191 protein-coding genes and 1 pseudogene (2 of these 192 only partly in view) are annotated in these 230,686 nt (G+C 60.6%); 100 read left to right on the top strand and 92 right to left on the bottom strand.

Going from position 1 to position 230,686, the window contains the following annotated elements:
• Positions 1 to 193, top strand: the 3' portion of a protein-coding gene (locus M5B44_RS14840) for a MalY/PatB family protein (RefSeq protein ID WP_248739655.1). The gene continues 962 nt to the left of window position 1, outside the view; the window shows 193 of its 1,155 coding nt (coding positions 963–1,155); its start codon lies beyond the left edge, outside the window; the stop codon is at positions 191 to 193.
• Positions 194 to 335: 142 nt separating this feature from the next.
• Complete coding sequence (locus M5B44_RS14835) at positions 336 to 1,679, top strand: cation:proton antiporter (RefSeq protein WP_248739654.1); 1,344 nt, start codon at positions 336 to 338, stop codon at positions 1,677 to 1,679.
• Positions 1,680 to 1,681: 2 nt separating this feature from the next.
• Here M5B44_RS14835 and M5B44_RS14830 read toward each other — a convergent pair whose 3' ends face one another.
• The 3 genes from M5B44_RS14830 to M5B44_RS14820 are packed head-to-tail and all read right to left on the bottom strand — an operon-like array spanning position 1,682 to position 7,579.
• Positions 1,682 to 3,601, bottom strand: a complete 1,920-nt coding sequence (locus M5B44_RS14830; RefSeq protein ID WP_248739653.1) for a PAS domain-containing sensor histidine kinase — start codon at positions 3,599 to 3,601, stop codon at positions 1,682 to 1,684.
• A 10-nt stretch (positions 3,602 to 3,611) separates the two neighbouring features.
• On the bottom strand, positions 3,612 to 5,930 hold the full coding sequence (locus M5B44_RS14825) for an ATP-dependent DNA helicase (protein WP_248739652.1): 2,319 nt from the start codon (positions 5,928 to 5,930) through the stop codon (positions 3,612 to 3,614).
• A complete protein-coding gene (locus M5B44_RS14820) occupies positions 5,927 to 7,579 on the bottom strand; it encodes a VRR-NUC domain-containing protein (RefSeq protein ID WP_248739651.1) in 1,653 nt (550 codons plus the stop codon). The genes M5B44_RS14825 and M5B44_RS14820 overlap by 4 nt, the downstream gene beginning before the upstream one ends.
• A 198-nt stretch (positions 7,580 to 7,777) precedes the next feature.
• Here M5B44_RS14820 and M5B44_RS14815 point away from each other — a divergent pair, with 198 nt between their 5' ends.
• Positions 7,778 to 8,002, top strand: a complete 225-nt coding sequence (locus M5B44_RS14815; protein ID WP_134826800.1) for a YgdI/YgdR family lipoprotein — start codon at positions 7,778 to 7,780, stop codon at positions 8,000 to 8,002.
• Positions 8,003 to 8,061: 59 nt separating this feature from the next.
• Here the strand turns inward: M5B44_RS14815 and M5B44_RS14810 are convergent, their stop codons facing one another.
• From M5B44_RS14810 to M5B44_RS14745, 14 genes are all read right to left on the bottom strand, one after another.
• The gene (locus M5B44_RS14810) at positions 8,062 to 8,436 is read right to left on the bottom strand and encodes a hypothetical protein (protein WP_134826799.1); all 375 of its coding nucleotides are present in this window, start codon (positions 8,434 to 8,436) and stop codon (positions 8,062 to 8,064) included.
• A gap of 163 nt (positions 8,437 to 8,599) precedes the next feature.
• Entirely contained in the window at positions 8,600 to 10,453 is a 1,854-nt protein-coding gene (locus tag M5B44_RS14805) for a polyurethanase (protein WP_248739650.1), read from the bottom strand.
• 150 nt (positions 10,454 to 10,603) lie between these two features.
• Positions 10,604 to 12,292 carry a polyurethanase gene (locus M5B44_RS14800; RefSeq protein WP_248739649.1) on the bottom strand — a complete coding sequence of 563 codons (1,689 nt, stop codon included), beginning with the start codon at positions 12,290 to 12,292 and terminating at the stop codon, positions 10,604 to 10,606.
• A gap of 57 nt (positions 12,293 to 12,349) precedes the next feature.
• Positions 12,350 to 15,436, bottom strand: a complete 3,087-nt coding sequence (locus tag M5B44_RS14795) for an autotransporter domain-containing protein (protein WP_248739648.1) — start codon at positions 15,434 to 15,436, stop codon at positions 12,350 to 12,352.
• 163 nt (positions 15,437 to 15,599) lie between these two features.
• Positions 15,600 to 18,551 carry an autotransporter serine protease gene (locus M5B44_RS14790; RefSeq protein WP_248739647.1) on the bottom strand — a complete coding sequence of 984 codons (2,952 nt, stop codon included), beginning with the start codon at positions 18,549 to 18,551 and terminating at the stop codon, positions 15,600 to 15,602.
• A 42-nt stretch (positions 18,552 to 18,593) separates the two neighbouring features.
• Positions 18,594 to 19,961, bottom strand: coding sequence for a TolC family outer membrane protein (locus M5B44_RS14785; protein WP_248739646.1), 1,368 nt, complete (start codon positions 19,959 to 19,961; stop codon positions 18,594 to 18,596).
• Positions 19,962 to 19,963: 2 nt separating this feature from the next.
• Positions 19,964 to 21,313: an HlyD family type I secretion periplasmic adaptor subunit gene (locus M5B44_RS14780; protein WP_248739645.1), complete on the bottom strand. Its 1,350-nt coding sequence runs from the start codon at positions 21,311 to 21,313 to the stop codon at positions 19,964 to 19,966.
• On the bottom strand, positions 21,310 to 23,097 hold the full coding sequence (locus tag M5B44_RS14775; protein ID WP_248739644.1) for a type I secretion system permease/ATPase: 1,788 nt from the start codon (positions 23,095 to 23,097) through the stop codon (positions 21,310 to 21,312). Before M5B44_RS14775 ends, M5B44_RS14780 begins: the two co-directional genes overlap by 4 nt.
• 204 nt (positions 23,098 to 23,301) lie before the next feature.
• Positions 23,302 to 23,730, bottom strand: coding sequence for an AprI/Inh family metalloprotease inhibitor (locus M5B44_RS14770; protein WP_248739643.1), 429 nt, complete (start codon positions 23,728 to 23,730; stop codon positions 23,302 to 23,304).
• Positions 23,731 to 23,822: 92 nt separating this feature from the next.
• The gene (locus M5B44_RS14765) at positions 23,823 to 25,280 is read right to left on the bottom strand and encodes a serralysin family metalloprotease (protein WP_134826791.1); all 1,458 of its coding nucleotides are present in this window, start codon (positions 25,278 to 25,280) and stop codon (positions 23,823 to 23,825) included.
• 403 nt (positions 25,281 to 25,683) lie between these two features.
• Positions 25,684 to 26,769: a polyamine ABC transporter substrate-binding protein gene (locus tag M5B44_RS14760; RefSeq protein ID WP_114882904.1), complete on the bottom strand. Its 1,086-nt coding sequence runs from the start codon at positions 26,767 to 26,769 to the stop codon at positions 25,684 to 25,686.
• A gap of 56 nt (positions 26,770 to 26,825) precedes the next feature.
• The gene (locus M5B44_RS14755; protein WP_064596520.1) at positions 26,826 to 27,170 is read right to left on the bottom strand and encodes a cupin domain-containing protein; all 345 of its coding nucleotides are present in this window, start codon (positions 27,168 to 27,170) and stop codon (positions 26,826 to 26,828) included.
• Positions 27,171 to 27,211: 41 nt separating this feature from the next.
• The gene (locus M5B44_RS14750) at positions 27,212 to 28,618 is read right to left on the bottom strand and encodes an NAD(P)/FAD-dependent oxidoreductase (RefSeq protein WP_248739642.1); all 1,407 of its coding nucleotides are present in this window, start codon (positions 28,616 to 28,618) and stop codon (positions 27,212 to 27,214) included.
• Between the two features lie 51 nt (positions 28,619 to 28,669).
• Entirely contained in the window at positions 28,670 to 29,485 is an 816-nt protein-coding gene (locus M5B44_RS14745; protein WP_085709809.1) for a helix-turn-helix domain-containing protein, read from the bottom strand.
• 263 nt (positions 29,486 to 29,748) lie between these two features.
• Between M5B44_RS14745 and M5B44_RS14740 the strand changes: the two genes are divergently transcribed.
• Positions 29,749 to 30,021: a DUF1652 domain-containing protein gene (locus M5B44_RS14740; RefSeq protein WP_248739641.1), complete on the top strand. Its 273-nt coding sequence runs from the start codon at positions 29,749 to 29,751 to the stop codon at positions 30,019 to 30,021.
• Between the two features lie 58 nt (positions 30,022 to 30,079).
• On the opposite strand, the gene M5B44_RS14735 is transcribed toward M5B44_RS14740, so the two are convergent.
• On the bottom strand, positions 30,080 to 32,554 hold the full coding sequence (locus tag M5B44_RS14735; protein ID WP_248739640.1) for a UvrD-helicase domain-containing protein: 2,475 nt from the start codon (positions 32,552 to 32,554) through the stop codon (positions 30,080 to 30,082).
• A 279-nt stretch (positions 32,555 to 32,833) separates the two neighbouring features.
• Here M5B44_RS14735 and M5B44_RS14730 point away from each other — a divergent pair, with 279 nt between their 5' ends.
• Positions 32,834 to 33,529 (top strand): pirin family protein, encoded by a 696-nt coding sequence (locus tag M5B44_RS14730; protein WP_134826788.1) that lies wholly within the window; start codon positions 32,834 to 32,836, stop codon positions 33,527 to 33,529.
• Positions 33,530 to 33,591: 62 nt separating this feature from the next.
• On the opposite strand, the gene pgm is transcribed toward M5B44_RS14730, so the two are convergent.
• The 4 genes from pgm to M5B44_RS14710 form a co-directional block, all read right to left on the bottom strand.
• Positions 33,592 to 35,238, bottom strand: coding sequence for a phosphoglucomutase (alpha-D-glucose-1,6-bisphosphate-dependent) (pgm, locus tag M5B44_RS14725; RefSeq protein ID WP_085709807.1), 1,647 nt, complete (start codon positions 35,236 to 35,238; stop codon positions 33,592 to 33,594).
• 109 nt (positions 35,239 to 35,347) lie between these two features.
• On the bottom strand, positions 35,348 to 36,748 hold the full coding sequence (locus tag M5B44_RS14720) for a PLP-dependent aminotransferase family protein (protein ID WP_248739639.1): 1,401 nt from the start codon (positions 36,746 to 36,748) through the stop codon (positions 35,348 to 35,350).
• A 46-nt stretch (positions 36,749 to 36,794) separates the two neighbouring features.
• A complete protein-coding gene (locus M5B44_RS14715; protein ID WP_248739638.1) occupies positions 36,795 to 38,249 on the bottom strand; it encodes a hypothetical protein in 1,455 nt (484 codons plus the stop codon).
• Positions 38,250 to 38,795: 546 nt separating this feature from the next.
• Positions 38,796 to 39,818, bottom strand: coding sequence for a zinc-dependent alcohol dehydrogenase family protein (locus M5B44_RS14710; RefSeq protein WP_119426356.1), 1,023 nt, complete (start codon positions 39,816 to 39,818; stop codon positions 38,796 to 38,798).
• Positions 39,819 to 40,089: 271 nt separating this feature from the next.
• Between M5B44_RS14710 and M5B44_RS14705 the strand changes: the two genes are divergently transcribed.
• Positions 40,090 to 41,004: a LysR family transcriptional regulator gene (locus tag M5B44_RS14705; protein ID WP_085709803.1), complete on the top strand. Its 915-nt coding sequence runs from the start codon at positions 40,090 to 40,092 to the stop codon at positions 41,002 to 41,004.
• 48 nt (positions 41,005 to 41,052) lie between these two features.
• Here the strand turns inward: M5B44_RS14705 and M5B44_RS14700 are convergent, their stop codons facing one another.
• From M5B44_RS14700 to M5B44_RS14690, 3 genes are all read right to left on the bottom strand, one after another.
• The gene (locus M5B44_RS14700) at positions 41,053 to 42,237 is read right to left on the bottom strand and encodes a sugar transporter (RefSeq protein ID WP_248739637.1); all 1,185 of its coding nucleotides are present in this window, start codon (positions 42,235 to 42,237) and stop codon (positions 41,053 to 41,055) included.
• Positions 42,238 to 42,390: 153 nt separating this feature from the next.
• Positions 42,391 to 42,675 (bottom strand): hypothetical protein, encoded by a 285-nt coding sequence (locus tag M5B44_RS14695; RefSeq protein WP_248739636.1) that lies wholly within the window; start codon positions 42,673 to 42,675, stop codon positions 42,391 to 42,393.
• Positions 42,676 to 42,719: 44 nt separating this feature from the next.
• Positions 42,720 to 42,998 (bottom strand): hypothetical protein, encoded by a 279-nt coding sequence (locus M5B44_RS14690; RefSeq protein WP_248739635.1) that lies wholly within the window; start codon positions 42,996 to 42,998, stop codon positions 42,720 to 42,722.
• A gap of 189 nt (positions 42,999 to 43,187) precedes the next feature.
• On the opposite strand from M5B44_RS14690, the gene M5B44_RS14685 reads away from it, so the two are divergent.
• The 6 genes from M5B44_RS14685 (at position 43,188) to M5B44_RS14660 (ending at position 51,220) form a co-directional block, all read left to right on the top strand.
• Complete coding sequence (locus tag M5B44_RS14685) at positions 43,188 to 44,114, top strand: HTH-type transcriptional regulator ArgP (RefSeq protein WP_318653938.1); 927 nt, start codon at positions 43,188 to 43,190, stop codon at positions 44,112 to 44,114.
• Positions 44,115 to 44,254: 140 nt separating this feature from the next.
• A complete protein-coding gene (locus M5B44_RS14680) occupies positions 44,255 to 44,602 on the top strand; it encodes a DUF4190 domain-containing protein (protein ID WP_248739633.1) in 348 nt (115 codons plus the stop codon).
• A 15-nt stretch (positions 44,603 to 44,617) separates the two neighbouring features.
• Positions 44,618 to 45,070, top strand: a complete 453-nt coding sequence (locus M5B44_RS14675; protein ID WP_248739632.1) for a DUF805 domain-containing protein — start codon at positions 44,618 to 44,620, stop codon at positions 45,068 to 45,070.
• A gap of 271 nt (positions 45,071 to 45,341) precedes the next feature.
• On the top strand, positions 45,342 to 46,595 hold the full coding sequence (gene mexE, locus M5B44_RS14670; protein WP_085709792.1) for a multidrug efflux RND transporter periplasmic adaptor subunit MexE: 1,254 nt from the start codon (positions 45,342 to 45,344) through the stop codon (positions 46,593 to 46,595).
• Between the two features lie 15 nt (positions 46,596 to 46,610).
• A complete protein-coding gene (locus M5B44_RS14665) occupies positions 46,611 to 49,802 on the top strand; it encodes an efflux RND transporter permease subunit (RefSeq protein ID WP_085709791.1) in 3,192 nt (1,063 codons plus the stop codon).
• On the top strand, positions 49,799 to 51,220 hold the full coding sequence (locus M5B44_RS14660; RefSeq protein ID WP_248739631.1) for an efflux transporter outer membrane subunit: 1,422 nt from the start codon (positions 49,799 to 49,801) through the stop codon (positions 51,218 to 51,220). The genes M5B44_RS14665 and M5B44_RS14660 overlap by 4 nt, the downstream gene beginning before the upstream one ends.
• A 58-nt stretch (positions 51,221 to 51,278) precedes the next feature.
• Here the strand turns inward: M5B44_RS14660 and M5B44_RS14655 are convergent, their stop codons facing one another.
• From M5B44_RS14655 to M5B44_RS14645, 3 genes are read right to left on the bottom strand one after another with little or no spacing between them, the layout of a single operon-like run.
• Complete coding sequence (locus tag M5B44_RS14655) at positions 51,279 to 52,259, bottom strand: HlyD family secretion protein (RefSeq protein WP_085709789.1); 981 nt, start codon at positions 52,257 to 52,259, stop codon at positions 51,279 to 51,281.
• 4 nt (positions 52,260 to 52,263) lie between these two features.
• The gene (locus tag M5B44_RS14650; protein ID WP_085709788.1) at positions 52,264 to 52,464 is read right to left on the bottom strand and encodes a DUF1656 domain-containing protein; all 201 of its coding nucleotides are present in this window, start codon (positions 52,462 to 52,464) and stop codon (positions 52,264 to 52,266) included.
• Positions 52,454 to 54,589, bottom strand: a complete 2,136-nt coding sequence (locus M5B44_RS14645) for an FUSC family protein (RefSeq protein WP_248739630.1) — start codon at positions 54,587 to 54,589, stop codon at positions 52,454 to 52,456. Before M5B44_RS14645 ends, M5B44_RS14650 begins: the two co-directional genes overlap by 11 nt.
• A gap of 191 nt (positions 54,590 to 54,780) precedes the next feature.
• Between M5B44_RS14645 and M5B44_RS14640 the strand changes: the two genes are divergently transcribed.
• The 3 genes from M5B44_RS14640 to M5B44_RS14630 all read left to right on the top strand — a co-directional run bounded on the left by M5B44_RS14640 (position 54,781) and on the right by M5B44_RS14630 (position 59,145).
• A complete protein-coding gene (locus M5B44_RS14640) occupies positions 54,781 to 55,836 on the top strand; it encodes a tetratricopeptide repeat protein (protein ID WP_248739629.1) in 1,056 nt (351 codons plus the stop codon).
• A gap of 139 nt (positions 55,837 to 55,975) precedes the next feature.
• Positions 55,976 to 57,478 (top strand): ATPase domain-containing protein, encoded by a 1,503-nt coding sequence (locus M5B44_RS14635; RefSeq protein WP_248739628.1) that lies wholly within the window; start codon positions 55,976 to 55,978, stop codon positions 57,476 to 57,478.
• Positions 57,475 to 59,145, top strand: a complete 1,671-nt coding sequence (locus tag M5B44_RS14630) for an ATP-binding protein (protein WP_248739627.1) — start codon at positions 57,475 to 57,477, stop codon at positions 59,143 to 59,145. Before M5B44_RS14635 ends, M5B44_RS14630 begins: the two co-directional genes overlap by 4 nt.
• Positions 59,146 to 59,158: 13 nt before the next feature.
• Here M5B44_RS14630 and M5B44_RS14625 read toward each other — a convergent pair whose 3' ends face one another.
• The 5 genes from M5B44_RS14625 to M5B44_RS14605 are packed head-to-tail and all read right to left on the bottom strand — an operon-like array spanning position 59,159 to position 65,697.
• Positions 59,159 to 59,536, bottom strand: a complete 378-nt coding sequence (locus M5B44_RS14625; RefSeq protein WP_007954537.1) for a response regulator — start codon at positions 59,534 to 59,536, stop codon at positions 59,159 to 59,161.
• A 44-nt stretch (positions 59,537 to 59,580) separates the two neighbouring features.
• A complete protein-coding gene (locus tag M5B44_RS14620) occupies positions 59,581 to 60,795 on the bottom strand; it encodes a hybrid sensor histidine kinase/response regulator (protein ID WP_114882868.1) in 1,215 nt (404 codons plus the stop codon).
• Positions 60,789 to 61,382, bottom strand: a complete 594-nt coding sequence (locus M5B44_RS14615; RefSeq protein ID WP_248739626.1) for a chemotaxis protein CheB — start codon at positions 61,380 to 61,382, stop codon at positions 60,789 to 60,791. The genes M5B44_RS14620 and M5B44_RS14615 overlap by 7 nt, the downstream gene beginning before the upstream one ends.
• Positions 61,379 to 62,212 (bottom strand): CheR family methyltransferase, encoded by an 834-nt coding sequence (locus M5B44_RS14610; protein ID WP_248739625.1) that lies wholly within the window; start codon positions 62,210 to 62,212, stop codon positions 61,379 to 61,381. Before M5B44_RS14610 ends, M5B44_RS14615 begins: the two co-directional genes overlap by 4 nt.
• Positions 62,212 to 65,697, bottom strand: coding sequence for a response regulator (locus M5B44_RS14605; RefSeq protein ID WP_248739624.1), 3,486 nt, complete (start codon positions 65,695 to 65,697; stop codon positions 62,212 to 62,214). The genes M5B44_RS14610 and M5B44_RS14605 overlap by 1 nt, the downstream gene beginning before the upstream one ends.
• A gap of 263 nt (positions 65,698 to 65,960) precedes the next feature.
• Between M5B44_RS14605 and M5B44_RS14600 the strand changes: the two genes are divergently transcribed.
• The 13 genes from M5B44_RS14600 (at position 65,961) to M5B44_RS14540 (ending at position 82,922) form a co-directional block, all read left to right on the top strand.
• Positions 65,961 to 66,326, top strand: a complete 366-nt coding sequence (locus tag M5B44_RS14600) for a response regulator (RefSeq protein WP_248739834.1) — start codon at positions 65,961 to 65,963, stop codon at positions 66,324 to 66,326.
• A 200-nt stretch (positions 66,327 to 66,526) separates the two neighbouring features.
• Complete coding sequence (locus tag M5B44_RS14595; RefSeq protein WP_248739623.1) at positions 66,527 to 70,378, top strand: hypothetical protein; 3,852 nt, start codon at positions 66,527 to 66,529, stop codon at positions 70,376 to 70,378.
• A gap of 84 nt (positions 70,379 to 70,462) precedes the next feature.
• Positions 70,463 to 71,752, top strand: coding sequence for a glycosyltransferase (locus M5B44_RS14590; protein ID WP_248739622.1), 1,290 nt, complete (start codon positions 70,463 to 70,465; stop codon positions 71,750 to 71,752).
• A gap of 150 nt (positions 71,753 to 71,902) precedes the next feature.
• On the top strand, positions 71,903 to 72,748 hold the full coding sequence (locus M5B44_RS14585) for a phosphatidylinositol-specific phospholipase C domain-containing protein (RefSeq protein ID WP_248739621.1): 846 nt from the start codon (positions 71,903 to 71,905) through the stop codon (positions 72,746 to 72,748).
• Between the two features lie 75 nt (positions 72,749 to 72,823).
• The gene (locus tag M5B44_RS14580; RefSeq protein ID WP_085709776.1) at positions 72,824 to 73,729 is read left to right on the top strand and encodes an AraC family transcriptional regulator; all 906 of its coding nucleotides are present in this window, start codon (positions 72,824 to 72,826) and stop codon (positions 73,727 to 73,729) included.
• A gap of 227 nt (positions 73,730 to 73,956) precedes the next feature.
• Positions 73,957 to 75,267: an ABC transporter substrate-binding protein gene (locus M5B44_RS14575; RefSeq protein WP_248739620.1), complete on the top strand. Its 1,311-nt coding sequence runs from the start codon at positions 73,957 to 73,959 to the stop codon at positions 75,265 to 75,267.
• A 145-nt stretch (positions 75,268 to 75,412) separates the two neighbouring features.
• The gene (locus M5B44_RS14570; protein ID WP_248739619.1) at positions 75,413 to 76,339 is read left to right on the top strand and encodes a carbohydrate ABC transporter permease; all 927 of its coding nucleotides are present in this window, start codon (positions 75,413 to 75,415) and stop codon (positions 76,337 to 76,339) included.
• Between the two features lie 8 nt (positions 76,340 to 76,347).
• A complete protein-coding gene (locus M5B44_RS14565; RefSeq protein WP_085709773.1) occupies positions 76,348 to 77,178 on the top strand; it encodes a carbohydrate ABC transporter permease in 831 nt (276 codons plus the stop codon).
• A 23-nt stretch (positions 77,179 to 77,201) separates the two neighbouring features.
• Entirely contained in the window at positions 77,202 to 78,305 is a 1,104-nt protein-coding gene (locus M5B44_RS14560; protein ID WP_248739618.1) for an ABC transporter ATP-binding protein, read from the top strand.
• Between the two features lie 16 nt (positions 78,306 to 78,321).
• Positions 78,322 to 79,794 (top strand): mannitol dehydrogenase family protein, encoded by a 1,473-nt coding sequence (locus M5B44_RS14555; protein WP_248739617.1) that lies wholly within the window; start codon positions 78,322 to 78,324, stop codon positions 79,792 to 79,794.
• Positions 79,795 to 79,808: 14 nt separating this feature from the next.
• On the top strand, positions 79,809 to 81,305 hold the full coding sequence (gene xylB / locus M5B44_RS14550) for a xylulokinase (RefSeq protein WP_248739616.1): 1,497 nt from the start codon (positions 79,809 to 79,811) through the stop codon (positions 81,303 to 81,305).
• 13 nt (positions 81,306 to 81,318) lie between these two features.
• Positions 81,319 to 82,257 (top strand): carbohydrate kinase family protein, encoded by a 939-nt coding sequence (locus tag M5B44_RS14545; protein ID WP_248739615.1) that lies wholly within the window; start codon positions 81,319 to 81,321, stop codon positions 82,255 to 82,257.
• Between the two features lie 44 nt (positions 82,258 to 82,301).
• Positions 82,302 to 82,922, top strand: coding sequence for a hypothetical protein (locus tag M5B44_RS14540; protein WP_248739614.1), 621 nt, complete (start codon positions 82,302 to 82,304; stop codon positions 82,920 to 82,922).
• Between the two features lie 144 nt (positions 82,923 to 83,066).
• Here the strand turns inward: M5B44_RS14540 and M5B44_RS14535 are convergent, their stop codons facing one another.
• Positions 83,067 to 84,368 carry an OprD family porin gene (locus tag M5B44_RS14535; protein ID WP_248739613.1) on the bottom strand — a complete coding sequence of 434 codons (1,302 nt, stop codon included), beginning with the start codon at positions 84,366 to 84,368 and terminating at the stop codon, positions 83,067 to 83,069.
• A gap of 361 nt (positions 84,369 to 84,729) precedes the next feature.
• Here M5B44_RS14535 and M5B44_RS14530 point away from each other — a divergent pair, with 361 nt between their 5' ends.
• Both M5B44_RS14530 and M5B44_RS14525 read left to right on the top strand, forming a co-directional pair.
• Positions 84,730 to 86,715, top strand: a complete 1,986-nt coding sequence (locus M5B44_RS14530; RefSeq protein WP_248739612.1) for a type VI secretion system tip protein VgrG — start codon at positions 84,730 to 84,732, stop codon at positions 86,713 to 86,715.
• Complete coding sequence (locus M5B44_RS14525) at positions 86,715 to 87,269, top strand: hypothetical protein (RefSeq protein WP_248739611.1); 555 nt, start codon at positions 86,715 to 86,717, stop codon at positions 87,267 to 87,269. The genes M5B44_RS14530 and M5B44_RS14525 overlap by 1 nt, the downstream gene beginning before the upstream one ends.
• Before the next feature lie 59 nt (positions 87,270 to 87,328).
• On the opposite strand, the gene M5B44_RS14520 is transcribed toward M5B44_RS14525, so the two are convergent.
• Positions 87,329 to 87,625 (bottom strand): hypothetical protein, encoded by a 297-nt coding sequence (locus M5B44_RS14520; protein ID WP_248739610.1) that lies wholly within the window; start codon positions 87,623 to 87,625, stop codon positions 87,329 to 87,331.
• 486 nt (positions 87,626 to 88,111) lie between these two features.
• Between M5B44_RS14520 and M5B44_RS14515 the strand changes: the two genes are divergently transcribed.
• Both M5B44_RS14515 and M5B44_RS14510 read left to right on the top strand, forming a co-directional pair.
• Positions 88,112 to 88,378: a DUF2790 domain-containing protein gene (locus M5B44_RS14515; protein ID WP_248739609.1), complete on the top strand. Its 267-nt coding sequence runs from the start codon at positions 88,112 to 88,114 to the stop codon at positions 88,376 to 88,378.
• Between the two features lie 91 nt (positions 88,379 to 88,469).
• Positions 88,470 to 88,868, top strand: coding sequence for a hypothetical protein (locus M5B44_RS14510; protein WP_248739608.1), 399 nt, complete (start codon positions 88,470 to 88,472; stop codon positions 88,866 to 88,868).
• On the opposite strand, the gene M5B44_RS14505 is transcribed toward M5B44_RS14510, so the two are convergent.
• Positions 88,865 to 89,134, bottom strand: coding sequence for a DUF1652 domain-containing protein (locus M5B44_RS14505; RefSeq protein WP_085709758.1), 270 nt, complete (start codon positions 89,132 to 89,134; stop codon positions 88,865 to 88,867). The two genes, M5B44_RS14510 and M5B44_RS14505, sit on opposite strands and share 4 nt — an antisense overlap.
• A 370-nt stretch (positions 89,135 to 89,504) precedes the next feature.
• Here M5B44_RS14505 and eco point away from each other — a divergent pair, with 370 nt between their 5' ends.
• Together eco and M5B44_RS14495 are read left to right on the top strand one after the other, a co-directional pair.
• On the top strand, positions 89,505 to 89,990 hold the full coding sequence (gene eco, locus M5B44_RS14500; RefSeq protein ID WP_248739607.1) for a serine protease inhibitor ecotin: 486 nt from the start codon (positions 89,505 to 89,507) through the stop codon (positions 89,988 to 89,990).
• Between the two features lie 20 nt (positions 89,991 to 90,010).
• Positions 90,011 to 90,316: an NIPSNAP family protein gene (locus M5B44_RS14495; RefSeq protein ID WP_085703035.1), complete on the top strand. Its 306-nt coding sequence runs from the start codon at positions 90,011 to 90,013 to the stop codon at positions 90,314 to 90,316.
• Between the two features lie 15 nt (positions 90,317 to 90,331).
• Here M5B44_RS14495 and ilvA read toward each other — a convergent pair.
• A pseudogene (ilvA, locus tag M5B44_RS14490) lies at positions 90,332 to 91,333 on the bottom strand (threonine ammonia-lyase, biosynthetic); the annotation flags it as partial.
• A 247-nt stretch (positions 91,334 to 91,580) separates the two neighbouring features.
• Here ilvA and M5B44_RS14485 point away from each other — a divergent pair.
• The gene (locus tag M5B44_RS14485; protein ID WP_248739606.1) at positions 91,581 to 91,919 is read left to right on the top strand and encodes a DUF2834 domain-containing protein; all 339 of its coding nucleotides are present in this window, start codon (positions 91,581 to 91,583) and stop codon (positions 91,917 to 91,919) included.
• Here the strand turns inward: M5B44_RS14485 and M5B44_RS14480 are convergent.
• Together M5B44_RS14480 and M5B44_RS14475 are read right to left on the bottom strand one after the other, a co-directional pair.
• A complete protein-coding gene (locus M5B44_RS14480; RefSeq protein WP_248739605.1) occupies positions 91,900 to 92,823 on the bottom strand; it encodes a magnesium transporter CorA family protein in 924 nt (307 codons plus the stop codon). The genes M5B44_RS14485 and M5B44_RS14480 overlap by 20 nt on opposite strands.
• Before the next feature lie 7 nt (positions 92,824 to 92,830).
• Positions 92,831 to 94,405, bottom strand: coding sequence for a RimK family protein (locus M5B44_RS14475; RefSeq protein WP_007957450.1), 1,575 nt, complete (start codon positions 94,403 to 94,405; stop codon positions 92,831 to 92,833).
• Between the two features lie 92 nt (positions 94,406 to 94,497).
• Here M5B44_RS14475 and M5B44_RS14470 point away from each other — a divergent pair, with 92 nt between their 5' ends.
• Entirely contained in the window at positions 94,498 to 95,601 is a 1,104-nt protein-coding gene (locus tag M5B44_RS14470; protein WP_248739604.1) for a GNAT family N-acetyltransferase/peptidase C39 family protein, read from the top strand.
• 5 nt (positions 95,602 to 95,606) lie between these two features.
• Here the strand turns inward: M5B44_RS14470 and M5B44_RS14465 are convergent, their stop codons facing one another.
• Together M5B44_RS14465 and M5B44_RS14460 are read right to left on the bottom strand one after the other, a co-directional pair.
• On the bottom strand, positions 95,607 to 96,752 hold the full coding sequence (locus tag M5B44_RS14465; RefSeq protein WP_248739603.1) for a PQQ-dependent sugar dehydrogenase: 1,146 nt from the start codon (positions 96,750 to 96,752) through the stop codon (positions 95,607 to 95,609).
• Positions 96,753 to 96,802: 50 nt separating this feature from the next.
• On the bottom strand, positions 96,803 to 97,126 hold the full coding sequence (locus M5B44_RS14460) for a hypothetical protein (RefSeq protein ID WP_248739602.1): 324 nt from the start codon (positions 97,124 to 97,126) through the stop codon (positions 96,803 to 96,805).
• A gap of 185 nt (positions 97,127 to 97,311) precedes the next feature.
• On the opposite strand from M5B44_RS14460, the gene M5B44_RS14455 reads away from it, so the two are divergent.
• Complete coding sequence (locus M5B44_RS14455; RefSeq protein WP_248739601.1) at positions 97,312 to 98,172, top strand: Ku protein; 861 nt, start codon at positions 97,312 to 97,314, stop codon at positions 98,170 to 98,172.
• Between the two features lie 54 nt (positions 98,173 to 98,226).
• On the opposite strand, the gene lpxO is transcribed toward M5B44_RS14455, so the two are convergent.
• Positions 98,227 to 99,126, bottom strand: coding sequence for a lipid A hydroxylase LpxO (lpxO, locus tag M5B44_RS14450; protein ID WP_248739600.1), 900 nt, complete (start codon positions 99,124 to 99,126; stop codon positions 98,227 to 98,229).
• Positions 99,127 to 99,517: 391 nt separating this feature from the next.
• Here lpxO and M5B44_RS14445 point away from each other — a divergent pair, with 391 nt between their 5' ends.
• Together M5B44_RS14445 and M5B44_RS14440 are read left to right on the top strand one after the other, a co-directional pair.
• Entirely contained in the window at positions 99,518 to 101,104 is a 1,587-nt protein-coding gene (locus M5B44_RS14445; protein WP_085708149.1) for an ABC-F family ATPase, read from the top strand.
• Between the two features lie 138 nt (positions 101,105 to 101,242).
• A complete protein-coding gene (locus M5B44_RS14440; protein ID WP_248739599.1) occupies positions 101,243 to 102,430 on the top strand; it encodes an MFS transporter in 1,188 nt (395 codons plus the stop codon).
• 3 nt (positions 102,431 to 102,433) lie between these two features.
• Here the strand turns inward: M5B44_RS14440 and M5B44_RS14435 are convergent, their stop codons facing one another.
• The gene (locus M5B44_RS14435; RefSeq protein ID WP_114882809.1) at positions 102,434 to 103,471 is read right to left on the bottom strand and encodes an alpha/beta hydrolase family protein; all 1,038 of its coding nucleotides are present in this window, start codon (positions 103,469 to 103,471) and stop codon (positions 102,434 to 102,436) included.
• Between the two features lie 235 nt (positions 103,472 to 103,706).
• Positions 103,707 to 104,318 (bottom strand): FMN-dependent NADH-azoreductase, encoded by a 612-nt coding sequence (locus M5B44_RS14430; protein ID WP_085708152.1) that lies wholly within the window; start codon positions 104,316 to 104,318, stop codon positions 103,707 to 103,709.
• Positions 104,319 to 104,446: 128 nt separating this feature from the next.
• On the opposite strand from M5B44_RS14430, the gene M5B44_RS14425 reads away from it, so the two are divergent.
• On the top strand, positions 104,447 to 105,355 hold the full coding sequence (locus tag M5B44_RS14425; RefSeq protein ID WP_119426161.1) for a LysR substrate-binding domain-containing protein: 909 nt from the start codon (positions 104,447 to 104,449) through the stop codon (positions 105,353 to 105,355).
• Positions 105,352 to 105,711, top strand: coding sequence for an MmcQ/YjbR family DNA-binding protein (locus tag M5B44_RS14420; protein ID WP_248739598.1), 360 nt, complete (start codon positions 105,352 to 105,354; stop codon positions 105,709 to 105,711). The genes M5B44_RS14425 and M5B44_RS14420 overlap by 4 nt, the downstream gene beginning before the upstream one ends.
• 2 nt (positions 105,712 to 105,713) lie before the next feature.
• On the opposite strand, the gene M5B44_RS14415 is transcribed toward M5B44_RS14420, so the two are convergent.
• Together M5B44_RS14415 and M5B44_RS14410 are read right to left on the bottom strand one after the other, a co-directional pair.
• Positions 105,714 to 106,142: a DUF1294 domain-containing protein gene (locus tag M5B44_RS14415; protein WP_248739597.1), complete on the bottom strand. Its 429-nt coding sequence runs from the start codon at positions 106,140 to 106,142 to the stop codon at positions 105,714 to 105,716.
• Entirely contained in the window at positions 106,139 to 106,969 is an 831-nt protein-coding gene (locus tag M5B44_RS14410) for an undecaprenyl-diphosphate phosphatase (RefSeq protein ID WP_114882802.1), read from the bottom strand. The genes M5B44_RS14415 and M5B44_RS14410 overlap by 4 nt, the downstream gene beginning before the upstream one ends.
• Before the next feature lie 302 nt (positions 106,970 to 107,271).
• Here M5B44_RS14410 and M5B44_RS14405 point away from each other — a divergent pair, with 302 nt between their 5' ends.
• The 9 genes from M5B44_RS14405 to M5B44_RS14365 all read left to right on the top strand — a co-directional run bounded on the left by M5B44_RS14405 (position 107,272) and on the right by M5B44_RS14365 (position 115,393).
• The gene (locus M5B44_RS14405; RefSeq protein WP_134826740.1) at positions 107,272 to 108,906 is read left to right on the top strand and encodes a methyl-accepting chemotaxis protein; all 1,635 of its coding nucleotides are present in this window, start codon (positions 107,272 to 107,274) and stop codon (positions 108,904 to 108,906) included.
• Between the two features lie 81 nt (positions 108,907 to 108,987).
• A complete protein-coding gene (gene pnuC, locus M5B44_RS14400) occupies positions 108,988 to 109,551 on the top strand; it encodes a nicotinamide riboside transporter PnuC (RefSeq protein ID WP_248739596.1) in 564 nt (187 codons plus the stop codon).
• A complete protein-coding gene (locus M5B44_RS14395) occupies positions 109,548 to 110,072 on the top strand; it encodes an AAA family ATPase (protein ID WP_248739595.1) in 525 nt (174 codons plus the stop codon). The genes pnuC and M5B44_RS14395 overlap by 4 nt, the downstream gene beginning before the upstream one ends.
• A gap of 344 nt (positions 110,073 to 110,416) precedes the next feature.
• Complete coding sequence (locus M5B44_RS14390) at positions 110,417 to 110,866, top strand: hypothetical protein (protein WP_085708160.1); 450 nt, start codon at positions 110,417 to 110,419, stop codon at positions 110,864 to 110,866.
• Position 110,867: 1 nt separating this feature from the next.
• The gene (locus M5B44_RS14385) at positions 110,868 to 111,437 is read left to right on the top strand and encodes an adhesin (RefSeq protein WP_085708161.1); all 570 of its coding nucleotides are present in this window, start codon (positions 110,868 to 110,870) and stop codon (positions 111,435 to 111,437) included.
• A gap of 68 nt (positions 111,438 to 111,505) precedes the next feature.
• Positions 111,506 to 112,504 (top strand): heme utilization protein, encoded by a 999-nt coding sequence (locus M5B44_RS14380; RefSeq protein WP_134826738.1) that lies wholly within the window; start codon positions 111,506 to 111,508, stop codon positions 112,502 to 112,504.
• Positions 112,505 to 112,567: 63 nt separating this feature from the next.
• Positions 112,568 to 113,248: a C39 family peptidase gene (locus M5B44_RS14375; RefSeq protein WP_085708163.1), complete on the top strand. Its 681-nt coding sequence runs from the start codon at positions 112,568 to 112,570 to the stop codon at positions 113,246 to 113,248.
• A gap of 44 nt (positions 113,249 to 113,292) precedes the next feature.
• Entirely contained in the window at positions 113,293 to 114,039 is a 747-nt protein-coding gene (locus M5B44_RS14370; RefSeq protein WP_134826737.1) for a hypothetical protein, read from the top strand.
• A gap of 46 nt (positions 114,040 to 114,085) precedes the next feature.
• Positions 114,086 to 115,393 carry a transporter gene (locus M5B44_RS14365; protein ID WP_085708165.1) on the top strand — a complete coding sequence of 436 codons (1,308 nt, stop codon included), beginning with the start codon at positions 114,086 to 114,088 and terminating at the stop codon, positions 115,391 to 115,393.
• 95 nt (positions 115,394 to 115,488) lie between these two features.
• On the opposite strand, the gene M5B44_RS14360 is transcribed toward M5B44_RS14365, so the two are convergent.
• Positions 115,489 to 116,814, bottom strand: a complete 1,326-nt coding sequence (locus M5B44_RS14360) for a sigma-54 dependent transcriptional regulator (RefSeq protein ID WP_114882782.1) — start codon at positions 116,812 to 116,814, stop codon at positions 115,489 to 115,491.
• Positions 116,815 to 117,158: 344 nt separating this feature from the next.
• Here M5B44_RS14360 and M5B44_RS14355 point away from each other — a divergent pair, with 344 nt between their 5' ends.
• The 3 genes from M5B44_RS14355 to nhaB all read left to right on the top strand — a co-directional run bounded on the left by M5B44_RS14355 (position 117,159) and on the right by nhaB (position 120,574).
• The gene (locus M5B44_RS14355) at positions 117,159 to 117,425 is read left to right on the top strand and encodes a hypothetical protein (RefSeq protein WP_085708167.1); all 267 of its coding nucleotides are present in this window, start codon (positions 117,159 to 117,161) and stop codon (positions 117,423 to 117,425) included.
• A gap of 282 nt (positions 117,426 to 117,707) precedes the next feature.
• A complete protein-coding gene (locus M5B44_RS14350) occupies positions 117,708 to 118,997 on the top strand; it encodes a hypothetical protein (protein WP_248739594.1) in 1,290 nt (429 codons plus the stop codon).
• A gap of 74 nt (positions 118,998 to 119,071) precedes the next feature.
• On the top strand, positions 119,072 to 120,574 hold the full coding sequence (gene nhaB, locus M5B44_RS14345; RefSeq protein WP_248739593.1) for a sodium/proton antiporter NhaB: 1,503 nt from the start codon (positions 119,072 to 119,074) through the stop codon (positions 120,572 to 120,574).
• A 45-nt stretch (positions 120,575 to 120,619) separates the two neighbouring features.
• Here nhaB and M5B44_RS14340 read toward each other — a convergent pair whose 3' ends face one another.
• From M5B44_RS14340 to gnd, 3 genes are read right to left on the bottom strand one after another with little or no spacing between them, the layout of a single operon-like run.
• A complete protein-coding gene (locus M5B44_RS14340; RefSeq protein ID WP_248739592.1) occupies positions 120,620 to 121,429 on the bottom strand; it encodes an HAD family hydrolase in 810 nt (269 codons plus the stop codon).
• Positions 121,426 to 122,949: a glucose-6-phosphate dehydrogenase gene (zwf, locus tag M5B44_RS14335; protein ID WP_085731090.1), complete on the bottom strand. Its 1,524-nt coding sequence runs from the start codon at positions 122,947 to 122,949 to the stop codon at positions 121,426 to 121,428. Before zwf ends, M5B44_RS14340 begins: the two co-directional genes overlap by 4 nt.
• Positions 122,946 to 123,926: a phosphogluconate dehydrogenase (NAD(+)-dependent, decarboxylating) gene (gene gnd, locus M5B44_RS14330; protein ID WP_221614707.1), complete on the bottom strand. Its 981-nt coding sequence runs from the start codon at positions 123,924 to 123,926 to the stop codon at positions 122,946 to 122,948. The genes zwf and gnd overlap by 4 nt, the downstream gene beginning before the upstream one ends.
• A 272-nt stretch (positions 123,927 to 124,198) precedes the next feature.
• On the opposite strand from gnd, the gene M5B44_RS14325 reads away from it, so the two are divergent.
• The 3 genes from M5B44_RS14325 (at position 124,199) to M5B44_RS14315 (ending at position 126,757) form a co-directional block, all read left to right on the top strand.
• Positions 124,199 to 124,381 (top strand): DUF6026 family protein, encoded by a 183-nt coding sequence (locus M5B44_RS14325; RefSeq protein ID WP_085708173.1) that lies wholly within the window; start codon positions 124,199 to 124,201, stop codon positions 124,379 to 124,381.
• Between the two features lie 214 nt (positions 124,382 to 124,595).
• Positions 124,596 to 126,344 (top strand): phosphoethanolamine transferase CptA, encoded by a 1,749-nt coding sequence (locus M5B44_RS14320; RefSeq protein ID WP_134826731.1) that lies wholly within the window; start codon positions 124,596 to 124,598, stop codon positions 126,342 to 126,344.
• 206 nt (positions 126,345 to 126,550) lie between these two features.
• A complete protein-coding gene (locus M5B44_RS14315) occupies positions 126,551 to 126,757 on the top strand; it encodes a hypothetical protein (RefSeq protein WP_248739591.1) in 207 nt (68 codons plus the stop codon).
• Positions 126,758 to 126,841: 84 nt separating this feature from the next.
• Here M5B44_RS14315 and M5B44_RS14310 read toward each other — a convergent pair whose 3' ends face one another.
• The 7 genes from M5B44_RS14310 to M5B44_RS14280 all read right to left on the bottom strand — a co-directional run bounded on the left by M5B44_RS14310 (position 126,842) and on the right by M5B44_RS14280 (position 132,455).
• Complete coding sequence (locus M5B44_RS14310; RefSeq protein WP_248739590.1) at positions 126,842 to 127,339, bottom strand: GNAT family N-acetyltransferase; 498 nt, start codon at positions 127,337 to 127,339, stop codon at positions 126,842 to 126,844.
• Between the two features lie 97 nt (positions 127,340 to 127,436).
• Positions 127,437 to 128,018 (bottom strand): DinB family protein, encoded by a 582-nt coding sequence (locus M5B44_RS14305; protein ID WP_248739589.1) that lies wholly within the window; start codon positions 128,016 to 128,018, stop codon positions 127,437 to 127,439.
• Between the two features lie 17 nt (positions 128,019 to 128,035).
• Positions 128,036 to 129,154, bottom strand: coding sequence for a cell division protein ZapE (zapE, locus tag M5B44_RS14300; RefSeq protein WP_248739588.1), 1,119 nt, complete (start codon positions 129,152 to 129,154; stop codon positions 128,036 to 128,038).
• A gap of 22 nt (positions 129,155 to 129,176) precedes the next feature.
• On the bottom strand, positions 129,177 to 129,518 hold the full coding sequence (locus M5B44_RS14295) for a nuclear transport factor 2 family protein (RefSeq protein ID WP_085708179.1): 342 nt from the start codon (positions 129,516 to 129,518) through the stop codon (positions 129,177 to 129,179).
• Between the two features lie 51 nt (positions 129,519 to 129,569).
• Positions 129,570 to 130,286 (bottom strand): helix-turn-helix transcriptional regulator, encoded by a 717-nt coding sequence (locus M5B44_RS14290; RefSeq protein ID WP_114882765.1) that lies wholly within the window; start codon positions 130,284 to 130,286, stop codon positions 129,570 to 129,572.
• Between the two features lie 88 nt (positions 130,287 to 130,374).
• Positions 130,375 to 131,334 carry an agmatinase gene (speB, locus tag M5B44_RS14285; RefSeq protein WP_248739587.1) on the bottom strand — a complete coding sequence of 320 codons (960 nt, stop codon included), beginning with the start codon at positions 131,332 to 131,334 and terminating at the stop codon, positions 130,375 to 130,377.
• Positions 131,335 to 131,363: 29 nt separating this feature from the next.
• Positions 131,364 to 132,455, bottom strand: coding sequence for a polyamine ABC transporter substrate-binding protein (locus M5B44_RS14280; protein ID WP_248739586.1), 1,092 nt, complete (start codon positions 132,453 to 132,455; stop codon positions 131,364 to 131,366).
• A 99-nt stretch (positions 132,456 to 132,554) separates the two neighbouring features.
• On the opposite strand from M5B44_RS14280, the gene M5B44_RS14275 reads away from it, so the two are divergent.
• The 4 genes from M5B44_RS14275 to M5B44_RS14260 all read left to right on the top strand — a co-directional run bounded on the left by M5B44_RS14275 (position 132,555) and on the right by M5B44_RS14260 (position 136,172).
• Complete coding sequence (locus M5B44_RS14275) at positions 132,555 to 133,454, top strand: LysR family transcriptional regulator (protein WP_248739585.1); 900 nt, start codon at positions 132,555 to 132,557, stop codon at positions 133,452 to 133,454.
• Positions 133,455 to 133,553: 99 nt separating this feature from the next.
• Positions 133,554 to 135,020, top strand: a complete 1,467-nt coding sequence (locus M5B44_RS14270) for a nucleobase:cation symporter-2 family protein (RefSeq protein WP_085708182.1) — start codon at positions 133,554 to 133,556, stop codon at positions 135,018 to 135,020.
• Positions 135,021 to 135,090: 70 nt separating this feature from the next.
• Positions 135,091 to 135,564 carry an LEA type 2 family protein gene (locus tag M5B44_RS14265; protein WP_114882757.1) on the top strand — a complete coding sequence of 158 codons (474 nt, stop codon included), beginning with the start codon at positions 135,091 to 135,093 and terminating at the stop codon, positions 135,562 to 135,564.
• 53 nt (positions 135,565 to 135,617) lie between these two features.
• Complete coding sequence (locus M5B44_RS14260; protein ID WP_248739584.1) at positions 135,618 to 136,172, top strand: GNAT family N-acetyltransferase; 555 nt, start codon at positions 135,618 to 135,620, stop codon at positions 136,170 to 136,172.
• On the opposite strand, the gene M5B44_RS14255 is transcribed toward M5B44_RS14260, so the two are convergent.
• Positions 136,162 to 137,085 (bottom strand): carbon-nitrogen hydrolase family protein, encoded by a 924-nt coding sequence (locus M5B44_RS14255; RefSeq protein ID WP_248739583.1) that lies wholly within the window; start codon positions 137,083 to 137,085, stop codon positions 136,162 to 136,164. The genes M5B44_RS14260 and M5B44_RS14255 overlap by 11 nt on opposite strands.
• Positions 137,086 to 137,169: 84 nt before the next feature.
• Here M5B44_RS14255 and M5B44_RS14250 point away from each other — a divergent pair, with 84 nt between their 5' ends.
• Entirely contained in the window at positions 137,170 to 138,084 is a 915-nt protein-coding gene (locus M5B44_RS14250) for a LysR family transcriptional regulator (RefSeq protein WP_248739582.1), read from the top strand.
• Here M5B44_RS14250 and M5B44_RS14245 read toward each other — a convergent pair whose 3' ends face one another.
• The gene (locus M5B44_RS14245) at positions 138,085 to 138,339 is read right to left on the bottom strand and encodes a hypothetical protein (protein ID WP_007957535.1); all 255 of its coding nucleotides are present in this window, start codon (positions 138,337 to 138,339) and stop codon (positions 138,085 to 138,087) included.
• Between the two features lie 153 nt (positions 138,340 to 138,492).
• Here M5B44_RS14245 and M5B44_RS14240 point away from each other — a divergent pair, with 153 nt between their 5' ends.
• Entirely contained in the window at positions 138,493 to 138,810 is a 318-nt protein-coding gene (locus M5B44_RS14240; protein ID WP_016982860.1) for a DUF883 family protein, read from the top strand.
• A 56-nt stretch (positions 138,811 to 138,866) separates the two neighbouring features.
• Here the strand turns inward: M5B44_RS14240 and M5B44_RS14235 are convergent, their stop codons facing one another.
• On the bottom strand, positions 138,867 to 139,898 hold the full coding sequence (locus M5B44_RS14235) for an Ldh family oxidoreductase (RefSeq protein ID WP_248739581.1): 1,032 nt from the start codon (positions 139,896 to 139,898) through the stop codon (positions 138,867 to 138,869).
• A gap of 207 nt (positions 139,899 to 140,105) precedes the next feature.
• Between M5B44_RS14235 and M5B44_RS14230 the strand changes: the two genes are divergently transcribed.
• Entirely contained in the window at positions 140,106 to 144,896 is a 4,791-nt protein-coding gene (locus M5B44_RS14230; protein ID WP_248739580.1) for a dermonecrotic toxin domain-containing protein, read from the top strand.
• 236 nt (positions 144,897 to 145,132) lie between these two features.
• Positions 145,133 to 146,134 carry a FecR family protein gene (locus M5B44_RS14225; protein WP_085708189.1) on the top strand — a complete coding sequence of 334 codons (1,002 nt, stop codon included), beginning with the start codon at positions 145,133 to 145,135 and terminating at the stop codon, positions 146,132 to 146,134.
• A gap of 57 nt (positions 146,135 to 146,191) precedes the next feature.
• Here the strand turns inward: M5B44_RS14225 and M5B44_RS14220 are convergent, their stop codons facing one another.
• The gene (locus tag M5B44_RS14220; protein ID WP_248739579.1) at positions 146,192 to 148,534 is read right to left on the bottom strand and encodes an acylase; all 2,343 of its coding nucleotides are present in this window, start codon (positions 148,532 to 148,534) and stop codon (positions 146,192 to 146,194) included.
• Positions 148,535 to 148,952: 418 nt separating this feature from the next.
• Here M5B44_RS14220 and M5B44_RS14215 point away from each other — a divergent pair, with 418 nt between their 5' ends.
• The 3 genes from M5B44_RS14215 to M5B44_RS14205 all read left to right on the top strand — a co-directional run bounded on the left by M5B44_RS14215 (position 148,953) and on the right by M5B44_RS14205 (position 152,037).
• Entirely contained in the window at positions 148,953 to 151,100 is a 2,148-nt protein-coding gene (locus M5B44_RS14215) for an S-type pyocin domain-containing protein (protein ID WP_248739578.1), read from the top strand.
• Positions 151,097 to 151,357 carry a bacteriocin immunity protein gene (locus M5B44_RS14210; RefSeq protein ID WP_248739577.1) on the top strand — a complete coding sequence of 87 codons (261 nt, stop codon included), beginning with the start codon at positions 151,097 to 151,099 and terminating at the stop codon, positions 151,355 to 151,357. The genes M5B44_RS14215 and M5B44_RS14210 overlap by 4 nt, the downstream gene beginning before the upstream one ends.
• A gap of 302 nt (positions 151,358 to 151,659) precedes the next feature.
• Positions 151,660 to 152,037, top strand: a complete 378-nt coding sequence (locus tag M5B44_RS14205) for a fe2+ zn2+ uptake regulation protein (protein WP_085708191.1) — start codon at positions 151,660 to 151,662, stop codon at positions 152,035 to 152,037.
• An 18-nt stretch (positions 152,038 to 152,055) separates the two neighbouring features.
• On the opposite strand, the gene M5B44_RS14200 is transcribed toward M5B44_RS14205, so the two are convergent.
• Positions 152,056 to 152,244 carry a hypothetical protein gene (locus tag M5B44_RS14200; RefSeq protein WP_085708192.1) on the bottom strand — a complete coding sequence of 63 codons (189 nt, stop codon included), beginning with the start codon at positions 152,242 to 152,244 and terminating at the stop codon, positions 152,056 to 152,058.
• A 157-nt stretch (positions 152,245 to 152,401) separates the two neighbouring features.
• Between M5B44_RS14200 and M5B44_RS14195 the strand changes: the two genes are divergently transcribed.
• The 6 genes from M5B44_RS14195 (at position 152,402) to M5B44_RS14170 (ending at position 159,842) form a co-directional block, all read left to right on the top strand.
• Positions 152,402 to 152,539, top strand: coding sequence for a hypothetical protein (locus M5B44_RS14195; protein WP_167443772.1), 138 nt, complete (start codon positions 152,402 to 152,404; stop codon positions 152,537 to 152,539).
• A 264-nt stretch (positions 152,540 to 152,803) separates the two neighbouring features.
• A complete protein-coding gene (locus M5B44_RS14190; protein ID WP_248739576.1) occupies positions 152,804 to 154,057 on the top strand; it encodes an MFS transporter in 1,254 nt (417 codons plus the stop codon).
• Positions 154,058 to 154,069: 12 nt separating this feature from the next.
• Positions 154,070 to 155,200: an acyl-protein synthase gene (locus M5B44_RS14185; protein WP_248739575.1), complete on the top strand. Its 1,131-nt coding sequence runs from the start codon at positions 154,070 to 154,072 to the stop codon at positions 155,198 to 155,200.
• 1 nt (position 155,201) lies between these two features.
• A complete protein-coding gene (locus M5B44_RS14180) occupies positions 155,202 to 157,649 on the top strand; it encodes an acyl-CoA reductase (RefSeq protein ID WP_248739574.1) in 2,448 nt (815 codons plus the stop codon).
• Positions 157,633 to 158,922: a phenylacetate--CoA ligase family protein gene (locus M5B44_RS14175; RefSeq protein ID WP_248739573.1), complete on the top strand. Its 1,290-nt coding sequence runs from the start codon at positions 157,633 to 157,635 to the stop codon at positions 158,920 to 158,922. The genes M5B44_RS14180 and M5B44_RS14175 overlap by 17 nt, the downstream gene beginning before the upstream one ends.
• The gene (locus M5B44_RS14170) at positions 158,922 to 159,842 is read left to right on the top strand and encodes a GNAT family N-acetyltransferase (protein WP_248739572.1); all 921 of its coding nucleotides are present in this window, start codon (positions 158,922 to 158,924) and stop codon (positions 159,840 to 159,842) included. Before M5B44_RS14175 ends, M5B44_RS14170 begins: the two co-directional genes overlap by 1 nt.
• 37 nt (positions 159,843 to 159,879) lie before the next feature.
• On the opposite strand, the gene M5B44_RS14165 is transcribed toward M5B44_RS14170, so the two are convergent.
• Positions 159,880 to 160,416: a hypothetical protein gene (locus M5B44_RS14165; RefSeq protein ID WP_134826709.1), complete on the bottom strand. Its 537-nt coding sequence runs from the start codon at positions 160,414 to 160,416 to the stop codon at positions 159,880 to 159,882.
• 375 nt (positions 160,417 to 160,791) lie between these two features.
• Between M5B44_RS14165 and M5B44_RS14160 the strand changes: the two genes are divergently transcribed.
• From M5B44_RS14160 to M5B44_RS14075, 18 genes are all read left to right on the top strand, one after another.
• Entirely contained in the window at positions 160,792 to 162,783 is a 1,992-nt protein-coding gene (locus M5B44_RS14160; RefSeq protein ID WP_248739571.1) for a methyl-accepting chemotaxis protein, read from the top strand.
• A 157-nt stretch (positions 162,784 to 162,940) separates the two neighbouring features.
• Positions 162,941 to 163,387, top strand: coding sequence for a DUF411 domain-containing protein (locus tag M5B44_RS14155; protein WP_248739570.1), 447 nt, complete (start codon positions 162,941 to 162,943; stop codon positions 163,385 to 163,387).
• On the top strand, positions 163,387 to 163,821 hold the full coding sequence (locus tag M5B44_RS14150) for a YqaA family protein (RefSeq protein ID WP_248739569.1): 435 nt from the start codon (positions 163,387 to 163,389) through the stop codon (positions 163,819 to 163,821). The genes M5B44_RS14155 and M5B44_RS14150 overlap by 1 nt, the downstream gene beginning before the upstream one ends.
• Before the next feature lie 85 nt (positions 163,822 to 163,906).
• Complete coding sequence (locus M5B44_RS14145; RefSeq protein ID WP_248739568.1) at positions 163,907 to 164,932, top strand: alpha/beta fold hydrolase; 1,026 nt, start codon at positions 163,907 to 163,909, stop codon at positions 164,930 to 164,932.
• 13 nt (positions 164,933 to 164,945) lie between these two features.
• The gene (locus tag M5B44_RS14140) at positions 164,946 to 165,899 is read left to right on the top strand and encodes a D-2-hydroxyacid dehydrogenase family protein (RefSeq protein ID WP_248739567.1); all 954 of its coding nucleotides are present in this window, start codon (positions 164,946 to 164,948) and stop codon (positions 165,897 to 165,899) included.
• A gap of 527 nt (positions 165,900 to 166,426) precedes the next feature.
• Positions 166,427 to 168,013, top strand: coding sequence for a glycogen synthase GlgA (glgA, locus tag M5B44_RS14135; protein ID WP_248739566.1), 1,587 nt, complete (start codon positions 166,427 to 166,429; stop codon positions 168,011 to 168,013).
• Between the two features lie 18 nt (positions 168,014 to 168,031).
• The gene (treZ, locus tag M5B44_RS14130; protein WP_248739565.1) at positions 168,032 to 169,834 is read left to right on the top strand and encodes a malto-oligosyltrehalose trehalohydrolase; all 1,803 of its coding nucleotides are present in this window, start codon (positions 168,032 to 168,034) and stop codon (positions 169,832 to 169,834) included.
• Positions 169,831 to 171,909 (top strand): 4-alpha-glucanotransferase, encoded by a 2,079-nt coding sequence (gene malQ / locus M5B44_RS14125; protein WP_248739564.1) that lies wholly within the window; start codon positions 169,831 to 169,833, stop codon positions 171,907 to 171,909. The genes treZ and malQ overlap by 4 nt, the downstream gene beginning before the upstream one ends.
• Positions 171,906 to 174,680, top strand: coding sequence for a malto-oligosyltrehalose synthase (locus M5B44_RS14120; RefSeq protein WP_248739563.1), 2,775 nt, complete (start codon positions 171,906 to 171,908; stop codon positions 174,678 to 174,680). The genes malQ and M5B44_RS14120 overlap by 4 nt, the downstream gene beginning before the upstream one ends.
• Positions 174,681 to 174,709: 29 nt before the next feature.
• Positions 174,710 to 175,030, top strand: a complete 321-nt coding sequence (locus M5B44_RS14115) for a DUF2934 domain-containing protein (protein ID WP_248739562.1) — start codon at positions 174,710 to 174,712, stop codon at positions 175,028 to 175,030.
• 105 nt (positions 175,031 to 175,135) lie between these two features.
• Complete coding sequence (gene glgX / locus M5B44_RS14110; RefSeq protein ID WP_248739561.1) at positions 175,136 to 177,295, top strand: glycogen debranching protein GlgX; 2,160 nt, start codon at positions 175,136 to 175,138, stop codon at positions 177,293 to 177,295.
• A gap of 1 nt (position 177,296) precedes the next feature.
• Positions 177,297 to 178,295 (top strand): acyl-CoA dehydrogenase family protein, encoded by a 999-nt coding sequence (locus tag M5B44_RS14105; protein ID WP_248739560.1) that lies wholly within the window; start codon positions 177,297 to 177,299, stop codon positions 178,293 to 178,295.
• Positions 178,292 to 179,050 carry a PIG-L deacetylase family protein gene (locus M5B44_RS14100; RefSeq protein ID WP_248739559.1) on the top strand — a complete coding sequence of 253 codons (759 nt, stop codon included), beginning with the start codon at positions 178,292 to 178,294 and terminating at the stop codon, positions 179,048 to 179,050. Before M5B44_RS14105 ends, M5B44_RS14100 begins: the two co-directional genes overlap by 4 nt.
• A complete protein-coding gene (locus M5B44_RS14095) occupies positions 179,047 to 179,646 on the top strand; it encodes a class I SAM-dependent DNA methyltransferase (protein WP_248739558.1) in 600 nt (199 codons plus the stop codon). The genes M5B44_RS14100 and M5B44_RS14095 overlap by 4 nt, the downstream gene beginning before the upstream one ends.
• Positions 179,643 to 180,302 (top strand): glycosyltransferase, encoded by a 660-nt coding sequence (locus M5B44_RS14090; protein WP_248739557.1) that lies wholly within the window; start codon positions 179,643 to 179,645, stop codon positions 180,300 to 180,302. Before M5B44_RS14095 ends, M5B44_RS14090 begins: the two co-directional genes overlap by 4 nt.
• Before the next feature lie 174 nt (positions 180,303 to 180,476).
• Positions 180,477 to 181,238: a PIG-L deacetylase family protein gene (locus tag M5B44_RS14085; RefSeq protein ID WP_085708214.1), complete on the top strand. Its 762-nt coding sequence runs from the start codon at positions 180,477 to 180,479 to the stop codon at positions 181,236 to 181,238.
• Positions 181,239 to 181,325: 87 nt separating this feature from the next.
• The gene (locus tag M5B44_RS14080) at positions 181,326 to 182,108 is read left to right on the top strand and encodes an endonuclease/exonuclease/phosphatase family protein (RefSeq protein ID WP_248739556.1); all 783 of its coding nucleotides are present in this window, start codon (positions 181,326 to 181,328) and stop codon (positions 182,106 to 182,108) included.
• 430 nt (positions 182,109 to 182,538) lie between these two features.
• Entirely contained in the window at positions 182,539 to 183,609 is a 1,071-nt protein-coding gene (locus M5B44_RS14075) for an autotransporter outer membrane beta-barrel domain-containing protein (RefSeq protein WP_248739555.1), read from the top strand.
• Between the two features lie 52 nt (positions 183,610 to 183,661).
• Here the strand turns inward: M5B44_RS14075 and glgB are convergent, their stop codons facing one another.
• The 3 genes from glgB to M5B44_RS14060 are packed head-to-tail and all read right to left on the bottom strand — an operon-like array spanning position 183,662 to position 191,274.
• Positions 183,662 to 185,893, bottom strand: a complete 2,232-nt coding sequence (glgB, locus tag M5B44_RS14070) for a 1,4-alpha-glucan branching protein GlgB (protein WP_248739554.1) — start codon at positions 185,891 to 185,893, stop codon at positions 183,662 to 183,664.
• 2 nt (positions 185,894 to 185,895) lie between these two features.
• Positions 185,896 to 189,237: a maltose alpha-D-glucosyltransferase gene (treS, locus tag M5B44_RS14065; protein ID WP_248739553.1), complete on the bottom strand. Its 3,342-nt coding sequence runs from the start codon at positions 189,235 to 189,237 to the stop codon at positions 185,896 to 185,898.
• 39 nt (positions 189,238 to 189,276) lie between these two features.
• Positions 189,277 to 191,274 carry an alpha-1,4-glucan--maltose-1-phosphate maltosyltransferase gene (locus M5B44_RS14060; protein ID WP_248739552.1) on the bottom strand — a complete coding sequence of 666 codons (1,998 nt, stop codon included), beginning with the start codon at positions 191,272 to 191,274 and terminating at the stop codon, positions 189,277 to 189,279.
• 218 nt (positions 191,275 to 191,492) lie between these two features.
• On the opposite strand from M5B44_RS14060, the gene M5B44_RS14055 reads away from it, so the two are divergent.
• The gene (locus M5B44_RS14055; protein ID WP_167443771.1) at positions 191,493 to 191,651 is read left to right on the top strand and encodes a hypothetical protein; all 159 of its coding nucleotides are present in this window, start codon (positions 191,493 to 191,495) and stop codon (positions 191,649 to 191,651) included.
• Here the strand turns inward: M5B44_RS14055 and M5B44_RS14050 are convergent, their stop codons facing one another.
• Positions 191,652 to 192,158, bottom strand: a complete 507-nt coding sequence (locus M5B44_RS14050; protein WP_248739551.1) for an MgtC/SapB family protein — start codon at positions 192,156 to 192,158, stop codon at positions 191,652 to 191,654.
• Between the two features lie 123 nt (positions 192,159 to 192,281).
• Between M5B44_RS14050 and M5B44_RS14045 the strand changes: the two genes are divergently transcribed.
• From M5B44_RS14045 to mapR, 3 genes are all read left to right on the top strand, one after another.
• Positions 192,282 to 192,530, top strand: coding sequence for a DUF3203 family protein (locus tag M5B44_RS14045; protein ID WP_248739550.1), 249 nt, complete (start codon positions 192,282 to 192,284; stop codon positions 192,528 to 192,530).
• A 195-nt stretch (positions 192,531 to 192,725) separates the two neighbouring features.
• Positions 192,726 to 194,156 carry a cytochrome c oxidase accessory protein CcoG gene (ccoG, locus tag M5B44_RS14040; protein ID WP_248739549.1) on the top strand — a complete coding sequence of 477 codons (1,431 nt, stop codon included), beginning with the start codon at positions 192,726 to 192,728 and terminating at the stop codon, positions 194,154 to 194,156.
• An 85-nt stretch (positions 194,157 to 194,241) separates the two neighbouring features.
• Entirely contained in the window at positions 194,242 to 195,651 is a 1,410-nt protein-coding gene (mapR, locus tag M5B44_RS14035) for a GntR family transcriptional regulator MpaR (RefSeq protein WP_085708224.1), read from the top strand.
• Between the two features lie 39 nt (positions 195,652 to 195,690).
• Here mapR and M5B44_RS14030 read toward each other — a convergent pair whose 3' ends face one another.
• The 8 genes from M5B44_RS14030 to M5B44_RS13995 form a co-directional block, all read right to left on the bottom strand.
• Positions 195,691 to 196,437, bottom strand: coding sequence for an SDR family oxidoreductase (locus M5B44_RS14030; protein ID WP_248739548.1), 747 nt, complete (start codon positions 196,435 to 196,437; stop codon positions 195,691 to 195,693).
• An 83-nt stretch (positions 196,438 to 196,520) separates the two neighbouring features.
• Entirely contained in the window at positions 196,521 to 198,602 is a 2,082-nt protein-coding gene (locus M5B44_RS14025) for a putative bifunctional diguanylate cyclase/phosphodiesterase (protein ID WP_248739547.1), read from the bottom strand.
• 205 nt (positions 198,603 to 198,807) lie between these two features.
• The gene (locus M5B44_RS14020) at positions 198,808 to 200,277 is read right to left on the bottom strand and encodes an efflux transporter outer membrane subunit (RefSeq protein WP_248739546.1); all 1,470 of its coding nucleotides are present in this window, start codon (positions 200,275 to 200,277) and stop codon (positions 198,808 to 198,810) included.
• Complete coding sequence (locus M5B44_RS14015) at positions 200,274 to 203,381, bottom strand: efflux RND transporter permease subunit (RefSeq protein ID WP_248739545.1); 3,108 nt, start codon at positions 203,379 to 203,381, stop codon at positions 200,274 to 200,276. Before M5B44_RS14015 ends, M5B44_RS14020 begins: the two co-directional genes overlap by 4 nt.
• Positions 203,378 to 206,482, bottom strand: a complete 3,105-nt coding sequence (locus tag M5B44_RS14010) for an MdtB/MuxB family multidrug efflux RND transporter permease subunit (protein WP_085708229.1) — start codon at positions 206,480 to 206,482, stop codon at positions 203,378 to 203,380. The genes M5B44_RS14015 and M5B44_RS14010 overlap by 4 nt, the downstream gene beginning before the upstream one ends.
• On the bottom strand, positions 206,479 to 207,786 hold the full coding sequence (locus M5B44_RS14005; RefSeq protein ID WP_248739544.1) for an MdtA/MuxA family multidrug efflux RND transporter periplasmic adaptor subunit: 1,308 nt from the start codon (positions 207,784 to 207,786) through the stop codon (positions 206,479 to 206,481). Before M5B44_RS14005 ends, M5B44_RS14010 begins: the two co-directional genes overlap by 4 nt.
• 175 nt (positions 207,787 to 207,961) lie before the next feature.
• Positions 207,962 to 208,462 (bottom strand): thiol peroxidase, encoded by a 501-nt coding sequence (gene tpx / locus M5B44_RS14000; RefSeq protein WP_085731150.1) that lies wholly within the window; start codon positions 208,460 to 208,462, stop codon positions 207,962 to 207,964.
• 132 nt (positions 208,463 to 208,594) lie between these two features.
• Positions 208,595 to 209,038 carry an SRPBCC family protein gene (locus tag M5B44_RS13995; RefSeq protein ID WP_248739543.1) on the bottom strand — a complete coding sequence of 148 codons (444 nt, stop codon included), beginning with the start codon at positions 209,036 to 209,038 and terminating at the stop codon, positions 208,595 to 208,597.
• A 132-nt stretch (positions 209,039 to 209,170) separates the two neighbouring features.
• Between M5B44_RS13995 and M5B44_RS13990 the strand changes: the two genes are divergently transcribed.
• A complete protein-coding gene (locus M5B44_RS13990; protein WP_085708233.1) occupies positions 209,171 to 209,596 on the top strand; it encodes a YciI family protein in 426 nt (141 codons plus the stop codon).
• 60 nt (positions 209,597 to 209,656) lie between these two features.
• Here M5B44_RS13990 and M5B44_RS13985 read toward each other — a convergent pair whose 3' ends face one another.
• The 4 genes from M5B44_RS13985 to M5B44_RS13970 all read right to left on the bottom strand — a co-directional run bounded on the left by M5B44_RS13985 (position 209,657) and on the right by M5B44_RS13970 (position 213,723).
• Positions 209,657 to 210,328, bottom strand: a complete 672-nt coding sequence (locus tag M5B44_RS13985) for a DUF3313 domain-containing protein (RefSeq protein ID WP_248739542.1) — start codon at positions 210,326 to 210,328, stop codon at positions 209,657 to 209,659.
• A gap of 141 nt (positions 210,329 to 210,469) precedes the next feature.
• Positions 210,470 to 211,444, bottom strand: a complete 975-nt coding sequence (locus M5B44_RS13980; protein ID WP_248739541.1) for a hypothetical protein — start codon at positions 211,442 to 211,444, stop codon at positions 210,470 to 210,472.
• A 129-nt stretch (positions 211,445 to 211,573) separates the two neighbouring features.
• Positions 211,574 to 212,053 carry a DUF934 domain-containing protein gene (locus M5B44_RS13975; protein ID WP_248739540.1) on the bottom strand — a complete coding sequence of 160 codons (480 nt, stop codon included), beginning with the start codon at positions 212,051 to 212,053 and terminating at the stop codon, positions 211,574 to 211,576.
• A complete protein-coding gene (locus M5B44_RS13970) occupies positions 212,050 to 213,723 on the bottom strand; it encodes a nitrite/sulfite reductase (RefSeq protein WP_248739539.1) in 1,674 nt (557 codons plus the stop codon). Before M5B44_RS13970 ends, M5B44_RS13975 begins: the two co-directional genes overlap by 4 nt.
• A gap of 317 nt (positions 213,724 to 214,040) precedes the next feature.
• Between M5B44_RS13970 and ccoN the strand changes: the two genes are divergently transcribed.
• Positions 214,041 to 215,468, top strand: a complete 1,428-nt coding sequence (gene ccoN, locus M5B44_RS13965) for a cytochrome-c oxidase, cbb3-type subunit I (protein ID WP_134826679.1) — start codon at positions 214,041 to 214,043, stop codon at positions 215,466 to 215,468.
• Positions 215,469 to 215,483: 15 nt separating this feature from the next.
• A complete protein-coding gene (locus M5B44_RS13960) occupies positions 215,484 to 215,705 on the top strand; it encodes a cbb3-type cytochrome c oxidase subunit 3 (protein ID WP_248739538.1) in 222 nt (73 codons plus the stop codon).
• 47 nt (positions 215,706 to 215,752) lie between these two features.
• On the opposite strand, the gene M5B44_RS13955 is transcribed toward M5B44_RS13960, so the two are convergent.
• Entirely contained in the window at positions 215,753 to 216,244 is a 492-nt protein-coding gene (locus M5B44_RS13955) for a hypothetical protein (protein WP_248739537.1), read from the bottom strand.
• Positions 216,245 to 216,360: 116 nt separating this feature from the next.
• On the bottom strand, positions 216,361 to 216,870 hold the full coding sequence (locus M5B44_RS13950; RefSeq protein WP_248739536.1) for a GNAT family N-acetyltransferase: 510 nt from the start codon (positions 216,868 to 216,870) through the stop codon (positions 216,361 to 216,363).
• Between the two features lie 380 nt (positions 216,871 to 217,250).
• Here M5B44_RS13950 and M5B44_RS13945 point away from each other — a divergent pair, with 380 nt between their 5' ends.
• Positions 217,251 to 217,622, top strand: coding sequence for a DUF6124 family protein (locus M5B44_RS13945; protein ID WP_248739535.1), 372 nt, complete (start codon positions 217,251 to 217,253; stop codon positions 217,620 to 217,622).
• Between the two features lie 183 nt (positions 217,623 to 217,805).
• A complete protein-coding gene (locus M5B44_RS13940; RefSeq protein ID WP_248739534.1) occupies positions 217,806 to 220,079 on the top strand; it encodes a YncE family protein in 2,274 nt (757 codons plus the stop codon).
• A 105-nt stretch (positions 220,080 to 220,184) separates the two neighbouring features.
• Here the strand turns inward: M5B44_RS13940 and M5B44_RS13935 are convergent, their stop codons facing one another.
• The 11 genes from M5B44_RS13935 to M5B44_RS13885 all read right to left on the bottom strand — a co-directional run.
• Complete coding sequence (locus M5B44_RS13935) at positions 220,185 to 221,162, bottom strand: LysR family transcriptional regulator (protein ID WP_248739533.1); 978 nt, start codon at positions 221,160 to 221,162, stop codon at positions 220,185 to 220,187.
• A 71-nt stretch (positions 221,163 to 221,233) separates the two neighbouring features.
• On the bottom strand, positions 221,234 to 222,166 hold the full coding sequence (locus tag M5B44_RS13930; protein ID WP_263860200.1) for a peptidylprolyl isomerase: 933 nt from the start codon (positions 222,164 to 222,166) through the stop codon (positions 221,234 to 221,236).
• A gap of 11 nt (positions 222,167 to 222,177) precedes the next feature.
• A complete protein-coding gene (locus tag M5B44_RS13925; protein ID WP_248739531.1) occupies positions 222,178 to 222,645 on the bottom strand; it encodes a YbjN domain-containing protein in 468 nt (155 codons plus the stop codon).
• A gap of 29 nt (positions 222,646 to 222,674) precedes the next feature.
• Positions 222,675 to 223,304, bottom strand: a complete 630-nt coding sequence (locus M5B44_RS13920; RefSeq protein ID WP_248739530.1) for a DNA repair protein — start codon at positions 223,302 to 223,304, stop codon at positions 222,675 to 222,677.
• A 17-nt stretch (positions 223,305 to 223,321) separates the two neighbouring features.
• The gene (locus M5B44_RS13915; RefSeq protein ID WP_248739529.1) at positions 223,322 to 225,019 is read right to left on the bottom strand and encodes a putative porin; all 1,698 of its coding nucleotides are present in this window, start codon (positions 225,017 to 225,019) and stop codon (positions 223,322 to 223,324) included.
• A gap of 39 nt (positions 225,020 to 225,058) precedes the next feature.
• Positions 225,059 to 225,763: an energy transducer TonB gene (locus M5B44_RS13910; protein ID WP_248739528.1), complete on the bottom strand. Its 705-nt coding sequence runs from the start codon at positions 225,761 to 225,763 to the stop codon at positions 225,059 to 225,061.
• 3 nt (positions 225,764 to 225,766) lie between these two features.
• Positions 225,767 to 226,192 carry an ExbD/TolR family protein gene (locus tag M5B44_RS13905; RefSeq protein WP_007955109.1) on the bottom strand — a complete coding sequence of 142 codons (426 nt, stop codon included), beginning with the start codon at positions 226,190 to 226,192 and terminating at the stop codon, positions 225,767 to 225,769.
• Positions 226,193 to 226,203: 11 nt separating this feature from the next.
• The gene (locus M5B44_RS13900) at positions 226,204 to 228,003 is read right to left on the bottom strand and encodes a DUF2341 domain-containing protein (protein WP_248739527.1); all 1,800 of its coding nucleotides are present in this window, start codon (positions 228,001 to 228,003) and stop codon (positions 226,204 to 226,206) included.
• Between the two features lie 15 nt (positions 228,004 to 228,018).
• Positions 228,019 to 229,614: a ShlB/FhaC/HecB family hemolysin secretion/activation protein gene (locus M5B44_RS13895; RefSeq protein ID WP_248739526.1), complete on the bottom strand. Its 1,596-nt coding sequence runs from the start codon at positions 229,612 to 229,614 to the stop codon at positions 228,019 to 228,021.
• A gap of 73 nt (positions 229,615 to 229,687) precedes the next feature.
• On the bottom strand, positions 229,688 to 230,299 hold the full coding sequence (locus tag M5B44_RS13890; RefSeq protein WP_114882629.1) for a transposase: 612 nt from the start codon (positions 230,297 to 230,299) through the stop codon (positions 229,688 to 229,690).
• Positions 230,300 to 230,504: 205 nt separating this feature from the next.
• Positions 230,505 to 230,686: the end of a DSD1 family PLP-dependent enzyme gene (locus tag M5B44_RS13885; RefSeq protein WP_248739833.1), read on the bottom strand. 1,027 nt of this gene lie beyond the right edge of the window; 182 of the gene's 1,209 nt are visible here — the last part of the coding sequence; the start codon falls outside the window, past its right edge — the gene reads right to left on this strand; it ends in the stop codon at positions 230,505 to 230,507.

Genomic DNA, 230,686 nt, shown 5'->3' with positions numbered 1-230,686 from the left:
CGATTGCTCGGCCCTGGGCCTGGACAATCCGCAGCAGTTCTTCCTCGAACAGGCCCGCGTCGGACTCAGCCCGGGCATCGATTTCGGTGACAACAGCCAACAATTCGTACGCCTGAACTTCGGTTGCCCGCGTTCGTTGCTGGAAGAAGGCATTGCGCGGATGGAGCGTGCGCTGGTCAAGCGCCAGGCCTGAGTCATCGCGTCAATCACGGCGGGCGTCCCTGCAAGTCAGCGCCCGCCGCCTCTTCCCCGAGAAAAACTGAACCGTCGCCGCGAGCACCTCTCCATACTTCATGGCCCTGTCGGGTCGCGATGGTCAGGGCGGGCCGCGAACCATGACATTCATTATCTGGGTAACGGTGCTGGGCGCCGTCCTGCTGATGCTGGCGTTGACCTCGTCGTACCTGCGCTGGATGCCGGTCACGACGTCGGCCGTGTGCCTCCTGCTCGGCATCGGTATCGGCCCGAGCGGGCTCGATCTGCTGAAACTGCCGCTGGAACATGCCGCCTCGTGGATGGAGCACCTGACTGAAGTCGCGGTGCTGTTTTCGCTGTTCGTCTGCGGTTTGAAGTTGCGGCTGCCGTTGCGCGACAAGCGCTGGCGGATAGCGTTCGGCCTGGCAGGCCCGGTGATGGTGCTGACGATCATCGGCGCCAGCCTGCTGCTGCATTACGGTCTGAAACTGTCGTGGGGGCCATCGTTGCTTATCGCAGCGATTCTGGCCCCCACCGATCCGGTGCTGGCGGCGCTGGTGCAGGTCAACGATGCGCGGGATGTCGACAGTGTGCGCTTTGGACTGTCCGGCGAGGCCGGCCTGAACGACGGCGTGGCCTTCCCCTTCGTGATCCTCGGGCTGTTGCTGCTGCAAGGTGAGGGTTTGGCCGCCGAATGGAGCCACTGGGTATTGCGCGATCTGCTCTGGGCGGTCCCTGTCGGTTTGCTCACGGGTTACTGGATGGGCCGAGGTCTGGGGCGGGCCACGCTCGCATTACAGACGCGCAATGAAGACAGCACCGTCAGCCCGAACGACTATCTGGCACTGGCCTTGATCGCCCTCGCTTTTGTGGTGGCCGAGTCCGTGGGCGGCTATGGCTTTCTGTCGGTGTTCGCCGCCGGACTGGGCCTGCGGCAGGAGGAAGTGAAGTCCACCGGCGCCCATCAGCCGCCGGCCGAGCATCTGGTGCAACCGGTGGTCGGCCACCAGAACGTCGAACCGCAACACGCCGTGCATGGCGACACAGAAGGCCTGGAAGGCAGTCAGGTGGCCGCCGGGATCATGATGGGCGACATGCTCGCTTTCGGTGGTCTGGTGGAACGGGCCATGGAAGTGTTTCTGGTGACCCTGCTCGGCGTGGTGCTGGTCACCCACTGGGACTGGCGGGCGCTATGGGTCGGTGCAGTGCTGTTCTGTGTCATCCGCCCAGCCTGTGTGGCGTTGATGCCATGGGGATCATTGCTGGTGTGGCGTCAGCGAATGTTGATCGGCTGGTTCGGCATTCGCGGCATCGGCAGCCTGTTCTATCTGTTCTATGCCCTGAATCACGGCCTGGGCGAGACACTGGCCGCGCAGTGTACCGATCTCACCCTTTCAGTCGTGGCCCTGAGCATTTTGCTGCACGGCATCAGCACCCAGCCGCTCCTAGCCCGTTACGAACAGCGTAAACAAGCTGATGCCTGACCTCACTTCATCGACTGGGCGATGATCTCCACCAGTTGCATCTGGTTGAACGGTTTCGACAGCCGTGGCAGTTGCGCCGCAAACCCTTCGAGGCGCTCGGCGTAACCGGTGGCCAGGATGATCGGCAGATCCGGCTTGAGCACGCGCACGGCATGGGCCAGCTGCGCGCCGTTCATTTTCGGCATGGCCATGTCGGTGATCATCAAGTCGATCACTTCTCCTTGATCAAACAACTCCAGTGCCTGCGCACCGGAGGCCGCACCGATGACCCGATGCCCCAGATCCTCCAGCAACAGGCTGGTGCTGGTGCGCACCAGACTGTCGTCGTCCACCACCAGCACGCTGAGTCGCGGCACCGACGCCATGGACGGCCTCGGGCTCAGAGGCTTGGCCGCCATCCCGTCGACGGCGACCGGCAGCCAGAGCTCGGCGCAAGTCCCCTGTCCCTTCACGCTTTTGAGGATAAAGCGGCCGCCCAACTGTTCGATGAAACCATGCACCATCGACAACCCCAGCCCGGTGCCCTTGCCGAGGCCTTTGGTGGTGAAGAACGGATCGGTCGCCGAGGCCAGCGTCGCGTCGTCCATGCCTTCACCGGTATCGGCCACGCTCAGGCAGACATAGCGTCCCGCCGCAAGGCTTGCCTGACTCTCCTGCAAAACCACTCGCGGCTCGGCACCGATGACCACACTGCCGCCCTCGGGCATCGCATCGCGGGCGTTGGTGGCCAAGTTGAGTACCGCCAGTTCGAGCTGGTTGGTGTCGGCGAGCACCGCTTCAAGATCGTCGGGAAACTGCGTTTCGATGCGAATCCCCGGCCCCAGTGAACTGCGCAACAGACCGGTGATGCCTTGCACCAGTTTCGGGATGTCCACCGGTTCGGTCTTGAGTTCCTGGCGCCGGGCGAAGGCCAGCATGCGCTGGGTCAGTGACACACCACGCAGCGCGCCCTGGGTGGCGTTTTCCAGCAGACGGCTGACCTTCGGGTCGTCGCCGACGCGTTTACGCACGATCTCCAGGTTACCGAGGATCACTGTCAGCAGATTGTTGAAGTCATGGGCGATACCGCCACTAAGCTGACCGATGGCCTGCATCTTCTGCGCCTGGAACAGCGCTTCGCGGGTCTGCTCCAGTGCCAGTTGCGCCTGGTGGGTTTCGGTCACGTCACGGGTGATCTTGGCAAAACCGAGCAACGTGCCGGTTTCACCGCGAATCGCATCGACCACCACGTGGGCCAGAAACCGCGTGCCGTCCTTGCGCAGGCGCCAGCTCTTGTTCTCGAAACGGCCCTCACGCACGGCGGTTTCCAGCGCCCGTTGCGGCTCCCCGATCTCACGGTCTTCCGGGGTGTAGAACATCGAAAAATGCTTGCCGATGACTTCGTTGGGCGCATAGCCCTTGATCCGTTGCGCGCCGGGATTCCAGTTGGTCACGCGGCCTTCCGGGCTGAGCATGTAGATTGCGTAGTCGGTGACGCCCTGCACCAGCAGGCGGAATTGCTGTTCGCTTTGCTTGAGGGTTTCCTCGGCCATCTTGCGGTCGGTGAGGTCACGGGTGATTTTCGCAAAACCGAGCAGTTGCCCGTCCGGGCTGTAAATCGGGTCGATCACCACGTGGCACCAGAAATGCGTGCCGTCCTTGCGCACCCGCCAGCCTTCGCCTTCGAACCGGCCTTCGCGGATGGCTGTATCCAGTGCCCGTTGCGGCATGCCGACGGCGCGGTCTTCATCGGTGTAGAACCGCGAAAAGTGTTCGCCGAGAATCTCGGCTTCCTCATAACCCTTGAAGCGTTTGGCCCCGGAGTTCCAACTGGTGATGATGCCGCCGGGGTCGATCATGTAGATCGCGTAATCGACCACGGCATCGATCAGCAGGCGAAAGCGCATTTCTTCGATCGCAGCGGACTTCTTGTTCTCGCTCATCAGGCTTGGCTCAAAGCAGATTTTCAATAACAGGAGTATGCGTCAAACCGGCGGATTGGAAAGCTGCATCTGCATGATCGAGCTGCCACCAGCGCGGCAACAGCTGCTGGATGCGGCTCTCGGAGAAGCGATCGTCGATCAGCATGACCACGCCGCGATCCTGCTGGGTTCGGATCACCCGCCCGGCAGCCTGCACCACTTTCTGCATGCCGGGAAACAGGTAGGTGTAGTCGTAACCAGCGCCGAAGATCGCTGCCATGCGCCGTTTCATCTGTTCATTGACCGGGTTGAGCTGTGCCAGACCCAGCGTGGCAACGAAGGCGCCGATCAACCGGGCGCCGGGCAAATCGATGCCCTCGCCGAACGCACCGCCGAGTACCGCGAACCCGACGCCCTGGCTGTGCGCCGTGAACTGATCGAGAAACGCCTGCCGCTGCCCTTCGGCCATGCCCCGTGATTGCTGCCAGATCGGTATGTGCGGATGCCGTTCGGCGAGCAGCTGCGCGACCTGTTGCAGGTAATCGAAGCTGCTGAAGAACGCCAGATAATTGCCCGGGCGCTCAGCGAACTGGCGGGCGATCAATTCGACAATCGGTTCCAGCGACGCCTGACGATGGGTGAACCGGGTGGAAATCTGGCTGACGATCCGCACCTGCAACTGTTCGGCGCTGAACGGCGACTCAACGTCGATCCAAACGATGTCCGCCGGAGTGCCGAGCAGGTCGGCGTAATAGTGGCGCGGGCTGAGGGTCGCGGAAAACAGCACGCAGCTTCGGGCCGCTTTCAGGCGCGGGCCGAGCAGTGTCGCCGGCACCACGTTGCGCAGGCACAGTTGCGACAGCGGACGTTTGCGCTCGAGGTCGCGTTTGCTGATGTCGAACAGGTAGTTCGCGTCGAACAACTCCGCGACCCGGCCGAATTGCAGCATCTCGAACCAGGCATTCTGCAAGCCGCTGTCGAGCCCTTGCGGGTGATCATTGAGGTAATCGCCAATGCTCGCGCTGCACGACGTGATCGCCTGCAGCAGTTTTTCCGGTGCCTTGTCGTAGGCCTGATACGGCGCCAGTTGCGCGTTGTGCAAGGCATTCCATTCCCGGTTGACCCGTTGCAGGGGTTTCTTCAACGCCTCGGGTGCGGTTTTGCGAACGCTGTTGAAGATCCCCTGATCGAGGGTGGCGCTGTACATCTGCCGCCCGCGCTCGACCAGGTTATGCGCCTCGTCCACCAGCACCGCGACCTTCCATTGATTGAGCTGGGCCAGGCCGAACAGCAGCGCGGTGAAATCGAAGTAATAGTTGTAGTCCGCGACCACCACATCGGCCCAGCGCGCCATCTCCTGGCTCAGGTAATACGGACACACCGAATGTTGCGCGGCGACTTCACGGATTGCAGCCTGATCCTGCAACCTCAATTGACTGGCGGCTTCACGGGCCGCCGGCAACCGGTCATAGAAGCCTTGAGCCAGCGGGCAGGACTCGCCGTGACAGGCCTTGTCGGGATGCTCGCAAGCCTTGTCCCGCGCGACCATTTCCAGCACTCGCAGCGGCAGGGTTGCGTGGTGATCGAACAGCACTTGCGCCGAATCCAGCGCCAGTTTGCGCCCCGGTGTCTTGGCGGTGAGGAAATACACCTTGTCCAGTTGCTGCGGCGCCAACGCCTTGAGCATCGGGAACAGCGTGCCGAGGGTCTTGCCGATGCCGGTGGGCGCTTGGGCCATCAGACAGCGGCCGGTGCTGACGGCCTTGAACACCGACTCGGCAAGATGACGCTGGCCGGGGCGGAAACTGTCATGGGGAAAGCCCAGTTGCTGCGCCGCCTGATTGCGCGCTTCACGATGGGCCATTTCCTGCTCGGCCCATGCTAGGAACAAGCCGCACTGTTGTTCGAAAAACTCGCGCAATGCTTCAGCGCTGAAGGCTTCGACCAGGCAGGTTTCCTTTTCGCTGACGATGTCGAAGTACACCAGCGCCAGGTTGATCTGTTCCAGCTGCAACCGGCAGCACATCAGCCAACCGTAGATCTTCGCCTGCGCCCAATGTAGTGCGCGGTGGTTGGCCGGTTGTTTGCTCAGGTCGCCACGGTAGGTTTTGACTTCCTCCAGGCAGTTCTGCGTCGGGTCGTAGCCGTCCGCCCTGCCCTTGACCTTCAAGGTGCGGAACTCGCCTTCCAGCGCCACTTCGCTTTGATAGGCGTCATTGCGCCGCGAGGCGACGGTGCGGTGACCGGCGATCCCCTCCAGCGCGGTGGGCGACGGGGTGAAACGCAAGTCGAGGTCGCCGCTCTTGGCGGTGAACTCGCACAACGCCCGCACCGCGATGCTGTAGCTCAAGCGCCCTGCTCCGCCCATTGCACGTAACACACGGCTACCGGCATCTGGTGTGTGTGGCAGAACTCCAGCCAGCGCAATTGATTGTCCTGCAAGCGGTCGCCGGGGCCTTTGACTTCAATCATCCGGTAGGTCTTGTGCTGCGGCCAGAACTGGATCAGGTCGGGCATGCCGGCGCGGTTGGCCTTGATGTCCAGCAACAGGCGATTGAACCAGTGTTTGAGGTGTTCGGCCGGCAGGCAAGTCAGCGCTTGTTCCAGCAGTTCTTCATTGAGCGCGCCCCAGAACACGAACGGCGACTGAATGCCCCACTTGGCGGCAAACCGGTTGCGGATGGTTTCGGCATAACGGCCGTCGTCGAGTTCCGCCAGGCAGACTTCGAACAGCTCGGCCCGACGTCCCTGGAAATCCTCATGGAGCAAATCTGCCGGCCCGCGCTGGAACGGATTGAAAAACGCCCCCGGCAGCGGCGCGAAAATTGCCGGCCAGCACAGCAGGCCGAACAGCGAGTTGATCAGGCTGTTCTCGACGTAATGCACGGGGCCGGTGTCCTCATGCAGATGCGCCTGCACGTGATATTCCACCGACAGCGCCGGATCGAGCCGAGGCAGGTGCAGATCCAGGCGTTCCACGGGGCGTGCTGTAACGCGCTTGAGCGGTGGCCCGCCAAGTTTGCGCCGCAGCCGTGGCAGTGCCCGTTGCAGGCCCTGCTGTTCGGCGGCGCTTTCCGGCGCCTGTTCGGCCAGCGTGCCCAGCTCCAGCGCCAGGGCATATTCGCCGCAGCGTTCCAGCACCCGGATCATCCGCAACCGCGCGCCAGGATAGGCACAGCCGCGATAAAGGCTCAGGGCCAGGGCAAATTCCGCGATGCGTTCGCAGTGCTGGCCGATCTGGAACAGCAATTTGCCGAGCCGACGCTGCAACCACGGGTTGTCGAACTGCAAAGCGCTCAGTTCTTCGGCAATCGGCTCGATCGCCTCACCCGTCTCGAAACGCTGCTGGCAATCGTGCAGGAACAGGCAGGCATCGACGTCGGCACGGCTGCGCAGGCCCCGGGAATCGGCGCTGAATTCGACTTTTTCGTAGGTATAAATTCCGAGGTCAGCCAGGACAAACTCCGACCAGTCCTGGTACAGATTGCCGAAGAACATCAGGCGAAACCGGTCACACAGGTCCATCAACGTCAGGCTGAACAATTGGTCTGCAATCGCCGGGCACCAGTCATGCCAGCGCCGTGATTCGGGAAACTGCTCATGCAGGATCGGCAACCAGTCGACCTTGCGACCCTTTGGATCATCGATGGCCGGGCCGAAGGCTTGCACGACTTCGGCCTTCAGCAGCAGATCAAATAGCTCCGGCATCGACAGCAGCGCCTGTTCATCGAGCCAGCCATGATCGAGCAACGGCTGCGCGGCTGATGCAATGTCGCCGATTTCCGGATAGTTGAGTTTGCCCGCCCGAAAATGCACGCCCTTGCGCATCACCATCCGCACCAGCAAACCCTGGGAGCCGCGCGGCAGTGACTTGAAGTCGCGAATGAAGGCATGCTCCGTTTCGCTCATCACGTCGGCATAACGAAGCTCAAGCCAGTCAAGCACTTGCCGGAAGTTGTTGAGGTAATAGAACGGGTCGTCGAGGGGGCTGGAAGTCACGGTGATAACGGGCCATGGCAAGCGAATACTGGTTATGCGTACAGATAACAGTTCTGCCCCGACGGGCGCAAACGGAAAAGGATCAGTGGCATCCGCGATTGAGGTTTTTTCGCCAGTCCATCGAACTTTTACCGGGGATTTGGCACCAACCGCGTTAGAGGACCGACACCGGTCGAAATGAATGAGGAATTACCGGGTATGAATTTCAAGACGTTGTTTATGCCGATGACCGTCGTAGCGCTGATGGCGCTGGCCGGTTGCTCCACCCCGACCGTGGTGACCTTGCAGAATGGCACGCAGTATCTGACCCAGGACATGCCGAAAACCAAGTCCGAGGACGGCTTCTATGAGTTCCGGGACATTTCCGGCGCGAAGATCCGGGTCAAGTCCGACGAAGTGGCCACGGTACGCAAGCAAGATTGACGATTACCCCCATCAAAAAAGGCTGCGTTCCTGTTGGAGCGCAGCCTTTTTTGTCTTCCTCAGCGGGGTAACGCCATGCCGGGAAGGGAGCCGTCGCAGTTCAACGGGCGCTCACCGCGCCGGACCATTTCTTCCTGCAGGCGCTGGCAACGTTGACGCTCCTGTTGCGCCATGCGGTCGATGCTCAGGTTGCCGGTCATTTCGGGCTCATTGTTTTCGCCGATGCGAACGGTCACGAACGGTTGTTCGGGCTGGATATGAAAGCGGCTTTTCTCTTCGACCGGCTCGCTGTTCTCGGTGGGTGCCGGTTTCGGCAATTCATCGGAGCTGACACCGTAACGGCTCAGAATCGAGCTGTGAGGCAAATCGGCCCAGACGTTGGCCGACAGCAGCGCCAACCCGACAATACCGATATACCCCTTGAAACCTTTCACGTTTGAATCTCCTGTACTCAATGGCGGCTTGCCCATACATGACGAGTGCGCATGCGATGGCTTTAGTCCGCATTTCCTGTTGGTGCAGGGCTTTGAGTCAGGTAGTGGCCAATGAGTCACTTTTGACAGGGAGAGGGAAAGAGTTCCCTCTCCACAGTCACCCTCAGGCGATCACGATGCCATCGGCACTGAGACTGCTCAGCGAAACCCCGACCAGCGTCACCGAATCAGCACCAAACTTCAGCACCGTATCCTGCCCCACCGACGTGGCATGGGCGCGGAAGTCATCGCCGGGCAACACGCCCTGCACGCCGAGGAACACCAGTTTGTCATTGCCGTTGAAGCCCACCACCCGGTCCTGGCCGAATGCGCCGCTGAACAGGAACGTATCCGCCCCGCCACCGGACTCCATCAGGTCATTGCCGGCGCCGCCGACGAACACGTCATTGCCCACGCCACCGATCAGGTGATCGTTGCCGTCCAGGCCGAACAGCCAGTCGCCACTGGCATGCGCCTTGAGGGTGTCGGCGCCGCTGGTGCCCTTCACGCTCGACTCGTACTGGGTGACGTTGTTGCCGACCTTCAGGCCATCGGCGGTCACGCTGTGGGTCACGTCGTCCTTGAACAGGCCCCAGAGGAAGCCCGGCTCCTTGGTGACGATGCTGCCAATATCGCGGGTGATGCTGATCCCGCCGTTGGCATCGCGGATGTACAGGTTGCCGGCGCCGTCGTTGGCGAAGTCGAACTTGTTCACCGACTGCTGCAGCTCAAGGGTGTTATTGCCTGAACCGCCGAGGATGATGTTGTAGCCGCCGCTGTCGCGGAAGGTGTCGTTGCCGGCACGGCCTTCCAGATAATCGTTGCCACTGCCGCCCTGGATCAGGTCGTTGCCGTCGCTGCCGATGATGAAGGTGCTGCCCTTGTGGGGCTCGGCGTTGCGGTTGAGATCCTGCACCCAGGTGTTGGCCCGCGCCGGGTCCGACAGGTTGGCCACGATAATCGTCGAGTCACGGCTGGTGAGGTCGTAGAACTTGGACTCGATGACCCTGTTCATGCCGTCGCCGTAAGCCGTCGGCAGGTGCGAGATCCAGGTCGGGATGTTGACGATCGAATACGGCAGCACGTTCCACGCGTTCGAGGCGTAGTGGTCGTTGAAGCTGACGATGTTGTCGGTCGCCGAGACTTTCGATGCGTCGTGCACGCCGAGCGAGGCGCCAGTGAAGGTCGAGCCGTCGAGGGCGCGGAATACCGGGTCGTTCTCATAGCCGACGTTGAGCACTTTGTCGGTGCTGCTCTGGGTCGGCGAGGCGTAGGCGATGTAGTTGGAGTCCTGGAAGAACCCGCCCCACTTGCTGCCGCTCAGGTCCGCCATACTGTTGACCGCCAGCCCACCGAGGCTGTGGCCGCTGACCAGCACGTCCTTGCCGGTGAGACCGTTGGCCTTGGCGAACGCCACCACGTTGTTCATCAGGTTGCCGAAGGCTTCGCCGACGTAGTTCTTGGCGTAATCCTTGGGCCCGAATGCGGCGAGCAGGTCATTGATGGCATCGGCGATGGAGTCGCCGATCAGGATTTCCCGTGGGCCACTGGTGCCGCGAAAGGCGATGCCGATTTCCGTGAGATGGCCCTGGGCGTCGTACTTGCCGAGGATTTCCACTTGGGCACTGGTGTAGCCGGGCTTTTCGCCGAAGAAGGTTCCGCGCACGTCGGTCTTGCCGTCATAGCCCAGTTGCGACGCAGTGATAGGCGTCCAACCGGCCTGCTTCACGGCATCGAGGGCAAGCTTTTCCGAGTCGGGGTTCCACGGGATTCCGGGAATCACCCCTTGCGAATCGGTGCCGCCGATCAGCGCGCTGATCAGCGTGGCCGGCAGCCCGAGGCCGAAGCCGTTGTGCTGATAGCCGACCGCGAAACCGTTGTCGAGGTTGTGATAGGAGTACAGCGTGATGGCCATGGCATCGCTGAACAACGCCTTGGAATCCGCTGTGCTGAAGTTCTTGTAGTCATACACACCCATTGCTGTTGCCTCTCTCTTTGTTGGAATTATTCAGAGATAGCTCACAACCAGAACGCCCCTCTCGGGGCGCCCCGGAGCATTTCCTTACAACACTTCTGTCATGCAACTCCAATGGGAACCGCCGCAAGCCACGGTGGTTCCCGCACGGAATCAGGCGAACACGAAACTCGAGTCCGACAGGTTAGCCACACCCACCCCGATCAGGGTCACGGCATAGTCGCCAATCTTCAGCACGGTATCGGCGCCGGACTGCGAAGCATGTTGCTTGTAGTCGTAGCCCTGCCCCGCGCCCTGCACGCCCATGAACACCAGTTTATCGCTGCCCTGGTAGCCATTGATCGAGTCGAAGCCGAACGCGCCGCTGAACAGGAAGGTATTGTTGCCACCCACCGCATTCATCACGTCGTTGCCGGCGCCGCCGACGAAGGTCACATGGGCCTTGTCGCTGAACAGGTGATCGTCGCCACCCAGACCGAACAGCCAGTCGCCGTCAGCGGTGGCTTTCAGCGTGTCACCGAGTGCGCCGCCGTTGAGCGAATGGTTGTACTGGGTCAGTTCGGCGCCGTTGGCCAGGCCTTTGCCGGTGACGGTCCAGGTGATTTCCTTGCTGCTCCACATCGAACCGGACTCTTTGCTCACGATTGCGCCGATGTCACGGGTCATGCTGATGCCGCCGTAGGCGTCGCGCACGTACAGCGTGCCGTCACCGTCGTTGGCGAAGCTGAAGTTCTGCAACGGTTTCTGCAGGTCGAAGGTGTTGTGGCCCTGACCGCCCAACAGAATGTTGAAGCCACCGTCATCGCGGAACAGGTCATCGCCGGCACGGCCTTCGAGGAAGTCGTTGCCCGCCCCGCCCTTGAGCCAGTCGTTGCTGTCGGTGCCGATGATGAAGGTGCTGCCGGTGTGCGGCTCGCCGCTGCGGCCCAGATCCTCGACCCAGGTCTTGCCCCGGGACGAGGCTTCCAGATTGGACACGATGATGGTCGAGTCCTGGCTGGTGAGGTTGTAGAACTTCGAGTCGATCACCCGGTTCAGGCCGTCTGCATAGCCCAGCGAGCTGTGGGCCGACCAGTTCAGCGGATTGACGATGCTGAACGGCACCAGGTTCTGCGCGGTGGACGCGTAGTTGTCGTTGAAGTTGACGATGTTGTCGGTGGTCGAATCGTGCGGCTTGTCGTGTTTGCCCATCGACGCCGTGCTGAACGTGGTGCCGTCGAGCACACGGAATACCGGATCGTTCTCGTAGCCGATGTTCAGCACGTTGGTGCCGGTGCTGCTCTGGGTCGGCGAGGCGAAGGAAATGTAGTTGGCGTCCTTGAAGAAACCACCCCAGTCGCTCGCGCTCAGCTCCGCCACGCTGTTGACCCCGAGCCCGCCGAGGCTGTGGCCGCTGATCAGCACGTCCTTGGCGGCAATGCCGTGAGCCGTGGCAAACGCGGCGACGGATTTGAGCAGGTTGTCGAAGGCGTTCTTCGCGTAGTTCTTGGCGTAATCCACCGGCCCGATGGCGGCCAGCAGGTCGTTTTTCATGTCGCCGAAGGTGTCGCTGTAACTCAGCCCGCCCGTGCCGCGAAAGGCCACGCCGATGCCGATCAGCTTGCCGGCGGCGTCGTATTTGCCGAGCACTTCCGCCTCGGCGCTGGTGAAACCGTCCTTCTCGCCGAAGAACGTCCCTTTCGCGTCGGTCTTGCCTTGATAACCCAGGGCCGAGGCGCCCAGTGGCGCCCACCCGGTGCCGGGCAAAGGCTGCCCGGTCGGCGTGTAGGAATACAGCGTCAGCGCGATCGCATCGCTGTACAGCGCTTTGCCGTCGGCATTTTTGTAATCGAACAATCCCATGTCGTGCTCTCTCTTCCTTTCAAAAGCGGCAGTTCTCTGCAGAACTGCCGCTACACCTTAGAACTGCCAGTCCAGCGTCAGGCCCACACCGTGGTCCTTCTCGTTCGAACCGATCAGTCCGTTGTAGTCCAGGTTGACCCGGACATCGCGATTCAGCGCCAGACCGGCACGCACGCCGACCACCGCTGCATCTCGATCCATCGACACACTTTGCACGTTGAACGCGCTGTTGCCATTGACGAAGGCCAAGTGGCTGTCGGAATCCACGCTGCTCAGGTTGTGCTGCCAGCCCAGTGTCGCACCCAGTTCCAGTTGATGTTTGTCCGACAGGGCAAACGTGCGCTTGGCGCGAACGCCGAGGGTCGACAGCACGGCGTCGCGGTTGTCCTCACCGCCCTTCAGTGCGGCGGCATCACCCTTTTCGGTGAAGCTGTCGCTGTTCAGGTGCACGTAAGCCAGATTGGCGAACGGCTCCAGGTTCATCGGCTGCAGACCGAGATCGTAGGCGGCTTCTGTGAACAGTTGTGCGGTGGTCGCATCGCGTTTGGTTTTCTGCTTGCCGCTGACACCGGCGAATTGCAGGTCACGTTTGACGTCGATGCGATGCCAGCTGTAAGCCGCGCCGGCGGTCAGGCGCAGGGCATCGATCTGGTGCCCCAGGTATGTACCCAGGTGATAGCTGTCAATCGATGCCGACGAGTGCGTGCCGCTGCCCATGTTCAAAGAACTGTCGCTATAACCGGTAACGAAACCCAAGCGAGTATCTTCAGTAATCAAGCCATCGACACCGAGCAACAGCCCGCCAATGGAGCTATTGGAATTGGCATTTTCATGGCCGCCATCGGTCTTGCCCCAGGCACCGAGCACCTTGAACCAGGCGTTGCTGCGGTCATCGGTCGGCGCACCGGCATCGAACAGATCCCGTTCGCGCAGACGCTCGCCCACCGCATCACGCAGGTAACGACTGTCGTTGATCAGCAGCGTGCCGATGGCCGGGTGAATCTCGCCGGACAGTTGCTGGAACGCGTCCTGCGCAACGGCGGCAGTCGGCGACAGCAACAGGGTTTCGAACAACGCATTGCCCGCCCCCAGACGCTCGGCGGCCGCACCGACGGCGCGCTGGTTCGGGGTCAGGCCGACGCTGGCGAACGAAGCACCGTTGCGCCCGACATTCAGTTGAACACCGCCCGAGGAGTAATCGAGAGTGCCGCCGAGGAACGCGTAGTTGGGCAAGACCTGACCAAAGCGCCCCTGAATGCCGCCCGCCGCCTGCAGAATGTTGAACTGGCTGCCCAGCAGCGATTTCACTTCAGTCGTGGTCAACAGCGTCGGGCTGTTTTCCAGGGTCAGGGCGACCGTTGCGCCGTCAATGATTGCGGTGCCGCCAGCGACCACACGGTCGCTGCTGGTGGGCGAGACTTCCACGGCATAGGTCGAGCCCGGTTCGAAGGTCACGTCGCCGGCCACGTTCAGCGTCCCGATGGAGTTACCCGGCGCCACGATACCGCCGCTTTTCGCGGTCAGTGCGGCGATGCGCCCGTTACCGCCGAGAATACCGCCGTCGTTGACGGTGACCGCCGATTGCAGGGAGCCATTGATCGCCAGACGGCCACCGTTCACCAGGGTCGGGCCGGTATAGGTGTTGGCACCGGTCATCACCAGAGTGCCGATGCCCTGTTTGGTCAGGCCGCCATGGCCGGAAATGTCGTTGCGCCAGGTGTCGAGCCCGCAGGTGATGTCGGTGCATACCCGCTGGGTGGGCTTGCCGGCGTCGATGATCGCGCCGATCCCCGGCAGATCCGCCACGAACTGGCTGGAGCCGTAGGCGCCTTCGATGCGGAACTCGGCCGGAATGTCCTGCTCGGTGACGAACATCGCCGGGCCGTCGATGCCCTTGCGCAGGTTGATCATGCCCCAGCCGTACAGGGCGTCAATGCCCGGAGCGCCAAGGTCGGTGGCCGTGGTGCGCAACACGCTGGCAACCTGGGCACCGGTCATGTACGGGAAACGCTCCATCAGCACCGCCACGGCGCCGGCCGCGTGCGGAGCGGCCATTGAGGTGCCGTTGTAGTTGGCGTAGCCGGTGGTCAGGTTATCGGCGTTGGTGCCGCCGATGATCGAACTGTAGATCTGCGTACCCGGCGCCGAGACGCAGAAGCTCGCGGTGTAACCGCAGCGCGAGGAAAAGGTACTCATGATGTACGGGTTGGCGCTGGTCTGATCCGGGTTCTTCTGCAGCGCGGAGACGGTCATCCAGTTCGGCGCGATTTCCGGCACGAAGTAACCGAGGCCGGCGATGGCGTCCGGGTTGTTCAGGTTGTAGTCGTTGCCGGCAGCGAAAATCGTCACGATCCCGCTGCGCGCGGCGGCGATTGCACCGTCATAGGCGCCGCCGGGTTTGGTGCCGAGCAGCGTGCGGATCTCGTTGAACTGCAATTGCGCGTCGTTGACGGTGAAGTGCGGGTACGCCGGGTCGCGACCGCCGAGGTCGAAACGGTCAGTGATGCCGATGCCCCAGCTGTTGTTGATGATTCGCGCGCCGCTGGCGATCAGGGCATCCCAGCCGGCCTTGTACACCGCGCCGTCGTTGCCACGGACGATGCCGTCTTCCGGGCCCGGGTCGCCGTTGTCGGCACTGATGATCTGCGCTCCGAACGCCACGCCATGCATCGGCCCGCCATCACGGCTCCCCGCCGCGATACCGCCGACGTGGGTGCCGTGAGCGCCGAGTTTGCCGTTGGAGCCTACCGAGGGTGAACCGTCATAGAGGAAGGCATCCCCGGCTTTGACCGGGATGTACGGGTCGGTGTATTCGCGGATACCGCTGGTGACCAATGTGATCACTTTGTTCGGCCCGGAAAACTCCGGGTGCGCCGCGTATACCGGCTGGTCGAAGATCCCAAGTTTCACGTTTTTGCCGGTGTAACCGGCGGCGTAGGCATAATCCGCGCCGATCGCGCCAAGGCCCCAGTCCGCCTTGAACTCGGCACTGCGCCAACTGGCCGGGTCCCCTGCCCGACCGTTTTCCACGTAGGGCGCGGCGTGTGCGCTGCCCCAGGTGGCCATGGCGCAGAGCAAGGCGCAGTTGAGGGTTTTCAGGCAAAAGCATCCACCCGATTGCGCGGGGGTGTTGTTGTTTTTCATCCAGCGACCTTCCTTAGTGATGTTGCACAAAATCCGTCTATTGAATTGATCGTTCCCACGCTCTGCGTGGGAATGCCTCTAGGGACGCTCCGCGTCCAGTGACGCAGAGCGTCACGGGCTGCATTCCCACGCGGGAGCGTGGGAACGATCATCTCTTGATGAGTCAGAACTGCCAGTTCAGGCTCAGGCCGACGCCGTGACTCTTCTCGCGGCTGGCCAGTTGTCCGTTGTAATCCAGGTTCACCCGCACGTCGCGGCTCAGGGCCAGGCTGGCCTGTACCCCCACCAGCGCGGCGTCTCGCACCAGCGGCGAACTTTCGACGCTGTACGGCGCGCTGCCGCTGGCGAAGCGCAAATGTTGTTCGGATTCGATGTCGGTCAGGCTGTGCTGCCAGCCGAGATGGCCGCTGACATCGAGTTTCTGCGAGCCCGACAGGTTGATCGTCTTGATCGCCCTGACGCCGAGGGTACTGAGCACCGCGTCACGCTGGTCGCCATTGCTTTTCAGCGCGGCAGCATCGCCCTTCTCGGTGAAACCGTCGCTGTCCAGATGCACGTAGGCCAGATTGGCGAACGGCTCCAGAGCCAGCGTTTGCACGTTCAGCCGATAGGCTGCCTCGCCAAACACCTGAGTGGTGGCGGCATCGACTTTGGCTTTCTGTTTGGCGCTGACGTCGCCGTATTGCAGGTCCCGTTTCACGTCGGCGCGATGCCAGCTGTAGGCCGCGCCGGTGCTCAGACGCCAGGCACCGATGTCATGCCCGGCATAGGCACCGAGGTGGTAGCTGTCGACCTTGGCCGAAGCGTGCGTGCCGGAACCCATGCTCAACGAACTGTCGCTGTAACCGGTGACCAGACCGATGCGGGTCTGCTCGTCCAGCGCACCGTCGACACCGGCCAGCAGGCCGCCAATCGAGGTGCTGTAGCCGGCAGTGTCGTGTCGCGAGTCGGTTGTGCCCCAGGCGCCGAGGGCCTTGACCCAGCCGTTGCCTTGCGCGCTGTTCGCGTCGTGCAGGCGTTCGCCGATGGCGTCGCGCAACTGACGGCTGTCGTTGATCAGCACCGAACCGAGGGCCGGGTAGATTTCCCCGCTCAGTTGCTGGAAGGCTTGCTGTGCATCACTGGCAGTGGCGGACAACAACAGGCTTTCGTACACGGAATTGCCGGCGCCCATGCCTTCGACGGCGCTGGCCACGGCCCGCTGGTTCGGCGTCTGGCCGACACTGGCAAAAGACGTCGCGTTACGCTCGACACTCAGCGTGATCCCGTTGCCGGTGGACGCGAGGCTGCCACCGATGAACAGGTAGTCGGGCACCACCGTGCCGAACTGACCCTGAATACCCCCGGCTGCTTGCAGAATGTCGTACTGATGACCAAGCAGGCTTTTCGCTTCGGCAGTGCTGAGCAAGGTCGGACTATTTTCCAGTGACAGGCTGACGGTGGCACCGCTGATGGACGCCGTGCCGCCGGCGACGATGCGGTCGCTGGCCGTCGGGGACAGCTCCACCGCGTAGGTCGAGCCCGGTGCGAAGGTCACGTCGCCGGCCACATTCAAGGTGCCGATGGAGTTGCCCGGTGCCACACGACCGCCGCTGTTGGCGGTCAGTGCGCCGATCCGCCCGGAACCGCCGAGGGTGCCACCGTCATTGACCGTGACCGCCGACGTCAGCGAGCCGTTGACGCTCAGCAGGCCGCCATTGACCGTGGTCGGGCCGCGATAGGTGCTGTCACCGGTCAGGATCAAATGCCCGGCCCCGGACTTGATCAGGCTGCCCTGATACACCCGGTTGGCAGCCGCGGCCTCACGGGCCGTGCCGACGGCGTAATCCGTCTGGTCCTGTTGGCTGGCACCGACCGGAACGCCGTTCTGCCAGCCCTTGTCATGCAGGGTTTGCTGCCAGACGCTGTGTTCGGCGAGGTCTTCGCTCTGGCGCTGGATCAGTGCCTTGTCGGAGATGTCGTTGCTCCACACATCGCGTTGCCCGGTGGCCAGATTTGCGTCGAACGCACCGAGCAACTGTCCCGGCCCGCCCATCGCCCGCTTCAGGTTGGCCACGCCCCAGCCGACCACCCCGGTCGGCGCATCGGTCACGGAGCCGTCGAGTTGGGTGGCGGTAGTCAGCAGCACTTCCAGCGCCTGCTGGTTGTTCATGTACGGGTAACGCTCCATCACCAGCGCCAGGGCGCCGGTGGCATGGGGCGCGGCCATCGAGGTGCCGGACTTGATCCCGTAGCCACCGTCGGGCACGGTGCTGTCGATCTTCGCCCCCGGCGTGGTGATGCACCAGTATTTGGCGATGCCGCACTGGTTGTACTTCTGCTGATTGCTTTGATCCAGCCCCGACACAGCCAGCCAGTGGCCTTCCAGATCCGGCTGAAAGTACGGCAGCGCCGAGCGTACGCTGGCGTTGGGGTAGCCGCTGTTGCCGGCGCTGAACACGTTGATCACGCCGCGGCGCGAAACATCGGCGGCGGCATCGAGCCAGGTGCCCTTGTTCCAGTGCTGGGCGTAAGCCGCGTGCAGGTCCGCCAGGGTTCGATAGCTGACATCCGGCGGCTGGCTGCCCCAACTGTTGTTGATGGCGCGCACGCCAGCAGCGGCCAGGGCGTCGTACGCCGCTTTGAAATAGCGCGGGTCGGGATTGGGGCCGAACAGGAAGCTGTCGTTCTTGTTGGTGTTGCCGACGTAGATCTGCGCGTTGAACGCCACACCATGCATGCCGGTGCCATCGCGGGAAGCGCCCATGGTGCCGACCACGTGAGTGCCGTGGGAGTCGTTGTTCGGGTTGAGCGTGCCGTTGACCGTGAACAGCGAACCATCCATATAGCTGCCGCTGGCCGACACCGGGTGATAACGGTCGCTGGCGAACTCGGGATGGGCGGCGTCGAAACCGGAATCCAGCGCGCCGATCTTCACACCCTTGCCGGTGATGCCGGCGGCGTAGGCCTGATCGGCCTGCATCCGGTCCAGTCCCCAGTCCCGCAGGAATTCGGCGGAGCGCCAACTGGCTGGATCGCCGGGTTTGCCGGATTCGAGGTATTGCGCCTGAGCCTGGCTGACAGAAATTGCGAGCAACAGGGTGCCGACCGATGCCGGCTTGAAGCGTACGTCCATGTTCACCACTCGTTTTTGTTGTTTGGTGTAAAAACTACGGTGTTATTGCGTCCGTGGGCCTTGCCCGAATGCTTCATCCACCCGAGCCAGATCCTGCTCGCTCAAGGTGCCCGCGTAGTAATGCAGCTTGGTCCAGGCCATGAGGTAGTCATAGCGTGCCTGGGCCAGATCGCGGCGGGTGGTAAACAGTTGTTGTTCGGCGTTCAGCGCGTCCAGATTGGTCCGTTCACCGCCGAGAATGCTTTGCTTGGTCGAGACCACCAGGGCTTCGGCCGAGGTCAGGGCCTTTTGATAAGCGCGCAGTTTGTTGACGCCGGACAGGCAGGCACTGAACTGGCGCCGCAACTCGATCAGGGTTTCGCGGGTCTTGCCGTCCAGTTCGTATTCCGCCTGCTCCATGTTACGGCTGGCCTGACGGGTCGATGCCGATACCCCGCCACCGGCGTACAGCGGCACGTTGACTTCGAAGCCGATGGTGTTGGTTTCGTAGCGCTGGTTGTAGGTGTTGCCGCTTTCCGACTCGTTCTGACGCATTGCCGCGTAGGCGCTGACTTTCGGCAGATGCCCGGCGCGGTTGCGCTCCACTTCATAACGGGCCACTTCCACGGCCTGACGCTGGGACGCCAGGTTCGGGTTGTTGCTGATCGCCAGTTCGTGCCAGGTGTCATAGTTGGCCGGCATCAGGGCGAAGGTCTGGAAGTTCTGATCCAGTGGCGCCAGATCGGTGATGTTCACCGCTTGCTCACCGATCAGTGCCCCCAATTCACGCAACGCGGCATCCTGCTCGTTGCGCGCTTCGATTTCCTCGGCCGTCGCCAGTTCATAACGCGACTCGGCTTCGAGAATGTCGGTTCGCGTGCCTTCGCCCTGCTTGAACATGTGTTCGTTCTGCTGGAACTGCTGCTCGTAGGCCTTTTTCTTGGCCTGGGCGATGTCGATCTGATCCTGAGCGAACAAGGCCTTGGTGTAGTTGTCCAGGACCCGTACCAGTAGCTCCTGACTCTTGCCGCGAAAGTTTTCGTCGGCAAACAGCGACTGCGCCACGCCTTTGCGATAGGCCGCGTAGGCTTCGTAGTCGAGCAACGGCTGCTGCAGGGTCAGGGTCGAGCCGTAACTGTTGTAGTTACGCTCTTCAGTGTTGTTCCTTGCCCGGGAGTCGAGGGACGTGGCCTTCGACGTGTTATGGCCCTTGTTGTAGTTGTAACCCAGTTTCGGCAACAACCCGGCGCGGCCAATGGCCCGGTTTTCAAGGCCTGCATCGCGTTCCTTGATCGCGCCGAGGAACACCGGGTCATTGCGCAACGCCTGTTCGTAAATCTCGAACGGCCCCATGGCCGCCACCGCACTGTTGCCCGCGAGCAGCGCGAACGCTGCCGCCAGCATGGAAAGCTTATTCATACAGCCGAACATCCTTATTCTTCAGTCAATGCGGAGCCGGCCCGGTCGAGCAGCGGTTTGAACAGGTAGTTGAGGAGTGAACGTTCGCCCGTGCGCACGAACATTTCCGCCGGCATGCCGGGCTTGATCACCAGGCCGTTGAGCTTCTCCATGGCCTGATCGCTGACGCTGCTGCGCAACACGTAATACGGCGCACCGGTTTTCTCATCGACCATCTGGTCGGCGGAAATCAGGCTGACTTCGCCGGGAACGCGCGGGGTCTTGCTCTGGTTGAACGCGGTGAAGAGGATGTCCACCGGCAGGTGCGTGCCGACCTTGTCGATCAGGTTGATCGGCAGGTGCCCTTCCACTTCCAGGCGCGTGCCTTGCGGAACGATCTCCAGCAGGGTTTCGCCCTGACGCACCACGGCGCCTTCGGTGTGCACGCCGAGATTGACGGCGATGCCGTCCGAGGTCGCAAGAATCTCGCTGTGTTGCAGGTCAAAACCGGCGGAAGTCAGTTGCTCGGACAGGGTGACGCTTTTCAGTTGCGCGTCGGCCAGTTGGCTGCGGACTTCTTTCTGGTATTCCTCACCGTGCTGTTGCAGTTTCAGGCGCGACTCGAGAATGCCCTGCTCCACCCGGCCGCTTTCGCCGGTGTTCTCGGCCAGTTGCTGCTGCACTTGCGACAGCTGACGCTGGTATTCCATCAAGCGGTTGCGCGGGATGTAGCCGTTGTCTGCCAGCGGTTGCAGGTTACTCAACTGCTGTTGCAGGGAGTCAGCCTGAGCGTTGAGATCGGTACGGGCGCGGCGCATGCCGGCCAGTTGCGAAGTGGCGCCCTCGATGCTGGCGCGCAATGCAGCCTGCTCGCGGGAGAACGCTTCACGACGGCTGCTGAACAGCTGGCGCTGGCCTTCCAGTACCAGCGCCAGGCGCGGGTCCGCGTTATCGCTCAACTCTGGCGGAAACGTCACCTGCTTGAGGTTGTCACGCTCGGCCTGCCAGCGCGCCAGGCTGGCCCAGGCCATGCGGTACTGGGCCTGCAGCGATTGCACGTCGGCGGCGACCTGCGTCTGGTCGAGGCGGAACAAGGGCTGGCCCTGCTTCACGATCTCGCCTTCGCGCACCAGGATCCGGCTGACCACGCCGCTGCTCATCGACTGCACGGCTTTGCGTTTGCCGGAAACCACCACCGTGCCTTGCACCGGAATCCCTTGATCCAGCGGCGCCAGTGCGGCCCAGGCAAAGAAACTGCCAGCGCCGGCCAGCGCCAGAATCCAGCCCATGCGAGCGAAGAACTTCGCGTCGCGCTCAGGGCGTTCGGTGATGTACGCGTGTTCCATCGTTGCTTCGTTTTCTGTGTTCATGCTCGCGCTGCTCATACACCCGAATTCCTTGTGGTGGGCTGGTACTGCCGGCTCATGCTGAGCCCGCCCGGTGCCTGCGCGGTTTTTTCAGTTTGTTGTTGCGGCTGTTGCTGCGGGTTGCCGGACAGTGCCTTGAGCACGTCATGGCTCGGGCCGAAGGCTTGCAGTCGGCCATCGTTGAGCACCAGCAGCTTGTCGGCCTGGGCCAGCACCGAAGAACGATGCGTCACCAGCACCACCGTGGTGCCTTGGGCCTTGAGTTGCACGATGGCGCTGGACAATGCCGCTTCGCCGACGGTGTCGAGGTTGGAGTTCGGCTCATCCAGCACCACCAGGCTAGGTGTGCCGTAAATTGCACGCGCCAGCGCCACACGCTGTTTCTGGCCGCCGGACAGACCGCTGCCGTCCTCGCCCAGTTGCGTGTCGTAGCCTTGCGGCATGCGCAGGATCATTTCGTGAACCCCGGCCTGTTGCGCGGCGGCCACGACTTTCTGCGGATCGGTCTCGCTGAAGCGCGCGATGTTCTCGGCGATGGTGCCGCTGAACAGTTCGATATCCTGCGGCAGGTAGCCGATGTACGGACCGAGCTCGTCGCGGTTCCAGCGATGGATGTCGGCACCGTCCAGACGCACCGTGCCGCCGAGGGTCGGCCACACGCCGACCAGTACCCGCGCCAGGGTCGACTTGCCGGAGCCCGAGGCCCCGAGCACGCCCAGCACTTCACCGGCGGCCAGATTGAAATTGATCATGTGCAAGGTCGCGGCACGTTGCCCTGGTGGGCCGGCACTGACCTGTTCGAACGTGATCTGGCCTTTCGGCGCCGGCAATGCCATGGCGTCGTCGCTTGGCGGGAACGACTGCAGCAGGGAATCGAGTCGGCGGTAGGCCAGTTTCGCCCCGCTCCACTGCTTCCACACCGCAATCAACTGATCGATCGGGCTGAGCACGCGGCCCATCAGGATCGAACCGGCGATCATCATCCCGGCGGTCATGTCGCCCTTGATCACCAGCAAGGCACCCAGACCCAGCACCAGCGATTGCAGGCACAAGCGCAAGGTCTTGCTCAGCGAGCTGATCACCGCACCGGTGTCACTGGCCTGGTTCTGCAGGCCGAGAAAGCGTGAATGCACCTGGAACCAGCGCTTGCGCAGCGAGCCAAGCATGCCCATCGCCTGAATGGTTTCGGCGTTGTGCAGGTGGCTGGTGGCCAACTGGCTGGACTTCTGCGAGAAACCGGCGGCTTCGCCCAGTGGTTTCTTGGTCATGTATTCGTTGAGGCACGCCAGCGCGATCAGCAACAGCGCGCCGGCCGTGGCAAGGACGCCGAGCCAGACGTTGAACAGGTAAATCACGAACAGATAGACCGGGAACCACGGTGCATCGAAGAACGCGAACAGCGCAGGTCCGGTGACGAACTGGCGGATATGGGTCAGGTCGCCCAGCGACTGGCCGGCGTTGCCCTCGCCCTTGAACAGGTTGCGTTCGAACGCGGCTTGATAGACCCGCAGATTGAAACGGCGCTCCAGCTGGCTGCCGATGCGGATCACGATGAAGCTGCGCACCACCTCCAGCAGGCCGATGAACGCGAAGAACCCCACGACCATCAACGACAGCATCGCCAGCGTGGTTTCGTTTTGCGAAGACAGCACTCGGTCATAGACCTGGAGCATGTAAATGGAGGGCACCAGCATCAGCACGTTAATCAGTGCGGTAAAGCATCCGACGCTGATCAGAATACTTTTATAGTCACCCAACGCCTTGAATAAGGGAGCGGTGGCCGGAGCCTTCGCCATCTTCATTGATTATTCCTGAAATGATATTCCCCGCCGTACTTGGCGAGACTTCAATTAATTGCCCGCACCGAAGACGGGACATACACCGCCAGTATTTGCTTACACTTCAATAACAACTTTCGCGACTAAATCCGGCGTTGGCGTTATTGCGGACTCGCTTATAACTGTAACGGGGCGCCTTATATTTAAACTGTGAGTCGCTCCCGGTGATCAGGGCTGTTTGGCAGCTCGCTCGAGTGTAATCACCAGGCCTGACTTCAAAGTGCTCAGATAAAGCCCATCACGTTGTCGGCTGAAAAACTGGATTCTTGAGCCTTCCTTGCCAGTGATCGAAAGACCGTCCGGGTCGGGAAACCAGCCGATGGCGCTGTCCTGCAGCCACGCGCTCAAGCAATCGGCGCCCTTGCCCAGGGTCTGGTTGGATTCGAGGTCGATCTGGCAGGTGTTCGACGGTTTGTCTTGCAGCGCCTGCGCTTCGGGAGCGTCGCTGCGAGCGGTCAGTGTCGCTTGCCACTGCCCGGCAAATACCGATGGATCTTCGAGCCTGAGGCTGCTTGCCATGGTTGTTTCTCCAGAAATCATCATCAGCACCGGCAACAGATACGCTGCCGCTTTGCGGGTAAAAGCGAATTGGATCATAGGAAATTTCACTCCGGCGTGTAGCCTTGCTTACCGGCCAAAGCGATGCAAGTAAAGAAAGCGGCGCATCACGCGCCGCTTTCTTTTTTACATCACGCTACGATGTCGCTGATCGCCGCCTGGCCAACGGTGCTGACCTGGAAGTCCGCCACGCCGTGCCCGGAGAAGTCCACCGACAGCAGGCTGTTGCCGCCCGAGGAGGTCAGGATGGCATCGCCCGCCGCACCAGTGAAGGCGCTGACGAAGTGCAGGCCTGAACCATTGGTGATCGCGCTCAGGTCGATTTTGTCCAGACCGCTGACAAAGTCGAGGATCTGATCGATCGCACCCGGCTTGGAATCGGAACTGGCCGCGAACACGAAAGTGTCCGAACCCGAGCCGCCCCACAGCTTGTCGGCACCGCCGCCGCCCCAGATGATGTCGTTGCCGGCACCGCCCTTGAGCTCGTTGGCTGCGCTGTTGCCGATGATCAGGTCGTTGCCCGAGCCGCCGATGGCGTTCTCGATGGTGACGCCCTTGGCGATGGACACGTTGCCCACCAGGCCGCCAACGTCTGAGAACGAGGCTTCATTGAGGTTGATCTTCTGGTTCTGGGTGAAACCCGAGAAGTCGAAGGTGTCCTTGCCGCCCGCATCCCACACCGAGAACACCAGCTTGTCCGACGATGAAGTCGCGCTGAGGAAATCACGACCGGCGTTGGAGTTGAAGCCGTAGGTGGTGTCACCGGTACGGGTGGACATGTTCGCGCCGTAGAGCTTCTGGATCGCGGCGATATCGTCCATCAGCGGGCCCGAGGCATAGGCTTCGACACCGCCCTTGCTGAAGTTCTGGCTGGTGTTGCTTTCACTCCAGTAACTCATGAGGCTGTAGCCGCGGGTGTCTTGCCCGTAGGAAGCATCCTTGTACGTCGGATTGCCTTCGCCGGCGTTGTAGTCGCCAGGGTGAGACAGGCCCAGGGTATGGCCGATTTCGTGGGTCAAAGTCTGACGCCCGTAATTGTTCACGCCCGGGTTCTTGTTGACGTCGTATCCACTGCCGGTCAGGTACCAGGACTGACCGTCATAGCCTGGCTCGGTGCCTGGCAGGAACGCGAATGCCGCCGCGCCTTCCTGACCGCCGCTGTAGTTACCGAAGGTCATGTGGCCGTCGCCACCTCTGGCGGCTTCGGTAAAGGTCACGTTGGCGACATCGGCCCAGGATTGCATGGCGAGCACCGCCTGGGCTTTTTGCAGGGCACTGAACTGACTGAAACCTGTCACACCCAGGCCGCCGAAGTTGGCAGTCTTGGAGGTCAGAAAGGTGTAGGTCAGTTCGATCTTGCCGCTGCCGTCGAGATCGTGCCAGGAGGCACCGTCACGCAGCAGTTGAGTTGCGGCTTGATCCACCGAGAAGGAGGGTTTGCCATTGACCGTGAGGTTGCCGCCACGATCGTACTGATGGCTGAAGCTATTGATCTGGTTGAACGCCGAGCTTGGCGCCGCCAAAGGTGCCGCGTTCAGCTGGAAAGCCTGTTCGGCGGTATCAATAGCATTAGCTTTTACTTTCGACATAAACACACTTCCTTGTTTAGCAATGGAACAGTTTTTGTCCGATAGCGACAACCTCTGGCGAGATTGTCCTATCACTCGCCCAATGAAGGCGTAAGAAACCTGACACAATTTGAAATCTGTCGTCTAGCGATTTTTCGAGATCAAATTGAACTATTCCGGGAAAGTCCCGTAAACAAAGCGCGTGCCGCTGAAAGAATGTTGTAAGTGTGGTGAGTTTGCCTAATTGTCTGACGATTTCTTATTTAAATATTAAATATCGGTAAGTTACTTTTTGTTAGCCGCGTCTCACTTTCCTGCACTTTATTAGTGCGGTGCCAGCGAAGTGACATCAACCAAATAAACATATGCAGCGGGCGTCATATGCCTCTGACGGAGCGGGAGAAAACCCGCTCCGACAGTTTTTTCAGCTGCCGGTACGAATCTTGTTCCAGACGCGCGTCCGAATGCGGTCGATGTTCAGCGGCATAGCCTCCAGCGCGAACAATTTGCCCATCATTTCCGGGCTTGGATACACCTTGGTGTCGTTCTTGATGGCCGGGTCGATCAGGCTGTCGGCCTGTTCATTGCCATTGGCGTAATGCACGTAGTTGCTGATGCCGGCCATGACGTCGGGCTGCAGCAGGTAGTTCATGAAGGCGTAACCGGCCTTGGCATCCGGGGCGTCGGCGGGCATGGCGACCATGTCAAACCAGATCGCGGCGCCTTCCTTGGGAATCGCATAACCGATATCGACGCCGTTTTTCGCCTCTTTGGCGCGGTTTTCCGCCTGCAGGATGTCGCCGGAGAAACCGACCGCTACGCAGATATCGCCGTTGGCCAGGTCGCTGGTGTACTTCGAGGAATGGAAGTAGCTGACATACGGCCGCACTTTCATCAGCAGCGCTTCGGCCTTCTTGTAGTCCTCGGGGTTCTTGCTGTGATGCGGCAGACCCAGGTAGTTCAGCGCTGCCGGCAGCAACTCCGGGCCGTTGTCGAGGATTGCCACGCCGCACTTCTGCAGCTTTTCCATGTATTCGGGCTTGAAGATCAGGTCCCAGGAATCCACCGGTGCGTTATCGCCCAGTACGGCCTTGACCTTGGCGACGTTGTAACCGATGCCGGTGCTGCCCCACAGGTACGGAAAACCGTGCTCGTTGCCCGGATCATTGGTCTGCAAGGCCTTGAGCAATACCGGATTGAGGTTCTTCCAGTTCGGCAACTGGCTCTTGTCGAGCTTCATCAGCGCCCCGCCCTGAATCTGCCGCGCCATGAAATGGTTGGACGGAAACACCACGTCGTAACCGGATTTGCCGGTCATCAACTTGCCGTCGAGGGTTTCGTTGCTGTCGTAGACGTCGTAAGTGACGCCGAGACCGGTGGCCTTTTCGAAGTTTTTCGCAGTGTCCGGCGCAATGTAGTCGGACCAGTTGTAGACCTTGACCGTTTCCGCTGCCTGAGCAAGGGAAGCGGCGAGCATCAAGGGGGCGAGAGCGAGGGTCTTTCGGATCATGGATCGATTCCTGTATTGGCTATTGTTGTTGGCAGGCAATCAAAAGGATCAAAGCGTCAGAAAATCAGGACGTAGGTCTTGCGCACGGTTTCCTGGATATCCCAGATGCCGAGCGTGTTGGCCGGCAACATCAATGCGTCGCCACCTTGTATATGCAGGGTTTCGCCGCCGTCGTCCGGGGTGAACGTGCAGCGCCCGGAAATGAAGTGGCAGAACTCCTGGGCGGTGATCTGCCGCCGCCAGCGCCCCGGGGTGCATTCCCAGACGCCGGTTTCGACGCCGTCGTCGCGCTCGACGCTGGTGGTCGACGCAATGGCTACCGGCGTGCCGAGCGGCACGGCCACCGGGTTGGATTCGTCCAGTTGCAGCGTGGCGGTGTTCTTGAATTGGGTGATGCTCATTGCGCTTCCTGTCTTAAAGGCTGTTTGGAATTGAACAACGTTTAGTGCATGAAACCTTCCATGAACCCGGCCACCCGACTGGCAAGCTTGCGCCGCCAGGGCGCGGTTGCCGGGTTGGCCAGGGTCTGGTCTTCGTGAACGAAGCTTTTGATGATCGCGTTGTAGCCGAGCCAGCGGCACGGTTCCGGTTCCCAGGCCCGCAGCGCATGAATTCCGCCATCCGGCAGCACCCACGGCTGATGCACCAGTTCGGTATCGCGCTCGAGAATCAGATCGGCCAGGGTGCGGCCGCCCAGGTTGGAAGCCCCGACACCCTCCCCGCCATAACCGCCGGACAGCGCAATGCCGTTGGCCCGATCGGAGAGCATGTGCGGCTTGAAATGCCTCGACATGCCGAGATTGCCGCCCCAGGCGTGGGTGATCGTGGTGTTTTTCAGCTGCGGGAACAGCTCGCCGAACAGATAACGCCGCAGCTCCACTTCATCCCGGGTCAGATCGAAGTTGTGGCGCAACTGGCCGGCGAACTGATAGCCGCCACGGGCGCCGAAAATCAGCCGATTGTCGGCGCTGCGCTGGCCGTAGGTGACTTGACGGCTGAACTCACTGAACGCTTGGCCACGGCTGAGGCCGATTTCGTCCCAGGTCGCCGCCGACAACGGTTCGGTGGCGACAATCAGACTCTGCACCGGCAATTGATAGCGACCCAGCGGCGGCAGCGTCACCGAATAACCTTCGATGGCCGGAACGATCCAGCGACTGCGCACGCTGGCCTTGTCGGTACGCAGACTGCCCGACTGCCAATGGGTCACGGGACTGTTCTCGTAGATTTTCACGCCCATGCCCTGAACGGTCCGGGCCAGGCCGCGCACCAGTTTTGCCGGCTGAATGGTTGCCACATGGGGTGCGTAGATGCCGCCGTAGGGTTTGGCGACGCGAATCTGCTGCGCCAGTTGCTCAGGATTGAGCCAGCGATAATCGTCGTCGGTCAGGCCTTGGGCGTGCAGCTTGTTCAGATACTCGCGCAGGCTGGCTTCCTGTTCGGGATAGCGCGCGGCGCAGTACAGCACCCCGCCCTTGCGGTAATCGCAGTCGATGCCTTCGCGCTCGAGGACGACTTCCACCTCATCGGGAATGCTGTGCAGCAGATCGAATGAGGCGCGGCGTTGTTGTGGCGACAGGTCCGCCAGCAGGCGATCCTCGCCCAGCAGATTGCCCATCAACCAGCCACCGTTGCGGCCGGATGCGCCAAAACCGGCGGTTTGCGCCTCGACAATGGCAATGTCCAGGCCTGGCGCGTGCTTCTTCAGGTAATACGCGGTCCATAACCCGGTGTAGCCGGCGCCGATGATTGCCACGTCGACGTCAAGGTCTTGTTCCAGCGCCGGGCGCGCGGTGAGCGGCTCGTCGAGTTGGTCCATCCACAAACTGATAGTGCGCCACGCCGGCATGCAAGACTCCGCCAATCCAGATTTCGATGGCGTCGATCCTAGTGGCTGACCTCAGGGACTGTCTTGCGCGCGTGTCCGCAAAGAAATTTGTTTGGCATAAGCCTTGGGCGACTGGCCGGTGTGCTGGCGGAAACAGCTATAAAATGCCGAAATCGAGTTGAACCCGGCGGCGAACGCCAGTTCATCGATGCGCAGCGGCGGCGTGGCGTTGTCCAGCGATTGCAGCAAATGCTGGAGCCGCGCCTGATTCACGTAGCGGTAGAAGCTCTGCCCCAGCACCTGGTTCAGCAGATAGGAAATCTGGTTGCGGCTGTAACCGCACTCCTTCGCCACCCGCTGCAGATCCAGTTCGGGATCGAGGTACGGCTGCTGACGCTGGAAATACTGCTGCAGGTCTTCGGCCATGAAACTCAACTGGCGTGGCGACAGGCCCAGTCGGCTCGCCGCCGGACGCTGACTCGGCGTCGAGCTACTGGAGCCCTGCTCGCGCACCAGCGATGCGTATTCGTTGACCCGCCAGATTTTCGCGTCCTTGACGGTAATCGCTTCGCTGGAACGGAACGACACCAGGCCATTGCCGCCACGCAGGGTCACTTCGTATTGAATGAACGCCGTGTTGCCGTCAATGCGGATCCGGTCGCAATGCTCCAGCGCTTCGTCGGATTCACGGGGCATGCTGACGCGAACGTACTCGCGCAGTTCGTCGAGGCCGAGCACACGATTCTGGAAAAAATCGTTGTACTGAATGTCCGGATGGTAAAGCGCCATGACGCCATCCAGGTCCCGGTGTTTCCAGCACAGGTGATAGCGCATGACCGTTTCGGCCGTGGCCGGGGTCTGCTGCGGGCCGTCATCATCGGCGTGCATAAGGGACTCTTGGCAAAAGAACCGAGCTTGCCCAACTTCGGGCCCGGCATCAACAACCCGGACGTGATGGCACTTTGTCGATGATTTCATCAGCCGTGACTTACATCAAAAAAATCCCTGCAATCGCCAAACGGCCTGAAAATTCTCACAGGTTTTTCACATCCAGATGCTACTTTTAAGGACAGTCACCGGTTGAGCCAATGAAGGCTCTTCCCACCTACCATGAGCAAACGGAAGCGCTCGATGAAGAAGGCGGGCAACACATGAACAAAGGGTCAAGCAAGGTCACGTTCCCCAATGCCTGCCAGCTGATGCGCTGGCATTTTCATCCCATGGGTTTCGAAGCCACGATGGACGCGCCGGGCAGCATGATCGCCCGCCTGTTCGATCGGGCCAGCGGCGAAACCCTGATCGCCATTGCCGGCATTCCCTGTGCCACGGCGATGAACGCAGCGGATGTCGAACGAATAATCGAAGCCGTCGAAGACGAACTGGAAGCCTTTGTTCCTCCGGAGTCTCTTAGGAGTTACGCCTAAGTTATTGATTTAAAATAAAAAGCCCGCTGCGCGCGGGCTTTTTTTATGGGCGATCGGTTCAGGCGGTTTTCTTTTCCGGCCGGTGATCGACGAAGAACGGCTTGCCCTTGGCGACCCGGTCCGACGCACGCGGCATGTTCACCGCCTGGGCATCCTGCGGCTCGACGTACCAATAGCAATGACTCACTGCCCGGGTAATGCCGACATAGGCCAGACGCAGGATTTCGTCCTTCTGCGCCGTGTCGTAAGGCTCGTTGTCACCGGCCTTGCCCAGCCCGGCCATGCGGTAGACCTGATTCTTGTAGGGAGAACTGGTGAGGTGCTGGCAGTCGCCCAACAGAAACACCGCATCGGCCTGCAAGCCTTTGGCGCTGTGATAGGTCAGCTGCTTCAAGCGCCGTGACTCGTACGGCAAGCTCGAATCAACATTAACTACTGACTGAATATGCTGTTCTATCAATAACTTATCGCTACTTTTTCGATAAAGCATCAGGATCGAATCGCCGTTTCTGTAGTGCTCTGCCAAACGCTGGCCCAGCGCCTGATCATCGCGCTCCAGCACATTGACCGGTTGCAACGGCTTCTCCTCGCCGCTGGCCTTGGCTTTTTTGCCGGGAATCGCCGGCGCGGCACGGACGATGTGCTCGGCCGCGTCAATGATGTGCTGATGACTGCGGTAGTTGTCGCTGAGCATCACCCGCGTGGTGCTCGGCGAGGAAAACTCCTTGTTGAACTCCATGAAGTAGCTCGGCGAACTGCCGCGCCAGCCGTAGATCGACTGCCAGTCATCGCCCACGCACAGCAAGGATGAGCGTTGCGCACCGCGTCCGACGTGCATCGCCGGGCCACGGCTGCGGATCTCTGCAAGGCTGGCGCGGATCCACGAGACGATCTGCGGTGACACGTCCTGAAATTCGTCGATCATCAGGTGCGACATGGGGCGCAGCAGTTCATCGCTCAGTAGCTTGAGGTTTTCCGGCGAGTGCTCGCTGAACAGCGCGAACATGCGGTTGTAGGTCATGATCGGCGGCTTATGATCAAGCAAGTGATCTTCCATTGCGCGCCAGAACAGGCTCAGCGCCTCGAAGAAAAACCGGTCAGGATCATCCTTGGCGAAACTCATGCGGCCAACGGCGTCCGGTACATCCAGGCCCAGGTTCTCGATAAACCCGGCGGCAGCGACAAAGCAGTCCAGCAACGGCGCGGATGCGAGCTCTCCCTTGACCTTGTAATCGAAACCGGGACCCGCACTGGCATCACCGGCCAACGTAGCCAAAACGCGTCTTGATGACTCGTAACTATCTATCCAGATCAATGGCTTACGACAGAAAGCTTGAAACAGCGTGCGCTTCACGGCCCATTCTGCGCGGACCGTCAGCTTGGCATTGGGACGGCAGACTTGAGGGTTTTCTCTCGGATCGAAGCCCAAAACGACCCAGGCATCGAGACTCGGGATGTAGCCATGACAGTGAAAGGTTGCGCCGTTGATCTCGAAGGTCTGACGGTTCGGCTCGACCCCCTTGATCGGCCAGGCACCGGCGCGAAACCATAAATCCTCGATCACATCGCACAGTTCTTCGTCACGTTTGGCCGCCAGTTCGGTCACTGCCATGCGCTTTTGCACGTCCGGGTGATCGCGCTCCAGCTCCTTGAGCTGCAGGGCATGCCGGGACAGTGGCTGGATCAATTGCCGGAAACGCTCGTCCTCGGTGTAGAGCCGGTGATAGCAGGCGTTGAGCTGCTGGCGCTGGGCGTCGTTGATCCGCAGATCGAACGGATTACTGTCGACGTCATCGTCCCCGCCCTGTGGCCGCAGACTGAGGTTTTCAAACGCCTGCAAACGCTCGAACCCCGGCAGGCTGCGGACCATCGGCAGAATCCGCGAATGGAACGTGCGCACCAGATCCCGGGCGGTCTTCTGGCTCAGGGAATGCCCCCAGAGGGCAAACAGCTCGATCAGTTTGCTGATGAAGTCTTTGCGCGACTCCCGGGTGAACGTCACCACGGTCATCGAATCCAGCTCAAAGCCCAGGTAGTGCGTCAGCAGCAGGATGCGCAACACCAGCGTGGTCGATTTGCCGGCCCCCGCCCCGGCGACCACCGACGTTGACGGCGTATCACTGAAGATCATTTTCCATTGCGCCACGCTCGGCTGGGCGTGGGCTGGCAACAAGCGGGCAACGTCAGCCTTGATGCGTTTCTTCAGTTCGGCAGTCAGTGGCAGACGCCAGTCATCGAACAGGTGATTGTCGATACCCGGCGCACGATGCTCGGTGCTGCGGCTGTCGCGGATCAACAGGACCTGACGGCCCTCTTCCAGCCCCTCAGCCTTGCCTTCCTTGTAGCCGTAGTCGAACCCGGCGGTGTGCCCGCTGCGAAAGCCATCGGCCTGACCGTGCAGCCACGAGGCTCGATGCTGGGCGCGCAATTGCGTCAGACCATGCCCGAGGAAACGCGCCGCCAGGCGTTTGAACCACGGCATCTCGGCCAGGGGACGAAGTTCGGGAGGAAGATCGGGGGTGTGTTGCGCCACGCTGACGGACTCCAGAGGCTGAGGCTGTTGAGGGCTATGGTGTCTGCATTTGCCGTTGAGTTCTAGCGAAATGCTTACGGGTCATTGAGTTAGGCGATGAACTGAAGGCTGCATGAGAGCGTTTCGAGATTTATAACATCAGTCAATTCGATGGGAATGCAGCACTTTTTACGCTTTTTCTCGATCATTGGTTGATAGATGATGCTCGCCATCAATCACCGGTCTCGCTTCGTGGCTGCGGCCGAATCGCCCCATGACGAACCTTTTGAGGAGAAGATCATGCTTGAACTCAGACCCTTCAGCTCGCTGGGCGGCGCCCATCACGGATGGCTGGATGCCCATCACCATTTTTCGTTCGCCGAGTACTACGATCCGCAGCGCATGAGCTGGGGCAACCTGCGGGTGTGGAACGATGACATCATCGCCCCGGGCACCGGTTTCCCCACTCACCCGCATCGGGACATGGAGATCATCACTTACGTGCGTGAAGGTGCGATTACCCACCAGGACAACCTGGGCAACAAGGGTCGCACCGAAGCCGGCGACGTTCAGGTGATGAGCGCCGGCACCGGGATCGCTCACAGTGAATACAATCTGGAAGCGACCCCGACCAAGATTTTCCAGATCTGGATTCTGCCGACCGAAACCGGTGCACCGCCATCCTGGGGCGCAAAACCGTTCCCCAAAGGTGAGCGCGAAGGCTTCGTGACGCTGGCCAGCGGCAAGGACGGTGACGATGAAAGCCTGCGGATTCGCGCCAACGCACGTTTGGTCGCGGCCACCATCAAGGCCGGGGAAACCGCCGAGTACCGACTCGATGCCGGACGTCGCGCTTATCTCGTGCCGGCCACCGGTGTGATTGAAGTCAACGGCTTGCGTGCACAAGCTCGAGACGGTGTCGCGGTGAGCCAGGAGCCGGTGCTGACCGTCACGGCCATTGAAGACAGTGAAATCGTGTTGGTGGATCTGGCCTGACCGGCTGGATTGCAGGCAAAAAAAGGGCGACCTCATGGTCGCCCTTTTTTATTCAGCAGTGATCACTTGGTGGAAATTGCACCATCGACCAGGGTCTGCGCTTCGGCCACCAGTTGCTTGAGGTGGTCGTCGCCGATGAAGCTTTCAGCGTAGATCTTGTAGATGTCCTCGGTGCCCGAAGGACGCGCGGCGAACCAGCCGTTCTCGGTCATCACTTTCAGACCGCCGATGGCCTGATCGTTGCCCGGTGCCTTGCTGAGAATGCTCTGGATCTTCTCGCCCGCCAGTTCGGTCGAGGTTACCTGCTCCGGCGACAACTTGCTCAGCAGGGCTTTCTGCTCAGGGTTGGCCTTGGCATCGACGCGCACCGAGAACGGCTCGCCCAGCTCTTCGGTCAACGCACGATAGGCCTGGCTTGGGTCGCGACCGGTGCGGGCGGTCATTTCAGCGGCCAACAGGGCCGGGATCAGACCGTCCTTGTCGGTACTCCACACACCACCGTCCTTGCGCAGGAACGATGCACCAGCACTTTCCTCACCGCCAAAACCGAGCGAGCCGTCGAACAGACCGTCGGCAAACCACTTGAAGCCGACCGGCACTTCGTACAGACGACGGCCCAGACGCTTGGCCACACGATCGATCAGACCGCTGCTGACCACGGTTTTACCCACGGCCGCATCGGCGCGCCATTGCGGACGGTTCTGGAACAGATAGTCGATCGACACGGCCAGGTAGTTGTTCGGCGCCAACAGGCCGCCGGACGGAGTCACGATGCCGTGACGGTCATGATCCGGATCGCAGGCGAACGCGACGTCGAAGCGTTCCTTGAGGCCGATCAGGCCTTGCATGGCATGGCTGGACGATGGGTCCATGCGGATCTGGCCATCCCAGTCGACGGTCATGAAGCGGAACGTCGAATCGACTTCCTTGTTCACTACATCGAGGTCCAGACGGTAGTGCTCGGCGATGGCCGACCAGTAGCGCACCCCTGCTCCGCCCAATGGATCGACACCCAGACGCAGTTTGGCGCCACGGATGGCATCGAAGTCGATGACGTTGATCAGGTCGGCAACGTAGGTGTTGACGTAATCGTGGCGGTGCGTGGTCGGGGCTTTAAGCGCCTGTTCGTAACCGATGCGTTTAACGCCAGCCAGTTTGTTGGCCAGTAGTTCGTTGGCCTTGGCTTCGATCCACTTGGTGATGTGGGTGTCGGCCGGGCCGCCGTTGGTTGGGTTGTATTTGTAGCCACCGCTTTGTGGCGGGTTGTGCGACGGTGTGATGACGATGCCGTCAGCCAGGCCGGTGGTGCGGCCACGGTTGTAGCAAAGAATGGCGTGAGACACGGCCGGCGTCGGGGTGTATTCATCGCCTTCGGCGATCATCACGGTCACGCCGTTGGCTGCCAGCACCTCCAGGGCACTGGCCCCGGCCGGCGTGGACAGCGCATGAGTATCGATGCCGACAAACAGCGGGCCGGTGATGCCCTGGGCTTCGCGGTACAGGCAGATTGCCTGGCTGATGGCCAGAACGTGCCACTCGTTGAAACTCAAGTCGAAGGAGCTGCCACGATGCCCGGAAGTACCGAACGCCACACGCTGGGTGGAAATCGAAGCGTCGGGTTGACCGGTGTAATACGCCGTTACCAGTCGCGGGATGTCGACCAACAACTCTGCCGGTGCCGGTTTGCCCGCAAAAGGACTGAGTGTCATGCAAAACCTCTGAAATAGAGTGGTTCAGGAAATTACAGCGGAGTTTACTGGCAGTTTGACCGTAGTGCGATGGGATCTATCCAGTGCGTCCCCGATGTTTTTTAACAGCTCAGCCATCGGGCGCCAGTCGTAACGCATCGCCGATCAAACCGACGACGCCTTCCAGTTCAGGCCCGTTGCTTGCCGTCGCACTCAGCCGCATGTGTTGCCCATGCATGCCTTGTGCACTGAAGAGTTCGCCCGGTGCGATCAACACGTGTTGTTTGAGCAGGCGTTGAAACACGGCGCCCATCACTATTCGGCGCGACGAGCGCACCCAGACCGTCGCGCCGCCCTGCGGCTCATCGATGTGCAGCGCATCACCCAGCCCTTCGCGCAGCAACTCGATCAACCGGGTACGACGCTCCTTGAGCAGGCGCTTCAACACCGGGAGATGCTGATCGACCCGACCACTGGCATACAGCCGGGCAATGGCCTTCTGGCGAATCGGCGAAAGTCGAAACGAGCGCAGCAGAAAGTGCCGTTGCAAGTCGGTGCGCCACTGGCGAGCCAGTACAAAGCCGTAAGGCGCTTCAACGCCGATCACCTTTTCGAAGGTGGAAAACACCAGGAGACGATCCGGGTCCAGCAAATCCCGCAGAGGTCGACGTTCACAGTCGTCACCCAGCTCGCTGTAGCTGTCGTTTTCCAGCACCCAGGTTCCATGCTCCCTCAGCAACTGCGCGATGGCTTCGCGATTTTCCTCAGGTGTCAGACTGCCACGGGGCATGTTCAACACAGAAGACAGCAGGATCAGTCGAACCGGTTCGGTTTCCAGCAGCACCTTCAATTGCCGTGGATCAAGTTCCCCGCCCGATTGCACCGGCAGTTCGATGACCCTCACATCGGCAGACTGGAGCAGGCGTAAAACCATCCAGTCACAAGGCGATTCGACCACCACGGTTGCGTTACGCAGTTCAAGGACGGCGATCAGGATCTCCAGCACCCCTCTCACATCAGCACCGATATAGACGTCCTCGGCGTGCCAGCAGTGGGTCGGCGACGAGGTGTATCGAGCCGCCAGCAGCATGCGCAACTCGAGCTCGCCACAAGGCTGGGCCGGGACCTGAGCTTGCCGTGGGTATTGCCGCATCAGCTCCCGTTCGAGCATCAGCAACGGGCTGTCCAGCGGCTGGATCGAGGCCGGATCGTCTGAGCTCAATACGCGCATGCCGAAACACCTGGCGTTGACGTAGACGGTTTCCAGCAAGTCATTGCCTCGACCCGGCGGCATGACCGCGGAGGCCGGCTGTGCGAAATACCCGGACTTGGCCACGGAATAGACCCGGCCTTCTTTCTCGAGCAGCGCGTAGGCGTACTGGATGGTCGAAATCGACACGTTCAACCGTTCGGCCAGTTGCCTCAAGGATGGCAGCCGCATCGCACCTTCGCCGCCTGGCCCATCGATCAGCTGAGTGAGATAGCGATAGACCGCCTGATAGGCGAAATCGGTTTCACGCGAGGCATTCATGAACGGGCGTCCGGCATTCTTTGGCGATCGGGCGCGAGACTCACTCTCAACCTTCCGCCGAACGGTCGCCTGCGGCAACCCCATTGTCGGCAGGGTCCGGGTCCTGCGTCGCCTGGTCAGTCACTCGGACGGGCGCCATGGCATACAACCGGCTGATCAGTTGCACAGGCAAGCCGCTGACATCGGTCATCCATTGCAAAACCTGCTCAGGGGCGTGCAACCCCTGCATCGCACGATGGAGATCCGGCATGGCCACCAGCATGCCTGGATGACAGGTTCGCAGAAAACGTTCGAGTCCTGCGCCACCCTCGATGAATGGCGCAAACATCAGACAGACCAGTTGCGCTTCATTGAGCCCGAAATTCTTTTGCAAGGCGGTTGCGGCCAGCGATCGATGCTCGCCCGGATCTGTCAGAGTGCCGAACGTCGCCATGAAGCGCTCGCAGGTTTGCTCCGGTACGTCCTGGCGACGCATCAATGCGAGGCAACGCTGCAGGTATTCGGATACGCCACTTTCGTAATTGCGACCCTCGATGCAGCAAGCCTGAAGACCGCTCAGGTAGGCAGCGATCAAGGGATCCGTCGACTCACCGGTACCCGGTTCGAACAGCAGCTCGTCAGTCTGAAACCCGAGAAAATCGCTGAGCAAGGGCCACCGCTCCTCCATCTTGCCCACCACGATGTCATCGATACCGACATAACTGGTGCGTCGGCAGGCTTCGAACTGGCCGAGCGGCCGCCACGGCGGCAGATCGTCAGGTGCACGGAGTTCCCGGTAACAGTCGCCTCCCATACCGTCCAGCACATCGAACAACTCATCGAACCCGGTGGTCCGCTTTGGCAGTGCGCCGATGCCGGCCTTCTGTGCTGCGCGATCCAGCCCCTGCAGGAAGTGCGCCTGACGGCGTGCGGAGTCGCTGCTGACCAGTGCATCGACACCATTGCTCCATCGAGCGACCTGTCCGTAGAACTCGGCCGTGGCCAGGTACGCATCGTCCCAAAGCTGCAGGCTCTCACTCCAGCAGCGGCGATGGCCAACCATCAGCAAATTGATGCGGTTCGCCTCGCGCCCGTCGTCGGAAAGGGGTTCGTGATGATTGAAAGGCAGGATCTCCCGGTTGTCGATCATCAGCAGTTCAATCCTTGGGTCGTCATACAGAAACAGGGCGCTGAAGCTGCGATGCATGTTGTGCAATGCCGACGCCGGTGTCGCGCAACCACGCAGGGTCGCCACCCGTAACTGAAAGGTCCCCGGAGCCCGTCCGGCGATACTCAGTTGCGCAGCACGCAACAGGGCCAGGCTGTAACAGCAATCACGAGTGCCCGATTGCGTGACCAGCACCTTGAATTCACCGATACGATCCATGCCCCCGGCGGCTACCGCCAATCGCTGAATCAACAGCTGCAATGCCGTGCGTTCGGCACGGGAAAAGAAACTCAGCAATCGTTGCAATACTTGCTGGTAGACATAGTTCATTGCCTGGTCATGGATCGTGCTCATCAGTACTTCACCCGATATCAAAGGTTTTATATTGCGCAGCCACGAACGCCGGATACGCAATCACTCTTCATTAATTAATAGACGCTGAAATGCTAACACTTAAGTTTTTGTAGTTATTTGAAACAGTTAAGCTCGCAACAATTGAAACTCACCAACCGCGCGCCGCAAGCCCGCGTCTTTACAGGCTTTTCTCGACATAGAAGTTTTCCTAGGAAAATTCTTACAATGGCTTGCACATGATGAGCACAAGAAAAAAAGAAGGGATTACTAGGTCGCCCTACAGCAATTAAACAGAATCTGAAATATCGGCCAGCCACTATTGCCCGGTATTGCGCAAAGTAAACAGAATGCACAGACATAGCTCATTCCTTGAGATGAAAGTAGTCATTCAATTATCAGGGTCTGGATGGCGATTAGAAGATACAGATCAAGAGTAAAAACCAGTTCAGTTGCTGAACGCCCCCAGGCATCGCGCCCAGGGTTTCTCATGGTCTGAAGGGTGGAACGCACAAGAGTCCGTGGGGCCACGGACTCTGATCACAAGGGTCAGGCAGGTTCGACTTGCAGGGCGACCCGCTCACGGCAAGGGCATTCGTCCATGTAGCGGTGTGCTTCGACAAACTCGTTGAACGGGAAAACCCGGGTCTTGAGCGGAAGCAGCACGCGGTCGGCCGTCAACTGGTTGATGTCACGCAGGGCACGTTGCAGCGCGACGTGATCCTGGACGATGCCCAGTTCCGGCTTGCCGGTGAAGTTGCCGATGCAGTGCACGAAGAACTGAATGTTCTTCTGGAACGCTGCGCACGCCGGGAATGGCGTCTGGTTGCCACCTTGCAAGCCATACAGCACCAGACTGCCGCGAGGTGCCAGCACATCACCCAGCAGCGACATCTGCGGGCCGCCGAGACCGTCGAACACGACGTTGACGCCGCGGTTGTCGGTGATCTTGTTGATCCGCATCAACAGGTCTTCTTCTTCGGTGACGATCACTTTCTCGGCACCGAGGGAAAGCAGGTATTCGCGCTCTTCAGCGGTTTTCGTGGCGGCAATCACGCGCACACCCAGCGCTTTGCCCAGCTGGACAAACGACGGACCGGCGCAATGACTGGCGTCAGTGACCAGGGCAAACTGCCCGGGTTTGACACGCGCCAGATCGACGTAACCGAAATAGGCGATCAACAGCGGCGTGTAATGCACGCTCGCCTCGATCGGGGTCAGTACGTCCGGATAACGGGTGAGCGCGGTACGTGGCAGAACGATGAGTTCGCCGTAGACCGGATAGTCATTGGGGCTCTCGGCCGGGAAGCTGGCCACCTTGTCACCGACGATCAGGTCTTCGACACCGTCGCCAATGGCCGTGACCACACCCGCCATTTCATGGCCCAGGCCCGAAGGCAGGCGAGCCTGTGACGACGCCAGGTTCTGACGCCAGAGCGTGTCATACCAGCTGATGCCGATCGCCTCGACACGCACCTGCACTTCGCCAGGACCTGGCTGAGCGGCCGCATGCTCTTCGCATTTGAGCACCTCGGCCGGACCAAACTTGTGAAAACGGATCGTGCGGGACATCGCAAACCTCGTCAAAGTAACCTCTAATGCCCTGAACTCTATCTGGGCTTTCCAGCCAAGACTATCAGTGGCTATTAATAGTCGACATGCCTGTCATTGATTCCGCAGTATGGCCAGCATTGAGCAAATCCATGAAAAAAACTGCTGCATCCTTCTCAGTAAAGCTGAATTACCCGGTGCAGAGTACCAGCCTTTCCCCGTAAGATTCATGCCGGCCATTGTTCTCATATGGTCGCTCTCGTCAAGCTTGATGACTCTGCCAGGACTCCAGATGAATCGTAATGACCTGCGTCGTGTCGACCTGAACCTGTTGATCGTATTCGAAACCCTGATGCACGAACGCAGCGTAACCCGCGCGGCGGAAAAGCTGTTTCTCGGCCAGCCGGCGATCAGCGCGGCGCTTTCGCGCCTGCGCGGTCTGTTCGACGATCCGCTGTTTGTACGCACCGGGCGCAGCATGGAACCGTCCGCCCGGGCGGTGGAAATCTTCGCCCTGCTCTCGCCTGCCCTGGACTCGATTTCGACAGCGGTCAGCCGTGCTGCCGAATTCGACCCGGCCACCAGCACCTCGGTATTCCGGATCGGCTTGTCGGACGACGTCGAATTCGCGTTGCTGCCCATGCTGCTCAAGCGCCTGCGTGCCGAGGCGCCGGGGATCGTGCTGGTGGTGCGCCGCGTCAACTACATCCTGATGCCCGGCCTGCTCGCCTCTGGCGAAATCTCCATTGGCGTCAGCTACACCACCGACCTGCCCGCCAACGCCAAGCGCAAGGTCTTGCGCCGCAGCCAGCCAAAACTGCTGCGCGCCGACACCGTGCCGGGGCCGCTGAGCCTGGACGACTACTGCGCCCGCCCCCATGCGCTGGTCTCGTTCGCCGGCGACCTCAGTGGCTTTATCGATGAAGAACTGGAAAAACTCGGCCGCAAACGCCACGTTGTGTTGGCCGTGCCGCAGTTCAACGGCTTGAGCACGTTGCTGGCCGGGACCGATATCGTCGCGACTGTACCGGATTACACGGCTGATGCGCTGACGTCTGCGGGTGGCGTTCGGGCGGAAGATCCACCGTTGCCGACGCGCACGTTTGAACTGCACATGGCCTGGCGTGGGTCGCAGGATAACGATCCGGGGGAGCGGTGGTTGAGGTCGCGGATTCAGATGTTTTTCGGGGATCCGGATAGTCTCTGAAAACTTGCCGAAACCGCTTTGCTCCCGACAGCAAAGCGGTTCAGGAACTCAAGCAGAAGTCCCGGACCGAGCTAAACGGTAACTCGACAGGCAATAAATCAACAACGCCAACCCCGCCAGCATCCCACCCACCACCCCAACATAAGCAAAACCAAACTGGCTCCCCACCCAGCTCCCCATCAACGCCCCGCCGCCAATGCCGATGTTGTAGATCCCCGAAAACAGCGCCATCGCCACATCGGTCGCGTCAGGTGCCAGCACCAGAACTTTGGACTGCAACGCCAGGCCGAAGCCCATGATCGCCATTCCCCAGAACAGGCTCAGGGTGCACAGGTAAGAAACCTCACCGTTCAACGGCAACAGCAATGCAAGGCACAATGCGAGTAACGACACGGCGACGATCAGAAAGCGCTGCGGGCTGTACCGGTGCAGCCAGCTGAACAGCAGAGATCCGAAAATCCCCGCGCCGCCGAATAGCAGCAGGATCAGCGTGACCGTCTCGCCACTCATGCCCGCCACCACCTGAACGAAAGGTTCGATGTAGCTGTAGGCAGTGAAGTGAGCTGTCACGACCATGGCCGTCAGGACATAGATCGCCACCAGCGCCGGTCGCTTCAACAATAACGGCAAGCTTTTGAGTGATCCCGAGTTCTGGCTCGGTAACAACGGCAAGACCCTCGCCAGCCAGAACACCAGCGTAGCCGCCAAGACTGCGATCGCGATGAAGGTGGTTCGCCAGCCCATCGCCTCGCCCAATATCCGGCCGAGTGGGATACCGAGCACCATCGCCAGGGAAGTGCCGGTCGCCAGCAAGCCCAAGGCCTGAACCTGTTTACCGGGCGGCGCCAGTCGCACAGCCAGAGAAGCTGTGATCGACCAGAACAATGCATGGGATAACGCCACCCCGATCCGGCTCAGCAACAGGACGGCGAAGCTGGTTGCCACACTCGAGAGAATGTGACTGACGATGAACATCGCAAACAGCACGATCAACAGCTTGCGCCGCTCGACGTTGCGCGTCAGCAGCATGATGGGCAGCGACGTCAGCGACACCACCCATGCATAGATGGTCAACATCAGGCCGATCTGAGCCGACGTCATGTCGAAGCTGCTGCCAATCGAACTCAACAGGCCGACCGGGACAAATTCGGTGGTGTTGAAGACGAATGCTGCCAGTGCCAGCGCAATGACCGCATACCAATTGCCGCTGGTGGTCGTCGTAGAGTTGCTCATTTGAAAGTCGTGTCCATCTGTCGGTTTTGCGTACACCAATTGCCGGAAAGCCTCAGACGACAGGTGGTTCGATGGCGACTCTACTATAAAGAAACGCGGACGGGTTCATCGTGGGGGCGGTGAAACTCTCGGCGCACGGGATACAGGCGTGTGTCATTGCCCGGCGTAGCCTTTGACCCGCATGCAATCATTGGTCAGATCGATCTGTTTTTCGGCGATAACGATGCCGTCCCCCACGGCGCTGCCCATGCCATGGGTCTGGTCGTTTGCTGCCGGCGTCGAGTGGTAGCTGGCCGTTGCGGCTTTGGCCTGGTACTGGCATTCAGCTTTGTCGTGCTGGATGTCATAGGCACTGGCGCCCGGCCTGGACCAATTCTGAACAGAAGTGGCACAAGCGCTCAAAAGCATCGCGAACAACGTAAAAATAGCGAACCTCATGGCTTTCTCCATCGGTAAAAGGATTCTTACTGCACTGTTTGGGATCACTTGCAGACGAACGTCACGTGGGCGACTTCATTCTCAGGATCCAGCGGCAAGCGAGATTGAATTTCAAACTCGCCGAGTTGCTTGCCAAGCGATGCACACTTTTTGCAGGCATTGTCCAAGACCAACTGACGAGCCCCTGAGTGGGTGTGCCTCGATAGCAGAGCATTCGCTGACGCCTGATATTCGTAGGGCCCGAGCTTCAAGTCGTGGGACTGCCAGATATAGTTGCCGACCAATGCGACAGCGCTCACAGCAATAATCATGTTGAGTTTCATGGCAGGCATCGGTCGCTGGACATTTCATTCCTCATAACGCTGACCCCGTGTGGTCAATAGCGCGACGTTTGTGCGGATCTGAATCGGTCAGATCGCGGTGATGGAATGATTGAGCAGTTCGGTACCGAGATGAAGAAAAACGAAGTATCTTTCAGTACGGATCAGAAATACTTAACGAGACTGGCGGCCATGCAACTCGATGCAAAACAGATGCAGGCGTTCCTTGCCGTCGTCGACAGCGGCAGTTTCGAAAAGGCCGCGGAACGGCTCAGCGTAACGCCGTCGGCGGTGTCGCAACGGATACACGCACTGGAAGTTCGCCTGGGCAGCTCGGTAGTAGTGCGCGGACGACCGTGCGAACCCACTCAGGCCGGACGCAAGCTGATGCTCTATCTTCGCCGTGCAACGGTGCTCGAAGAGGAACTCCTCAACGACCTGACCGGTGACGAAAAAGACCATCTGCGGGTTGTCATAGCCGTCAACGGTGACACGCTGGCGACCTGGTTTTTCCCTGCGTTGGCCGAGATATTCGTCAGCGAAAAAATCCTGCTCGACGTCGTGGTCGACGATCAGGACCACACCTATGCATTACTGGAAAGTGGCCAGGTCATCGGTTGCATCGGCACGCGCTCACAGCCGATGCGTGGATGTTTTGCCGAGTTGCTGGGGTCAGTACGCTACCAACTGGTGGCATCGCCCGCCTTTCAGGAACGCTGGTTTGCCAAGGGCCTGACCCGCACGGCTGCACGCAAGGCGCCCGTTTTCGCTTATTCGCGCAAGGACACCTTGCAGTCTGATTTCATGCGGTCACGTTTCGGTCTGCAGGCAGATGCTTATCCGACCCATTACCTGTCACTTCCCGAGGCCCGCCTCAAAGCCATACGTCGTGGCCTCGGATACGGGATGGTGCCGTACATGCAGGTAAGTGACCTGCTGAAAAGTCGGGAGCTGGTGGATCTGGTACCCGGAAATTTCACTGACGTGTCGCTTTATTGGCACGCCTGGGACCTGCAATCACCGCGCATGGAAATGCTCTCCGAGCGGGCGGTACATGCCGCGCGACGCATCTTGAACAGCAAAGAGCCAGTGAAGCGCTCGACCATGCCGAAGAAATGAATGGCGCAGAAAACCCTGTCATTTCGGTGCGCCGCGCGGGTGCTGGCAAAGTGCCTAATGACAAATCCGGCAATAAAGTTTAACTTGTCGCCGCCCCGACAAATGACAAGTCGGGCATTCGCACTCAGTTAAGGAAAACGATGGCAATGGTCTATTGTCGTGCTTGCGCCAAGGAGCTTCACGAATCGGCGCTCACCTGCCCCCAATGCGGGGCTCCCCAGCAGGCCCCAGTGCCGCAAACGCAAGCCGAAATGCCTTGGCTGGCCATCGTTTCGTTGATCCTCGGAATTATCAGCGCACTCACCCTGTTTGATGACTCCGAATGGGACAGGGACGCGATTGTCGGTGTGGGATTTCTCAGCATCGCGGGTCTCATTTGCGGCATTGTCTGTATCAACCAAAAACATCCAGGAAGAAACCTCGCGATTGCCGGCATTATCTTGTCAGGCATTGCCGCGTTCGTTTTGTCCTGTCTATCGATTGAATAATTTTAGGGAAAAAATATGAGCATGGTTTTCTGCCGCGGTTGCGCCAAGGAAATTAGCAGCCTGGCCGTGGCTTGCCCGCAATGCGGCGCACCTCAGGCGACCCAGCCGTCCTTTGCAAGCGGTCCCGCCATCGCGACGGGCAACCCTTACATGGAAGCGCTGAAGAACTACGCCGAATTCAAGGGTCGCGCCACCCGTCGCGAATACTGGATGTTCATTCTGATCAACCTGGGTATTTGCATTGTCGTCGGTGTTCTTGATGCAATCCTCAATACCAAGGGCATCCTTTACAACCTGTACAGCCTGGCGATGTTGCTGCCAAGCATCGCCGTCGGTGCACGTCGCATGCACGACACCGACCGCAGCGGCTGGTGGTTGCTGCTCCCGATCGTCAACCTGGTGTTTCTCGTGCAGGACAGCCAGCCAGGTCCGAACCGCTTCGGGCCGAACCGCAAAGGCGTCAACTGAGTCACTGCGCAACACGCTGATCGAGACGGCCGCCATGGCCGTCTCTTTGTATCTGCCGCAACGAATTCCTGTCGATCTCATCCTTGCAGGTCGCGCAACACAGATTTGTCATCGACCATATTGATAGCCCCCTAACGAAAGGTGCATGCTAGAGGGCTTCGCTCGGTCTTATATCATTCCGAATGATAGTTACCTTCGTGTCATTCGATTCGTTTGCTATCTACCTGCCGAGCATCATCCGCCCATCTTCAATACATTGGCGGATGCATCCATGGAACAATCACTCAAACATTTGCGCTTCCCGTTGGCTCTGTTGGCCGTGATGGTGATGAGCGCCTGCGGCAAGACTCCAGAAACCGCCGCCGCCATGCCTGCTGCCAAGGTCAGCGTGGCCAAGGTGCTGGAACAACCGGTCAACGAGTGGGACGAATTCACCGGGCGCCTCGAGGCGCCGGAAACCGTTGAAATCCGTCCACGGGTCTCCGGCCAGATCGACGAAGTCGCCTTCACCGAAGGTGCACTGGTCAAGAAAGGCGACCTGTTGTTCCAGATCGACCCGCGTCCGTTCCAGGCCGAGGTTCGCCGCCTTGAAGCCCTCGTAGCCCAGGCTCGCGCCAACGCCACCCGTAGTGAAAACGAAGCCGGCCGTGGCGAACGCCTGCGTGCCAGCAACGCCATTTCCGCCGAACTGGCCGATTCGCGCACCAGCGCCGCACAAGAGGCCCGCGCCGCCGTGGGTGCACTGCAAGCGCAGCTGGATCTGGCCAAACTGAACCTGAGTTTCACCCGTGTAACCGCACCGATCAGTGGCCGCGTCAGCCGTGCCGAGATCACCGCCGGTAACCTGGTGACCGCCGACACCACCCCGCTCACCAGCGTGGTTTCCACCGACAAGGTCTATGCCTACTTCGACGCGGATGAGCGTGTATTCCTCAAATACACCCAACTCGCCCGTCAGGGTCAGCGCGGCGCAACCACTCCGGTGTACATGGGCCTGTCCAACGAAGACGGCAACCCGCACCTGGGTCAGATGAACTTCGTCGACAACCAGGTCAACCCGAAGACCGGCACCATTCGTGGACGCGCCGTGTTCGACAACAGCGACGGCACTTACACCCCGGGTCTGTATGCGCGTCTGAAACTGGTCGGCAGCGGCACCTACAACGCCATGCTGATCAACGACGAAGCGGTCGGCACCGACCTCGGCAAGAAGTTCGTGCTGGTGATGGATGGCGACAACAAGACCGCCTACCGCGCCGTCGAGCTCGGTCCGAAGATCGAAGGTCTGCGCATCGTGCGCAGCGGCCTGAACAAGGACGACACGATCATCGTCAAGGGTCTGCAACGGGTTCGTCCTGGCTCTCCGGTATCCCCTGAAGTGATCCCGATGGCCAGCGAGCAAACCATTGCCGCTCTCGCTCAACAACGACAAGCGCTGGAAGCCAGCAACCTGCCCAAAGTCGCACCTGCCAAAGGCGCGTCGGGATCGGTTGTGAAACTGGCTGCTGCGACCCCACGCGGTTAAGGGACGACAACTCCGATGAATTTTTCCCAATTCTTCATTTCAAGGCCGATCTTCGCAGCGGTGCTTTCGCTGCTGATCCTGATCGCCGGCGCTATCTCGCTGTTCCAATTGCCGATCAGCGAATACCCGGAAGTCGTGCCGCCCACCGTGGTGGTACGTGCCAACTTCCCGGGTGCCAACCCAAAAGTCATCGGTGAAACCGTGGCCGCTCCACTGGAGCAAGCCATCACCGGCGTCGAGAACATGCTGTACATGTCCTCGCAGTCCACCGCTGACGGCAAGATCACCCTGACCATCACCTTCGCCCTGGGCACTGACCTGGACAACGCGCAGGTGCAGGTGCAGAACCGCGTGACCCGGACCGAGCCGAAACTTCCAGAGGAAGTGACGCGTATCGGTATCACCGTCGACAAGGCTTCGCCCGACCTGACCATGGTCGTGCACTTGACCTCGCCGGACAAACGCTACGACATGCTGTACCTGTCCAACTACGCGATCCTCAACATCAAGGATGAGCTCGCTCGCCTCGGTGGTGTCGGTGACGTGCAACTGTTCGGTATGGGCGACTACTCGCTGCGTGTATGGCTGGACCCGAACAAGACCGCTTCGCGCAATCTGACCGCCACTGATGTGGTTACCGCCATTCGTGAGCAGAACCGTCAGGTCGCCGCCGGCCAGTTGGGCGCGCCCCCTGCCCCGAATGCCCAGAGCTTCCAGCTGTCGGTCAACACTCAGGGCCGTCTGGTCTCCGAGGAAGAGTTCGAGAACATCATCATTCGCGCCGGCGACAACGGTGAAATCACTCGCCTGAAGGACATCGCCCGCGTTGAGCTGGGTTCCAGCCAGTACGCCCTGCGTTCGTTGCTGAACAACCAGCCGGCCGTGGCGATCCCGATCTTCCAGCGTCCGGGCTCCAACGCCATCGAAATCTCGAACGAAGTTCGCGGCAAGATGGAAGAACTGAAGAAAAGCTTCCCGCAAGGCATGGACTACAGCATCGTCTATGACCCGACGATCTTCGTGCGCGGCTCCATCGAGGCGGTGGTTCACACCCTCTTCGAAGCACTGATCCTCGTGGTTCTGGTGGTGATCCTGTTCCTGCAGACCTGGCGCGCCTCGATCATTCCGTTGGTGGCGGTGCCGGTATCGTTGATCGGTACGTTTGCGGTGATGCACCTGTTCGGCTTCTCGCTCAACGCCCTGTCGCTGTTCGGCCTGGTACTGGCGATCGGTATCGTGGTGGACGACGCCATCGTGGTGGTGGAGAACGTCGAGCGGAACATTGAACTGGGGCTCAATCCCTTCGATGCGACCAAAAAGGCCATGGGTGAAGTGACCGGCCCGATCATTGCCACGGCGCTGGTGCTGTGTGCGGTGTTCGTACCGGCGGCGTTCATCTCGGGCCTGACCGGTCAGTTCTACAAGCAGTTCGCACTGACCATCGCGATCTCCACCGTGATCTCGGCCTTCAACTCGCTGACCCTGTCGCCGGCGCTGGCCGCTGTGTTGCTTAAAGGTCACGACGCACCGAAAGACCGCTTCTCGCGGGTGCTGGACAAGATCTTCGGTGGCTGGCTGTTCCGTCCGTTCAACCGATTCTTCGACCGCGCCAGCCATGGCTACGTCGGCACCGTGCGCCGGGTCATCCGTGGCAGCGGCATCGCCCTTTTCCTGTACGCAGGCCTGATGGTGCTGACCTTCTTCGGTTTCTCCAGCACGCCGACCGGTTTCGTACCCGGCCAGGACAAGCAATACCTGGTGGCCTTCGCGCAACTGCCGGACGCCGCGAGCCTGGACCGTACCGAAGACGTGATCAAGCGCATGTCCGACCTGGCCCTGAAACAGCCGGGCGTGGAAAGCGCCGTAGCGTTCCCGGGCCTGTCGATCAACGGTTTCACCAACAGCCCGAACGCCGGCATCGTGTTCGTGACCCTGAAACCGTTCGACGAGCGTAAAGACCCGAGCATGTCCGCCGGTGCGATTGCCGGTGCCTTGAACGGCCAATACGCGAACATCCAGGAAGCGTACATGGCGATCTTCCCGCCGCCGCCAGTACAAGGTCTGGGCACCATCGGTGGTTTCCGCTTGCAAATCGAAGACCGGGGCAACCTGGGCTACGAAGAGCTGTACAAGGAAACCATGAACATTATTGCCAAGAGCCATAACGTTCCGGAACTGGCCAACCTGTTCACCAGCTACACCGTGAACGTGCCGCAGGTCGATGCCGCCATCGACCGGGAAAAAGCCAAGACCCACGGCGTGGCCGTCAGCGACATCTTCGACACCCTGCAGATCTACCTGGGTTCGCTATATGCCAACGACTTCAACCGTTTCGGGCGCACCTATCAGGTCAACGTTCAGGCCGAGCAACAGTTCCGCCTCGAATCCGACCAGATCGGCCAGCTGAAAGTACGCAATAACAAGGGCGAAATGATCCCGCTGGCGACCTTCATCAAGGTCAGCGACACCTCGGGGCCGGATCGCGTGATGCACTACAACGGCTTCATCACTGCTGAAATCAACGGTGCCGCAGCCCCGGGCTACAGCTCCGGCCAGGCCGAAAAAGCCATCGAGAAACTGCTCAAGGATGAACTTCCGAACGGCATGACCTACGAGTGGACCGACCTGACCTATCAGCAGATTCTGTCCGGCAACACTGCTCTGTTCGTGTTCCCGCTCTGCGTATTGCTGGCGTTCCTGGTGCTCGCCGCTCAATACGAAAGCTGGAGCCTGCCACTGGCGGTGATCCTGATCGTACCGATGACCCTGCTGTCGGCCATCACCGGCGTGATCATCTCCGGCGGTGACAACAACATCTTCACCCAGATTGGCCTGATCGTACTGGTGGGCCTGGCCTGTAAGAACGCGATTCTGATCGTCGAGTTCGCCAAGGACAAACAGCAGGAAGGTCTCGATCCGCTGGCCGCTGTACTGGAAGCCTGCCGTCTGCGTCTGCGGCCGATCCTGATGACCTCGTTCGCGTTCATCATGGGTGTGGTGCCTCTGGTGTTCTCCAGCGGTGCCGGTGCCGAGATGCGTCACGCCATGGGTGTGGCGGTGTTCTCCGGGATGCTCGGGGTGACCTTCTTCGGTCTGCTGCTGACGCCAGTATTTTATGTACTGATCCGCAACTTCGTGGAACGCAGTGAAGCCCGCAAAGCGGCCAAGGCGCAGAATCTTCCACAGCAACTGGAGGCGCACCAATGAGTCTGAAAGTCTTCCTGCCGAGCCTGCTGGTACTGGCCCTGAGCGCCTGTGCAGTCGGCCCCGACTACAAGACCCCAGCCACGGAGGCGGCCAACATCACGGCCGCCACCGACGGCGCCGCCGGCCAGAAGAACTTTGACCGTTCGAAATTCGAAGGCATCTGGTGGCAGCAGTTCGACGATCCGACCCTCAACCAGTTGGTGACTCAATCGCTGCAAGGCAACCGTCAACTGCGCGTCGCCTTTGCTCGCTGGAAAGCGGCCCGGGCGATCCGCGATGACGTCAGCAATGACGCCATGCCGACCATTACGAGCCGTGCCAGCAGCAATCTGGGCAAGGGACAGATTCCCGGCCAGACCACCCAACGGGTCAACAGCGAACGCTATGACCTGGGTCTGGACATGGCCTGGGAGGTCGATCTGTTTGGTCGCATCCAGCGCAATCTGGAAGCCAGCGAAGCCGATCAGCAGGCTGCCGAAGCCGATCTGTACCAGCTGCAAGTCACCATGATTGCCGAACTGGTGGACGCCTACGGTCAACTGCGTGGCGCCCAGCTGCGGGAAAAGATCGCCGTGGCCAACCTGGAAAACCAGCAGGAGTCGCGCAAGATCACCATCAGCCTGCGTGACGCCGGCGTGGGCGATCAGCTCGATGTCGAGCGCGCCGATGCCCGTCTGGCCTCGGTCGAAGCCAGCGTGCCGCAATTGCAGGCAGAGCAGGTTCGGCAGAAAAACCGCATCGCCACCCTGCTGGGTGAACGTCCGGACAAGCTGACCGTCGACCTGAGCCCGAAAGACTTGCCAGCCATCGCCAAGGCATTGCCGATCGGTGATCCGGGCGAACTGCTGCAACGTCGCCCGGACATCCTCAGCGCCGAACGCAAACTGGCGTCCGCCACGGCGCGTATCGGTGTGGCCAAGGCCGACCTGTTCCCACGGGTCAGCCTCAGCGGCTTCCTCGGCTGGACCGCCGGGCGTGGCTCGCAGATCGGTTCCTCGGCGGCCAACGCCTGGGCGCTGGGCCCGAGCATCACCTGGGCGGCGTTCGACCTCGGTAGCGTACGTGCCCGTTTGCGCGGTGCCGACGCCGATGCCGAAGGCGCACTGGCAACCTACGAGCAACAAGTGCTGCTGGCCCTGGAAGAATCGGAAAACGCCTTCAGCGATTACGGCAAGCGTCAGCAACGCTTGATCTCGCTGATCCGCCAAAGCGAATCCAGCCGCAAGGCTGCCGACCTGGCTGAAATCCGCTACCGCGAAGGCACCACCGATTTCCTGGTGCTGCTCGACGCCCAGCGTGAACGCTTGAATGCCGAAGACAGCCAGGCCCAGGCCGAAGTCGAGCTGTATCGCGGCATCGTCGCGATCTACAAGGCTCTCGGTGGTGGCTGGCAACCGGAAACGGTTGCCAGCAAGTAACAGTTTTTTAAAGAGCTCCTTTGGTTGGCCGCAACCAACCAATTTTTTGCCCCGCGTATCATTCGGTCGCGGGGCTTTTTTGTGCCTGTCTTTCGTGGTTTTCCAGAACGGTGACGGTGGCTGTGGTGCCTGCCCTGAGGCGATCCTTGCCCGCATAGTCGGGATCGATACCGATCCGCACCGGCACCCGTTGTGCCAGCTTCACCCAGGTGTAACTGGGATTGATGTTGGCCAGCAATCGACTGCCCGGCGCGTTTTCCCGGTCGGCGATGGCGAAGGCGATGCTTTGCACGGTGCCGCCGAACTTCTCACCGCTCATCAACTCGATCCGTACCCTGTCGCCCTCCTCGATCCGTGGCAGCTTGGTTTCCTCGAAATAACCACTGACGTAGAACGAGTCGCTGTCCACCAGTGCCAGCAATGCGCCGCCGGCCACTGCGTAGTCGCCCTGCCGGGTCAACAGGTTGGTGACGTAACCGCTGACCGGCGATTCGACACGGGTACGCTGCAGATCCAGTTCCGCCTGAGTCAGTGCTGCAATCGCCAATTGCACATTGGCCTCTGCCAGGCCGAGATTGGCCTGGTTGCGCAGCAGGTCGGCCTGGGCCACAGCCACGTCGGTGCTGGACTTTTCCCACTCTTCACCCGAAATCGCGAAGCCCTGTTTTAGCGTGCGCCTGCGCCGTTCTTCGCTCTCGCGTTGCTTGAGCAAGGCCTCACTGGCCACGATGGACGCCCGGGATTGACCCAGGGTGGCCTTGGCTACCTCGACCGAACGTTTGGCATGCTCGACCGCCAGACTGTAGCGAGCCGGATCGATCTCCAGCAGCAACTGGCCCTTCTCGACGTGTTGGTTGTCCTGCACCGCCAGACTGACGATGCGTCCCGAGACATCCGCCGACAGGGTCACCACGTCTGCCCTCACTCGTGCATCCCGCGTCCAGGGCGCACGGGTGTAATGCTCCCAGGCGAACCAGCCAAGCACGATGGCCAGCAGCACCACAGCCAATGTCGTCAATCGAGTGAGCAACGTCTTCAAGGCATCAGGCTCCCATCAACAGAATCAATGTGGCGCAGACACAGGCGTACAACGCGCCCTCGAACAGCGCTTCATGCCAGACCAGGCGCAGCACGCCGAGGCGGCGCAATACCCAGTCCAGCAACAGAAAGACCGGTATGGCGAGGATCAGCGCCTGGGCGATTGGCGGCAGATAGACCCCGCCGATCTCGAAATCAATGGGCAAGGACGGGTTCTCCTTCAGGGGCATTGTGTTGCAGATATTCACCGTGACGCTCAAGGAACGAGACGACGATCAGCAACGCCACACGCATGCGGAATACAGACCACAGGTGCTCGTGCGTGGAGGCATGCAGCTCATCCAGCTCGTCACCGAGCGCATGCAGCGTCGTCAGCAACGCTGGCAGGTTCACATCCGGGCGGCCAGCGACGAAGCGGCCGGTGTGGCGCAAAGCATCCATCAGTTGCCGGCCGAAAGAGTCCGTCAGCAAAGCGTTGCCCTGCACCTGTTGTCTGAGCTGGTGAATGGCGACACCGAGCGCCACACAGGCGAGGCTGATTTCATAGCGTCGTTGCATGTCCGGGTCATTGGCTGCCGGCAACAGACCCAGCATGGTGGTCAGGCGATCGACCATGCGGCTTTCGAACGCGAATTGCTCTTCGTCCGTGGCGGGTAATTTGGTCAGTTGATACACCTGCTCCCGCGCTTCGTTGTAGAACCGACGGATTCGCAACACCGGCCGGAACGGAAAGATCCACGCATAAACGATCAGAGCCAGCATCGCCGCACTGACGTAGGCACCGGCAAACTCGAACCATTGAATGGCGGTGTTCTGTCCGGTTCCGACGTTCTGCGGGCCTAGCATCAGGAAACTCGATAACCCCAGCCCCATGCCGATGCCCGCCGTGGCCGGGCTGGCCAGTCCCACCGCGATGACATAAAGCAGCGGAGCCAGCAATATCGCCAGCCATTCGAAATCGTTGACCGCCGGTACCAGCATGAACTGATACAGCGCCGAAACCACCAGTGCCAGGCCCAGTCCCCGGGCGTAGCTCTGCGCGGCGATCAAAGGGCGCGGGAACGTTGCCATCAGCGAACACAGAATCCCCACCAGAATCATCCCGCCACGGGCACCGTCCCAGGCGGTTTCTATCCAGATCAGCCCGGCCACCAGCAATGCACTGAAGGCCCGGATCGCATTCATCGTCGCCAGAGTGAAATCCAGGTGCAGCGGGCTGGACTGGCCACGGAACATGCAACTGGCCTCCCGCCCGTCCTGTATGGCTTCGCTCAGTTCGAGGATCTGCTCCAGTTGTTGCAGCAGCCGCGCCTGCTCCCAGCGCAGGGCCCATGCCAGTGAACGCAAGGTCGCGCTCATATCCTCCGTCATCTGTTCGGCCCTGTAGGCCAGCGCTTCGAACTGTTGCTGCAGGACAACCAGCTGATGCCTCATGTCTTCCGGCAGTGAACGCCCGTACTGTGCCAGTTGATCGAGAAACGCCAGTTCATCGGCGCGCAAGCGCTGGACCTCCAACGGCAGATCCCCGTCCCAGCGTTCGGTCAGCAACTGCCGCTGATGACGCAGGGCGGTCAGACGCGAGGTGAGCAGCATCAGTTGATTGCCCAGCATCAACACCAGATTGTTTGCACTGCGCAGACGCGGTGCATCGAAATACAGATGACGGCGCAAGCCTTCCAAGGCGCTGATTTCGCCGAGCAGTTGCATTTGCCGGCGCTGGAATTCGGTTTCGCTTTCTTCAGTGCGAATCACCGCAGCGGCATGGGTTGCGACCAGTTTGATCACCTGATCGACTTTGGCGAAGTAGTTGCGCGAAACCGCCTCCGGACGGGCCGTCAACAGGCTGACGACACAGACGCAGGCCACCGCCAGCAGGGTTTCGGTCACCCGGGTAACCGCCAGCAGGAAGGTGCCGTCCTGGTCCGGAATGGCCAGCAGCGCCACCACCACGGCGGTGTAGCCACTGAGTACGAATGCCTGGGAACTTGTGTAGCGCAGCAAGGTGCCGCCGGCCGTGCATAGCGCCAGCCACAGCGCCAGGGTTGTGATGAACGGCAAAGGCGCCTGAGGGAAAATCGACATGATCAGCACCGCCACCGCCGCACCCAGCGTGGTGCCGATGACCTGACCAAAACTGCGGGCCAACGCCATCCCGGCCAGCGGCTGGCTGATGATGACCACTGCCATGATCGACCATTTGGGTTGATCCAGATCGAACAGGAACGCCAGGTACAGCGTCAGCAACCCGGCTGCAATGGTGCGCAGGGCAAACAGCAACACTGCCTGACCAGGATGGATCACCGTCTTGAAATAAATGAGCAGGGCTTGCATGAACGCACTCGTCAAAGGAACTTCACCAAGCGTAGTCACTGCATCGAAAGCTCGACGGCTTCCGGGACCGACAGGTGTTGTAGGGATATTCATCCTCAGTCGCGTGACATATCGGGCAGAGTGTTTGACTCAAGGCGTCAGCTGACCGAAGCTTGCCCCTCTGCGTCAATATGAAAGCTTCGGATACCTGCATGCCTCAGTCCCGCCGCTACGTGTTCATCAGTCTTGGCCTCGTGCTTGTCCTTCTGGTTGCCTGGCTGTCGCTGCGCAACACCGCCCCCGTGGTGCCGGAAGCCATCAAGCATGGCTACAGTGAAGCGCTGGCCGCCGCCCGGGCCGGCCAGCCGGGTGCAGCACGGGTTTTGTACCAGCAACTGGGACGCCCGGATCTTTCAGTCAAGCGGCGCGTCTGGCTGCATGCCGAGCTGCCGAACTACCCGAGCCCGCAAGCGTTGAAACTGGCCGATGCCGATCTGCAGAACGAATCCCCCGACGTACGAATGGCAGCGATCAGGAGCGTGACCGGCCTGGTGCCGGGCGGCCAGCGCAGTCTGTTGCTTGGCCCGTTGCTCGACGATGAGGACCAGAACGTTCGTTTTGCCGCGATCAACGCCCTGCTCGGCCTGTCCCCTGACCAGTTGGGCCTGTACTTCGCGCCGTTGCAGCAAGGCATCGACGTGTGGGAGGAGGCGCTCAAGCATCAGCCGGAAAGCGCCGCCAACCATGCGCAACTGGCGCGTCTGTACCTGCACAATGCCGAGCTCAAACAGGCGCAGGAAGCCCTCGAGCAGACCCTGCGTCTGGATCCCGCCAATCTGCCGGCGCTGGTGATGCAGATCGAAGTGCTCGACCGCCAGGGCCAGAGCGACGCCGCCCGGCAACTGCTGGCCCGACAGCTGAAGTCCCAACCCGACTCCGCCTACCTGCAACATGCCCTGGGCTTGTGGCTGCTCCATCACGATCAACGGGAATTCGCCCTGCTCGGTCTGTCCAAGGCCGTGGAGCTGGAACCTGATAACAAGGACTATCGCTACGACCTCGCCACCACGCTGCACAGCGCCGAGGAACTCGAAGCGGCGCAGAAACAATTGCAGGAAATCGTTCAGCGCCACCCGGCCGACCGCAAGGCACGGGTGCTGCTGATCAGTTACTGGAAAGAAAGTGGCCAGTTGCAGAACGTGCAGGTGCTGCTGGCCCAGCTCGAGCAGATGAACCCGGACGACCCCTCGTTGCAGCAGGGTCTGTGAACGACTTCTGACAGGCTCCATGACACACCCGGAAAGAAATTCGGAACCGCCCTCTCGGCAAAGGGTCAAGTAAACAGGCAGCCCGCAAAGGCGTACACCGCCCGCTGCCTCGCTTCCCCTAGTCATGAGAGGGCATTTTTTGTCTACATCGAACGAGTTGATCAGCGCAAAAGCCGCCACGGGCATCGAAGGTCTGGACGACATCCTGGCCGGTGGTCTCTCTCGCAGTCATGTGTTCCTGCTGGAGGGCGAGCCCGGTACCGGTAAAACCACGGTGGCGTTGCATTTTCTCCTCGCCGGTGCCCGTGCCGGAGAGCGCTCGCTGTACATCACGCTCTCCGAAACCGAGCGCGAACTGCGCCAGGGGGCGGCATCCCACGGCTGGGACTTGAACGAAAACATCGAGATTTTCGAGCTTACACCGCCGGAAAGCCTGCTCAATGCCGAGCATCAGCAAAGCCTGTTGTACTCCTCGGATCTGGAACTGGGTGAAGCCACCAAACAGATTTTCGAAGTGGTCGAACGCTTCAAGCCGACCCGGGTGGTGCTCGACAGTCTGTCGGAGATCCGCCTGCTGGCGCAAAGTTCTCTGCGCTATCGCCGCCAGATCCTGGCGATCAAGCATTACTTCGTGCGCTATGACGCGACGGTGTTGCTGCTGGATGACCTGACAACCGAATCCCTCGACAAGACGGTGCACAGCGTGGCCCACGGCGTCATCCGCCTCGAAGAACTGACCCCCAACTACGGCGCCGAACGCCGACGCGTGCGGGTGATCAAGTATCGCGGGCAGAAGTATCGCGGCGGTTTTCACGACTTCACCATCATGGGCGATGGCGTGCATGTCTTTCCGCGACTGGTGGCGGCTGAACATCGGGGCGATTACCCGCGTCTGCAACTGACCAGCGGGATTACTGAAATGGACGCGCTGCTCGGTGGCGGCATCGAGACCGGCTCCAGCACGCTGATCCTCGGTCCGGCCGGTACCGGCAAATCGCTGATCTCAATGATCTTCGCTGCCGCAGCGGTAACGCGCGGCGAAAAAGCGGCATTGTTCATTTTCGACGAAGAGCTGGGCCTGCTGTTCGAGCGCATGAAAAACATCGGCATCGACCTCAAGGCCCTGCAAGCCACCGGTAATCTGCTGATCGAGCAAGTCGACGCGGCCGAACTGTCCCCCGGTGAGTTCTCCCACAGGGTACGCCGCTGTGTCGATGAAGCCGATATCAAGACCGTGGTGATCGACAGCATCAACGGCTATCAGGCCGCGATGCCGGAAGAAAATGCGCTGGTCCTGCACATGCACGAACTGCTGCTGTACCTGAACCGCAAAGGCGCCGCGACCTTCATGACCGTCGCCCAGCATGGTCTGGTCGGCGACATGCAGGCGCCGGTGGACATCACGTACCTGGCCGACACGGTCATCCTGCTGCGTTACTTCGAAGCCCTCGGCAAGGTGCGCCGGGCGATTTCGATCATCAAGAAGCGTACCGGCAGCCACGAATCGACCATCCGTGAATACCGGATTTCCGCCCAGGGCATGACCATCGGCGAACCGCTGGAAGCCTTCCAGGGCGTGCTGCGCGGTGTGCCCACTTACCTCGGCGCGAGCAATCCGCTGCTCAAGGAAGACAACTTGTGACCGTCACCGTCCCGCTGTCCGAACGGGCGCTGATTCTGGCGCCCCTGGGTCGCGACAGCCAGATTGCGCTGATGATCCTCAACGAGGCCGGGTATGGCGGCCTGATCACCCCGGACCTCGCCAACCTGTGCAGTGAACTGGAACCCGGCGCAGGCCTGTTGCTGATTGCCGCCGAAGCCCTCAATGGCCCGGATCTGGAAGGCCTGCTGGCCTATCTGAAGCAACAACCGGCATGGTCGGATCTGCCCATCGTTTTGTTCACTCATCATGGCGGGGCCGAGCAAGGTCCGTCTTCGCGTCTCAGTGAATTACTGGGCAACGTGACATTTCTTGAACGCCCTTTTCATCCGGCGACCTTGATCAGCCTGGTGTCCACAGCCTTGCGCGGTCGACGACGACAGTACGAAGCCCGCGACCGTCTGATCGATCTGAGCGAAAGCGAGCGGCGTCTGCAATCGACCCTCGAAACCCTTGAGCAACAAGTCGAGGAGCGTACGGCGCAACTGCGGCACAACGAGGAAGCCCTGCGCCAGTCGCAGAAGATGGAAGCGGTCGGTCAGCTCACCGGCGGGATCGCCCACGACTTCAACAACATGCTGACCGGGATCATCGGCAGCCTGGAACTGTTGCGCCGGCGTCTTGCCCGTGGCCGGACAGAGGATCTCGACAGCCTGATCGATCTGGGCGTGACCTCCGCCAACCGCGCGGCGGGCCTGACTCACCGTCTGCTGGCGTTTTCCCGCCGGCAGTCGCTGGATTCCAAGGCAGTGCAGATGAATGATCTGGTGCAATCGATGGGCGAGCTGCTGCAGCGCAGCCTGAACGAAAGCATCCAGCTGGACATGCGTTTGCATGAACAATTGTGGGTGGCCGAGGCCGATCCCAATCAGCTGGAAAGCGCCCTGCTCAACCTGGTGATCAACGCCCGCGACGCGATGCCCGACGGCGGCAATCTGGTGGTCGAAACAGGCAATCAGGTGCTGGATCGTGATTTCACCGCGAGCTACAGCAATCTGGCGCCCGGCGATTACGTCGTGTTGAGTGTCACCGACAACGGCTGCGGCATGCCGCAGAGCGTGATCAACCGCGCATTCGATCCATTTTTCACCACCAAACCCATCGGTCAGGGCACCGGGCTCGGCCTGTCGATGATCTATGGCTTCAGCAAGCAATCCGGCGGGCATGTGTCGATCGACAGTGAAATCGATCAGGGCACCACGGTGAAACTCTATCTGCCGCGCTTCCAGGGTGAGTCCCTGCCCCACACTCCGATGGATACGGAACAGACTCCGGACGCCCTGGAAGGCGAAACCGTGCTGATCGTCGAAGACGACCCGGCCGTGCGGGTGCTGGTCAGCGCCGTATTGAGCGAGTTGGGTTATGGCTTTGTCGAAGCCAGCGACGCCGACGGTGCCGTGCCCATCCTGGACTCGGCGCAGCGCATTGATCTGCTGATCAGCGACGTCGGTCTACCGGGCATGAACGGCCGGCAACTGGCGGAAATCGGCCGGCAATACCGGCCGGAATTGAAAGTGCTGTTCATCACCGGCTATGCCGAACACGCAGCGGTGCGCGGCGGATTCCTCGACCCTGGCATGCAGATGATCACCAAACCTTTCACCTTCGATCTGTTGACGGCGAAGGTGCGGGAGATGATCAAGAGCTGAGGCGGTTGACGCCTCAGGCCAGCAGTTCCTGAATCTTCTCCTGCAACACGTCCAGGTCGAACGGTTTTTCCAGGATCGGCGCCCGACGGGTGATCGGGCTGCCGGTCTCGCGGATTTCCTGCGGATAGCCGCTGATGAAGATCACCTTCAGGTCAGGACGCAATTTGACGGCGGGTTCGGCGATCTGCACGCCGGAGATTCCGCCCGGCAGGCGGAAATCGGTAATCAACATGTCCAGATGCGGCTTGCTCGCCAGAATCTCGAACGCCTGCTCGCCGTTTTCGGCCTGCAATACGCGATAGCCCTGCCCCGACAGATAGTCTGTCAGCACCATCAGGATCACCGGTTCGTCCTCGACGACGAGTACTACATCTTGTGCATCTACGCTCATGGGAAGCCTTTGTTCGGTCAATAGCTGCTGATACGACCGTGTGGTCACTCAGAGGTTGCGTTTGTTTCGCCGTTTTCCTGGAGCGGCAGACAAACGCGAAACAGGGCGCCCTCGTTGATCCTGCTTTCGACGACGATGGAGCCGCCGTGGGCGGCGACGATCTGCTCGGAAATGAACAGACCCAGTCCGAGACCGGCGACCACCGTCTTGGCGGAGACCCGTTCGAACTGTTGAAAAATGCGCTTCTGGTTCTCCTCGCTGATGCCGATGCCCTGATCCGCGACTTCGACCCGTGCCTCATTGCCTTCGCGATAAACCCGCACCTGCACCGGACTCTTGCCGCCATAACGCAAAGCGTTGGTCAGCAGGTTCGACACCACTTGCTCGATGCGGAACTCGTCCCATTGCCCTTCCACCGGTTCCGTCGCGGTAAAGCTGACTTCAGTCTCGGCCGCTTCGATCTGCTGGGCGAAATTCTGCAGCAGGTTGCCCACCAGTTGCGAAAGGTCGAACCGGCTCGGTCGGATCGACAGCTTGCCGGTGCGGATCCGCGACACGTCGAGCATGTCCTCGATCAGCCGGATCAGGCTTTTGATCTGGCGCTCGTCGCGGTCGACCATGGCGTGCATCTTGTCGAGGGTGAACGCGGCGGCGTTGTCCCGGGCCAGGTGCATTTTGCGTAGCTGTGTTTCGAGAATAAGGCCGTTGAGCGGCGTGCGCACTTCGTGGGCGACGATCGACATGAAATCGTCACGCATGCGTACGGCCTGCTCCAGTTCGCCCTGGGTGCTTTGCAGTTGCTGCAACAGCGCTTCCTGTTCGCGACGGCTCTGCTCCAGCGCTTCGACCTGTTGCTTCATCGCCTTGCTCTGGCGATACAGGTCGACGAAGACATTGACCTTGCTCTTCACCGCATGGATATCCAGCGGCTTGTGCAGGAAGTCCACCGCGCCACTTTCATAGCCCTTGAACGCGTAGTTCAGTTCACGGCCGGCGGCGCTGACGAAAATGATCGGGATGTTCTTGGTCTTCTCGGTGCCGCGCATCAGTTCGGCCAGTTCGAAGCCGTTCATGCCGGGCATCTGCACATCGAGAATCGCCATGGCGAATTCGTGTTGCAGCAACAGCGACAGCGCTTCGTCTGCTGAAAGCGCTTTGTAGACGGTGCGGTCTTCGCGTTTGATCAGCGCTTCGAGGGCCAGCAGGTTCTCGGGCAGATCGTCGACGATCAGCAGTTTTGCCTGGATATTACTCAGCATGCGATTCGTTCCAGCTCGACAAGCAAACGGCCGATGCCGCGTATGGGAAGTATGTGATCCGGTTGATGAGTCTTCAATGCGGCCTCGGGCATGGTCGCCACCAGCGCGTCCTGCGGATCCTGAACGATCGTCAGCCCTCCCTGGCGTTTGACCTGGGCCAGACCTCGCGCGCCGTCGTGATTGGCCCCGGTCAGCAGCACGGCTGCCAGCGTCGGGCCGTAGACATCGGCAGCGGATTCGAACAGGAAATCAATCGAGGGCCGCGAATGGTGCAAACGGTCCTCCAGGCTCAACGACAAACTGCGATCCTGCTCCACTGACAGGTGATAACCCGGTGTGGCGAAATACACCGTGCCCGGGCTGATGTCCTGCTTATCGATGGCCTCGGTCACCGGCAACGCCACGCGCCGGGCGAACACCTCGGCGAGTTGACTGCGCCGCTCTTCCGGCAGATGCAGCACGATGATGATCGGCAGACCGAAGCCTGCCCGCAGCGAACCGAGCAGGGTCAGCAAGGCCTCGACGCCACCGGCGGAAGCCCCGACCACAATCGCCTCGACCCGAGGCAAATCCGCTGCACTGTTCATGATTTGCGGTAGATCCGTTCTTGTTTCACCAAGGGTTCGAACTGGTTGGCATAACCGGAGAAGTCCAGCGTCTCCTTGCTGCCCAGTACCAGAAATCCACGGTGGCACAGCGACTCATGGAACAACCCGAACGCCCGATCCTGAAGTTTTTTATTGAAGTAAATCAACACGTTACGACATGAAATTAATTGAGTTTCAGAGAATACGCTATCCGTTGCCAGGCTGTGATCGGCGAAGGTCACGTTCTCGCACAGGCTCTTGTCGAAAATCGCGTAACCATACGCAGCCGTGTAGTAGTCGGCAAACGAGCGCTGACCGCCGGCCTGCTGGTAGTTGGCGGTGTAGGCGCGCACGTTCTCCATCGAAAAGATCCCCTGCTTGGCCTTGTCCAGCGAGCGCGGGTTGATATCGGTGGCGTAGATGATCGTGCGGTCCAGCAGACCTTCTTCGCGCAGCAGGATCGCCATCGAGTAGACCTCCTCACCGGTACTGCACCCGGCGATCCAGATCTTGATCGACGGGTAGGTCTTGAGCAGCGGCACCACTTCCTGACGGATCGCCAGGAAGTGCGACGGATCGCGGAACATCTCGCTGACCGGAATCGTCAGCAGTTGCAGCAACTGCATGAACGCCGTCGGGTCATGCAGGACCTTCTCCTGCAACGCCGAAATGGTCGCGCATTCGAACTGGCTCAGCGCATGTTGCACCCGGCGCTTGATCGATGCGCCGGAATAATCGCGAAAGTCGTAGCTGTACTTGAGATAAATCGCCTCGATCAACAACCGCAGTTCGATTTCACTGTTTCGTTCAATGTGATTACTACGTTCCACTAAATGCGTTCCATCTTCGGCAACCACACGCGAATCAGCGAGAACAGACGATCCAGATCGATGGGCTTGGCCAGGTAGTCATTGGCGCCCGCCTGCAGGCAGCGCTCCTGATCGTCCTTCATGGCCTTGGCCGTCACCGCGATGATCGGCAGCTTGCGCCAGCGCGGATCCTTGCGGATTTCCATGGTGGCTTCAAAACCATCCATTTCCGGCATCATCACGTCCATCAGCACCAGATCGATGTCCTCGACTTCTTTCAGTTTTTCAATCGCTTCACGGCCGTTACGACCGATCACCACGACTGCACCCTTGGTTTCCAGCGCGCTGGTCAGGGCGAAGATGTTGCGTACATCGTCGTCCACGAGCAGCACTTTGCGGCCTTCGAAGACCTTGTCGCGGCTGCGTGCGGTCTTGAGCATCTTCTGCCGTTCATGGGACAACTGCGATTCGACTTTGTGCAGAAAGAGTGTGACCTCGTCCAGCAAGCGTTCCGGCGAGCGTGCGCCCTTGATGATGATCGAACGCGAATACTTGCGCAGATCGGCCTCTTCATCGCGGGTCAGGTTGCGTCCGGTGTAGACGATGACCGGCGGGAACGAGCAGATGTCTTCGGTGGACATGCGCTTGAGCAGATCGTTGCCGAGCATGTCCGGCAGCTTCAGGTCGATGACCATGCAATCGAAGATCGTCGTGCGCAGCAGCTCCAGCGCATCCTGCGCCAGGCCGACAGCGGTGATTTCGATGTCGTCGTCACCGATCAGACGGGCGATGCTTTCCCGTTGCAGATCGTCGTCTTCGACCAGCAACACGCGTTTGACCTTCTGGGTCAGCTTGGCTTCAAGACGCGCGAACACGTCCTTGAGCTCTTCTCGGGTGGTCGGTTTGACCGCGTAGCCGATAGCGCCCATGTGCATGGCGGCCTCGACGCGATCCTCGACCGAAATCACGTGCACCGGGATGTGCCGGGTTTCAGCGTGTTCTTTGAGGCGTTGCAGCACGGTCAGGCCCGAGTGATCCGGCAGGCGCATGTCCAGCAGGATCGCGTCCGGCACGAACTCTTTCGCCAGGTCGTAACCTTCATCGGCGCCGTGGGCGACCAGACACTGATAACCCAGTTCATGGGCCAGGTCGTAGAGGATATGGGCAAAGTTCGGCTCGTCTTCCACCACCAGAATGCAGCGGGTGTCGAACGGGGCCTTGTTACGGTCGTCGTTGAAGCGCGGGATATCCGCGGAGGCCGCCGGGGAAACCACCACGACCGGCGCGGCAACCGGTGCGGGCGGGGTAAACGTCAGCGGTGCGATCGCCGCTTCACCGTCTTCGCTGTATTGCTGCGGCAACACCAGGGTAAACACGCTGCCCTGCCCCGGCGCGCTGCTGACGCTGATCGAGCCGCCCAGCAACATCGCCAGATCCCGGGAAATCGACAGCCCCAGACCGGTGCCGCCGTACTTGCGGTTGGTGGTGCCGTCAGCCTGGCGGAAGGCCTCGAAAATGCTTTCCTGCTGGTCCTGCGCAATCCCGATCCCCGAGTCGCGCACAATAAAGGCAATGCGATCGTCCGGCTGGCCGGCGATGGTCAGGCTGACCGTGCCGTGCTCGGTGAATTTCACGGCGTTGGACAGCAGGTTCTTGATCACTTGTTCCAGACGCTGGCGGTCGGTGAACAGGGTGATCGGCGCATCCGGTTGCAACTCGACGCTGAACGTCAGTTTCTTGTCTGCCGCCAGTGGCTCGAACACGCTGCGCAGGCCATCGGCCAGACGCGCCACGCTGGTGTTTTCCGGAACCACTTCGAGCTTGCCGGCTTCGACTTTGGAAATGTCGAGAATGTCGTTGATCAGGTTGAGCAGGTCGTTGCCGGCGGAATAGATCGACTCGGCAAATTTCACCTGCTCGGCGCTGAGATTTTCCTGCGGGTTTTCCGCCAGCAACTTGGCCAGGATCAGCGAACTGTTCAGCGGTGTGCGCAGTTCGTGGGACATGTTGGCGAGGAACTCGGACTTGTACTTGCTCGAACGCTGCAGCTCTTCGGCACGTTCTTCCAGTTGCACCTGAGCCTGATTCAGTTCGGTGTTCTTCTGGTCCATGGCGTCGCGTTGCTCGGCCAGGGTCTGGGCCTGTTCGGCCAGTTGTTCGTTGGTCTGCTCCAGCTCGACTTGCTGGGTTTCCAGGTGCGCCTGGGACTCCTTGAGAATCCGCGACTGTTCTTCCAGTTCTTCGTTGGCGGTTTTCAGTTCTTCCTGCTGCACCTGCAACTCTTCGTTGAGCTGCTGGGTTTCGGCCAGGACTTCCTGCAGACGCTGGCGATAACGCGCCGCTTCGATGGAGGTGCCGATGTTACCGGCAATCAGTTCCAGCAGCGCCACATCGCGCTCGGTCAGTGGACGCAGGAAGCCCAGTTCGATCACACCGTTAATCCGGTCGTCATCGCTGGTCGGCACCACCAGCACACTGTGCGGCAGGCCTTCACCCAGACCTGAGCTGACCTTGAAGTAATCGGCCGGCACCGAATCGAGGCGAATCAGCCGCGCCTGCTGCGCGGCCTGGCCGACGATGCCTTCGTCGCTATAGAGGGATTGTTCCTGTTGTTCCTGTTCGCGAGAGAAACCGTAAGTCGCCACGCGCTTCAGGCCGCCATGTTCTTCACGCACGTACAACGCCGCGACGGCAGTGCCCAGGTATTGCGCACAAAATTGCAGGATGTTGCGACCCAACAGATTGAGCGTCAGTTGCCCCAACACCTGCTCGGCCAGCTCGGTCTGGCCTGTGCGCAGCCAGGCTTGCTGCGAAAGGCGTTCGGCGCTGGCCAGTTGCGCGGCCAGATTGGCGCTGTAACTGTTGGAAAGACTGACCAGATCGCGTCGGCCAATATAGGCCAGCAAACCGCTGATGCCGGCGATGAACAGCAGATACAGGCTGATGCTCCAGATCGTGGTCCGGCGCACATCTTCGTTGCGCGTGGTGCGCAATGTCTGTTCGGTGTCGATCACGTCATCGAATTGCTTGCGGATCTCATCGGTCAGGCGCTTGCCGCGCCCGGCCTTCACCGCAGCCTTGTAGTCGCCGCTGGCGCGCTGCAGGTCGATCATCGATTGCGCGTAGGTCGCCCACTCGGTCTGCAGCGCCTGCAGGCGGCGCAAGCGATCGGTTTGCACCGGGTTGTCGGCGGTCAGTTCAAGCAAGGTGTTGAGCGCCACGGCGATGCGGGGCTTGGCCGTTTCATAGGGATCGAGGAAATGCTCGTCGCCACTGAGCAGGTAGCCGCGCATGCCGGTTTCCAGATCGACCGTAAGCTTCACAGCTTCGTTAGCGTTATTGATCACCCGGTCGGTGTGCTCCACCCACTGGATGACCGACAGCAAATAAGTGATCAGCGACACGAAGAACACGGCACTGATCGCACCGACGCCCAGTGGCAGCGCGATGTTGCGGGTCAGCAGTTTGCGAAACCGTGATTCATCAACCGAAGACGGAGAGGACATGTGGCAGCCTTGTCGAACTGTTGAAAACCAGGGAGTTTGCCCCAAAACAGCGGCATGGATCCATTTTTCTCACAGTCTTAGCACTGTTTTCCCACATTTGCCTGCGCCGGATCGCAGGCTAACGGTTATCCTTGCCCGCCCGTTTGCGCCTATTCTTTTTTGTATCCATCCGGGAACTTGTGGCCATGCGCCACTTACTCATGCAAGAGCCCGGCAATTTTGATCGACCGGCGCCCCGTCCCCCATTCTTGAGAGCCGCCACTATGTCCACCACCGCGTCCACCATCCTTGTAGTAGAAGACGACACCATCGTGCGCATGCTGATCGTCGACGTGCTGGAGGAACTGGACTTCAAGGTGCTTGAGGCGGACGGCAGCGAACAGGCCCTGGCAATCATCAAGGATGGGAATCAGCACATCGATCTGATGATGACCGACGTCGGGCTGCCGATCATGGACGGCCGTCAACTGGCCACCGAGGCCCGCAATATCCGCCCTTCACTGCCGATTCTGTTTGCCAGCGGATATGCCGAGACAATCGAAGTGCCGGCAGATATGCATGTGATCGGCAAACCGTTTTCAATTGATCAATTGCGCGACAAAGTCAAAGCAGTTCTTGCACAATCCTGACTTTTCCATAACTTATATTTCCGCCAGCGGGCAGACTACTTCAATCTGCCCTGACCAACTTTGAAACCAACTACAGCTATCCATCCACTGCTAGCCACCATTACTCTGGCGGCGCCCGGTAGTTTTGGATTTATTGTTTCACCAACCTAAACATAAACATCGAGGCCCAAGACCAAAAACAATTCAAGGATAAATTGTTCATGCAACTTGTACAGAGCGAAAGCCTGCTCGACATCGACAGTTTCGAGGTTGCCAAACGTCAAAAACTGGATCAGGCAGAGAAATCCAGTGTTGCCCTGGCACTTTCCGCTATTGCGCAAAACCGCGCACCCGCTGAAGACGTTAACTTGCACTCCACCACTGTTCCCCGCGTATCGGACACGACGTTCGATCACGCGGTTGAATATGCCCGCATCGCCTTGTCAAAGATGCTGAGAACCGACGACTTTCTTTTTCTTGCAGACGTTCACTCGCTTTCAGCGGACGCGGCTGTATGCGTGGATGAACACGCAAGGCTGTTTGTTCAGGATCAAGGGGCCTGGCGCAATCTGACTAACGATAGGTCGATCACTGCCGAACTGCGTCATGAGATGGGCATACTGGCCGATTGCGCAGAACAGACAGGAGGCTACATTTTTTCCAACGACATCATTGGCGTCCAACAGTGGCTGCGTTTCCACGACTACACACTACCGACCAACGTTGCAGATACCCGGCAAATGATTGCCTGGCTCGAGTTTCAACTGCCGGCCAGCCCGGCCACCGGGGACTATCACGAACTGTTGATGGCACCTGCTGATTCGGCCTTCCATCTTTCGGCGACCGAGCGTCAAACCATCAGGCAGATCGCCAAAGACACCACACAGGGCCGATTCAGCCTTCTGCAATATCTCGTCACACCGGACTTCAAATCAGTCACGGCCAGTTCGAGGCGCGAGCACGCGGCCATTCATCTGGACCACTTCCTGCAGACCCCTGAAGCTGGTGCACTGGGCATTTATCTGCATGACCGTCTAGGATGGCACCTGGATGAAGACCGTGAAGTGGCTTCGAGACAGATCAAATGCATGGTCGCCACCGCGCTGATTCTTGATCTCGGCATTGAAGTCGAACGGCACGCAAAGGTTATTGCCGGGTTTCAGCTGTATCATCCGGATAATGCGTCGAAAACGGCACCGCAAGTGGTTGAAGCGTTTGAATGGCAACTGACTCGCGAACTGCAACTGGACCCGCTCTACACACCGTTGGCCGCCCACCTTCTGCTGGCCTGTGCTGCGCCACAATTGCTGGTTCAGCAGACGCCCGCCGAGCTGGCGATCGGCAAGCCAGGCTGGGTAATCGTTTCCCAGGCTGTTGAAATGATCGAACTCACGGCACCCGGTGCGTCACGCCTGATGACCTACGAACGGGTAAAAGCCTTTTCCGAGCTGGCCCCCGTCAGTACTACTCAACGTACGCTGCACGAGCTGACGACCATCACGCCCATCATCCAGTGGGCGATGCTCAACGGAATACTGCCAGCCACAGCCGGCAACGATGATGACGTGAATGCGTTTACCACCGCCGCCCAACGTTTCAGCCAGTATGTGGAAGCATTGAACGATGTCGAAACGGGTATTGCAGTTGTGCCACCAGATAGGCGGGAGTTGGCACTGCAGGAGCTCAAGCGTGTAATGCCGGAAGGTCTTTATCTTGAACAACAAGTATTCAAGGCCAATTTCGATCTAGCGCTTGGCGAACGCAACTTTCTTGAGTGGGCGGCTCTTTTTGTTCCCTCCAGCGAGGGGAATGTACACCAGACCTCCGAAGTAGGGAGACTCCGTGTTTCGATTCTTGATCTCTACATGTCTGGCGATCTGGTCGTAAACGGCAAACTTACCGACAGGTTCGCAGCCGTTGGAAAGATCAACCTGCCCCGTGGCGCCTTTTCGCGCCTCAGTGAGCTGAAGCCGATCGACTCGATATTCAACAAGGCTTTCGAGCAATACTATCTGGCACTGAAAAAGTGCCTGTCATCCATTCTGAAGATGGCGGTTGCCAACTTGCCAGAATCTGACAGGACAATGATCGCCAATGGTTTCATTACCTTATATACCGTCCGTAAAGCAGTAAATCCGCTTAATCAATTTCAGGAAACCCGACGTCAGCGTAATGCCGCCAAGGGCCGTTACGGCATTATTCTCGGATGCCAACATGGCAGAGCCTTTCGCTGTTACGAACTGTTTTCCCTCAGAGGGTTGTGTCGTGAGCGCCCTGAGCTGGCCGACAAGTTGCGATCCACCGGTGTTGTATATGAAGAACCTTCGTTGTCGTATGAGGGGGCGGATACAGACTTTATACCCAAGAACCCCGAACAGCGGTGGCCTCTGGACTTTGACGCCTATATGAAGGGTAGCGCCCCCAAACAAGGAGTGTCCTCCAGTGTAGTGGTGGAAAAACTCTGGAACTTCGCCTTGGTGTCGGATGAAACCCAGCCGGTTCCCCTGTTTTTTTCCCGGGCATTTGATGCTTTGGCAGAAAGTGTATTGGGCAATCATCCGGTAGCCACCCGTGAAGAGTTGTACTCTTCGCTGTACGCACCCACAGCACTGCAGAGGATTCGCACCAGGAACGATCAGGTGAACGAAGCCATCATCAACGTGATCGTGCCCTTCAAGAAATGCATTGAAGACATCCGCTCCGGCGATGCAGAGCGAGTCTCCGAAGGTATTGGCGGCTGTATTCTCGATGGTCTGGCATTGCTGGGTCTGGTAGTCGGATTCGGCGCCACCATTGCCGGCATCGTCGGCAAGACAACCTCGACGACCACCAAAGCGTTGAGCCTGGCCAAGGCCGGAGCGCACTTTTCGGTGTCGATTTTCAATCCTCTGGATGGTTTGCCGGCATTGGCGGTGCAAGGTGGACGGCTGGCCAAAAAAGGCGTGTTGCTCCTGAGCAAACACGGGCTCAAGGCCGTGAAAACCGCCACCGGCCAACTGCGCAAACTGACAGGCGGCGCTCAGTCTTATGACTTGGTCAAGGCTGCGCAAAAAACCGACTTGTTTCAGGGCACCTGGAAAGCGGCGGAGAACCTAAGCGATCCGGTCAACCTGCTGGCACTGCAGCGAAACAGTGACTGGTACGCGCTGAACCTGAGGGTCGGCGGTGCGTGGGGGCCGAAGTTGAGAAATCTGAAGATATCGCCCTGGGGACCACTTCGGCGGCTTTTCGGTCGTGCGAAGCCTTTCAGTTACACCCAGGGTTATGTGAAAAAAGCGCTGCCGGCTGCCAAATCGAAACTCGACAACGCAACGTTGATGCTACTGGATAACGACAACGCTGACATGCGAGCCATCCTCAAGCATGTTTTCGGCAATGATTCGGATGAGGTTCTCAAGCATGTGAAATCCAATCTGCACCAGATGCGCAACGATCTGGATTTCATCACGCAGGCAAACATCTCTTACGAAAAAGGTTCAGAAGCCGTCGCGGCTTTGCGCCCGGAGACCTACCAACGCTGGAAGGCCAGCATTCTCGACGGTTCGTACCTGAAGAATCCTCCGGAGAAGTTTCTGGTGATCTATCCCGAAGGGCTGGACGACTATTACCGTACAGCGAAGTACGACGATGGCCGGGTCGGCGATGCACTGATTCATGAACTGGCTCACGGCGCGCCGGATACCCTGGACCTTTATTACGGCAAGGTGAAAGGTGGGCACACTGCCCCGGCGGAGTTTGATGTGGCCGGCCTGCTCCAACTGGGCAGCGCCAAAGACACCAAATCGATTAGCCCCGATAACCTTTCGAACCTGCAGCATGCGAGTGCGTTTGGCGAAGGGCTTGCCGAATTCAATGCCATTTCCGCCAGCTTGCCTGATCTGGTGCGACGGCATCCGGCACTGCACAACGCCGACTCTTACTCGCTGGCGGTTTCCCTGCTCAATCAGGCGCGCATTCATCCGGAGGGGTTTCTGCTGAATCTCGACAAAATTCGTCGCGGGATTAAAAACACCTCGAATCTGGGCTTTATCAAGGGTTCTCTGCGAGTCAATCTGAGTAGCGCATCCCTCTGACAAAAACGCATCACTTGGCGCGCGGGTTATGCTCTAATTCGCGCGCCTTTTTATCCCCCCTCTCGCCGCCCGGAATCGTTTCTCATGAGTCAGCCCGCAACCAAAGTCCTCGTCATTGGTTACGTCTGGCCGGAACCCCGCTCTTCCGCCGCGAGCGGGCATGTGATGCAGATTCTCGAGACTTTCCTGCAACAGGGCTGGCAAATCACCTTTGCCAGCCCTGCGGGCGTTGGCGAACATCCGGCCGATCTTGCCGAGTTGGGCATTTGCACTGTTCCGATCGAATTGAACAACAGCAGCTTCGATGTCTTCGTCAGCGAACTGGCACCGGATATCGTGCTGTTCGATCAATTCATGATCGAAGAACAATTCGGTTGGCGCGTGGAAAAACATTGTCCCAATGCTCTGCGCGTACTGGAAACGTCGGACTTGCAGAGTTTGCGGCACGCTCGTCATCAACGCTTGAAGGATCGGCTGAAAGCCAGCGATGACGCGAACGACTTCAATGAGTTGTTCGCGCCCGCGCTGCGCGAAGAATTCGAACTGATGGCTGATACCGATCTGGCCAGACGCGAGATTGCCGCGCTCTACCGCTGCGATCTGAACCTGATGATCTCGCCGGTGGAAATCGAGTTGCTGGTACAGCAGTTCAAGTTGCCGCCCGAGTTGCTGCACTGGTGCCCGCTGATGGTCAAACCGTCCAGCACACCGGCAAAACCTTTCGAGGAGCGCGCGCACTTCCTCAGTATCGGCAATTTCCGTCACGCGCCGAACTGGGACGCGGTTCTATGGATGAAATCGTCCGTCTGGCCGCTGATCCGCGAACAACTGCCGAAAGCTCAATTGCACATCTACGGCGCCTACACGCCGCCCAAGGCTGCTGCGCTGCACAACGCCGCGCAGGGTTTTCACATCATGAACTGGGCCGAGGATGCGTTGCAGGTGATGTCCGATGCGCGTGTTTGCCTGGCACCCTTGCGCTTCGGCGCCGGGATCAAGGGCAAATTGATCGACGCCATGCTCTGCGGAACGCCGAGTGTCACCACGCCGATCGGTGCCGAAGGCATGCACACCGACCAACCCTGGCCGGGCGCCATTGGTCGTACGGCGCAGGATCTGGCCAATGCCGCCGTTGAATTCTATCGCGACGAGGTCCGTTGGCAGGCAGCTCAGTCTCGGGGACAAACGCTGCTCAATGACGTTTACCCGCAAGCCATACATGGACCAGCATTGATCAACAAGTTGCAGGAGTGTCGCAAGAACATTGTCCAACTAAGGCTTCAAAACTTTACTGGCAGCATGTTGCGCCACCACTCACACAAAAGCACCCAGTACATGGCGCAGTGGATTGAGGCAAAGAACCAGAACAAGTAATTCGCCCGGACACTTTCAAAAATAAAAGCCAACAACTTGAATTGATCCTTATATAGCCAACCCAAAAATCAAACACTATAAACATCCTGCAAGTGCCGCCCTGAACATCTGACAGAGCGGCATTTTTTAAAACTAATGCAGGATGCACTTATGAGCACTAACAACTGGATGGGCTCGACACCCGCCATTGACTCACTGTCGATTTCTGAACTGACTCTGCCAGGCACTCATAACGCCGGCAGTGACTGGCGCGCTTCCTATCCGTTTTTCGGCCCTCCACGCCACTGGCTCGCATGCCAGCATGACTCCTTTCATGCCCAGTTGAATCATGGCTCCAGGGCACTTGATATTCGCCTGACCCATGATCAAAAGGGAGAAGGCCCGAAAAAATTTGTCATCCACCATAACGGCCATCGAAACTCTCGGACCCTGGAAAATCTGATCACCGACGTCAATAAGTTCCTCGACAGCAACCCGGATGAATTCATTATTCTGGATTTTCACAGTCTTGACGGGAGCGACTTCGATTACGACTACTTCAATAAAATAGTGATCCACTTTCTGGGCCATCGACTTGTTCCCCGCCAGAACTTGTCATTGAGCCTTCGTGAACTCAAACGCGCCAGTACGCAACAACGTGTGTTTGCTGCGGCCAGGTCACATTGGCAACTGGATCACAAACTGTTCCACGATAAGATCAGCCATCAATGGTCCGGCAATGGCATTACCAGCCCAAATGAGTTGAGGCAATTTATTGGCAGCGTTCTGCAGAACCCGCCGGGGACCTGGAAGCCCTGGTCGTTATCCGCCACCAGTTACACCGCACTTGGCGGCCCCGTCGACATTCACGACGAACTGAACGAATGGTTCGATCTGGATAAAACCGACTGGGCATTGAAGTGCAACATCATCAATGTCGACTTCATGGAAGAGTCGGATCTGGTGGAGTTCTGCCGGATTGCCAGCTTGATGAAGGCCGAACAACGCTCGCTCTGAACCGCAATGGAAACTGGCGCACCCCGCGCACAAAGAGGCATGATCGCCGGGCGATAACAAAAAAAGCGCCCGATCATGACCCGAACTGCCCGCGTGACCGACCCTTCTTATGAATTGATGGATGACCACAACGGGTTGTCCATCATCTATCGCCAGCACGGCTTCCCCTGCCCGCTGGTACGCTGGCATTTTCACAAGGAATACGAACTGCACTTGATCGTGGCCAGTTCGGGCAAGGTGTTCATCGGCGACTACATCGGCAACTTCTACCCGCAGACCCTGTTCCTGACCGGCCCCAATCTGCCGCACAACTGGATCAGCCAGGTGGCCGAAGACGAAGTGGTCGAGAAGCGCGACATGCTGGTCAACTTCACCGATGAGCTGTTCGAAAGCGGCCATCAGGTGTTTGCCGAGCTCAAGACCCTGGCGCCACTGCTTGAGCGCGCGCAGTACGGCATCGAATTTCGCTCACCGCAGACGATCCGTCAGGCCATGACCCTGATGCAACGCATCGCCGATTCAAGCGGCATCACTCGTCTCGGGCACTTTTTCATCCTGATGGAATTGCTAGCGGCCACCGACGACTACCAACTGCTGTCCGGCGCAACCACGCCGCAACTGGCCGACGAACACAACATCGACCGCACCAACCGTGCGGTGGATTACATCTTCGCCCACTACGCCCGCGAACTGCCGCTGGAAGAAGTCGCCGAGCATCTGGGCATGAAACCGACCTATTTCAGCCGCGTGTTCAAACAGGCCACCGGGCGCAATTTCATCGAGTTCGTCAATCGCCTGCGTATCAGCAAATCCTGCGAACTGCTGGCGGACGGTGACAAACCGGTGACCGAGGTGTGTTTCGAGTCGGGCTTCAACAACATCTCCAATTTCAATCGGCGCTTTCAGCAGCTCAAAGGCATGACGCCTTCGCATTATCGGCGGCTGGTGGTGCAGCGCCTGACCGAGCAGAACCACGGCTGACGCCTGAAAACCTGTACGGTTTCATCAGTGCAATGCTGCTGAAACCCCCTTCCCTGCGTTAATCACTCCACTCACGAGTGCAAAAAAGTATCGATTCAAGTGCTAGGGATGATTTGTCAGCCCTGCGATTGAAGGCTGTAATCAGTGCACATTCTTCCTGCAGCCGGAAGACACAAAAACAATAACTGTCCTTCTGTCCCCCTCCGGGTGCAGAAAAGGAGTGCACGATGCAACCCACTGCAAAAGCTCTGCTTGCCCTCACCTGCATGACCCTCAGCAGCGTCAGCCTTGGCGCCCAGACCCTGACCATCGCCACCGTCAACAACAGCGACATGATCCGCATGCAAAAGCTCTCGAAAACCTTCGAGACCGAGCACCCGGACATCAAGTTGAACTGGGTCGTGCTGGAAGAAAACGTCCTGCGCCAGCGCCTGACCACCGACATCGCCACCCAGGGCGGTCAGTTCGACGTGTTGACCATCGGCATGTACGAAGCCGCACTCTGGGGTGCAAAAGGCTGGCTGGAGCCGATGAAGGATCTGCCGGCGAGCTACGCCCTCGACGATGTGTTCCCGTCGGTGCGTGAAGGCCTGTCGGTCAAGGGTTCGCTGTACGCCCTGCCGTTCTACGCCGAAAGCTCGATCACCTATTACCGAACCGACCTGTTCAAGGACGCCGGCCTGACCATGCCCGAACGTCCGACCTGGGAGCAGATCGCCGGCTTCGCCGAGAAACTCACCAACAAGGACAAGGAACAGTACGGCATCTGCCTGCGCGGTAAGGCTGGCTGGGGCGAGAACATGGCGCTGATCACCACTGTCGCCAACGCCTACGGCGCGCGCTGGTTCGATGAGCAGTGGAAACCAGAATTCAGCGGCCCGGAATGGAAGAACGCGCTGAACTTCTACGTCGACACCATGAAGAAATCCGGCCCGCCGGGCGCGTCCAGCAACGGCTTCAACGAAAACCTCGCACTGTTCAACAGCGGCAAATGCGCAATCTGGGTCGATGCCAGCGTCGCCGGCTCGTTCGTCACCGACAAGACCCAGAGCAAGGTCGCCGATCACGTCGGCTTCACCTACGCGCCGCATCAGGTCACCGATAAAGGTTCGGCGTGGCTGTATTCGTGGGCGCTGGCGATTCCGACCAGTTCCAAGGCCAAGGACGCCGCCAAGGAATTCAGTGCCTGGGCCACCTCCAAGGAATACGGCGAACTGGTCGCCAAGACCGACGGCATCGCCAACGTACCGCCGGGCACTCGCGCCTCGACCTACAGCGAGGCTTACATGAGCGCAGCGCCGTTTGCCAAGGTGACGCTTGAATCGCTGAAAGCGGCCGACCCGAGCAAACCGAGCCTCAAGCCCGTGCCTTACATCGGCATTCAACTGGTGACCATTCCCGAGTTCCAAGGCATCGGCACCCAGGTCGGCAAACTGTTCTCGGCCGCGCTGATCGGCCAGACCACGGTGGATCAGGCACTGACCGCCGCGCAGCAAACCACCGAACGCGAGATGAAGCGCGCGGGTTATCCGAAGTAATCCTGCGCATTTCCATGTGGGAGCGAGCCTGCTCGCGATAGCGGTAATCCGGTCTCAATAAATGTGGCGGATGGACCACCCTCATCGCGAGCAGGCTCGCTCCCACAGTGGATCGAGTCTGCCTTTTAAAACGGTTGTGATCCCCATGAATACTTCAACTGCCAAAGCCCACATCGACCTGTCGCACCCCCGGCGCAAAAACCGCGTGGCCAATCCCGGCTGGTTTCTGGTCAGTCCTTCGGTGGCCCTGTTGCTGCTGTGGATGATCGTGCCGCTGGGCATGACCGTCTATTTCTCGATGATCCGCTACAACCTGCTCGACCCGGGCATCAACGAATTCGTCGGGCTGGATAACTTCACCTACTTTCTGACCGACTCCGGCTTCCTGCCCGGCGCCACCAACACCTTGCTGCTGGTGGGCAGCGTGCTGCTGGTCAGCGTGGTGTTCGGCGTGTTGATCAGTGCGTTGCTGGAGGCCAGCGAGTTCTTCGGTCGCGGCATCGTGCGGGTGATGCTGATTTCACCGTTCTTCATCATGCCCACGGTCGGTGCGCTGATCTGGAAGAACCTGATCTTCCACCCGGTCTCCGGGATCCTCGCCTACCTCTGGAAGCTGTTCGGCGCGCAACCGGTGGACTGGCTGGCGCACTACCCGCTGCTGTCGATCATCATCATTGTCTCGTGGCAATGGCTGCCCTTCGCGATCCTGATCCTGATGACCGCCATGCAGTCCCTCGACCAGGAACAGAAAGAAGCCGCCCGCCTCGACGGCGCCGGCCCTGTCGCGATCTTCTGGCACCTGACCCTGCCGCATCTGGCACGGCCGATTGCGGTGGTGGTGATGATCGAGACGATCTTCCTGCTGTCGGTGTTCGCCGAAATTTTCACCACCACCAACGGCGGCCCCGGCTATGCGTCGACCAACCTCGCCTACCTGATCTACAACCAGGCGCTGGTGCAGTTCGACGTCGGCATGGCCTCGGCCGGCGGCCTGATCGCCGTGGTCATCGCCAACATCGCCGCGATCATTCTGGTGCGGATGATCGGCAAAAACCTGACTGACAAAGCCTGAGGCCCGCCATGACTCTTCAACAATCCCGCCGGCTGCAAAGCCTGCTGCTCGGCACGCTGGCCTGGGCCATCGCGATCATCATTTTCTTCCCGATCTTCTGGATGGTGCTGACCAGTTTCAAGACCGAAATCGACGCCTTCGCCACGCCGCCGCAGTTGTTCTTCACGCCGACGCTGGAGAATTACCTGCACATCAACGAGCGTAGCGACTACTTCAGTTTCGCCTGGAACTCGGTGGTGATTTCCTTCAGCGCCACCGCCCTGTGCCTGCTGATCGCGGTACCGGCGGCCTACTCGATGGCGTTCTACGAAACCCAGCGCACCAAAGGCACGCTGCTGTGGATGCTCTCCACCAAGATGCTGCCGCCGGTGGGCGTGCTGATGCCGATCTACCTGCTGGCCAAGAGTTTCGGCCTGCTCGATACGCGCATCGCGCTGATCGTGATCTACACGCTGATCAACCTGCCGATCGTGGTCTGGATGGTTTACACCTACTTCAAGGACATCCCCAAAGACATCCTCGAAGCCGCCCGTCTCGACGGCGCCACCCTGGCTCAGGAAATGCTCCGCGTGTTGCTGCCGATCGCCAAGGGCGGCCTCGCTTCGACCGTGCTGCTGTCGCTGATCCTGTGCTGGAACGAAGCGTTCTGGTCGCTGAACCTGACCTCGTCCAAAGCCGCGCCACTGACCGCGTTGATCGCCTCCTACTCAAGCCCCGAAGGCTTGTTCTGGGCCAAGTTGTCGGCCGTCTCGACCCTGGCCTGCGCGCCAATCCTGATCTTCGGCTGGATCAGCCAGAAGCAACTGGTGCGCGGCCTGTCGTTCGGCGCCGTCAAATAAGAATTCGCATGAGGAGCGCCACCATGGCCAACCTGAAAATCAAGAATCTGCAAAAAGGCTTCGAAGGTTTTTCCATCATCAAGGGCATCGACCTTGAGGTGAACGACAAGGAATTCGTGGTGTTCGTCGGCCCGTCGGGCTGCGGCAAATCCACCCTGCTGCGACTGATCGCCGGCCTTGAAGAAGTCAGCGGCGGCACCATCGAACTGGACGGGCGCGACATCACCGAAGTCAGCCCGGCCAAGCGTGACCTGGCGATGGTGTTCCAGACCTACGCGCTATACCCGCACATGACCGTGAAGAAAAACATGTCGTTCGCCCTCGATCTGGCCGGCGTACCGAAAGCCGAAGTCGAGAAAAAAGTCGGCGAAGCGGCGCGCATTCTCGAACTGGGCCCGATGCTAGAGCGCAAGCCAAAGCAGTTGTCCGGCGGCCAGCGTCAGCGTGTGGCCATCGGCCGGGCGATCGTGCGCAACCCGAAAATCTTCCTGTTCGACGAACCACTGTCCAACCTCGACGCCGCCCTGCGGGTACAGATGCGCCTGGAACTGCTGCGCCTGCACAAGGACCTCAAGGCAACGATGATCTACGTGACCCACGATCAGGTCGAAGCCATGACCATGGCCGACAAGGTGGTGGTGCTCAATGGCGGCAAGATCGAGCAGGTCGGCTCGCCGCTGGAGCTGTATCACAACCCCGCCAACCTGTTCGTCGCCGGATTCCTCGGCACGCCGAAAATGGGCTTCCTCAAGGGCAAGATCGCCCGGATCGACGGCCCGAGCTGCGAAGTCTCGCTGGACGCCGGCACCCGCATTACTCTGCCGTTCAACGCGGCGAACCTGAGCGTCGGCAGCGCCGTGACCCTGGGCATTCGTCCGGAACATCTGGAGCTGGCGCAACCGGGCGACTGCACCCTGCAAGTCACCGCCGACGTCAGCGAACGGCTGGGCAGCGACACCTTCTGCCACGTCAAGACCAATGCCGGCGAAGCCCTGACCATGCGCGTGCGCGGTGATCTGGCGAGCCGTTACGGCGAACAACTGAACCTGCACCTCGACGCCGCCCACTGCCATCTGTTCGATGCCGACGGCGTGGCACTGACACGCCCGTTGCGCGCCGCCGCCTGATTTCGAGACTGACCCGATGAAACTGAACCAGCAAAACCTCAACCGCCTCGCCGCCGAAGTGAAACTGCCGGCCTACAGCCTCAGCGACACCCGCCAGGGCATCGCCCACATCGGCGTCGGCGGTTTCCACCGTGCGCATCAGGCGTATTACACCGATGCGTTGATGAACACCGGCGAAGCGCTGGACTGGGCCATTTGCGGCGTCGGCCTGCGCGCCGAAGACCGCCGTGCCCGGGACGATCTCAAGGAGCAGAACTATCTGTTCACCCTGTTCGAACTCGGCGATAGCGATGACACCGAAGTCCGCGTCATTGGCGCCATCCGCGACATGCTGCTGGCTAGCGACAGCGCCCAGGTGCTGATCGACAAACTCGCCGATCCGCAGATTCGCATCGTCTCGCTGACCATCACCGAAGGCGGTTATTGCATCGATGACAGCAACGGCGAATTCATGGCGCATCTGCCGCAGATTCAGCACGACCTGACCTACCCGCAACAGCCACAGACCGTGTTCGGCTTCCTTTGTGCAGCGCTGGCCAAGCGACGCAAGGTGGGCATTCCGGCGTTCACCGTGATGTCCTGCGATAACCTGCCGCACAACGGCGCCGTCACCCGCAAGGCACTGCTGTCGTTCACTGCGCTGCTGGACCCTGACCTGCGCGACTGGATCGACGCCAACGTCAGCTTCCCCAACGCCATGGTCGACCGCATCACGCCGATGACCAGCACCGCGCATCGCCTGCAACTGGCGGACAAACACGCCGTCGACGACGCCTGGCCGGTGGTCTGCGAGCCGTTTGTGCAGTGGGTGCTGGAAGACAAATTCGTCAACGGCCGCCCGGCCTGGGAAAAGGTCGGCGTGCAATTTACCGACGACGTTTCACCCTACGAAGAGATGAAGATCAAACTGCTCAACGGCAGCCATCTGGCGCTGACCTATCTGGGCTTTTTGAAGGGATATCGTTTCGTCCACGACACCATGAACGACCCGTTGTTCGTGCGCTACATGCGCGCCTACATGGACCTGGACGTGACCCCGCAACTGGCGCCGGTGCCGGGCATCGACCTCACCGACTACAAGAACACGCTGGTGGCACGGTTCTCCAATCAGGCGATTGCCGATCAGCTGGAGCGAGTGTGTTCGGATGGTTCGTCGAAGTTTCCCAAGTTCACTGTTCCGACAATCAATCGGTTGATTGCCGATGGGCAAGAGACCAAACGGGCGGCGCTGGTGGTGGCGGCGTGGGCGCTTTATCTGAAGGGCGTGGACGAGAATGGCGACACTTACTCGATTCCGGATCCTCGGGCGGCGTTTTGTCAGGCGTTGGTGGCGGAGGATGCCTTGATCACTGAGCGGTTGTTGGGGGTTGAGGAGATTTTCGGTACGGCGATACCGCGTTCGGCGGAGTTTGTGGCGGCGTTTGAGTGGTGTCTGAACAGCTTGCGTGAAGAAGGTGTGACGCGGACGCTGGAAAGCATTCTGTCCTGACGGGTGAAGCACTCATGACAACCCGACAACTCTTCCTCGGCATCGACTGCGGCACCCAAGGCACCAAAGCCATCATCCTCGACGCCACCAGCGGTCAGGTGTTGGGCCAGGGCGCCGCCGCCCACACGATGATCAGCGGCGCCAACGGCCGTCGCGAACAGGACACCGCGCAATGGCTGGAGGCCTTCGCCCTCGCCGCCCGGCGTGCGTTGCTGGCAGCAAATGTCGACGGCCAGTCGATCCTCGGCATCGGCGTTTCCGGCCAGCAACACGGTCTGGTGCTGCTCGACGATCAGGGCCAGGTCCTGCGCCCGGCCAAGCTCTGGTGCGACACCGAAACCACGGCGGAAAACGACCGTCTGCTGACTTGGCTGGGCGGCGAAAAAGGCTCGCTGGAACGCCTCGGCGTGGTGATTGCGCCGGGCTACACCGTGTCCAAACTGCTATGGACCAAAGAACAACACCCCGCCGTTTTCTCACGAATCGCCAAAATCCTGCTGCCCCACGATTACCTGAACTTCTGGCTCACCGGCCGGAGCTGCAGCGAATACGGCGACGCATCCGGCACCGGTTACTTCAACGTGCGCACCCGCCAATGGGATCTGCAACTGCTGCGCGACATCGATGCCAGCGGCCGCCTGCAAGCGGCGCTGCCAGAGTTGATCGACGCCCATCAAGCGGTCGGCACGATCCTGCCGGCGATTGCCGAACACCTCGGTCTCAACCCCAACGCGCTGGTGTCCAGCGGTGGCGGCGACAACATGATGGGCGCCATCGGCACCGGCAATATTCAGCCGGGGGCGATCACCATGAGCCTCGGTTCTTCCGGCACGGTGTACGCCTACGCTGAAGCCCCAAAAGTCAGCCCGGATGCTTCGGTCGCGACCTTCTGCTCGTCGAGCGGCGGCTGGTTGCCGTTGATCTGCACCATGAACCTGACCAACGCCACCGGGGCGATTCGCGAACTGTTCGAGCTCGATCTCGACGCTTTCAATGCCTTGGTTGCCCTGGCCCCGATTGGCGCAGAAGGCGTAAGCATGCTGCCGTTTCTCAACGGCGAACGCGTGCCTCCCCTGCCCCATGCCACCGGCAGCCTGCATGGCCTGACTATCGATAACCTGACGCAAGCCAATCTGTGCCGCGCTGCAGTTGAGGGCACCACCTTCGGCCTGCGGTTCGGACTGGATCTGTTGCGCCAGAATGGTTTACAAAGCCGCAGCATTTGCCTGATCGGCGGCGGCTCGAAAAGTGCGGTGTGGCGGCAGATCGTCGCCGACATCATGAACACCCCGGTGATCTGCACCGAGCAAAGCGAAGCCGCCGCCCTCGGCGCGGCGATTCAGGCGGCGTGGTGCAAGTCGTGGTCCAACGGCCACGAAGACACCCTGGCCGACCTGTGCGAACGCTGCGTGAAGCTCGACCTGAACAGTGAAACCCTGCCGGTTGCCGCGAATGTCGCAGCCTTCCAGCAGGCCTATGAACGCTATCGACTGCATGTCGCAACCTTATAAAGAGCAAACAACTATGTACCTGGTGTGTGGCGAAGCGCTGTTCGATTTCTTCAGCGAAGACGATGCCGGCGGGCAGGCGTCGAAAGTCAATTTCAAGGCGATTGCCGGTGGCTCGCCGTTCAACGTGGCGGTGGGTTTGCGTCGTCTGGGCGTGGACTCGGCGCTGTTCGCCGGGTTGTCCACCGATTACCTCGGCCGGCGCTTGCAGCAAGTGCTGCAGGATGAAGGCGTACGCCCGGATTATCTGGTGGACTTCGCCGCACCGACCACGCTGGCGATGGTCGCGGTGGGCGCCAATGGCTCGCCGCATTACAGCTTCCGGGGCGAAGGCTGCGCTGACCGACAGTTGAGCCTGGCGCATCTTCCCGCGCTGGGTCCAGAAGTGCGCGGCTTGCACTTCGGTTCCTTCTCGTTGGTGGTGCAACCGGTGGCTGATACCCTGCTCGCTCTGATTCAGCGCGAAAGCGGCAAACGCCTGATCAGCCTCGACCCGAACGTGCGCCTCAATCCCGAACCGAACATCGAGTTGTGGCGCGAGCGGATCGCCACGCTGGTAGAGCTGGCGGATTTGATCAAGGTCAGCGACGAGGACTTGAGCCTGTTGTATCCCGAGCAGGATCCGCAGCGGGTCATCGAAGGCTGGCTGCTGCATCGCTGTCAGGTGGTGTTCCTGACCCGTGGCGGTGAAGGCGCGACCGTGTTCAGCCGTGCTCACGGCTCCTGGTCGGTGCCGGCAAGCTCGGTAAAAATCGCCGATACCGTCGGCGCCGGCGATACCTTCCAGGCCGCGTTGATCACCTGGCTGACCGAACACGAACTGGATTCGGTGGACGGCGTACAGCATCTGCAACGCGAGCAGATCGACGCCATGCTCAGGTTTGCCGTACAGGCGGCCGCCCTGACGTGCAGCAAGACAGGTCCGGATTTGCCTTATCGCCACCAGTTGACCTGACCGCGTAGACTGGCGCCCTTTTTTGCACGACGGGATGACGGCTTTTGAATTCGGGGCGCACGGCTGGACTTTTGGTATTGGCGGCATTGCTGACCGGTTGCGGAACATCGCCGCCGCGTTCGCCGGAAAACCTCTGCGAGATTTTCCGCGAGAAAAGTGATTGGTACGACGCGGCGCAAGTCACGCAAAAGCGCTGGGGCGTACCGATCCAGGTGCCGTTCGCGATCATGTATCAGGAGTCCGGCTACCGCTACGACGCCAAGACGCCGCGCAAGTATCTGCTGTGGGTGATCCCGTGGGGACGCGTCACGACCGCAGCGGGTTACGCGCAGGCCAAGGATGAAGTCTGGGCCGACTACCAGAAAAGCACCGGCCGCCACGGCGCCGACCGCGAAGACTTCGATGACGCCATCGACTTTGTCGGCTGGTACATGGACAAGACCACGTCGATCAACGGCGTTTACAAGTACGACGCCTACAACCAGTACCTCAACTACCACGAGGGCTGGGGCGGTTTCCGGCAGAAGACTTATGCCAGCAAGGCTTGGTTGCCGCCGGTGGCGCGCAAGGTGCAGAACCGTTCGGACATGTACGGCCAGCAATACGCGGCGTGCAAGGATGATCTGAATCGCGGGTTCTGGAGCCGGTTCTGGCATTGGCTCTGACCCTCGGAGCCCTTAAGGACGCATTCGCGAGCAAGCTCGCTCCCACAGGTTTCCCGGGTGCTCACTAAATTGTGGTCACCCTGAATCCTTGTGGGAGCGGGCTTGCCCGCGAAGGCGTCAGTTCAGACACCGCCAGCCTGAGGGTTACAACACCGAAAAGTTGTAACTCACAATCAACCGGGTCTCATCCACGTCCCGGGCGAACTTCTCGTAGTTCGTCCGATACGTCGCGTTACGCAGACGCAGGCTGACGTCCTTGAACGTGCCGCTCTGGATCACGTACTTCAGCTCGCTGTCGCGTTCCCACTCTTTGCCTTCCTGATCGCTGGCCGGCACTTTGATGTGATCGCCGTTCACGTAACGGGTCAGGAAGCTCAGGCCGTTGATGCCGATGGCCTTGAAGTCGTAGTCGTAACGCAACTGCCAGGAACGTTCCTGCGCAGCGGCGAAGTCGTTGACCTGCACGTAGTTCACCAGGTACGGGTTGCTGCCATCGAGGTACGGCATCGAGTTGTCGCCGTTCATGCGCTGCCAGCCGGCGCTGAAGGTGTGGCCGCTGATGCCGTAGGACAGCATGCCGCTCAAGGCGCGGTTGTCGATGGAGCCGGCCTTGGCATCACCGCTGTCGGCGCTTTTCAGCAAACGCAGATCCGCTTTCAGCACACCATCACCCAGCGGCTGGTTGGCCAACAGACCCACGAAGTGCTGGCGATAGATGTCTTCCAGCTCGGCGTAGTGGTACTGCGCGGTCAGGCGATCGTTGATCTTGTAGTCGAAGCCGTACATGTCGAAATGATCGGCGGTGGTGTTGCAGGCATAGCGCTTGTTCTTGCAGTGCACGCGGATGTCCTGGGAATCGGTCGAGTCCCGGGCGGTGTACTTGTCCAGGCGTGCGGCCATGAAGGTCAGGTCCTTCACCTCTTTGGAGGTCAGCATCGCGCCGTTGAACATGGTCGGCAGCAGACGGCCGTCGTTGTACTTGAGCAGTGGCAGATCCGGCAGCAACGCGCCGTACTTCAGCACCGTGTCCGAAACCTTCACCTTGGCGGTCAGGCCCATTTTCGCGTACTGACCTTTCGAACCGCGCGGGTTGTCGCCGCTGGACGGCAGCAGGCCGCTGTTACTGCGGTCAGGGCTGGAATCGAGCTGGAAGCCCGCCATGCCCAGCGCATCGATGCCGAAACCCACGGTGCCTTCGGTGTAACCCGATTGCAGATTGAGAATGAAGCCTTGAGCCGACTCTTCGCGCTTGGACGCGCCCTGATCACTGGAGGTGTGCCCGTCACGGAAATCGCGGTTGAAATACACCGTGCGCGATTCGATCTTCGCCGTGGTGTCTTCGAAGAAACCGCCGGCCTGAGCCTGTGCGGTAAAACCGGCGCACAGCACCAGGGCTCCGAAGCCAAGCGACTGGCGCGGGGTGATGAGGGGAAATGGGGGACGCATTGAAAACTCCAACAGAACAACGATTGCGCGGGGGCGCAAACAACCAGAAATAGCTCCCGTCCCGGCACAGTGAAGAACCGGGAGGAAGTGAACACGCGGGGGTGAGCGCCCATGATGGCAGATGGCTTTGACGTGCTACAGGCGACTTTAGTCTGAAACTGACTGATTGTTCCTGAGCGCCAAATCAGGTGACAGTCTTGGGACTGGCAGCGCCAAGTGCCGGTTTTACTGGATAAAACCGTGGCTCTAAGGGTTTTCCCTATACCTTCGGGGCTGTGCTTCTACGGCATTTGCGCCTTGAACGAGGCCGTTTAATCCTGCACCATCCGCCCACGCTAATCCAAAGGACGGAAAACAAGGCATGCTGGACGCCAACGCTACCCACATTACCCTCACGCTCGAAGGCGCTTCCGCCGACCTGCAAGTCCTCAGCTTCACCGGTCGCGAAGCCCTCAACGAACCGTTCCGTTTCGACCTCGAACTGGTCAGCGCCCGTCCTGACCTCAAGCTCGAAGAACTCCTGCACAAGCCCGGCTGCCTGACCTTCGGCGCCACCGGCGAAGGCAAGATTCATGGCCTGGTGTATCGCATCGAGCAAGGCGATTCCGGCAAGACCCTGACCCGCTACAGCCTCAGCCTGGTGCCACAACTGGCCTACCTGCGGCACAACCATGACCAGCAGATCTTCCAGCAACTGACCGTGCCGAAGATCATCGCCCAGGTACTGGAAGATCGCGGCATTCTGGCCGACGCCTACAGTTTCCAGCTCGGCGCCGAGTATCCGGAGCGTGAGTACTGCGTGCAGTACGACGAATCCGACCTGCATTTCATCCAGCGCCTGTGCGAAGAGGAAGGTATTCACTTCCACTTCCAGCACAGCAGCAGCGGCCACAAACTGGTGTTCGGCGACGACCAGACCGTGTTCCGCAAACTGAAACCGGTGAACTACCAGCAAGACTCCGGCATGACCGCCGACAAACCGGTGATCAAGCGCTTCAACCTGCGCCTGGAAACCCGCACCAGCCGCGTCAGCCGCCGCGACTACGATTTCGAAAAACCGAAGATCCTGCCCGAAGGCGCAGCCAAATCTGCGTTCATGCCGGACCTTGAGGACTACGACTATCCCGGCCGCTTCACCACCCGTGAACGCGGCAAGTTCCTCTCGACCCGAGCGCTGGAACGCCATCGCAGCGACTACAAACTCGCCGAAGGCAAAGGTGACGAACCGACCCTGACCACGGGCCACTTCCTGACCCTGGCCGAACACCCGCGCGCCGAATGGAACGATATGTGGCTGCTGCTGGAAGTCTTCCACGAAGGCAAGCAACCGCAAGTGCTGGGCGAGAACGTCACCAGCGACGTCACCGACAACAAGAGCGATTTCCACCAGGGCTACCGCAACAGCTTCGTGGCCACCCCGTGGGACGCGCACTACCGCCCTGCCCTCGAACACCCGAAACCGAAAGTCCTCGGCAGCCAGACCGCCATCGTCACCGGCCCCGGCGGCGAAGAAATCCACTGCGACCAGTACGGCCGCGTGAAGGTGCAATTCCACTGGGACCGTGAAGGCCAGGCCGACGACAAGACCACCTGCTGGCTGCGCGTCGCCAGCGGCTGGGCCGGCGCGGCCTACGGCGGCATCGCCATCCCGCGCATCGGCATGGAAGTGCTGGTGACCTTCCTTGAAGGCGACCCGGACCAGCCGCTGGTCACCGGCTGCCTGTACCACAAGGAAAACGTCGTCCCCTACGACCTGCCGGCAAACAAGACCCGCAGCACCTTCAAGACCCTGAGTTCCCCGGGCGGCAAGGGCTACAACGAATTCCGCATCGAAGACAAGAAAGGCGTGGAGCAGATCTACATCCACGCCCAGCGCGACTGGGACGAAAACATCGAGCACGACCAGAAGATCCGCGTCGGCAACGAGCGGCACGACACCGTTGAAGCCAACACCCTGAGCGAATTCAAGGTCGAGGAACACCGCATCACCCACCTGGACCGCAAGAGCGAAATGCGCGCCAACGATCACCTGACCGTAGGCGTGACCCAGCACGTGAAGGTCGGCACCGGGCAGTTCGTTGAAGCGGGTACGGAGATTCACTACCACGCTGGCGACAAAGTCGTGATCGAGGGCGGCATGGAGCTGACGGCCAAGGCTGGCGGCAGCTTCGTCAAGGTCGATGCCGGTGGCGTGACCATCAGCGGTGCGGAGGTGAAGGCCAATACCGGCGGTGCACCGGGTGCCGGCACCGGGATCGCCATTTTGCCGCCCGTCATTCCGGCCCCGGCCGCCAACGACAAGCCAGGCACCGTCGTGTCGCCGAAGCAGGTGGTGAAATCCGCTTGATGCTCAACGCAGTCTTTGCGGCTGGACTCATCACTTCAAGCCTTCATGTCGTTGCCGCTCAGCCATCGTTCACGACGGTGGCTGAGTGCGATCTGGCAGGCCCCGACAGCAGACTTTCCTTGCTGCGGGGCCACCCCCTCTCCGACGCTCACGTTTACAAAATCCGTCAGGAGCAAGAAACCAGATTCTTATATGCAGATGCCGATACGTCTTTCGGCAGTCGTGTTGATTGGCAATGCGTGCCCACAGGCAAAGGCGTGAATGTCTTTCTGATCACTGGCGAGTTCAGCTCCAACTACCAACAAGGCATCCTGTTTTTTCGAGATACGGACGACAGGCGGATTCACCGCGTGGAGTTCGCCGAAAGGAACCGTCCTCGCTGGGTATTGAGCGGTTCGAAAGGCCCTCAAGTCATTTTCGAGAACGCTGGATATGAGAGCGACCACAAGTATTTGATTTACGGGCCGGCGGATGCCTATCTGGAAACGGATGAGTTGCCGTTACCTGCGACCGCACAAGGCGAATCGCTGATTGAGCTGAAACCTTATCCGTAGCTTGAACGTTTTAATTCAACAGGGGACCATCGCGTCCCCCATTGAACGCTGGCGAAATGTCAGGCCGGTGCGGTCCAGTTCAACATTCTCTGTTGGGCTACCTGCAGCAAATCATTGCCATCCTGCGCCAGCAGGTACAGCGCATGGGTGATGTGGGGAATGTCCTGGACATCGGAGTGTTTGAAGCACAGGCAATGCAGGGTTTCGAGCAGGTCGGCGGCGGCGCGTACGCGCTGGACGGCGGCTTCGAAGATGTCTTGGGGGTTGGCTTCGGTGTCGATGACCAGCGGTGCGCTGTCGGTGACGCCGCTGTTGAGCGGGAGATAGCGGGCGGAGCTTAGTTTCAGTATTGGCATTGGAATTACTCGATAGGCTTCAATGACCCGCCGACACCGTGACCAAACGATGGGAGGCGGACTGTATGCAAGGCTTGGTCAACTGAGAAACCCGATCAGCTCGCCCGAAGGCGCCCCTGCACACAGCCGCCACAGCAATGTACTCCGAAGACAGGAATGTCCGCGGCGCGAATGATGGCACAAGATGTGTCGAGTTATCAGGCGACCAAACCTGAGCCGCTGATTTTGCAGCGACACCAAAACCATAACCGCCCCCCTCCAATCGCCGGAAGCAGACAAGGCAGCGGTTCCTGTAGGAAGGCGCCGTGAATCCCCCAAGAAACAATCCCCCGTCAGACAGCCGGCATTCAGCCGGGTTAACCCTCGCTTAACGCCGTGGTCAAAGACTCTAGTCATCCGCACGCTCTCAGCCGATGCTGACGCCCAGTGCGGCAGGTCTGGTGTGTTTCACGCCGGGCTTTCTTTCCTTCGCACGGGAGTCTCTCCATGAACATTCGTCCGCTCCTCCTCACCACCGTCCTCGCCTGCACTGCGTTTGCCGGGCTGGCCCAGGCCAATGACACCACGACGACCAAAGCGGTGCCGTACACCTATGGCATGCCTTTGAATGTGGCCAAAGTGGTCTCGATGACCGAGCAGCCAACCAAGGCTTGCAAAGTGATCGATGCCGACATGAAGTACATCGATACGTCAGGCAAACCCGAAGAAATAACTTACCGGAAAATGTCTGACGCCTGCGACTTCCAGAACTGACAGAAAGCTCTGATTTGCGGCTTTGCGGTAGGCGGGCAAGGGTCTCGAAGGTTATCCTCGGGGCCCCTCCTCACTGCCGCAAGGATTCGCCATGCAGTTGTCGTTTCGCACGTTGTCGACCATCACCTTTTCCCTGTGTTTTCTGCTGGCGCTGGCCTGGGGCCTCGTGCCGCAAATGCTGCTTTCGATCTGGAGCATCGAATACTCCGAGGCAGCAGGATTTGTCGCACGACGCATGGCAGTGCTGTTCGCGGCGTTGGGAGTGATGTTCTATCTGGTGCGCAACGCGCCGGTGTCGATCGCGCGCAATGCAATGAACAACGGCTTTATCGTCGGCTGTTTTGGCTTGGCGGTGCTGGGGTTCGCTGAATGGCTCAACGGCCATGCCGGCCCCGGGATTCTGCTCGCGGTGCTGGTCGAGTTCGCGCTGGGCCTTGGCTTCGTGCAGGCCCGGCGCGTGACGGTCGAACTGGGTGAAACGGTCGGTTAAACGACTTTGGATCGCGGCACTGAATGATGGGTCGCCGTGTGTTGCGCGAGATTGGAGCGCAACCCGGCGATCAGGCCGTTGATTTCGCGACAGCTGTTCAAATGACTGGCATCGATGCCACTCACCAGCAGATCGACCTGATCGGTACGGTGATCGCCATAAACCTTGACGGTCATCGACAGATCCGGGGACAGCGTGCACTGGCAGCGTTTCGGTAGAAAGCTGCTTTCAATGATATTGCGTAGTTCCAAGGCAGACAGAAACATGGCGAACCCTCTCCTTACTGTGAGACTGCCAATCAAGTATTCACATGACCGTTACCACGACTCCCCACGGGTGTATCCCCGCTGAATCCCTGGGTATGGCAAGCGGTTGTACTGCGAAATGCCCATTGGAGTGTAGGCGCACAAACTCGGTGCGCCGCACCAAATCAACGCATAAAACGTGCCTTTCATCGGGTCGATTTCACCTCCTGCCAAATCAATGACTTGGCGAAAATGCGGGCAAGTGGCCAGTTGCAAAATGCAAGATCCGATCGTACAGGCACTGCAATTTGCAAGCGGTTGGCGGTTTGCATTCATCGCCCATGGCAGTAAGAATGCCCGTCTACCAACGTACACCCGCCAGGAGGCTTCAATGGGAAATTTCACTGTTTACGCGACCGCCGGCCTGATGCTCGCCAGCCTGTCCACCCTCACCCACGCCGCAAAACTCGAAGACACGGCGCCCTACCCCAAAGCCGAAGCGGGCTTCACCCGGCAGGTCATTCACCTGCCGCAGCAGGCCCAGGAAGACAACTTCAAAGTCGAAATCCTCGCCGGCAAGACCCTCGAGGTGGACTGCAACCGCCAGCGCCTGGGCGGCACCCTGGAAGAGAAAAACCTCGAAGGCTGGGGGTATCCGTTTTACCGCCTGGAAAAAGTCAGCGGCCCGATGAGCACGATGATGGCCTGCCCGCCCGGCAGTCAGAAAAAGCGCGCCTTCGTCCCGGTGATCGGTGACGGCTTCACCGTGCGTTACAACAGCAAACTGCCGATCGTGGTTTACGCACCGTCCGACGTCGAAGTGCGTTATCGCATCTGGTCGGCTTCGGACAAGGTCGGCACTGCCATCCCCGAGTAACTCGCCAAGGAGCAGCGGCATTGATTACCTGCCACGTCAGATACGTGATTGATCCCTACCAGCTCGACGCCTTCGAAGCCTACGCCAAGACGTGGCTGGGCATCGTCGAACGGCTGGGCGGGACGCATCACGGCTATTTTCTGCCCTCGGAAGGCGCGAGCAACATCGCTTACTGCCTGTTCAGTTTTCCGTCCCTGGCGGATTACGAAAGCTATCGCCACATTGCACTGACCGACCCGGAAAGCACGGCGCTGGTAGCCGATCTGGTCGAAAAGAAGTTCATCGTCAGCTACGAGCGCAGCTTCCTGCGCCCGCTGCTGCCCTGAACATCCTTAGGCCACGTCGCCGGCCGCAGCGCGCTCGGCGACGTGGCGCAAACTGTCGAAATTGATGTTGGCGCCGGAATCGATGGCGATCAGCGTCTGATTCCGTGCGCCGGTCTGCGCCACGTATTTTTTGATACCGGCGACCGCCAACGCGCCGGAAGGCTCGGTGATCGAGCGGGTATCGTCGTAGATATTCTTGATCGCTGCGCAGAGTTCGTCGTTGCTGACGGTGATCACTTCATCCACGCAGAAGCGACAGATCTCGAACCCATAGGCGCCGATCTGCGCCACTGCCACGCCATCGGCGAAGGTACCGACGCTGGGCAACACCACCCGCTCATTTGCTTGCAACGCAGCTTTCAGACAGGCCGAGTGCTCCGACTCCACGCCGATGATCCGCACCTCCGGCCGCAGGTATTTCACATATGCCGCGATACCGGCGATCAAACCACCACCGCCCACCGGGACGAAGATCGCGTCCAGTGCGCCCTGATGTTCACGCAGGATTTCCATTGCAACCGTGCCCTGGCCGGCGATCACATCGGGGTCGTCGAACGGCGAGACGAACGTTCGTCCGGTCTGCTGCGCCAGTTGCAGCGCATGGGCCAGGGCAAACGGAAAACTTTCGCCATGCAGTATCGCTTCAGCACCGCGACTGCTGACGCCCAGTACTTTCAACTCAGGCGTGGTCGCTGGCATCACGATCGTCGCCGCAATCCCCAGCTCACGGGCCGCCAGCGCTACGCCTTGAGCGTGATTGCCCGCCGACGCAGTGATCACGCCCCGAGCCTTCTGCGCGTCGCTCAATTGCACCAGTTTGTTGAAGGCACCGCGAATCTTGAAGGAGAACGTCGGTTGCAGGTCCTCACGCTTGAGCAGGATCCGGTTGCCCAGCGCTTCTGACAGTGCCGGCGCGGATTGCAGCGGCGTGCACACCGCCAGTTCATAAACCGGCGCGGCGAGGATCTTTTTCACGTATTGCTCAAGCAAGGCTTGCTGGTCGGGGCTGTGGCGCATGGTCGTCTCCTGACTTTTTATTCAGAACCCCGGAGACAGAAAGTAAAAACCCGCCTCTAGGGCGGGTTGGGTGCTGCAGTCGTGAGCTAGCCCGCCAAATGAGGAATGGCGGTAATAATGCTTGGCTGGCAGCGCAATACGGTGGAAGTCATGGTCCCGAAATTAGCTCGGGCGTTGCTGACAAGTCAATGGCGATTTTTGCGTTGGGTCTGTAGGCTGGCCGCTCATCTGACCAAGGAAGGAGTACATGATGTCCATCGCCCTGCCCCTCACTGCTTTGATCGCGTTCAGCGGCTACACCGTTAGCGTGATGCTGCAAGCCGAACAATCGCTGATCGATTTCGGCATCAGTCTGATGTCGCGGCCAGACACCGCACAGGTGGTGATCGATCTTTATCTGCTGGCGACCCTGGCCGGCATCTGGATGTACAAGGATGCGCGCAAGCGCGGGCAGTCGGTTTGGTCGGTGGTGCCGTATCTGTTGCTGACAGCAGTGTTTGTTTCGGTCGGGCCGCTGTTGTACCTGGTGGTACGGGGCCTGCAGGATCGCAAACGCCCGGCCGCCGTCAGTTCGCCAGACGCCTGAGCCCGAACAGCATCCCGCTCGCCCCCAGCAGCATCGCCGCGAGGAACAACGGGTACGACACCCACCACGGCGTGCCGGCGGTCATCATGCTGAATTCCGACATGCCGCCAATGCTCGCAATCAGGTTGAGCGGCAGGAACACCACGTTGATCAGCGTCAGCTTGCGCAGCAGGTTGTTCATGCTGTTGTTCATCAGGTTGCCCCGGGCGTCGATCAGCCCGGAGAACACCGTCGAATAGATTTCCGCCTGCTTGTAGCACTGGTTGTTTTCGATGATCAGGTCGTCGATCAGGCCAAGGGCTTCGCTGCCGAAATGCTGTTTTTCGGCGTGATTGCGCAGCCGCGTCAGTACCGCGCCATTGCTGTGCAGCGCGTTGATGTAATAGATCAGGCTTTCGCTGAGGTTGAACATCTGCACCAGATGCTGGTTCTGCATCGAGGCGTTGAATTTCTGCTGCAACTCCCGGGCGACCAGTTTGATCACCTTCAGGTGCCCGAGGTAGTGATGGATGTTGTTGAACAGCAGGTCCAGCAACACATCCAGCGGCGTGGTCAATGGTTGGCGTGTGCCGAGACCGTGCAGCGGCGTGTCGTCGGTGGCGATCACCAGCAACTGCCCCGGCGAAAACAGCAAACCGCAGGACGACACCTCGAACGCCAGGCTGCCGCCGCCGGAGTAGTTCTCCGGGCGCTTCCAGATCAGGAACAGATGATCAGGATGGAATTCAATCCGCGACACCTCGTCCGGGTCCAGCGCAGAGGCCAGCGCATGCTCATCCAGTTTGAAGTGACTGTGGAGCAGATCGCGTTCAGCCGCGTCGGGGTCACTGAACAGCATCACCTCGGCGTCCAGCCGTTCGACCCGCTGCAACGCGCCGTGGCTCAGTGCAAAGCTGTTGATCATCGAGCGGTCACCAAGCCTGGCCGCGACGTTTGAGTTCCAGGCGCCTCACGAACTCCTCCAGCACCAGCGAATACAGATCGTCCTGCAAATAGGCATCTTCGATGCCGGCGTCGAGGTTCGGGTTGTCGTTGACCTCGATGACCACAACCTTGTCGCCGGCCTGTTTCAGGTCGACGCCGTACAAGCCGTCGCCGATCAGGTTGGCGGTCTTTACTGCCAGCTCCACCACCGCACGCGGCGCTTCGTGGATCGCCAGCGTGCGGCATTCGCCGTTGACGTCCTGGCCCTTGGCCTTGTGGTTGTAGATCTGCCAATGGCCCTTGGACATGAAGTACTGGCAGGCAAAGATCGGTTTGCGGTTGAGCACGCCGATACGCCAGTCGTATTCGGTGTAGAAAAATTCCTGAGCCAGCAACAGCACCGAGTGTTCGAACAGTTCGGCGGTGGCTTCCAGCAGGGCCTGCTGGCTCTCGACCTTGATCACCCCCCGAGAGAAGCAGCCATCGGGAATCTTCAGCACCAACGGGAAACCCAGGCGTTCGCCGACCCGCTCGAAGTCTTCCGGTCGTTCCTTGTAGAGAATTTCCGTGGCCGGCATACCCAGTTGGTGGCTGTTGAGCAAATCAGTGAGATAGACCTTGTTGGTGCAGCGCAGGATCGAGGTCGGGTCATCCATCACCACCAGCCCTTCGCTTTCGGCTTTCTTGGCGAAGCGGTAAGTGTGGTTGTCGACGCTGGTGGTTTCGCGGATCAGCAAGCCGTCGTACTCGGCCAGCCTTGCGTAGTCCTTGCGCTCGATGAGTTCGACATCGATGCCCATGCCTTTGCCGACGCGCACGAAGTTTTCCAGCGCCCGGGCGTTGGACGGCGGCAACGCTTCCTGCGGATCGTGCAGGATCGCCAAGTCATAACGCGCCACTTGCGGCGAACGCGGTACACGCCAGATCTTGCGGCTGAAGCCGTCCAGGGCATTGGCAAACTGGTCTTCCTGGTCGTCGCGCAACTTGTGCAGGGCACCGGACTTGATACCTTCGATGTGCCAGCCGTTAGTTCTACGGAACTCAACTAACAGGATCGGGCACGGAAACACTTCAAACAATTGACGGGCCAGATCCTGCAACGGTTCGATATGGGTTCTGCCGAAATAAAGTGTCAGCGTAAACCCTTCGGTGTCGCTGTAGAGATGATGACTGAGGGCCTTTTCCAAGGTTTTATCGAGGTCATCCAGCGCCAGGCCATAGAGCGATTTACGGGTCAGTTCGCTGATGGTTCGTACCGACGGAATCACCTTGTGCCCCCGGGCTTCGGCCAGCAAAGAGCAGTAGTAGCCGTGCCCCAGATACTTGTAGCTGCGGCACAGGTTGATCACCTGCACCCGTTTTCCCGGCTCACTGTCGGGCGGTTGCTCGAGGTATTCCTGGGCCGTGAGGATGTCTTCACTGGGAAAGTACGAGGCCCAGTCTTCCTTGCGTTCGACGATGATCAACACTTGACTGGAAGTTCTGATTTGCGGTTTTAAATAAGTTGCCGGTGGCAAACTTTGACTGGATACTTCGCGCCAATGACCCTGTACCGCTGACATAGAAATTGATCCGTTGGAGAACAAGACCTTTTCTATTAAGCACGAACTTTTTCGAAAGTCCCGTTTCGTTACGCAACTTTTACGGCGGTCATATGAACACTGTTTTTCGCTTGGCGACAGTTGATGATTTAGCGGCGCTGCTGGCGCTGGAAATGCACTGTTTCACCACGGACCGGCTTACCCGCCGCAGCTTTCAATGGATGATTACCCGGGCCCACGGCCAGTTGCTGGTGGCCGAGCGCGAGGGTCATCTGCTGGGTTATGCGCTGGTGCTGTTCCATCGCGGCACGTCGCTTGCGCGCCTGTATTCCATCGCCATTTCCCCCGAAGCCCGGGGTGGTGGCCTGGGCAAACAATTGCTCCAGCGCATCGAAGCCTGCGCGCTTGAGCATGACTGCGCTTACCTGCGGCTGGAGGTGCGCACTGACAACCCGACCGCCATCGCGCTGTACGAACGCAGTGGCTATCGGCGCTTTGCACTGATTCACGACTACTACGAAGACCATGCGGACGCTTTGCGCCTGGAAAAGCGCATCCTGCAACACCACGATTCGCGCAGCATCAAGGTGCCCTATTACCGACAGACCACCGACTTCACCTGCGGGCCGGCGTGCCTGTTGATGGCCATGGGCGCCTTGCAGGCTGAACGACCGCTGGAGCGCCGCGAAGAACTGCAGCTCTGGCGCGAAGCGACCACCGTGTTCATGACCGCCGGCCATGGCGGTTGCAGCCCTCAAGGCCTGGCGTTGGCCGCATGGCGCCGAGGGTTTCGCGTGCGATTGCAACTGAGCATGACCGGGCCACTGTTTCTCGACGGCGTGCGCGACACGCATAAAAAAGACGTCATGCGCCTGGTGCATGACGAGTTCATGTCACAGCTGGACGACACCGACGTTGATCAGATCATCGGCACGACACTGGATTTGCCCCGCCTGCTGAACGCCGGCGGGCAGCCTTTGGTGCTGATCAGCAGCTATCGGCTGACCCGCTCAAAATCCCCACACTGGGTGATCGTCACCGATTGCGACGAGGATTTCGTCTACCTGCACGACCCGGATGTCGATCACAGCCAGCACCGCCAGCCCATGGATTGCCAGCACGTGCCGGTCAGCCATGGGGAGTTCGAAAAAATGTGCCGGTTCGGGCGGGGCAAGTTGCGGGCTGCGGTGGTGCTCTACGCCCGCTCACCCGCATGAGGCGTTCATTTGAGTCCGACCTTGTACAGCGCACCGTCGGACTCATCTGTCAGCAGATACAGATAGCCGTCCGGCCCTTGGCGCACATCACGGATCCGTTGTTTCAGATCGCCCAGCAAACGCTCTTCATGCACAACCTTGTCACCGTCGAACTGCAGACGGATCAGTTCCTGAGTGACCAGCGCCCCGATGAACACGTTGTGCTGCCAGGGTTTGAAACGGTCGCCGTCGTAGAACGCCATGCCGGTGACACCCGGTGATTTTTCCCAGACATGGTGCGGGGCGACGGTGCCTTCGACGGTTTTACCCTGGGCTTCCGGGATGGGTTGCATCGAGTAGTTGATGCCGTGGGTTGCCAGCGGCCAGCCGTAGTTCTTGCCGCGCTCGATGATGTTCACCTCATCGCCCCCGCGCGGGCCGTGTTCGTTTTCCCACAATGTGCCGGTCCATGGATTGAGTGCTGCGCCCTGCGGGTTGCGATGGCCGTAGGACCAGATCTCCGGGCGCACACCGGACTGACCGACAAACGGGTTGTCGTCCGGCACCTTGCCGTCGGGGTAGATCCGCACGACCTTGCCTTGCAACTTGTCCAAATCCTGGGCGGTCGGGCGGTCGTTGTTTTCGCCGAGGGTGATGAACAGGTAGCCGTCACGGTCGAACACCAGCCGCGAGCCGAAGTGATTGCCAACGGACAGCTTCGGTTCCTGACGGAAAATCACCTTGAAGTCCTTCAGGGATTTCAGGTCGTCCGACAGGCGCCCGCGCCCCACCGCAGTTCCTGCCTTGTCACCGGCACCACCACCCTCAGCGTAAGACAGGTACACCAGCCGATCCTGTTTGAAGTCCGGCGACAGCACCACATCCAGCAACCCGCCCTGCCCCTTGGCCCAGACCTTGGGAACGCCATCGATCGGCGCCGACAGTTTGCCGTCAGCCCCCACCACCCGCAGATTGCCCGGACGCTCGGTCACCAGCATGCCCTGGCGGTCCGGCAGGAACGCGAGCGCCCATGGGTGCGCAAGCCCCTGGGTAATCGTCGTGACTTCAAGGGTGCCCTGCTCGCTTTGCAATTCCTTGGAGGCAGCGGCGTATGCCGGGCTGCAGATAACAGCGCCGGCACACAGGCCGGCTAAAAGGGTTTTACGCAACATGCACGATTCCTTTTGTTCGTTTGAAGGGCTGACAGAAGCGGCTCTGCCATTCAACGGTTGCTGTCGCCGTCACGGGCGGGAGGGTTGGGAATGAATTTCGGCGGTGTACTCGGCACCGAACGTAGCGGCTGGCCATTGCCGATGCCGCCGTTCTCGACGGTGGGTTGGCGAGGCGCTGGCACCGTACTCGGCCCGCGGATCACCGGATTGGCGGGCTGCGTGCCCTGCATGCTGTTGGGATTGGCCCGGTGAATCGGGCTGTTGTAGGGATTGCTGCTGTTGCCGGTCGGACTTTGCGCCAGCAACAGGGCATCGGCGTGAACCAGCCCGCCACTGAGGGCCAGCAATGCGATGCCAAGCAGAAAACGGTTCATGGACGGCCTCTCTCGATGCACGTGGAATAGAGCCTTCGAGTCCACGCTACGCCGAGGGTTCGGATTTGTTAACCCGTCATCGCTAAACAAGGTGTAACACCGTTTGACCAGTTGCCCGTCGGCTGGCAGCGGAAACTTTCACGCATGCCGACGGGTCACCCGAACATCACTCGGAGAACGGCACTATGGCTCGGGCAATCTGGAAAGGCGCAATCAGTTTCGGTCTGGTGCACATCCCCGTGGCGCTGGTCTCGGCCACCTCGTCCCAGGGCGTGGACTTCGACTGGCTGGACAGTCGCAGCATGGACCCGGTCGGCTATAAACGGGTCAACAAGGTCACCGGGAAAGAAGTGACAAAGGAGCACATCGTCAAAGGCGTGCAGTTCGAAAAAGGCCGCTATGTCGTGCTCAGCGAGGAAGAAATCCGTTCGGCCCACCCGGTCTCGACCCAGACCATCGACATCTTTGCCTTCGTCGACAGTGAACAGATCCCGCTGCAGAACATCGACACGCCCTACTACCTGGCCCCGGACAAACGCGGCGGCAAGGTTTACGCGTTGCTGCGCGAAACCCTGAGCAAAACCAAGAAAGTCGCCCTCGCCCGTGTGGTGTTACACACGCGTCAGTATCTGGCGGCGTTGATGCCACTGGAGTCGGCACTGGTGCTGGTGAAACTGCGCTGGCCGCAGGAAGTACGCAGCCTGGACGAACTGGCGCTCGGCAGCGAAGTGACCAAGCCGCAATTGGCGAAAGCCGAGCTGGACATGGCCAAACGACTCGTTGAAGACATGAGCGCCGACTGGAAGCCCGAAGATTACACCGACGAATTCGAAGACAAGATCATGGCCTTGGTGGACAAAAAGGCCCATGAGGGCAAGATCGAGGACGTTGAGACCGTTGACGGCGAAGAAGAGCGCAAGTCGGCTGATGTTATCGACTTGACCGAACTGCTCAAACGCAGTCTCGGCGGGAAATCACCGGCCAAACCGGCGAAGAAAGCCGCGAGCAAGACGACAGCGGCGAAAAAAACCAAAAAAGCGTCGTGAAAATGAAATCGGGCGACTGTCTTTCAACAGTCGCCCGATTTATCAGATCAGTTATCAGATCAGAATGAAGATCGCCAGCAGACCACCGAAGATCGCCCACTTTTCCAGGTAATAGCGCGCGCGATTGCGCTTTTTCAGCTCTTTGCCGCGCAGGCGGATCTTGTAGATTTTGGTAAACAGGCGGTTGATACCGCCGGTGCGGTCGCCCGCATCGTTCGGCGCACCGGCGGCCGACATCACGGTACGGCTGAACCAGCCGTTGAACGCGGCTGCCCAGCGATACTTCATCGGGCGCTCGACGTCGCAGAACAGGATGATGCGGTTCTTGTCGGTGGTGTTTTCGGCGTAGTGAATGTAGGTCTCGTCGAACATCACCGCTTCGCCGTCGCGCCAGTGATAGTTCTCGCCATCGACGTTGATGTAGCAACCGGCGTCGTTCGGCGTTTCCAGACCCAGGTGATAACGGTAGGAACCGGCGTACGGGTCACGGTGACGCACCAGTTTCGAGCCCGGTGGCAGTTCGGCGAACATCGCCGCCTTGATCGAACCGATGCTCTGCACCAGTTCAGTGGTGCGCGGGCACAGTTGCAGCGCCGATGGATGGCTGTCGCCATACCACTTCAGGTAAAAGCGCTTCCAGCCGGTCTTGAAGAACGAGTTGAAACCGACGTCGTCGTACTGGTCCGAGCGCTTGATCGCACCGGCACTCAGAAGATTCTGACCTTCCTCGCGGATTTCTTCCCAATGGGCCTGCAACGGGCTCAGATCGGGAAAGTCCTTAGGGTCGAGGTAGGGTTTGTTCGGTTTTTTCGAAAACAGATAAAGGAAGCAGTTGATCGGTGCGAGAAACGTCGAGTGATCGCTCAACTGACGGCCCAGTTTGTGACGCACACGACCACGCAGGTGAACGTATGCAATGGAAATGACATAAATAGCAGCAATGATGAGTTTCACGGAAATCGTCACACGTCAAAAGTGAACAAACTGCGCGCCTTTCTGGCTGTGGCCATAGGTCTGTAGCAGTGGTCTGGATACAAAACAGCGTCTCGGTGGCACATCCTTGAGCCCATGCCGGGCAAGGGCCTGGGTGAATGGATGGCATTTTAGCCACAGTTTGTAACCAATAGTGAACCTTCATCTGTGAAAAACTGTCCCGCGATTGCGCCAATTGGCATTCCGGGGATCACCGCCCTATCGCTGGAAGAGCCAGACCAGTACAATCGCCGCCAAACTTTACGCGCCCCCCCTTGGTTGATGACGGGATTTCCCGCCTCAGCGCACTTCGACTCGGGCCAAGCGCTCCGGCCGCACCCTCGCTACTCAGAATGATTCGCAGGATAAACCTTTGATTTCTACAGCTAATATCACGATGCAGTTCGGCGCAAAGCCGCTGTTCGAAAACGTTTCGGTGAAATTCAACAACGGCAACCGTTATGGCCTGATCGGCGCCAACGGTTGCGGCAAGTCGACGTTCATGAAAATCCTCGGTGGCGACCTCGAGCCGTCCGCCGGCCAGGTGATGCTCGAGCCGAACGTTCGCCTCGGTAAACTGCGTCAGGATCAGTTCGCCTACGAAGAATTCACTGTGATCGATACCGTGATCATGGGTCACGAGGAGCTGTGGAAAGTCAAGGCCGAGCGCGATCGCATCTATTCCCTGCCGGAAATGAGCGAAGAAGACGGCATGGCCGTGGCCGAGCTGGAAACCGAGTTCGCCGAGATGGACGGCTACACCGCCGAATCCCGCGCCGGTGAACTGCTGCTGGGTCTGGGGATTCCGCTGGAACAGCATTTCGGTCCGATGTCCGAAGTGGCGCCGGGCTGGAAGCTGCGCGTTCTGCTGGCTCAGGCACTGTTCTCCGATCCGGAAGTGCTGTTGCTCGACGAACCGACCAACCACCTGGACATCAACACCATTCGCTGGCTGGAATCGATCCTCACCGTGCGTAACAGCACCATGATCATCATTTCCCACGACCGTCACTTCCTGAACAGCGTCTGCACGCACATGGCCGACCTGGACTACGGCGAGCTGCGTCTGTTCCCGGGCAACTACGACGAGTACATGACCGCGGCGACCCAGTCCCGCGAGCAACTGCTGTCGGACAACGCCAAGAAGAAAGCCCAGATTGCCGAACTGCAGACGTTCGTCAGCCGCTTCTCGGCCAACGCCTCGAAAGCCAAGCAGGCCACTTCCCGTGCCAAGCAGATCGACAAGATCCAGCTGGCCGAGGTCAAGCCATCGAGCCGCGTGAGCCCGTTCATCCGTTTCGAACAGACCAAGAAACTGCACCGCCAGGCCGTGACCATCGAGCAGATGTCCAAGGGCTTCGACGGCAAGACCCTGTTCAAGAACTTCAGCTTCACCGTTGAAGCCGGCGAACGCGTGGCGATCATCGGCCCGAACGGTATCGGCAAGACCACCCTGCTGCGCACCCTGATGGGCGAACTGACCCCGGACGCCGGCACCGTGAAGTGGACCGAAAGCGCGGAGCTGGGCTACTACGCTCAGGACCACGCCCACGACTTCGAAGACGACGTCAGCCTGTTCGACTGGATGGGTCAGTGGACTCAAGGCGAGCAAGTGATTCGTGGCACCCTGGGCCGCATGCTGTTCTCCAACGACGAGATCCTCAAGTCGGTGAAGGTGATTTCCGGTGGTGAGCAAGGTCGCATGCTGTTCGGCAAGCTGATCCTGCAAAAGCCGAACGTACTGGTGATGGACGAACCGACCAACCACCTGGACATGGAATCGATCGAGGCGCTGAACCTGGCGCTGGAAAACTACCCGGGCACGCTGATTTTCGTCAGCCACGACCGTGAGTTCGTATCGTCCCTGGCCACGCGCATCATCGAGCTGAGCCCGAACGGCGTGACCGACTTCAGCGGCACTTATGACGATTACCTGCGCAGCCAGGGCGTCGTGTTCTGATAGCGGCCTCGAGTCGAAAGCCCCGCCCCAAGGCGGGGCTTTTTATTGCGCCCAGGAAAGATAGTTAGCCTGCTTTCTTTTATTCCAGCGCCAAGCCATGATGCGGGCTCTCCCACCGCCGCCCGCGAACGAGCCCTCATGTCTGCGCAGCAACTGCCACCGCAAAGCTCCATGGCGATCACCCTGCAGATCGTCTCCATCGTTTTCTACACCTTTATCGCCTTCCTCTGCATCGGCCTGCCGATTGCGGTGCTGCCCGGTTACGTGCATGAACAACTGGGTTTCAGTGCCGTCGTTGCGGGTCTGGTGATCGGCTCGCAATACCTGGCCACTCTGCTCAGCCGCCCTATGGCCGGGCGTATGTCGGATACCGTCGGGACCAAACGCGCCATCGTTTACGGCTTGCTGGGAATCGTCCTCAGCGGTGTGCTGACATTCATATCGACTGTGCTTCAGGACTTCCCGCTGCCAAGTCTGATCATTCTGATCGCCGGGCGGTTGCTGCTCGGAATCGCGCAAGGTTTGATCGGCGTCGGCACCATCAGCTGGTGCATGGGCCAGGTCGGCGCCGAGCACACCGCACGGTCCATCGGCTGGAACGGCATCGCCTCTTATGGCGCAATCGCTATCGGCGCACCACTAGGCGTGCTGATGGTGGCCGATTACGGTTTTACCAGTCTCGGAATTGCGCTGTCGGTATTGGCCGCCGGCGCTCTGCTGCTGATCCGCAACAAACCTTCCGTGCCGGTGGTGCGCGGCGAGCGGTTGCCGTTCTGGGCGGTGTTCGGGCGGATTGCGCCGTTCGGTGCCAGTTTGAGCCTGGCCTCGATCGGTTACGGCACCCTGACCACCTTCATCACCCTTTATTACCTCAATCGCGGCTGGACCGGCGCGGCCTACTGCCTGACGGTGTTCGGCGTGTGCTTCATCCTGTCGCGGCTGCTGTTCATTTCCGCCATCGCCCGATTCGGTGGCTTCGCTTCGGCCATCGCCTGCATGAGCATCGAAACCGTCGGGCTGTTGTTGCTGTGGCTCGCCCCCTCGACCGGATACGCACTGATCGGTGCGGGACTGGCAGGGTTCGGACTGTCGCTGGTGTACCCGGCGCTGGGGGTTGAAGCCATCAAGCAGGTGCCCAACTCCAGCCGTGGTGCCGGGTTGAGTGCTTACGCAGTGTTTTTCGATCTGGCACTGGCGGTCGCCGGCCCCTTGATGGGCGCGGTGGCGTTGAATCTGGGGTATTCGTGGATTTTCCTCGGCGCAGCGTTGTTGTCCGTGACCGGACTGGCGCTGACCTTGTGGCTCAAGCGTCGGGCGATGGCCTGACGCTTACTGATCCGCCGTCTGCATCCCTGCCCGGGAAGGCTTGCCCAGCGCATGGGAGAAGAACCGCCCGGCTTCGGAAATCAGGTTGCGGTGAATGTCTTCGCGATCCACCCCGTCAGCATCGGTGCACAGCGCCGGCATCGCACGGATCTGCTCTTCATTGCACGGTGCCATGAACACGAAGTGCCCGGCCCCGGCCAGCAACTTGAAGTCCGGCGCGGTCGGCAGTTTGCGCGCCAGGGCGGCGGCGTTCTTGTCGAAGGCCACCAGTTTGTCGCCGTCGCCGCTGTACAGCAGCACCGGCACATGCACGTCGGCCAGGGTGTGCCGGCCGAACTTCAGGCTCAGCGGCGCCATCAGCAGCAAGGCGTGGACTCTCGGGTCGGCCACCGGTTGCAGGTCGTCGCGATCAACGATCAGTTCGCCCTGGGTGTTGCAGGCGTCGCGGTCGTCCGGACGTTCCTGGCAGTAACGGCGCAGGCGATCCAGGTCAGGCTGCGCACCTGAAAGAATCAACGCGGTCTCACCGCCCGCCGAATAACCGATCACGCCGACCTGATCGGCGTTCACAAATGGCGCGAGCATACGGTCGCCAAGAGTGGCGGTAATGGCTTCGGAAATCTGGATCGGGCGCCCATAGAGGTTGCTCAAGGTGCCGAGGCGGCTGTGGTCCCTGGAGTTGTCGCCGGGATGAATCACCGCAACCACCACAAAGCCCTTGCGGGCCAGCGATGTGGCGAGGTCGTGCAGGGCCAGCGGCGTGCCGGTATTGCCGTGGGACAGCATCAGCATCGGAAAGCGGCCGAGGGCGATTTTGGTGTCTTCGCCGGCTTCGACCGAGTAGCCCTCGAGCAGGCTCATGTGCTCGCGGTCGCTGGAGGGATAGAACGCGATGGCACGCATCGGTTGCAGGTCGAGCGGATCGAGGAACGTCATCTCGTGATAACCGACGCTCCAGCGTGGGTGCTGGCCGGGGGCTGCGTGCACTGAATTCAGGCTGCCGAGCAGGCAAATCAGTAACGTTGCACAAAGACGCATCATGGGATGCCCCACCCTGTTGTTACTCAATCGAAAGATCCGTTGTGTTCGACGCCCGAAACTCCGTGGTTCGGTGATCCGGCGCGGCGTTGCACTCAGACGTTGATCGTAAGACTGCATAACCCGGGCCAGATTATGTAACAGTCGGACACAAAAAACTCCGTATCTGGCCCTTGCAGAACCAGAATACAGAGTTTTTTGGGTGTTGCCTGAACGAGAGCTGTTCTTTACGAAAGCCTTACGCAGCGGCGAACAGTTGCTCGCTGATGCGGGCGTGGGCAGCGCTCATGGCGTTGTTGCGAACTTCTTCACCGTAGGCCAGACCTTCGGCGCGGACGATTTCAATGTCGGTGATGCCGAGGAAGCCGAAGACCAGTTTCAGGTAGTCTTCGTGAGCAACGCCCGAAGCCTGACCGGCGTGGATGCCGCCCGAGGTGGAGACGATGATCACTTTCTTGCCACCGCACAGGCCTTCAGGGCCGGCTTCGGTGTAGCGGAAAGTCTGGCCGGCGACGGCGATGCGGTCGATCCAGGCCTTGAGCTGGGTTGGCACGGTGAAGTTGTACATCGGCGCGGCAACGACAATGGCGTCAGCAGCGATGAATTCGGCCAGGGTGTTGGCGCTCAGCTCGGCTTCGTGCTGTTGTGCGGCGTTGCGCAGTTCAGCGGTGGTGCCGGCGGCAACCAGAGTGGTGGACGAGAAGTGGCTGATGGCGTCGGCAGCCAGGTCGCGGTAGGTCACGACAGCGCTTGGCTCGGCGGCTTGCCAGGCTTTGACGACTTCAGTGCTCAGCTGACGGGAAGCAGAGTTGTCGCCCAGAATGCTCGAATCGATGTGCAGCAGTTTCATAGTGGAATCTCCTGGAAAGAATCGCCGGTGGCGACGGAATGGAGACAATCCTACCTACGAAACCAATAGCTGATTAGACGGCAACAATGCGATAGTTTGTCCCACTGATAGAACAGTCGGAATTCCCCATGCAAGACCTCAACGATCTCTACTATTTCGCCAAAGTGGTCGAGGCCGGCGGATTCGCCGCTGCCGGCCGCTTGCTGGGCATTCCCAAGTCGCGCCTGTCACGGCGAATCGCCGAATTGGAAGAACGCCTGGGGGCGCGCCTGCTGCAACGCACCACCCGCCAATTGAAGCTGACCGCAGTCGGCGAACGCTATTTGCGCCACTGCCAGGCGATGCTGCTGGAAGCGGAAATGGCCGACGAGACGGTGGCCAGCATGTCCAGCGAGCCCCGTGGACGCTTGCGGGTGTCGAGCCCCACCGGGCTGGCCCATGAAATGCTGCCAGTGGTGATCAGCAACTTCCTCGGCAAATACCCGCAGGTGCAACTGGAAGTCACCCTGATCAATCGCCGGGTCGACCTGATCACTGAAGGCATCGACGTCGCCCTGCGGGTGCGCGAACACGGCGACGAAGAACCGATGCTGGTGACCCGCCGTTTGCGTCAGGCGCAAATGGTGGTGGTTGCGAGCCCTTCCTTTATACAGGGCGTGGAAATCAATCATCCGCAGGACTTGAAAACCCTGCCGGTGCTCGGCGCGCTGGAAGCCGATCGCATGGTGCATGTGCGCCTGCTCGATCAGCACGGCAAAAGTTGCGATCTGGCGCTGGAGGCCCGACTGGGCATCGATGATTTCATCGTGCGCAAGGCTTGCGTGCTGGCCGGCCAGGGTTTCACCCTGTTGCCGATGATGTATTGCGAGGCGGAGCTGAACAACGGCACGCTGGTGCAACTGCTGCCGGACTGGTCGTTGCCCGGCGGTTGGCTGCAAGCGGTGTATCCGCACCGACGCGGGGTGATGCCGGCGGTGCGCGCGTGGATCGATCATCTGGTGGAATCGTTCAATGCCTGTGGAGAGCGGCTGTTATGAAACAAGGAAAGATGAGCGAGAAGGATGTCGCGGATTTTTGCCTGGCATTGCCCGGAGCCCGGGAAGACTATAAATGGGGCGGTGTGCGGGTGTTTTCGATTGCCGGCAACAAGATGTTCGCCTTGCAGGGGCTGCGCGGTGAGTCGCTGGCGTTCAAGGTCGACAAGGATCTGTTTCTCGGTCATTGCGACCGGCCGGGCATTCACCCGGCACCCTATCTGGCGCGGGCGCAGTGGATCATCATGCACCCGCCCTACCCCTTGGGCGCCGAAGAACTACGAGGGTTGCTGCAACGCTCCCACCAGTTGGTGGTGAGCAAACTACCGAAGAAAACCCAGGCGGGGTTGCTGCTGTAGCCCTACCCCAGCGCCAACAGGTGCGAACCGAGGAACAGCTGATCGATCCAGAACACCTGGTGCAGCGCGACGATCACCCAGAACAGAATCTGAAACGACACCTTGCGCGTCTTGTGCCGGAAGACTTGCTGGGCGATCAATGCACCCGGCCAGCCGCCCGCCAGTTCCACGGCGTGCAGGACGTTTTCCGGAGTTCGCCAGGCCTCGGCGCGAGCCTTGCGCTTGTCGGCCCAGTACAGGAAGAACGCCAGCACGCTGACAATCCCATAGGCCGTCAGCGGTACCAGTGAGATCCCGCGCAGCCACATCGACAGCGAACCGAACAGCGGCAACGCGCAGACGACCAGCAACACAATCAGCTTCAACTTCAGATGCTGGATGCTGCCACCGGACGGGCCGCGATCCGGGCGGCGTGCGCGGGAATCACTCATGCCTTGGCCGCCGCCCAGTCCACCCAGCCGAACTGCCAGGTCGCCAGAATCAACAGGCCGAACACGATCCGGTACCAGGCGAATGCCGCGTAGCTGTGGCTGGCGATGAACTTCAGCAAACCGCGCACGGCGATCATGGCGAAAACGAATGCAGTGACAAAACCGATGGCAAACACCGGGAAGTCCGCCGGCACGAACAGCGCACGGTACTTGTAGCCCGAATACACCGCCGCACCGACCATGGTCGGCATCGCCAGGAAGAACGAGAACTCGGTGGCGGTCTTGCGCGACAGACCGAACAACAGGCCGCCGATGATGGTCGAGCCGGAGCGCGAGGTGCCCGGGATCATCGCCAGACATTGGGCGAAGCCGACCTTCAACGCATCTTTCCAGGTGATTTCGTCCACGGTTTCGGCGTGCACTTCATGCTGCCGGCGCTCGGCCCACAACATGATGAAGCCGCCCACGACCAAAGCCGTCGCCACAGTGATCGGGTTGAACAGGTATTTGTGAATCAGATCGGCAAAGATCACGCCCAGCACCACGGCGGGCAGGAAGGCGATCAGCAGGTTGGCGGTAAAGCGTCGTGCACTCGGCTGGGTCGGCAAGCCGATGACCACGTCGAGAATCTTGCGGCGAAACTCCCAGACCACCGCGAGAATCGCGCCGAGCTGGATGATGATGTTGAACGCCATGGCGCGTTCGCCGCCGAAATTCAGCAGGTCGGCGACGATGATCTGGTGTCCGGTACTGGATATGGGCAAAAACTCCGTCAGCCCTTCTACAACTCCGAGAATCAGTGCCTGCAAGGCGGTCCAAAGGTCCATCAATCCCCCAAAGAGCGATGCGCTCAGGCATGCCCCGATAGTATTTTTTTACGTTCACTGCGATCAGCGTAGCTGTGTTGCTGTACCGATTCCGCGGGCCAAGGATCCACACGAAACGGTCAAAATTCCGTGAAATGGCAACTTGGGTTCAGGTTTTCCCCCACGGGGCCGAAATCCTAACAGACAAGCCGTAATCGCGCTGCCGCGCTCTACGACTTGGGTCGCGTATGCCCGGCCACTGAAACGTGGTTGGATGCTGGCGGTGATTTATTACAAGAAAAAGAAATCGGAGTGACAGCGTTATGAACAGCTTGCGCAGTGTGTCGATCAGCCGACGCTTGTGGCTCATCTTGATTGTGGCGGTGGTCATGCTGCTGACCCTGGGCCTGTTGATGCTCAAGCAGATCCACGATGACCTGTATCACGCCAAGGCCCAGAAAACCCAGCATGTGGTGCAGACCGCCAGCGGTTTGCTGACCTACTACCAGGGCCTGGAAGCGGCCGGAACCCTGACCCGCGACGCCGCCCAGAAACAGGCGCTGACCGCGATTCGCGGCCTGCGTTATGACCAGAACGATTACTTCTGGATCAACGACCTCACACCCGTGATGGTCATGCATCCGACCAATCCCAAGCTCGAAGGCCAGAACCTCTCGGCGATCCGCGACCCGGACGGCTTTGCGGTGTTCAACGAGATGGTTGCCATTGCCAAAGCCAAGGGCGCCGGCATGGTCGATTACCGTTGGCCGAAACCCGGTGCCAGCGAGCCGGTGGCCAAGACCTCCTACGTGAAACTGTTCGAGCCGTGGGGCTGGGTGCTGGGTTCCGGTGTGTATGTCGACGATGTGCAGGCCGAGTTTCAGGGCCAGGTGATCAAGGCTTCTGTCGTAGGCCTGGTGATCGCGCTGATCATGGGCGTGCTGGTGATTCTGATTGCCCGCAGCATCGTCCGCCCCTTGCAGGAAACCGTGAACGCCATGGCCAACATCGCCAGCGGCGAAAGCGACCTGACCCGCAGCCTCGACACCCACGGCCAGGATGAAGTCACGCAACTGGCCCATCACTTCAATGCCTTTACCGCCAAGCTGCGCCGGGTGATCGGCGATTTGCAGGTGTCGGCCAGCGCGCTGGGCCAGTCCTCCACTGAGCTGGGCAATGACGCGAGCCAGGCCCAACAACGCAGCCAGCAACAGTCACAGCAGATGGAGCTGGTGGCGACGGCCATCAACGAAGTCACCTACGGCGTGCAGGATGTGGCGAAGAACGCCGAGCATGCCGCCAGCGAAATGCGCGATGCCGAAGCCCAGGCGCAACAGGGCCAGATCAACATCGACGGCAGCCTGCAACAGATCGACAAGTTGTCCGGCACCATCGATCAGGCCGTCGAAGTGATTCGTACGCTGGCAACCGAAAGCACGCAGATCGGCAGCGTTCTGGAAGTGATCCGTTCGATCGCCGAGCAGACCAACCTGCTGGCACTCAACGCCGCCATCGAAGCCGCCAGGGCCGGCGAACAGGGCCGGGGTTTTGCCGTGGTGGCCGATGAAGTCCGCCTGCTGGCGCAACGCACGCAGAAATCCACGGCGGAAATCCAGTCGATGATCGAGCGCCTGCAAAATCATTCCGAAGCCGCCGTTAAGGTGATCGGCGACAGCAGCAAGGCGTCGCAACTGACCATCGAGCAGGCCGGACTGGCCGGCGCCAGCCTCAATGCCATCGGCCAGGCACTGCGCAACCTCAATGGCCTGAACGCTTCCATCGCCAGTGCGACCCTGCAACAGGCGCACGTGGTCGAGGACATCAACCAGAACGTCACCCAGGCTGCCGGCCTGTCCCACAGCACCGCACTGGCTGCCGAGCAGTCGAGTGCCGCCAGCGTGCGGCTCGGACAGTTGAGCGAGCAACTGAACGGATTGCTGCGCCAGTTCCGCGTCTGATCCCGGTCACCGGTGGGAGCTCACTCCCACCGGTTTTTGGGTACAATCCGCTCCCTCTTTTACTCCCTCCAAGGATCTTGCATGTCCGGGCTCGAACTGTTTGCCGCCGCCCTCGGTGTGATTGCCGTCTGGCTGACGGTCAAACAGAACCCGTGGTGCTGGCCGATCGGGCTGGTCATGGTGCTGCTCTACAGCTGGATCTTCTTCGAGGTGAAGCTGTATTCGGACATGTTGCTGCAGGTGGTTTACGCCGCGCTGCAAGTCTACGGCTGGTGGCAATGGACCCGGGCCGGGACGATGCATGACGGCCGTGAGGTCAGCCGGCTCGACTCCCGTTCGATTCTGCAAGGATTGGCCATCGGCTCCGTTGGCAGCCTGGTGCTGGGCGCCGCCATGGCGCACTGGACCGATGCCGCGCAGCCCTGGCTCGACGCGGCGCTGACTGCTTTCAGCCTGGTCGCGCAGTTCTGGATGGCGCACAAGCGCCTGCAATGCTGGGCGCTGTGGTTCGTGCTGGATGTGATCTTCGTCGGCCTGTTTCTTTACAAGGGCCTTTACCTCACCGCTGCGCTGTACGCCCTGTTCACCCTGATCGCGGTGTTGGGCTGGCGGGAATGGCGCGCCGATCCGGCGTTGCGCGCATGAAAGTCGTTGTTCTGACCGGTCCGGAATCCACCGGCAAGAGCTGGCTGGCGGCCGGGCTGCAGCAACAGTTCGGCGGTTTGCGGGTGGACGAGTACGTGCGCTGGTTCATCGAGCAGAATCCCCGGGACACCTGCCTCGCAGACATTCCCGAGATTGCTCGCGGCCAATTGCAGTGGGAAGACGAAGCACGAGCGCAGCAGCCGTCGTTGCTGATTCTCGACACTCATTTGTTGAGCAATATTCTCTGGAGCCAGACGTTGTTCGGCGACTGCCCGGCCTGGCTGGAACCGGAACTGCTGGCGCGTCATTACGACCTGCACCTGTTGCTGTCTCCGGAACAGATCGACTGGACGGACGATGGTCAGCGCTGCCAGCCGCAGTTGAGTGAACGAGTGGGGTTCTACGACGCCACCAAGGCCTGGCTGGAGCAACATCACCAGCCCGTCAGGATCATTCAGGGCGACTGGGCCGCACGGCAGACTCAAGCCTTCGACGCCGTACGAACCTTGCTGGAAGGCTGACCCGGGTTTCGGGTCAATGTCCCCGTCCCGGGGCAGAAGTGTCCGTTCCTGAAACACTCCCCCCGGTGCAAAGTGCCCGTCTCAACGGCCTTCATCGCTTTGTCACCCGACTTGTTACGCCTGTGAAACACTTGCTCGCAAACCCTTGTTCCAGAGCTTTGCAACAGGTATGGGCACTTGTGCCGATGACGCGTTGTTTCAATGTTGAAACAGCTTTTGTATCAGCCCTGCACACCTTCGAGCCAACCCGTTGAAATCCAAGAACATTTAAAAACCGGCACAGCTTTCGCTCTCTCCTTCACAACGCTGACTTGGGCCAGCCCACTGAAGAAGGAATTGCCGCCGTGGGAAACATCAACAAAGCCTTCACTTGCCTTCTGCTGATCGGATCAGCAGCCAGCACATTCCTCAGTTTCAACGTTCAGGCCGAAGGCAATGGCGTGATCGTACTCAACCGCGACGTCCAGCCCATTCCGATCGGACGCAGCGCTTTCGGCAAAGACCCCTATCCCACCACCGTCAATGCCAACCCTTCCGGTCGCATCAATCAGGCGATGACCAGCACCGAACTCAATGACGGTGACTTTGCCAGTGTAGCCAGTGGCTCATCCATTCGCGGCAACATCGGGGTTGATTCCAGCCTGCCCGGCATGAACGTCCTGACCAATCCAAACGGCCTGCCCGGCATGAGTGCCGGTCACGGCGGCGGCGGTGGCGGCACGATTTCCAACACCATCAACCGCTCCCTCAGCACCGGTCTGGCTCCGCTGACCCGCATGGCCGGAGGCCAATAAGATGAATCGTTCCCTGCTCCTGCTTGCTCTGCTTGGCTGCACCAGCGTCATGGCCGATCCGAGCGCCGTGGACAGCGCCAACATTCAGAACTCCGGCGTTCAGTACAACGGCAACTTCAACGTCAACCAGGCCGCCGGCGACCAGCAACAACAGACCAACGTCAAGTCGATTGCCATCGGCACGTCGGCCAGCGCCACCACCACCATTCACCAGAAACTCGACACCCCCGCCGACCGCTCGATCAACGCGAGCTCGACCATCGGCGGCACCTCATTCAGTAACGGCAACGGCGCACTGGGCGTGAACCAGGGTTCCGGGGCCAACAACCAGATGGCCAACGCCATGCGCATCAGCATCAGTGCTGCACCGCAGAGCGTTGACGATAGCGCCCTTTCCCAACAGAACGTGGCGTTGTTACCGAGCTCAGGAGCAACTGGTACCCCCGGCAGTCGCCAAGTCACGACAAGTGATCAGGCCTTCACCGGCAGTCGCGGGGTAATCCAGGTGAACCAGAGTGCCGGGGTGGGGAACCGAATGGCTAACACCCTGAGCATCCGGGTCGCTGACTGACCCAAACAAGCAGTGCAATTAGAAAGTACCAACACTTAACCAACTAATAAGCACGACGGAGAAACACCATGAAACCTACAATGGCTCTCAAACCACTGGTTTTCGCACTCGCAGCAGTGATGGCAATCGCAGCACAGGCAGGCGGTCGTGATGACAATCACGGTCATGGTCACGATCACGGCCCAAAAGGCCCAACCCTTGAAGAACTGCTGCAAATCGGCGCTGGTGCCGGTGCTGCAGTGCTTGATGTGCAAAACAACAACGGCAACACCGTGTTGAACCAGGGCACTCAAAATAACGCCAACGTCAGCGGCTCCCTCAACGGCGCCAACGGCAACATCGGCGCAAACAACGTTGCCGGTGACGGCAACCAGCAAGACAACGCCGCTGCACTGGCAACCGCCGACGAAAGCTTCATCTTCGGCTCCGCCGTATCCGCCTCCAGCGCAACCCAGGTCAACACCAACAACACCGTTGCCAACTACTCCAGCACTGCCAATGCCAGCCTGAACAACGTCGGCAACAGCGGCTCGGGTAACATCGGCGTGAACAACGCCGCCGGCAACTTCAACCAACAGAAAAACAACCTGGCAATCGCTGTATCCGGTGGTCGTGTAGCGCAAGCCGCTGCCGCCGCCAACCAAAGCACCACCGGTCTGCAAGTCGGCAACAACGGCACTCAGACCTACAAAAAAGATACCCTTACTGGCACATTCACCGCAGGCGGCGCATTCGTGGCCGCAGGCACTGCAACCACCAAAGACGATGATCATGGTCATGGTGGTTATGGTGGCGGCTACGGCGACAACGACCGTGGCCACGGTGGTAACGGCGGCAAAGATCAGAAATCTGATTTCGTTGCCGTGGGTGTCTTCGGTCTGGCTGGTGTGACCACTCAACAAGTGATGACCCCAGACGGCTGGAAAAACCCTGTCACCAACAACGCCAACATGACCAACGTGGGCAACAACTGGTCCGGCAACGGTGGCTTCAACAACGCTGCCGGCGTTGGCAACCAACAAAGCAACTCGCTGTCCATCGCTGCAGGTTGCAAAGCCTGCATGTAATCGCGATCGAAACGAAAGCCCCGGAAACGGGGCTTTTCCTCAGTCCGCATAGGCGTATCGATCATGCGTAAGACTACCCTCCTCGCTCTGCTTTGCCTGTCCGGCCTCGCCCAGGCTGCCCAGATGCCCGTGGCTGCCCTGCCGGGCGGCACACTCGTCTACAAGAACGTGCAAAGCATTCGTGAGCGCAAGTTTTCCGACATCGTCGAACAAAAAACCGATTTCAGCTGCGGCGCCGCCGCACTGGCGACGGTACTGCGCCAGGCTTATTGGCTCGACGTCGATGAGGAGCACATCATCAAAGGCATGCTGGTCAACTCCGACCAGGACCTTGTCCGTACTCAGGGTTTTTCCATGCTGGACATGAAGCGCTACATAGAAAGCATCGGCATGCGCGCCAGGGGCTACAAGATTCCGCCGGAAAAACTCGACGCGGTCACTATCCCGGTGGTGGTACTGATGGAAATTCGCGGCTACAAGCATTTCGTGGTGCTGCAGCGGGCAGACAAGGATTGGGTCTACATCGGAGACCCGGTTTTAGGACACAAACGCTACGCCCATGATGACTTTGTCAAAGGTTGGAACGGCATTGTCTTTGCCATCGTCGGCCCCGGATACGACAAGACCAATGCATTACGCAGTCCTCCGGCACCGCTGACCGCCAAGAACAAGCTGGATAACTTCAACCCCGTCAAAGATGCTGAATTGATGGACTTCGGGTTCATACAGAGCGACTTCTTTTAATCGCCGATTATAAAGAGTGGGGCTGGATGTCCCGGGAGCAGCAGATGAAAACCTCATACTGGCTGGCCGCCGCCTGCCTGGCAGCGAGTGCGTCAGGCTATGCCAATGCAGGATTCAAACCCATAGAAATCCAGGATTCGGAGCTGTCACAGCTTCGCGGTCGTTACGTCATGCCGGGGCGGATCATCAGCTTCGGCATCGTCATGAGCAGTACCTGGCGCAACGCCAGCGGTGATCTGATCGGGGCTGCGACCTCGATGCAATTGCAGGCAGCAACCGTAAAACCCGAATTCTATGTCTCGACCATCAAGGAAACCGGCAACGGCAGCACCCCGCAAACGGGTACCGGCTCGGTCATTGGTGGCGCAGGACTCAACAGTTCCCAGGGCGTGACGCAAAGCGTACGCGCCGCCGGCGACGGCAACACGGCCTACAACAACGTGGCCATCAATGTTTCCGAAGCCAACCAGGCCCCCGCGCTGGTACCGGCCCAAGGGCAGGCCCTGATGGCCGGACAAACGATTTCCGGCAGTAATGCCGCTGGCAGTGTCGCGGTTTCGGCCACTGGCGGTGGCGTGCAAATGGCCATTCAGGCCGCAGGCAATCAGGGCACGGCCCTGCAACAAGTGGCTCAAGGAGGTCTGCTGCAAAACACCCGCTTGCTCGGAAATGCAAACGTCGTCAACAACCTGACGCAACTCAATGTTGTCCTTAACAATAACGGCATGAGCGCCGGCGCACTGGACTGCAATTTGAGTCAACTCAGAGCACTACGCAATATCGGATATTGAACTACGCTGAGTCTCGATCCATTGGGCTTAAAGGGACGGCTTATTCATGTATCGATCAGTATCACTGCGTGCCGCTGTATGTTTGAGTACTCTTCTACCCGCGGCGATGCTGCAAGCAGCACCCGATGCGGATGTGGAGACCTTGAAACAGGAACTTCTGGAGCTTAAGCAACGATACGAAGTGCAACAGAAAGCCCTGGCGGTGCTCGAGCAACGAGTCCGCCAGGTCGAAGACCAACCGGCTTCTCCACCACCAAAACGTCTGGCCAAGTCGCCAGCCGACATGAAAGGCAATCCCAAAGTGGCCACCGGTACCGGGGCCGCAGCAGCGTCGGGGGGCGCCGCCGGGGGCAGTGGCGCATCCTATGGCCAGTCGCTGGCCGACGATTCACAACCTGCACAGAGTGTGTCCAACCTGTACGACGAGGCCAGCGGCTTCTTCGGCGGCGGCAAGTTCAGCCTGGAAACCGGCATAACCTATTCGCGTTATGACACTCGCCAGCTGATTCTCAACGGCTTCCTGGCACTGGACTCGATCTTTCTGGGCAACATCAACCTCGACCGGATCAAGGCCGACACCTGGACCCTCGACCTGACGGGCCGCTACAACTTCGATAACCGCTGGCAGTTCGATGTGAACGTGCCTGTGGTGTATCGCGATTCGACTTATCAGTCGGGCGGCGGCAATCAGGGCGCAGCCAACGTCACCACGGAACAGGATGTCTCGCGGGATCCGACCCTTGGCGACGTCAACTTCGGTATCGCCTACAAGTTCCTCGACGAGTCGGTGAACACCCCGGACGCGGTGGTCACCCTGCGAGTCAAGGCGCCAACCGGCAAGGACCCGTTCGGCATCAAACTGCGCCAGACCGACGCCAACACCAACCTGTTCGTGCCTGACACCCTGCCGACCGGTAACGGCGTCTGGTCGATCACCCCCGGTATCTCGCTGGTCAAAACGTTTGACCCGGCCGTGCTGTTCGGCAGTTTGTCCTACACCCACAACCTGGAGGAGTCGTTTGACGACATCAGTTCCACGGTCAACCAGAAAACCCCGGGCAAGGTCCGCATCGGCGACAGCTTCCAGATCGGCGCAGGCATAGCCTTCGCACTCAATGAAAAAATGAGTATGTCGTTCTCGGTTTCTGACCTTGTACAACGCAAGAGCAAGCTGAAGCAGGATGGCGGGGACTGGGAATCGGTGGTGTCCAGTGACGCCAACGCCGGTTACTTCAACGTCGGCATGACCATTGCGGCCACCGACAACCTGACCATCGTACCCAACCTGTCCATCGGCATGACCGACGATGCCCCGGACTTTTCCTTCAGCCTGAAATTCCCGTACTACTTCTAACCCGCCCCACCATGAACGCAACATCATAAAAAGGCCCGCTGCGACTTGTATCGCAGCGGGCCTTTTCAGCTTCTTCCCCGAAGAAGCACCGCGCCCTAGCGGATCTGGTGTTTGTGCAGCAAGCGGTAGAACGTCGGCCGTGAAACCCCCAGCACTTTGGCGGCCACACTGAGGTTGTCGCTGTGCCGGTTGAGCACATCGCACAACGCCTGGCGTTCGGCCCGGGTCTTGTAGTCTTCGAGGGTGCCCATCGGAGTGGCCAGCGACTGCTGACTGATCAGTCCCAGGTCGCGAGCCTCGATCTGCCTACCCTCAGCCAGCACCAGCCCCCGGCGTACACGGTTGGCCAGTTCACGAACATTGCCCGGCCAGTCGTGCTTGCCCATGGCGATCAGCGCGTCTTCACTGAAGCTGCGCGGCCGACGGCCGGTTTCGTGGCTGTAGAAATGGGAAAAGTGGTTGGCCAGCATCGACAGATCGCCATGCCGCTCTCGCAAAGGCGCGGTCACGACTTGCAGCACATTGAGCCGGTAGTACAAGTCCTCACGAAAGCGCTTTTTCTCGATCGCCGCTTCAAGATCGACGTGAGTGGCTGCCAGCACCCGGACATCCACCGGGATCGGCTGGCTGCCGCCTACTCGTTCTATGTGCTTTTCCTGGAGAAAGCGCAGCAGATTGGCTTGCAGCTCCAGCGGCAGATCGCCGATTTCATCAAGAAACAATGTGCCGCCATTGGCCGCCTCGATGCGTCCGACCTTGCGTTGATGGGCGCCGGTGAACGCGCCTTTTTCATGGCCAAACAGTTCGGACTGGATCAGGTGTTCGGGAATCGCCCCGCAGTTGATGGCCACAAACGGTTTGCTGTGGCGCTGTGATTGTCGATGCAGGGTGCGGGCGACCAGTTCTTTACCGGTCCCGCTTTCGCCGCGAATCAGTACAGGTGACTCGGTGGGAGCCAGTTTGCTGAGCAGCTTGCGCAATTCGCGGATCGGTTTGCTGTCGCCGAGCAGCTCGTGTTCCGGCTGATCCACATGGACATTGCCTTGGCCGCGCAGGCGCGCCATGCCGAACGCCCGGCCGAGGGTGACCTGGACCCGCGATACGTCGAACGGCAAGGTATGAAAGTCGAAAAACCATTCACAAACAAAGTCGCCAACGTTCTGCAGGCGCAGCACTTCCTGATTCAGCACGGCAATCCACTCGGTACCGCTGCGGCTGATCAACTCTTTGACGGCTTCCGGGCGTTCCAGGTGAAAAGGCTGCAAACGAAGCAGGCCGACATCGCAACTGCGGTCGGCGGCATTTTCCAGGCTACAACTATCAACATCCCAGCCTACGGCGCGTAAACCGGGCAACAATCGGTGACAGTCGTCACAAGGGTCGACTACCAATAAACGTCGTAACGCAGGCGCTTCGCTCATGACTGTTCCTTGGCGCCAAATTATAGGAAATGATTGTAAAAACAGTCATTTGGCAGACCTGGCTGTAACATTAGCAAGAATTTGACGGCGCCTTGTATCGATTGCTTATAGGTGTACAAGTGAAGCAGTTATAAGAACCTGTTTTGTTAGTTGGCTATCGACTCGATTCTTTCACCCAGCTTTCAAAAAACGCCGTAACAGAGATTGTATGAAAGAAAGTCGAAATTTCTTCAAATCCTGTGTGACCTGCCGGCGGGTTGCGTGCATCAGTACAAGTAACTCGCCGCACGGTAAGCCCAACCGACGGCACATCACTTGATTGGGCAATACAGAGAGAAGACCCCATGACCGCCCCGCTCCGTATCAACGAAGCTCTTTTGATTGCCAACCACGCATTTAAACCTTTCCAATGCGTGGCCTGGGCCCCACAAGACGGCAATGGCGAACTGAGCCTGACCGTCATCGACCGCACCAACTCGCAGATTGGTCGCACCCGCATTCCAAGCAGCGCCTATTCCGATCCGGCCCAGCTCGAATGCCTGTTGCAACAGGCTCGCGCTGAACTGAGCGACGAAGGTTATGCACTGCAGTCCTGGTCGATGCCACACTGATCCGAGGGCAATGCGGATGACTTTCCAGTCATCCGCCCTCTTCTTTCAAGTTGCTGAATCCTTTTTAACTTCAGCCACTTTGTACAACTTTCCTCCACACTTTCGCGCCTGAATACTTGGCAGGCTTGCGACTGGTTCAAAAAGTCACTGTTCTGGCACACAACGACGCTCCACCTGTTAGTTCTGTCAGTTGTACTTGTGCGACTACAGGGATTGAATGTTTCGCCATGCAGTTACCGACCCGGCTCCCGGCTATTGGTCAACTTGCAAGGAGGAGCAGGTATGTCAATCCAGTCCGCTATTGCGCTCCCGGCGCTAGCGAATAACGCCGGACAACTCGACAAGAGATTTGCCAATAACGGCGTGGCTCAGGTTTATTTCTCCGGCAGCACGTCCAGCCTGACCCAGCATGTCGCCCTTGATCCGCAAGGTCGTATCCTGATCGCCGCCAAGGTCGGCACGCCTCAAGGCAGCCGTTTCGGCCTGGCCCGTCTGCTGGATGATGGTTCTGCGGATCTTGGCTTCGGTTTTCAGGGCAGCGTGATCGGCCAGTTCGCCTCTGGTTTCGAAGCCACGGGCAGCAAGGTCCAGGTCTTGCCTGACGGGCGAATCCTGCTCGCAGGCCTGCATTACGAGTCCGAACATCGCACCTTGCCCGCCCTCGCCCTGTTCGATGCAGAGGGTCGGCCGGCCGCGGAATTCGGCGACAACGGCCGGAAAATAGTGCGTTTGCCCGGCGATCTGTCCATGGGCACCCGCGACACATGGCTGCCACCCGGTGTCCCGGGGGCAGAAGCCTGCGATTTTGCAGTCCAGGATGACGGGCATATTCTGTTGATTGCCAACCACCACTGCTCTTTGGCCGACCATGTCGGCATGCTGATCCGCGTCACGCCAGACGGCAATCTTGACGCAACCTTCAATGGCCGAGGGTTTGTCATGGTCCGGCACTTGCTGCTCAATACCTGGCTGGGGAGCTTGTTGCTGCAAGAGGACGGACGAATCGTGGTGGCCGGCGCCATCGACTTCCCCCAGGAAGGCCTGCTCGCACGCTACCTGCCGGACGGGCAGCTCGACGAACGCTTTGCGCTGGACGGTTTCCTCGCCTTCAAGGCTCAAGGACACAGCGCGCTGGTCAACCAGGTCATCGAATCCGCGAATCACCTGCATTGCTTTGGCAGCAGCCGCGACCCGATCCGCTGCATGGCGCTGTCCATCCACAGCAATGGTCGCCCCGACCTGCACTGCAACAACGGTCAACCCACCCTGCTGGACATCGGCCCCAGCGGCTGCCAGTGGAGCGCCGCACAGCGCATGCCGGACGGCCGGCTTATCGCGGCAGGCGCGACGATTGGCGGGGTCGAGGCCGATTTCATCGTTGCGCGTTATCTGGCCGACGGTCGCCTCGATCACAGCTTCGGCGCCGGCCACGGCTGGTTGCGTACGCGACTGGGCCGCAGTCTCGATACCGCTACATCGCTGGCGGTGCAACCGGAAGGCGGGATCCTGGTCGGCGGCTATTCGCTGGATGGCAACTACCGCGCCGTGGTGGCGCGCTATCTGAACCCATGAACAGAAACTTCCCGCACTTGATCTTGCTCAACGCTTACGGCACCTTGCGCGCTTCTTAAAGCAAGGAGCAACCGATGTCCGGTTCGATGGCCCAGGCGTTCGCGCACAATTTTCTCGGGCATTCGCCCCGCTGGTACAAGGCGTGCATCGTCGGGTTCCTGATTCTCAACGCCGTGGTGCTGTGGTCGGCAGGTCCTGTCGCTGCGGGCTGGCTGTTGGTGATCGAGTTCATTTTCACCCTGGCCATGGCGCTGAAGTGCTACCCGCTGATGCCCGGCGGCTTGCTGCTGATCGAAGCACTGCTGTTGAAGATGACTACGCCCCAGGCGCTTTATGAAGAGTTACAGCACAACTTTCCGGTAATCCTGCTGCTGATGTTCATGGTCGCCGGCATCTACTTCATGAAGGATCTGCTGCTGTTCCTGTTCTCGCGGCTGCTGCTCGGCGTGCGTTCGAAGATGCTGCTCGCGTTGATGTTCTGCTTTCTGTCGGCGTTCCTTTCGGCCTTTCTCGACGCGCTGACCGTGACTGCCGTGATCATCAGCGCTGCCGTCGGCTTCTATTCGGTCTATCACCGTGTCGCCTCCGGCAACGATCCGCGTCAGGACAGCGAATTCAGCGACGATCAGCATTTGCCGAAGCTGCATCACGAAGATCTGGAACAGTTCCGTGCTTTCCTGCGCAGCCTGCTGATGCATGGCGCTGTCGGGACCGCGCTGGGCGGTGTCTGCACACTGGTTGGCGAGCCGCAGAACCTGCTGATCGGCCATGAAATGGGTTGGCACTTCGCCGAATTCTTCCTCAAGGTCGCACCGGTGTCCCTGCCGGTGCTGGTGGCCGGTCTGTTGACCTGCATGCTGCTGGAGAAACTGCGCTGGTTCGGCTACGGCACCTTGCTGCCGGACAACGTTCGCGCCGTTCTCGCCGATTACGCCAGCGAAGACGATGCCGAACGCACGCCTCGCCAGCGCGCCGCGCTGTTGGTGCAAGGCGTCGCCGCATTGATCCTGATTGCCGGCCTGGCGTTCCATGTCGCCGAAGTGGGTCTGATCGGTCTGATGGTCATTGTCCTGATCACCGCATTTACCGGCATCACCGACGAGCATCGTCTGGGCAGCGCCTTCAAGGACGCCATGCCGTTCACTGCGCTGCTGGTGGTGTTTTTTGCCGTAGTGGCGGTGATCCATGATCAGCAACTGTTCGCGCCGTTGATCCAGTGGGTGCTGGCATTGCCCGCCGAGCAGCAACCGGGAATGCTGTTCATCGCCAACGGCCTGCTGTCGGCGATCAGCGACAACGTGTTCGTGGCGACGATCTACATCACCGAAGTGAAACAGGCATTCCTGTCCGGCCACATGAGCCGCGAACATTTCGAGACCCTGGCCATCGCGATCAACACCGGCACCAACCTGCCGAGCGTGGCGACGCCCAATGGTCAGGCCGCGTTCCTGTTTCTGCTGACGTCGGCGATTGCACCGCTGGTGCGGCTGTCTTACGGGCGGATGGTGTGGATGGCGTTGCCTTACACCGTGGTGATGGGATTGCTGGGCTGGTATGCCGTGAGTTACTGGCTGTAGATACAACAACGGGAGCCCTGGGGCTCCCGTTTTTTTATGCATCGATCAACGCGGCAATATGTACTTGTCGATGGCCTGCGCCACACCGTCCTCGGTGTTCGTCCCGGTCACCACGTCTGCCTTACGCTTCACGGCGTCTTCTGCCTGGCCCATGGCGATCGAAAGGCCGGCGACATGAAACATCGCCGGGTCGTTGCCGCCGTCGCCAATCGCTGCGGTCTGCGCCAGCGGCACGCCGAGATGGGCAGCAATCGTTGCCAGAGCCTCGCCCTTGTTGGCTTCGAGTGCCGTCACGTCCAGATACACCGGCTGCGAACGCGAGACCTGCGCCATGCCCTCGACCTTCGGCAGCAAACGCGCCTCCAGCTCGATCAACAGGTCGGTGTTGTTGCTGGTCGCGACGATCTTGTCGATGCGTTCCAGATAAGGCTCGAAACTGTCCACCACCACCGGCGGATAACCGAGCCCATGCTGCTCCTTGGGCACCATTGGGCCATCAGGATCCTTGAGCAGCCAGTCGCCGCCACTGAACACCCAGATCTCGACCTCCGGCTGATCGGCAAACAACGCCAGTGCCGTCAGTGCCGCTGTGGCTGGCAGGTAGTGAGCGACCAGAATGCTGCCGTCCGGATTGACGATTGTGCCGCCGTTGAACGCAGCGGTCGGCAAATCGACGCCCAGGGCTTCGATCTGTTGCAGCATGGCTTTGGGCGGACGCCCGGTGGCAAGGCTGAACAATACGCCGGCTTCGCGCAACGAGCGAACCGCATCTATGGTGCGCTGACTGAGGCTGTGATCGGGCAGCAACAGCGTGCCGTCCATGTCGCTCAGCAGAAAACGGATAGGCTCACTCATCCGAGACCATGCCAGACGCGACCATCGCGAGTCAGCAGATCATCGGCAGCCTGAGGCCCGTCTTCGCCAGCGGCATAAGGCTGAACGCTCGCGTCCTGTTGCCAGGCATCGAGGAACGGCTGCACCGCACGCCAGCCGTTCTCGATGTTGTCAGCGCGCTGGAACAGCGTCTGGTCACCGGTCAGGCAGTCGTAGATCAGGGTTTCATAGCCGGTGGACGGCTGCATTTCGAAGAAATCCTTGTAGGCGAAACCCAGCTCGATGTTGGCCATGTTCAGCGCCGGCCCCGGTCGCTTGGCCAGCAGGTCGAACCACATGCCTTCGTTGGGCTGGATCTGGATGCGCAGGTAGGTCGGCTGCAACTCGTCGACCTCGGTGTCGCGGAACTGCGCATAAGGCGCCGGTTTGAAGCAGATAACGATCTCGGTATCGCGCACGCTCATGCGCTTGCCGGTACGCAGGTAGAACGGCACGCCGACCCAGCGCCAGTTGTCGATCATCACCTTGAGCGCCACGTAGGTTTCGGTGGTGCTGTCGGGCGACACGTTGGCTTCTTCGCGATAGCCGGCCAACGGCTTGCCGTCGATTTCGCCGGCACTGTATTGGCCGCGCACCGAGTTGGCCCGCGCCTCTTCGGTGGTCCATGGACGGATCGCGCCGACCACCTTGGCCTTCTCGCCCCGCACCGCATCGGCGCCGAACGCGGCCGGCGGCTCCATCGCCACCATGGCCAGCAGTTGGAACAGGTGATTGGGCACCATGTCCCGCAGGGCGCCGGTGTGTTCGTAGAAACTGCCACGGGTTTCGACGCCGACGGTTTCGGCGGCGGTGATCTGCACGTGGTCGATGTAGTGATTGTTCCAGAACGCTTCGAACAGGCTGTTGGAGAACCGGCTGACCAGAATGTTCTGTACGGTTTCCTTGCCCAGATAGTGATCGATCCGGTAGATCTGCTTTTCCGACATGACTTTGAGCAGGCAGGCGTTCAGCGCCTCGGCGGTTTGCAGGTCGGAGCCGAACGGTTTTTCGATCACTACCCTTCTGAAGGCTTCCGGGGTTTCTTCCAGCAGTTTCGCGGCGCCGAGGCGACGCACCACTTCGCTGAAGAAACGCGGCGCGGTGGCCAGGTAGAACACCGCATTGCCGGTGCCGCTGTCGGCGATTTTCGCCGCCAGCGCGGAATAAGTGCTGTCGTCCAGGAAGTCGCCCTGGACGTAGCTGATACCTTTGGCGAGCTTGGCCCACAAGGCCGGATCAAGCATCTGATCGCCCTTGCCGACCTTCGCCGCCACTTCGGTGCGGATGAAGTCTTCGAGCTTTTGCGCGAAGGCTTCATCGGTGATGGCGTTGTGGTCAACGCCGACGATCCGCAGATTTTCGTCAAGCAAGCCGTCGCGACTGAGGTTGTACAGCGCCGGCATCAGCAAGCGCTTGACCAGGTCGCCGTGGGCACCGAACAAAAACAGCGTGGTCGGTGGTGCGGGTTCTGCCTTGGATTTTCTGCGGATCGTATGGGTCATTTCTTAGGCGTCTCTACGTGGCCGCCGAAGCCGAAGCGCTGGGCCGAGAGGATCTTGTCACCGAACGTGCCCTGACCGCGGGAGCGGTAGCGCGAGAACAGCGAGTTGGACAGCACCGGTACCGGCACCTTTTGTTCCATTGCCGCTTCGATGGTCCATTGACCTTCGCCGCTGTCGGCCACGGAACCGGAGAAACCGTCGAGTTTCGGGTCGACCGCCAGGGCATCGGCGGTCAGGTCGAGCAGCCACGACGACACCACGCTGCCACGACGCCAGACTTCAGCGATGTCGGCCACGTTCAGGTCGAAACGCTGATCTTCCGGCAGAAGCTCGCTGGACTTGGTCTTGAGGATGTCGAAGCCTTCGGCGAAGGCCGCCATCATGCCGTACTCGATACCGTTGTGAATCATCTTCACGAAGTGACCGGCACCGGCGGGACCGGCGTGGATGTAGCCGTGCTCGGCACGGTGATCGTCGGACTTGCGGTCCTTGGTGCGCGGGATGTCGCCCATGCCCGGCGCCAGTGCGGCGAACAGCGGGTCCAGACGCTTAACGGTCTCGGCATCGCCGCCGATCATCATGCAGTAGCCGCGCTCAAGACCCCAGACGCCGCCGGAGGTGCCGACGTCGATGTAGTGCAGGCCCTTCTCGGCCAGGGTCTTGGCCCGGCGGATGTCGTCCTTATAGTTGGTGTTGCCGCCATCGATGATGGTGTCGCCCGCCTCGAGCAGCGTGCTCAGGGTTTCGATGGTGTCTTCGGTCGGCGCGCCGGCCGGCAGCATGACCCACACGGCACGCGGCTTGGCCAGGCCTGCAACCAGCGCAGGCAGATCGGCAACGCCGGTAGAGCCCTCGGCGGCCAGGGTGTCGACAAAGGCGGTATTGCGGTCGTAAACAACGGTGGTGTGACCGTTGAGCATCAGACGCCGTGCAATATTGCCGCCCATGCGGCCCAGTCCAATAATCCCGAGTTGCATGTGCTGATGCTCCTTACTACAAATAAAAGTGTGTCAAAGGTTATAGCCCAACGCTCTCATGGAGGTTAGTCCAGAGCGTCGGTGTGAAGTTTCCGGGCATTGTGCCCGATCCAGACTGATAACGTCGGGAAACGTGGCGAAGACACAACGACCATGAAAAATAAAAAAGTTCCATTCACGAGCAAAAGAAACCAGAATCGGCGCCGATAGCGGATCAGCGCCCGTTAGCGGGAGCGATCTGCAGTTGAGACACGCCATTTGCGAGGTGAGCAATGGGCACAGTACACACAGCAATGCCGCCACAAACCCTGTACGTCACGATCCGCCGCGATGAACTTCGTCAGTTGAAGGACGAACGCGACCAGCTTAAACAAGAGCTGGCGCAACTGCGTCTGATGACCCAAGGCGTCGAGCCAAAGCCTCTGCCACGCGTCCAGCGCTCCCCCCACGCCTGACCGCCCGCCGGATCCGGGAACCGCTGCCCAGCCGTTCCCGACATGATCCGCCCTCTGCCATTTGCGGCAACTAACGAAGTTTTCACATTCGCTTGTTGATACTCCGGCCCATTCTGCCGTGCGTGTCTGCGCGCGGCTTCCGTTCGTCGGTTTCATGCTCCCGATTTCATGAAACGTCCCGGCGGTGGCAATGGTGACTGAGTTGGAGTGCTGAATGGCATGGTTTAAACGCAGCAAGTCTGCTGCGGCAGGTTTTGACTGGGCCGGTTTCATCTGGCTGTTTGTGTTCTTCTGGTACTTCTCCGGTATCACTCAACTGCTGATCCAGCTGACCGGCACCTCAGGCTTCACCGGATTCCGTCAGGCGTTCGTGATGAGCGCAGTCTGGCTCGCGCCGATGCTGCTGTTCCCCAAACGCACCCGCCTGCTCGCCGCCGTGATCGGCGTGGTGCTGTGGGCCTGCTCGATGGCCAGCCTGGGCTACTTCTTCATCTATCAGCAGGAATTCTCCCAGAGCGTCATCTTCATCATGTTCGAGTCGAACGTGTCGGAAGCCGGCGAGTACATCACCCAGTACTTCGCCTGGTGGATGATTCCTGCGTTCCTCGCTCACACCGCGTTCGCCTACTTCCTCTGGACCCGCCTGCGTCCGGTCTACATGCCGCGTGGACGGGCCTTCGTGGCCGCCATGGCGATTCTGATCGCCGTGGTCGGCTATCCGCTGATCAAGCAGACCCAGCGCACCGGCAGCTTCGCCGGCGGTTTCGAGAAATTCGAAACCCGCATCGAACCGGCCGTGCCATGGCAGATGGCCGTGGCCTATCACCGCTACCTGGAAACCCTGGGCGAGATGCAGGGCATGCTTCACAGCGCGAGCAAGATCCCGCCGCTGCATAACCTCAAGGATGCCGGCGCCAATCAGCCTGCGACCCTGGTGCTGGTGATCGGCGAGTCCACCAACCGCCAGCGCATGAGCCTCTATGGCTATCAGCGCAAGACCACGCCGGAACTGGACAAACTCAAGGATCAGCTGTCGGTCTTCGATAACGTCGTCACCCCGCGCCCTTACACCATCGAAGCGCTGCAGCAGGTGTTGACCTTCGCCGACGAAGAAAATCCGGATCTGTACCTGTCCACGCCGTCGCTGGTCAGCATGATGAAACAGGCCGGCTACAAGACATTCTGGATCACCAACCAGCAGACCATGACCAAGCGCAACACCATGCTCACGACCTTTTCCGAACAGGCCGACGAGCAGGTGTACCTGAACAACAACCGCAATCAGAACGCCGCGCAGTACGACGGCGACGTGATCGAGCCGTTCAACAAGGCCCTGACCGACCCGGCACCGCGCAAGCTGATCGTCGTGCATCTGCTCGGCACGCACATGAGCTACCAGTACCGTTATCCGCCGAGCTACGACAAGTTCCAGGACCGCACTGGCGTCCCGGCCGGCGTGCGTGACGATCAGGTGCCAACCTACAACAGCTACGACAACGCGGTGCTGTACAACGACTTCGTGGTCTCGAGCCTGATCAAGGACTACGCCAAGTCCGATCCGAACGGTTTCCTGCTGTACCTCTCCGACCACGGTGAAGACGTGTTCGACTCGGCGGGTCACACCACCCTGGGTCGTAACGAAAACAAACCGACCGCGCCGATGTACACCATTCCGTTCATGGCCTGGGCCTCGCCGAAATGGCGTGAAAACCACGACTGGAGTTTTGCCGCCGATCTGAGCCGGCCTTACAGCAGCGCGCACCTGATCCACACCTGGGCGGACCTGGCCGGTTTGAGTTTCGATGAACTGGACCGCAGCAAAAGCGTGGTCAGCGACAGCTTCAAACAGCGTCCACTGTTGATCGGCAACCCTTACGAACGCGAACAGCGAGCACTGATCGACTTCAGCCTGATGAAGCCGAAAAAGCCCGAAGAGGCGCCGAAGGAAGTCGTCAAGCAATAACCAGAAAGGGCCGGAAACGGCCCTTTTTTCATGCTCTCGCAATACCCTGATTTCTACTGAATCGCCCTCTCCGCCCCTTCGGAAACAATCGGTAAAACCTCTACGGGGCACGCGTTAACCCCTGGTTAATACCCTCGACGGACACTGCGCCTCGAGGGTTTGAGTCATGGATGAACGGCTCCGACATTTTTTCGCAGGAGACAACCATGAAAACCACGACTGCACTCCTTGCCGGTCTGATCACACTTGCATCCGCCAGCGCTTTCGCCGAGGGCGGTGCCGAGCGGATGCGCAATCACTGGGAAAACTTCCCGGTCCACACCGCCCAAAGCCAGCAGGCTGACACCAAGGCCAACGAACTCCGCGTTCCGGACGACCAGACCGCACAGGTCACCGAGCATTACCGTCCGTGATGTAACAAGGTTTACCGATGGACCTGCGATGGCTCCGCTCTGGCTTCGCAGATGACAGTTGGGCGTCCTTCGGGGCGCCTTTTTTTATGCCTGCAGTTCCTTGATCCAGAACAGCATGCGCCCGTGATTCGGGTCGAACATGCCTGGCGCAAAGCCGAATTTGGCGTAGGAGCCCTGAGCGACGGCATTACCTTCGAGCACTTCCAGGGTGATCTTGCAGCAGCCGCGCTGGCGGGCGATTTCCTCGACCTTGCGCAGCATTTTCTGGCTCAGGCCCAGGCCTCGAAACTTGGTCACCACCGACACGTCGTGCACGTTGACCAGCGGTTTGCAGGCAAAGGTCGAAAAACCCTCGAAGCAGTTGACCAGCCCTGCCGGTTCCCCGCCGACAAAGGCCAGGACGCTGAACGCGTGGGGCCGCTTGGCCAGTTCTGCGGGCAGTTGCTGCAACAGTTCGGGAGCAATCGGCTGGCCGCCGCCCATCGGGTCTTCGGCGTAATGGTTGAGCACCACACCGATGGCTTCGGCATGCAGCGGGTTGGTATAGCTGGCTTGAAGCACAAGAATCTCTGCGGAATCCATTTCCATCCTCGATCGCACGGGCCCCGGTGCGTTTCATACGCACTGAAAGGCTCACCGACCTTAGCGCGAGGCAACCTCCGACCACAACCCGACCGTCTCAGTGGCCCCAGATCAATTCTTCCGTCCAGCCCAGCTCGGCGAAATCCTCGGCCCGCAACCCGGATTCGCCGGCGCAGAAAAACTCGTCCAGTTGCGGCGGTTTCACCGGAGTGCCGCTGAGCATGGCGTGAACCTGGCCACGGTGGTGGATCTGATGTTCGAACAGGTGCGAAATCATCCGCAGACGGCTGTCGTGCTGCGGCGTGTCTCGGGCAATGGTGACGATGCGCCCCAGATCGGCATCGCGCAGTTGTTCGCAATAGGCGATCAAGCGGCGATCGACATGGGCCTGTTCGCGGCGCAAGGCCTGGGCCTCGGTGAAGGGCTCGTCTGCGCTGAAGAACCCGTAGCAATCAGGATGCGGCTCGTCACCACGCAACTCGCGTTCCAGCGCATCGACGTAGAACCAGTCGCACGTGAGGATGTGATTGAGGGTCAGGCGAATGCTCGGGAAGAAACTGACCCTGGGTGCCGCCAGCTCCGTGTCGTCGAGCTGCAGCCAGGCCTTGGCCAGTCGATGGTTGGCCCAGGCGTTCTGATAGGCCATGGTCAACAAGTGATGGGACAGTGACTGAGGCATGTCGCGCCCTCCGTGCATCAAGTGTCGGCAAAGCGTTGCAGCTGCATCTCCTGCAAACGGCTGAGGGTCCGGCGGAACGGGAACTCCAGATAACCTTCGGTGTACAGCGCGTCCATCGGTACATCGGCCTCGATGTACAACGGCACCTTGCGGTCGTAACACTCGTCGACCAGCGCAATGAAGCGTCGTACGCCATCATCGTGCACCGACAGTTGCGGCAACTCGCGGTCGCCGGCCACCACTCGCTCCGCGCCGTCCTCGGTGCCACGGGCGATCCGCCCTTCGCGCTTTTGTGCGCTCAGGTTCGGCACCTCGCTCAACAGGATAGCCCGGTAGGTGTCGCACAGCGCGATGAAGTCCATCGCAGCGAACGGTTGCTCGCACAGGTCGGCGTAACGGCACCACAGCACCGAGTCGCTGGCCTGCACCACATTCAGGGCGCGATAACCGACCGATACCGGTTCGGCACTGAAGGTTTGCCCGGCGGCCAACGCGTCGAACACCTTGCCCAGTGCGCTCCCCTGCCCCGGCAGAGCGACCCAGTAACGCTGCTCAATGGCACCGGGATGCAATCGATGATCTTCCGCACCATTCACCGCAACCACTTGCATGTGCTGCTTGATCGCAGTGATCGCCGGCAGGAAGCGGTCACGGTTGAATCCGTCGGCATACAACTGATCCGGCGGCAGGTTGGAGGTGCAGACCACCACCACGCCTTCGTCGAACATCACCTGGAACAACCGGCCGAGGATGATTGCATCACCGATGTCGTTGACGAACAGTTCATCGAAGCACAGCACCCGCACTTCGGCCGCCAGCTCACGAGCCAAGGCCCGCAATGGATCGGCGATCCCGGTCAACTGAAAGGAACGCTGGTGCACCCAGCCCATGAAGTGATGAAAGTGCTGTCGCCGCGCCGGCACCCGCAAGCTTTGATGGAACTGGTCCATCAGCCAGGTCTTGCCGCGCCCGACCGGGCCCCACAGGTAGACGCCGGTGACCGAACGGGCACCGGCGTGCAGGGCTTCATGGCATTTTTGCAAGGCCCAGACCGCGTGCTCCTGGGCTTCATCCTGGATGAAGCCCTTGTGATCGACGGCATGTTGCCAGGCGCTTAAGGGGGAGTCGAAAGTCATGCGCGGCAGTATGCCACGACGGCTACACGGAAATATCCAGCCGTGCGATTTTGCCCTGTTCGTTGAGGCGAAAGGTGTAGCGCAACTCCAGCGGGCTGCCGGGGAACGTCCCGGAAATCAGCCCTTGCACCAGCACTTTACCGGTGCGCTGCTGGACGCCGAGCACCTCGACCCGCGGCTGATAGCGTTGGGCGGTGTCTTGCATCCAGTCGGCGATGGCCTGCGGGCCGACCTGATGGCGGCCTTCATCAAACACATGGGCATCCTCGGCAAAAAAACTGCCGACCCGGGACGTATCGCGAGCATTGGCGGCGTTGATGTACTCAACGATGGCCGGGGCGAGTATCGAGGTGGGATGGAACATGAGTGCAACTCCTTGTTTTCGGTTCTGACGCCATCCTAGAACAGCACTGCGTCAGTTTTTGTCAGGAGTGAAACGCCCGTTGTCGTCCAGTTGCATCTGTCGCTGCCAGGTGCGCAGCAGGTCGCTGCGACGCCCCGGATAACGCTCGCCCTGAAGGCTGGCGGCGGCAATGCGGTCGGTGCGAAACGTGCGATACGCACTGCGCAACTCGCACCACGCCACGATGATCCGCACCTCGTTGAGAAACCCCAGCGCCAAAGGCCAGATCAAACGCTGGCTCGGCACCTGTTGTGCGTCGGCGTAATCGATGTGCAGCTTGGCCTGATCACGGATCGCCTGACGAAACACATTCAACGGCACCACGTTCTGCGGGAACCCGTAACCGGGCGGCCCGGGCATGACGGTTGGATTGCGCATCGCCTCCTGAGCCTGGGGATCCAGCACCGCCGCGATTTTCGCCAGCGCATCCGCTGCGGCTTTGCTCAGGACCTCGTCGCCACGCTGATCGACGTAACGCAGACCCAGGACGATGGCTTCGGTCTCGTCGGCGTTGAGCATCAGCGGCGGCAGAAACAAACCGCTGCGCAACACATAACCAATGCCCGCCTCGCCGTGGATCGGCGCGCCGAGGGCCGTCAGCTCGGCGATGTCGCGATAGAGGGTGCGTTCGGAAATTTCCAGCTCGGACGCCAGCGTCGCCGCGGTGACCGGACGTTTCTTGCCACGCAGCACTTGCAGCAAGGTCAGTAGACGAGTGGTGCGCGACACGGTGTGAGGCTCCGGGCAGAAATTTGCCGGAGCTTAGCAGAGCCTGGTGTCAGAAATTGTCAGGAGCTTTCACCAGGCCCACAGCCCATTACGCGTCGACTTTGTGCCTTGCCGCGTACAGACACAGCATCTCCATCGCCAGCGTTGCCGCCGCCAGCGACGTCACGTCCGCATGGTCGTAAGCCGGGGCCACTTCCACCACGTCCATGCCCACCAGATTGATCCCGCGCAGGCCACCGAGGATTTCCAGCGCCTGCACGGTGCTCAACCCGCCGCAGACCGGGGTACCGGTGCCCGGAGCGAAGGCCGGATCGAGACAGTCGATGTCGAACGTCAGGTACACCGGGTTATCCCCGACCCGCGCGCGGATCGCCTCGACAATCGCCTCGCAGCCACGGCGATGCACCTGCCGCGCATCCAGCACCTGGAAGCCCTGATGATCGTCATTGGTGGTGCGCAAGCCGATCTGCACCGAACGTGCCGGATCCACCAGCCCCTCCCGTGCCGCGTGCCAGAACATGGTGCCGTGGTCGACCCGTTTGCCGCTTTCGTCCGGCCAGGTGTCGCTGTGGGCATCGAAGTGAATCAGCGACAGCGTGCCGTGTTTGCGCGCATGGGCCTTGAGCAGCGGATAGCTGATGAAGTGATCGCCGCCGAAGGTGAGCATCGCGCTGCCGGCGCTGAGGATGTGCTCGGCGTGGGCCTCGATGCTTTCCGGGATGGTGTGCGGCGAGCCGTAATCGAAATCGCAATCGCCGTAATCGATCACCGCGAGATGATCGAACGGATCGAATGCCCATGGCCAGTGCCGCTCCCAGGCGATCCCGGTGGACGCCGCACGGATCCCGCGCGGCCCGAAACGGGCTCCCGGACGGTTGCTGGTGGCGGTGTCGAACGGCACGCCGCTGACGGCCACGTCCACGCCGCGCAAGTCACGGCTGTAGCGCCGGCGCATGAAGCTTGTGATCCCGGCGTAAGTGCTTTCAGCGGCGGTGCCGTAGAGGCTGTCACGGGTCAGCGCCTGATCGTTCTGCATTGGCACGTCCATCGATGTGCTCCTTTGGTTTTTTTCCAGGGTTATTGATGGCTACGGAAAGTGGTCCACAGGCGCGTGCGCTGGCGCATGTCCTTGAGGCTCATGCTGCGGTCGGCGTACAGCCGCTCGCGCACTTCGGGTTTCGGGTAGATGTGCGGGTCGTTGCGCACCGCTTCGTCCACCAGCGGCGTCGCAGCCTGGTTGGCGGTGGCGAAGAACAGCGTATTGGTCAGCGCCGCCACGGATTCGGGGCGCAACATGAACTCGATGAAGGCCCGCGCAGCCTCCGGGTGCGGCGCGTCCTTGGGGATGGCCAGGTTGTCCTGCCACACCAGCGTGCCTTCTTTCGGGATGCGGTAAGCGACTTCAAACGGCTTGTTGGCCTTGCGCGCCTGATCGGCGGCCATGCTTGCGTCACCGTTGTAGGTCAGCGCCAGGCACACGCTGCCGTTGGCCAGATCGCTGATCTGCCGGCCCGTGGCGACGTAGAGCACCGAGGGCTGCAGCTTCTGCAACAAGGCTTCGGCGGCGGCCAGATCGTTCTTGTCGGTGCTGTAGGGATCCTTGCCGAGGTAGTGCAGCGCCAGACCGATCACTTCCTGCGGCGAATCGAGAATCGCAATCCCGCAATCCTTGAGCTTGCTGGCGTATTCGGGCTTGAACAGCAGATCGAGGCTGTTGAGCGGCACATCCGGCAACCGCTGTTTGACCGCTTCAACGTTCATGCCCAGGCCGAGCGTGCCCCAGGTGTAAGGCACGCCGTAGCGGTTGCCGGGATCGACAGCCGCGAGTTTTTCCAGCAGGTCCGGATCAAGATTGGCGTAGCCCTTGAGCCCGTCGTGAGGGATTTCCTTCAAGGCACCGGCGGCCAACCCGCGGGCCAGCACGCTGGAGGACGGCACCACCACGTCGTAACCGCTGCCGCCGGTCAGCAGTTTGGTTTCCAGCACCTCGGAGGTATCGAAGGTGTCGTAGCGCACATGAATGCCGGTTTCCTTTTCGAAGCGCTGTAGGGTGTCGGGCGCCACGTAATCGGCCCAGCTATAGAGGTTGAGCGTCTTGTCCTCGGCCTGGGCGGCGATGGAGACGGAGAGCAACAGCGCGGGTAAACACAGCTTGAACAAGGGAGCCATGACGAACACCTGACCAGAGGAAGTGGTTGCAGGATGCGCCGTCGGATACATTGCAAAAATATCAAGTTTGTTAACCTGACTTTATGCCGGAGTAATGTGATGCTCGGTCAGCTCCACAATGTCGATTTGCAGCTGCTGCGCCTGTTTCTCGGGGTGGTCGAGTCCAACGGTTTCAGCGCCGCCCAAGGTGAGCTGGGGCTGAGCCAGTCGAGCATCAGCCAGCAAATGGCCAAGCTTGAGACGCGTCTCGGCTATCGGGTGTGCAACCGTGGCAAGGGTGGTTTCAGCCTCACTCCCAAAGGCGAGCAACTGCTGATTGCTGCCCGAAGCCTGTTCGATTCCATTGAAACCTTCCGCCATCAATCCAACGGCGTCGCCGGGCGCCTGATCGGTGAAGTGCGCCTGGGCCTCTCGGAAGCGGTCGATCAATCGGTGCTGCAACGGGTGGCCGAGGCGATCCGGCGGTTTCGTGAACGGGACGAATCGGTGCGTATCGAACTGATCAGCGCCATGCCCGGCGAAATGGAGCGCCTGCTGCTGCAACAACGACTGGACCTGGCCATCGGTTACTTCTCCCAGGTGCAGAGCGCCTTTGATTACCGCGAACTGTTCAGCGAAACCCAGCATCTGTATTGCGCGCCCGGCCATCCGCTGTTCACCAACGATGCCCCCGATGAAGCGGCGTTGCAGGCGTGTGACAGGGTCGATCATCCGTACCGTTTTCTGCGCAGTGACGAACCGTTTCAGGGCAAGGTCTGCTCGGCACGTTCGGAACAGGTCGAAGGCACCCTTGCCTTCATTCTGTCCGGCAAACATCTCGGTTACCTGCCCAGCCATTACGCCCGTCAATGGCAGGACAAAGGACTGCTGCGTCCGGTGCTGGAAGGCGAGTTGAGCTTCGAAGTGGCGTTCCATCTGGCTCGCCATCGGGCACAGGTGCCGGGGGATGCACAGAAGGCGTTTGAAGAAGATCTGCTGTCAGCCTTTGGTCGAACCTGACCTTTTGGGCAGTTTTAATGCGTTGCCCTCGCCCCTCGCTTGCGGCATCCTGCGCACCCATTTTCCGACCCGGCCCCGCATTGCGGCACGCAAACCACCATGACCGTCTCTGAAAAAGCCCCGCGCAACAACGATCTCATCTACGGTCTCAACGACCGTCCGCACTTCACCGCGACGGTGTTTGCCGCGCTGCAACACGTATTGGCCAGCTTTGTCGGCATCATCACCCCGACCTTGATCATGGGCGGCGCCCTCGGTCTGCAAAGTGAAATCCCATACCTGATCAGCATGGCGCTGTTCGTGTCCGGCCTCGGCACCTTCGTTCAGGCCAAGCGTTTCGGCCCGGTCGGTTCGGGGCTGCTGTGTCTGCAAGGCACCAGTTTTTCCTTTATCAGCGTGATTCTCAGCGCCGGTTTCATGGTCAAGGCCCGGGGCGGCGGCACCGATGAAATCCTGTCGACGATCTTCGGCGTGTGCTTCTTTGCCGCGTTCATCGAAGTGGTGCTGAGCCAGTTCATCGGCAAGCTGCGCATGCTGATCACCCCGGTGGTGACCGGCACCATCATTACGCTGATGGGCCTGTCGCTGATCAAAGTGGCAATGACCGACATTGCCGGCGGTTTCGGCGCGGCGGACTTGGGCGCGGGCAGCCATGTGTTCCTGGCGGCGCTGGTGCTGGGCACCATCGTGGTGTTGAACCGGGTCGACGTGCCGTTCCTGCGCCTGGGCGCGATTGTCATCGGCCTGACCCTCGGCTACGTGGTGGCGTGGCTGATGGGCACCGTGGATTTCGCCAACCTGCCCGAAGTGCCGGTGGTCAGCGTGCCGGTGCCGTTCAAGTACGGTTTCAATTTCGACTGGGTGGCATTCGTGCCGGTGGCGGTGATCTTCCTGGTGTCGCCGCTGGAAGCCGCTGGTGACCTGACGGCCAACTCGATGATTTCCCGGCAACCGGTCAAAGGTCCGCTGTACATCCGCCGGATCAAGTCCGGGCTGCTGGCGGACGGCCTCAACTCGGCGATGGCTGCGGTGTTCAACAGCATGCCGATGGTGACCTTCGCCCAGAACAACGGGGTGATCCAGCTCACCGGCGTGGCCAGCCGCTACGTGGCGTTCTTCATTGCCGGCCTGCTGGTGTTGCTGGGTCTGTTCCCGATGATCGGCGCGGTGCTGCAACTGATGCCGAAACCGGTGCTCGGTGGCGCGGAGCTGGTGATGTTCGGCACCGTCGCCGTGGCCGGGATCAAGATCCTCGCCGAGGCCGGCCTGCATCGGCGCAACATGCTGATCGTGGCGATTTCCGTCGGCATGGGTCTGGGCATCGCCGCCGTGCCGGAAGTGCTGCGTGAGCTGCCGCAGGCGCTGCGCAATATTTTCGAATCGCCGATCACCGTTGGCGCGCTGTGTGCCATCGTGCTGAATATCTTCCTGCCGGAAGAATTCATCGAACTGGAAGAGGATGATTTCGACCCGGAAGCCTCTATCCTTCAGGTCATGGAAAACCCCGACATGCCGGCCAAAGCTGAACCTGCCTCCCCGGCCGCTGTCGCACAGTTGAACCGTTGATCCTGTCCGCTCAATGAAAAAAGGGCTGATACCGGCAACGGTTCAGCCCTTTTTCAATGAGAGAGCATCAATGCGTCGTATCCAAGCCGTCATCCTGTCCCTGCTTCTGCTCTCCCTCAGTGCTTGCGCGCTGTTTCCCAACCGTGACCCGGTGAATATCAACGTGGTCGGCGTCGAACCGCTGCCGAGCCAGGACCTGGAAGTGCGCTTCGCCATCAAGCTGCGGGTGCAGAACCCCAACGAAACCGCCATCGACTACAACGGCATTGCGCTGGATCTTGACGTGAACGGGCATTCGTTCGCGTCCGGTGTCAGCGATCAGAGCGGTTCCATTCCCCGTTTCTCCGAAGCCATCGTCAGCGTCCCGGTGAGCATTTCGGCATTCTCGGTGCTGCGCCAGACTCTCGGCCTGAGTCAGACCCAAACCCTCGACAACCTGCCCTATGTGCTGCGCGGCAAACTGGCGGGCGGTGTGTTTGGCACCATGCGTTTTGTCGACAGCGGCAAACTCAGCCTGCCGCGAGCCAGTGCCGCAACCTGGTAAAGATGCGGTAGCCTGCAGCGCTCACGGTCAGAAAACAGGGAAGTCGCTGGTTTATGGAACAAACGCCCACGTTGTACACCGAACGGCTGATTCTGCGCACGCTGGAGCTGGCGGATGCCGAGGCCATCCAGCAGCAATTTCCTCATTGGGAAGTGGTGCGCTACCTGAACGCTTTGGTGCCCTGGCCTTACCCGGACGACGGCGCCCTCACCTACCTGCGTGACATTGCGCTGCCAGCGATTGCGGCAGGCAAAGAGTGGCACTGGACGATTCGTCTCAAGTCGGCACCTGAGCAATTGATCGGCAACATCAGCCTGATGGACGAGCCGGATAACCATCGCGGGTTCTGGCTGGCCCCGGCCTGGCAGGGTCAGGGCCTGATGACCGAAGCCAGCGAAGCCGTGACCCGCTACTGGTTCGAAGCCCTCGATCAACCGCTGATGCGCGTGCCGAAGGCCGCGCCGAACATTGGCTCGCGCAAGCTCTCGGAGCGCACCGGCATGCGGCTGATCCGCACCGATGAAGATGACTTCGTCAGCGGCCGCTTCCCACGGGAAATCTGGGAAATCACCCGCGAGGAGTGGCAACAGCAGCGCCTCAAGCGGTGAAGCGCACACCGGGCTTGGCGCGCTCATCCACGCTCAATTCGAACACATCCGGCCGTGCATAGTGGCCGACTACGTCGTAGTCATAGCGGGCCCGCACCAGTTCATCGGTATCGATCTCGGCGGTGAGCAGCCCGGCCTCGCCCCGAAGCGGCCCGGCCAGCACATCGCCCATCGGACCGACGATCACACTGCCACCGGCGATCAGCGGCCGATCCCCCGGCCAGTTGGCGATCTCCACGCCCAGCTCATTCGGCGAGGCCTGCACCTGACAGGCGCTGACCACAAAGCAGCGCCCTTCATGGGCGATGTGGCGCATGCTCACTTGCCACATCTCGCGCTCGTCCACGGTCGGCGCGCACCAGACCTCGATGCCCTTGGCGTACATCGCCGTGCGCAGCAGCGGCATCATGTTTTCCCAGCAGATGACTGCGCCGAGTTTGCCGACCTGAGTGTCCAGCACCGGCAAGGTCGAACCGTCGCCCTTGCCCCAGATCAGCCGCTCGGTGCCGGTGGGCATGAGTTTGCGGTGTTTGGCCACCAGGCCTGCCTGCGGGTCGAAATACAGGGCGGTGCAATGCAGGGTGCTGCCGGCCCGTTCGATCACACCGATCACCAGATGGGCCCCGGTACGCGCCGACAGCCCGGCCAGCGCTTCGGTTTCCACGCCTGGCACATCGATGGCGTTGGCGAAGTAACGGGCGTAGGCCTCGCGCCCTTCGGGCAAGCGATAACCCAGTTGCGTCCCGAAACCCTCGCCTTTCGGATAACCGCCGAGCAGTGCTTCGGGCATCACTACCAGCGAGGCGCCGGACTCGATGATGGCGCCTTCCCAGCTCAGGATCTGTTCCAGGGTTTCACCCTTGCCACCGGGCAAGGCGCCGATCTGCAGGGCGGCAACGATTGATTTGGGCATGGCGGTCACTCCGTGAAGTTCAGGTGTTGCTCATTCTCCGGCGCCACGAGATCATGAATAAAGCCAGACTCACTGCTGAATGATATGAGCCAAATGAATATCGCCACCGTTGACCTCAACCTGCTGAAAGTCTTTGAAGCGCTGCATGAAGAGTCCAGTGCCAGCCGTGCGGCGTTGCGTCTGGGTGTGACGCAATCGGCAGTCAGCGCCGCGTTGCGCCGGTTGCGTGAGGTGTACGGCGATCAATTGTTCGTGCGCACTGGTCGAGGGTTGGCGCCCACGCTCAAGGCCAATCAGTTGAAACCGGTGGTCAGTGATGCCCTGAACAAATGCCGGCAGAGCCTGGCGATGGTCGACCCGGCGGCCAATCAGTACGACGGGCGCTCGGTCAGTGTCGGGCTGTCGGATGATTTCGAAATCGCCTACGGGCGGCGTCTGATCGAAGAAATCGGGCGACGGGCGCCGAAGTTGCGTCTGATCTTCCGCCAGACCCACAGCCAGATCGTCGCCCGGGCCCTGATGGAGCGCAGCATTGACCTGGCGATCACCGCTGGCGGGTTCGCAGAACGCCTGCTCAGCCGTCAGGTCTTGGGTGAAGGGGGTTACGCGTGCCTGGTGGACCCGGCGAGCCTTGCGCCCGGCCAGCAGCAGATCGGTCTGGAGGAGTTTGTTGCCCGGGAGCACATCCTCGTCTCTTCGGGTGGGTTTATCGGGATCACCGATGAGGGGCTGGCGGCACTCGGCTTGAGTCGCCAGGTGTGCGCCTCGACCACGCATTTCGCGGCGTTGCCGCACCTGCTCAAGGGCAGTACCGCTGTGGCGACCATCCCGACCCACGCGGCGCAGGCCATTGCGTCACTGAGCGGGCTGGCCCTGCTGCCCTGCCCGCTGGCCTTGCCGCGTTATCCGGTCGAACTGGGCTGGCGCACCAATACCCAGATTGATCCGGTGGTGCTGAAAGTGCGCGAAGCGATTGCCGCCAGTTTCAAGACCGAATGATTACTTGTTGGCCGCCATCAGCCGGTTGACTTCACTGCGCACCATATTGGCGAACTCCGGCGGCGACATGCCGTCCAGTTCAGCGCGAACGAACTCGGCCCATTTGCCCTTGCGCTTGGAGCGCTCGCCGAACAATCGTGCGGCTTCGCCCTTGGCTTTGCCCAGATTGTTCTGCCAGAGTTCGAACAGTCGGGATTTCTCGTCTTCCAGCGCAGCGCGCTCTGCGAGGGATTTGTCGGCCAGATTGAAACTCATGGGGAATTACCTGCTGCATGAAATGGCGACATCTTACACGCTGGACGGAAATCTCCGGCGCTGGTTTTTCTTCCTGACGGAAATTCACTGCAACTTTTCAAGCAGCGCCACACTCCATTGTTCACTGTCCATTCACCTGCAAGGAGTCACCCAATGGCCCGCAAAAGCGCCGTTCAAGCCGCTGAAGACCAAATCAAGGATCAAGCGTTCAGCGAACTTCAGGCTCTGATCGAAGAGTCGGACAAACTGCTCAAAAGCAGTGCTTCACTGGTCGGCGAGGAAGCGGAAACCCTGCGCGGACAAATCGCCCTGAAACTGCAGCAGGCACTGGATTCGGTGTCCAGCGTGCGTGACCGCACCAAACCGGCGGTGGATGCCACCGAAAGCTACATCGGCGGTCACCCATGGCAGACCGTGGCGATCTCGGCCGGTTTCGGTCTGGTGGTCGGTCTGTTGCTCGGCCGCCGCTGAGCGAGAACAAAAAAAGGCGAGCCATCGGGCTCGCCTTTTTCATGTCCAGCAAAACGTCACTCGCCCGCCAGTTCACGCAACTGCGCCAGGGTCTGCTCGTCCAGCACGATGCCCTCGGCCAATGATCTGGCCCGCTGCAAATGCCGCCGATCACCCGGCAAACGCTTGAGCCCTACCCCATGCATCTGTCTGACCAGTTCCTGACTACGCTCGGCGAAACTCTGCCCGGCGGTCTTGCTCGGGTCGATCACGATCAACAGTTGACCGGTCCACGGGGTCTTGGCCCCGGGATGATTCTTCCAGTCGAATTCGAACGAGAAGTTGCCACCGGTGAGCGCAGCGGCGAGCAGCTCAACCATCATCGACAGCGCCGAGCCCTTGTGCCCGCCAAACGGCAGCAAAGCACCGCCTTCAAGAATCGCCTTCGGGTCACAGGTCGGCTGGCCGAGGCTGTCTACGCCCATGCCCGCCGGCAGTTTTTCATCTTTGCGTGCGGCGATTTGCACGTCACCGTGGGCGATGGCGCTGGTGGCGAGGTCGAACACGATCGGCGCCCCGTCGGCCCGTGGCGCAGCGAAAGCAATCGGATTGGTACCGAACAGTGGCCGGTCGGCGCCGTGCGGCACCACGCAAGTCATGCTGTTGACCACGCTCAGTGCCACCAGGCCTTCGTCGGCGAACGGCTCGACGTCCGGCCACAACGCGGCGAAGTGATGGGAATTGCGGATCGCCAATATCGCGATCCCGGCACTGCGGGCCTTTTCCACCAGCAGCGGACGCGCCGCCGCCAGTGCAGGCTGGGCAAATCCGTTACCGGCATCGACACTGACAAACCCCGATGCGACGTCCTCGACCTTTGGCACGGCCTTGCCGTTGACCCAGCCGCTATCGAGGGTGGAAACATAACCCGGAATCCGGAAAACACCGTGACTGTGAGCACCGTCCCGCTCGGCGTTTGCGCAATTGGCGGCCAGCGTTGCGGCCACCTCGGTCGAGGTGCCGTGACGGATGAAGATCTTTTCCAGCAGTTGAGTCAGCTCGTCCAGGGACACCGTGGACGAGACCGCATGATCGTGTGGCGCAGACATCTGAAGCTCCAGAATAATTATTGGAGGGAACAACAGCGTACGAACTGACGCCTCCGGATTAACCACGGGCAGCCGGTGGCCTGTCAACCCTGCAATGCACGCGGCGATGGTTCCCGCGCAATACCCCGGTACCACCTTCGCCCGTCTGTGCGCCTTTAACTTCCTGTCTCGAACCTCACCGCACTTTCATTTTTTCGAGACTTGACGATGCCTGTACCCATCTCTCCATTGCTCTTCCCCGAAGCCCTCGACTCCCCGGGCCTATGGCCCGGGCTGGGCAGAACCCATGGCCTGGCAGAAAAGGATTTCAGATGGCTGGCCGATGTCAGGCTGGCGTCCGATGCCTTGCGGCGCCAGCAAAAGCCGCCAATGCTGGCCGAACGTATTCTGCTCAATGCCGACAGCCAGACTCCAGTGCCCCTGCCGGGCGCATTCGTTCTGAGTGACACGCCCTACGACAAGGGCCAGATCCTCTACACCCCGTATGAAGGCATCCGCAAATACCACAGTCGCGCCAATCTGAAGGCGCAGCTCGAAGCGCGCCTCAAAACAATCGACGATCAGGACACGTTTCTCGCATTTCTACCGTTGGCCCAGCAGCGACGATTACAGGACGCCGAGCGCATTTCTGTGACGTTTTCGATCATTGAGGAGGATGTGTTCGAGGATCGTGATTCCACCCTCAGGCAAGGTCCCATACTCAACGCCCAGGCCATGCTCGATGAACTCAAGAAGCTGCCAACCCTCACGCAACTGCTGGACAGCGCGCTGGATGAGCTGCTCAAGCCTCACTTCGGGGCATTGCAACAAAGCAGCACCCGGGTCAGCGTTTACAAGGCCCGAGACGGAGAAAGCAATCAGGCAGCCACTGAGGGCGTCCCCAGGGCCGACACCCTGAGTCTGAGTGAAGCGGTGCTGCTGCATTACCGTCACCAGCGCTGGCCGAGTGCTCGCCTGCCGGAGTTTTCCCATCCCGACAGAATTCAGGGTACGCACGATCAGGAGCAGTGGAGAAATGCCGTCACCCAGGCGTCCGGCATGTTGCCGGCTCTGCTGTTCCGGCAGCTGGAAGATTACTGGAACAGCGCGGCGGCCCAGGGCTCGACGCGCCGCACATTTCTCGCCCGGGTGCTGGAAGACCAGGCCCGTGTCGACTGGATGCTCAAGCGCGAAGCCGGAATCCTCGATGCAAACCAGTTCGGTACGTTGCATCAACTGATTCGACCGGTTGCCGATGGTCGTCCTGCCCCCATCGCCGAGACAGTACGCCTATGGGAAAACCCGGCCAATTATGTGGAGCTGGCGGGCTCGCTGATGATCAGTGGCCCCGATGCGTTTCTCTACACGCCCTCTCAGGGTTTGCAGCAGCTCAAGGACTATCAGGAACTGAAAGCGACCCTGCAAGAAAAATTCATCACAGAAAGTCACGAAGACGAACTCTATGCTCTGCTCAGCCTGGACGAGCGCAGCCGCTTCCTGGGCTTCGATCAGCCACAGGTTTCGGGAGACCGTGTAGCCGGCGAAGTATTCCGCTTCCTGTGCGAAGCGATCATCACCAAGCAAAGACAGAACATCGAATATGCCTTGCAAGTGTTTCGTCTCAGCGACGGAGTGGTGAACCTGCACGCTCTGTTCGACAAGAGCCTGGATATCCGCTCGATGATTCACGAGCGCTTGCAACCACTTGACGCGCAGGGACGCTGGAGCACGCAACCGGTCTGGTCCGGCAGTCAGCAGCCTTCGCTGCTCCTGGCCGACAAGGCCCGCGCCGCCATCAAGACGTTCGAGGCCGTCGAGTCTCCACTTCTGGAGAGTCTCGACAATCAGCCCATGACAACCCGTGCGACCCAGCGCGCCTGGCTCGAGACCATGAAAGCGGATCTGGCCCACGCCTGGTTCGTCGGCGTGAACGGCGAAGCCCGGCTCAGGGCATCGAGCGGCAGCTTGCCTGCCTGGGCGCCAGCGGTCGTCGAAACCGTCATCAATGCTGACCGGCCGAGCCGTATGGAACGTCTTGGGCTTGAAGGCTTCCGGCCCGATGCCTATGCCCTGACGCTTGAGTCTCCCGACGGCAGAACGGTCTGGGTCCTGGCCCATTGCATACTCATGACCGAACGCGGAGGCCTCGACCCACAACACTCCGGACGTACCGTGCTATGGACACCAGCCTTGGGGCTGGAGGCATTCGAGAGCGTCGCCATTGCCCGGCAGACACTGAGCCGGCGGCTGCTCGACAATGTTCAACGTCTGTCGCTGCTGGAAAATATCGTTCCCGATCAATATCAGCCTCATCAGCGCTACACCTTGGGACGAATGCGCATCATCCATCGCAACGTACTGCATGAGCGTATGCAATCGGGCATCGAGCACTATCTGGCACGTTGCGAACAAGTGCGTCGACGCATGGACCAAGGGGTGGAACGGCGGGAAAAGGCATTGTCAGCACTACGCAAGATGCTGCCCCCGACCAACCTGAGCCTGGCGAGCGAGCATGCCCGGGCCATCGAGAACCAGCAGACGTTTCCTGCCTGGCTGAGCATGGCGCCGGTCAAAGACCAGAAACGGCACGTCGAACTGCTTGAGCGGTGGAACCGGAGTGTCATCGACGACAAGGATTACCTGACGGGTGTTACGCCGCTGGCCGACCATGTCGAACAAGCATTGAAAACTGCGCTCGGCCTTCGTTTTCCAAACGAACATCTCGATCCCCGGCAGATCGAGGTCATCCCCAATCTGGCACTCGCCGGCCCGCCCCGCGACCTGGTCGAATTTGCCCTGAATCACGTCAACGTACTCCAGGGCACGGGGTACAGGGTGGTATCGAAAACCGCCGAAACCTTGCCTCCCGGTCTGGATCGCAGAGCCGTCGATCAATTGTTGCTGTCGCTGGAGATCCCGACCACCTATGGTCGCAAGATCGCGGTCGCGCTCTCGACGGACACGGTTGAGGGGCGCGAGCGCAAGCAGCGTTTTTTTCGCCAGACCCCTTGGCAATTGATGCAGCACGCCCATGCTTTGTACCTGCAGCAGCACTTGTCTGCCGCCGCCTATGCGCAAGTGTGCCAGGGGCTGGACATGCCCGATGGATACGCCCGCGCCACCGTGCCCGGCGCCCACACGGTCGTCAGCCCGTTGGCGCTGGTCAAGACGGCGGGCGCGAAAGCGGAAACCGCGTTGGGGCTCTACGTTTTCGCTCCGGGTCAGAAACAAGTGGGACCATTGGTGCTTTACGCACCGTATGCCGAACAGGTGTTTCATGAGTTCAAGGACGAAGAGGCACTGATCGCGGCCCTGAACACACCCGGGGCTCTTCAGAATCTGTTGCTTCGGCGCTTGCCAGCCGGACGACAAGCCATCTTTCGCAGCCTGCTGGCGGCCACCGCTGGCCAGACCAGCGAGATGACGCTGGCCAGCCGTCCGATCGAAGGCAACCTGCTGGATCACTTGTACAACGATAACCTCAAGCTTTTGCAGCAGCAGCTTGAATCTCAGCCCGAGCCCAAAGCACAGTCCGACTGGGAAACCGCCAAGACCCTGTTCAGTCGAGGCATCAAACAAGTTTCGGCAACATTGCAGGGCAAACTGGCTTTCGTGCCGTTTCTCTGGCGCGCCTACGAAGACATGAAAGACTCAGCCGAAGCCTTGCAAGACCATCACTGGAAACGGGCCTTGCAATCCTTTATTGCCGGAGGCGTGCAAATGGTGCAGATGGCGCTGTTGCCAGAGGTATCGGCCGCTCTGGAGGCTGTCGAGCAGGAAACGGGAGAGATCACGACGCCCGACATCAGCGAAGTCGAACCGACATCTCCAGCGCGCACCCTGATGCAGTCATTCGAAGTCACTGACCTTGCGCTCAAGGATCTTGTATACGGTTCGACAACGGGTGCCTATCACCAGCCCAGCAGCAATCGCGACTATGCAGCCATCAATGGCAAGGTCTACCAGGTCACAAAGCGCGACTCATCCTGGCAATTGACGGGTGCCGGGAAACACAGTTTCCGGTTTCAGAAAAGCGGTCTGGCCATGGTGCAGAGCCCGACTCATGAGACCGTTCACTACGGCCAGGCCTTCAGAAAACTGGCTGAGCGCAACACCATTTCCCGGCTGCGCCGCACGATGCTGAACATCGAGGCTCGCGGGATGGATGAAATCCGTCTGAAGTACCCGGACAAGGCCAGGATGCTGGTAAACGCCATCGACCTTGCCCGGCGCTACGCCTTCTACTGCCTGCACAATCTCACACCGCTCAGCCACGGCACTGACAATCCCCGGGTGAGTGGTTTCCTTGAGAGTTTTTTTGATGTGTCCCTCGTCACCAAGGAGACGCTTGCCAAGATCAGCGCCACGATCCTGCCGATCTGCCGGGCACTGGTGGATCCTGCCGATGAATTGCTGAACACCGATCGCTTCGTCGTCGGTTCTAACCGGTTCATGCACGATGTGATTGCGTTTGTACTGGACGGCGACAAGAAGAAACTGGTGCATTTCACCGAGCATTTTTTCGACCAGCAACTGGAGCAGTTCAAAAACCATTTGCTGGAGGCATTCGATGTCGATGGCCACGCGCAGGCATCTACGCTGATTCACGAGTTTTCCCACCAGTACAGCAAGGCGCTGGATATTGCCTCGTTAAGAGCCCGGGAGCCGTTCAGCGACCTGATCTCGACCATCACGGCTCCTGGAGCGTTACTGTTTCAGGAGTTGCAGTTCGATCAGACGTCTGCATTGTCACTGAGCACTCCCCGGGCACAATTGTTCGCCGAATGGAATACAACGCTCAAGTCCTGGGTCGACATCGACAAGGTCCCGGACATGCAGCTCATCAGTGAGGAAGTTCTGAAGCTGACGGGAAGCAAAACCATGCAGGAAGCTCGCAACGCCTTTCTCGATCAGCAGACACCGGACGTGCGAATCGATGTGATCCTGCGCAACGCCGACTCCATCGCCCGCCTGATCTGCGAAATTGGCCGACAGCTGGATCCGGTTCAGTCCCCTTGAAATGGGAATGCGCGGGCACGATGCCCGCGCATTCGTTATGGACAGTCTCTGGCAACTGCAAATGCGAACAGGGTGCTTTTGATCATTTTTTCACTCGGTTTATGAATACTGTTCTCAGTACACCCTGTTTCAGGGGAATTGACAGGGAAAATGGCCCCATTGATGGGAAATCGCCATGACCCCGGTTCTCGCCACCTTCCCGTCAAGGTTAGAATGCAGCAAATCAGGACGAGTCAATGACCCAGAACACCCTCTCCGAAGCCGAATACGATGCGATCACCGATGCCGCTGCGCATTGGTGCATGCGCTTGCACGCCGTCGATTGCACCGCCGAAGAACGGCTGGCATTCGAGCAATGGCGCGACGCGCATCCGCTGCATGCATTCGAATACGAGGCCATGCTGGAAATCTGGGATGTCGCCGAGCACCTGCCGCGCCCGGAACCTGCGGTGATCGTACCGATTCGCCCACCGGCCCGGACCTGGCGTCAATATGCGGTAGCGGCATCCGTTTGCGCTCTGGCGTTGCCACTGGCGGCCTGGACCGGATGGAACCTTGGCTGGCTGCCAAACAGCTATCAGCATTTTGCGGCCACCGACAACGTCCGCCACGTCACCTTGAGCGATGGCAGTCAGGTCGAGCTGAACCTCAATACCGATCTGACCTTCAGCAATTACAAGGATGAGCGCCGCGTCACCCTGAAAAAGGGCGAGGCGTTCTTTGAAGTCAGCCACGACCTGAGCCACCCGTTCATCGTGAAGGCGGCCGAAGGCAGAATTCGCGTCACCGGTACCCGGTTCAACGTCTGGATGTATGAAGATCAGGTGAAGGTCAATCTGGTCGAGGGTTCCGTGCTGGTCACCAGCAACACTCAGTTGTCCGGTGACGGCCTGCGTCTGGGGCCTTCGATGCAGGCTCGCTACAAGCACGGCGACTACATGCCGCAAATCAGCCAGACCTACGCCAGCGATACCTCGCTGGCCTGGCGCAGCGGCAAGCTGATCCTCGACAACCTGGCGTTGAACGAAGCCCTGCCACTGATCAACCGTTACCTGGACAAACCGCTGATGCTGGCCGACAGCGCCACCGGGTCGATCCGGGTCGGCGGCATCTACAACATCAAAGAGCTGAACAGCTTCGCCGGCTCGATGCCCAAAGTCCTGCCGGTGTTCATCACCCGCAACCAGGACGGCAACCCGGTGATCAATCCGATGCCGCAGCAACCGCCAAAAAGCTGAAGGCCGCCCCTTTGCGGGAGCGGCCTTCAGTGCGTGTTGCAACATCGTGACGACTGATTACTGCGCCGCTACCTTCCCTGTCTTGTTCAGTTCTTCACGCACGCTTTGCACCTGATACTGCGGATCGGCCTTGATCTGCTGTTCGGTGAAAGGCAGTGCACTCCACTGTTTCTTCGAGAAGGCTTCGGTCTGATCCCGCGAGTACTTCGACGCCGGATCGCTGGACAACGAGAACGCGAGCAGGCCCTGAGCGTGAGGCCCGTTGTCGTCGAACGTCACCACCTGCAGATAACTCGTTCCGCTGACCACTTCGAGTTTGCCGTCCTCACGCGGCACACTCTGGATCGCGTTGTAGATACCCAGCGTACCCGGGCCGCCATGAATCGGCGTCTGCTGACCACCACTGCTGACCACCTGAACATCGCCCCAACGGGTTTGTGCAGTCAGGCCCATCTTGCCGACCGACTCGGCTGACGCCAGCATCGCTTCGCGCAAAGCCTTTGCCACTTCGGGCTTTTCAGTCGCCAGTTCGCGCGGGGTGTGCTGCGCGTCCTTCGGATCGAACGCCACACGCCAGATTGCCGGCGATTTCTGCAAGGCCTGCATGATGTTCTGGAAATGCACCAGGCCCATGCCCGAATCCAGGTTCGCCCGACCGTCCCAGGCCTTGAGAACGCTGCACACCGATTTCAATGCGGCGTCACCGCCGGTTTGCGATGCGCAGAATTTCAGCAGGTCCGGCAGCACCTGACCGGCGAGAAACACCTGATCATCCATCACCATGTGCTGCAGGTCCTGCACCGACACCGAACCTTTTTTGCTCAGGTTCGCCAGACGATCCAGCGCAAAACGCGAGCGCAGCCCCAGTGGCTGGCCTTCCTGACTGATCAGCGGCGAAAAACCGGTCAGCGGTTGCGCAGGGTTGGCGAGCCAGGCCGAATCATTGGAGTGCTGGACGAAATCCTTGCGCAGCAATTGCGGCAACTGGCTGGACGCGTAAATGCCCTGCTGCGCCGCCTGCGGATCGATGTCCCAGGCGCAGGCGCTGTTGGAGCCGTCGAGGATGATCATTTGCAGGCCGATACGCGGGTCGCTGCACTTGGCCAGTTTGTCGGCGCTGACGTTCGGCACCACCGACAGGTTCATGTACAGCGTCTGCCCCTTGTCATCCACCGCCAGGGTGTTGACCCACGGAATGCCCTGGATTTTGTGCACCGAATCCTGCAGATCCTTGAGATTGGCGGCGCGATTCATCGCGTACCACTGCGTCAGCACACGATCATTATCGAGGTTGGCATCGCGCAGGCTGTAGGCGTACTGGTTGTCCCATTCGAGCTTGCCCGGCCACTGCACAATCGGGCCGAACTGCGAACTGTAGATGTCGCGCGATACCGGCGTCACCTGCCCGTCCGCCTGTTTGACCTGCACCGTCACCGTCTGCTTGTTCAGCGGCAACGATTGGCCATCGAGCAGGTAGCGGGTCGGGTCCTTAGGATCGAGTTGCAGGCGATACAGGGTGAAGTGCTTGGACGAGTCAACGGTGTGGGTCCAGGCCAGGTGCTGGTTGAAACCGATGTTGATCATCGGCAGGCCCGGCAACGCCGCGCCCATCACGTCCAGCTTGCCGGGAATGGTCAGGTGCATCTGATAGAAACGCATGCCACCGACCCACGGAAAGTGCGGGTTCGCCAGCAACATCCCACGGCCATTGAAGGAGCGCTCGCTGCCCACGGCCACCGCGTTGCTGCCGCGGTCCAGGGCGAAACGTTGCAAGCGCGTGGCAGCCAGGTCATAGGCGCGGGCGTGGCTTGGGTTTTGTGCAGTGGCTTGCGGCGGCGTGGCGCCGGCCAGTGCCTCGGCGAACTGACCGACACCGCCCTCGACCAGCAACCGACGCGTCAGCTTCACCAGGTCCTCGGCCGCGATATCACGCACCCATTCGCCCTGACACTGTTGCGGCAGCCCTTGCTGACGACGCTCGGCCAGATTCCGGTTGTAGCCGGCGGCATAACCCTCCACCAGATCACGCACTTCGACCGGCTGCGCCTGCCAGAAGGCACTGACCGCTTGAGGGGTATTGAGCCATTGAAAGAACACATCACTGACGCGGTTCTCGCGTTCTTCGACCGTCAACTGGTCCGGCCCGAAGTAGCGCGACCGCTCGCCATTGACCGTGACGATCTCATTGGCCAGCAGGCACAGATTGTCCTGCGCATAGGCGTAACCGATACCAAACCCGAGGCCACGTTCGTTTTCGGCGCGGATATGCGGCACGCCAAATCCCGTGCGACGAATGTCGGCCCCGGCCTGGGTGGAAGGACTGAACGCCTGAGCCGACAGACTCAGCCCGAGAAACATGCCGGCAAGGGTCAGCCCGGTTAACTGCCTGGAAATAATCACGCTCGCTCCTGATCGAAATGCCTGAGAGCGGAGCGCGCCGTGATCGAAAAGCCATGCGCAGCAGCTCCGCCCTGAAATCACCCACGCGTCCACGCGCAATGAGCCTTTTCTAGAAACGAAACCGGAAAAAAAAATTTAGGTAGTCACGCCAGCGATCACTGACGGGCAATGGACGGCACCGAAAAGAACACATCAGCAAAGAATATCGTCCGGTCTTATAGGAGTTTTCCTGTTAGCCAGAAGAGTTTTCCACGTTATTCCCTCCGTCGCTGAAAACTCCCAATTCATCCAGCGTAAACACCCACGAGTGTCTCGGAAACGGCTTCGGTGGCTTCGCTGTACCTTTAACTCGCAACAAGGGAACAGAAAAAACACTCGGTACTTATCAAGAACGACGCACATTCAAAAGGATATGAATATGCTGCAAAAACCTCCGCCCTGGGAGTGGGACGTCGCCGTCCATACGACGGCTCCTGCACCACCGGGCTTACCCGTCACGCCCCCGACCGGCACCACATTGCCAAATAGCGGCCCATTCGGACCGCCACGAAATACCCATGCATACCAGCAGGCGCTGCAAGTCTTTACTACACGACTGGACACTGAATATCAGTTAAAAGCCGGGAATATCCCGCAAGCCATAGAAGTGGATCTGGCTGCGGCCCGGCTTGAAGAGTCGATGCATCCATTGCCACCGGCAGCAGCGATTCTGCGGGAACTGGGCGTACGTAGCAGAGTGATCCAGAGGAAAACCGCGGAGCTTCAACACCAGACGGTTTTGTCCCACGGCTTTTACGGCAGTGACCCCACCCACATAACCGTTTACCAGTTTCTTGAACGCGCTCAGGCGCTAGACAGACGCTTGGCGCCTGACGGCCCGGCAATTGCCTTGTGGCGGCAATCGTATCGGGCCGCGTTCGAAGCGAAACTGCTGGCTCAGACGATTGCCGTTTTGCATCAGCAACAAGCCAACGTACACAACTGGCTGATTTCCATTCAGGCCAGTGATCAAGCGCAAGCTGCAGCAGCTGAAGCGGCACGCCAGGCCGCCGAACATGCCCGGCTTTTGGCGCAGCAGCAACATCAGCAAGCACTGGCGGAAGCCGCGCGGCAGCATCGAGAACAAGAGGAGCAACGAGCCCTAGAACAGCAACGGTTGGCGGCACAAGCTGAATCACAACGCCTGGCCCTCGAGCAGGCGCGTCTGGCAGCCGAAGCGGCGGCCCGACACCTGGCTGCCGAGCGGATTCGTCTTGAACAACTGGCACAGGCAGCACTGGAAGCCGAGCAGGAACAGAACCGACAAAAGGCTGAAAGAGCCCTTCTTGAGGAACGCAGGGCACGGCAAAGAGCCCGGAGAAAGAAGAAACGGGAGCATCGACGAGCCGCTCGGGCCGAGGCCAGATTTCTCGCGGATCAGGCGCGTGTGCAGGCGCAATGGCAAGCCGAAGCCGTCGCACCGGGGCAAATCCCGACACTGGCGAATGTCGGTTCAAGGGCCGCGTTCGGCCCGGTGTTTGCCGGCGCGGGGGGCACTGTTGTAACCAGCCGGGCGACTGCGCTGGCGCTCAGGAGTGCATTGCGCACGGCTGTCTCCGTTGCTACGGCAGCAGTCACCGTATCCGCCCCCTCTGTTCTGGTCGGATTCGCTGCACTTTTGCTTCCCTCCCCAATGGGCAATGGCGATCTTTACTCCGCAAGCGTTCCGCTTTCGGAACTCGCCCCGGATGTAACGGCCGATCTTTATGAACGGGCAGCCAATGGTGGAGAAATCAACCTGCCAGTAAGACTGGCCGCCAGAACGCTGGGCAAAAAGACAGAAATCGTTGTTGTCAGCACCGACGGCGTCACCGTTCCTGCGAATGTGCCCGTAACACTGGCGCAGTTTGATGCGACAAGAAACGTCTACGTTTCCAGCATTGCCGACGCCAAGGGCCCTATCGTGACGTGGACGCCATTGGTCGAGCCGCTCAGCTCGTCAACGGACTTGCCGTTCCCCGATACGGATGTGCCCGTTTACGAAGGCGCGACGATTATCCCGGCAATCGGTCGGCTGGATCCGTTTCCACAACTTGATCTGTACGGTCTCGGTGGATTCATCACCGTGTTCCCGATCGATTCCGGGATCCCTGCGACATTCACGATGTTCAGGGACCGGCGACAGGATCCCGGTGTGGTCAGCGGGAACGGACGAGCTATAGCCGGACGCTGGCTGGGCGGTGCATCGACACCTGAGGGCGCGCCGATTCCCGCACAGATTGCGGATAAACTGAGAGGACGGGAGTTTTCGAGTTTCAGGGCGTTTCGCAGGGCATTCTGGAAGGCTGTGGCAAGCGACGAACGGCTGAGTATCGAGTTCAAACGGCTGAACAGAGTCGACATGAGAGATGGGCTGTCTCCAAGTGCCGATCCGGCAGAGCAGGTAGGCAAGCGAGCAAAGATGGAAATCCATCATGTCACGCCGGTCAATGAAGGAGGTGCTGTCTACGACGTGGATAACCTTCGATTGATGACTCCAAGACAGCACATCAATGCTCATTCAAAAAAAGGAGAACGGCAGGAATGATCCTCAAGGACAGGTTCGAACAGTACACAGAAACAGAATATCTGGCAGTCATAGAACGCTTGTTCCAAGGTAAATTTCGATCAGAACGGGAACATGATTCTTTCGTTGACAACATCGTCAGCACCTCGGAACACCCAAACGGCACGGGCGTGTTGTACTACCCGGAGGAAGGTGCCGAGGACAGCCCCGCCGGAGTGCTCAAAGCCATTAAAGAATGGCGTGAAGCCAACGGAAAACCAGGCTTCAAACCCGAATAGCCAGTGGGTCGACTTGACACAAACTTGAAGTGCCATATTTTTTGCCGCTGCCAATGCAGCGGTTTTTTTTGCTCTTTCAGCGAGCCCCGAACGACCAAGGCTGACCTCATCGCAGCGGACTCACCAGCGAACCACATTAAATTCGCCAACAGGCATCCGTTTAAAGCCCGGATCACGGAGAAAAGACGAATCAACGACAAATTTTCTACATTTTTCGCTTCATGATTTGTCGGGCTGATACGTCTTGTTTAGAGAGAGCACCCATAACCCTTCCTGATCAGGCTCTGAAAAGGAGAAATCGCATGTACATCCCGCAACTACCATCGGACGGTAGCCAGGCACCACAAGGAGCTTCCATGGGTTCGCACGCCGGCGTATTCGGACCACGAGTCGAACGCCACGGCAATGAACGTATTCGCCTGCTGCTCAAGAGCTTCGGCCTGCGCACCAGCCTGATTCGCCTGAAAGTCATCGATGCCCTGCTGGTCGCCGCCGAGAGCGAGCGCAGCCTGGGTGTGCGCGGTGTCCACAGCCAATTGCTGGAACTGGGCATTCCGCTGTCTTTTCTCAGCGTGCGCGAAGTCTTGAAGCGCCTGTGCGCCGAAGGTGTGATCACCTTCAATGCCGACAAGAGCTACAGCCTGCATCCACAGGCTGCCGCCGTCCTCAACAGCGATTGATTCCCTTCTCGAGCGCCGTCAGGGTTTGACCTTGCGGCGCATCACACCGTTGATCACCACCACGACCACCGCCACGCCAATGGCGATGTACTGGAACACTTTTTGGCTGATCATCCCGGCATTCTGCAACCAGGACAGGCCGAACATGATCGCCAGTACGGTAAGGGCGATCAGAATCGAGTACTTCAAACGTTGCGACTGAGTCATTGCAAATTCCTGAAACTTTTAAATGTATCGGGTTTGTATCGGCTTTCATGCCATGGGCATACCGTGTCACGGGGATGCGCCGCTGCAAACGAGGTCACATGTTACAGCCGATGAAGAGTTTTGACTCCATACGGCGTTAACCATGAGGACTTTTGAAATGCTGCGTCGAATCACCTGGCTGATTCCAGTTCTGGCACTGCTCACACTGAGCGGCTGCATCATTTTCCCCCACGGCGGCTGGCATGGCGATCATCGCTACTACGGCGGAGGCCCTGGTTACTACCAACATCGGTAAATCCGACATCGCAAGAGCACCGACTATCGTCTCTTCAAATGCAACATTTGATTGAATACCTGTGAAAAATGCCCACGAGGATGTGGGCATTTTCCGTATATGCCCCCACTCAAAATGTCAGATGTTTCGCCAGCATCAGCAAGTAATCCGACTTCGGCAATATCATGCAAATCTGCGACATATAAGGTCGCAGCAATGACCTAGGAACACGTCCCCCCTCGCCCCTACCCTTTGCGCTCTCCCCTTTGAAGGCCAAGGAAGCGCATGCAAAGAACACTCATCGATATCCCCCCGCTAAAAACACTCGGTTTCTGTCTGGCCATCACGCTGTTCGAGTGGCTGACCTACATGGCCAGCGACATGATCATGCCGGCCATGCTCACCGTCACCGAAGACCTCGGCGCCGATCCACTGCATATTCCCAATGCGTTCAATCTGTATCTGATCGGAGGCGTCTGCCTGCAATGGCTGATCGGGCCACTGTCCGACCGGTTTGGCCGGCGCCCCGTGTTGCTCGTTGGCTGTGCGTTCTTCGGGGTGACCTGCGCCGCAGCGATCATCACCCCGGGAATTGAAGTCTTCAACGTGTTACGACTGCTGCAAGGCATGGGACTGGGGTTCGTGGTTGCTGTCAGTTATCCCGTGCTTCAGGAAGTCTTCTCTGAAGCCGATGCCGTGCGGCTGATGGCGCTGCTGGGCAATATCGCACTGCTGTCACCGTTGCTGGGGCCGCTGCTCGGCAGCCTGTTGCTGGAGTGGATGAACTGGCGCGATCTGTTTCTTGCCCTGGGTCTGGCTGCCGCCACCGCGTGGATCGGGCTCTACACCTGCCTGCCGGAAACCATCGGAGTGGTTCGCCGCGATGGCGGCCAACAGGCCCCCGTTCCGCTGTCCTGGCGAAAGACCCGTCGTCGCTACCTGGCGCTGCTGCGCAACTCCGAGTTCCTTGGCGCGAGCCTTGCGCTCGGGCTGATGAGCCTGCCGTTGATCGCCTGGATCGGGCTCGCGCCACTGTTGCTGATCCAGGGGCTTGGCCTGTCGACGCGAGAGTACGCGCTGTGGCAGATCCCGATCTTTTCGGCGGTCATCGCCGGCAATCTGATCCTTGACCGGCTGCTGGCCTCACGCAAGCTGCCGCAATTGATTCGCCTCGCGCTCTGGCCGTTTTGCCTCGGGTTGCTGACCTTGCTGGCTGGCGCGCTGATCGGCGTATCCCTCGGTGTGCTGATTGCCGGCCTCACGCTGTACGCCGTCGGCCTGGGCATGAGCAATGCCGTGCTGTATCGGCTGGCGCTGTTTTCCAGCGATGACAGCAAGGGGCTGGTCTCGGCAGCCGTGGGCATGATTTCCATTGCCATGATGGGCACCGGCGGTTCACTCATCGCGGCCATCGGCGGCGGTGCCCGCCTCGAATCCTTCGCCCTCTGGGCGGCAGTGGGCGGGCTGCTGAGCCTGCCTCTCTTGTACCGGTTTCTTCGAAACGCCTCGGCAGAAACCACTTCCTCGCCACATCTATAACAAGGACGCCTGATGTTCCATTTCCCCCATAGCGACGCACTCTGTGCGTTGACGCAACCCTATTGTCCGGAATCCGTGCCGGCAGGGCTTTTTGATCGGGCCATGGCTGAAATCAGCCGGTTTCACAGCGAGCACACGCCCGGTTATGAACACTGGCTGAAGGCCAACGGACTGACCGTGGCGGACCTGGACAGCCTCGACGACTGGTCGCGACTGCCGCCGATCTTCGCCAGTTTTTTCAAACAGCAACAACTGCTCAGCCCGACCGGCGCAGACGCACTGGAACTGACATCGTCCGGCACCAGCGGCCAGAAAAGCCGCATGCGCTATGACGAGCGCAGCCTGGGGGCGGCGCAATATATGGTCGAACGGATCTTCCACCACTATGGCTGGGACAGTCCGCAAACACCGTGCAACTACTTGCTGCTGAGCTACGAGCCCGAAGCCAGCATCACCCTGGGCACGTCGTTCACCGACCAGTTCCTGTGCCAGTTCGCGCCGGTCAACCGCGTGGCCTACGCATTGCGACGAACCGGAGGCGGCCACGAGTTCGACGGCTTCGGCGTCATCTCGGCCTTGCAGTCATTTGCCGAAGAAGGCCTGCCGGTGCGGATCATCGGTTTCCCGGCGTTTCTCTGGCAAGCCCTGCAACGCATGCAGGCCACCGGAGTGGCGAACCTGCAATTGGCAGCGAATTCGCTGGTGCTGTTTGGCGGCGGCTGGAAAACCAGTGCGGCGCATGAAATCCCTCGCCAGCAATTGTACGCGCGTATCCATCGCCAACTCGGGATCGATCTGTCCCGTTGCCGCGACGGCTACGGCGCGGTAGAGCACCCGGTGCCTTACTTCGAGTGCGCTCACCATCATTTCCATGTTCCCGTCTATTCAAAGGTGCTTGTGCGCAACCCATCCGATTTCTCCGTTCTGCCTTACGGCCGGCCGGGGCTGCTGAGTGCGGTCTCACCCTACATTTCCTCGAGCCCGGCCCATGCCGTCGTCATGAGCGACCTCGTCACCCTGCACCCCGGCGCGAGCTGCGGCTGCGGTCTGGACAGCGACTGGTTCGAACTGCATGGCCGTGCCGCCACTACCGCCGGCAGAAACTGCGCCATGGCGGCTTCCGAACTGCTGGGGAGGCACTGATATGTACTTGATCAATGGACAACTTCACGATGAATTCAGCCTGGATGCCGCGCTGGATCAACTGCGTCAGACGCTGCCATTACGCCTGAGCCGTCCCTTGCACAGCGAGACGGTCATCGATGCGGCGGCCGCGTTTGCGGTCCGGCTGGGCGACAGCACGCTGGCCCTGCCACTCGACGCTGGACAACGCCAGTCGCTGATCGAGTTCTGCGAGCCTCAGGGGCTTTTGCGCAAGCTCGAACGTGAGCTGGGGGATCAACCCGCTGCGCTGCGGCGCCCCGATTATCGCCAACCACGCTTCGAGTGCTGGAGCCCGTTGGGCCTGGTGGTTCACATCACCCCCGGCAACGCGACACTCCTGGCGTTCTGCGCGGTGATCGAGAGCCTGCTGGCCGGCAACGTCAACTGGCTGCGCCCCAGCAGCAGCGACGACGGCCTGACCGCGCAATTGCTCCATGGGCTGACGCAATGCGACCCCAGCGGCCAACTGGCCGGGCATATCGCTGTCGTTCCGGCGACCACCGGACAAATCGGCCAGTTGTGCCGATGGGCCAACGGCGTCTCGGCCTGGGGTGGTGAACCGGCGCTGCAAGCGATCCGTGAGCAGATTCCCGCCGGGTGCCGCTGGATCGATTGGGGACATCGCATCAGCTTCGTTTATCTGACCCCGGACGCCGTCACGCCACAGATACTGGATGACGTGGTGGATGAAGTCTGCCGACTCGATCAGCAAGCCTGCTCCAGCCCGCAATGGTTGCTGGTAGACAGCGACGATCCGGCCGTACTGCGCGAAATCGGCTTACGGCTGTCCGAAGCATTCGAACGCCGTGCGGGGCAATGGCCACCATTGCCGCCAACCCTCCAGGAAGCCTCGCAAATCACCACCGATACGGCCATGGCTCGGCTCGCACAGAGTTTTACCGAGGTGGCTGGAGATGTCTGGGCAACGCCGGGCTGGCGGGTGATCTGGCCCCACGACCAGTCATTGCAGCCTTCACCGCTGTTTCGCAGCCTGCTGCTCAAGCCAATGCCGCACGCGCGATTGATCGAGACGTTGCTGCCATGGCGAAACGTGCTGCAAAGCTGCGCCTTGATCTGCCCGGAACAACAGATTTCAGAGCTTTCAGGGAGCCTGATCGCCGCCGGAGTCACCCGGATTGCCCCGATGTCGGCGATTCACGATGGCTACGAAGGCGAACCGCATGACGGTGTCTATGCCTTGCAGCGCCTGAGCCGGCGAGTCTCGGTAAGCCTGTCACCGACACAGCTGCCCTCCCGTGCTTCACTCGACGGCGCAGCCATTTCGCCCTGCGTGAAAAACCTGCCGATCATGAGCAAGGAAGATTTCATCGCCCGCCCGATCAACCCTGCGGCCCAGCTGTATTTCCGCTCCGGCGGAAGCAGCGGTGTACCGGCGCTCTCGGGGTTCAGTTATCGCGACTTCCACCGTCAGATGCGCGCTACGGCCGACGGTCTGTTCGCCGCCGGACTCGATCCGGGCCGGGACCGGGTGATGAACCTGTTTTTCAGCGGCGGTCTGTATGGCGGCTTTTTCAGCTTCTCCAAAGTGCTGGAGCAACTGGGCGTCACACACCTGCCAATGGGTGCCCCGGCCGATGACGATTACCGGGAGATTGCGCAATTGATCGTCGATCAGCAGGTCAACACGCTGATCGGCATGCCGAGCACCCTGCATCGCTTGTTCCTCAACGAACAAGTGCGTCTGCGCGCCTATGGCGGGGTCGAAAAAGTATTTGTGGGCGGCGAGCACCTCGGCGAACAGAGCCGCCAGTTGCTGCAGGATTGCGGCGTCAGCCTGATCCGCTCGGCGATCTACGGCAGTGTCGATGCCGGCCCGCTCGGTCACGCGTGCCCGGCCACCGGCGACGGTGTGTTTCATCTTTTGAGCGATGTCCAGCACCTGGAAATTCTCGCGTTCGAGGCCGATCGTCCCGTCCATGACACCGAAACCGGCCGCCTGGTGTTCACGTCCATCGAACGGCAAGGTCAGGACGTGCAGCGTTATGACGTCGGCGACAGCGGTCGATGGGTGCCCGGACAGTGTGGCTGCGGCCTGACGACGCCCCGTTTCGAATTGCTTCAGCGCCATGGCAGGCTGGTGCGCATCGGCACCGATTTCATCTGTCTGTCGCAGCTGGCGCAGCACCTGCAGAGCGAATTCCAGGTGATCCTCGAACATGCCCCCGACGGGCTCGAATGCATGAAAGTCCGAAGTGCGCTCGAACCCCACGAGGTACATGAACGATTGCTGGGCTACCCGACGCTGGCAACCCTTGTGCAGACCGGGCTGCTGACAGTAGAGGCACAAGTGTGCGCCATCGACCGATTCACCCGAAACAGCCACAGCGGCAAGACGCCTCTGCTGATCGATAACCGGGGAGCCCGCGCCGCCGTTCTGCAGGGAGCACACCATGAATCCAAGAACTGAATGGCAGGAACTGGTGGCTTTTGCGCGTCAGCATTCAAGCTTTTACGCCAGCCACTTCAGCAAGGTGCCCGAGCAGGTAACCTCGCTGTCCGAACTGCCGGTCATTGACCCTGCGCAGTACTGGAAAGGCAGCCACGACCTCGACCACTGGCCGGTGCTGACCGCAGGCCTGGATAACGCACTGGTGTTCAAAACCGGCGGGACGACCGGCGATGGCAAATTGTCGGTTTTCGAGCGCCGTGAATGGCAAACGCTGGTGGAAGATTTCGCAGGCAGCCTCAAGGGTCGGTTGAACAAGGGTGACCGGGTCGCCAACCTGTTTTTCGTCGGCGATCTGTATGCCAGTTTCATCTTCACCCACGATGCCCTGGCCCATGTACAACCGGGTGTCGTGGAGTTCCCTTTCACCGGTCACGTAGATCCGGCCGTTCTGGCCGATGCGATAACACGGCATCGAATCAATGTCCTGGCGGGTGTTCCCGCGAATTGTTTGTCCTTTGCCGCATGGCTGGAGCGCCAGGGACGGCGGCTGGAGTGCGTCGAATCCCTGCTCTACGCAGGTGAAAGCCTGTTCCCGGCACAGTTGCAACTGCTCGGCCGGGTATTCCCCAATGTACGGGTTGCCTCCATGGGTTACGCCAGTGTCGACGCCGGCTTCATCGGCGCCAGTCATCCCGACTGCGCATTGGGTGAACATCGAATGCCCCAGGGCCACAGCATGCTGGAAATCCTCGACGAGCAGACCGGCGAAGTGATCGAGGAATGCAATCGCACCGGACGCCTGGTGATGACCAATCTCACCCGGCGGTTGATGCCGTTGATTCGCTACCCGGTCGGCGACCGCGCCTGCTGGCGAGAGGTTGAGCATACCCCCGCACGCAAATTCGCATTGATGGGCCGTAGCGCCGACAGCCAGCGAGTCCGGGTGGGCATTCTGACGTTACTGCCTGATGAAATTGGCAATGCCGTACAACGCATTACCCGCAGTGACGACTGGCAACTGGTGATCGAGCAGACCGGGACAAAGGACATCCTCACCCTGAAGTGGGCTCCGGATGCTGTGCGACCCGCGTCGGCGGAATCAGAGCGGATGCTGCGCAGCGCATTGATCGAGCGCTATCCGTTGATTTCGCAATTGAACGCCGATCATCTGCTGGATTTACAGATTGACTGTTGCACCGTTCAGGACCTTTCACGCCACCCACGCTCCGGCAAGCGCCAGCGCGTGCTGGACCTGCGTGTCTACAACAGTCCCCGTGCGGAGTTTCGCTGATGGAAAGCGTAACGCTGCGAAACTACCGCAACAGCGACGCAAAAGCCGTGAGCAGGCTGTTTCGCAAGATCTATGGCGACCTCTACGCCCAGGCCCACGTTTATCTGCCCTGCATGATTGACCGCAACCATGCGCAAGGCCGCTGGCACTCGCTGGTCGCGGTAACCGGAAATGATGTGGTGGGACACGCAACATTGATTCGCGCCAAAGACTCACGACTCGCAGAACTGGCACTCAGCGTGGTTGACCCGCAAACCCGGGGTCAGAGTATTGCCACCCGTCTGGGCCGCCAACTGTTGATCCATGCCCAGGCGCTGGGATTGCGGGGTGTGACGATCAAACAGGTGACCTGCCACCCCTACACACAGCGCATGGCAGGCCGCCTCGGCTTTCACAATACGGGATGGCTGCCCGACGGTGTCCCGTCTCCGCATGACGCCGCGGCACGGGAGTCGCTCGTCATCGGCTACACACCTGTCGATGGAAACCGGCGGCCGCTTCCAGCCCTGGCATGGCCCGACAGCTGCCGAGACTTCATGCTGCAGATGTGCAGTGTGTTCGGAACGCAGGAAAAGGCCGCGCCATGGGTGGGTGAACCGGTGTATCTCGAACAGCGGTGGGATCGTTATGACGGGACTTTCAGGAAAATGGACGGCTGTTTGCTCAAGCAGTTGCAGGAGCTGCCGGCGCATTGGCTCATTTCAATCAGGCTGAGGCTGGCGAAAGGTTTTGATAGCGCGTTGCATGCGCTGACATCGGCGGGTTTCATGTTCAGCGGACTGGCGCCGGATGAACGAGGTGCAGGATGGCTGGCGTTGTTTTCTCGCGGCGCAAAACCTCCCTCACTGACTTTGATTTGCCCGCAGATGCAGCGGCTGCACGATGACCTGCAATTGAAAATGGCGAGCGTCGCGCACTAACGAAAAGCCCCCTTATCGGGGGCTTTTCGTTGCAGGGTCATGCCTTGGCGCTGACACCTTTGTCGGTCGGCGGAGGCGGACGGTCGCCACCCTGTCCATAGACCTTCAGGCTTTGCAGCACGTAAATGGCTTTCTTGTACTCGGGAATCAGCCCGTTGGCGTACTTGTTGCCCTTCAGGTTGTTGTTCTGGATCGTGTCCAGTTGCGTGGCGAAATACTCCAGCGCGTTGAACTTGGTGTCCGGGTCTTTCTGAATGCCGAAACGATCGAACTTGTCACCGGCATTGAGCAGTGTCATCGCCGTGATATCCGTAATGAGTCCCCGACTGCGCAGGAAGTCAGTCAGTTTACCCAGTTGCTTGGGCGTCACGTTTTCCGGGTCGAAACCCTTGACGCTCTTGTGGATCCCCTGCTTGTCCATCTCCCGGGTGTTGAGTACGGTCGGATCGTTGCCGACTTTCGCCAGCATTTGCTTGACCTTGACACTCTGCGAAACCGGTTTGCTCGATGGCGAATTATCGCGGACCAACAAACCTGCCTTGGGCTGCCAGGCGCCGGTATAACCAACGGTCATGAGCGTGCTCCTTGCGGAAAGAACATGAAAATATCCTTGTGGAACGTCTTGAATTGCCCGGAGTATCGGCCGGCAAACCGATGGCACCAATCTGTTTTTCACTTTTTTACAAATTTCGTACATTCTCGATACAAACCCACAGGACTCCCGCAGCCATTGGCTTTAAGGCATTTATCCAGCCAGGTATAAATCGAATTTTTACTCTAACGAACGAGCTGGTTAGTTTGAATGTGTCCGGTCTGTTACTTGCCGATTTTCGCTTCAGCACTTTTTAGTACGTAAGTACCTAAAGCTTCCCCTCGCAACGACGATATGTAAGGGATCCCCCTACTGCTTTACTCCTCGCCCCTAACAAGAAACGAAGGACCGGTCTCCATGCCCGCATTCCGTACCATTCAGGCTCGCTATACGCTGTTTCTGGTTCTTTTCATCCTGTTGTTGTCAGTCCTGACCGTGGTAGGCATCAGCCAACTGGTTGCGCCGAAATTGCGTCATACCGAAGAACAGGTGGTGCTCAATCGCATCGCAGAAGTCGCCGAACAGATCCAGGGCGAACTGAACAAGGTTCAGTCGCAGCAGCGCAGCATCACTCAGACCATCCCGCTGCTCGACAGCGCCGCCATCGATACGGTGCTGCCGGGGCTGGTGGATCAGTACGGCGAGTTGAAAGTATTTGGCGGCGGTATCTGGCCACTGCCCGGCCAGCGCGAGGCAGGTCGCAACAAGTTCAGCACGTTCTGGCACCGCGACAGCTCCGGCAAGCTCGCCGTGAATACTTTCTGGAACAGCGACGCAGCCCCCAACTACTACGACCAGAGCTGGTACAAGGGCGGTATGCAGACCCCGCGCGGCCAATGCGCCTGGGCCGCTGCCTATAAAGATGATGCGAGCGCCGAACCGCGCACCAACTGCGCCATGGCCATCCAGAAAAACGGCAGCGCCTGGGGCGTATCGACCATCGACGTGACCCTGGGCTTTTTCAACGACCTGGTAGCCCGCAAGGAAAAAGACCTCAACGCCGAAATGCTGATCGTCGAGGCCGACGGCAAGATCATCAGCAACAGCTCGCGCATCAGCAGCCCGATCGTATTGAAGAACATCAGCGAACTGGCCGCCGGTTCACCGTTCGCCAGTCAGGTAAAAGCTGGTTTGCAACAGCGTGATCAGGCCCAACGCATCGAATTCGACAACAACGGCGTAGCCAGCACCTTCTTCATGCGCCCGATCGAAGGCACACCATGGTTCCTCGCCACCGCGCTACCGACCAAAATGCTCACCGCGCAACGTGACGACGTACTGAGCAGCCTGAGCCTGTTGCAGATTCCGCTGGTGATCCTGCTGGTGCTGTTGCAGGTCTACGCGATTCGCCAACTGGTTGCGCGCATGAAAGCGCTCAAGGCCAACATTGATTCGCTGTCCAGCGGCGATGCCGACCTGACCCGCCGCATCACCATCCGTGCCGAAGACGAGCTCGGCGCGATCGGTCACTCCGTCAATACTTTCATCGCCTATCTGCAGAACATGATCGGCGAAGTCACCCAGGCCACCGGAGCCATGGCTTGGAGCCTCGACAACCTGCAACGCACCTCGGCGCACACCAGCCAGATCCTGCTGCGCCATGCCTCGGAAACCGACCAGACCGTCACCGCCATCAACGAGATGAGTTCGACCGCCGAAAGCGTTGCGCAGAATGCTGCCGAAACCGCTGCGTTTACCCAGCGTGCCAACGAAAACGCCGACCGTTCGCGGGTGGTAGTCGGAGAAGCGACCAGCAGCGTCGTGGCGTTGATCGACGAAGTGGCCAGTGCTACCCACAAAGTCGAAAACATGCAGCAGGACGCCCAACGCATTACCGAGATCCTCGGTGTGATCGGTGCCATCGCCGGCCAGACCAACCTGCTGGCGCTGAACGCCGCCATCGAAGCCGCCCGGGCCGGTGAGCAGGGTCGCGGTTTTGCAGTGGTTGCCGATGAGGTACGCGCCCTCGCCGCCCGGACCCAGGCCAGCACCTCGGAGATCAACGAAATGCTGGCCCGCCTGACGCAGGGTGTGAGCTCGTCGGTCAGCGCCATGGAAAACACCCAGGCCAGTTGCCAGTCTGCCGCCGACGCCACCGCACGCGTCACCACCGGACTCGATGACATGGCCGGTTCCGTCAGCCATATCAACAGCCTCAGCGCCCAGATCGCCACCGCCGCCGAACAGCAGAGCGCTGTCACCGAAGAGATCAACCGCAGCATGGTGCAGATCCGCCATATGGTGGATGAGCTGGTGCAAAGCGGCCAGGCCAGTGAAACCAATACCCGCCAGTTGCTGGAAGCCAACAGCCGGGTGAGTGCGATCATGGGGCGGTTCAAGGTCAGCTGACGGATTTGTCATCTTGCACTCAGGAGGCTGTCAGCTTTGATCTACGATCATGCTGACAGCCTGCCTTGTATCAACTGGAAACACTCCGTTGATGCCCGGTCGGAAAAACCGGTCAAAATGCGTTCTTTTTGGCCGTCACCCGAGTCGAGAACCCTGCATGAAAAACCCTCTGCGTCTGGCCGCCCTGAGCGCCCTGCTCCTGTCCTCCCTGGCGCAAGCCGCCGACCTCATTCCGATCGAAGTCCACCGCGACGCCAACTGCGGCTGCTGCAAAAAATGGATCAGCCATCTGGAAGCCAACGGCTTCAAGGTCGAAGATCACGTCGAAAGCGACATGAGCAGCTTCAAGCAACAACACGGCGTACCACCTCGTCTGGCGTCCTGCCACACCGCGATCATCAACGGCAAATTCGTCGAAGGCCATGTGCCTGCAGAACAGGTGCTGGCGCTGAGCAAGCGTGACGACTTGCTCGGAGTCGCAGCGCCGGGCATGCCGATGGGCTCGCCGGGCATGGAAATGGATGGCATGAGCGATGCCTATCAAGTGATCGGCCTGAAGAAGGACGGTACCGATGTGGTGGTGGCGGATTACCCGGCCCATTGATGACGGCGGGTTACCTCGGACTGTTCTTCGCTGCATTTGGCGCGGCAACGCTGCTGCCGCTGCAATCGGAAGCCGTGTTGGTCGGGTTGCTGGTCAGCGATCGTTACTGGCTTTGGGGCCTGCTGGCGGTGGCGACGCTGGGCAACGTCCTTGGCTCACTGGTGAACTGGTGGCTGGGGCGCGGACTGGAGCGGTTTCAGGATCGACGCTGGTTTCCGGTCAGCGCGAAGCTCATGGAGCGCGCCCGCGCTCACTATCAGCGTTATGGGCACTGGTCGCTGCTGCTTAGCTGGCTGCCGGTCATCGGTGATCCCCTGACGCTGATTGCCGGGGTCATGCGCGAACCGCTCGGGCGATTCCTGTTGATCGTCACCCTGGCCAAAGGCGCCCGTTACGGCGTGCTGGCGATGCTTACCCTGGGCTGGCTCGGTTGAACGATCGGGCGCCGGCATTGCCTGTGTTTAACGTCGCCCTAATCCGGCCGTTCCAGCATCGGCCGATTTCCTGTGGAGTTGTCCCATGTCTGTGTCGCTGACCCGCTGGCTGCCCGGCCTGCTGTTGACCGCTGCCCTGCCCCTGCTGGCTCACGCCGAAGGCCCGCAATATGGCCCGGAACTGCAGGGTTTCGATTATCCCTACACCCTCAAGCACTTTGCCTTTCAGTCCCAGGGCCAGTCTCTGCAGATGGGTTACATGGACGTCGCCGCCCACGGCAAGGCCAACGGACGCACCGTGGTGCTGATGCACGGCAAGAATTTCTGCGGCGCGACCTGGGACAGTTCGATCCAGGCCCTGAGCGAGGCAGGTTATCGGGTGGTCGCCCCGGATCAGATCGGTTTCTGTACCTCCAGCAAACCCGATCATTACCAGTACACGTTCCAGCAACTGGCGGCCAACACCCAGCAATTGCTCAAGGCGCTGGGCATCCAGAAAGCCACCCTGCTCGGTCATTCCACCGGTGGCATGCTGGCCACCCGTTACGCCCTGCAATACCCGGATCAGGTCGAGCAACTGGCACTGGTCAACCCGATTGGCCTGGAAGACTGGAAAGCCCTCGGCGTGCCGTATCGCAGCGTTGACCAGTGGTATCAGCGCGAACTGAAAGTCACCGCCCAGGGCATCCGCGACTACGAGCGCAGCACCTATTACGACGGCCGCTGGAAACCCGAATTCGACCGCTGGGTAGACATGCTCGCCGGCCTGAGCAACGGCCCGGGCAAGACTCAGGTCGCATGGAACTCGGCGCTGATCTACGACATGATCTTCACCCAGCCGGTCTACTACGAGTTCAAGGATCTGAAGATGCCGACCCTGCTGCTGATCGGTACGTCCGACACCACGGCCATCGGCAAGGACATTGCGCCACCCGAGGTGAAAGCGAAAATCGGCCACTATGACGTGCTGGGCAAGCAGGTCGCCAAGCTGATTCCACAGTCCACGCTAGTGGAATTCCCCGGCCTGGGCCATGCCCCGCAGATGGAAGAACCGGCGCAGTTCCATCAGGCGCTGCTCGGCTGGCTGAACAAAACCAATCCCGTTCGTTGAGGAGTCAAGGCTGATGGCGGTGCAGATTGCAGTGATCGATGACTGGCAGGACGTGGCGCGGGACGTGGTCGACTGGTCGGTGCTGGACAGTCTCGGCGAGGTGACCTTCGTCCATGATTACCCGGCGGACAACGCCACGCTGGCCGAACGACTGGGCCGGTTCGAGGTGATTTGCGTGATGCGCGAACGCACGCGTTTCGATGAAGACCTGCTCAAGCGTTTGCCGAACCTCAAATTGCTGGTCACCGGCGGCATGCGCAACGCGGCGCTGGACATGCCCGCCGCCGCCCGCCTCGGGATCAAGGTCTGCGGCACCGACAGCTACAAACATGCCGCACCGGAACTGACCTGGGCGCTGATCATGGCCGCCACCCGCAATCTGGTGAACGAAGCCAACGCCCTGCGCGCCGGCAAATGGCAGCAAGGCCTGGGTGGCGACCTGCATGGCAAGACCCTCGGTATTCTCGGGCTCGGCAGCATCGGTCAGCGGGTGGCGCAGTTCGGTCAGGTGTTCGGCATGCGCGTGATCGCCTGGAGCGAAAACCTGACCGCCGAGCGCGCCGGACAGGCCGGCGTCACCTATGTCAGCAAGCAGCAATTGTTCGAACAGGCCGACGTGCTGTCGGTGCACCTGGTGCTCAGCGACCGCAGCCGTGGATTGGTCGATGCCCAGGCGCTGGACTGGATGAAGCCGACCGCCCTGCTGGTCAACACGGCACGCGGGCCGATTGTCGACGAAGCGGCGCTGATCAAGGCCTTGCAGAAACAGCGCATCGGTGGTGCAGCGCTGGATGTGTTTGATGAAGAACCGCTGCCGGCTCTGCACCCGTTTCGCACACTGGACAATGTGCTGGCCACGCCTCATGTCGGGTATGTCAGCCGACAGAACTATGAACAATTCTTTTCGCAGATGATCGAGGACATTCAGGCCTGGTCGGCGGGAGAACCGATCCGTCTGCTGAATTGACCCACGCCTGCTTCGCGGGCAGCCCATGCCCGTGAAGCAGCACCCGCTGCCCGCCTGCCGACACAACTGTCCGCACCGCAACAGTGCATCCGCACGTTCCTTGCGCCCGAAAACGTGACCGACCGGTCACCGTTTTGCACCCTCCGCCCCTTCAAACATGCACTTCGTCGGTGCGATGCCCCGCTCAAAGCCACGGTTTCCGTGGCCCTGCAACACATTGTCGAACAATTCGTCCGATTGCCCTGGCCCGCTCTAGGATCTGGCCTAGACTGGTTTTCGCGAGGCGAAACCGACCGGTCACAACACGGAAATTTTGTCGAAACTTTTGCTGATCGCGACGGGTCATCTGAAAGACAGGGCCAAAGCGACTGGTTCATTCCTTGCAACGGCCTCTTCACCCATTCTGCTTGCGCGTGTTGGGTAGCGTTTGCTCACCGATGCGTGGCGCGTTTGCGCCCGGCCACAGGATTTGGCCATGGACATCGCTTGTTCAAGACAAGAATCAGATCAATAAACGGGAGATTCATATGATCAGTGCGGCATTGGATATTCAGGGAGAGCGCGCTCACCAGCCGGTCGGCGAGTCGAGCACCGCGAGCGTTCCCGGCAGCCGGTCGATCAACGTCCCGGGTACCAGGACGCTGGCACCGGTAGCCAGTCAGAATCCCAACAAGAAGAAAGTGTTGTTCGTGACCTCGGAAATCGCCGATCTGGTGAAGACCGGCGGTCTTGGTGACGTTTCTGCCGCCCTGCCCCGCGCGATGGCGCATCTGCATGATGTCCGGGTGCTGATCCCCGGTTACCCGCAAGTGATGAACAGCGAGAATCCGATCCATATCATCGGTGAACTGGGCGGCCATGCTGCGCTGCCTCCCTGCAAGATCGGGCGCATGGACATGCCTGACGGTCTGGTCATTTATGTGTTGATCTGCCCTGAGCTCTACGCCCGCGACGGCGGCCCTTACGGTGCCAACAACGGTCGCGACTGGCCGGACAACCACATTCGCTTCGCCCGTCTGGGCCTGGCCGCCGCCGATATCGCCGCCAACCTCGCACAAATCCACTGGTGCCCGGATCTGGTGCACGCCCACGACTGGCCGGCCGGGCTGGCACCTGCCTACATGCACTGGCGCGGGCAACGCACGCCGACCCTGTTCACCATTCACAACCTCGCCTATCAAGGCGTGACCAGCCTCGGTTCGTGCCCGGAACTCGGGATTCCCGCCCATGCCCTGCAACAGGAAGGCATGGAGTTCTACGGCAAGATGTCGTTCCTCAAGGCCGGCATGGCCTATTCGAGCCACATCACCACAGTCAGTGCCACCTACGCGCAGGAAATCACCACCCCGGATTTCGGCTGCGGTCTCGACGGTTTTCTCGCCGCCAAGACCCAGCAAGGCTTGCTCAGCGGCATCCCCAACGGCATCGACGAGAGCTGGGACGCCGCCACCGATCCGCACCTGTTCGCGCCGTTTGCCATCGGCGACTGGGAAGGCAAAGCGATCAACGCCGCCCATGTGCGCGAACTGTTCGGTCTGAAAGACTCCGCAGGTCCGCTGTTTGCCGTGGTGTCGCGTCTGGTCTATCAAAAAGGCCTGGACCTGACCGAAGCGGTCTCCGAGTACATCGTGCAGAACGGTGGCCAGATCGCGATCATCGGACGTGGCGAACCCGAAGAAGAACAGGCCATGCGCGAACTGGCCCTGCGCTTCCCCGGCCAGATCGGCGTGCGCATCGGTTTCAATGAAACCGATGCCCGACGGATGTTCGCCGGCAGCGATTTCCTGCTGATGCCTTCGCGTTACGAACCTTGCGGTTTGAGCCAGATGTATGCCCAGCGTTTCGGCTCGCTGCCGGTGGCGCGCAACACCGGCGGGCTGGCCGACACCATCGAAAACGGCGTCACCGGGTTCCTGTTCAACGAGTCCACGGCCGACAGCTACCGCGAGGCTCTCAGCCGCGCGTTCAAGGTGTTTGCTTTCCCGGATCTGCTGCACGCCATGCGCTGCCGGGCGATGGCGGCACCGTTCAACTGGTGCCAGGCCGTCGAACCCTATGCCGAACTCTACGAACAACTGGTGGCCAAGGCTCTGGGTAAAACGCACCACAAATAACCAGGGAGGTTGTCAACGATGCCGTCACGGTCCCCTGAAATCTGGCCCCACGGCGCGATCATGCTGGATGCCGACCACACGCAATTCGCGTTGTGGGCGCCGGATGCGTTTTACGTCAGCGTCGAGCTGGACAATGGCCAGTCCCTGCCGATGCTGCCGCAGGGCGATGGCTGGTTCGTGATCAAAAGCCACTGCTCCGCCGGCCGTCGCTACCGCTATAACATCGACGGCGAACTGGAGGTGCCCGACCCGGCCTCCAGGGCGCAGGACGGCGACCTCGACCGTCACAGCGTGGTGGTCGATCCGCACGCTTATCACTGGCGGCACAGCACATGGCAAGGCCGGCCCTGGAACGAAGCGGTGATCTACGAACTGCACGTCGGTGCCCTCGGCGGTTTTGCCGAAGTCGAACAACATCTGGCACGACTGGCCGGGCTGGGCATCACCGCCATCGAGCTGATGCCGATCGCGCAGTTTCCCGGCGAGCGCAACTGGGGTTACGACGGCGTGCTGCACTTCGCGCCGCAAGCTTCCTATGGCACGCCGGAACAGCTCAAACACCTGATCGACAGTGCCCACGGTTATGGCCTGGCGGTGATTCTCGACGTGGTCTACAACCACTTCGGCCCCGACGGCAATTATCTGCATCGCTATGCCAAGGGCTTTTTTCGCGAAGACAAACACACCCCGTGGGGCGCGGCCATTGATTTCCGTCGCCGCGAAGTGCGGGACTTCTTCGTCGAAAATGCGCTGATGTGGCTGCTGGAATACCGTTTCGACGGCGTGCGCCTGGACGCGGTGCACGCCATCGAAGACCCGGATTTCCTGCAAGAACTGGCGCAGCGCATCCGCCAGCAAATCGACCCTGCGCGGCACGTCTGGCTAACCGTGGAAAACGAGCACAATCAGGCCAGCCTGCTGGAAGACGCCTACGATGCCCAGTGGAACGACGACGGCCACAATGCCCTGCACGTACTGCTGACCGGCGAAACCGATGCCTATTACGCCGACTATGCCGAACATCCCACCGAACAACTGGCCCGCTGCCTGAGCCAGGGTTTTGTGTTTCAGGGCCAACTGACCCGCCACGGCACGCCCCGTGGCGAGCCGAGTGAACATCTGCCGTCCACCGCGTTCGTGCTGTTCCTGCAGAACCACGACCAGATCGGCAACCGTGCCTTCGGCGAACGCCTGCATCAACTGGCCGATCCTCGCGCCCTGCAAGCCGCCACCGTGTTGTTGCTGTTGTCACCGATGATTCCGTTGATGTTCATGGGCGACGAGTTTGCCGCCGAGCAACCGTTTCTGTTTTTCACCAGCCACCACGGCGAACTCGCGAAGTTGGTACGCGAAGGCCGGCGCAACGAGTTCGCCGCGTTCAGTGCGTTTGCCGATCCACAGCGCCGCGAGCAAATTCCCGATCCCAACGCCGAACAGACGTTCCACACCTCGCAACCGCGGCTGATCGGCAGCGGCACACCGAAACAGCAGGCCACCCTGGCGCTGTATCGACAGCTGTTGCAACTGCGCCACCAACACATCATTCCGCACTTGCCCGGAACCCAGGCGCTCGGCGCTCAAGTGCTGGGGCCTGGCGCCGTCAGCGCGCGCTGGCGTCTGGGGAATGGCAGCGAGCTGCGAATCGACCTGAACCTCGGCGACAGCCCGGTGGTCAACCCACCACAGGCCGAATCGGTGTGGCTGTTCCGTCAGCCACCCGCTGCCGACCTGACGGATGAAGGACAACTGCCCCCGTATTGCGCGCTCGTCAGCCTCACGGCCGCAACCCCTTTGCCACCCCTGGATGGAGAGCGCCTATGAGCGATGCGCAACTGGAAATTCTCGCCAGCCGAGCCGGCCTCGCGGTCGACTGGATCGACGCCAATGGCCGTCAGCAAAAAGTCGCCCCGGCGGTGCTGCGCAATGTCCTCACCGGGCTCGGTCACCCGGCCGGCTCGGCCCAGGAAATCGACGCCAGCCTGCTGGAACTGCAACAGGTGCAACAGGACCGCCAATTGCCGCCGCTGCTGACCGCCGATGTCGGCGTGGGCCTGGACCTGGCGCGTTACTTCGAACCCGGAAGCCCCTGTGAGATTCATCTGGAGGACGGCACGCGGCTGTCGCTCAAACTCGATGCCGATGCGGTGCTGCCCGGTGAAATTCCGGTCGGGTATCAGCAAATCCATATCGCCGATCAACATTTCACCCTGGCCGTAGCCCCCGAGCGCTGCTACAGCGTGGGCGATGCCGTGGACAACCCGATCCCCCGCGCCTGGGGCCTGAGCGTGCAGCTTTACAGCCTGCGCCGCCCCGGCGACGGCGGTTTCGGCGACACCCAGGCACTTGAGGAACTGGCCCGCAGCGCCGGCGAACGCGGGGCCGACGCTTTGGCGATCAGTCCACTGCACGCGATGTTCAGCGCCGACACCGGGCGCTACAGCCCTTATTCACCGTCCAGCCGCCTGTTCCTCAATTCCTTGTATGCCGCGCCCGGGACGATTCTAGGCGAGCGAGCCCTGCGCGATGCCATCGATGCCGCAGGCCTCAACGATCAGTTCGAGCAACTGGAGAACCTGAAACTGATCGACTGGCCCAGCGCCGCCGACGCCAAGCAAAAACTCCTGCAAGCGCTATACGAAGGCTTCATCCGTGGCGAACATCCGTTGCAGGCGGATTTTTCCAGCTATCGCGACGCGGGTGGCGAAGCGCTGGAAAATCACTGCCGCTTCGAAGCGATCCAGGAAATGCGCGCCGCCCGTGGCGAAAACCTCGACTGGCGCGAATGGCCCGAACACTGGCACGACCCGCGCGGTGCAGCCCTCAGTGCGTTTGCCGAGGAATACGCCGAACGCATCGGCTACTTCGCGTTTTGCCAGTGGTTGATTCACCGCTGCCTGGAACGCGCGCAAAACGCCGCTCGCAGCGCCGGTATGGGCATCGGTCTGATCGCCGACCTGGCGGTGGGTGCCGACGGTGCCGGCAGCCAGGCCTGGAGTTTTCAGGACGAATTGCTGGCATCACTGACGGTCGGTGCGCCACCGGACATTCTCAATCGCTCCGGCCAGGGCTGGGGCATCTCGGCGTTCTCCCCGGAAGGTCTGGTGCGCAATGGTTTTCGGGCGTTCATCGACATGTTGCGCGCCAACTTCGCTCACGCCGGCGGCCTGCGCATCGACCATGTCATGGGCCTGCAACGGCTGTGGGTGATCCCCAAGGACTCGCCGCCGGCCGACGGTGCCTACCTGTATTACCCGGTGGACGATCTGCTGCGTCTGCTGACCCTGGAGTCCCACCGCCATCAAGCGATCGTGCTGGGCGAAGACCTCGGCACCGTGCCCGACGGGCTGCGGGAAAAACTGGTCGCCCGGGCCATGCTCGGCATGCGCGTGCTGCTGTTCGAACAGGACAACACCTGGTTCAAGCCGATCCTCGACTGGCCGGACAATGCTTTGGCCACCACCAGCACCCACGACCTGCCGACACTCAATGGCTGGTGGCATGGCCGGGATATCGACTGGAATGCGCGACTCGGGCTGATCGACGCCAACGGCGAAATCGACTGGCGCCGCTATCGCGAGCGTGAACGCGACGGTTTGCGCAATGCCTTGAGCCAGGATCCGCAGAACTTTCGCGAGGAGTCCCACGAAGCCGATCAGGTGGTCGACGCCAGTGTCCGCTTCCTTGGCCACACCCGCGCGCCGCTGGTGTTGCTGCCGCTGGAGGACGCGCTGGGCCTGGACGAACAGGCCAACCTGCCCGGCACCATCGACACTCATCCGAACTGGTCGCGGCGCCTGCCGGGCACCAGTGACACCTTGCTCGATGGCGTCGATGCCGCGCGGCGTCTGGAACTGCTCGCCTGCGCCCGCCTTCAGGCCGCCGAGCGTGACCAATGAGTGCAGTGCAAAACCTGACCTTGCGCGCCACGGTGCGCCTGCAGTTTCACAAGGGTTTCACCCTCGATGAGGCGGTGCCGCTGGTGGCGTACTTTGCCCGCCTCGGCATCAGCCATGTTTACGCCTCGCCGCTGCTCGCCGCCCGCGCCGGCTCCATGCACGGCTACGACGTGGTCGATCCGACCCGGGTCAACCCGGAACTGGGTGGCGAACCGGCGCTGCGCCGGCTGGTCGCGGCTCTGCGCGAACACGGCATGGGGCTGATCCTCGACATCGTCTCCAATCACATGGCAGTGGGCGGCGGTGACAATCCGTGGTGGCTCGATCTGCTGGAATGGGGCCGGCTCAGTCCCTATGGGGAGTTCTTCGACATTCAATGGCACTCGCCGGACCCGTTGATGGAAGGCCAGTTGTTGCTGCCGTTCCTCGGCAGCGATTACGGCATTGCATTGCAGGACGGCACGCTGCCGCTGGTGTTCAACGCCAGGTCGGGCACTTTTCACGTCGAACATTACGAGCATCACTTCCCGATCTGCCCCGGGGATTACGGCGAACTGCTGAAAGCCGACGAGCCGGCGAACGACGCACTCAAGTCGCTGGCCGATCGCTTCAGCAGCCTCAGCTACCAGACCGACGCCCGCTCGCTGGCGATCCCGCTCAAGGAAGAACTGCAACAACTGGCGAGCGACCCGCACATCCTGCAAACGATCCAGCGCAACTTGACGCATTACGACTCGAAAACCGACGAGGGCTTCCAGCGTCTGCATCAACTGCTGGAACGGCAAAGCTATCGCCTGGCCAGTTGGCGCACCGCAGCGGACGACATCAACTGGCGGCGCTTCTTCGACATCAACGAACTCGGCGGTCTGCGGGTCGAGCGGCCAGCCGTGTTTGAAGCGACCCACGGCAAGATCTTCCAGTTGATCGAGGAAGGTCTGATCGACGGTTTGCGCATCGACCACATCGACGGGCTCGCCGATCCACGGGGTTACTGCCGCAAGCTGCGTCGACGCCTCGACTTTCTGGCACCGGGGCGACACTTGCCGATCTACGTCGAGAAGATTCTCGGCGACGGCGAAACCCTGCGCACTGACTGGGCGGTAGATGGCAGCACCGGTTACGAGTTCATGAATCAGCTGTCGCTGCTGCAACACGACCCGGCCGGCGAGCACGTGCTCGGCGACTTGTGGCAACGCCGCACCGAACGCCCCGCCGCGTTTATCGAAGCGGCACGGCTGGCGCGTCAGCAGATTCTCAACGGTTCGCTGGCCAGCGATTGCGAAAGCGTTGCCCAGGCGTTGCTGCAAGTGGCGCGGGACGACGTGATGACCCGCGACCTCACGCTCGGTTCGATCCGCCGGGTGCTGCAGGCGCTGATCGTGCACTTCCCGGTGTATCGCACCTACATCAGTGCGATGGGCCGCTCGGCGCAGGACGAGGTGTTTTTCCAGCAGGCCATGGAAGGTGCGCGGCAGACATTGAGCGAAAGCGACTGGCCGGTGCTTGATTCTGTAGCGGGCTGGCTCGGTGGCCAGCCATGGCGGCGCAAACCCCGTGGGCGCTCGCGCAAGATCCTGCGTCATGCCTGCGTACGCTTTCAGCAACTCACCTCGCCCGCCGCCGCCAAAGCCGTGGAGGACACGGCGCTGTATCGCTCGGCGGTGCTGCTGTCGCGCAATGACGTGGGCTACAACACCGAACAGTTCAGCGCCCCGGTCAGTGATTTTCACGCGACCAACCAGCAACGTCTGGCGACATTCCCCGACAACCTGCTGGCCACCGCCACCCACGACCACAAGCGCGGCGAAGACACCCGTGCACGGCTGGCCGTGCTCAGCGAGCGCAGCCACTGGTACGCCGAGCAGGTCGAGCTATGGCGCGCCCTCGCCCGGCCACTGCGTAATGACGATCAGATGCCGTCGTCAGCGGACGAATTGATCCTCTATCAAGCGTTGCTCGGCAGTTGGCCGCTGGAGCTGCACAACGACGATCAGGCGGGTTTCGCCGACTACGCCAGACGCATCTGGCAGTGGCAGCAGAAAGCCCTGCGCGAAGCCAAGCTGCAAAGCAGCTGGAGTGCGCCGAACGAAGCCTATGAAAACGCCGCCCAGTCATTCACCGAGCTACTGTTGCTGGCGCCGGAAGGTGAACTGCTGCGCGGGGCGTTGGCCAAGAGCGTCAACAGCATCGCCGCTGCCGGCGCCCTCAACAGCCTGGCGCAAACCTTGCTGCACATGACCGTACCGGGGGTGCCGGATCTGTATCAGGGCAACGAGTATTGGGACTTCAGCCTGGTGGATCCGGACAACCGCCGGCCGGTGGACTACGACTTGCGAGAGCAATCCGTGAAACCCGCGCCCGTAGCGGAACTGTTGTCGAACTGGCGCGACGGGCGCGTCAAGCAAGCGTTGATCGCGCAAGTACTGAACCTGCGCGCCGAGCACACCGAGCTGTTTCGCCGTGGCTCGTACCAGGCCCTGGAGGTGCTGGGCAGCCAGGCGCACAACGTACTCGCGTTTGCCCGCGAGCACGAGGGGAAACGGGCCATCGTCATCGTGCCGATCCGTTGCGCAACACTGCTGGAAAACGGTGCCGTCCCGCAGGTCGATGCGCTGCGTTGGGGCGATACACGGGTGGAATTACCGTTCGCCGCCTCCGACGAAAATCTGAAGGGACTTTTTTCGAGCACCGCAGTCACAAAAAACAGGGAGCTGGAGGTCAGCGCTGCGCTGGGGGACTTCCCGGTCAATCTGTTTATCCAACACTTCTAGAAGCATGAGTTCAGTTCAGGAGCATTGCGATGAGTACCGACGATAAACGCATCCGCGAATTCGCCTATCAGATCTGGGAATCGGAAGGAAAACCCGAAGGCCAGGAATCACGCCACTGGGAGATGGCGCGCAAACTGGCCGAAGCCGAAGCACTGGCTCCGAAGAAATCGCCGAAGGCTACTGCTGGCAAAACGGCGAGCAGCAAGGCCGCTGCCCCCAAGGCAACGACGGCCAAGCCCAAAGCCACAACGACAAAAGCCAAGCCAGCCAGCGCCGCCAAAGTGATTCCCCCGGGCGAAAAAGCCGCCGAGAAAAAGCCCCGCGCCCCGCGCAAGCCCCCGGCCATCTAAGGCTTTTTCCAACCGTTGAACTGAATGGCCGTGTGGCGGGTTCGCTCGCCACAGCGGGCTCACTCGCCCTTTGAAAATGCCCACCCCCGATTTGCAGGAGCACCTATGACCCGTCCAAAGAAAGCCGAGCCCGCCGCACATGCCGAACCCACGCGAATCCGCGAGGGTCTGCCCTTCCCGCTCGGTGCCACCTGGGATGGGCTGGGGGTGAACTTTGCGCTGTTTTCCGCCAACGCCACCCGCGTCGAACTGTGCATTTTCGACGATGCCGGCGAAGTCGAACTCGAACGCATCGAACTGCCGGAATATACCGACGAGATTTTCCACGGCTATTTGCCCGACGCCCATCCGGGGCTGATCTATGGCTACCGGGTCTACGGTCCCTACGATCCGGCCAACGGCCACCGCTTCAACCACAACAAGTTGCTGATCGACCCCTACGCCAAGCAACTGGTCGGCCAGTTGAAGTGGTCCGAAGCGCTGTTCGGCTACACCATCGGCCACCCGGATGCCGACCTCAGTTTCGACGAGCGCGACAGCGCGCCGTTCGTTCCCAAATGCAAGGTCATCGACCCGGCGCACACCTGGGGCAACGACCACCGTGTCAGCGTACCGTGGGACAAAACCATCATTTACGAGACTCATGTGCGCGGCATCAGCATGCGTCACCCCGCCGTGCCGGATAACGTGCGCGGCACGTTTGCCGGGCTGATGGTCGATGATGTGCTGGAACACATCCGCAAACTCGGCGTATCCACCGTGGAGCTGCTGCCGATCCACGCCTTCGTCAACGACCAGCACCTGTTGCACAAGGGCATGACCAATTACTGGGGCTACAACAGCATCGCCTTCTTCGCCCCGGACCCGCGCTACCTGGCCAGCGGCAAGATCGCCGAGTTCAAGGAGATGGTCGCGCACCTGCACGAAGCCAATCTCGAAGTGATCCTCGACGTGGTCTACAACCACACCGCCGAAGGCAACGAACAGGGCCCGACCCTGTCGATGCGCGGGATCGACAACGCCTCGTACTACCGGTTGATGCCGGACGACAAGCGCTTCTATATCAACGATTCCGGCACTGGCAACACCCTGGATCTTAGTCACCCGTGCGTGTTGCAGATGGTCACCGATTCGTTGCGCTACTGGGCCAGCGAAATGCACGTCGACGGTTTCCGCTTCGATCTGGCGACCATCCTCGGGCGCTATCACGACGGTTTCGACGAACGCCACAGCTTCCTCGTCGCCTGCCGTCAGGACCCGGTGCTGCGTCAGGTGAAAATGATCGCGGAGCCATGGGACTGCGGACCCGGCGGCTATCAGGTCGGCAACTTCCCGCCGGGCTGGGTCGAATGGAACGACAAATTCCGCGACACCGTGCGTGCGTTCTGGAAAGGCGATGACGGCCAGCTCGCCGACTTCGCCAGCCGCATGACCGCTTCCGGCGAGATGTTCAACCAGCGTGGCCGACGCCCTTATTCGTCGGTGAATTTCGTCACCGCCCACGACGGTTTCACCCTCAACGATCTGGTGTCCTACAACGACAAGCACAACGAAGCCAACGACGAGAATAATCAGGACGGCAGCAACAACAATCTGTCCTGGAACCACGGCGTCGAAGGGCCCACCGACGATCCGGAAATCAATGCGCTGCGTCACCGGCAGATGCGCAACTTCTTTGCCACTCTGCTGCTGGCCCAAGGCACGCCGATGATCGTTGCCGGCGACGAATTCGCCCGCACCCAGGACGGCAACAACAACGCCTATTGCCAGGACAGCGAGATCGGCTGGGTCAACTGGGACCTGAGCGAGGACGGCAAGGCGCTGCTGAAATTCGTCAAACGCCTGATCAAGCTGCGCCTGACCTATCCGATCCTGCGTCGCGGGCGGTTTCTGGTGGGCGAATACAACGAAGACATCGGGGTCAAGGACGTGACCTGGCTGGCACCGGACGCCACGGAGATGACCACCGAGCACTGGCACGATGCGCACAACCGCTGCCTGGGCATGCTGCTCGATGGTCGCGCACAGGAAACCGGCATCCGCCGCAAGGGCGCCGACGCGACGTTGTTGCTGGTGGTCAACGCCCATCACGACATCGTCAACTTCACGTTGCCGGAAGTGCCTGAAGGCAGTTTCTGGACTTGCATGGTCGACACCAATCAACCGTCAATCCGGGGTCAGGAACGCTTCGATTTCGGCCATCAATATTCGGTCACCGGACGCTCGCTGCTGTTGTTCGAACTGCAACGCGACGAGGAAGACTGAGATGGATCTTTCGGACTATTTCTCGCGTCACACGCCGGACTACCGGGATAGCGCAGCGCTGGGGCGGTGCCTTCGGGAAATGGTCGAGGCCGGACTGGACCGACTGCCGTTGCCCGGGAGCGGTCGCACGCTGGAGCGCTGGCAACGGCTGTCCGAAGTCGGCGGGCATGATCTGGGTTTGTGCAAACTCTACGAAGGTCATACCGATGCCTTGGCGATCATCGAGCAGCTCGGCGGCACACCGACACCCGACAGTACGTGGGGTATGTGGGCGGCCGAACCACCGCAGGCGCGAGTACGGGTCAGCCGTTCGGGGCAACTGGTGCGGTTGAACGGGCGCAAGGCCTGGTGCTCCGGGGCGGCGGTGCTCAGTCATGCCCTGCTCACGGCGTGGGATGAGGAGGATCGACAGCAACTGGTGGCCGTGGCGCTCGATCAACCGGGTGTACGCGTAACCGACCAGGGCTGGCAAGCGGTCGGCATGGCCACCACCGGCAGCGTCGAGGTGCTGTTCGATGATGTGGAGGCCCAGGCGATCGGCGACCCTGGCGACTACCTGCAACGTCCGGGATTCTGGCACGGCGGGATCGCGATTGCCGCGTGCTGGTACGGCGCCGCGAAAGAGATCGCCGAGCGCTTGCGCCAGCAGTGTGCACGACATGAAGAGCCTCACGCGCTGGCCAGTCTCGGCGCCGTCGACAGCGCCTTGCACGCCGCGTCTCAAGTGCTGCGTGTCAGTGCTCTGGACATCGACAGCGATCCCCACGCCTGCGCCGAACTGCTGGCCCGCCGCGTTCGCGCCGTGGTCGAAGCTACCGCCGAACAGGTCATCCGCGAGACCGGTCGTGCACTGGGGGCGGGGCCGTTCTGCAAGGATCCGCACTTTGCCCGCCTGGCGGCCGACCTGCCGGTTTACCTGCGCCAGAGCCACGCCGAACGGGATCTGGCGGCACTGGGCCAACTGATAGCGCAGCAACCGCGCGCGAGCTGGGCCCTATGAAACGCAACCCGATCGTCGGCGAGGGAACCTCCCTGCATGAATGGCAGGGCTCACGGCATCTGGCGGCGTTGGACTGCATCGACATCCTCGACCTGGTGCCGCCGGGATCGAGGGCCGTTGTGATTGCTCCACACCCGGACGACGAGGTCCTGGGATGCGGCGGACTGCTGCAGCTGCTCGCTGCGGCGGGGCGCACACTTCAACTGATTTCGGTCACGGATGGCAGCGCCAGTCATCCCGGCTCGGATCGCTGGCCGGTGGAACGCCTGAGCGTGGTGCGCCCGCAGGAATCCGCCGAAGCCCTGCGCCGCCTCGGCCTGCCCATGCATAAGTTGCAATGGTTGCGCGGCGGCTTCCCCGACACGCAAGTCGCCGCGCGGGAGTCGATGCTGTGTGAATACCTGACCCACTACCTGCAACCCGACGACGTGATCTTCACCACCTGGCGCGAGGACGGCCACAGCGACCATGAAGCCGTCGGCCGCGCCAGCATCGAAGCGGCCCGGCGCGTCGGTGCGATTTGCCACGAACTGCCGGTCTGGACCTGGCACTGGGCAACCCCCGAAGACGCCATCGTGCCCTGGGAACGGGCGCGCAAGATTCTGCTCAGCCCCGCTCAGGTCGCGCGCAAGCGTCATGCGGTGCATGCGTTTGCCAGCCAACTGGAGGGCGATCCCGACGCGGGCCTGCCACCGGTGCTCGCGCCCTATGTCATCGATCGACTGCTGCAACCGTTCGAGGTGGTCTTCCTGTGAGTGTCGAGAATCGCTACTTCGAAGGCCTGTTCGCGGGCAATAACGACCCCTGGGGATTCCGCCAGCGCTGGTACGAGCAGCGCAAGCGCCTCGTGACCCTGGCGGCCCTGCCCCGCCCGCACTACCGGGCAATCTTTGAACCGGGATGCGCCAACGGTGAACTGAGTGCGGCACTGGCCGAGCGCTGCGATCGATTGGTGTGCTGCGACACGTCCACCGCTGCGGTCAATCTGGCGCGTGCCCGACTGAGCCTGTTCGACCACACCGAGGTGCGTCACGGTCGTCTGCCTGGCGACTGGCCTGAGGAAAAGTTCGACCTGATCGTCTTCAGCGAAATCGGCTACTACCTCGATCGACAGGATCTGACAGAGGTCATCCGCCACGTCAGCGATTCACTGACGGCAGACGGGCAATTGCTCGCCTGTCACTGGCGACCGCCTATCGAAGGTTGCCCGCTCAATGCCCGCCAGGTCCACGACCTGATCCATGAGCACTTGCATCTGCCGCGACTGGTCCTGCATCAGGAAGCGGATTTCCTGCTGGAGGTCTGGAGTCGCGAGCCCCGCTCGGTGGCCGCACTGGAGGGTTTGCGATGATTGGCATCCTGATTCCTGCCCACAACGAAGAAGACTGGCTCGATGACTGCCTCTGCGCCGCCCTGCGCGCGGGTGAACATCCTTTGCTGGCGGGTGAACCGGTGGAAATCCTGGTGGTGCTCGACAGTTGCACCGATCGTTCGGCGCACATCGTCAGCCAGTACCCGGTGCTGGCGCTGAACATCGACGCGCGCAATGTCGGGCAGGCTCGCGCCATTGGCGCACAACAACTGCTTGAACGCGGTGCGCGCTGGATTTCGTCCTCGGACGCCGACAGCCGAGTCGCCGAAGACTGGCTGGTGGCACAACTGGGGCTGGGCATGGATGCCGTATGCGGCACGGTGACGGTCGAACGCTGGCATGAATCGTTCGATGAAGCGGCGCAGATTCGCTATCACCGTGATTACCAGGCCTGCGAAGGTCACCGGCACATCCATGGCGCCAATCTGGGTGTCAGTGCGCAAGCCTACGTCCGCGCCGGAGGTTTCGAGCCGTTGCCCTGTGACGAGGACGTACAACTGGTCCGGCAACTGGAGCGTTGCGGGGCCAGCATCGCCTGGAGTCATCGCCCGCAGGTCATTACCAGCGCACGCCTGGACAGTCGAGCGCGCGGTGGTTTTGGCGACTATCTGCGACACTTGGCACAGACTGAATAAAAAAAAGCGGAGCAGATTGATCTGCGACGCGACGAACCGTCCTTCTTGAGCAATACTCTGCATCGCGGCAATCCAGGGTTCGGAGCGCTGCCGGGTAATCAACCAGTCTTCAGGGGTCGTACATGCGTGGTCGTGTGCGACTGAAGGCCAGACACAACAAGGACGTCCTGCCCCATGAAACCGTTATCTCTCAACGAAAGCGGCCTGCCGGCGCAAATATGGAACAGCGCCGCGCAACTCGACAATATTCCGGTCATCAACACCCACAGCCTCGTGCCGCCCGGTGCCCGTGCGGTGGTCATTGCGCCCCATCCCGGCGATGAAGTGGTGACCTGCGGCGGCCTGCTGCAACTGTTGTCGGCCCTCGGCCATCCCCTGCAATTGCTCTCGATCACCGACGGCAGCGCCAGTCACCCCGGCTCGCGCCAGTGGTCAGAAAAACGCCTGAGCGTGTTCCGCCCCCAGGAAAGCGTCGAGGCCCTGCGCCGTCTGGGCCTGCCGATGCACAGCCTGAAATGGGTGCGCGGCGGTTTCACCGACAATGCCCTGCTCGATCAGGAAACCCAGCTGACGGAGTTCATTTCCCGCTACCTGCGCCCCGGCGATGTGGTGTTCAGCACCTGGTGCGAGGACGGCAGCGCCGATCATGAAGTGGTCGGCCGGGCCAGCGCCAAAGCCGCCCGACAGGCCGGCGCCACGTACCACGATGTGCCGGTCTGGGCCTGGCACTGGCCGGAACGTGATCAGGCACAGATCCCGTGGCACCGCGCCCGCAAGCTGCGCCTCGACACCTGGACCGTCGCACGCAAGAGCCACGCCACGCACGCCTACGCAAGTCAGTTGAACGGCGAGCCGGCCATCGGCATTGCGCCGCTGTTGCCCAAGGCTATTCTGGAGCGCATGCGTCTGCCTTATGAAATTGTCTTCGTTGACTGATGGGCGGGCGCGGGCAGTCACTCAATGTGAACTGCCCGCGCCCGGATCAGTCGCAAGAAGAGGCAGTCATGATTCATAGGAGTGACCGTGTCCAGCGATCCCAAGCGTCATGCCATCGACGTGTCCGCCATTCATCGCCTGCGGGTGTTGACGGTCAATACACACAAGGGTTTCACCGCACTCAATCGGCGTTTCATCCTCCCGGAGCTGCGTGAAGCGGTACGCAGCACCAGCGCCGATCTGGTGTTTCTTCAGGAAGTGGTGGGCGAACACGAACGGCACTCGAACCGCTACAACGAGTGGCCGCAAACCTCGCAATACGAGTTTCTCGCCGATAGCATGTGGAGCGATTTCGCTTACGGGCGCAACGCCGTCTACCCCGACGGCCACCACGGCAATGCACTGCTGTCGAAGTACCCGATCCGCGAATACCGCAACCTCGACGTGTCGATCACCGGCCCCGAACGACGGGGCCTGCTGCATTGCATACTGGACGTGCCGGGGCATGCCGAGGTGCACGCCATCTGCGTGCACCTGAGCCTGCTGGAAAGCCACCGGCAATTGCAGCTGCAACTGCTCTGCCAGTTGCTCGAATCCCTGCCGGACGATGCACCGGTGATCATCGCCGGCGACTTCAATGACTGGCAGATGCAAGGCAACCTTGCCCTCGCCCGTCGCGACTACCTGCACGAAGCGTTCGAGCGCCATCACGGGCGGCCGGCCAAGACCTACCCTGCGCGCTTTCCGTTGCTGCGGCTGGACCGGGTCTACCTGCGCAATGCCAGCAGTCATGACCCGCAGATTCTTGGCAGCAAGCCATGGACGCATTTGTCGGATCATCTGCCGTTGGCGGTCGAAGTGCATTTGTAGTTCGACTGCGCAGTGAGTGTTTACGCCAGCGCCGACTGCAGTAGCAATATTGACAGTAATGAGCTGCGTGGCCTGGCAGGAAACAGAGGCAATCGCATCAGTTGGCAGGCCGATAGCAGGCTAAGCAAACGCTCTGTCTCGCGGCTCAAGGCCTGTTTACCCCTGCAAACAACAACTTAGATATGTGCAGAAAAACAAACGCTTGTGATCTCTGATTTAGCCATACCGCTCATCGTCCATTTTCTTGACGCAATGTCGGCAGTCTTCTTAGCTCTACCTTACTACCCCCGGAATCACTACTCGGGGCGAGCCTTCGGACACTCGTGAAACGGGCTGCCCCAGGTTCGCCTCGCTCCATTCGGTCGCCCCTCGTTCGGGGTAGGAGAGACGCCAAGGCGAGATACCGCATGCGCTAGCAAGGTAGACCTTCATGAAAACTTCACTCACCCCACATGAGATCAAAATCACCTTTTGCACCGTTTCTAGTTCTATCTTGCTCTGCTCATCCATGGAGGCGCAGGCGGGTCCTGTGGCGGATGAGACTACGCCCTGGTATCGCCAGGACGTGCCGATCCTGACGCTGCCCGCGACCGTCATCACGCCCGATTCGCAACGCCTGAGCCCGCGTCCTGACCTGCGCGGCACGCATTTGCTCACCGAGGATCTCGCCCCCTCGGACTGGGATCAGCTTTACGGACAGCCCTCTCGTCTGGCACAGACCGAAATCCTCGGCACCGGGTTTGCGGTGCCCGGCTCGGGGGAAGTCAAAGGGCCGGCCGTGCTGACCTTGCATGGTAGCGGCGGCCAGATTCAGCGCATCGGCCTGATCGGCGGCCTGAATCAGATCCAGGGCAACGGCAGCGGCCTGATCGCCAACCGCGCCCTCGCCGACCCGACTACCGATACCCTCAATCTGCAGGGCCAGAGCCTCGGCGCCTATTACAGCCTCACGGGTTCCGCAGGCTGGCACGTGGATCTGTCGGCCAGTGGTGGCCGGGTCAGTGGTTTCAGCCGCAATGAACAGGGCGCGCGCCTGGCCACGGAAGGCAGCGCGATGACCCTTTCGGTGGAAGGCGGTTTCCCGATCGGCCTGAGCGAAAACTGGGTAGTCGAGCCCCAGGCGCAGTTGATCAATCAGCGCATCACCCTCGACACGCCTTACGCGGGCTCGGGTAACGCTTCATCGACTGACATTTCGTCCTGGAGCGGCCGGGTCGGGGCCCGCCTGAAAGGCAGCTACGACCTGAGCGGTCTGCCGGTCGAGCCCTACGTGCGCACCAACCTCTGGCACACGGTGTACACCGGCAACGCGGTGACGCTCGATCAGGTGGACAAGATCAGCAGCAGCCGCAAGTCTTCGACGGTGGAACTCGGGCTGGGCCTGGTGGCGAAGGTCACGCCGACCGTGAGTCTGTACGTCAGTGCCGACTACAGCAGTGATGTGGATGACAATGATCTGAACGGGTTGATCGGCAGTCTGGGGGTGCGGATGCGCTGGTAAGGACGCCCGGCTGCCCTGCGGGAGCAAGCCGTTTGCTCCCGCAGGTTCATCCTCAACCCTCGGGCTTGAGGATCAACACCGCCAGCGGCGGCAGATTCAACTCCAGCGACAAGGCCTGACCATGACTGGCCACGTCTTCAGTGAACGCCCCGCCGCCATTGCCATAGTTGGAACCGGCATAGGTGTCGGCATCACTGTTGAGCAGCTCCTTCCAGCGCCCGGCAAACGGCACGCCCACCCGGTACGACTGACGCGGCACAGGTGTGAAGTTGGCCACCACCAGCACCGGCGCCCCCTCCTTGCTCCAGCGCAGCCACGCATAGACGCTGTTGATCGCATCGTCACCGATCAACCACTGGAACCCCTGCGGTGCATCGTCCTGCTCGTGCAGCGCCGGCTCTTCGCGGTACAACCGATTCAGATCGCCAACCAGTTTCTGCACACCTTTGTGCTCGGAATACTGCAGCAGATACCAGTCCAACTGCTGATCGTGATTCCACTCGCGCCACTGCCCGAACTCGCAGCCCATGAACAGCAGTTTCTTGCCCGGATGGGTCCACATGAAACTCAGATAGGCCCGCAAGTTGGCGAACTTCTGCCAGCGGTCGCCGGGCATCTTGTCGATCAGCGAATGCTTGCCGTGTACTACTTCGTCGTGGGAGATCGGCAGGATGAAACGCTCGGACCAGGCGTACACCAGACCGAAACTCAACTCGTTGTGATGATGGGCGCGGTACACCGGATCCTGCTGGATGTAATGCAACGAATCGTGCATCCAGCCCATGTTCCATTTGTAGGCAAAGCCGAGGCCGCCCTGCTGAGTGCTTTGACTGACGCCGGGCCAGGCCGTGGATTCCTCGGCGATCACCAGCGCGCCCGGTGCTTCCAGCGCCACCACATCGTTCAGGTGACGGAGGAAGTCGATGGCTTCCAGATTCTCCCGTCCGCCATGGCGATTGGGCACCCACTCCCCGGCCTTGCGTGAATAGTCGCGATACAGCATCGACGCCACCGCATCGACTCGCAGTCCGTCGACATGGAAATGCTTCAGCCAGTGCAGTGCCGACGCCAGCATGTAGCCGTGCACTTCGGTGCGGCCGAGGTTGTAGATCAACGTGTCCCAGTCCTGATGAAAGCCTTCCAGCGGGTTGCCGTACTCATACAGCGCGGTGCCGTCGAACTGCGCCAGACCGTGGGTATCGGTCGGAAAATGCGCCGGCACCCAGTCGAGAATCACCCCGATATCCGCCTGATGGCAGGCGTTGACGAACGCCGCGAACTCGTCCGGCGTGCCGTAGCGCGCACTCGGGGCGAACTGCGACAGCAACTGATAACCCCAGGAGCCACCGAACGGGTGCTCCATGATCGGCATCAGTTCAATGTGGGTGAAGCCCAGTTCTTTGACGTAGGGAATCAGTCGCTCAGCCAATTCCGGCCAGGTGTACTGACGGGCCACTTCACCCAGATCGTCCAGCTCGCACTGCCAGGATCCGGCATGCAGCTCATAGATCGACAGCGGCGCATTGTGTTGCTGGCGCTCGCGGCGGCCGGTCATCCAGTCCTGATCCTGCCAGTCGACCTGCAACGGCGAGGCGACTTTCGACGCGGTGTCCGGCGGCAGGCTGGTGGCCAGCGCCATCGGGTCGGCCTTGAGCGGCAGGATGCCGTGGGCGCCGAGGATTTCGTATTTGTACAGATCGCCAGCCTGCAGGCGCGGGATGAACAGCTCCCAGACCCCGGACGGATGGCGCAGCCGCATCGGATGCCGGCGCCCGTCCCAGACGTTGAAATCGCCGACCACCGACACCCGGCGGGCATTCGGCGCCCACACGGCGAAACGTACGCCGTCGACGCCATCCACGGTTTTCAACTGTGCACCGAGGCAACTGCTGAGGTCGCGGTGATTGCCTTCAGCGAACAGATACAGATCCATTTCACCGAGCAACTGGCCAAAGCTGTAGGGATCTTCCGCAACCTGTTCGCCACCGGCCCAACGCGTACGCAACAGATAAGGCCGCGCCGATCCGAAATGCCCGACGAACAGACCGGGGGTCTCGGTCGCATCCAGCGGGCCGCGCTCTTCGCCGCTGTCCTTGTCCAGCACCGAGACACTCAATGCGCCGGGCAGATACGCCCGGATGAACTGCCCGCCGGCGCCATCGCCGTGGGGCCCGAGAATGGAAAACGGGTCCTGATGTTCTGCGCGCACCAGGGCATCGATGTCCCTGGCCCCGGGCAGCAAACGCTCTTTAGCGTGACCCTGTTCCTTGTTCGAGAAACTCATGACTACTCTCCACCAAGATCGGAAAAGGGTTCCAGCCCCGTCAATAACCCATACAGACCGTGCAACGGCACGGGCAGCCAGGTGGGGCGATTTTCGGCTTCATAGGCCACTTCGTAGGCCGCTTTCTCCAGACCGAACAACGCCAGTGCGGCGTCGGCACCTTCAGGATCCTGCCAGGCATGATCAAGACTAGCTGCCGCTCGCTGATATGCCTCGACAAATGCCTCGCGGGCCTCACGCAGATAACGCTCGGCAACCCGTCGACGCGCCGCTTCGGCCTCGGGACTGTTATCGACGTTGTGCACGTTGATGGTCATCGCGGCCGCGTAATCGAAGGAACGCAGCACACCGCTGACATCCTTGTACGGGCTGTGCTTGCCACGACGCTCGGCCAGTGGCCGCGCCGGTTCGCCTTCGAAGTCGATCAGGTACGCATCGCCCTTGATCACCAGCACTTGCCCCAGATGCAGATCGCCATGGACGCGGATGCGCAAACCGCCGGCGGATTTTTTCGCCAGTTCCTGCACATGGGCGAGGATGGTTTTCTTGTGGTCGAGCAGACGAGCGACAAGCTTCTGATCCGTCGCATCGAGATCGCTTTGATGCTGCTTGAGCAGCTTGAGCGCGTGCTCGACCTGAGCGCCCACGTCCTTGCCGGTGGCTTGCGCATCCTTGGCCGAACTGACCTGCGGCGCGAAGTCCGGGTTGTCGGTGGGCGCCGCCAGTACCTGATGCATTTCCCCCAGACGCTGCCCGAGCATGCCGGCAAAATCCTTCAGTTCGCCGAGAGCGTTGTAGTGCTGCGACTGTTCGGACACGGCGTCCGCCAGCTCATCGCGCAATGCCCGTTCGAGGTTGTTCTGCGTCCATTCCCAGGCATCGCCCTGGTTGCTCAGGTAGCCCTGGGCAATCATCAGCAGGTTGTCCTCGCCCTGCCCGTCACGGCGAATCACCGAACCGAGCAGCGGGGAGATATTGGCAAATCCGGCAGCGGTCAGGTAAGCGCTCATCTCCAGTTCCGGGTGTACGCCAGAAGCGACTTTGCGGATCAGCTTAAGCACCAGACTGTTGCCGATCACCACCGAACTGTTGGATTGCTCGGCGGACAGGTAGCGCACTTCGGATTCGGCACCAAGGCCAAGTTTGTCGAGCTGCGGCGTGGCTTCGAAACGGATTTCACCATCGCTGGAGTCCAGCACCGTGCCACTTTGCATGCCTTGTAATACCGCACGAATAAACGCTTCGAGACTGAACGCATCGGTAATCAGACCGACCTGCCGAACCCGGCGCACACGGGACAACGCCAGTTGCTGCGGCAAGGCCGGCCCGACCTGATCTTCCGAGATAAAGCCGAACGGCAGTTGGTAACGGCTGGTCTGCCCGCCGCTGCTGACTTCGATCTCGCTGAGCAGCACCGGATGCTGCGCGTCGCCGAAACGCACACCGTAGGCCAGCCGGACGTGCTCGATGGCCGCGTCCTTGCCGGCGAACCAGCGGCGGTTCTGCAACCAGTTCGGCAGGATGGCCTGTTCCAGGGTGACCCGTGATGGCGCTTCGAGCAGTTCTTCCATGCGTTTTTTCAGCACCAGCGTGGTGAAGTCCGGCAGGCTCTGCGCCGGCTCGACGTGCCAGCTCGGCATCTGGTTCTCCGCCGCGAGGCCGAACCAGTAGAAACCGTAAGGCGCCAGAGTCAGCAGAAAATTCAGCTGACCGATGGGCGGAAACGCATTACCGCCAAGCATCTCCACCGGCACCATGCCGACGTAGGCCGACAGGTCCAGCTCCACCGCCTGGGCGCTGCGCGAAACGTTGGCCACACACAGGATGATTTCGTGCTTGCCGTCCGGCCCGGTGTATTCGCGGGTGTAGGCCAGCACGCGGCGGTTGGCCGGCGAGAGCATTTTCAAGGTGCCGCGACCGAACGCCTTGGATTGCTTGCGCACCGTCAACAGGCGACGGGTCCAGTTCAGCAGCGAATGCGGATCGCCGGCCTGGGTTTCGACGTTGACCGACTGAAAGCCGTACTGCGGGTCCATGATCGGCGGCAGCACCAGACTGGCCGGATCGGCCCGGGAAAAGCCGCCGTTACGGTCGATAGACCATTGCATCGGCGTGCGCACACCGTCGCGGTCACCCAGATAGATATTGTCGCCCATGCCGATCTCATCGCCGTAATACAGGGTCGGCGTGCCGGGCATCGACAGCAACAGACTGTTGAGCAGTTCGATGCGCCGACGGTCGCGCTCCATCAGCGGCGCCAAACGCCGGCGGATGCCGAGGTTGATCCGCGCACGACGGTCGGCGGCGTAGTAGTTCCAGAGGTAATCGCGCTCCTTGTCGGTGACCATCTCCAGCGTCAGTTCATCGTGGTTGCGCAGAAAGATCGCCCATTGGCAATTGGCCGGGATCTCCGGGGTCTGGCGCAGGATGTCGGTGATCGGGAAGCGATCTTCCTGAGCCAGCGCCATGTACATGCGCGGCATCAGCGGGAAGTGGAATGCCATGTGGCATTCGTCGCCATTCACGCCTTCGGCGTCGGTGTCGCCGAAGTACAACTGGGTGTCTTCCGGCCATTGGTTGGCCTCGGCCAGCAGCATGCGGTCCGGGTAATTGGCGTCGATTTCTGCACGGATCTGCTTGAGAACGTCGTGGGTCTCCGGCAGGTTTTCGTTGTTGGTGCCGTCGCGTTCGATCAGGTACGGAATCGCGTCCAGCCGCAGACCGTCGATGCCCATGTCCAGCCAATAGCGCATCACCGACAGCACGGCTTTCATGACTTGCGGGTTGTCGAAATTGAGGTCCGGCTGGTGCGAATAGAAACGGTGCCAGAAGTACTGACCGGCCACCGGGTCCCAGGTCCAGTTGGACTTTTCGGTGTCGAGGAAAATGATCCGCGTGCCGTCGTATTTCTGGTCGTCATCCGACCACACATAAAAGTCGCGGGCCGCCGAACCGGGTTTGGCCTTGCGCGCCCGCTGGAACCACGGGTGCTGATCCGAAGTGTGGTTGATGACCAGCTCGGTAATGACCCGCAAACCCCGTTTGTGCGCCTCGGCGATGAAGCGTTTGGCGTCGGCCATGGTCCCGTAATCGCTGTGTACGCCACGGTACTCGGCGATATCGTAACCGTCGTCACGGCGTGGCGAGGGATAGAACGGCAACAGCCAGATGGTATTGACGCCGAGTTCTGCGATGTAATCGAGTTTGGCGATCAGGCCGGGAAAATCGCCGATTCCGTCATTGTTGGAGTCGAAAAAGGATTTGACGTGAACCTGATAAATCACCGCATCCTTGTACCAGAGCGGGTCCTTGATGAATGTGGCTGACTTGGGTTTCTTCGCCATGTGAAACTCCTGTTCAATGCATGAATGCGTCGGCCCGGATCAGGCTGCGGTGATGCGCCAGATCCCGAACGGCTGAAAAGCCGGGTCGATCCGCATGAACTGGTACTTGCCGTGCCAGTCCCAGCGATGGCCATTCATAAGGTCTTCGCCGTGGGTGGTGGCGTCGTCCGGCAAGCCCATTTCCCACAGCGGCAGTTCAAAATTCGCCTCCTGCGGGTGATGTGGATCAAGGCTGACGGCCACCAGAATGAAATTGCTGCCATCGGCGCTGCGCTTGCCGAAATACAGAATGTTGTCGTTCCAGGCGTTATAGATTTTCAGGCCCAGATGACTGTGCAGCGCCGGGTTCTGCCGGCGGATGCGGTTGAGCTGGGCGATCTCGGCAATGATGTTGCCGGGCTGGTTGAAGTCGCGGACGCGGATCTCGTACTTCTCGGAATCAAGGTATTCCTCCTTGCCCGGCACCGGCGCCGATTCGCACAGTTCGAACCCCGAATACATACCCCACAGGCCCGAGCCCATGGTCGCCAGCGCCGCACGGATGAGAAACCCGGGACGTCCCGACTCATGCAGGAACGCCGGGTTGATGTCCGGGGTGTTGACGAAGAAATTCGGCCGGTAGCATTCGCGCCACGGTGATTCGTTGAGTTCGCTGAAATAGCTTGCCAGTTCGGCCTTGGTATTGCGCCAGGTGAAATAGGTGTAGCTCTGGGTGTAACCGACCTTGCCCAGCCGCGCCATCATCGCCGGGGTGGTGAAGGCCTCGGCGAGGAAGATCACTTCGGGGTGCAACGTGCGTACGTCGGCGATCAGCCATTGCCAGAACGGCAGCGGTTTGGTGTGCGGGTTGTCGACGCGGAAGATCTTCACGCCCTCCTCGACCCAGCCGACGACGATGTCCCGCAGCTCGACCCACAGGCTCGGAATCGCTTCCGGCGCATAGAAGTCGACGTTGACGATGTCCTGATATTTCTTCGGCGGGTTCTCCGCGTATTTGATCGTGCCGTCCGGCCGCCAGTTGAACCAACCCGGATGCTGCTTGAGCCACGGGTGATCCTGGGAACACTGGATGGCGAAATCGAGGGCGATCTCCAGACCATGCTCAGCGGCCGCCGCCGCCAGTCGGCGAAAATCCTCGCGGGTGCCGAGCTGCGAATGAATCGCTTCGTGCCCGCCCTCTTCGCTGCCAATTGCGTAAGGGCTGCCGGGATCGTCGGGCCCGGCGGTCAGGGAATTGTTGCGGCCCTTGCGATGGCTGCGACCGATCGGATGAATCGGCGTGAAATACAACACATCGAAGCCCATGTCCTGAATCATCGGCAACCGCGAGTGCACATCGTTGAACGTGCCGTGGTGGGCGGGATCGTCGGTGATCGAGCGGGGAAACAGCTCATACCAACTGGCGAACTCGGCGAGTTCACGTTCAACGTCCAGCGGAAACTCCGGGCTGATGCTCAGATACGGGCGGTGATCGGCCTCGGCCATCAGATGCGCACTCTGCGAGTGCAGAAACAACGCGACCTGCTCGGTTTCGAGCAGGCCGGACAATTCATGGTGCAGCGCCGCCAGCCGTTCGCTGAGTTGGCCTTCGCTGCGTTCGGCGGCTTGCTGCACCATGGTGCGACCTTCTTGCAGCTCCAGGCTGACGGGGACGGCGGCCAGGTGTTTCTTCTCCAGTTCGTACTGAAAACTGGCGAACTGGTCGATCCAGGCTTCGATCAGGTACAGATAGCGGCCCATGCGCCCGGGCCGGAACCGGCCTTCCCAACCATTGTTGCCCTGATCGGTCATGACTTCGCTTTGCCAGACTTCCTCGCCTTCCTCGCGCCAGCGGATGCGCACCGCGAGTTTGTCGTGACCGTCGGCGAAGATCTTGCTGGTGACCACGATCTCGCGCCCGACCACAGCCTTGACGGCAAACTGCCCGCCATCGAGGGTCGGCCGGGTGTTTTCAATGACAATGCGCGGCAGCAGCAGCGCCTGCGACAGCGGGATGTGCGGGTTGTAGCTCTGTTCGGAGGGTTTTTCAGCAGTCATTGAGCATCTCTCCTTAACGCCCCAAGGACGCTCGTTTGCCTGTTCGATACTCACGGCCGGACCTGTGCCCGACCATGAACGCTCTCAGGTTCCGAGCGAACCTCGGCGACAAAAGTTCACAGGGATTTGCCCCGCCACAAAATCGGATCGATTTCGCGCAGAAGTGGTCAACCCACTTAAGCACTTCTCACGCCATGTGCCACACGGAGGTTCATCTGATGACGATTCCGATCCCCGCTGAAACGCCCGATCCGAACATAGACAAACCGGTGCTGCCCGAAACCGAGCCGCAACCGATCCCGGAACAGGAGCCACCGGGCACCACGCCGCCGCCCAAGGAAGAGCCACCGTCGACCATGCCGCCGGTGATTGTCTGATCACTGGGATTCATCGTGATCTTTCTCGAAAAGCTTCACGATCCTTGGCATCACGCTGAATATGCCCAGCGCGAGCAGCGTACTGAGCAACGCCGTCGCTTCGCGGCCCAACCCGGCCGCGACGCCGATGGCAGCGGTCATCCACAGGCCGGCGGCGGTGGTCAGACCTTTGACGTGACCTTCATCGCCTTCGTGGTTCTTCAGAATCGTACCGGCACCGAGAAAACCAATACCGGCGATCACTCCTTGCACCACCCGGCTCATCGCATCGGCCTGTGAGCCGGACAATTGCGGCACCAGCACAAACAGCGCCGCACCGAGGGCCACCAGCATGTGCGTTCGCACCCCCGCGGCCTTGCCCTTGTGCTCTCGCTCGAACCCGAGAATCCCGCCCAGTACCGCCGCCATCAGCAGGCGCACGGTGATCCGCGTCAGCTGCGATGCATCGCCGATGTCGGCGAATTCCGCTTGCAGGGTTTCCCACACCTCATGCCACCAGGCGTTCATCGTGCAGTCCTTATCAGGAGGTCATAGAGGGTGGACAGCGCCGACCATTAATCGGTTGCGTAGAACGATCCGCTAATCCGCGCACCCTAACTGTTCAGATCCCCTGTGAAAAAGGACAGCCCCATGCCCCTTCGTATCGATGAAAGCAATCCAGAATCGAAAGTCTGTTTTTTCGCCGTTGAAAATGGTGAGGAAATCCGGATCTGCGACACGCTGGAAGTCAGGACAGATAGTGAAAAATCCATGTCGTTCGTCGAAGTGGAAGGACGGCGCATCTACGTCACCGAAGCCGAAGCTGACGCATTGACCGTCGCAGGCGCCCGGGATGGGCGCAAACACCTGAAGGCCGACGACAGTGATTCGGTGATTTGACTGACCTCGATCAACAACCGGCGCAGACGTCTGGGATAGGCATCTGCGCCTTGGCCTGCGGACTGCTTCAAGTTGTCGCAGGCGTGGCTTTAAAACCCATCTGATACGCTTTTTATTGAAATACCTGAGTCTGTTATGCAAACAGATCGGCGCTCATAGTTCCCTGGCCTGATGGAGGCTGATGAGCGAACGACCATGAGCGAACGAATCCCCGTCCGAACCGTAGAAGCATCTCCCCAGATAAAAAAAGTACCGGCGCGCCCAATGAAGGCGAAACACGCCACCAGCGACAACCAGATTTTCACCCGCAGCTTCACCGGCCTGTTCCGCACCTTGCGCATGAGCGGCGCGGGGTTTCTGTTCCTGCTGTTTTTCGGCACCGTGTGGCTGAACTGGGGCGGGCGTCAGGCGGTGCTCTGGGACCTTTCCGAAAGCAAGTTCCACATCTTTGGCGCGACCTTCTGGCCGCAGGATTTCATTCTGCTGTCGGCGCTGCTGATCATCGCCGCGTTCGGCCTGTTCGCGATTACCGTGTTCGCCGGCCGGGTGTGGTGTGGCTACACCTGCCCGCAGAGTTCGTGGACGTGGATCTTCATGTGGTGCGAGAAGATCACCGAAGGTGAACGTAACCAGCGGATCAAACTGCAAGCGGCGCCCTGGAGCATGAACAAACTGGCGCGGCGTGCGGCCAAGCACACCCTTTGGCTGGCGATCAGCGTGCTGACCGGCCTGACTTTCGTTGGCTACTTCACCCCGATCCGTCCGTTGGCCGAAGAGTTGCTGACCTTGCAGATCGGCGGTGTCAGCCTGTTCTGGGTGCTGTTCTTCACCGCCGCCACCTACATCAACGCCGGCTGGCTGCGTGAGGCGGTGTGCATGCACATGTGCCCTTATGCGCGGTTCCAGAGCGTGATGTTCGACAAGGACACCCTGGCGATTTCCTACGACGTGGCCCGTGGCGAAAACCGTGGCCCACGCAAACGCGACGTGAAACCCGCCGAAGCCGGCCTCGGCGATTGCATCGACTGCCAGTTGTGCGTGCAAGTCTGCCCGACCGGCATCGACATCCGCGACGGCCTGCAAATGGAATGCATCGGCTGCGCGGCGTGCATCGACGCCTGCGACTCGATCATGGACAAGATGAATTACGCCCGTGGCCTGATCCGTTACACCTCCGAGCGTGAATTGCAGGGTGGCAAGACGCATCTGCTGCGTCCGCGGCTGATCGGCTACGTCGCGGTGCTGGTGGTGATGATCGGCGCCCTCGCCCTGGCGCTGGTCGAACGGCCGATGGTGTCGCTGGACGTGACCAAGGACCGTGGACTGTTCCGCGAGAATGGTCAGGGCCAGATCGAGAACATCTACACCCTCAAAGTCATCAATAAGACCCAGCAGCGTCAGGACTACAACCTGACGCTGGTGGACGGCGAAGGCTTCCAGCTGCAAGGCAAGACCGAACTGAGCCTGGCCCCGGGCGAGATCGTCGATGTGCCGGTGTCGGTGGCCATGACCACGGAACGCCCGGCCAGCAGCTCGCAGACCTTGAGCTTCAAGATTGCCGACAGCGATGAGCCTGAGGTTTATAGCGTGGCGAAGAGCCGGTTTGTTGCGCCGATGAATCGCTGAGCCTTTAAGATGCAACCTTTTGTGCCAATGGCGCTGCGTCCATTGGCACAACCGTTTTCCGAATCCCATTCAATGCAGGACACCGATGAAACGCTACGAAAAATTCGCCGACGACATCGCTGAACTGATCCGCTCCGGCGTCCTCGGCCCCGGCCAGCGGGTGCCGTCGGTGCGCTACGCGAGCCAGACCTACGGCGTCAGTCCGTCCACGGTGTTCCAGGCCTATTACCTGCTGGAACGTCGCGGCCTGATCCGCGCCCGGCCGCGCTCCGGTTACTTCGTCAACACACACGCCCCGAGCCCGTTCTCGGAGCCGGTGATCAGCAGTCAGGTCAACGAATCCACCAAGGTCGATGTGAGTGAACTGGTGTTCTCGGTACTGGAATCGATCAAGGACCCGAGCACCGTGCCGTTCGGCTCTGCATTTCCCAGCCCCGAACTGTTCCCTTTGCAACGCCTGTCACGTTCGCTGGCCAGCGCCGCCCGGGAGATGGACCCGCGCATGGTGGTCACCGACATGTCGCCGGGCAACCCGCAACTGCGCCGGCAGATCGCCCTGCGCTACATGGTCGGCGGCCTGATGCTGCCGATGGAAGAACTGCTGATCACCAACGGCGCCCTCGAAGCGCTGAACCTGTGCCTGCAAGCGGTGACCGAACCCGGCGACCTGGTGGCCATCGAGGCCCCGGCGTTCTACGCCAGCCTGCAAGTGCTGGAACGGCTGAAACTCAAAGCCGTGGAAATCCCCGTGCACCCGCGCGACGGCATCGATCTCGGCGTACTCGCCCAGACCCTGGAGCGTCATCCGATCAAGGCCTGCTGGTGCATGACCAGCTTCCAGAACCCAATGGGCGCGACCATGCCCGAGACCAAGAAACAGGAACTGGTGGAACTGCTGAAACGGCATCAGGTGCCACTGATCGAGGACGATGTCTATGCCGAGCTCTATTACGGCCAGCAGGCGCCGAAACCGGCCAAGGCTTTCGACACCGAAGGTCTGGTGATGCATTGCGGCTCGTTCGCCAAAAGCCTGGCCCCCGGCTACCGCATCGGCTGGGTCGCCGCCGGACGCTACGCGCAGAAGATCGAACGCCTGAAACTGATGACCTCGCTGTGCGCCTCGATGCCGGCGCAAGCGGCCATTGCCGACTACCTGCAACACGGCGGCTACGACCGTCACCTGCGCAAACTGCGCTACGCCCTGGAAGAACAGCAAAGCGCGATGCTTGCGGCCATCGCCCGCTACTTCCCGGCGCAGACCCGCGTGAGCCAACCGGCGGGCGGGTATTTTCTGTGGCTGGAACTGCCACCGCAGATGGATTCGTTGAAGTTGTTTCAGATGGCACTGGCGCAGGGCATCAGCATTGCGCCAGGGCCGATTTTCTCGCCGACCCAGCGCTTCAGAAATTGCATCCGATTGAATTACGGCAGCCCGTGGACCGAGGCTTCGGAAAAGGCGATGGAGACGTTGGGGCGGATTGTGCGGTCGTTTTGATGCGATCGTTCCCACGCAATGCGTGGGAACGATCCTTGACTAACGCCCGCCGCCCAGATCGACGAAAGTCCCGGTCGCATACGAAGCCTTGTCCGACAACAACCAGACAATCGCCTCCGCCACTTCATCCGGCCGCCCGCCCCGGGCCATTGGAATCGCCGACTCAAGCTTGCTGACCCGATCCGGATCGCCGCTCAACGCGTGAAAATCGGTGTAGATGTAGCCCGGACGCACCGCATTGACCCGAATCCCCTCGCCCGCCACTTCCTTGGACAGACCGATGGTGAACGTGTCGAGGGCACCTTTGGACGCCGCATAGTCGACATACTCGTTCGGCGAGCCCAGACGCGCGGCAACCGAAGACACGTTGACGATGCTGCCGCCCTGCCCGCCGTGTTTGGGCGACATGCGCAGGATCGCGTGCTTGGCGCAGAGGATCGGCGCCAGGACGTTGGTTTTCATGATTTTGAGGATGCGGAATTCGGACATATCGTCGACCCGCGATTTGTGCCCGACGGTGCCGGCGTTGTTCACCAGTGCGGTGACCCGGCCCAGCTCGGTGTCGACCCGATGAAACAGGCCTATCACTTCGTCTTCGATGCTGACGTCGGCGCGAACGGCAATGGCGGTGGCGCCGCGCTCGCGTACCTGATCGAGTACGTGGTGGGCCGCCTGTTCGTCAGACTGATAATTGATGCAGATCCGATAGCCTTGCTCGGCAGCCAACAGCGCCGTGGCGGCCCCGATTCCGCGTCCGCCGCCGGTGATCACAATGACTTTGTCCATGCTGGCCTTCCCCCAATGCACACGTAACAGTCGGGGCAAGAATAACCGTCATTGCGGGGTTTTGCATGGCCTGCGTCAGCCGTTCAGCTCGCCGCCAATTGTTTGCCGCGCTCGATATCCTGCAGGAAGCGATCGGCCGGCATCGGATGGCCAAGCAGATAGCCTTGCAGCGAATCACAGCCCAGTTGCGTCAGGAAGTCCTGCTGCACGCCGGTCTCCACACCTTCGGCCACAATACGCAGGCCCAGTGCCTGCCCCAGCGCGACAATCGCCGAGACAATCGCCGCGTCATCGCTGTCGTGTTCCAGATCACGGACGAAACCGCGATCGATCTTCAGCTCGTTGGCCGGCAGGCGCTTGAGGTACATCAGGCTCGAATAACCGGTGCCGAAGTCGTCGATGGACAGATCGACGCCCATGTCGGACAGTTCCTGCAGCACTGTCATGCTCGCGTCGGCGTCGCTCATGGCGGTGGTTTCGGTAATTTCCAGGGTCAGGCTGTTGGCCGGCAAGTGGTGCGTGGCCAAGGCCTTGGCCACGCTGCGCACCAGTCCGGTGTGACAGAACTGCAAGGCCGAGAGGTTCACCGCGATGCGCCAGTCGGTGTACCCCAGCACGTACCATTCGCGCATCTGCCGGCAGGCTTCGTTGAGCACCCATTCGCCGATCGGAATGATCAACCCGGTCTTCTCGGCGAGATCGATGAACTTGTCCGGCATCAGCATGCCGTGGAGCGGGTGCTCCCAGCGCAGCAGCGCCTCGGCACCGACCGGGTGACCATCGGCGGCATGGAACTTGGGCTGGTAATGCAGGCTGAACTGATTGTGCTCGAGCGCCGCGCGCAGGTCCTGCAACAGTTGCAGTTGCTTGCGGGCGTTGCTGTTCATCGAGGCGTCGAAGAAGCTGTAGCCGTTCTTGCCGCCGCCCTTGGCGTGGTACATCGCCGCGTCGGCGTTCATCAGCAGTTCCTGGGCGTTCTGGCCGTTGCCCGGATACACCGCGATACCGACGCTGGCAGAAATCTGCAGCTCATGTTCGGCCACCCGGAACGACTGCGCGATCAAACCGACCTGACGCGCCGCCAGACCCAGCGCATCGTCGGGCTCGCTCAAACGCACCAGCAGCACGAATTCATCACCGCCAATCCGCGCCAGGGTGTCGAGGCTGCGCAGATCTTCGCGCAGACGCACCGCCACTTCGCGCAGCAACTGATCGCCCATGTGGTGACCGAACGCGTCGTTGACCGGTTTGAAGCCGTCCAGATCGATGAACATCAGCGCAAAACAGCCGCCCTGCTCGTTGACCTTTTTCATCGCCTGATTGATCCGGTCGTCCAGCAGCATGCGGTTCGGCAGGCCGGTCAGGGTGTCGTGCAGGGCCAATTGGGTGAGTTCGCGGTTGGCCACGGTCAATGAATGGGCCAGATCGGCGGTTCGCGCTTCGAGGCGGGCATCGAGAATCGAGGTCAGCAGCGCAATGGTCAGCACCGCCAGCGTGGTGATCAGCACCAGGTTGTCCAGGCCATTGCCGTTCAGACCGCTGAGCGCCGCGCCGCAGAAACTGCCGTCGGGAAAACGCGCCGCCGCCATGCCGGTGTAGTGCATGCCGACAATCGCGATGCCCATGACGATTGCAGCGCCGGCACGGAACAGACGCACATAAGGCGATTGCTGACGCAGGCGGAAGGCAATCCACAATGCCGCCGCCGAAGCGCCTACCGCGATCAACAGTGAAGCGCCAAACAGGGTCGGGTCGTAATCGATGCCCGGCTGCATGCGCATGGCGGCCATGCCGGTGTAATGCATGGCGCTGATGCCGGCGCCCATGATCAAGGCACCGAAGGCCAGTTGCCAGGCTGGCAGTTTCGGCTGGCTGACCAGCCACAGGGCAAAACCGCAGGACAGCACAGCGATCAGCAATGAGAGCGCCGTGATTGAAATGTCGTAACCGAGGCTGATCGGCAACTTGAACGCCAGCATGCCAATGAAGTGCATCGACCAGACGCCAACCCCCATGGCAAAGGCGCCGCCGGCCGTCCATAAATGCACGGCGCGCCCCTTGGCGGTGGCGATGCGCCCGGTGAGGTCGAGCGCGGTGTAAGACGCGAGGATCGCCACACACAGCGAAATGAAGACCAGCGTGAAGGAATAACTACCGATGAGCATGGGAATTCTCGTGACCACCCCGCCGTACTGCTTCCGTTCTCGGCGGGGCCAAATGCGCCGATTGTACTGATTGCACAGAAGAACGCACTGACAAAGTAATCAAATGGCCATCAAGCCGATGAAACGCTTGTTTGATCGTTCGACAAGGCTCTAGACCGGCAGTCACGGCACTGATCATTCCCACGCTTTGCGTGGGAATTCAGCATCAGGGATTCTGGCTGGTTTCCAGTTGCCCGTCCCAGCCACCGCCCAACGCCGCGATCAACTGCACGCTGGCAATCAGTCGACTTTGCAGGATGTTGAGCACTGTGCGCTCGTTGCTCAGCGCCGTGGCTTGCACCACCACTACGTCGATGTAGGCAATCAGCCCGGCCTTGTACTGATTCTGGGTCAGACGAAGAGAATCCCGCGCCGCATCCAGCGCTTCCTGACGCACCGCCGCCTCGTCCTCGTACACCTTCAGCTGCACCAGGTAGTTTTCCACCTCGCGGAAGCCGTCGAGCACGGTCTGCCGGTATTTGGCCACGGTCTCGTCGTACTTCGCTTCGGTGCGATCGACTTCCGCCGAGCGACGGCCGCCGTCAAACAGCGGCAGGCTCATTTTCGGCCCGACCGACCAGAAACGGTTCGGCAGACTGATCAGATCCCGCGAAGTACTGCTGCTGTAGCCGCCGCTCATGCTCAGGCTGAAATCCGGGTAATACGCCGCTTTGGCAACACCGATATTGGCGTTCGCTGCGATGACCGAGCGTTCCGCCGAGGCGATGTCCGGGCGACGTTCCAGCAGTTGCGACGGCAGGCTCAACGGAATCTGCGGCAGCTTCGGGATGTCCTGGGTTTCGGCAAGCTTGAACTGTGCCGGCGGCTGGCCGGTGAGCACCGCGATGGCGTTTTCGAACTGCGCCCGCTGCCAGATCAGGTCCACCAGATCGCCCTGGGTGGATTTGAGCTGCGTCTGTGCCTGCGCCACCGCATCACGCCCGGAAATCCCGGCGTTGTACTGGTTCTGGGTCATTTTCAGCGAACGCTCGTAGGCCTCCACTGTCGACTCGAGCAAACGCTTCTGCTGATCGATCACGCGCAATTGCAGATAGTTCTGCACCAGTTCCGATTGCTGGCTCAGGCGCATCGCCGCCAGATCGGCGAAGCTGGCCTGGGCGCTGGCCTCATTGGCTTCCAGGCCTCGGCGCAGTTTGCCCCAGACATCGGCCTCCCAGCTCACACCCAACTGGGCGTTGTAGGTGTCACGAATACCGCTGGAAGAACTGCTCAGGCTCGAACTGCTGCTGCCGGTGCCCTGGCTGGAGCGGGTCTTGCCCAGGCTCAGGTCGAGCGTCGGGTAAAACGCTCCACGAGCATCGCGCACCAAAGCCTGAGCCTGACGGTACTGCGCCTCGGACTGGGCGACGGTCTGGTTGGAACTGTTGAGTTTCTCGATCAACTCGTTGAGCTGACGGTCGCCATACAGCTCCCACCAGGCGCCACGGGCCAGGGAGTCGGCCGGACTGGCCTGACGCCAGCCCTCGGCCTCTTTGTATTGGGCGATTTCCGCAGTTTGCGGGCGCTGGTAGTCCGGGCCGACGGCGCACGCACTGAGCATCGCCACACACAGCGACAGGCTCAGCAGACGCGAGCCGCGAACACTGGCCAGTTGGATAAGCGAACGGTCATTCATAGCGGAGTTTCCAGTGCGGCATCGGTACGTACGCCACGCCATTTGTTGAAGCGATGGCGGGCCTTGTCGAGATAGAGGTAAACCACAGGCGTGGTGTAAAGGGTCAGGATCTGGCTGAAGATCAGCCCGCCGATGATGGTCAGGCCCAGCGGCTGACGCATTTCGGCGCCTTCGGCCCGGCTCAGCAACAACGGCAAGGCGCCGAGGATCGCTGCCAGCGTGGTCATCAGAATCGGCCGCAGACGCTGCAGGCAGGCACTGCGGATCGACTCCAGCGGCGCCATGCCCTGATGACGTTCCAGTTGCAGCGCCAGGTCGATCATCAGGATCGCGTTCTTCTTCACCACACCGATCAGCAGGAACAGCCCGAGCAACGAGATCAGGCTGAATTCGCCGCCCAGCACATAGATCGACAGCAACGCACCGACCCCGGCCGACGGCAATGTCGACAGAATCGTCAGCGGGTGAATGTAGCTTTCATACAGCACGCCCAACACCAGATACACCGCCAGCAGCGCGCCGAGGATCATGAACGGCTGGCTCTTCTGGGTGGCCGCGAAAGCGTCGGCGGTGCCGGCCATTTTCGCAATCACGTCTTCCGGCAGGCCGACCTTGGCAATCGCCCGTTCGATCGCCGCGCTGCCCTTCTCCACCGTCACGCCTTCGGCCATGTCGAACGAGATGCTTTCGGAGGCGAACTGGCCTTCGTGGCTGACCCGGTCGTCTTCCAGGCTGTTTTCGTAGTGGGCGATGGTCGACAGCGGAATCCGCGCACCATCGGCCGTGATCACCTGCACCTGATTGAGAGTGACCGGGTCCTGGGCGTATTTCGGATTGACCTCCATCACCACCTGGTACTGGTTGAGGCTGTCGTAGATCGTCGAAATCTGCCGCTGGCTGTAGGCGTTGTTGAGGACGGCGGTGACCATGTTCATGTCCACGCCCAGACGCTTGGCCTGATCGCGGTCAACGATCAGCGTCACCTGCTGCGCACCGCGCCCTTCACGGGCGTCGATGGCAGTCAGTTCCGGCAGGGCCCGCAATGCGGTGACCACTTTCGGATACCACTCGCGCAAGGCACCCAGGTCACCGCTCTGCAGGATGTAGCTGTATTGCGAGGTGGTCTGCTCGCGACCACCGCCGAATTGCAGGTCCTGGTCGGCCATCAGCATCAATTGCGCGCCGGGCACCTTGGGCATTTCCTTGCGCAGGCGCTCGATGACTTTCTGCGCCGAGATGTTGCGGTCCTTGATCGGCTTCAGGCGCACCAGCATGAAGGCGTTGTTGGTGCCGTTGTTGCCACCGATAAACCCGGCGACGCTCTCGACCGCTTCGTCCTTGAGCACCGCGCGGCGGAAGGTCTCCATTTTCGGCTGCATCACGCTGAACGACAGACCGTCGTCGCCGCGCACGAAACCGATCAACTGGCCGGTATCCTGTTGCGGCAGGAACGTCTTCGGCACCACCACGTACAGCGCGACGTTCACGCCGACCGTGATGATCAGGCTCAACAGCGTCAGGCGCCGGTGACGCAGCACCCAGTCGAGGCTGGTGGCGTATTTGCCGACCATCCAGTCGTTGGTGCGCCGGCTCCAGCGTTGCAGACGGTTTTCCTGGCCCGGCGTGTGCGGCTTGAGCCAACGGGCGCAGAGCATTGGCGTCAGGGTCAGGGAAACCACCAGCGACACCACGATGGCAGCGGCCAGGGTGATGGAAAACTCGCGGAACAGGCTCTCGATGATCCCGCCCATGAACAGGATCGACAGGAACACCGCCACCAGCGACACGTTCATCGACAGCAAGGTGAACCCGACTTCCTTGGCCCCCAGATACGCGGCCTTCATCGGTTTGACGCCTTCGTCGATGTGCCGGGAAATGTTCTCCAGCACCACGATGGCGTCGTCCACCACCAGCCCGGTGGCGAGAATCAGCGCCATCAGCGACAGGTTGTTCAGCGAGAAGCCGTAGAGGTACATCACCGCAAAGGTGCCGACCAGCGACACCGGCACCGCCAGGGTCGGGATCAGCGAAGCACGGAAGTTACCGAGGAACAGGAAAACTACCAGGATCACCAGCGCCACGGCGATCAGCAGGGTCATTTCCGCTTCATGCAAAGTGGCCTTGATCACTGGCGAGCGATCCATCGCCAGATTCAGCTTCACGCTGGCGGGCAGCACGGCCTGCAATGCCGGCAACTGCGCCTTGATCTCGTTGACCGTCTCGATGATGTTGGCGCCGGCCTGGCGGTTGATCACCAGCAGCACCGCTGCGTCATCGTTGAAGAAACCACTGTTGTAGCGGTCTTCCACGCCGTCGGTGACCTTGGCCACGTCCTTCAGACGCAGGGCTGCACCGCCGTTGTAATGGATGATCAGCGATTCGTAGTCCTTGGCTTTCTCCAACTGGTCGTTGGCCTGGATCTGCCACAGGCGCTGGTCGTCCTCGACCGAGCCCTTCGGACGGCGCACGTTGGCGCCGGCAATGGTCTTGCGCACATCGTCCAGCGCTACGCCGTACTGGTTCAGCGCCTGGGGTTCGAGTTCGATGCGCACCGCCGGCAGGGAGCTGCCGCCAATCTGCACCTCGCCCACGCCCTGCACCTGGGACAGGCTCTGGGAGAGGATGGTCGAGGCCAAATCGTAGAGCTGGCCTTTTTCCAACACATCCGAAGTCAGCGACAGCACCATGATCGGTGCCTGCGACGGGTTGACCTTCTTGTAGGTCGGCATGCTGCGCATCCCGCTCGGAAGCAGGTTGCGCGAAGCGTTGATCGCCGCCTGCACTTCCCGCGCCGCGCCGTTGATATCGCGGTCGAGGTCGAATTGCAGAATGACCCGGGTCGAACCCTGGCTGGAGCGGCTGCTCATGGTGTTGACGCCGGCGATGGCGCCAAACGAGCGCTCCAGCGGCGTCGCGACGGTGGACGCCATGACTTCCGGGCTCGCGCCGGGCAGGCTCGCCTGGACCACGATCACCGGGAAGTCCATTTGCGGCAGTGGCGACACCGGCAGCAGACCGAAGCTCACGCCGCCCAGCAGCATGATCGCCAGGCTCAGGAGCATGGTCGCCACCGGGCGCTTGATGAAAGGACCGGACAGGTTCATGGCTGTTCTACCGGCTCCACGGCCGAAGGCGCACGGCCCCAGCGCCGACCGAGGCGGTCGAAGTACAGGTAGATCACCGGGGTGGTGAACAGCGTCAGGATCTGGCTCAGCAGCAATCCGCCGACCATCACCAGACCCAGCGGCTGACGCAATTCAGCGCCGGAACCGGTGGCCAGCATCAGCGGCACCGCGCCGAACAGCGCCGCCAGCGTGGTCATCAGGATCGGCCGGAAGCGCAACAACGCTGCCTGATAGATCGCCTGCTCCGGCGCCATGCCCTGGTTGCGCTCGGCGTCGAGGGCGAAGTCGATCATCATGATCGCGTTCTTCTTGACGATACCGATGAGCAGGATGATGCCGATGATCGCGATCATGCCCAGGTCATTGCCGCTGAGCAGCAGCGCCAGCAAGGCGCCGACCGCCGCCGACGGCAGGGTCGAGAGAATGGTGATCGGATGGATGTAGCTCTCGTAAAGCACGCCGAGCACGATGTACATGGTCACCACCGCCGCCAGGATCAGCAGCAAGGTGCTCGACAGCGAAGCCTGGAAGGCTTCGGCCGCACCCTGGAACTGGGTCTGCACACCGATCGGCATGCCGATGTCCTTCTGCACCTGCTCGATGATGTCCACCGCATGGCCCAGCGCCACGCCGTGGGCCAGGTTGAAGGACATCATCACCGCCGGGAACTGGCCGATGTGGGTGATCGCCAGTTGCGCCTGACGCTCCTCGACATGGGCCAGGCTCGACAACCGCACCTGACCGCCATCGGTGGTCTTGACGTGAATCTGATCCAGCGCCTGCGGCCCGATCTTCTCCCCGGCCTGAGCCTGCAGCACCACGCGGTACTGGCTGGCCTGGGTGTAGATGGTCGAGATCTGGCGCTGGCCGAAAGCGTCGTACAGTGCGTCGGTGATGTTCGCCACCGACACACCAAGGCGTGAAGCCGCGTCACGGTCGATCACCAGGAACACCTGCAGGCCCTTGTCCTGCAAATCGCTGGCAACGTCGGTCAATTCGGGGCGCTGGGCCAGTGCCTCGACCAGACGTCCGCTCCACAGGCTGAGCAGTTCGGCGTCCGGCGATGACATGCTGAACTGGTACTGGGTGCGGCTGACACGGTCTTCGATGGTCAGGTCCTGCACCGGCTGCATGAACAGACGGATGCCCACCAGTTTGTCCAGTTGCGGTTGCAGGCGGGTGATCACCTCGGCGGCCGTCAGATCACGCTGACCGTGAGGCTTGAGGTTGATCAGCAGGCGACCGCTGTTAAGCGTGGCGTTGTCGCCGTCGACGCCGATGTAGGACGACAGGCTTTCCACCGCCGGGTCTTCGAGAATCACCTTGGCCAACGCCTGTTGACGCTCGCCCATGGCGGCAAAGGAAATCGACTGCGGCGCTTCGGAAATGCCCTGGATCACCCCGGTGTCCTGTACCGGGAAGAAGCCCTTGGGCACCACCATATAAAGGAACACGGTCAGCGCCAGGGTACCGATGGCCACCAGCAGGGTCAGCGGCTGGTGCTTGAGCACCCACTGCAACTTGCGCCCGTAGGCGGCGATCATCCAGTCGATGAACGCGCCACTGGCCCGGTAGAAACGGCCCTGTTCATGTTCTTCTGGCTCACGTTTGAGCAGACGCGCGCACATCATCGGCGTCAGGGTCAGCGAGACCACCAGGGAAATCAGGATCGCCACCGCCAGGGTGATGGCGAACTCGCGGAACAACCGCCCCACTACGTCGGCCATGAACAGCAGCGGAATCAGTACCGCAATCAGCGAGAGGGTCAGGGAAATCAGGGTGAAGCCGATCTGCTTCGCGCCCTTGAGCGCAGCCTGCATAGGGCTGTCGCCTTCTTCGATGAAGCGGGCGATGTTCTCCAGCATCACGATCGCATCGTCGACCACGAAACCGGTGGCGATGGTCAGGGCCATCAATGTCAGGTTGTTCACCGAAAACCCGGCGAGGTACATCACACCGAACGTACCGATCAGCGACAGCGGAACCGCCACCGACGGAATGATGGTCGCACTGGCCCGACGCAGGAACAGGAACGTCACCATCACCACCAGCGCGATGGCGATCAGCAGTTCGTGCTGCACGTCGGTGACCGAGGCACGGATGGTCTGGGTGCGGTCGGTCAGCACGGTCACTTCAAGGCCCGCCGGCAGGTTATCGGTGATGCTCGGCAGCAGCGCCTTGATCCGGTCGACCACCTCGATCACGTTGGCGCCCGGCTGACGCTGAATGTTCAGCAACACTGCCTGATTCTGGTTGGCCCACGCCGCCAGACGCTCGTTCTCGGCGCCATCGACGATCTGCGCGACATCCTTGAGTCGCAGCGGCGCGCCGTTCTTGTAGGCCAGGATGAGGTTGGCGTAGTCCTTGGGCGAAGTCAGCTGGTCGTTGGCGTCGAGCATCGACACCCGCGTCGGGCCGTCGAAGTTGCCCTTGGGCTGGTTGACGTTGGACGCACCGATCAGCGTGCGCACATCCGACAGGTTCAGGCCGTTGGCCGCCAGTGCCTCCGGGTTGACCTTGATCCGCACCGCCTGACGCTGACCGCCGGCGATGCTGACCATGCCGACACCGCTGATCTGGGCGATCTTCTGCGCCATGCGCGTATCGACCAGATCGTTGAGCTTGGGCAGCAGCATGGTTTTGGAGGTGATGGCCAGGGTCAGCACCGGGGTGTCCGCCGGGTTGACCTTGTTGTACACCGGCGGCGCCGGCAAATCGGTCGGCAGCAGGTTGGTGGCGGCGTTGATCGCGGCCTGCACCTGCTGTTCGGCGACGTCCATGTTGATGTCGAGACTGAAACGCAGGGTCAGCACCGACGCACCGCCGGAACTGGTCGAAGCCATTTGCGTCAGGCCCGGCATCTGCCCGAACTGGCGTTCGAGCGGCGCGGTGACGGCGCTGGTCATTACGTCCGGACTGGCGCCCGGGTACAAGGTCATGACCCGGATGGTCGGGTAATCCACCTGCGGCAAGGCCGAAACCGGCAGCAGGCGATAGGCAATCAGGCCGGCCAGCACGATGGCCAGCATGCTCAGCGTGGTGGCGACCGGGCGGAGGATGAACAGACGCGAAATGTTCATGCGCCCTTCTTGGCCTTGTCGGTGACGGCAGCGTCAGGTGCGCTGGCGGCGGACTTGCCTTGCAGGTGCCCGGTCGGCGTGGTCGGTACATCCTGACTGTCGTTGACCACTTCCACTTCACTGCCTTCCTTCAAGCGGTCGGTGCCTTCCAGCACCACGCGGTCGCCGGCGGTCAGGCCTTCGGTGATCACGGTGTTCTGCCCGTCGCTGGCGCCGATCTTCAACTGGCGGATGGTGACTTTCTTGTCGCCGTCCAGCGCGTAGACGAAGGTGCCGTTGGTGCCGAACTGGATGGCGGCCGACGGCGCCAGTACCACGCCCTTGAGGGTGTCGGCCAGCAAGTGGACGTTGACGAACTGGTTGGGGAACAGCGACTGATCGCGGTTTTCGTAGCGCGCCTTGAACTTCAGGGTGCCGGTGGTCACGTCGATCTGGTTGTCGAGGCTTTGCAACACGCCCGTGGCCTGAATTTTCGTGTCGCCACGGTCCCAGGCTTCGGCCGGCAGTTTGGCGCCGCTGTGGTAGCGGGCCAGCACGGTTTCAAGGGTGTTTTCCGGCAGCGTGAAGACCACGCTGATCGGTTGGGTCTGGGTGATGACGGCGAGGAACGTGGTGTCGTTCGCGGCTACAAGATTGCCGACGTCGAGCTGACGCAGACCGACGCGACCGGCAATCGGTGCGCGGATCTTGGTGAATTCAAGGTTGAGCTTGGCGTCGTTGACCGCCGCCTGGTTGGTCTTCACGGTGCCGAGGAACTGGCCGACTTGTGCTTCGGCGGTGTCCAGGGTCTGCTTGGCGATGCTGTCCTCTTTATACAGACCGCGATAGCGCTCGACATCGACCTGAGCGTTTTTCAGCTGTGCCTGATTCTGCAGCAAGGTGCCTTCGGCCTGAAGCAAGGCGTTCTGGTACGGGCGCGGGTCGATCTCCGCCAGCAGGTCGCCGGCCTTGACCATCTGCCCTTCCTCGAAATAGATCTTCACCAGTTCGCCGCCAACCCGGCTGCGCACATTGATGGTGTTGAGCGCGGTCACGGTGCCGAGCGCTTTGTAGTACAGCGGGAAGTCACCGGTCACCGCCGGCGCCACGCGTACCGGAATCGGCCCGCCCGCCCCGCCGAAGCCCGGACGCATCATCCCCGAGCGACCGGCGTGACCCGTCGCGGCTTTCTCGCCACCCTCTTTGTGGGTCGATCCGGCGGGCCAGAATTTCCAGCACAGGCCGGCGATGACCAGCAGGACAAGCAGGCTCAGCAGCCAGCGACGGGAGTTTCGGGAAGACGATTGCATGGAGTGATTAACCATTGGGCGCGTGGGCTTCTTTTACGGGAGGCTGAACGATAAGCACTGGTGGGGGTAAAGCAAAGCAGCTTTACCGGCAATTTACCTTCAACTTACGTTTCAAGGTGTGAGCCAAAACACTGATACACAAATGAAAACGGCCTGGACAGGGCCAGGCCGTTAACAATTGTAAAAGCGCTTATTTCAATACGGCGAGCGCCGCGTCGTAGTTCGGCTCTTCAGCGATTTCCTTGACCAGTTCGCTGTGCAGCACGTTGTCGTTTTCGTCCAGAACAACCACCGCACGGGCAGTCAGGCCTTTCAGCGGGCCGTCAGCGATGGCCACGCCGTAGTTCTGGATGAATTCGGCGCCACGCAGGGTCGACAGGTTCTGTACGTTTTCCAGACCTTCGGCGCCGCAGAAGCGGGCCTGGGCGAATGGCAGGTCAGCCGAGATGCACAGCACCACGGTGTTGGCCAGTTCGTTGGCCTGAGCGTTGAACTTGCGCACGGAAGTGGCGCAGGTCGGAGTGTCGACGCTTGGGAAGATGTTCAGCACTTTGCGCTTGCCGGCGAAGTCTTTCAGGGTGACGTCGGACAGATTGCCGGCTACCAGGGAAAAGGCTGGCGCCTTGGAACCGGCTTGTGGCAGTTGGCCGTTGACTTGAACCGGGTTGCCTTTGAGAGTGACTTGAGCCATGAACGGAGTCCTTCTTAACGTTGTTGGGAAAGCATGCAAGAGGCGGAAGTTAACCACGAAATTGTCCGACGACCTATGCCTGAACCGAAATTGTCATGTGCCATCGCTCAAGATTGGATACAACCCTGAGCGCTAACCGAGCAATTGCAGCATGTTGCGATGCCGGGCCTCGAAGATGCGGCGCATGTAACCGTTCACCAGCAGTCCTTCGCTGAACGCCCCGCCAATCGCCGAATACGTCACGCGGTCGGTGTACAGCGTACCGCCCTCGCCCGCTGCCACCCGATGTTCATGACGAAAGGCACGCAAAGGCCCCTTGAGCATTTCATCGACAAAATGCGTGTCGCCGACTTCGCGGATCGTCACCGTCCAGTTCGACGGAATCAGGTTGAACATCCAGTGCCGGAAACGAAATTGCCGGCCCTCCTCGATGCGCAGGTTGTTCAGGTCGATATCTCCCAGCGGCGTAACGCGCTCCGGGAAGATCTTCGGGAAGTTGATGCCCTCCAGACAGAAATCGAGCACTTCTTCCGGGGTGCGATCGGGGATCAGGGTGGTGAGTTCCAGGGTAGGCATGGCGGACACATTCCGTATGAAGGCGATGCTTGTTAAAACGCGGTTCTGCATCTTTTCTTTAACGAGCTGTCGATTCAAGCCCTGGCCGTTCGACAAAGCAGTGAATCCCCCCATTTCTCACGGAGAAACACCATGCGCTTCATGATCATTGTCAAAGCCAGCCAGGATTCCGAAGCCGGCGTGATGCCCAGCGAACAGTTGCTGACCGACATGGGCAACTACAACGAAGAACTGTCCAAGGCCGGCATCCTGGTGTCCGCCGATGGCCTGCACCCGAGCAGCAAAGGCGCCCGGGTACGTTTCAGCGGCGAAAAACGCAGCGTGATCGACGGCCCGTTTGCCGAAACCAAGGAGCTGATCGCCGGTTACTGGATCTGGGACGTGAAGTCGAAGGAAGAAGCCATCGAGTGGGTCAAGCGCTGTCCTAATCCAATGCCGGGCACCGAAGCCGAGATCGAGATTCGCCAGATATTCTGCCCGGAAGACTTTGGCGCCGAGTTCACCCCGGAACTGCGCGAGCAGGAAGAGCGGATTCGCGAGCAGGCGAAAAAGCACTGACAGCCCCGCTCTCGCAAACCGGCCTCCACGACTCACGCCGTGGAGGCCATCAGGTCCACCTTATTTTGACTTCATTTTCAGATAAGACTGGTGCATGTCCGACGCCCAGCCATCGATCACGGCTTTCACGTCATCGGCCTTCATGACCTGAGAATCGTTTTCCAGAGGTTTACCGGTGCCCTTGCGCACGACCTGCGCCACAACCTTGTTGTTGCCGCCATCGAGGAACACCGCTTCGGTGGCCAGGGTGGTTTCCTGATCGCGACTGCCGCTGGCGGTCGTGACCGCTGCCGCCACCAGGGCAATCGGGATCACTTCATAGGCATGCAGACCTTCGGTCTTGCTGCTGACGGCGGTGATGGCCGCGCGCACGACGATCACGCCCGGGCCTGGCCCGCTGGCCAACGGCAGGGATTTGCCCACTTCACGCTTGAGCGCCTGATCATAGTAAGCCGTGATGCCGTTGAGGGTCTGTTGCGGGATTTTTACCGTTGGCTGGGGCTTGGGATACAGCTGAGTCGGTTCGATGTAGACGCTGGTGAACTTGTTGATATCGAGTTTGGGATCGACCCAGCGCATCACCTCGGCACCGGACGGTGACTTGGCCTCCTTGAGTTGGCTGTAGTCCTTGAGGAAGCCTGAATACTCATCCGGAGCGACGGTCTTGCTGGAGCAACCCACCACGCCAAGCGTGGCAATGCACAGGGTGCTCATCATTAGGGCTAGCTTCATGCTGTAACTCCTGTCAGAAGGCCTGATTTATTGCATCGGGGAGTTACAGGTATAGCTAAAACCACAGGCTTTGCGCTTGCCGGACGGGAAATGAATCCCGCCCCCGGCCTGAAGCACGATAGAACCCGATTCAGATCAGATTCACCAGGTCGACGTCTCTCCGCTGCGCAACGCCATCTCCCGCCGGCTGTGAAGCCGCATCGCCTTGATCAGCGAAACCGTGCCCACCAGCAACAACGCCGCGCCAAACAGGAAGTCGATGTTGTACAGCTGGAAATCCTGCACCGGCCCCACCAGCACTGTACGCACTACGCCGATCCCCACCAGGGTTGCGAGGAAGTCGATCCCCGGCTCGTCACGGTAGAACACCAGCAGCAACGGCAGGCACAGCACCAGCAACATCAGCAGCACCACAACTTTGAACGCGCCTTTGCGCTCGACGCTGAAAGCACACTCGTGGTGGCCGTAGGCTTTGTAGTCCTCGTCGCGGACCATCACGTTTTTCTCGTTGATGTAGTCGGCGCGGTTGTATTTCTGGATCGGCGTGAAGGTGTTGGACATCTCCATCAGCGTGGTGATGTTCTTGAAGCGCAGGTCAACGCGCTCGTTGCCTTTGACGTAATACAGGACTGGCTTGTAGCCGTAGCGATAAGTGTCGAAAGGAAACTCGGTGACCCGGCCCTGAACGCCGATCGGGCGCGACTCGAGCTGGGCGAAGGCGCTTTTGTCGGTCGAGGCGAGGTTGCGGCTCAGAGGCAGAATCTTCACTTGCTCAAGGAAGATCGGCGTAACGCCGTAGGACCACTGCAACGGTTCCAGGCGCAGACGCAGTTCGTTGCGGCCCAGGTCATAGCGGTTGAAGGTGCGCTCGGAGACCACCACTGCACCGCTGAGCATGAACTCGCCGCGCAGGTTGTTGGTGATGCGCAAGGTCAGTTGATCCTTGCCCAGCAGCGCCGCATCCGAGGACGGCGGTGTGCCGCACCACGCGGTGCTTTCGCCGACACCGCCGAGCTGACCGCCACGGTTTTCGTTGAATACGTAGATGTAACCGGCCCACAGCGTCAGCATCAAAAGCAACGCGGTGAGGCCCAGAATCTTTTTGCCCGGACCCACTGATCAGACTCCCTTCTTCGTTCCGTCGTCCAGCCGAAAACCCGCTGGCGACGGGGACTCTACCAAAAGGCCAGCATCGACCCAAGGAAAAATCCCCGATTCATCAGGGTTCTAAGGGTTTCCCCTGCATCACCTGCGCCGAAACAACGGTCGTGGCTCGATCACCGAGCGCCCGTACAACACGCTCATCCCCGCCAGCCCCTTGAGCGCATCCTCGGCGGATTTGTCCTCGCGCACGGCAAAGCTGTCGAAACCGCACTGGCGCATGTGGCTCAGTTGATCGCGCAGCACATCGCCAATCGCCCGCAGTTCGCCTTTCCAGCCGAAGCGGCTGCGCAGCAGATAGGCCTGGCTGTAGGCGCGGCCGTCGCGAAAGCTCGGGAAGTCGAGGGCGATCAGCGGCAGCGAGGTCAGCCATGGCAGCAGGCTTTCGACGCTATCGTCCGGGCCCAACCAGACTGCGTGGGTCGAGGGTGATTCGAGCCAGTGGGCCAGCGGCAGAATCAGCATCCCGGAACCGGGCGCTGTTTCAGGTGAACGGATCAGCATCCACGGATCATCGAGCACGATCCGCGCCCCGCTCTCTTCCATCCGCAGCAGATTGTTCATGCCGACACCTCCAGCGCTTTCGGGTAGACCCGTTCCTTGAACGGCTCCAGGCCGATGCGTGCCACGGTATCGACGAACAGTTCTTCGGCCTCGCGGTAACGGACGAAGGTGCCAATGATCCGCTCGATCACCTGCGGCACCTCGGCGGCGCTGAACGACGGGCCGATGACTTTGCCCAGCGCACTGTTCTTGCCCTGTGCACCACCGAGGGTGATCTGGTACCACTCGCTGCCGTTTTTATCGACGCCGAGAATCCCGATGTTGCCGATGTGGTGATGACCGCAGGCGTTCATGCAGCCGGAGATGTTCAGGCTGATGTCGCCCAGATCGTGCAGGTAATCGAGGTTGTCGAAACGCGCCTGAATCGCCTGGGCAATCGGGATCGACTTGGCGTTGGCCAGCGCACAGAAATCACCGCCGGGGCAGGCAATGATGTCGGTCAGCAGGCCAACGTTGGCGGCGCCCAGCCCCTGCTCTTTCGCCAGTTGCCACAACGCAAACAGCTCCGATTTGGGCACGTCCGGCAGGACGATGTTCTGCTCGTGGGCGATGCGGATTTCGCCGAAACCGAAGCGCTCGGACCAGTCGGCCACCGCCAGCATCTGCAGACCGGTGACATCGCCGGGTGCGGCCGCAACGCCCGGTTTGGTCGACAGCACCACGCTGGTGTAACCCGGAACCTTGTGTGGCTGCACGTTGCGCGCAACCCAGCGGGCGAACGCCGGGTTGTCGGCCAGGTGCGTGCCGAAATCCAGATCGGTGCCGGCCAGCGTGCGATAGCTTGGCGGCACAAAGGCGTTGGCAACCCGCAGGTATTCATCCTCGGTCAGTTGCGCCGGGCCGTCCTTGATGTGCTGCCATTCTTCTTCGACTTCCTTGGCGAACGCTTCGATGCCCAGCGCCTTGACCAGAATCTTGATCCGCGCCTTGTACTTGTTGTCGCGCCGGCCGTGGCGGTTGTAGACCCGCAGCACCGCCTCGACGTAGGACAGCAAATGCTGCCACGGCAAGCCGTCGCGAATCTGCAAACCAAGGATCGGCGTGCGCCCCAGACCACCGCCAACGATCACCCGCAGCTGCATCTGTCCGTCGCGACCGGGGTAAAGGTAGAGGCCGATGTCATGCATCATGATCGCCGCGCGGTCCTGTTTCGCCGAGCAGATGGCGATCTTGAACTTGCGCGGCAGGAACAGGAATTCCGGGTTGATCGTCGACCATTGCCGCAGGATCTCCGCCAGCGGACGCGGGTCGATCAACTCGTCCGCCGCGACTCCGGCGAAGGCTTCGGTGGTGATGTTGCGCACGCAGTTGCCCGAGGTCTGGATCGCATGCATGTTGACCTGTGCCAGACGCTCGAGAATGTCCGGCACCTCGCTCAGCTCGATCCAGTTGAACTGCATGTTCTGCCGTGTGGTGAAGTGGCCGTAGCCACGGTCGTAGTCACTGGCAATGCTCGCCAGTGTGCGCATCTGTTCGGCACTCAGCGTGCCGTAGGGAATCGCCACCCGCAGCATGTAGGCGTGCTTTTGCATGTACAGGCCGTTCTGCAAACGCAGCGGCAGGAATTCCTCTTCGCTCAACTCCCCGGCCATGAAGCGCTCGACCTGATCGCGAAACTGCGCAACGCGCTCGAACACCAGCGCCCGGTCGTAATCGTCGTATTGATACATCGGCTACCTCATCAGCACTCAGCACAACTCCTGTGGGAACGAGGCATCTAGAGATTGCGCGATCTGGCGCAATCTCTAGATGCCTCGTTCCCACAGATTCCTGAAGGCACTATGACGTTGCAGCGCAGCCCGTTACAGATTCACCTGAACGCATAAAAACCGTATCAGGGCGCGGCAGATGGCCGCAGGCAGCGCTTCGATCTGATCCGCATAAATGAACAATTCCTGAGCCTGTTTTGTTTCTGGCGGGGTTTCTACAGTGCAGCTCGTGCCAGACCGGGTGGCCTGGCAAGACTTTGACCGTGGAAGAATTGACCATGAGCACAGCAACAATCGGACAGGCTTATAACTACAAGGTCGTCCGCCAATTCGTCATCGCGACTGTTTTCTGGGGTGTCGTGGGCATGGCGATGGGGGTATGGATCGCCTCGCAACTGGTATGGCCGGACATGAATCTGGACCTGCCGTGGACCACCTTCGGCCGCTTGCGACCGTTGCACACCAGCCTGGTGATTTTCGGTTTCGCCGGCAGCGCGCAGTTCGCCGCCAGCTACTACGCGGTGCAGCGTACCTGCCAGGTGCGGCTGTACTCGGACAAACTCGCCGCGTTCACCTTCTGGGGCTGGCAATCGGTGATCGTGATCATGCTGGTCACCCTGCCGATGGGCTACACCACCACCAAGGAATATGCCGAGATCGAATTCTCCGGCGCGGTGTGGATGGCGGTGGTCTGGGTCGCGTACGCCATCGTGTTCTTCACCACGGTGGTGCAACGCAAGACCAAACATATCTACGTCGGCAACTGGTTCTTCGGCGCGTTCATCCTGGTGATCGCCATGCTGCACGTGGTCAATCACTTGTCGATCCCGGTGGACTGGTTCAAGTCCTATCCGGTGTATTCCGGCGCCACCGACGCCATGGTGCAGTGGTGGTACGGGCACAACGCAGTGGGTTTCTTCCTGACCACCGGGTTCCTCGGGATGATGTATTACTTCGTGCCGAAACAGGTCAATCGGCCGGTGTATTCGTACCGGTTGTCGATCGTGCACTTCTGGGCGCTGATCACTCTGTACATCTGGGCCGGCCCGCACCACTTGCACTACACCGCGCTACCGGACTGGGCGCAGTCATTGGGCATGGCGATGTCGCTGATCCTGCTGGCGCCAAGCTGGGGCGGGATGATCAACGGGATGATGACCCTGTCCGGCGCCTGGCATCAGTTGCGCACTGACCCGATCCTGCGCTTCCTGGTTCTGTCGCTGGCGTTCTACGGCATGTCGACCTTCGAAGGCCCGATGATGGCGATCAAGACCGTCAACGCCCTCTCCCACTACACCGACTGGACCATCGGCCACGTACACGCCGGCGCCCTCGGCTGGGTGGCGATGATCACCTTCGGCGCGACCTACCACATGGTGCCGAAGGTCTTCGGCCGTGAACGGATGCACAGCACGCCGCTGATCAACCTGCACTTCTGGCTGGCGACCATTGGCACCGTTTTGTACATCGCTTCGATGTGGGTCAACGGCATCACCCAGGGCCTGATGTGGCGGGCGATCAACGAGGACGGCACGCTGACCTACTCGTTCGTCGAAGCGCTGCAGGCCAGCCATCCGGGGTTCGTCGTGCGCTTTGCCGGCGGGGTGTTCTTCCTCACGGGCATGTTGCTGATGGCCTACAACGTATGGCGCACGGTGCGGGTGGCGGATGTTGCGATTGCCCACCGTGAAGCGCAGATCGCCTGATCAAGGGAGCCGGACATGTTCGATATCGTTTTGAATGTATTGGGCGTGCTGTTTTTGTGGCTGTCGGTGGAGTACTGCTTGCGCCATGAAACGGCTGAAAGCCTGGATGATGCGAGCCTGACGCCGTTTGCGGATGATCCGGAGGTGGCGCGGCGGGTTGAGTTGGCTACCGGCAGGACCGTGAAAGCGGTGGCGCCGGAGGTGGCGAAGCCGGGGTGGGTCAATCTCGAAATGTAACTGCACCCGATGATCGATCCCACACTGGGTGTGGGATCGATTTGGCCCTAGGTGCGATCGCGCGGAATCAAACTTTGTAACTGCTGCGCAAGAAAATTCGCATCAAACACAAACGTATCCGGATCCTTCAACCCATTAGTCTTGCGCCACTGCCAATCACCATTGGGCAGCCCCACCAGCGAAACACTCCCGTAACGCGCCGCCGTCAGACCCATCACCGCCAGCGAAATCTGCCCGCCACTGCCCATCACATCCGGCACAAACTCCACCGGTTTGCCGGCAATCACGATGCTCAGTTTTTCAGTCTTGAAGGTTGACGTCTCAACCGGAATGCTCGGCCCGAACGCCACATAAGCCTCCCGACTCACCTCCAGCAACCCCGGCGCCTGCACCGGCTCCAGCCATTGCTGGATCTGCCCGAACAACTCGTTGATCCGTGTGGCCCAGGTCGCCGACTGCGTCTCGAACAATTGCTTCTTGTGCGCTTCGCTGTCGGCATAGTGGCGAAGCATTTCGCCCAGTTGCTGTACGTCGTCCATTGCGGTGTTCCTTCAAGGAAGCGGTGCTGCGGACTTCGAGCATGGCAGATGCCGATGACGACCGTGCAAGTCATTTGCCTGCACGGTCGTCTTGTCGGTCATTGACGGACAGAAGGTCAGCGTTTGCGCAGGCGCGCCATGCTCAGGGTGTCGACCCATTGCCCGTCACGCACGGCGTAATCGCGGAACAGGCCCTCGGTTTCGAAGCCGAACTTGCGGTAGAGCCCGATGGCCGCTTCGTTGTCGGCGTACACCGAAAGCTCCACCCGGTGCAGGTCCATCCAGTTGTCCGCCACTTCCAGCGCCGCCGCCAACAGTTTCGAACCGACGCCTTTGCCCTGCCACGCCACTGCAACGGCCATGCCGACACTGCCGGCGTGGCTGCGACGAATCCGCGAAAATGCCTCCAGCCCGAGATGCCCGATCACCACACCTTGATGCAGCGCCACCAGTTTCACCATCCGCTCGTTTTCCGGCATCAGTCGTTGACGCCAGATCTCGGCAGACTGAAACGGCATCTGCAACACCTGCCGGGTCACGGCCGGGTCGTTGTAGAGCGCGGTGACACCTTCGACGTGGGATTCGCTGAAGCGTTCGAGGTGAATGGCGGGGTTGTGCTCAGGCATGAAAGATCCCTCCTGGATCAGTGCGTGGCCGGTCACTGTAAACCGCTTCTTCACGGATTCGCCATGACTGTTTAAAGCCGTTGACCGAAACTTCCGGCAAGCCACAACGCCTTGCGCCATTGCCTACGCATCCGCCAGAATCCGCCGGCTTGTGTGCCTTGGGGGCCGGCTCTATCGTTTTCGGGTCGCTGATGAATCAGCGATCGGGTCTCGCAGCCCGCGATCTCTGGACGCACAACACCCTCCATTTTTATGGCGGCTGTACGTGGGAGACCCTCGGGTCTGCCGGTTCTAGAGTCCCGGTCTGCGACCCGCGTATAGCTGCCACCTCTTCGTATCGCAGCGAATCGTGGCGGCTCCATGACTCTGGAGATTCAATCATGATCAAACCAACGCCAAACCCACCCGAAACCGATCCGACCTCGCCCTACGAAACCCTCGACTCCAAGAAATTCCACGAAGCCGCCGAACGCGCCCTCGACCACTACCTCAATCCGTTCCACCCCAGAAAGCCGCTGCTCAAACCCAACACCCGCTACCTCATCGCCCCCGGCATCCCGAGCGAAGAACTGCTGGCCGACGCCTGCGAAACCCTGACCTCGGCCAAAACCATGGCCAGCGATTTCGCCGGGATGATCGATGCGCCGCAGCGGCATGTGCTGCTGGGTATCGGGCAACTGATCATGCTGGCGGAACTGGCGGTGAATCGGGTGCTGGACAACCTGGACGTGGCGGCAGAACCTCGGCCCTGAGTGCTGAAACCGAAACGGCCCCTTTGTGGGGCCGTTTTTACGTCTGAGCGAAAACTGTTCACGGATGACCATTCGTCTTGAAACCCATCTCGCCTGTCAGATCTGACAGGTGACGATCAACTCCTTTAACGGTGTGATGAGGCTCCATTCCGATATGGCTTGCGCCGGTGCCTGGAGAACAAAATGAACATCAACATCAATTCACTGGAAGCTGATGCAGCGCTGGCGCTGGATCCCTTGCATCTCCCCGGCTCGACACAAAATGTGCAGCCGCCGGGATATGCCCATCTCGGAGTGCCTCAGTCCATTTATCCGGCACCTCCTCCGGCGCCCGCAGGCCTGGCCATCGTGATTGATCCGTGGACGATGTTGGCCGGTTCGCCAAAAGGCGCTTTGGGCGGTGTGTTTGCTGCTTACGATAGCGTGAAGGTGTGGTTAAACGGCATCGCGACTTCCACGGGTGCAACCGTTTTGCCGGGTGATGAGACCAAACGGATATTGCTGTATCTGCCACTGGGATTACTGAGGGACGGTATCAACAAGATGTCTTACCGGGTGGAGCGATTGGGCGGGAATTACGAGGACTCTCGGATATTGGACGTGCTGTACAACAACCCGGCCTCCGGTATCGCGGTCAGCCACCCACCCAGCATCGCCCCGGGGCAGCCGGCCACGTTCACCCTCACGCGCAACTATCCACGCGAATATGACGTGATGACGCTGATCATAGGGACGTGGAGTAAAACAATTCCCTACGTCCATCCAGCCAACCCGGTCACCTACACCCTGACGACCACGGATCTTCAGCAGATCGGTGACGGCACCCATCCGGTGAGTGCCACGGTGGTCGATCAGTTGAGCAACAGCAATGCGTCGCCGACGACTTCAATCACCATTACAGCCAACCAGAAAGTGTATAACCCGCCGATCATCGTGGAGGCGGAGGCGAACAACAGGGTGCTGAACGTGGTAGCACTGAACGGCCAAAACGCCACGATTCATGTGCTGACCTGGACGGGCATGGTTGACGGCCAGCCATGCTGGCTCAAATTGCTGGGGTTCAAGGCCGACGGCAGCGCGCATGACCTGCAACTCTGGAACGGCCTGCCGGCGCGGACTAATCCGACCTGGATCAGTCAGGGCAAATATGTGCAGACAGTGCTTAACAGCTATCTGGCGCAACTGGGAGACGGCAGGACACTGACGGTGCAGTTCTGGGTATCGGAGGACAAGAGCAACAACTTTGCGACGGCGACGAAGTTTGCGGATCAGGTTTACAGCGTCGAAGCCTTGGTAGACCAGAAACCAGACATTGGTTCGGTCAAGGGCTCACCAAGCGGCGTGGACATTCCCCCCTATGGCTCCACCTTCGAAACCAGCGTAGTGCTGACCGGTACCGCCGCCATTAACCGGAAGGTCGATGTGCTCGATGAAAAGACCTCAACAGGGGAAGCCACTGCCAGCGACAAGGGGATCTGGACCCACTCGGTCAGTGGTCTGGCGCCGGGCATTCACCGCTTCACCGCCAAAGCCAAATATGGCAGCGGGCAAGAATCGGACGTCAGAGCAATGTACGTCGACCGGGAAGTGACCATTCCAGTCGGAGAACACTCGACCTGGGTCGATATTGTTCCGGACGGCTCCTATGTCTACGTGTCTAATTTCCGGGGGAACTCAGTCTCGGTGATTGATACCCGGAGTCAGTCGGTCATCAAGACCATCCCCGTAGGGCAAGGCCCGACTGGGATCGCTATTCGTCCCGACGGCTCCCAAGCCTACGTGGCTAATGGGGGCGGCTCAGTCTCGGTGATTGATACCCGGAGTCAGTCGGTCATCAAGACCCTCTCACCCGTGGTCGGCGCGCACGACATCGCTTTTCATCCGAACGGTTACCACGCCTACGTATCCGGTTTCACAGAAAAGGGTGCAATCTTTGTGATTGATACCCGGAGTCAGTCGGTCATCAATACCATCACCGTAGGGCGTTTCCCGATCGGGATCGCTTTTGATCTGGACGGCGTTTATGCCTATGTTGCTAATTTCTACGGGACATCTTTCTCCGTGATTGATACCCGGAGTTTCACGCTAATAAAGACCATCCACGTCGGGATTAACCCGCGAAATTTCGCTGTTCATCCGGGTAGCGACCGTGTCTACTTGACTGATAACGGGAGCCAATCAATCTTGGTGATTGATACCCGGAGTCATTCAGTCATCGATACTGCCATCATCACGGCAAGGCCGCTTGGTATCGTTATGCATCCGAACGGCTCTCGTTTCTACGTAACGGATAACGTAAGCCATACTGTCTCGGTGGTTGATTCCCAGAGTCTCAAGGTTATCAAGACCATCCCCGTCGGAAATGCCCCCGCAGGTATCGCTATACACCCGGATGGCACCCGTCTCTACATTGCTAATGTTTTCGGTAACAGCCTCTCAATTATTGCTGCGCATTAATCGCCCGTTACCCTCACGGCCCGCAGCCACCCGTCGCTACAGGAACAAGGACAACAAAGGGGACGGATTTATTTATAAAAAATAAATCCGTTCTCCTCTATACAGTCATTCAAACCACTCCCCCCGCTCGCTGAAAGTGCGCCTGATCAACTCCACCAACACCTGCACCTCCCCGACACTCTGCGACTCCCTGTTCACCGCCAACCACGCCTGCAACCGCATCGCCTCATCAAACAACCCCGGCAACGCCACCAGCCCGCGATCAAACCGGCTCATATACATAGGCAACAACCCGATGCACGCGCTGCACCGGATCATCTCCAGCATCAGTTCATAAGACTGCATCTGAACCACCCCAGCCAGACGTTGCTCGACCAGATTGTTCCATGGCCGGAAGCTGTCGATCTGCCGATCATGCTGCCATTGCACCAGCATGAAATCGGCAAGATCATCGGGACTTTCCGGGCGTGCAGTCACGCGGGAGTAACGTTTGGCGATGTGCGGCTGGTATTCCAGTTGTGCGAGGCGCTGCGGTTCGCTGGTGGCGAAGGTCGGGCCGGGATGCGGGGTTTCGCCGTGGGCGAGCCACAGCACGATGTCGGCACTGACGGCGCGCAGGGCGAGTTCGCTGTCGAGGGCGATGATCTCCAGGCGTACGCTGGCGTTGCGGCGCAGCAGTGCGATGAGGTCGCGGCCGAGGATGTCGTGCAGGATCGATTCGGCGACCGCCAGCCTGATCAGGGGTTGCTCGATCACCGGGAGTTTGCGTTCGTGGGCCAGGGCCACCAGTTGCGCCTGCAATTGCTGACCTTCGCGGGTCAGCGTCAAAGCACTGCCCTGAAAGCTGAACAGCGCGCATTGCAGTTGCTGTTCGAGTTGCGCCAGCTGTTTGCGCAGCAGGGTCGAGCGCACGTTTAGGCTGCGGGCGGCCTGCATGAAGCAACCGCAACGGGCGCTGACCAGAAAATATTGCGCGATTTCGCCCTCGATCTTCGCAACCTGCGCCAGCCAGGGTTCGGCCTTTTCCTGCGGCCAGCGAAAATCGGGGCTGCCCTGTCGTCCTGCGGGTTCGGTGAATGACATCGATGACTCCCTGTCGATCTTTGTTGTTTGCCTTTGCACACATCTCCTGTGGGAGCTGCGGTGAGTCTGAATTACAGTTTTTCCTCCAGCACCTTGTTGAGCTCGGCCCCGTCGATGCTCAGCGTCGCGGTGTTGAGCATGCCGTCCAGATAGGCCTGGGCGATCTGTTCCTGACGCTGGGCACGCAAAGCCTGGGTCAGTTGGTCACGCAATTCGTCGAGGGTCGCGGTACGGGGCGGTTGTTGCTCGGTGAGTTTGATCACGTGGAAACCGGCGCTGCTTTGAACGGGATCGGAAACCGCGCCGACCTTGAGTCGCGCCACGGCGCCACGGACTTCCGGCACCAGTTGCTGTAACGGTTGCAGGCCCGTATCACCACCGCGCTCAGCAGTGAGCCGATCCTGAGAAAACTCTTTGGCCAGTGCTGCAAACTCCGCCGGGGTTGCCTGCGCCTTCTTGCTCAAATCCGCAGCCTGTTTGCGCACCGCATCAAGATTCTGCGGCTCGTTCACCCCGAGGAAAATCTGGCTCACCCGATACAACGCCGGCGTCTGCCAATTGGCCTTGCCCGCGTCATACGCCTGCTGCAACTCGGCAGCGCTCGGGTAATCCGCTGGAACCTGGCTCACCGACTGCAAATAGTCGCGGAATACGATCTGCTCAGTGGCGGCGCGGGTCTGCCGAACCACGTCCGGACGCTGTGCCCAGCCCTGTGCATCGGCCTGTTCCAGCACGGCTTTTTCGGCCAGGCGTGAACGTATCCAGCGCTCCAGCGCCTCTCGATTGCCGCGCAATTGCTCGCGGGTCTGTGGTGGAACAGCCGTCAGTAACGCCTGCAATTCCTCCGGCGTGACCTGCTGATTGCCCAACCGCGCCACCGCCGGCCCGGCACTGGCGCCCACGACCGGTGCCGGTTGCTGGGCGGCGACCGGGTCATTGCCCGGCCGCACCACCAGCGCCACCGCCACCACCAACAGCGCCACCGCAGCGGCGCTGATCACCATGGCAGGTTTCGTCACAGCGCGACTTCCTCTTGCTTAACCTTTGGAGCCTGAGCGGCAGCGGCGTTCTGGGTGAAATCACGCAGGTAAACGATGAATTCCTGCAGCAGGCGATCCCACAGCTCCAGGTTTCCACGCAGGTAATCGCTGCTGACGCCAGCGGCCACCACCACGTCCATTTCCATCACCAGAAACTCGCCCTGCAACGACAACCGGGCAAAGCGACGGGTCGCGTTCCACTGCTCGGCCACACCCGCCGGCAACTCACCCTGTACGCGCAGTGCGCAGCTGAAGGTGAAGTCGACGTAGCTGCCCTGCTCCACCACCGCCGGGTTGCCGAAACGTACGGCATAACCGATGCCCTGACTGGCGCTGAGCAACTGGACGATACCGTTCTGTTCGGTCTGGTTGACGCGATAACCGGCGGCTTGCAGCACTTCGGTCAGGGATTGCGGGGATACGTGGGAGATCAATTGAGTCATTACTTCTTCCTTGTCTATGAGTCTTTTAATCAGTGCGCGATCGCGGCTTGCGGCGCATCGAATTGTGTCTTGTACAGGTCATCGCCGAAGCCTTGAGCCAGTTCATCGAACTTGACCCGGGCGCTGCCGGCGAAGGGCTGGCGGATCTTCATCACCTCGGCCACATCGATGTTTTCGTAGGCGGTAAGGATCTGCTTGGCCACGCCGTACATTTGCTGATTCTTGACCGAACATTGCTGCACTTGTGTGTCACGTTCGGCCAATTGCGCTTGAAGCTTAGACCGTTCTGCCTCTTTGGCACGGGCCATGACCAACAGCTCGTCATAGGCCTTCTTGAACTTGCCGGTCTGTTCGTTGCTGGCCGCCACCTGCGCCTGGGCCTGGCTGTGCAGGCTCTGCTGCTGCCCGGCCAGTTGCTCGGCGAGGCCTTTGGCCTTGGCCAGTTCGGCAGTCAATTGCTTGATTTGCGCCTGGGCTGCCTTGGCTTCGTTCTGCGCCGCCAGTTGCGCGGCGCTGGCCTGAGCCTGTTGGCTTTGCAGGGTTTGCAGCTGCTGGGTGGTGCTGCGCAATTGCGTGCGCAGACGTTCCTCCATGCCTTCGGCGCTCGCCCCGGTGGCGATCAACATCCCGAGTCCAAGCCATAAAAAGCGGATTCTCATAACCCTCTCCCGGCGCCTTAGAAGCGCGTGTTGATCTCGAGCTGCAAGACGTCGATGTCGAACGGCGCGCCATACACCGCTTCGGTGCTCATCCAGCGGCCGGTGGCGTAGACGTTCTTCGCCAGACCGTAGTTGCCCCCGAGGATGTAGCCCTTGGCGTTGGTGCCGCCGAGGTGGAACGACGAGTCGTTGAAGCCGTCCGGCAAGGCATCCGGCTGGATGTACTTGTAGCCGGCGAACAGGTTCCAGTCGCCCTGCTTCTTCAGGTCCAGCGCGTTGCCGAGGGTGAACTGCACCATCCACGCATTGGCGCCGCTTTCGATGTTGCCGCTGCTGTCGAGGTTGTTGACCAGTTGCCCGGCCGCACGCTTGCGCATGTCGCCTTCGTCGTAGCCGAGGTTGTGGATGTAGTTGCCCTGGCTGCGCAGTTTGAAGTCGGCAGGCAGGTCGGCGTCCCAGACCAGGTTCAGGTCCAGCAGGTTGAACTCCGACGCCAGGCCGACGAATTGCGGCTGTGGCGTGGTGCTCGGGTTGAGCGGGTTCGGCGTGATGTCGCGCAGCAGGAACACGCTGTTGCCCTTCTGCATGAACGCCGCGCGGGTGCCGTCGCTGTCGCAGCCCGGCGCGCCGGCCCACGGCTCGCAAGGGCTGGATCGCTGGCCCTGAATGTCTTCGAAGCGGTAGTAGGCCAACGCGCCTTTCAGGCGGTTGTTGCTGTTGATCGCCCACTTGGCGCCGACCTGCGCGCCGTACAGCCATTTGTTGTCGCTTTCTTCCTTGTCGAAACCGTTGCTGGTGGTGGTGTCGCTGGTGTAATCCACCGGGAACGCGCCGACGGTGCCGAACACGCCCCAGTCGCGGCTCAGTTTGTGGTCGAAGATCGCCGCCACACCGTCGAAGTTCAGGTCGTTGGAATACAGCATGTCGGTGGACATGAACGGGTTGCCGAAGCGGCCACCGGTCAGGGTCAGTTCATCCGACGGCTTCCAGCTCAGGTAACCCTGATCGAGCCAGATGTCCTTTTTGGCAAAACCACCACCAAGGCTCTGGGTGGTCGACACCGGGTTGTTGTCCGAGCCGGTGCCGATGCGGATGCCGGCGGTCCATTCCGGCGAAATCTCCGCCTTCATGCCCAGCCGCGCACGCAGGCGGAACAGGTTGGTGCGGTCTTCACGGGTGTTGAGCAACGGCGGCAACGCGGTGCTGCTGTTGGGGTTCACGTCGTACGGGCCGTTGTTGTTGAGGCGGGCGAAGTCGACGATTTCGTTGCTGTTGCTGCCCGAGTAGTAACGCGATTCGTCACGCAGACGGATGTCGCCGTCGAAGCTGATGCGTGACGCCCAGTCCGGGAAGGTGTTGGGCGCGGCCCAGTTTTCCTGCTTGGCGGTGGCCATGACTTCAGCCTTGACCTGATCACGGATCTGGTCGCGCACCGCCGCCGGCACGTATTGCACCCGAACATCGCCCGGTGCGGCGACCGGCCCGGCGGCCACGGCGGTAGACGCCGCAGCCTGTTTGGCCTGGGCCGCTTCGTTCTGGGCCTGAGCGATCAAAGCGTCGGCCTTGTCCTGTTTCAGAATGCCCTGCTCGACCAGCAAGCGGATCAGATTGATCGTGGCGTTCTCCGAGGGCGCAGGCGCTGCCGCGGCCTGACCGACCAGGGTCGCGATGACCATGCCGACCGCCAGGGACAATCGATTCACGTTGGAAATCATCTGCACACAACTCCTTTTCATACAGCTTTATGAATTCGGTTAACCCGGACGCCGCCCTTGCAGGGACATGCGCACAGGCAAGGTGATGGAGGCCGGTGGCCGTTCGCTCAGATGGGGCGCGTTACGCAACGCGGCCAGCACCTGACTGTCGATCTCGGGGTTGCCGCTGGACTTGACCAGTTCGACCCGGGTGATCTCGCCGACGCCGCTCAGCCACACATCGGCCTGCAACGAAAACGCGAGGTTGCGCAGGTCGGGGTTCTCACGCAGCAGCTTCTGGAAGGTGAACGCGAGGAACTGGCTGTAGGTGCCGTTGCCCACACGCCCACCACCGGCGCCGGCCATGCCGCCGCCCTTGCCCGCGCCGATGTTGAACGCGTCGTTGCCGCTCTGGGCGTCGCCGTCCATTTGCATCGGGTTGGCCAGGTCGTCCGCCGGCGATGGCGGCGCTTCTTCCTCGGGTTTCACTTCCTGTGGCTCGGGTGTCGGCTCCGGCTCGACGACCTTTTCTTCCACCGGGGTTTCCGGCTCCGGCGGTTTTTCCGGCGGCGGAGGTGGCGGTGGCGGCAACGGAATGATCGTCGGCACCTTCGGCGCTTCCCGGCGGATGCCGCTCATGTCGTTGGCCCACTGCCACAGGAACCACGCGGCGAGTGCACCGAGGATCAGCCCGGCGCCCCACTTCACGTAGCGCACTGGCGACTTCTTCACCGGCAGCGGTTCGATTGGCATCTGTGCAGTCATGACTCAGCCCTGCGTCGGTTTGCCGGTGACGAGACCGACCTGGGACAGTTCGAGCCGGCGCAACAGATCCAGCACTTCGATGACTTTCTGGTACTGCACCGTGGCGTCGCCGCGCACGATCACCGGGAAGTCCGGGTTCTGCGCCTTCTCGATGCGCAGGCGCTCTTCCAGCTCCGGCAGGGTCACCGGGTAGGCGTCGAGGAACACCTGACCGCCGTCGTTGACCGAAATCGCCTTGGTCTTGGCCTCGGACAGCGACACCGCGGCGCTGGCCTTGGGCAGGTTGATCTGGATCCCGGAGACCTGCGCGGTGGCGGTGAGGATGAACATCACCAGCACCACCATCAGCACGTCCACCAGTGGCGTGATGTTGATGCTGTCTACCGCTGCATCTTCATCATCGTCGTGGGAGGCATTTACGGACGCCATGTCAGTGCTCCTCAGGCCGGTACGGAGTGGTTGGCGTGATGACCGCGCTGATGCGCCGCTTCACTGGACTGGCCTTCGCCGTGCATCTCCGCCAGACGGGTGATGAACTCGTCGACGAACACGCGCATGTCGGCGCTGACTTCCTTGTTGCGGGTGATCAGGCGGTTGTAACCAAACAGCGCCGGGATCGCGACGAACAGGCCCATGGCCGTGGCGAGCAAGGCTGCAGCCATACCCGGCGCGATGGCGTTGATGTTGACGTCACCGGCCATGGCCGTGCCGAGGAACACCACCATGATCCCCAGCACGGTGCCGAGCAGACCGATGTACGGGCCGCCGGCGATGGCGTTGGACAGGGTCGAGAGTTTCGAGCTCAGTTGCTGGTTTTCCCGGGTGCGCACGCCGTCCATGGAGCAGCGGATGGCTTCGATGGTCGCGGCGGAGACGGACGAGGTGTCGGCCCCTTGCTCGCGGCGGGTGCGGATTTCTTTCACCGCCACCTGGTACAGGCGCCACAGTGGCGAGTGCTGCAGACGCTGGGCGAGTTGCGTGTCGTCGGCAAACATCTCCAGGCGAGTGCCGACCTTGGCGAATTGCACGCGGAAGTCTTCGTTGGCGGCGGTAACACGGCTGAGAGTGCGGTTCTTGCGCAGCATGATGATCCACGACTGGAACATCATCAGCACCAGCACCGCGATGATCACCCAGGCGTCCACCGGCACCGCGTTGAGCAAGAAGCCGAGGCTGCCGAAACCGAAGCCGGACTGTTCTTCATCGACGCCATAGGCGACCAGTTTCGACTCGGCGCCCTGGGAAGTGGCGTCGGCCAGCAAAAGCGGTGCCGGACGGGCGACTTTCGACAGGCGCAGTTCGTCGATGGCGCCCACAAATGGCTGGAAAGGACCTTCGTGCAGGTCGGCGCCGATGGCCATGACCGAGTTGAACGCCGGCATCGCTTGAGCCAGCGTCGCACCTTCGCGACCGTTGATGTACAGCGTCACCTTCGAACCTTCAGCGGTCAGGGCAACGTGTTGCCATTGACCCGGATTCAGCGGTTGAGTGGCCACCGCACGCTGGCCGTCGATCTCCACGAACGGCACGCCCTGGTTCACACCGACCAGCAGGCTGTTGGTGCCTTCGCGGCGGGCCAGGATCAGTTGCTCGCCGTTGGCCTGATCCAGTCGCAGCCACGCACTAAAGGTGAAGGCGCTACCGGCGTTGTGCTGCAACGACGGACTGGCCGGCAGCAGCAATGGCTGACCGCTGAACTGCAAGGCCCGCCCTACTACGCCGTCGATCGCGGCGCCGGTCGCGCTCTGCGCGGTGTTGCCGTAGGCGGTGGTGTCTTTCGCCGGGGTGCCGGTGGCGCCGTCGAAGTGATAGAGCGCGGTGTAATTCGGATCGAATGTGAGCTGGCCGTTGCCGGTGGCCGGGGCCTTCTGGTTGCCGTAGTACATCCAGATGTCCTGACGTTGGCCGCCCTCGACATTCGGCACATCGACCCAGATCAGCGCCATGCCCATCAGCGCGTCGAAGCTTTCGATCTGGTGGTTGAGCACGGTCTTGTCGTCGGCGGCGACAAAGCGCAGGTCCGAGCCGTCCTCTTTCACGCCATCAAACGTGAAATTGCCGGTGTGCAGGCGCACCAGCAGCGCGGTGCGACCCAAGGCCTGATTGATCCCGGCGCCTTGCGGCGTGGTGTCGACGGCGATCTGTTTGCGGTAATGCCAGTCGTCCTGCCACCAGGCCTGAGCCGTGGCCGGGAGCACGAAGCCCAGGCAGATCAACAACGAAAGGAATAGGCGCTGCATGGAAAGTGCTCCTTGTTAGAAAGTGGCCTGTAGGTTGAAGTGCAGGCGCGATTCCTGTTTCGAGGTGTTCGGCCCTTCGAGTAGCGGGTAGCCCCAGTCGACGCTGCCGGACAGCCATTTGCTCAGGCTGGCGCGGGTGCCGAGGCCGACACTGGCCAGGGCGTAACTGGCGTCCTGGTCCGGCAGTTCGTCGCGCAGGTAGAGTTGCGCGCCTTCGGCGAAGGCGTAGCAGCGCCAGTCCTGCATCCAGGTGCCGGCGTACCGGGCCAGCGACGGTGTGCGGACTTCCTGACTGAGCAGCACGCCGTCATCACCGGTGCGTTCGGCGGCCAGATAACCGCGTACCGAGGTCGCGCCGCCGGCAGAGAATTGTTCGTTGGAAACCAGTGGCCCCGACGCCAGCTGGAACGCGGCTTTACTCGCGCTCTGCCAGTCGTTGTCGAAGGTCCAGGTGAAACTGGTATCGCCCTTGAGCACGGCGAAACTCGGCTTGGCGCGGTAGCGTTTGTAGTCGAATTCTTCGTCGGAGCTGCCGTAGCCGAAAATGCTGCGGGTGGCCGCAACGAGGCTCAGGCCAAGGCCGAGCTGGCTTTTTTCGGTGTAGCGATAGCCGTTGTAGGCGAAGGTGAACGGCGCGTATTTCAGCGGCACCTTGTCGCTCTCGCCGGACAGGGTCAGGCGTTCGTCGAAGTCCTTGAAGTCGATGCCGGCCGACAGCGAGTTCGACCAACTGCCGCTGGACGGGATGGTGTAGATCGCCGACACACCGTAGGAATGGCCCTTGCCCAGTACGTTGCTGCCGCCGATGGTGGCGACGTTGCTGTCGGACTGGTAACCGGAGAGCTGAACGCTCCAGCGGTCGGTCAGCGGCGCGGTGTACGAGCCGGACCAGACCTTGGCGTTGTCGGTGTCCTGCGGCGCGGTGAAGTAGGTCAGGTTGATGCTGTGGCCGAGCTGCCAGAGGTTGTTGTAACCGAGGCTGGTGACGGCACGGAGTTTTTCGGTGTCGGCGCTGTAGTCGTTGTTCAGACCCACGCTGGCGGTCCACGGGTTCTGGTCTTCGACCTGCAGATCCACATCCATGGTGCCGGGGCGCTGACCTTCGCGCACCAGCGGCATCACCTGCCGGCCCGGGGTCTTGTTGAGTTGCGCCAGTTCGCCCTGGACCTTGGCGAAGTCCGGCACCTCGCCTTCCTTCAGCGCCGGGACGTTGTCGCGGATGTCCAGCGGCGAATAGTGTTTGGCGCCGACCACCCGCACCCGGCCGACCTTGGTTTCGCTGACTTGCAGGTAGACGATGCCGTCGGCCACCGCTTGCTCCGGCAGTTCGACGAACACCGACTGGTAGCCACGCTCCTGATAGACCTTCTGCAAGGCATCCCGCGCACCTTCGATGTCGCTCAGGGCTTTTTGCGGGCCGAGGAACGGGTACACCGCTTCTTCGATGGCCCGGGCATCGAGCACGGTGTTGCCGCGCACGAAGTATTCGTTGACGTCCACCAGACGCTGCGCACCTGCGTTTGCGGCCTCATCGGCGAACGCCGGCTGCACGCCGGCCGTCACCAGCAGCCAGCCCCACAGCGCCAGCCGTGACGTGAAAATCTGCTCCACACTACCCCCTGAAATTCGCGATGACCTGTTGGCGTCTCGGCGCCCTGTGTATTGCGTCGGTTGCTGGCCGCCATCAGTTGCTGACGTGCGGGGCGCAGGCGTGCTTGCCGAGCCAGGTGTGCAGCAGCGCGAAGTTCAAGGAGAACTCGGGCATTTGCAGCAAGGCACCGCAGAACACTTCGCCAATGATTTTCTGAATGAGCAGCACCGCACGGGGCTCGTTGAGCAGCGTGGCGATGTCGCGACTGAGGACGTTGTAGCTCCAGACTTTCTGGTTCAGGCCCAGGCCGACGAACCAGCGGAACAGCAGGTTGTAATTGAGTTGCTCGAACAGCTGCTGCTCGCTCGGCACCGAATACAACAGTTGCAGGAGCAAGATATGCATGACTGTTTGCGCCGGGATCAGCATGCCGGGCTGGGCATTGAGCTCGTGCAGGAGATCGGCGTGGGCGTCGAACAGGTCGTCGATCTGCGGGCGCAGCAGCACCAGCGAATGACCCGGCGGAATGTAGCTGGAGACCTCTTTCAAGGCGCCCTGCCAGTCATCCTGCGACACGATCCAGACCCACGGCGCGCCGTAGCGATACACCGAAACCGGCTTCTTGCGCGCGGCTTCGACGATCTTCGACAGGCGTTGATCGAGTTCCTGCATGCCCACTTTCGAGTAGCGTTCCATAGTCCCCATTGCCTCACTCCCGGCGTCCCGCCTCGGCTTGTGAAAAGCGCCCAAAGGGCCCCTCAAGCGCGTTACATAGGCATGACCGGACTGGCGATGTGCTACCGAACTTTTGTCATAAAAGCTTCATTACAGAATTTGATCGGGAAACGGCGGGCATAAAAAAACCTGTGGGAACGGGCTGGTTCCCACAGGTTTTCGTCGTGATTTAACGTCAGGAATAAACCGGCCAGGTATCGACGACCTTGCCGCCACGTACCGCCAGCAAGTCACCGAATTGCAGGAGAACGGCTTCAGTCTGCGTCGGCCGCAGAAAGACTTGATCCTCCACCGTCAGCCCCACGGCATCCGAACCATTGACCATCTCCTGATTCGAACTGCGCCCGTAAACCCCAT

The sequence above is a fragment of the Pseudomonas sp. MWU12-2029 genome (assembly GCF_023242425.1).
GTDB lineage: Bacteria > Pseudomonadota > Gammaproteobacteria > Pseudomonadales > Pseudomonadaceae > Aquipseudomonas > Aquipseudomonas kribbensis.
This window is presented reverse-complemented; position numbering and strand designations above follow the sequence as displayed.

What these genes read in the sequence shown, in the direction of transcription:
- M5B44_RS14835 (WP_248739654.1), top strand. Translation starts at nt 336, where the DNA reads ATGACATTCATTATCTGGGTAACGGTGCTGGGCGCCGTCCTGCTGATG.
- M5B44_RS14830 (WP_248739653.1), bottom strand. Translation starts at nt 3,601, where the DNA reads ATGAGCGAGAACAAGAAGTCCGCTGCGATCGAAGAAATGCGCTTTCGC.
- M5B44_RS14815 (WP_134826800.1), top strand. Translation starts at nt 7,778, where the DNA reads ATGAATTTCAAGACGTTGTTTATGCCGATGACCGTCGTAGCGCTGATG.
- M5B44_RS14805 (WP_248739650.1), bottom strand. Translation starts at nt 10,453, where the DNA reads ATGGGTGTGTATGACTACAAGAACTTCAGCACAGCGGATTCCAAGGCG.
- M5B44_RS14800 (WP_248739649.1), bottom strand. Translation starts at nt 12,292, where the DNA reads ATGGGATTGTTCGATTACAAAAATGCCGACGGCAAAGCGCTGTACAGC.
- M5B44_RS14795 (WP_248739648.1), bottom strand. Translation starts at nt 15,436, where the DNA reads ATGAAAAACAACAACACCCCCGCGCAATCGGGTGGATGCTTTTGCCTG.
- M5B44_RS14790 (WP_248739647.1), bottom strand. Translation starts at nt 18,551, where the DNA reads ATGGACGTACGCTTCAAGCCGGCATCGGTCGGCACCCTGTTGCTCGCA.
- M5B44_RS14785 (WP_248739646.1), bottom strand. Translation starts at nt 19,961, where the DNA reads ATGTTCGGCTGTATGAATAAGCTTTCCATGCTGGCGGCAGCGTTCGCG.
- M5B44_RS14780 (WP_248739645.1), bottom strand. Translation starts at nt 21,313, where the DNA reads ATGAGCAGCGCGAGCATGAACACAGAAAACGAAGCAACGATGGAACAC.
- M5B44_RS14775 (WP_248739644.1), bottom strand. Translation starts at nt 23,097, where the DNA reads ATGAAGATGGCGAAGGCTCCGGCCACCGCTCCCTTATTCAAGGCGTTG.
- M5B44_RS14770 (WP_248739643.1), bottom strand. Translation starts at nt 23,730, where the DNA reads ATGATCCAATTCGCTTTTACCCGCAAAGCGGCAGCGTATCTGTTGCCG.
- M5B44_RS14765 (WP_134826791.1), bottom strand. Translation starts at nt 25,280, where the DNA reads ATGTCGAAAGTAAAAGCTAATGCTATTGATACCGCCGAACAGGCTTTC.
- M5B44_RS14760 (WP_114882904.1), bottom strand. Translation starts at nt 26,769, where the DNA reads ATGATCCGAAAGACCCTCGCTCTCGCCCCCTTGATGCTCGCCGCTTCC.
- M5B44_RS14755 (WP_064596520.1), bottom strand. Translation starts at nt 27,170, where the DNA reads ATGAGCATCACCCAATTCAAGAACACCGCCACGCTGCAACTGGACGAA.
- M5B44_RS14750 (WP_248739642.1), bottom strand. Translation starts at nt 28,618, where the DNA reads ATGCCGGCGTGGCGCACTATCAGTTTGTGGATGGACCAACTCGACGAG.
- M5B44_RS14745 (WP_085709809.1), bottom strand. Translation starts at nt 29,485, where the DNA reads ATGCACGCCGATGATGACGGCCCGCAGCAGACCCCGGCCACGGCCGAA.
- M5B44_RS14740 (WP_248739641.1), top strand. Translation starts at nt 29,749, where the DNA reads ATGAACAAAGGGTCAAGCAAGGTCACGTTCCCCAATGCCTGCCAGCTG.
- M5B44_RS14730 (WP_134826788.1), top strand. Translation starts at nt 32,834, where the DNA reads ATGCTTGAACTCAGACCCTTCAGCTCGCTGGGCGGCGCCCATCACGGA.
- pgm (WP_085709807.1), bottom strand. Translation starts at nt 35,238, where the DNA reads ATGACACTCAGTCCTTTTGCGGGCAAACCGGCACCGGCAGAGTTGTTG.
- M5B44_RS14720 (WP_248739639.1), bottom strand. Translation starts at nt 36,748, where the DNA reads ATGAATGCCTCGCGTGAAACCGATTTCGCCTATCAGGCGGTCTATCGC.
- M5B44_RS14715 (WP_248739638.1), bottom strand. Translation starts at nt 38,249, where the DNA reads ATGAGCACGATCCATGACCAGGCAATGAACTATGTCTACCAGCAAGTA.
- M5B44_RS14710 (WP_119426356.1), bottom strand. Translation starts at nt 39,818, where the DNA reads ATGTCCCGCACGATCCGTTTTCACAAGTTTGGTCCGGCCGAGGTGCTC.
- M5B44_RS14705 (WP_085709803.1), top strand. Translation starts at nt 40,090, where the DNA reads ATGAATCGTAATGACCTGCGTCGTGTCGACCTGAACCTGTTGATCGTA.
- M5B44_RS14700 (WP_248739637.1), bottom strand. Translation starts at nt 42,237, where the DNA reads ATGAGCAACTCTACGACGACCACCAGCGGCAATTGGTATGCGGTCATT.
- M5B44_RS14695 (WP_248739636.1), bottom strand. Translation starts at nt 42,675, where the DNA reads ATGAGGTTCGCTATTTTTACGTTGTTCGCGATGCTTTTGAGCGCTTGT.
- M5B44_RS14690 (WP_248739635.1), bottom strand. Translation starts at nt 42,998, where the DNA reads ATGAAACTCAACATGATTATTGCTGTGAGCGCTGTCGCATTGGTCGGC.
- M5B44_RS14685 (WP_318653938.1), top strand. Translation starts at nt 43,188, where the DNA reads ATGCAACTCGATGCAAAACAGATGCAGGCGTTCCTTGCCGTCGTCGAC.
- M5B44_RS14680 (WP_248739633.1), top strand. Translation starts at nt 44,255, where the DNA reads ATGGCAATGGTCTATTGTCGTGCTTGCGCCAAGGAGCTTCACGAATCG.
- M5B44_RS14675 (WP_248739632.1), top strand. Translation starts at nt 44,618, where the DNA reads ATGAGCATGGTTTTCTGCCGCGGTTGCGCCAAGGAAATTAGCAGCCTG.
- mexE (WP_085709792.1), top strand. Translation starts at nt 45,342, where the DNA reads ATGGAACAATCACTCAAACATTTGCGCTTCCCGTTGGCTCTGTTGGCC.
- M5B44_RS14665 (WP_085709791.1), top strand. Translation starts at nt 46,611, where the DNA reads ATGAATTTTTCCCAATTCTTCATTTCAAGGCCGATCTTCGCAGCGGTG.
- M5B44_RS14660 (WP_248739631.1), top strand. Translation starts at nt 49,799, where the DNA reads ATGAGTCTGAAAGTCTTCCTGCCGAGCCTGCTGGTACTGGCCCTGAGC.
- M5B44_RS14645 (WP_248739630.1), bottom strand. Translation starts at nt 54,589, where the DNA reads ATGCAAGCCCTGCTCATTTATTTCAAGACGGTGATCCATCCTGGTCAG.
- M5B44_RS14640 (WP_248739629.1), top strand. Translation starts at nt 54,781, where the DNA reads ATGCCTCAGTCCCGCCGCTACGTGTTCATCAGTCTTGGCCTCGTGCTT.
- M5B44_RS14625 (WP_007954537.1), bottom strand. Translation starts at nt 59,536, where the DNA reads ATGAGCGTAGATGCACAAGATGTAGTACTCGTCGTCGAGGACGAACCG.
- M5B44_RS14620 (WP_114882868.1), bottom strand. Translation starts at nt 60,795, where the DNA reads ATGCTGAGTAATATCCAGGCAAAACTGCTGATCGTCGACGATCTGCCC.
- M5B44_RS14615 (WP_248739626.1), bottom strand. Translation starts at nt 61,382, where the DNA reads ATGAACAGTGCAGCGGATTTGCCTCGGGTCGAGGCGATTGTGGTCGGG.
- M5B44_RS14605 (WP_248739624.1), bottom strand. Translation starts at nt 65,697, where the DNA reads ATGTCCTCTCCGTCTTCGGTTGATGAATCACGGTTTCGCAAACTGCTG.
- M5B44_RS14600 (WP_248739834.1), top strand. Translation starts at nt 65,961, where the DNA reads ATGTCCACCACCGCGTCCACCATCCTTGTAGTAGAAGACGACACCATC.
- M5B44_RS14595 (WP_248739623.1), top strand. Translation starts at nt 66,527, where the DNA reads ATGCAACTTGTACAGAGCGAAAGCCTGCTCGACATCGACAGTTTCGAG.
- M5B44_RS14590 (WP_248739622.1), top strand. Translation starts at nt 70,463, where the DNA reads ATGAGTCAGCCCGCAACCAAAGTCCTCGTCATTGGTTACGTCTGGCCG.
- M5B44_RS14585 (WP_248739621.1), top strand. Translation starts at nt 71,903, where the DNA reads ATGAGCACTAACAACTGGATGGGCTCGACACCCGCCATTGACTCACTG.
- M5B44_RS14580 (WP_085709776.1), top strand. Translation starts at nt 72,824, where the DNA reads ATGACCCGAACTGCCCGCGTGACCGACCCTTCTTATGAATTGATGGAT.
- M5B44_RS14575 (WP_248739620.1), top strand. Translation starts at nt 73,957, where the DNA reads ATGCAACCCACTGCAAAAGCTCTGCTTGCCCTCACCTGCATGACCCTC.
- M5B44_RS14570 (WP_248739619.1), top strand. Translation starts at nt 75,413, where the DNA reads ATGAATACTTCAACTGCCAAAGCCCACATCGACCTGTCGCACCCCCGG.
- M5B44_RS14565 (WP_085709773.1), top strand. Translation starts at nt 76,348, where the DNA reads ATGACTCTTCAACAATCCCGCCGGCTGCAAAGCCTGCTGCTCGGCACG.
- M5B44_RS14560 (WP_248739618.1), top strand. Translation starts at nt 77,202, where the DNA reads ATGGCCAACCTGAAAATCAAGAATCTGCAAAAAGGCTTCGAAGGTTTT.
- M5B44_RS14555 (WP_248739617.1), top strand. Translation starts at nt 78,322, where the DNA reads ATGAAACTGAACCAGCAAAACCTCAACCGCCTCGCCGCCGAAGTGAAA.
- xylB (WP_248739616.1), top strand. Translation starts at nt 79,809, where the DNA reads ATGACAACCCGACAACTCTTCCTCGGCATCGACTGCGGCACCCAAGGC.
- M5B44_RS14545 (WP_248739615.1), top strand. Translation starts at nt 81,319, where the DNA reads ATGTACCTGGTGTGTGGCGAAGCGCTGTTCGATTTCTTCAGCGAAGAC.
- M5B44_RS14535 (WP_248739613.1), bottom strand. Translation starts at nt 84,368, where the DNA reads ATGCGTCCCCCATTTCCCCTCATCACCCCGCGCCAGTCGCTTGGCTTC.
- M5B44_RS14530 (WP_248739612.1), top strand. Translation starts at nt 84,730, where the DNA reads ATGCTGGACGCCAACGCTACCCACATTACCCTCACGCTCGAAGGCGCT.
- M5B44_RS14525 (WP_248739611.1), top strand. Translation starts at nt 86,715, where the DNA reads ATGCTCAACGCAGTCTTTGCGGCTGGACTCATCACTTCAAGCCTTCAT.
- M5B44_RS14520 (WP_248739610.1), bottom strand. Translation starts at nt 87,625, where the DNA reads ATGCCAATACTGAAACTAAGCTCCGCCCGCTATCTCCCGCTCAACAGC.
- M5B44_RS14515 (WP_248739609.1), top strand. Translation starts at nt 88,112, where the DNA reads ATGAACATTCGTCCGCTCCTCCTCACCACCGTCCTCGCCTGCACTGCG.
- M5B44_RS14510 (WP_248739608.1), top strand. Translation starts at nt 88,470, where the DNA reads ATGCAGTTGTCGTTTCGCACGTTGTCGACCATCACCTTTTCCCTGTGT.
- M5B44_RS14505 (WP_085709758.1), bottom strand. Translation starts at nt 89,134, where the DNA reads ATGTTTCTGTCTGCCTTGGAACTACGCAATATCATTGAAAGCAGCTTT.
- eco (WP_248739607.1), top strand. Translation starts at nt 89,505, where the DNA reads ATGGGAAATTTCACTGTTTACGCGACCGCCGGCCTGATGCTCGCCAGC.
- M5B44_RS14485 (WP_248739606.1), top strand. Translation starts at nt 91,581, where the DNA reads ATGATGTCCATCGCCCTGCCCCTCACTGCTTTGATCGCGTTCAGCGGC.
- M5B44_RS14480 (WP_248739605.1), bottom strand. Translation starts at nt 92,823, where the DNA reads ATGATCAACAGCTTTGCACTGAGCCACGGCGCGTTGCAGCGGGTCGAA.
- M5B44_RS14475 (WP_007957450.1), bottom strand. Translation starts at nt 94,405, where the DNA reads ATGTCAGCGGTACAGGGTCATTGGCGCGAAGTATCCAGTCAAAGTTTG.
- M5B44_RS14470 (WP_248739604.1), top strand. Translation starts at nt 94,498, where the DNA reads ATGAACACTGTTTTTCGCTTGGCGACAGTTGATGATTTAGCGGCGCTG.
- M5B44_RS14465 (WP_248739603.1), bottom strand. Translation starts at nt 96,752, where the DNA reads ATGTTGCGTAAAACCCTTTTAGCCGGCCTGTGTGCCGGCGCTGTTATC.
- M5B44_RS14460 (WP_248739602.1), bottom strand. Translation starts at nt 97,126, where the DNA reads ATGAACCGTTTTCTGCTTGGCATCGCATTGCTGGCCCTCAGTGGCGGG.
- M5B44_RS14455 (WP_248739601.1), top strand. Translation starts at nt 97,312, where the DNA reads ATGGCTCGGGCAATCTGGAAAGGCGCAATCAGTTTCGGTCTGGTGCAC.
- M5B44_RS14440 (WP_248739599.1), top strand. Translation starts at nt 101,243, where the DNA reads ATGTCTGCGCAGCAACTGCCACCGCAAAGCTCCATGGCGATCACCCTG.
- M5B44_RS14435 (WP_114882809.1), bottom strand. Translation starts at nt 103,471, where the DNA reads ATGATGCGTCTTTGTGCAACGTTACTGATTTGCCTGCTCGGCAGCCTG.
- M5B44_RS14430 (WP_085708152.1), bottom strand. Translation starts at nt 104,318, where the DNA reads ATGAAACTGCTGCACATCGATTCGAGCATTCTGGGCGACAACTCTGCT.
- M5B44_RS14425 (WP_119426161.1), top strand. Translation starts at nt 104,447, where the DNA reads ATGCAAGACCTCAACGATCTCTACTATTTCGCCAAAGTGGTCGAGGCC.
- M5B44_RS14420 (WP_248739598.1), top strand. Translation starts at nt 105,352, where the DNA reads ATGAAACAAGGAAAGATGAGCGAGAAGGATGTCGCGGATTTTTGCCTG.
- M5B44_RS14415 (WP_248739597.1), bottom strand. Translation starts at nt 106,142, where the DNA reads ATGAGTGATTCCCGCGCACGCCGCCCGGATCGCGGCCCGTCCGGTGGC.
- M5B44_RS14410 (WP_114882802.1), bottom strand. Translation starts at nt 106,969, where the DNA reads ATGGACCTTTGGACCGCCTTGCAGGCACTGATTCTCGGAGTTGTAGAA.
- M5B44_RS14405 (WP_134826740.1), top strand. Translation starts at nt 107,272, where the DNA reads ATGAACAGCTTGCGCAGTGTGTCGATCAGCCGACGCTTGTGGCTCATC.
- pnuC (WP_248739596.1), top strand. Translation starts at nt 108,988, where the DNA reads ATGTCCGGGCTCGAACTGTTTGCCGCCGCCCTCGGTGTGATTGCCGTC.
- M5B44_RS14395 (WP_248739595.1), top strand. Translation starts at nt 109,548, where the DNA reads ATGAAAGTCGTTGTTCTGACCGGTCCGGAATCCACCGGCAAGAGCTGG.
- M5B44_RS14385 (WP_085708161.1), top strand. Translation starts at nt 110,868, where the DNA reads ATGAATCGTTCCCTGCTCCTGCTTGCTCTGCTTGGCTGCACCAGCGTC.
- M5B44_RS14380 (WP_134826738.1), top strand. Translation starts at nt 111,506, where the DNA reads ATGAAACCTACAATGGCTCTCAAACCACTGGTTTTCGCACTCGCAGCA.
- M5B44_RS14375 (WP_085708163.1), top strand. Translation starts at nt 112,568, where the DNA reads ATGCGTAAGACTACCCTCCTCGCTCTGCTTTGCCTGTCCGGCCTCGCC.
- M5B44_RS14370 (WP_134826737.1), top strand. Translation starts at nt 113,293, where the DNA reads ATGAAAACCTCATACTGGCTGGCCGCCGCCTGCCTGGCAGCGAGTGCG.
- M5B44_RS14365 (WP_085708165.1), top strand. Translation starts at nt 114,086, where the DNA reads ATGTATCGATCAGTATCACTGCGTGCCGCTGTATGTTTGAGTACTCTT.
- M5B44_RS14360 (WP_114882782.1), bottom strand. Translation starts at nt 116,814, where the DNA reads ATGAGCGAAGCGCCTGCGTTACGACGTTTATTGGTAGTCGACCCTTGT.
- M5B44_RS14355 (WP_085708167.1), top strand. Translation starts at nt 117,159, where the DNA reads ATGACCGCCCCGCTCCGTATCAACGAAGCTCTTTTGATTGCCAACCAC.
- M5B44_RS14350 (WP_248739594.1), top strand. Translation starts at nt 117,708, where the DNA reads ATGTCAATCCAGTCCGCTATTGCGCTCCCGGCGCTAGCGAATAACGCC.
- nhaB (WP_248739593.1), top strand. Translation starts at nt 119,072, where the DNA reads ATGTCCGGTTCGATGGCCCAGGCGTTCGCGCACAATTTTCTCGGGCAT.
- M5B44_RS14340 (WP_248739592.1), bottom strand. Translation starts at nt 121,429, where the DNA reads ATGAGTGAGCCTATCCGTTTTCTGCTGAGCGACATGGACGGCACGCTG.
- zwf (WP_085731090.1), bottom strand. Translation starts at nt 122,949, where the DNA reads ATGACCCATACGATCCGCAGAAAATCCAAGGCAGAACCCGCACCACCG.
- gnd (WP_221614707.1), bottom strand. Translation starts at nt 123,926, where the DNA reads ATGCAACTCGGGATTATTGGACTGGGCCGCATGGGCGGCAATATTGCA.
- M5B44_RS14325 (WP_085708173.1), top strand. Translation starts at nt 124,199, where the DNA reads ATGGGCACAGTACACACAGCAATGCCGCCACAAACCCTGTACGTCACG.
- M5B44_RS14320 (WP_134826731.1), top strand. Translation starts at nt 124,596, where the DNA reads ATGGCATGGTTTAAACGCAGCAAGTCTGCTGCGGCAGGTTTTGACTGG.
- M5B44_RS14315 (WP_248739591.1), top strand. Translation starts at nt 126,551, where the DNA reads ATGAAAACCACGACTGCACTCCTTGCCGGTCTGATCACACTTGCATCC.
- M5B44_RS14310 (WP_248739590.1), bottom strand. Translation starts at nt 127,339, where the DNA reads ATGGATTCCGCAGAGATTCTTGTGCTTCAAGCCAGCTATACCAACCCG.
- M5B44_RS14305 (WP_248739589.1), bottom strand. Translation starts at nt 128,018, where the DNA reads ATGCCTCAGTCACTGTCCCATCACTTGTTGACCATGGCCTATCAGAAC.
- zapE (WP_248739588.1), bottom strand. Translation starts at nt 129,154, where the DNA reads ATGACTTTCGACTCCCCCTTAAGCGCCTGGCAACATGCCGTCGATCAC.
- M5B44_RS14295 (WP_085708179.1), bottom strand. Translation starts at nt 129,518, where the DNA reads ATGTTCCATCCCACCTCGATACTCGCCCCGGCCATCGTTGAGTACATC.
- speB (WP_248739587.1), bottom strand. Translation starts at nt 131,334, where the DNA reads ATGGACGTGCCAATGCAGAACGATCAGGCGCTGACCCGTGACAGCCTC.
- M5B44_RS14280 (WP_248739586.1), bottom strand. Translation starts at nt 132,455, where the DNA reads ATGGCTCCCTTGTTCAAGCTGTGTTTACCCGCGCTGTTGCTCTCCGTC.
- M5B44_RS14275 (WP_248739585.1), top strand. Translation starts at nt 132,555, where the DNA reads ATGCTCGGTCAGCTCCACAATGTCGATTTGCAGCTGCTGCGCCTGTTT.
- M5B44_RS14270 (WP_085708182.1), top strand. Translation starts at nt 133,554, where the DNA reads ATGACCGTCTCTGAAAAAGCCCCGCGCAACAACGATCTCATCTACGGT.
- M5B44_RS14265 (WP_114882757.1), top strand. Translation starts at nt 135,091, where the DNA reads ATGCGTCGTATCCAAGCCGTCATCCTGTCCCTGCTTCTGCTCTCCCTC.
- M5B44_RS14260 (WP_248739584.1), top strand. Translation starts at nt 135,618, where the DNA reads ATGGAACAAACGCCCACGTTGTACACCGAACGGCTGATTCTGCGCACG.
- M5B44_RS14255 (WP_248739583.1), bottom strand. Translation starts at nt 137,085, where the DNA reads ATGCCCAAATCAATCGTTGCCGCCCTGCAGATCGGCGCCTTGCCCGGT.
- M5B44_RS14250 (WP_248739582.1), top strand. Translation starts at nt 137,170, where the DNA reads ATGAGCCAAATGAATATCGCCACCGTTGACCTCAACCTGCTGAAAGTC.
- M5B44_RS14245 (WP_007957535.1), bottom strand. Translation starts at nt 138,339, where the DNA reads ATGAGTTTCAATCTGGCCGACAAATCCCTCGCAGAGCGCGCTGCGCTG.
- M5B44_RS14240 (WP_016982860.1), top strand. Translation starts at nt 138,493, where the DNA reads ATGGCCCGCAAAAGCGCCGTTCAAGCCGCTGAAGACCAAATCAAGGAT.
- M5B44_RS14235 (WP_248739581.1), bottom strand. Translation starts at nt 139,898, where the DNA reads ATGTCTGCGCCACACGATCATGCGGTCTCGTCCACGGTGTCCCTGGAC.
- M5B44_RS14230 (WP_248739580.1), top strand. Translation starts at nt 140,106, where the DNA reads ATGCCTGTACCCATCTCTCCATTGCTCTTCCCCGAAGCCCTCGACTCC.
- M5B44_RS14225 (WP_085708189.1), top strand. Translation starts at nt 145,133, where the DNA reads ATGACCCAGAACACCCTCTCCGAAGCCGAATACGATGCGATCACCGAT.
- M5B44_RS14215 (WP_248739578.1), top strand. Translation starts at nt 148,953, where the DNA reads ATGCTGCAAAAACCTCCGCCCTGGGAGTGGGACGTCGCCGTCCATACG.
- M5B44_RS14210 (WP_248739577.1), top strand. Translation starts at nt 151,097, where the DNA reads ATGATCCTCAAGGACAGGTTCGAACAGTACACAGAAACAGAATATCTG.
- M5B44_RS14205 (WP_085708191.1), top strand. Translation starts at nt 151,660, where the DNA reads ATGTACATCCCGCAACTACCATCGGACGGTAGCCAGGCACCACAAGGA.
- M5B44_RS14200 (WP_085708192.1), bottom strand. Translation starts at nt 152,244, where the DNA reads ATGACTCAGTCGCAACGTTTGAAGTACTCGATTCTGATCGCCCTTACC.
- M5B44_RS14195 (WP_167443772.1), top strand. Translation starts at nt 152,402, where the DNA reads ATGCTGCGTCGAATCACCTGGCTGATTCCAGTTCTGGCACTGCTCACA.
- M5B44_RS14190 (WP_248739576.1), top strand. Translation starts at nt 152,804, where the DNA reads ATGCAAAGAACACTCATCGATATCCCCCCGCTAAAAACACTCGGTTTC.
- M5B44_RS14185 (WP_248739575.1), top strand. Translation starts at nt 154,070, where the DNA reads ATGTTCCATTTCCCCCATAGCGACGCACTCTGTGCGTTGACGCAACCC.
- M5B44_RS14180 (WP_248739574.1), top strand. Translation starts at nt 155,202, where the DNA reads ATGTACTTGATCAATGGACAACTTCACGATGAATTCAGCCTGGATGCC.
- M5B44_RS14175 (WP_248739573.1), top strand. Translation starts at nt 157,633, where the DNA reads ATGAATCCAAGAACTGAATGGCAGGAACTGGTGGCTTTTGCGCGTCAG.
- M5B44_RS14170 (WP_248739572.1), top strand. Translation starts at nt 158,922, where the DNA reads ATGGAAAGCGTAACGCTGCGAAACTACCGCAACAGCGACGCAAAAGCC.
- M5B44_RS14165 (WP_134826709.1), bottom strand. Translation starts at nt 160,416, where the DNA reads ATGACCGTTGGTTATACCGGCGCCTGGCAGCCCAAGGCAGGTTTGTTG.
- M5B44_RS14160 (WP_248739571.1), top strand. Translation starts at nt 160,792, where the DNA reads ATGCCCGCATTCCGTACCATTCAGGCTCGCTATACGCTGTTTCTGGTT.
- M5B44_RS14155 (WP_248739570.1), top strand. Translation starts at nt 162,941, where the DNA reads ATGAAAAACCCTCTGCGTCTGGCCGCCCTGAGCGCCCTGCTCCTGTCC.
- M5B44_RS14150 (WP_248739569.1), top strand. Translation starts at nt 163,387, where the DNA reads ATGACGGCGGGTTACCTCGGACTGTTCTTCGCTGCATTTGGCGCGGCA.
- M5B44_RS14145 (WP_248739568.1), top strand. Translation starts at nt 163,907, where the DNA reads ATGTCTGTGTCGCTGACCCGCTGGCTGCCCGGCCTGCTGTTGACCGCT.
- M5B44_RS14140 (WP_248739567.1), top strand. Translation starts at nt 164,946, where the DNA reads ATGGCGGTGCAGATTGCAGTGATCGATGACTGGCAGGACGTGGCGCGG.
- glgA (WP_248739566.1), top strand. Translation starts at nt 166,427, where the DNA reads ATGATCAGTGCGGCATTGGATATTCAGGGAGAGCGCGCTCACCAGCCG.
- treZ (WP_248739565.1), top strand. Translation starts at nt 168,032, where the DNA reads ATGCCGTCACGGTCCCCTGAAATCTGGCCCCACGGCGCGATCATGCTG.
- malQ (WP_248739564.1), top strand. Translation starts at nt 169,831, where the DNA reads ATGAGCGATGCGCAACTGGAAATTCTCGCCAGCCGAGCCGGCCTCGCG.
- M5B44_RS14120 (WP_248739563.1), top strand. Translation starts at nt 171,906, where the DNA reads ATGAGTGCAGTGCAAAACCTGACCTTGCGCGCCACGGTGCGCCTGCAG.
- M5B44_RS14115 (WP_248739562.1), top strand. Translation starts at nt 174,710, where the DNA reads ATGAGTACCGACGATAAACGCATCCGCGAATTCGCCTATCAGATCTGG.
- glgX (WP_248739561.1), top strand. Translation starts at nt 175,136, where the DNA reads ATGACCCGTCCAAAGAAAGCCGAGCCCGCCGCACATGCCGAACCCACG.
- M5B44_RS14105 (WP_248739560.1), top strand. Translation starts at nt 177,297, where the DNA reads ATGGATCTTTCGGACTATTTCTCGCGTCACACGCCGGACTACCGGGAT.
- M5B44_RS14100 (WP_248739559.1), top strand. Translation starts at nt 178,292, where the DNA reads ATGAAACGCAACCCGATCGTCGGCGAGGGAACCTCCCTGCATGAATGG.
- M5B44_RS14090 (WP_248739557.1), top strand. Translation starts at nt 179,643, where the DNA reads ATGATTGGCATCCTGATTCCTGCCCACAACGAAGAAGACTGGCTCGAT.
- M5B44_RS14085 (WP_085708214.1), top strand. Translation starts at nt 180,477, where the DNA reads ATGAAACCGTTATCTCTCAACGAAAGCGGCCTGCCGGCGCAAATATGG.
- M5B44_RS14075 (WP_248739555.1), top strand. Translation starts at nt 182,539, where the DNA reads ATGAAAACTTCACTCACCCCACATGAGATCAAAATCACCTTTTGCACC.
- glgB (WP_248739554.1), bottom strand. Translation starts at nt 185,893, where the DNA reads ATGAGTTTCTCGAACAAGGAACAGGGTCACGCTAAAGAGCGTTTGCTG.
- treS (WP_248739553.1), bottom strand. Translation starts at nt 189,237, where the DNA reads ATGGCGAAGAAACCCAAGTCAGCCACATTCATCAAGGACCCGCTCTGG.
- M5B44_RS14060 (WP_248739552.1), bottom strand. Translation starts at nt 191,274, where the DNA reads ATGACTGCTGAAAAACCCTCCGAACAGAGCTACAACCCGCACATCCCG.
- M5B44_RS14055 (WP_167443771.1), top strand. Translation starts at nt 191,493, where the DNA reads ATGACGATTCCGATCCCCGCTGAAACGCCCGATCCGAACATAGACAAA.
- M5B44_RS14050 (WP_248739551.1), bottom strand. Translation starts at nt 192,158, where the DNA reads ATGAACGCCTGGTGGCATGAGGTGTGGGAAACCCTGCAAGCGGAATTC.
- M5B44_RS14045 (WP_248739550.1), top strand. Translation starts at nt 192,282, where the DNA reads ATGCCCCTTCGTATCGATGAAAGCAATCCAGAATCGAAAGTCTGTTTT.
- ccoG (WP_248739549.1), top strand. Translation starts at nt 192,726, where the DNA reads ATGAGCGAACGAATCCCCGTCCGAACCGTAGAAGCATCTCCCCAGATA.
- mapR (WP_085708224.1), top strand. Translation starts at nt 194,242, where the DNA reads ATGAAACGCTACGAAAAATTCGCCGACGACATCGCTGAACTGATCCGC.
- M5B44_RS14030 (WP_248739548.1), bottom strand. Translation starts at nt 196,437, where the DNA reads ATGGACAAAGTCATTGTGATCACCGGCGGCGGACGCGGAATCGGGGCC.
- M5B44_RS14025 (WP_248739547.1), bottom strand. Translation starts at nt 198,602, where the DNA reads ATGCTCATCGGTAGTTATTCCTTCACGCTGGTCTTCATTTCGCTGTGT.
- M5B44_RS14020 (WP_248739546.1), bottom strand. Translation starts at nt 200,277, where the DNA reads ATGAATGACCGTTCGCTTATCCAACTGGCCAGTGTTCGCGGCTCGCGT.
- M5B44_RS14015 (WP_248739545.1), bottom strand. Translation starts at nt 203,381, where the DNA reads ATGAACCTGTCCGGTCCTTTCATCAAGCGCCCGGTGGCGACCATGCTC.
- M5B44_RS14010 (WP_085708229.1), bottom strand. Translation starts at nt 206,482, where the DNA reads ATGAACATTTCGCGTCTGTTCATCCTCCGCCCGGTCGCCACCACGCTG.
- M5B44_RS14005 (WP_248739544.1), bottom strand. Translation starts at nt 207,786, where the DNA reads ATGGTTAATCACTCCATGCAATCGTCTTCCCGAAACTCCCGTCGCTGG.
- tpx (WP_085731150.1), bottom strand. Translation starts at nt 208,462, where the DNA reads ATGGCTCAAGTCACTCTCAAAGGCAACCCGGTTCAAGTCAACGGCCAA.
- M5B44_RS13995 (WP_248739543.1), bottom strand. Translation starts at nt 209,038, where the DNA reads ATGCCTACCCTGGAACTCACCACCCTGATCCCCGATCGCACCCCGGAA.
- M5B44_RS13990 (WP_085708233.1), top strand. Translation starts at nt 209,171, where the DNA reads ATGCGCTTCATGATCATTGTCAAAGCCAGCCAGGATTCCGAAGCCGGC.
- M5B44_RS13985 (WP_248739542.1), bottom strand. Translation starts at nt 210,328, where the DNA reads ATGAAGCTAGCCCTAATGATGAGCACCCTGTGCATTGCCACGCTTGGC.
- M5B44_RS13975 (WP_248739540.1), bottom strand. Translation starts at nt 212,053, where the DNA reads ATGAACAATCTGCTGCGGATGGAAGAGAGCGGGGCGCGGATCGTGCTC.
- M5B44_RS13970 (WP_248739539.1), bottom strand. Translation starts at nt 213,723, where the DNA reads ATGTATCAATACGACGATTACGACCGGGCGCTGGTGTTCGAGCGCGTT.
- ccoN (WP_134826679.1), top strand. Translation starts at nt 214,041, where the DNA reads ATGAGCACAGCAACAATCGGACAGGCTTATAACTACAAGGTCGTCCGC.
- M5B44_RS13960 (WP_248739538.1), top strand. Translation starts at nt 215,484, where the DNA reads ATGTTCGATATCGTTTTGAATGTATTGGGCGTGCTGTTTTTGTGGCTG.
- M5B44_RS13955 (WP_248739537.1), bottom strand. Translation starts at nt 216,244, where the DNA reads ATGGACGACGTACAGCAACTGGGCGAAATGCTTCGCCACTATGCCGAC.
- M5B44_RS13950 (WP_248739536.1), bottom strand. Translation starts at nt 216,870, where the DNA reads ATGCCTGAGCACAACCCCGCCATTCACCTCGAACGCTTCAGCGAATCC.
- M5B44_RS13945 (WP_248739535.1), top strand. Translation starts at nt 217,251, where the DNA reads ATGATCAAACCAACGCCAAACCCACCCGAAACCGATCCGACCTCGCCC.
- M5B44_RS13940 (WP_248739534.1), top strand. Translation starts at nt 217,806, where the DNA reads ATGAACATCAACATCAATTCACTGGAAGCTGATGCAGCGCTGGCGCTG.
- M5B44_RS13935 (WP_248739533.1), bottom strand. Translation starts at nt 221,162, where the DNA reads ATGTCATTCACCGAACCCGCAGGACGACAGGGCAGCCCCGATTTTCGC.
- M5B44_RS13930 (WP_263860200.1), bottom strand. Translation starts at nt 222,166, where the DNA reads ATGGTGATCAGCGCCGCTGCGGTGGCGCTGTTGGTGGTGGCGGTGGCG.
- M5B44_RS13925 (WP_248739531.1), bottom strand. Translation starts at nt 222,645, where the DNA reads ATGACTCAATTGATCTCCCACGTATCCCCGCAATCCCTGACCGAAGTG.
- M5B44_RS13920 (WP_248739530.1), bottom strand. Translation starts at nt 223,304, where the DNA reads ATGAGAATCCGCTTTTTATGGCTTGGACTCGGGATGTTGATCGCCACC.
- M5B44_RS13915 (WP_248739529.1), bottom strand. Translation starts at nt 225,019, where the DNA reads ATGATTTCCAACGTGAATCGATTGTCCCTGGCGGTCGGCATGGTCATC.
- M5B44_RS13910 (WP_248739528.1), bottom strand. Translation starts at nt 225,763, where the DNA reads ATGACTGCACAGATGCCAATCGAACCGCTGCCGGTGAAGAAGTCGCCA.
- M5B44_RS13905 (WP_007955109.1), bottom strand. Translation starts at nt 226,192, where the DNA reads ATGGCGTCCGTAAATGCCTCCCACGACGATGATGAAGATGCAGCGGTA.
- M5B44_RS13900 (WP_248739527.1), bottom strand. Translation starts at nt 228,003, where the DNA reads ATGCAGCGCCTATTCCTTTCGTTGTTGATCTGCCTGGGCTTCGTGCTC.
- M5B44_RS13890 (WP_114882629.1), bottom strand. Translation starts at nt 230,299, where the DNA reads ATGGGGACTATGGAACGCTACTCGAAAGTGGGCATGCAGGAACTCGAT.